Annotated in this window: 194 protein-coding genes, 1 tRNA gene and 1 other RNA gene (1 of these 196 cut by a window edge); 115 read left to right on the top strand and 81 right to left on the bottom strand. The window is 48.2% G+C overall.

What is annotated here, in order from left to right; genetic code table 11:
* Positions 1–41: 41 nt before the first annotated feature.
* A complete protein-coding gene (locus GK108_RS14875) occupies positions 42–749 on the bottom strand; it encodes a hypothetical protein (protein WP_163949657.1) in 708 nt (235 codons plus the stop codon).
* A 254-nt stretch (positions 750–1,003) separates the two neighbouring features.
* Between GK108_RS14875 and GK108_RS14870 the strand changes: the two genes are divergently transcribed.
* The 3 genes from GK108_RS14870 (at position 1,004) to GK108_RS14860 (ending at position 3,655) form a co-directional block, all read left to right on the top strand.
* The gene (locus tag GK108_RS14870; RefSeq protein WP_012925587.1) at positions 1,004–1,300 is read left to right on the top strand and encodes a co-chaperone GroES; all 297 of its coding nucleotides are present in this window, start codon (positions 1,004–1,006) and stop codon (positions 1,298–1,300) included.
* A 118-nt stretch (positions 1,301–1,418) separates the two neighbouring features.
* Complete coding sequence (groL, locus tag GK108_RS14865) at positions 1,419–3,059, top strand: chaperonin GroEL (RefSeq protein WP_163949656.1); 1,641 nt, start codon at positions 1,419–1,421, stop codon at positions 3,057–3,059.
* An 86-nt stretch (positions 3,060–3,145) separates the two neighbouring features.
* Complete coding sequence (locus tag GK108_RS14860) at positions 3,146–3,655, top strand: GNAT family N-acetyltransferase (RefSeq protein WP_163949653.1); 510 nt, start codon at positions 3,146–3,148, stop codon at positions 3,653–3,655.
* A gap of 240 nt (positions 3,656–3,895) precedes the next feature.
* Here GK108_RS14860 and GK108_RS14855 read toward each other — a convergent pair whose 3' ends face one another.
* Positions 3,896–4,555 carry an ABC transporter ATP-binding protein gene (locus tag GK108_RS14855; RefSeq protein ID WP_163949651.1) on the bottom strand — a complete coding sequence of 220 codons (660 nt, stop codon included), beginning with the start codon at positions 4,553–4,555 and terminating at the stop codon, positions 3,896–3,898.
* 177 nt (positions 4,556–4,732) lie between these two features.
* On the opposite strand from GK108_RS14855, the gene sucC reads away from it, so the two are divergent.
* Positions 4,733–5,950 (top strand): ADP-forming succinate--CoA ligase subunit beta, encoded by a 1,218-nt coding sequence (gene sucC / locus GK108_RS14850; RefSeq protein ID WP_163949649.1) that lies wholly within the window; start codon positions 4,733–4,735, stop codon positions 5,948–5,950.
* A gap of 58 nt (positions 5,951–6,008) precedes the next feature.
* Here the strand turns inward: sucC and GK108_RS14845 are convergent, their stop codons facing one another.
* Positions 6,009–6,827, bottom strand: coding sequence for a M48 family metallopeptidase (locus GK108_RS14845; RefSeq protein ID WP_163949646.1), 819 nt, complete (start codon positions 6,825–6,827; stop codon positions 6,009–6,011).
* 201 nt (positions 6,828–7,028) lie between these two features.
* Here GK108_RS14845 and GK108_RS14840 point away from each other — a divergent pair, with 201 nt between their 5' ends.
* The 8 genes from GK108_RS14840 to GK108_RS14805 all read left to right on the top strand — a co-directional run bounded on the left by GK108_RS14840 (position 7,029) and on the right by GK108_RS14805 (position 13,930).
* The gene (locus tag GK108_RS14840; protein WP_163949643.1) at positions 7,029–7,640 is read left to right on the top strand and encodes a fumarylacetoacetate hydrolase family protein; all 612 of its coding nucleotides are present in this window, start codon (positions 7,029–7,031) and stop codon (positions 7,638–7,640) included.
* A 220-nt stretch (positions 7,641–7,860) separates the two neighbouring features.
* Positions 7,861–9,777: a M23 family metallopeptidase gene (locus tag GK108_RS14835; RefSeq protein ID WP_163949718.1), complete on the top strand. Its 1,917-nt coding sequence runs from the start codon at positions 7,861–7,863 to the stop codon at positions 9,775–9,777.
* Positions 9,778–9,822: 45 nt separating this feature from the next.
* Complete coding sequence (bcp, locus tag GK108_RS14830) at positions 9,823–10,272, top strand: thioredoxin-dependent thiol peroxidase (RefSeq protein ID WP_163949640.1); 450 nt, start codon at positions 9,823–9,825, stop codon at positions 10,270–10,272.
* A 76-nt stretch (positions 10,273–10,348) separates the two neighbouring features.
* Positions 10,349–11,206, top strand: coding sequence for a transketolase (locus GK108_RS14825; RefSeq protein ID WP_163949636.1), 858 nt, complete (start codon positions 10,349–10,351; stop codon positions 11,204–11,206).
* A 107-nt stretch (positions 11,207–11,313) separates the two neighbouring features.
* The gene (locus GK108_RS14820; RefSeq protein ID WP_163949634.1) at positions 11,314–12,270 is read left to right on the top strand and encodes a transketolase family protein; all 957 of its coding nucleotides are present in this window, start codon (positions 11,314–11,316) and stop codon (positions 12,268–12,270) included.
* A gap of 92 nt (positions 12,271–12,362) precedes the next feature.
* Positions 12,363–12,935: an RNA polymerase sigma factor gene (locus tag GK108_RS14815; protein ID WP_163949630.1), complete on the top strand. Its 573-nt coding sequence runs from the start codon at positions 12,363–12,365 to the stop codon at positions 12,933–12,935.
* A 78-nt stretch (positions 12,936–13,013) separates the two neighbouring features.
* A complete protein-coding gene (locus GK108_RS14810) occupies positions 13,014–13,469 on the top strand; it encodes a hypothetical protein (RefSeq protein ID WP_317166530.1) in 456 nt (151 codons plus the stop codon).
* A gap of 8 nt (positions 13,470–13,477) precedes the next feature.
* A complete protein-coding gene (locus GK108_RS14805; protein ID WP_163949625.1) occupies positions 13,478–13,930 on the top strand; it encodes a hypothetical protein in 453 nt (150 codons plus the stop codon).
* Between the two features lie 119 nt (positions 13,931–14,049).
* Here GK108_RS14805 and GK108_RS14800 read toward each other — a convergent pair whose 3' ends face one another.
* From GK108_RS14800 to trpF, 3 genes are all read right to left on the bottom strand, one after another.
* Complete coding sequence (locus tag GK108_RS14800) at positions 14,050–15,084, bottom strand: LiaI-LiaF-like domain-containing protein (protein WP_163949622.1); 1,035 nt, start codon at positions 15,082–15,084, stop codon at positions 14,050–14,052.
* A 101-nt stretch (positions 15,085–15,185) separates the two neighbouring features.
* Positions 15,186–15,659, bottom strand: a complete 474-nt coding sequence (locus GK108_RS14795) for a PspC domain-containing protein (protein WP_163949619.1) — start codon at positions 15,657–15,659, stop codon at positions 15,186–15,188.
* A 232-nt stretch (positions 15,660–15,891) separates the two neighbouring features.
* Positions 15,892–16,512 carry a phosphoribosylanthranilate isomerase gene (gene trpF / locus GK108_RS14790; RefSeq protein ID WP_163949616.1) on the bottom strand — a complete coding sequence of 207 codons (621 nt, stop codon included), beginning with the start codon at positions 16,510–16,512 and terminating at the stop codon, positions 15,892–15,894.
* 954 nt (positions 16,513–17,466) lie between these two features.
* Here trpF and GK108_RS14785 point away from each other — a divergent pair.
* The 13 genes from GK108_RS14785 to GK108_RS14725 all read left to right on the top strand — a co-directional run bounded on the left by GK108_RS14785 (position 17,467) and on the right by GK108_RS14725 (position 30,693).
* On the top strand, positions 17,467–18,204 hold the full coding sequence (locus GK108_RS14785; protein WP_163949613.1) for a LytR/AlgR family response regulator transcription factor: 738 nt from the start codon (positions 17,467–17,469) through the stop codon (positions 18,202–18,204).
* Between the two features lie 212 nt (positions 18,205–18,416).
* Positions 18,417–18,617 (top strand): hypothetical protein, encoded by a 201-nt coding sequence (locus GK108_RS14780; protein WP_212592806.1) that lies wholly within the window; start codon positions 18,417–18,419, stop codon positions 18,615–18,617.
* Positions 18,618–18,697: 80 nt separating this feature from the next.
* On the top strand, positions 18,698–19,237 hold the full coding sequence (locus GK108_RS14775) for a nuclear transport factor 2 family protein (RefSeq protein WP_246224905.1): 540 nt from the start codon (positions 18,698–18,700) through the stop codon (positions 19,235–19,237).
* 60 nt (positions 19,238–19,297) lie between these two features.
* Positions 19,298–20,356: a proline iminopeptidase-family hydrolase gene (locus GK108_RS14770; protein WP_163949610.1), complete on the top strand. Its 1,059-nt coding sequence runs from the start codon at positions 19,298–19,300 to the stop codon at positions 20,354–20,356.
* A gap of 28 nt (positions 20,357–20,384) precedes the next feature.
* Complete coding sequence (locus GK108_RS14765; protein WP_163949607.1) at positions 20,385–20,888, top strand: RidA family protein; 504 nt, start codon at positions 20,385–20,387, stop codon at positions 20,886–20,888.
* Between the two features lie 108 nt (positions 20,889–20,996).
* Positions 20,997–22,241 carry a DUF1624 domain-containing protein gene (locus GK108_RS14760; protein WP_163949604.1) on the top strand — a complete coding sequence of 415 codons (1,245 nt, stop codon included), beginning with the start codon at positions 20,997–20,999 and terminating at the stop codon, positions 22,239–22,241.
* 153 nt (positions 22,242–22,394) lie between these two features.
* Entirely contained in the window at positions 22,395–22,799 is a 405-nt protein-coding gene (locus GK108_RS14755; RefSeq protein ID WP_163949600.1) for a hypothetical protein, read from the top strand.
* Positions 22,800–22,823: 24 nt separating this feature from the next.
* Positions 22,824–23,336, top strand: a complete 513-nt coding sequence (locus GK108_RS14750; protein ID WP_163949597.1) for a YybH family protein — start codon at positions 22,824–22,826, stop codon at positions 23,334–23,336.
* Between the two features lie 31 nt (positions 23,337–23,367).
* Positions 23,368–23,958 carry a YybH family protein gene (locus tag GK108_RS31480; protein ID WP_163949594.1) on the top strand — a complete coding sequence of 197 codons (591 nt, stop codon included), beginning with the start codon at positions 23,368–23,370 and terminating at the stop codon, positions 23,956–23,958.
* A 149-nt stretch (positions 23,959–24,107) separates the two neighbouring features.
* The gene (locus GK108_RS14740) at positions 24,108–27,296 is read left to right on the top strand and encodes a histidine kinase dimerization/phosphoacceptor domain -containing protein (RefSeq protein WP_394366279.1); all 3,189 of its coding nucleotides are present in this window, start codon (positions 24,108–24,110) and stop codon (positions 27,294–27,296) included.
* A gap of 446 nt (positions 27,297–27,742) precedes the next feature.
* The gene (locus GK108_RS14735) at positions 27,743–28,771 is read left to right on the top strand and encodes a sensor histidine kinase (RefSeq protein ID WP_163949588.1); all 1,029 of its coding nucleotides are present in this window, start codon (positions 27,743–27,745) and stop codon (positions 28,769–28,771) included.
* On the top strand, positions 28,771–29,565 hold the full coding sequence (locus GK108_RS14730) for a LytR/AlgR family response regulator transcription factor (RefSeq protein WP_246224904.1): 795 nt from the start codon (positions 28,771–28,773) through the stop codon (positions 29,563–29,565). The genes GK108_RS14735 and GK108_RS14730 overlap by 1 nt, the downstream gene beginning before the upstream one ends.
* A gap of 6 nt (positions 29,566–29,571) precedes the next feature.
* On the top strand, positions 29,572–30,693 hold the full coding sequence (locus GK108_RS14725; RefSeq protein ID WP_163949585.1) for a DUF3089 domain-containing protein: 1,122 nt from the start codon (positions 29,572–29,574) through the stop codon (positions 30,691–30,693).
* Positions 30,694–30,724: 31 nt separating this feature from the next.
* Here the strand turns inward: GK108_RS14725 and GK108_RS14720 are convergent, their stop codons facing one another.
* Positions 30,725–31,345 carry a hypothetical protein gene (locus GK108_RS14720; RefSeq protein WP_163949582.1) on the bottom strand — a complete coding sequence of 207 codons (621 nt, stop codon included), beginning with the start codon at positions 31,343–31,345 and terminating at the stop codon, positions 30,725–30,727.
* An 898-nt stretch (positions 31,346–32,243) separates the two neighbouring features.
* Between GK108_RS14720 and GK108_RS14715 the strand changes: the two genes are divergently transcribed.
* Together GK108_RS14715 and GK108_RS14710 are read left to right on the top strand one after the other, a co-directional pair.
* Positions 32,244–32,474, top strand: a complete 231-nt coding sequence (locus GK108_RS14715; protein ID WP_163949577.1) for a hypothetical protein — start codon at positions 32,244–32,246, stop codon at positions 32,472–32,474.
* Between the two features lie 112 nt (positions 32,475–32,586).
* Positions 32,587–32,967 (top strand): hypothetical protein, encoded by a 381-nt coding sequence (locus GK108_RS14710; RefSeq protein WP_163949573.1) that lies wholly within the window; start codon positions 32,587–32,589, stop codon positions 32,965–32,967.
* Between the two features lie 72 nt (positions 32,968–33,039).
* Here GK108_RS14710 and GK108_RS14705 read toward each other — a convergent pair whose 3' ends face one another.
* Positions 33,040–33,426, bottom strand: coding sequence for a winged helix-turn-helix transcriptional regulator (locus GK108_RS14705; RefSeq protein WP_163949570.1), 387 nt, complete (start codon positions 33,424–33,426; stop codon positions 33,040–33,042).
* A 79-nt stretch (positions 33,427–33,505) separates the two neighbouring features.
* On the opposite strand from GK108_RS14705, the gene GK108_RS14700 reads away from it, so the two are divergent.
* Both GK108_RS14700 and GK108_RS14695 read left to right on the top strand, forming a co-directional pair.
* Positions 33,506–34,252 carry an SDR family oxidoreductase gene (locus GK108_RS14700; RefSeq protein ID WP_163949565.1) on the top strand — a complete coding sequence of 249 codons (747 nt, stop codon included), beginning with the start codon at positions 33,506–33,508 and terminating at the stop codon, positions 34,250–34,252.
* Positions 34,253–34,417: 165 nt separating this feature from the next.
* Positions 34,418–34,909 (top strand): hypothetical protein, encoded by a 492-nt coding sequence (locus GK108_RS14695; protein WP_163949562.1) that lies wholly within the window; start codon positions 34,418–34,420, stop codon positions 34,907–34,909.
* Between the two features lie 28 nt (positions 34,910–34,937).
* Here GK108_RS14695 and GK108_RS14690 read toward each other — a convergent pair whose 3' ends face one another.
* A complete protein-coding gene (locus GK108_RS14690; protein ID WP_163949559.1) occupies positions 34,938–35,414 on the bottom strand; it encodes a response regulator in 477 nt (158 codons plus the stop codon).
* 27 nt (positions 35,415–35,441) lie between these two features.
* Entirely contained in the window at positions 35,442–35,873 is a 432-nt protein-coding gene (locus tag GK108_RS14685) for a response regulator (protein ID WP_163949555.1), read from the bottom strand.
* 452 nt (positions 35,874–36,325) lie between these two features.
* On the opposite strand from GK108_RS14685, the gene GK108_RS14680 reads away from it, so the two are divergent.
* Positions 36,326–37,144 carry a response regulator transcription factor gene (locus GK108_RS14680; RefSeq protein WP_163949552.1) on the top strand — a complete coding sequence of 273 codons (819 nt, stop codon included), beginning with the start codon at positions 36,326–36,328 and terminating at the stop codon, positions 37,142–37,144.
* A 14-nt stretch (positions 37,145–37,158) separates the two neighbouring features.
* On the opposite strand, the gene GK108_RS14675 is transcribed toward GK108_RS14680, so the two are convergent.
* From GK108_RS14675 to GK108_RS14665, 3 genes are all read right to left on the bottom strand, one after another.
* Positions 37,159–37,641 carry a response regulator gene (locus tag GK108_RS14675; protein WP_163949549.1) on the bottom strand — a complete coding sequence of 161 codons (483 nt, stop codon included), beginning with the start codon at positions 37,639–37,641 and terminating at the stop codon, positions 37,159–37,161.
* Between the two features lie 211 nt (positions 37,642–37,852).
* Positions 37,853–38,302, bottom strand: coding sequence for a response regulator (locus tag GK108_RS14670; RefSeq protein WP_163949544.1), 450 nt, complete (start codon positions 38,300–38,302; stop codon positions 37,853–37,855).
* A gap of 113 nt (positions 38,303–38,415) precedes the next feature.
* On the bottom strand, positions 38,416–42,906 hold the full coding sequence (locus tag GK108_RS14665; RefSeq protein WP_163949541.1) for a CheR family methyltransferase: 4,491 nt from the start codon (positions 42,904–42,906) through the stop codon (positions 38,416–38,418).
* Between the two features lie 109 nt (positions 42,907–43,015).
* Here GK108_RS14665 and GK108_RS14660 point away from each other — a divergent pair, with 109 nt between their 5' ends.
* Both GK108_RS14660 and GK108_RS14655 read left to right on the top strand, forming a co-directional pair.
* Complete coding sequence (locus GK108_RS14660) at positions 43,016–44,065, top strand: chemotaxis protein CheB (RefSeq protein WP_163949538.1); 1,050 nt, start codon at positions 43,016–43,018, stop codon at positions 44,063–44,065.
* Positions 44,066–44,410: 345 nt separating this feature from the next.
* The gene (locus GK108_RS14655) at positions 44,411–45,034 is read left to right on the top strand and encodes a hypothetical protein (protein WP_163949534.1); all 624 of its coding nucleotides are present in this window, start codon (positions 44,411–44,413) and stop codon (positions 45,032–45,034) included.
* A gap of 3 nt (positions 45,035–45,037) precedes the next feature.
* On the opposite strand, the gene GK108_RS14650 is transcribed toward GK108_RS14655, so the two are convergent.
* Positions 45,038–46,552: a GH3 family domain-containing protein gene (locus GK108_RS14650; protein WP_163949531.1), complete on the bottom strand. Its 1,515-nt coding sequence runs from the start codon at positions 46,550–46,552 to the stop codon at positions 45,038–45,040.
* Positions 46,553–47,116: 564 nt separating this feature from the next.
* On the opposite strand from GK108_RS14650, the gene GK108_RS14645 reads away from it, so the two are divergent.
* The 3 genes from GK108_RS14645 (at position 47,117) to GK108_RS14635 (ending at position 50,394) form a co-directional block, all read left to right on the top strand.
* Entirely contained in the window at positions 47,117–47,995 is an 879-nt protein-coding gene (locus GK108_RS14645; RefSeq protein ID WP_163949529.1) for an SDR family oxidoreductase, read from the top strand.
* Positions 47,996–48,140: 145 nt separating this feature from the next.
* Positions 48,141–49,298: a zinc-dependent alcohol dehydrogenase gene (locus GK108_RS14640; RefSeq protein ID WP_163949528.1), complete on the top strand. Its 1,158-nt coding sequence runs from the start codon at positions 48,141–48,143 to the stop codon at positions 49,296–49,298.
* 49 nt (positions 49,299–49,347) lie between these two features.
* The gene (locus tag GK108_RS14635) at positions 49,348–50,394 is read left to right on the top strand and encodes an SDR family NAD(P)-dependent oxidoreductase (protein WP_163949525.1); all 1,047 of its coding nucleotides are present in this window, start codon (positions 49,348–49,350) and stop codon (positions 50,392–50,394) included.
* 4 nt (positions 50,395–50,398) lie between these two features.
* Here GK108_RS14635 and GK108_RS31165 read toward each other — a convergent pair whose 3' ends face one another.
* Together GK108_RS31165 and GK108_RS14625 are read right to left on the bottom strand one after the other, a co-directional pair.
* Complete coding sequence (locus GK108_RS31165) at positions 50,399–50,758, bottom strand: hypothetical protein (protein ID WP_212592801.1); 360 nt, start codon at positions 50,756–50,758, stop codon at positions 50,399–50,401.
* 170 nt (positions 50,759–50,928) lie between these two features.
* A complete protein-coding gene (locus tag GK108_RS14625; protein ID WP_163949521.1) occupies positions 50,929–51,378 on the bottom strand; it encodes a hypothetical protein in 450 nt (149 codons plus the stop codon).
* Between the two features lie 372 nt (positions 51,379–51,750).
* Here GK108_RS14625 and GK108_RS14620 point away from each other — a divergent pair, with 372 nt between their 5' ends.
* On the top strand, positions 51,751–53,013 hold the full coding sequence (locus GK108_RS14620) for an MFS transporter (protein ID WP_163949519.1): 1,263 nt from the start codon (positions 51,751–51,753) through the stop codon (positions 53,011–53,013).
* A gap of 105 nt (positions 53,014–53,118) precedes the next feature.
* Positions 53,119–54,120 carry a hypothetical protein gene (locus tag GK108_RS14615; RefSeq protein WP_163949514.1) on the top strand — a complete coding sequence of 334 codons (1,002 nt, stop codon included), beginning with the start codon at positions 53,119–53,121 and terminating at the stop codon, positions 54,118–54,120.
* A gap of 81 nt (positions 54,121–54,201) precedes the next feature.
* Here the strand turns inward: GK108_RS14615 and GK108_RS14610 are convergent, their stop codons facing one another.
* Positions 54,202–56,127, bottom strand: coding sequence for a glycoside hydrolase family 97 protein (locus GK108_RS14610; RefSeq protein ID WP_163949511.1), 1,926 nt, complete (start codon positions 56,125–56,127; stop codon positions 54,202–54,204).
* A 685-nt stretch (positions 56,128–56,812) separates the two neighbouring features.
* Between GK108_RS14610 and GK108_RS14605 the strand changes: the two genes are divergently transcribed.
* Complete coding sequence (locus GK108_RS14605; protein WP_163949509.1) at positions 56,813–57,448, top strand: dioxygenase family protein; 636 nt, start codon at positions 56,813–56,815, stop codon at positions 57,446–57,448.
* 75 nt (positions 57,449–57,523) lie between these two features.
* On the opposite strand, the gene GK108_RS14600 is transcribed toward GK108_RS14605, so the two are convergent.
* The 6 genes from GK108_RS14600 to GK108_RS14575 all read right to left on the bottom strand — a co-directional run bounded on the left by GK108_RS14600 (position 57,524) and on the right by GK108_RS14575 (position 65,211).
* Complete coding sequence (locus tag GK108_RS14600) at positions 57,524–58,042, bottom strand: DUF4199 domain-containing protein (protein WP_212592800.1); 519 nt, start codon at positions 58,040–58,042, stop codon at positions 57,524–57,526.
* 48 nt (positions 58,043–58,090) lie between these two features.
* A complete protein-coding gene (locus tag GK108_RS14595; protein ID WP_163949506.1) occupies positions 58,091–58,729 on the bottom strand; it encodes an ankyrin repeat domain-containing protein in 639 nt (212 codons plus the stop codon).
* A 63-nt stretch (positions 58,730–58,792) separates the two neighbouring features.
* On the bottom strand, positions 58,793–59,341 hold the full coding sequence (locus GK108_RS14590) for a DUF6624 domain-containing protein (RefSeq protein WP_163949501.1): 549 nt from the start codon (positions 59,339–59,341) through the stop codon (positions 58,793–58,795).
* A gap of 228 nt (positions 59,342–59,569) precedes the next feature.
* Positions 59,570–62,209, bottom strand: a complete 2,640-nt coding sequence (locus tag GK108_RS14585) for an ABC transporter permease (protein WP_246224902.1) — start codon at positions 62,207–62,209, stop codon at positions 59,570–59,572.
* Positions 62,210–62,230: 21 nt separating this feature from the next.
* Positions 62,231–64,876, bottom strand: coding sequence for an ABC transporter permease (locus GK108_RS14580; RefSeq protein ID WP_163949499.1), 2,646 nt, complete (start codon positions 64,874–64,876; stop codon positions 62,231–62,233).
* Positions 64,873–65,211, bottom strand: coding sequence for a PadR family transcriptional regulator (locus tag GK108_RS14575; RefSeq protein ID WP_163949496.1), 339 nt, complete (start codon positions 65,209–65,211; stop codon positions 64,873–64,875). Before GK108_RS14575 ends, GK108_RS14580 begins: the two co-directional genes overlap by 4 nt.
* 393 nt (positions 65,212–65,604) lie before the next feature.
* Between GK108_RS14575 and GK108_RS14570 the strand changes: the two genes are divergently transcribed.
* Together GK108_RS14570 and GK108_RS14565 are read left to right on the top strand one after the other, a co-directional pair.
* The gene (locus GK108_RS14570; RefSeq protein WP_163949493.1) at positions 65,605–65,838 is read left to right on the top strand and encodes a hypothetical protein; all 234 of its coding nucleotides are present in this window, start codon (positions 65,605–65,607) and stop codon (positions 65,836–65,838) included.
* Positions 65,828–66,157 carry a type II toxin-antitoxin system RelE/ParE family toxin gene (locus GK108_RS14565; RefSeq protein ID WP_163949490.1) on the top strand — a complete coding sequence of 110 codons (330 nt, stop codon included), beginning with the start codon at positions 65,828–65,830 and terminating at the stop codon, positions 66,155–66,157. The genes GK108_RS14570 and GK108_RS14565 overlap by 11 nt, the downstream gene beginning before the upstream one ends.
* A 139-nt stretch (positions 66,158–66,296) precedes the next feature.
* Here GK108_RS14565 and xerD read toward each other — a convergent pair whose 3' ends face one another.
* Positions 66,297–67,208, bottom strand: a complete 912-nt coding sequence (xerD, locus tag GK108_RS14560; RefSeq protein ID WP_163949488.1) for a site-specific tyrosine recombinase XerD — start codon at positions 67,206–67,208, stop codon at positions 66,297–66,299.
* Between the two features lie 74 nt (positions 67,209–67,282).
* On the opposite strand from xerD, the gene aroQ reads away from it, so the two are divergent.
* The 10 genes from aroQ to GK108_RS14510 all read left to right on the top strand — a co-directional run bounded on the left by aroQ (position 67,283) and on the right by GK108_RS14510 (position 74,769).
* Entirely contained in the window at positions 67,283–67,705 is a 423-nt protein-coding gene (gene aroQ / locus GK108_RS14555) for a type II 3-dehydroquinate dehydratase (RefSeq protein WP_163949485.1), read from the top strand.
* 83 nt (positions 67,706–67,788) lie between these two features.
* Positions 67,789–68,820 (top strand): aminotransferase class V-fold PLP-dependent enzyme, encoded by a 1,032-nt coding sequence (locus GK108_RS14550; RefSeq protein ID WP_163949482.1) that lies wholly within the window; start codon positions 67,789–67,791, stop codon positions 68,818–68,820.
* Between the two features lie 23 nt (positions 68,821–68,843).
* Positions 68,844–69,422, top strand: a complete 579-nt coding sequence (locus GK108_RS14545; RefSeq protein ID WP_163949478.1) for a MarC family protein — start codon at positions 68,844–68,846, stop codon at positions 69,420–69,422.
* 116 nt (positions 69,423–69,538) lie between these two features.
* Positions 69,539–70,435 carry a class A beta-lactamase, subclass A2 gene (gene bla / locus GK108_RS14540; RefSeq protein WP_163949475.1) on the top strand — a complete coding sequence of 299 codons (897 nt, stop codon included), beginning with the start codon at positions 69,539–69,541 and terminating at the stop codon, positions 70,433–70,435.
* A gap of 62 nt (positions 70,436–70,497) precedes the next feature.
* Positions 70,498–70,965, top strand: a complete 468-nt coding sequence (locus tag GK108_RS14535) for a pyrophosphohydrolase domain-containing protein (protein WP_163949473.1) — start codon at positions 70,498–70,500, stop codon at positions 70,963–70,965.
* A gap of 104 nt (positions 70,966–71,069) precedes the next feature.
* Positions 71,070–72,068 (top strand): nicotinate-nucleotide--dimethylbenzimidazole phosphoribosyltransferase, encoded by a 999-nt coding sequence (cobT, locus tag GK108_RS14530; RefSeq protein WP_163949470.1) that lies wholly within the window; start codon positions 71,070–71,072, stop codon positions 72,066–72,068.
* Between the two features lie 116 nt (positions 72,069–72,184).
* Complete coding sequence (locus GK108_RS14525) at positions 72,185–72,967, top strand: adenosylcobinamide-GDP ribazoletransferase (protein ID WP_262887420.1); 783 nt, start codon at positions 72,185–72,187, stop codon at positions 72,965–72,967.
* A 147-nt stretch (positions 72,968–73,114) separates the two neighbouring features.
* Complete coding sequence (locus GK108_RS14520; RefSeq protein WP_163949465.1) at positions 73,115–73,756, top strand: histidine phosphatase family protein; 642 nt, start codon at positions 73,115–73,117, stop codon at positions 73,754–73,756.
* Positions 73,757–73,809: 53 nt separating this feature from the next.
* Positions 73,810–74,364 carry a GNAT family N-acetyltransferase gene (locus GK108_RS14515; RefSeq protein WP_163949462.1) on the top strand — a complete coding sequence of 185 codons (555 nt, stop codon included), beginning with the start codon at positions 73,810–73,812 and terminating at the stop codon, positions 74,362–74,364.
* Between the two features lie 42 nt (positions 74,365–74,406).
* Positions 74,407–74,769 (top strand): DUF1304 domain-containing protein, encoded by a 363-nt coding sequence (locus GK108_RS14510; RefSeq protein WP_163949459.1) that lies wholly within the window; start codon positions 74,407–74,409, stop codon positions 74,767–74,769.
* 14 nt (positions 74,770–74,783) lie between these two features.
* Here the strand turns inward: GK108_RS14510 and solA are convergent, their stop codons facing one another.
* The 3 genes from solA to GK108_RS14495 form a co-directional block, all read right to left on the bottom strand.
* Entirely contained in the window at positions 74,784–75,944 is a 1,161-nt protein-coding gene (solA, locus tag GK108_RS14505; protein ID WP_163949456.1) for an N-methyl-L-tryptophan oxidase, read from the bottom strand.
* 11 nt (positions 75,945–75,955) lie between these two features.
* Positions 75,956–78,589, bottom strand: coding sequence for an MGH1-like glycoside hydrolase domain-containing protein (locus tag GK108_RS14500; RefSeq protein WP_163949454.1), 2,634 nt, complete (start codon positions 78,587–78,589; stop codon positions 75,956–75,958).
* Between the two features lie 118 nt (positions 78,590–78,707).
* Positions 78,708–79,517, bottom strand: a complete 810-nt coding sequence (locus GK108_RS14495; protein ID WP_163949451.1) for a glucose 1-dehydrogenase — start codon at positions 79,515–79,517, stop codon at positions 78,708–78,710.
* A 138-nt stretch (positions 79,518–79,655) separates the two neighbouring features.
* Between GK108_RS14495 and GK108_RS14490 the strand changes: the two genes are divergently transcribed.
* Positions 79,656–80,663: a bestrophin family protein gene (locus GK108_RS14490; RefSeq protein WP_163949449.1), complete on the top strand. Its 1,008-nt coding sequence runs from the start codon at positions 79,656–79,658 to the stop codon at positions 80,661–80,663.
* A gap of 513 nt (positions 80,664–81,176) precedes the next feature.
* Positions 81,177–81,782, top strand: a complete 606-nt coding sequence (locus GK108_RS14485) for a flagellar hook assembly protein FlgD (RefSeq protein WP_163949447.1) — start codon at positions 81,177–81,179, stop codon at positions 81,780–81,782.
* Positions 81,783–81,892: 110 nt separating this feature from the next.
* On the opposite strand, the gene uvsE is transcribed toward GK108_RS14485, so the two are convergent.
* Positions 81,893–82,801 carry a UV DNA damage repair endonuclease UvsE gene (gene uvsE / locus GK108_RS14480; protein WP_163949445.1) on the bottom strand — a complete coding sequence of 303 codons (909 nt, stop codon included), beginning with the start codon at positions 82,799–82,801 and terminating at the stop codon, positions 81,893–81,895.
* A 125-nt stretch (positions 82,802–82,926) separates the two neighbouring features.
* On the opposite strand from uvsE, the gene GK108_RS14475 reads away from it, so the two are divergent.
* Positions 82,927–83,829, top strand: a complete 903-nt coding sequence (locus GK108_RS14475) for a hypothetical protein (RefSeq protein ID WP_163949443.1) — start codon at positions 82,927–82,929, stop codon at positions 83,827–83,829.
* The gene (locus GK108_RS14470; RefSeq protein ID WP_163949441.1) at positions 83,810–84,217 is read left to right on the top strand and encodes a hypothetical protein; all 408 of its coding nucleotides are present in this window, start codon (positions 83,810–83,812) and stop codon (positions 84,215–84,217) included. Before GK108_RS14475 ends, GK108_RS14470 begins: the two co-directional genes overlap by 20 nt.
* A gap of 85 nt (positions 84,218–84,302) precedes the next feature.
* On the opposite strand, the gene GK108_RS14465 is transcribed toward GK108_RS14470, so the two are convergent.
* Positions 84,303–84,734 (bottom strand): FKBP-type peptidyl-prolyl cis-trans isomerase, encoded by a 432-nt coding sequence (locus tag GK108_RS14465; RefSeq protein ID WP_163949439.1) that lies wholly within the window; start codon positions 84,732–84,734, stop codon positions 84,303–84,305.
* Positions 84,735–84,883: 149 nt separating this feature from the next.
* On the opposite strand from GK108_RS14465, the gene GK108_RS14460 reads away from it, so the two are divergent.
* Positions 84,884–87,109, top strand: a complete 2,226-nt coding sequence (locus tag GK108_RS14460; protein WP_163949437.1) for a PQQ-dependent sugar dehydrogenase — start codon at positions 84,884–84,886, stop codon at positions 87,107–87,109.
* Here the strand turns inward: GK108_RS14460 and GK108_RS14455 are convergent.
* Complete coding sequence (locus GK108_RS14455; protein ID WP_163949434.1) at positions 87,106–87,732, bottom strand: thioredoxin family protein; 627 nt, start codon at positions 87,730–87,732, stop codon at positions 87,106–87,108. The genes GK108_RS14460 and GK108_RS14455 overlap by 4 nt on opposite strands.
* Positions 87,733–87,898: 166 nt before the next feature.
* On the opposite strand from GK108_RS14455, the gene GK108_RS14450 reads away from it, so the two are divergent.
* On the top strand, positions 87,899–88,282 hold the full coding sequence (locus GK108_RS14450) for a PadR family transcriptional regulator (protein WP_163949431.1): 384 nt from the start codon (positions 87,899–87,901) through the stop codon (positions 88,280–88,282).
* Positions 88,283–88,325: 43 nt separating this feature from the next.
* Positions 88,326–88,871 carry a hypothetical protein gene (locus GK108_RS14445; protein WP_163949428.1) on the top strand — a complete coding sequence of 182 codons (546 nt, stop codon included), beginning with the start codon at positions 88,326–88,328 and terminating at the stop codon, positions 88,869–88,871.
* 116 nt (positions 88,872–88,987) lie between these two features.
* Here the strand turns inward: GK108_RS14445 and proS are convergent, their stop codons facing one another.
* Positions 88,988–90,460 carry a proline--tRNA ligase gene (proS, locus tag GK108_RS14440; RefSeq protein WP_163949425.1) on the bottom strand — a complete coding sequence of 491 codons (1,473 nt, stop codon included), beginning with the start codon at positions 90,458–90,460 and terminating at the stop codon, positions 88,988–88,990.
* Between the two features lie 295 nt (positions 90,461–90,755).
* On the opposite strand from proS, the gene GK108_RS14435 reads away from it, so the two are divergent.
* Both GK108_RS14435 and GK108_RS14430 read left to right on the top strand, forming a co-directional pair.
* A complete protein-coding gene (locus GK108_RS14435; protein ID WP_163949421.1) occupies positions 90,756–92,030 on the top strand; it encodes a pilus assembly protein in 1,275 nt (424 codons plus the stop codon).
* Positions 92,031–92,201: 171 nt separating this feature from the next.
* Positions 92,202–93,776, top strand: coding sequence for a porin family protein (locus tag GK108_RS14430; RefSeq protein WP_163949418.1), 1,575 nt, complete (start codon positions 92,202–92,204; stop codon positions 93,774–93,776).
* A gap of 228 nt (positions 93,777–94,004) precedes the next feature.
* Here the strand turns inward: GK108_RS14430 and GK108_RS14425 are convergent, their stop codons facing one another.
* The 3 genes from GK108_RS14425 to GK108_RS14415 form a co-directional block, all read right to left on the bottom strand.
* Positions 94,005–94,511: a shikimate kinase gene (locus tag GK108_RS14425; protein ID WP_163949415.1), complete on the bottom strand. Its 507-nt coding sequence runs from the start codon at positions 94,509–94,511 to the stop codon at positions 94,005–94,007.
* Between the two features lie 106 nt (positions 94,512–94,617).
* On the bottom strand, positions 94,618–95,760 hold the full coding sequence (locus GK108_RS14420; protein WP_246224900.1) for a BT_3928 family protein: 1,143 nt from the start codon (positions 95,758–95,760) through the stop codon (positions 94,618–94,620).
* Positions 95,761–95,811: 51 nt separating this feature from the next.
* The gene (locus GK108_RS14415) at positions 95,812–96,351 is read right to left on the bottom strand and encodes a DUF1599 domain-containing protein (protein ID WP_163949412.1); all 540 of its coding nucleotides are present in this window, start codon (positions 96,349–96,351) and stop codon (positions 95,812–95,814) included.
* A gap of 83 nt (positions 96,352–96,434) precedes the next feature.
* Between GK108_RS14415 and folP the strand changes: the two genes are divergently transcribed.
* The 7 genes from folP to GK108_RS14385 all read left to right on the top strand — a co-directional run bounded on the left by folP (position 96,435) and on the right by GK108_RS14385 (position 107,274).
* Positions 96,435–97,277 (top strand): dihydropteroate synthase, encoded by an 843-nt coding sequence (gene folP, locus GK108_RS14410; protein WP_163949407.1) that lies wholly within the window; start codon positions 96,435–96,437, stop codon positions 97,275–97,277.
* Positions 97,278–97,355: 78 nt separating this feature from the next.
* Positions 97,356–97,428, top strand: a tRNA-Lys gene (locus GK108_RS14405).
* A gap of 716 nt (positions 97,429–98,144) precedes the next feature.
* Positions 98,145–100,007, top strand: coding sequence for a carbamoyltransferase family protein (locus tag GK108_RS14400; protein WP_163949404.1), 1,863 nt, complete (start codon positions 98,145–98,147; stop codon positions 100,005–100,007).
* 104 nt (positions 100,008–100,111) lie between these two features.
* The gene (locus GK108_RS31085; protein WP_170305398.1) at positions 100,112–100,261 is read left to right on the top strand and encodes a DUF5989 family protein; all 150 of its coding nucleotides are present in this window, start codon (positions 100,112–100,114) and stop codon (positions 100,259–100,261) included.
* 62 nt (positions 100,262–100,323) lie between these two features.
* Entirely contained in the window at positions 100,324–100,704 is a 381-nt protein-coding gene (locus GK108_RS14395) for an SxtJ family membrane protein (protein ID WP_163949401.1), read from the top strand.
* A gap of 453 nt (positions 100,705–101,157) precedes the next feature.
* Positions 101,158–105,771 carry a glutamate synthase large subunit gene (gene gltB, locus GK108_RS14390; RefSeq protein WP_163949397.1) on the top strand — a complete coding sequence of 1,538 codons (4,614 nt, stop codon included), beginning with the start codon at positions 101,158–101,160 and terminating at the stop codon, positions 105,769–105,771.
* A 12-nt stretch (positions 105,772–105,783) separates the two neighbouring features.
* A complete protein-coding gene (locus tag GK108_RS14385) occupies positions 105,784–107,274 on the top strand; it encodes a glutamate synthase subunit beta (protein ID WP_163949394.1) in 1,491 nt (496 codons plus the stop codon).
* A 77-nt stretch (positions 107,275–107,351) separates the two neighbouring features.
* Here GK108_RS14385 and GK108_RS14380 read toward each other — a convergent pair whose 3' ends face one another.
* The 3 genes from GK108_RS14380 to GK108_RS14370 all read right to left on the bottom strand — a co-directional run bounded on the left by GK108_RS14380 (position 107,352) and on the right by GK108_RS14370 (position 109,556).
* Positions 107,352–107,795: a RidA family protein gene (locus GK108_RS14380; RefSeq protein ID WP_212592799.1), complete on the bottom strand. Its 444-nt coding sequence runs from the start codon at positions 107,793–107,795 to the stop codon at positions 107,352–107,354.
* Between the two features lie 16 nt (positions 107,796–107,811).
* Complete coding sequence (locus GK108_RS14375) at positions 107,812–108,522, bottom strand: DUF2461 domain-containing protein (RefSeq protein WP_163949392.1); 711 nt, start codon at positions 108,520–108,522, stop codon at positions 107,812–107,814.
* Positions 108,523–108,626: 104 nt separating this feature from the next.
* A complete protein-coding gene (locus GK108_RS14370; protein ID WP_246224899.1) occupies positions 108,627–109,556 on the bottom strand; it encodes an AraC family transcriptional regulator in 930 nt (309 codons plus the stop codon).
* Between the two features lie 114 nt (positions 109,557–109,670).
* Here GK108_RS14370 and GK108_RS14365 point away from each other — a divergent pair, with 114 nt between their 5' ends.
* From GK108_RS14365 to GK108_RS14355, 3 genes are all read left to right on the top strand, one after another.
* Complete coding sequence (locus tag GK108_RS14365) at positions 109,671–111,194, top strand: aldehyde dehydrogenase family protein (protein WP_163949389.1); 1,524 nt, start codon at positions 109,671–109,673, stop codon at positions 111,192–111,194.
* 127 nt (positions 111,195–111,321) lie between these two features.
* On the top strand, positions 111,322–111,702 hold the full coding sequence (locus tag GK108_RS14360; protein ID WP_163949386.1) for a DUF779 domain-containing protein: 381 nt from the start codon (positions 111,322–111,324) through the stop codon (positions 111,700–111,702).
* Between the two features lie 117 nt (positions 111,703–111,819).
* Positions 111,820–112,254 carry a DoxX family protein gene (locus GK108_RS14355; RefSeq protein ID WP_163949383.1) on the top strand — a complete coding sequence of 145 codons (435 nt, stop codon included), beginning with the start codon at positions 111,820–111,822 and terminating at the stop codon, positions 112,252–112,254.
* A 290-nt stretch (positions 112,255–112,544) separates the two neighbouring features.
* Here GK108_RS14355 and GK108_RS14350 read toward each other — a convergent pair whose 3' ends face one another.
* Entirely contained in the window at positions 112,545–113,582 is a 1,038-nt protein-coding gene (locus GK108_RS14350; protein ID WP_163949380.1) for a spore photoproduct lyase family protein, read from the bottom strand.
* 133 nt (positions 113,583–113,715) lie between these two features.
* The gene (locus tag GK108_RS14345) at positions 113,716–115,053 is read right to left on the bottom strand and encodes a hypothetical protein (protein WP_163949376.1); all 1,338 of its coding nucleotides are present in this window, start codon (positions 115,051–115,053) and stop codon (positions 113,716–113,718) included.
* Between the two features lie 198 nt (positions 115,054–115,251).
* Here GK108_RS14345 and GK108_RS14340 point away from each other — a divergent pair, with 198 nt between their 5' ends.
* Together GK108_RS14340 and GK108_RS14335 are read left to right on the top strand one after the other, a co-directional pair.
* Positions 115,252–116,352 (top strand): hypothetical protein, encoded by a 1,101-nt coding sequence (locus GK108_RS14340; protein WP_163949373.1) that lies wholly within the window; start codon positions 115,252–115,254, stop codon positions 116,350–116,352.
* A 134-nt stretch (positions 116,353–116,486) separates the two neighbouring features.
* Positions 116,487–116,921 carry a DUF4345 domain-containing protein gene (locus GK108_RS14335; protein ID WP_163949370.1) on the top strand — a complete coding sequence of 145 codons (435 nt, stop codon included), beginning with the start codon at positions 116,487–116,489 and terminating at the stop codon, positions 116,919–116,921.
* Between the two features lie 120 nt (positions 116,922–117,041).
* Here GK108_RS14335 and GK108_RS14330 read toward each other — a convergent pair whose 3' ends face one another.
* The 4 genes from GK108_RS14330 to GK108_RS14315 all read right to left on the bottom strand — a co-directional run bounded on the left by GK108_RS14330 (position 117,042) and on the right by GK108_RS14315 (position 124,918).
* A complete protein-coding gene (locus GK108_RS14330) occupies positions 117,042–118,667 on the bottom strand; it encodes a T9SS type A sorting domain-containing protein (RefSeq protein WP_163949367.1) in 1,626 nt (541 codons plus the stop codon).
* 327 nt (positions 118,668–118,994) lie between these two features.
* Positions 118,995–122,231, bottom strand: coding sequence for an efflux RND transporter permease subunit (locus GK108_RS14325; protein WP_163949364.1), 3,237 nt, complete (start codon positions 122,229–122,231; stop codon positions 118,995–118,997).
* Between the two features lie 86 nt (positions 122,232–122,317).
* A complete protein-coding gene (locus GK108_RS14320) occupies positions 122,318–123,475 on the bottom strand; it encodes an efflux RND transporter periplasmic adaptor subunit (RefSeq protein ID WP_163949691.1) in 1,158 nt (385 codons plus the stop codon).
* A gap of 105 nt (positions 123,476–123,580) precedes the next feature.
* Positions 123,581–124,918: a TolC family protein gene (locus GK108_RS14315; protein ID WP_163949360.1), complete on the bottom strand. Its 1,338-nt coding sequence runs from the start codon at positions 124,916–124,918 to the stop codon at positions 123,581–123,583.
* A gap of 198 nt (positions 124,919–125,116) precedes the next feature.
* Between GK108_RS14315 and GK108_RS14310 the strand changes: the two genes are divergently transcribed.
* On the top strand, positions 125,117–126,814 hold the full coding sequence (locus GK108_RS14310; protein WP_163949356.1) for a glutamine--tRNA ligase/YqeY domain fusion protein: 1,698 nt from the start codon (positions 125,117–125,119) through the stop codon (positions 126,812–126,814).
* Between the two features lie 81 nt (positions 126,815–126,895).
* On the opposite strand, the gene GK108_RS14305 is transcribed toward GK108_RS14310, so the two are convergent.
* Both GK108_RS14305 and map read right to left on the bottom strand, forming a co-directional pair.
* The gene (locus GK108_RS14305) at positions 126,896–127,348 is read right to left on the bottom strand and encodes a response regulator (protein WP_163949352.1); all 453 of its coding nucleotides are present in this window, start codon (positions 127,346–127,348) and stop codon (positions 126,896–126,898) included.
* Between the two features lie 195 nt (positions 127,349–127,543).
* Positions 127,544–128,305 (bottom strand): type I methionyl aminopeptidase, encoded by a 762-nt coding sequence (map, locus tag GK108_RS14300; RefSeq protein WP_163949348.1) that lies wholly within the window; start codon positions 128,303–128,305, stop codon positions 127,544–127,546.
* Between the two features lie 218 nt (positions 128,306–128,523).
* On the opposite strand from map, the gene GK108_RS14295 reads away from it, so the two are divergent.
* Together GK108_RS14295 and GK108_RS14290 are read left to right on the top strand one after the other, a co-directional pair.
* Complete coding sequence (locus tag GK108_RS14295) at positions 128,524–129,045, top strand: hypothetical protein (protein WP_163949344.1); 522 nt, start codon at positions 128,524–128,526, stop codon at positions 129,043–129,045.
* A gap of 73 nt (positions 129,046–129,118) precedes the next feature.
* On the top strand, positions 129,119–130,069 hold the full coding sequence (locus GK108_RS14290) for an L-threonylcarbamoyladenylate synthase (protein WP_163949341.1): 951 nt from the start codon (positions 129,119–129,121) through the stop codon (positions 130,067–130,069).
* On the opposite strand, the gene GK108_RS14285 is transcribed toward GK108_RS14290, so the two are convergent.
* Positions 130,070–130,987: a 1-aminocyclopropane-1-carboxylate deaminase/D-cysteine desulfhydrase gene (locus GK108_RS14285; RefSeq protein ID WP_163949338.1), complete on the bottom strand. Its 918-nt coding sequence runs from the start codon at positions 130,985–130,987 to the stop codon at positions 130,070–130,072.
* Between the two features lie 74 nt (positions 130,988–131,061).
* Here GK108_RS14285 and GK108_RS14280 point away from each other — a divergent pair, with 74 nt between their 5' ends.
* The 4 genes from GK108_RS14280 (at position 131,062) to GK108_RS14265 (ending at position 135,444) form a co-directional block, all read left to right on the top strand.
* Entirely contained in the window at positions 131,062–132,099 is a 1,038-nt protein-coding gene (locus tag GK108_RS14280; RefSeq protein ID WP_163949335.1) for an RluA family pseudouridine synthase, read from the top strand.
* A gap of 69 nt (positions 132,100–132,168) precedes the next feature.
* On the top strand, positions 132,169–132,624 hold the full coding sequence (locus GK108_RS14275) for a GNAT family N-acetyltransferase (protein ID WP_163949331.1): 456 nt from the start codon (positions 132,169–132,171) through the stop codon (positions 132,622–132,624).
* Between the two features lie 132 nt (positions 132,625–132,756).
* Positions 132,757–134,982: a transglycosylase domain-containing protein gene (locus GK108_RS14270; RefSeq protein WP_163949327.1), complete on the top strand. Its 2,226-nt coding sequence runs from the start codon at positions 132,757–132,759 to the stop codon at positions 134,980–134,982.
* A gap of 90 nt (positions 134,983–135,072) precedes the next feature.
* Positions 135,073–135,444, top strand: coding sequence for a hypothetical protein (locus GK108_RS14265; protein ID WP_163949324.1), 372 nt, complete (start codon positions 135,073–135,075; stop codon positions 135,442–135,444).
* Positions 135,445–135,560: 116 nt separating this feature from the next.
* Here GK108_RS14265 and trmD read toward each other — a convergent pair whose 3' ends face one another.
* The 6 genes from trmD to GK108_RS14235 all read right to left on the bottom strand — a co-directional run bounded on the left by trmD (position 135,561) and on the right by GK108_RS14235 (position 143,250).
* On the bottom strand, positions 135,561–136,238 hold the full coding sequence (gene trmD, locus GK108_RS14260) for a tRNA (guanosine(37)-N1)-methyltransferase TrmD (RefSeq protein ID WP_163949321.1): 678 nt from the start codon (positions 136,236–136,238) through the stop codon (positions 135,561–135,563).
* On the bottom strand, positions 136,228–136,815 hold the full coding sequence (gene rimM / locus GK108_RS14255; protein ID WP_163949317.1) for a ribosome maturation factor RimM: 588 nt from the start codon (positions 136,813–136,815) through the stop codon (positions 136,228–136,230). The genes trmD and rimM overlap by 11 nt, the downstream gene beginning before the upstream one ends.
* Positions 136,816–136,969: 154 nt before the next feature.
* Entirely contained in the window at positions 136,970–137,518 is a 549-nt protein-coding gene (locus GK108_RS14250; RefSeq protein ID WP_163949314.1) for a 30S ribosomal protein S16, read from the bottom strand.
* Positions 137,519–137,731: 213 nt separating this feature from the next.
* Positions 137,732–138,241: RNase P RNA component class A (rnpB, locus tag GK108_RS14245), an RNA gene on the bottom strand.
* Between the two features lie 144 nt (positions 138,242–138,385).
* Complete coding sequence (locus GK108_RS14240; RefSeq protein ID WP_163949311.1) at positions 138,386–140,032, bottom strand: RagB/SusD family nutrient uptake outer membrane protein; 1,647 nt, start codon at positions 140,030–140,032, stop codon at positions 138,386–138,388.
* 26 nt (positions 140,033–140,058) lie between these two features.
* Positions 140,059–143,250, bottom strand: coding sequence for a SusC/RagA family TonB-linked outer membrane protein (locus tag GK108_RS14235; RefSeq protein ID WP_163949308.1), 3,192 nt, complete (start codon positions 143,248–143,250; stop codon positions 140,059–140,061).
* 739 nt (positions 143,251–143,989) lie between these two features.
* Between GK108_RS14235 and GK108_RS14230 the strand changes: the two genes are divergently transcribed.
* A complete protein-coding gene (locus GK108_RS14230; protein ID WP_317166527.1) occupies positions 143,990–145,468 on the top strand; it encodes an MFS transporter in 1,479 nt (492 codons plus the stop codon).
* Positions 145,469–145,661: 193 nt separating this feature from the next.
* Here the strand turns inward: GK108_RS14230 and GK108_RS14225 are convergent, their stop codons facing one another.
* Positions 145,662–146,072: a Dabb family protein gene (locus GK108_RS14225; RefSeq protein WP_163949301.1), complete on the bottom strand. Its 411-nt coding sequence runs from the start codon at positions 146,070–146,072 to the stop codon at positions 145,662–145,664.
* 277 nt (positions 146,073–146,349) lie between these two features.
* Between GK108_RS14225 and bla (GK108_RS14220) the strand changes: the two genes are divergently transcribed.
* The 3 genes from bla (GK108_RS14220) to GK108_RS14210 all read left to right on the top strand — a co-directional run bounded on the left by bla (GK108_RS14220) (position 146,350) and on the right by GK108_RS14210 (position 150,571).
* The gene (gene bla, locus GK108_RS14220) at positions 146,350–147,393 is read left to right on the top strand and encodes a class A beta-lactamase (protein ID WP_163949297.1); all 1,044 of its coding nucleotides are present in this window, start codon (positions 146,350–146,352) and stop codon (positions 147,391–147,393) included.
* A gap of 225 nt (positions 147,394–147,618) precedes the next feature.
* Positions 147,619–149,139: a right-handed parallel beta-helix repeat-containing protein gene (locus GK108_RS14215; protein ID WP_163949294.1), complete on the top strand. Its 1,521-nt coding sequence runs from the start codon at positions 147,619–147,621 to the stop codon at positions 149,137–149,139.
* A 103-nt stretch (positions 149,140–149,242) separates the two neighbouring features.
* Positions 149,243–150,571, top strand: a complete 1,329-nt coding sequence (locus GK108_RS14210; RefSeq protein ID WP_163949290.1) for a sensor histidine kinase — start codon at positions 149,243–149,245, stop codon at positions 150,569–150,571.
* 14 nt (positions 150,572–150,585) lie between these two features.
* Here GK108_RS14210 and GK108_RS14205 read toward each other — a convergent pair whose 3' ends face one another.
* Entirely contained in the window at positions 150,586–151,521 is a 936-nt protein-coding gene (locus tag GK108_RS14205; protein WP_163949287.1) for an NADP-dependent oxidoreductase, read from the bottom strand.
* A 287-nt stretch (positions 151,522–151,808) separates the two neighbouring features.
* On the opposite strand from GK108_RS14205, the gene GK108_RS14200 reads away from it, so the two are divergent.
* The gene (locus GK108_RS14200; RefSeq protein ID WP_163949284.1) at positions 151,809–152,513 is read left to right on the top strand and encodes a DUF2490 domain-containing protein; all 705 of its coding nucleotides are present in this window, start codon (positions 151,809–151,811) and stop codon (positions 152,511–152,513) included.
* A gap of 29 nt (positions 152,514–152,542) precedes the next feature.
* Here the strand turns inward: GK108_RS14200 and GK108_RS14195 are convergent, their stop codons facing one another.
* Positions 152,543–155,164: an MGH1-like glycoside hydrolase domain-containing protein gene (locus tag GK108_RS14195; RefSeq protein ID WP_163949280.1), complete on the bottom strand. Its 2,622-nt coding sequence runs from the start codon at positions 155,162–155,164 to the stop codon at positions 152,543–152,545.
* A 233-nt stretch (positions 155,165–155,397) separates the two neighbouring features.
* Here GK108_RS14195 and GK108_RS14190 point away from each other — a divergent pair, with 233 nt between their 5' ends.
* The 4 genes from GK108_RS14190 (at position 155,398) to GK108_RS14175 (ending at position 159,279) form a co-directional block, all read left to right on the top strand.
* A complete protein-coding gene (locus GK108_RS14190) occupies positions 155,398–156,777 on the top strand; it encodes a Gfo/Idh/MocA family protein (protein WP_163949278.1) in 1,380 nt (459 codons plus the stop codon).
* Positions 156,778–156,917: 140 nt separating this feature from the next.
* Positions 156,918–157,658: a molybdate ABC transporter substrate-binding protein gene (modA, locus tag GK108_RS14185; protein WP_163949275.1), complete on the top strand. Its 741-nt coding sequence runs from the start codon at positions 156,918–156,920 to the stop codon at positions 157,656–157,658.
* Positions 157,659–157,783: 125 nt separating this feature from the next.
* On the top strand, positions 157,784–158,449 hold the full coding sequence (gene modB / locus GK108_RS14180; RefSeq protein ID WP_163949271.1) for a molybdate ABC transporter permease subunit: 666 nt from the start codon (positions 157,784–157,786) through the stop codon (positions 158,447–158,449).
* On the top strand, positions 158,446–159,279 hold the full coding sequence (locus GK108_RS14175) for an ATP-binding cassette domain-containing protein (protein WP_163949266.1): 834 nt from the start codon (positions 158,446–158,448) through the stop codon (positions 159,277–159,279). Before modB ends, GK108_RS14175 begins: the two co-directional genes overlap by 4 nt.
* Positions 159,280–159,347: 68 nt before the next feature.
* On the opposite strand, the gene GK108_RS14170 is transcribed toward GK108_RS14175, so the two are convergent.
* The 4 genes from GK108_RS14170 to GK108_RS14155 form a co-directional block, all read right to left on the bottom strand.
* Positions 159,348–160,415, bottom strand: coding sequence for a M23 family metallopeptidase (locus GK108_RS14170; RefSeq protein WP_163949263.1), 1,068 nt, complete (start codon positions 160,413–160,415; stop codon positions 159,348–159,350).
* Between the two features lie 111 nt (positions 160,416–160,526).
* Positions 160,527–161,483 carry a thioredoxin-disulfide reductase gene (trxB, locus tag GK108_RS14165; RefSeq protein ID WP_163949260.1) on the bottom strand — a complete coding sequence of 319 codons (957 nt, stop codon included), beginning with the start codon at positions 161,481–161,483 and terminating at the stop codon, positions 160,527–160,529.
* A gap of 182 nt (positions 161,484–161,665) precedes the next feature.
* Positions 161,666–163,651 carry an OmpA family protein gene (locus GK108_RS14160; protein ID WP_163949257.1) on the bottom strand — a complete coding sequence of 662 codons (1,986 nt, stop codon included), beginning with the start codon at positions 163,649–163,651 and terminating at the stop codon, positions 161,666–161,668.
* Positions 163,606–164,256 carry a 7-carboxy-7-deazaguanine synthase QueE gene (locus tag GK108_RS14155; protein WP_394366278.1) on the bottom strand — a complete coding sequence of 217 codons (651 nt, stop codon included), beginning with the start codon at positions 164,254–164,256 and terminating at the stop codon, positions 163,606–163,608. Before GK108_RS14155 ends, GK108_RS14160 begins: the two co-directional genes overlap by 46 nt.
* Positions 164,257–164,330: 74 nt before the next feature.
* On the opposite strand from GK108_RS14155, the gene GK108_RS14150 reads away from it, so the two are divergent.
* From GK108_RS14150 to GK108_RS14135, 4 genes are all read left to right on the top strand, one after another.
* Positions 164,331–165,242, top strand: coding sequence for a LytR/AlgR family response regulator transcription factor (locus tag GK108_RS14150; protein WP_163949254.1), 912 nt, complete (start codon positions 164,331–164,333; stop codon positions 165,240–165,242).
* Positions 165,243–165,414: 172 nt separating this feature from the next.
* On the top strand, positions 165,415–166,710 hold the full coding sequence (locus tag GK108_RS14145; RefSeq protein WP_163949251.1) for a TraB/GumN family protein: 1,296 nt from the start codon (positions 165,415–165,417) through the stop codon (positions 166,708–166,710).
* 140 nt (positions 166,711–166,850) lie between these two features.
* Positions 166,851–167,948, top strand: a complete 1,098-nt coding sequence (locus tag GK108_RS14140; RefSeq protein ID WP_163949248.1) for an L-dopachrome tautomerase-related protein — start codon at positions 166,851–166,853, stop codon at positions 167,946–167,948.
* Between the two features lie 84 nt (positions 167,949–168,032).
* Positions 168,033–169,922, top strand: a complete 1,890-nt coding sequence (locus tag GK108_RS14135; RefSeq protein WP_163949245.1) for a heparinase II/III domain-containing protein — start codon at positions 168,033–168,035, stop codon at positions 169,920–169,922.
* An 87-nt stretch (positions 169,923–170,009) separates the two neighbouring features.
* Here GK108_RS14135 and GK108_RS14130 read toward each other — a convergent pair whose 3' ends face one another.
* Entirely contained in the window at positions 170,010–172,856 is a 2,847-nt protein-coding gene (locus tag GK108_RS14130) for a glycoside hydrolase family 9 protein (RefSeq protein ID WP_246224911.1), read from the bottom strand.
* 439 nt (positions 172,857–173,295) lie between these two features.
* Between GK108_RS14130 and GK108_RS14125 the strand changes: the two genes are divergently transcribed.
* Both GK108_RS14125 and GK108_RS14120 read left to right on the top strand, forming a co-directional pair.
* Positions 173,296–174,192 (top strand): helix-turn-helix domain-containing protein, encoded by an 897-nt coding sequence (locus GK108_RS14125; RefSeq protein ID WP_163949239.1) that lies wholly within the window; start codon positions 173,296–173,298, stop codon positions 174,190–174,192.
* Positions 174,193–174,273: 81 nt separating this feature from the next.
* Positions 174,274–175,176, top strand: a complete 903-nt coding sequence (locus tag GK108_RS14120; protein ID WP_163949236.1) for an oxidoreductase — start codon at positions 174,274–174,276, stop codon at positions 175,174–175,176.
* Positions 175,177–175,262: 86 nt separating this feature from the next.
* On the opposite strand, the gene GK108_RS14115 is transcribed toward GK108_RS14120, so the two are convergent.
* From GK108_RS14115 to GK108_RS14100, 4 genes are read right to left on the bottom strand one after another with little or no spacing between them, the layout of a single operon-like run.
* On the bottom strand, positions 175,263–175,691 hold the full coding sequence (locus tag GK108_RS14115; RefSeq protein ID WP_163949233.1) for a hypothetical protein: 429 nt from the start codon (positions 175,689–175,691) through the stop codon (positions 175,263–175,265).
* 14 nt (positions 175,692–175,705) lie between these two features.
* Positions 175,706–176,086: a nuclear transport factor 2 family protein gene (locus tag GK108_RS14110; protein WP_163949230.1), complete on the bottom strand. Its 381-nt coding sequence runs from the start codon at positions 176,084–176,086 to the stop codon at positions 175,706–175,708.
* Between the two features lie 18 nt (positions 176,087–176,104).
* Complete coding sequence (locus GK108_RS14105; protein ID WP_163949226.1) at positions 176,105–176,686, bottom strand: DUF1572 family protein; 582 nt, start codon at positions 176,684–176,686, stop codon at positions 176,105–176,107.
* Positions 176,687–176,742: 56 nt separating this feature from the next.
* Positions 176,743–177,942, bottom strand: a complete 1,200-nt coding sequence (locus tag GK108_RS14100) for an aminotransferase class V-fold PLP-dependent enzyme (protein ID WP_163949223.1) — start codon at positions 177,940–177,942, stop codon at positions 176,743–176,745.
* Positions 177,943–178,140: 198 nt separating this feature from the next.
* On the opposite strand from GK108_RS14100, the gene GK108_RS14095 reads away from it, so the two are divergent.
* Positions 178,141–179,580 (top strand): aminotransferase-like domain-containing protein, encoded by a 1,440-nt coding sequence (locus GK108_RS14095; RefSeq protein ID WP_163949220.1) that lies wholly within the window; start codon positions 178,141–178,143, stop codon positions 179,578–179,580.
* Entirely contained in the window at positions 179,577–181,478 is a 1,902-nt protein-coding gene (locus GK108_RS14090; RefSeq protein WP_163949217.1) for a CocE/NonD family hydrolase, read from the top strand. Before GK108_RS14095 ends, GK108_RS14090 begins: the two co-directional genes overlap by 4 nt.
* A 639-nt stretch (positions 181,479–182,117) precedes the next feature.
* Here the strand turns inward: GK108_RS14090 and GK108_RS14085 are convergent.
* Positions 182,118–183,560, bottom strand: a complete 1,443-nt coding sequence (locus GK108_RS14085) for a family 43 glycosylhydrolase (RefSeq protein ID WP_163949213.1) — start codon at positions 183,558–183,560, stop codon at positions 182,118–182,120.
* A gap of 39 nt (positions 183,561–183,599) precedes the next feature.
* Positions 183,600–184,352: an acetylxylan esterase gene (locus GK108_RS14080; protein ID WP_163949209.1), complete on the bottom strand. Its 753-nt coding sequence runs from the start codon at positions 184,350–184,352 to the stop codon at positions 183,600–183,602.
* 326 nt (positions 184,353–184,678) lie between these two features.
* On the opposite strand from GK108_RS14080, the gene GK108_RS14075 reads away from it, so the two are divergent.
* Both GK108_RS14075 and GK108_RS14070 read left to right on the top strand, forming a co-directional pair.
* Positions 184,679–185,722, top strand: a complete 1,044-nt coding sequence (locus GK108_RS14075; RefSeq protein ID WP_163949206.1) for an NAD(P)-dependent alcohol dehydrogenase — start codon at positions 184,679–184,681, stop codon at positions 185,720–185,722.
* Between the two features lie 9 nt (positions 185,723–185,731).
* Entirely contained in the window at positions 185,732–186,661 is a 930-nt protein-coding gene (locus GK108_RS14070) for a helix-turn-helix domain-containing protein (protein ID WP_163949203.1), read from the top strand.
* Between the two features lie 61 nt (positions 186,662–186,722).
* Here the strand turns inward: GK108_RS14070 and GK108_RS14065 are convergent, their stop codons facing one another.
* The 4 genes from GK108_RS14065 to GK108_RS14050 all read right to left on the bottom strand — a co-directional run bounded on the left by GK108_RS14065 (position 186,723) and on the right by GK108_RS14050 (position 190,982).
* Positions 186,723–187,919 carry an FAD-dependent oxidoreductase gene (locus GK108_RS14065; RefSeq protein ID WP_163949200.1) on the bottom strand — a complete coding sequence of 399 codons (1,197 nt, stop codon included), beginning with the start codon at positions 187,917–187,919 and terminating at the stop codon, positions 186,723–186,725.
* A 32-nt stretch (positions 187,920–187,951) separates the two neighbouring features.
* Positions 187,952–188,707: a helix-turn-helix domain-containing protein gene (locus GK108_RS14060; protein ID WP_163949197.1), complete on the bottom strand. Its 756-nt coding sequence runs from the start codon at positions 188,705–188,707 to the stop codon at positions 187,952–187,954.
* 160 nt (positions 188,708–188,867) lie between these two features.
* Positions 188,868–190,139 (bottom strand): glycosyltransferase family 4 protein, encoded by a 1,272-nt coding sequence (locus GK108_RS14055; protein WP_246224898.1) that lies wholly within the window; start codon positions 190,137–190,139, stop codon positions 188,868–188,870.
* 15 nt (positions 190,140–190,154) lie between these two features.
* A complete protein-coding gene (locus tag GK108_RS14050) occupies positions 190,155–190,982 on the bottom strand; it encodes a DUF5672 family protein (protein ID WP_163949194.1) in 828 nt (275 codons plus the stop codon).
* A gap of 194 nt (positions 190,983–191,176) precedes the next feature.
* Between GK108_RS14050 and GK108_RS14045 the strand changes: the two genes are divergently transcribed.
* A complete protein-coding gene (locus GK108_RS14045) occupies positions 191,177–192,037 on the top strand; it encodes an AraC family transcriptional regulator (RefSeq protein WP_163949189.1) in 861 nt (286 codons plus the stop codon).
* A gap of 65 nt (positions 192,038–192,102) precedes the next feature.
* Complete coding sequence (locus tag GK108_RS14040; protein ID WP_163949186.1) at positions 192,103–193,092, top strand: aldo/keto reductase; 990 nt, start codon at positions 192,103–192,105, stop codon at positions 193,090–193,092.
* Between the two features lie 185 nt (positions 193,093–193,277).
* Here GK108_RS14040 and GK108_RS14035 read toward each other — a convergent pair whose 3' ends face one another.
* On the bottom strand, positions 193,278–194,138 hold the full coding sequence (locus GK108_RS14035) for an SDR family NAD(P)-dependent oxidoreductase (RefSeq protein ID WP_163949183.1): 861 nt from the start codon (positions 194,136–194,138) through the stop codon (positions 193,278–193,280).
* A gap of 70 nt (positions 194,139–194,208) precedes the next feature.
* Between GK108_RS14035 and GK108_RS14030 the strand changes: the two genes are divergently transcribed.
* The 4 genes from GK108_RS14030 to GK108_RS14015 all read left to right on the top strand — a co-directional run bounded on the left by GK108_RS14030 (position 194,209) and on the right by GK108_RS14015 (position 198,442).
* Entirely contained in the window at positions 194,209–194,547 is a 339-nt protein-coding gene (locus GK108_RS14030) for a winged helix-turn-helix transcriptional regulator (protein WP_163949180.1), read from the top strand.
* Positions 194,548–194,643: 96 nt separating this feature from the next.
* On the top strand, positions 194,644–195,531 hold the full coding sequence (locus GK108_RS14025) for a cation diffusion facilitator family transporter (protein WP_163949177.1): 888 nt from the start codon (positions 194,644–194,646) through the stop codon (positions 195,529–195,531).
* A 148-nt stretch (positions 195,532–195,679) separates the two neighbouring features.
* On the top strand, positions 195,680–197,791 hold the full coding sequence (locus GK108_RS14020) for a TonB-dependent receptor (protein WP_163949173.1): 2,112 nt from the start codon (positions 195,680–195,682) through the stop codon (positions 197,789–197,791).
* Positions 197,792–197,875: 84 nt separating this feature from the next.
* The gene (locus GK108_RS14015) at positions 197,876–198,442 is read left to right on the top strand and encodes an antibiotic biosynthesis monooxygenase (RefSeq protein WP_163949170.1); all 567 of its coding nucleotides are present in this window, start codon (positions 197,876–197,878) and stop codon (positions 198,440–198,442) included.
* 48 nt (positions 198,443–198,490) lie between these two features.
* Here the strand turns inward: GK108_RS14015 and GK108_RS14010 are convergent, their stop codons facing one another.
* From GK108_RS14010 to GK108_RS13975, 8 genes are read right to left on the bottom strand one after another with little or no spacing between them, the layout of a single operon-like run.
* Entirely contained in the window at positions 198,491–199,084 is a 594-nt protein-coding gene (locus GK108_RS14010) for a 4'-phosphopantetheinyl transferase superfamily protein (RefSeq protein WP_163949167.1), read from the bottom strand.
* Positions 199,081–199,338, bottom strand: coding sequence for an acyl carrier protein (locus GK108_RS14005; RefSeq protein ID WP_163949163.1), 258 nt, complete (start codon positions 199,336–199,338; stop codon positions 199,081–199,083). Before GK108_RS14005 ends, GK108_RS14010 begins: the two co-directional genes overlap by 4 nt.
* Positions 199,325–200,617, bottom strand: a complete 1,293-nt coding sequence (locus GK108_RS14000; protein ID WP_163949160.1) for a beta-ketoacyl-[acyl-carrier-protein] synthase family protein — start codon at positions 200,615–200,617, stop codon at positions 199,325–199,327. The genes GK108_RS14005 and GK108_RS14000 overlap by 14 nt, the downstream gene beginning before the upstream one ends.
* Positions 200,610–201,056 carry a 3-hydroxyacyl-ACP dehydratase FabZ family protein gene (locus GK108_RS13995; RefSeq protein ID WP_317166526.1) on the bottom strand — a complete coding sequence of 149 codons (447 nt, stop codon included), beginning with the start codon at positions 201,054–201,056 and terminating at the stop codon, positions 200,610–200,612. Before GK108_RS13995 ends, GK108_RS14000 begins: the two co-directional genes overlap by 8 nt.
* 16 nt (positions 201,057–201,072) lie before the next feature.
* Positions 201,073–201,870, bottom strand: coding sequence for an SDR family oxidoreductase (locus tag GK108_RS13990; RefSeq protein WP_163949153.1), 798 nt, complete (start codon positions 201,868–201,870; stop codon positions 201,073–201,075).
* The gene (locus tag GK108_RS13985) at positions 201,864–202,916 is read right to left on the bottom strand and encodes a type III polyketide synthase (protein WP_163949150.1); all 1,053 of its coding nucleotides are present in this window, start codon (positions 202,914–202,916) and stop codon (positions 201,864–201,866) included. Before GK108_RS13985 ends, GK108_RS13990 begins: the two co-directional genes overlap by 7 nt.
* Positions 202,907–203,626 (bottom strand): methyltransferase domain-containing protein, encoded by a 720-nt coding sequence (locus GK108_RS13980; protein ID WP_163949147.1) that lies wholly within the window; start codon positions 203,624–203,626, stop codon positions 202,907–202,909. Before GK108_RS13980 ends, GK108_RS13985 begins: the two co-directional genes overlap by 10 nt.
* An 18-nt stretch (positions 203,627–203,644) precedes the next feature.
* Complete coding sequence (locus tag GK108_RS13975; protein WP_246224897.1) at positions 203,645–204,859, bottom strand: NAD(P)/FAD-dependent oxidoreductase; 1,215 nt, start codon at positions 204,857–204,859, stop codon at positions 203,645–203,647.
* A 191-nt stretch (positions 204,860–205,050) separates the two neighbouring features.
* On the opposite strand from GK108_RS13975, the gene GK108_RS13970 reads away from it, so the two are divergent.
* Together GK108_RS13970 and GK108_RS13965 are read left to right on the top strand one after the other, a co-directional pair.
* Positions 205,051–205,308, top strand: coding sequence for a BPTI/Kunitz domain-containing protein (locus GK108_RS13970; protein ID WP_163949144.1), 258 nt, complete (start codon positions 205,051–205,053; stop codon positions 205,306–205,308).
* 276 nt (positions 205,309–205,584) lie between these two features.
* Positions 205,585–210,192: a glycoside hydrolase family 9 protein gene (locus GK108_RS13965; RefSeq protein WP_163949141.1), complete on the top strand. Its 4,608-nt coding sequence runs from the start codon at positions 205,585–205,587 to the stop codon at positions 210,190–210,192.
* Positions 210,193–210,361: 169 nt separating this feature from the next.
* Here the strand turns inward: GK108_RS13965 and GK108_RS13960 are convergent, their stop codons facing one another.
* On the bottom strand, positions 210,362–210,559 hold the full coding sequence (locus GK108_RS13960; RefSeq protein WP_163949139.1) for a hypothetical protein: 198 nt from the start codon (positions 210,557–210,559) through the stop codon (positions 210,362–210,364).
* 550 nt (positions 210,560–211,109) lie between these two features.
* Between GK108_RS13960 and GK108_RS13955 the strand changes: the two genes are divergently transcribed.
* The 9 genes from GK108_RS13955 (at position 211,110) to GK108_RS13915 (ending at position 227,210) form a co-directional block, all read left to right on the top strand.
* Positions 211,110–211,811, top strand: coding sequence for an RNA polymerase sigma-70 factor (locus GK108_RS13955; protein WP_163949137.1), 702 nt, complete (start codon positions 211,110–211,112; stop codon positions 211,809–211,811).
* A 75-nt stretch (positions 211,812–211,886) separates the two neighbouring features.
* A complete protein-coding gene (locus GK108_RS13950; RefSeq protein ID WP_163949135.1) occupies positions 211,887–212,900 on the top strand; it encodes a FecR family protein in 1,014 nt (337 codons plus the stop codon).
* A 25-nt stretch (positions 212,901–212,925) separates the two neighbouring features.
* A complete protein-coding gene (locus GK108_RS13945) occupies positions 212,926–216,405 on the top strand; it encodes a SusC/RagA family TonB-linked outer membrane protein (RefSeq protein ID WP_163949133.1) in 3,480 nt (1,159 codons plus the stop codon).
* A 29-nt stretch (positions 216,406–216,434) separates the two neighbouring features.
* Positions 216,435–217,877 carry a RagB/SusD family nutrient uptake outer membrane protein gene (locus GK108_RS13940; protein WP_163949130.1) on the top strand — a complete coding sequence of 481 codons (1,443 nt, stop codon included), beginning with the start codon at positions 216,435–216,437 and terminating at the stop codon, positions 217,875–217,877.
* Positions 217,878–218,005: 128 nt separating this feature from the next.
* Positions 218,006–220,309, top strand: a complete 2,304-nt coding sequence (locus GK108_RS13935; RefSeq protein WP_163949128.1) for a GH92 family glycosyl hydrolase — start codon at positions 218,006–218,008, stop codon at positions 220,307–220,309.
* Between the two features lie 46 nt (positions 220,310–220,355).
* Positions 220,356–222,653 (top strand): GH92 family glycosyl hydrolase, encoded by a 2,298-nt coding sequence (locus GK108_RS13930; RefSeq protein WP_163949126.1) that lies wholly within the window; start codon positions 220,356–220,358, stop codon positions 222,651–222,653.
* A gap of 80 nt (positions 222,654–222,733) precedes the next feature.
* Positions 222,734–224,503 (top strand): L-lactate permease, encoded by a 1,770-nt coding sequence (locus GK108_RS13925; protein WP_163949124.1) that lies wholly within the window; start codon positions 222,734–222,736, stop codon positions 224,501–224,503.
* 57 nt (positions 224,504–224,560) lie between these two features.
* The gene (locus tag GK108_RS13920) at positions 224,561–226,177 is read left to right on the top strand and encodes a hypothetical protein (RefSeq protein WP_163949122.1); all 1,617 of its coding nucleotides are present in this window, start codon (positions 224,561–224,563) and stop codon (positions 226,175–226,177) included.
* A 145-nt stretch (positions 226,178–226,322) separates the two neighbouring features.
* Positions 226,323–227,210, top strand: coding sequence for an NAD(P)-dependent oxidoreductase (locus GK108_RS13915; RefSeq protein ID WP_163949120.1), 888 nt, complete (start codon positions 226,323–226,325; stop codon positions 227,208–227,210).
* 63 nt (positions 227,211–227,273) lie between these two features.
* On the opposite strand, the gene GK108_RS13910 is transcribed toward GK108_RS13915, so the two are convergent.
* A complete protein-coding gene (locus tag GK108_RS13910; protein ID WP_163949118.1) occupies positions 227,274–230,219 on the bottom strand; it encodes a hypothetical protein in 2,946 nt (981 codons plus the stop codon).
* A gap of 413 nt (positions 230,220–230,632) precedes the next feature.
* On the opposite strand from GK108_RS13910, the gene GK108_RS13905 reads away from it, so the two are divergent.
* Positions 230,633–230,686, top strand: the 5' portion of a protein-coding gene (locus GK108_RS13905; protein WP_163949116.1) for a hypothetical protein. 330 nt of this gene lie beyond the right edge of the window; the window shows 54 of its 384 coding nt (coding positions 1–54); its start codon is at positions 230,633–230,635; its stop codon lies off the right edge, out of view.

The following is a 230,686-nucleotide window of genomic DNA, read 5'->3' as shown; positions in this document are numbered from 1 at the left end:
AAAGGCTTCGATTGAATCGAAGCCTTTTTTATTACATTCATTTACGCAACGGCCTGTGCCAGAAGCTGCCGGGCAATAGGCAGTAGCGTTTCCTGAACAGGATAAGACCGATCACTCTCCAGCATATACGTAGCAGGATTAGGAAGGTGTCGATGGCGACGTATCAGATCTAACTTAACATTCTCAAATGTATGGGCCAGAGATTTTCGAAAGGCCTCCACAAAATGCAGTCGAATCATCCGACCACCAGGCTCCTGCTCAGAATAAAGTGTCAATTGAAATGAATAAACATGGGTTTCTGCCTTATTAGGCGTGTAAATCAACAAATACCCCTCTTCTGGACGTAGTGGCAACAAACCTATGGGTACCAAAGTCAGCGAGCTAGCGATATCAGCCCATCGCTGCTGACCTTCTGTCAGCATAGAATGGAATCGGGGTAAGGCAAACGTCATGATCGCATCCAGCTCGGCCATATACTCATCATCCATTACCTCAGATTTGTACTCGATCCGGGGAGGAGGCCCGACAACTCGCTGCGCGCGTTTGGGAAACGCAGCATTTAACGTACCTTTGCCCCTCGAAAAGCGAACACCTGTCTCGTAATGTCCCCGTAAATCGGGCAGATCGGGATAAAGTTTGTTTTCAGTGAAGTTCTGCCGAACGGTTTGTAAATATGCCATCAAGACATATTTCTGATACTCGGCGTCAATCCAATTTTGCGTAAACCAGTCAGACTGTAATTTTTTCATAGACTCACTAACGCACTTTAATCAACATATTGGTAGCTCAAAATAGCGAACCAGCTAGAAAAAACCAAATTCTGTTTGCTTAAAGTACGATCTGTTAGAATGAAAATTAGTTAAAACTGAAAATGGCATACTGTCAGAGTAAAACCTGAAAATTTGGCAGTTAAAAGGGATTGGCATAAAAATTGGCCGTCGCACAACGACGTGTAATTAAATGGATTGCACAAACAGTTAAAAACCTTAATCAACTCATTATCATGGTAGCAGAAACGGAAAGCGTTAAAGTGAACGTGAAACCGCTGGCGGACCGGGTGCTTGTAGAAGCAGCCCCGGCTGAAGAAAAAACCTCGTTCGGAATTATCATTCCTGATACGGCAAAGGAAAAGCCTCAGCGTGGCACGGTCGTAGCCGTTGGTGCAGGCAAGAAAGATGAACCACTTACGGTTCAGGTGGGCGATACGGTGTTGTACGGTAAATATGCTGGTACAGAAATCACCGTTGATGGCAAAGAGTACCTCATCATGCGTGAATCCGACATTTTCGCAATCCTTTAATTGTTTAGTTTTCAGTTAATGAGTCACCGTTTTCAGCTAAATAGCCGAGAACAAAAGAGCAACTCGTTACGGAACTGGAAACAGAAAACTGCAAACTTTTTCAAACTACAAAAAAGTAATGGCTAAGAAAATTTTCTTCGATACTGAAGCTCGCGAACGTATTAAGAAGGGTGTTGACACCCTGGCAGATGCGGTAAAAGTTACCCTCGGACCAAAAGGCCGGAACGTAATTCTGGATAAAAAATTCGGTTCACCTGCCATCACGAAAGACGGTGTAACGGTAGCTAAAGAAATTGAACTGAAGGATGCCATGGAAAACATGGGTGCTCAGTTAGTAAAAGAAGTAGCGTCTAAAACGGCTGATTCGGCTGGTGACGGTACCACCACAGCAACGGTTCTGGCACAGGCAATCTACTCGATTGGTGCTAAGAACGTAGCAGCTGGCGCTAACCCAATGGATTTGAAGCGCGGTATTGATAAAGCCGTTGTTGCCGTTACGGCTAATTTGGCTCAGCAAGCTCAGACAGTTGGCGACGATTTCGATAAAATTGCGCAGGTAGCTACTATTTCTGCTAACCACGACGACGAAATCGGCACCATGATTGCCGAAGCGATGAAGAAAGTGGGTAAAGAGGGTGTTATTACGGTTGAAGAAGCTCGTGGTACTGAAACGGAAGTTAAAACCGTTGAAGGTATGCAGTTCGACCGTGGTTACCTGTCTCCATATTTCGTGACGAACACCGAGAAAATGGAAGTTGAACTGGATCGTCCGTTCATCCTGATCTCTGAGAAGAAAGTGTCGTCGATGAAAGAACTACTTCCAGTACTGGAGCAAGTAGCTCAAACTGGCCGTCCTTTGCTGATCATCGCTGAAGATGTTGATGGCGAAGCATTGGCTACGTTGGTAGTTAACAAAATCCGTGGTGCTCTGAAAGTAGCTGCTGTTAAAGCTCCAGGCTTTGGCGATCGTCGGAAAGCTATGCTGGAAGATATCGCTATCCTGACTGGCGGTCAGGTTATCAGCGAAGAACGTGGCTTCAAACTTGAAAATGCAACGATCGATTATTTAGGTCAAGCAGAAAAAATCCTGATCGACAAAGACAACACGACTGTTGTGAATGGCGTTGGTCAGAAAGAAGATATTCAGGGCCGCGTTAACCAGATTAAAGCACAAATCGAAAACACTACGTCTGATTACGATCGTGAGAAGCTACAAGAGCGTCTGGCGAAACTGTCAGGTGGTGTCGCTATTCTCTACATCGGTGCTGCTACTGAAGTAGAAATGAAAGAAAAGAAAGACCGCGTTGACGATGCGCTGCACGCAACTCGCGCTGCCGTTGAAGAAGGTATCGTAACCGGTGGTGGTATTGCCCTGATTCGTGCCATTTCAGCTCTCGATGGCGTACAAGGTGCCAACGAAGATGAGAAAACTGGCGTTAACATCATCCGTGTTGCTCTGGAATCTCCTCTACGTACTATTGTTGCTAACGCAGGTGGCGAAGGTTCAGTTGTTGTAAACAAAGTGAAAGACGGCGATGGCGGTTTTGGCTACAACGCTAAAAACGATACGTACGAAGATCTGTTTGCCGCTGGTATCATCGATCCTAAGAAAGTAACTCGCCTTGCTCTGGAAAACGCAGCCTCTATTGCAGGTCTGCTGTTGACCACCGAGTGTGTTATTGCCGACGAGCCAGAAGAAGCTCCTGCTGGTGGTGGCGCTCCTGGTATGCATGGTGGCGGCATGGGCGGCATGATGTAATCTGCCAAGTCCGGAATACAAGAAAAAGCCCCTCAACAAGTTGTTGAGGGGCTTTTTCTTGTATTTTCGCCAATTACCACTTTCCTATGCTAACCTTACAACCTCTCACTCCTGCCGATTTAGGTTTTGTTACCCAAGCAGAGCAACACTCCGAAAACCGACGCTTTGTTGGGCAGTGGACAACCGATCAATACCTCAATGCGTTAGAAGACCCCAACTACCAATGTTTCCTGCTAGTAGCCGATGGCCAACCGGTAGGCCATTGTATTTTAGCCGACTTACAAAGCCCGGATGACTCCGTGCTGCTGAAGCGTATACTTGTGTATGATAAAGGTCTTGGCTACGGCCGTTTGGCACTCGACAATATTTTAGTATATGCTTTTGGCGTTATTAAAGCCAATCGAGTATGGCTTGACGTTCGATCGTTCAATGATCGAGCGGAAAAACTGTATCAATCAATTGGATTTCGCTACGAAGGAACCCTAAAAAAAGCGTCTAAAGTAGATGACGCCTATGTTGATCTCAATCTGTACGCCATACTCCGGGAAGAATTCCACAAGAAGCTTAACGAAATGGAGACGCATGAACGTATATAAAACGAAAAAGCCAAGCGAGACTCTCTCTTGGCTTTCTGATTTACTCAACGTTATGAAAAACTTTTCTTTTCGACACAATTATAAAACAAAAATAAAGAATAATCATTCTTTATCGTAAAATAATTTTCCAAATCTCGACTAAATAACTAAAAGTCAACCAATTACAACAAATCAAGATACTATAATTTAAGTACATTTACTTAAACTAAACCCTCAATAGCAGACAAGATAGGGCTAAAACTAGTTAAACAATAACCCATCACGAATTGTAACCGTACGGTCAGCTAAAGCAGCCAATGTTTCGTTATGAGTTACAATAATGAACGTCTGCCCTAACTCATCGCGAAGTTGAAAGAAAAGCTGGTGTAGTTCTTCCGCATTGTGGGAATCCAGATTTCCACTGGGTTCATCGGCAAACACAATAGCAGGCTTATTAATTAGCGCTCTTGCCACCGCAGTACGTTGCTGCTCTCCTCCCGACATTTGAGAAGGTAAATGATCTAAACGATTTTGAAGCCCTAATGTCTTTAATAACGATTCGGCCCGCTCACGCACAGCCTTTTCGTCTTTACCAGAAATAAAGCCGGGTAAACAAACATTCTCCAGGGCCGTAAACTCAGGTAAAAGGTTATTAAATTGAAATACAAACCCGATCCGTTCATTCCTAAATTGAGCAAGCTGACGATCGTTTAAAGAGAAAACGTTTTGTCCGTCAATACGTAGTTCGCCAGAATCAGGTCGGTCGAGCGTACCCAGGATTTGTAATAAAGTTGTTTTACCGGCACCCGAAGCCCCCACGATAGAAACAATCTCTCCCGGCTCGATCGTTAAGTTGATTCCTTTAAGAACGGGTAAATTACCGTAGTTCCGGCGTATATCAGTTGTTTGAAGAAGCGACACGTATATTTAGTTTTCAGTTTATAGATTTCAGTTTACAGCTTACTATTCCAACTAGCTCCACCACGCAAATTTCACAGATTGCCGCACGGAAAACGGTAAACTATAGACTGTAAACTCTTTTTATTGCTAACTTGCCGCACAAAAATACGATTTCCAATTCTCCTTGTTGCAGTTGCCATGAATATACACGAGTATCAGGGTAAAGAAATTCTGAAAAAGTACGGTGTCCGGATTCAAGAGGGCATCGTGGCCGAATCACCCGAGAAAGCTGTTGAAGCCGCCAAACAAATTATGGCGCAGTCCGGCTCAAAATTCGTCGTCGTAAAATCGCAGATTCATGCTGGTGGACGCGGTAAAGGTAAAGTTGTCGGTAGTGAGCAACGGGGTGTGGCGTTGGCTAAGTCGGTTGACGATGTGCGCGACATTGCTAAAAACCTGATTGGCAATGTTCTTGTAACCCACCAAACAGGACCTGAAGGCAAAAAAGTCAACAAAGTACTGGTTGCTCAGGATGTTTTTTACCCAGGTGCTACCGAGCCAAAAGAGATGTATTTAAGCATTCTGCTTGACCGCACGAAAGCTTGTAACGTCATTATGGCCAGCACCGAAGGCGGTATGGATATTGAAGAAGTAGCCGAAAAAACCCCTGAAAAGATCGTCAAAGAATGGATTGATCCATCGGTTGGTTTACAACCTTTCCAGGCTCGCAAAATTGCATTCGGTTTAGGACTGGAAGGCGAAGCGTTCAAAGAAATGGTAAAGTTCGTGACTTCGCTGTACAAAGCCTATGTAGACACCGATGCGTCGATGTTTGAAATCAACCCGGTTCTGAAAACATCCGACAACAAAATTCTTGCTGTTGATGCCAAAGTGAACCTCGATGATAATGCACTTTACCGTCATCCTGATCTGGCTAATCTTCGTGACATCACCGAAGAAGATCCTCTTGAGGTCGAAGCGAGCGCAAATGACTTAAACTACGTTAAACTGGACGGCAATGTTGGCTGTATGGTAAACGGAGCAGGTCTGGCCATGGCAACCATGGATATCATTAAGCTATCGGGTGGTGAGCCTGCCAACTTCCTCGACGTAGGTGGTGGTGCTAATGCGAAAACGGTAGAAGCTGGCTTCCGTATTATCCTGAAAGATCCAAACGTTAAAGCCATCCTGATCAACATCTTTGGTGGTATTGTACGCTGCGACCGTGTTGCTACGGGTGTTGTTGAAGCTTACAAAGCCATTGGCGATATCAATGTACCCATCATCGTTCGTCTGCAAGGCACGAATGCAGAAGAAGGCGCTCGCATTATCGATGAATCGGGCCTGAAAGTTCAATCAGCTGTTTTATTAAAAGAAGCAGCCGAAAAAGTACGTCAGGTAGTTGAAGCTCTTTAAGAAGTAGATTTCTAAACAGAAAAGCCGGAGTCAAGCTCCGGCTTTTCTGTTTAGAAGATTATCGTTTATAATACTTCATTGCTTCTGGCATTAACGCCTGCAAATCCCGAATCCGACGCTCATCCGACGGATGTGTCGATAAAAATTCAGGTGGTTTTTGGCCGCTGCCAGCCTTAGCCATACGACCCCAGAACGTAACAGCTTCCTGCGGATTGTAACCAGCCAAAGCCATAAATATGACTCCCAAGTGGTCAGCTTCAGACTCCTGTTTTCGGCTATGTGGCAAGGCGCGGCCTACCTGATAGCCTATTGGTAGAGCAGCTCCGACCGCCTGCAACAGAATTGAATTAACCTGGTTGTTGGCTCCACGCGCAGCTAAACCTGTTGCAATCTGCCCACCCTGAATCAACCCATTCGCTAATAATCCTTCGCTCATACGTTCATTACCGTGCTCAGCAATAGCATGCGAAATTTCATGGCCCATAACGGCAGCCGCGCCCGCTTCATTTTGTGTGTAAGGCAAAATACCGGTATAAAAAGCGACTTTACCACCGGGCATACACCAGGCGTTAACCTGCGGACTTTGAATCAGGTTAAACTCCCACTGGAAACCCTCAAGCCGATTGCCCAGATTATTGGCATTCAGGTACTGCTCCATAGCCTGACGTAGTCGATTCCCAACGCGACGGATCATTTCGGCATCGTTTGTCCCCCGAACAACCGTACTGGTATCTAAAACGCCCTTATAATTCGTGAAACTAAGTGGCAACAACTGGTCATTAGGCACCAGCTTTAGCTGATTTCTCCCAGTAATAGGTACTTTTTGGCAACCAATAGCAAAGCCAACAAACAGCATCGCAATAAGTGCATTTTTCATTATTAAATAGGTTTATGTCTGACAGAATGGTTCTGACGTAATATGACCCGCAAAGTACCGGATTTGTTCAAATTTTTCCAGCATATTGCGGTCTACCTGTCATTACTCCTTAGATTTGTGGTATTCTAAATAGTTTAGTGTACGGCAAGTTTAGCTTACAACTATTTATCTAATCTATTGAGGCTTTAACCTCACCTACCTATGAAAATTATCGCCGTTGGCCGCAATTACGCCGAACATATCAAGGAGCTGAACAACGAACAACCTGAAGATCCTGTCATTTTTTTGAAACCGGAAACGGCCATCCCACTCAAAAACGAACCGTTTTTCTACCCAAGCTTTTCAACTGATGTTCATTATGAGGTTGAAATACTGGTTAAAATCAATCGTGTAGGAAAAAATATTGATGAGAAATTCGCGCATAAATACTACGACGAAATTGGCATCGGTATCGACTTTACCGCTCGTGATCTTCAGAGTAAATTAAAGGCGAAAGGGCTTCCCTGGGAACTAGCGAAGGGGTTTAATGGCTCTGCCCCTCTTTCCAATTTCGTTCCTAAAACAGATTATCCGGATTTACAGAATCTCAATTTTCGATTAGATCTTAACGGAGAAACGCGGCAGTTAGGCAATACCAGCCTTATGTTATTTAAGATTGACTACCTCATTTCATTCGTTTCGCGTTACTTTCTGCTGCAACAAGGCGATGTAATTTTCACCGGAACCCCTAAAGGCGTTGGCCCCGTGAAAATTGGCGATCAGTTAACGGCTTATATTGAGGATAAACCTATGTTAACCGTTGACGTTAAATAAATGGTATTACTGAGCTGCTCATATTTTATAAGCACAATTTGGGCGGCAGGCTTCGACTTTTCTTTTGAAACAACTCATAAAGTATAGTTTTCTGGCAGCGCTAATAAGTTCAGGGCCGACATTCGGTCAACCTAACGCTGATTCCTCCAAAAAGCCAGATGAACCAACTGTTCCAGTAACCCGCCACGATGCCCCTGCAGTAGCACCAGCGGGTTATTTTATGTTCCCAATTATGCCTGGATCGGCCAACTCACTGTCCGGAGGATTGGGGGATTTAAGAGCGAACCACTTTCATGCAGGGCTGGATATACGTACTGGCGGACGGGAAGGCCTGGATGTACATGCAGCGGCTGATGGTTACATCTCACGGATTGCGGTCTTCACCGGCGGCTATGGTAACGTAGTGTTCATTAAACACCCCAATGGTCTGACAACCGTATATGGCCACCTCCGTAATTTAAACGATACGTTAGGTACCTATTTACGTTCACAGCAATACGCAAAGAAAACCTTCGAGATTGACCTTCGTCCGGCACCGGGTCGATTCCCGGTGAAACAAGGTGATGTGATTGCTGCTTCTGGCAACACCGGAGGTTCTGGAGGCCCCCATCTTCACTTTGAGGTTCGTGACGCCAAAGACAATCTGATCAATCCATTACTATACGGCTTCTCTGAGCTTCAGGACGATATTCCTCCGTATTTCGAACGGGTAGCCCTAAAGACCATGACGGCTACGTCACGTATTAATGGCGAATACCAACGTATCAGTTACGTTCCCGTTCGTCGGGCCGATGGGTCTTACGTAATCACACAGCCTATCACAGCTTCCGGCCTGATCGGCCTGGAAATACTGGGGTACGACAAAGCCAATGGCTCCCCTTATCGAAATGGTATTAACTGCCTTGAAATCCGACTCGATGGCCGGGAAGTATTTGCCTATAACATGAACAGTTTTCCGAATGAGCAGACTCGGTTTATGAACATTCACGAAAACTATGAAGTAGAGCAAATCAGTGGACAGCGTTATCATCGTGGCTACATCGCCGATGGTAATATCATGAACTTGTATAAACTGCAGAGTAACGCTGCCTATCGGGGTAGGCTCCCTCTCCTGGACGGCCAGCCCCACGAAGTTACGTTAACACTATACGACGCTTTTGACCATGCGGCTCATCTGACCTTTACCATCTTACCAGAGCCACCTCCCCCATCCGCTAATAGGTCCGATTCGTTAGCCATTCAGCCGTCGCCCAATACGAGTCCGTCGTTTATTGGCGAGCCGTCTGCAACAATAACTACCGATGAAAACGTACTGAAGCTGGCGGTAAAAAATATCTCAACCGACGAGCCACTGGTAGCTAAATTACACGTAGGGCACTCTATTGTGGAGCAACCCGTCAGCTACATGCGTAACAACCAAGCGGTTTATCTTATAGATTTGCGTCAGCATCTACCCGATTCCGTGCAGTTCGGTAAAGGTGTCGTTCGCACGTATTTTAAAAAGCGAATTATACCTGGCCGAAGCGAAGTTATTGTTGATGGTAATGCACGACTTAACTTTGGTCAGAAAACGCTATTTGATACGTTGTATCTGGCTATGCGAACACTTCCGGGCGGTGGACTGGAGATAAACCAGTCTACAATCCCAATCAACGAGCCATTAACCGTTCAGTACGTACCCAACTACCCCATTGCTATCGATACGATGCGCACCAAAGCGTATTGGACCAATGGTAATCACAAAAGTTTTCTGGGTGGCACGTGGACGAAAGGTAAAATCGAATTTAAAACCCGCAATCTGGGTCGTTTCCAATTAATGACAGATGCCAATCCTCCAACAGTGGCCATTCAATCGGCAACGCCTAAAGGCATAACGGCAAAAATCAGAGACGATCTATCAGGCATTGCTGAGTTTAGAGCTTTAGTGGATGGCGAATGGGTGTTGATGCAATATGATTACAAACGTGCCTTGCTTTGGTCGGATAAACTCGACCCGGAGCAATTGTTTGAGGATGGAGCGGAAGTAATTGTTCAGGTGAAAGACCGATCTGGAAATATAGGCTCAGACAGCACAACTATTCAGGTTCCACGCCCAGTGCGGCATAAAGCAGTGCCTAAGCGCAAAAAAAGAAGGTAATTAGCCTGTATTGTTTATCTTTTGACCGATAAAATCAAATTCATAATGAGCTTACGTATTGGCGATCAAGCCCCAGATTTTACCAGTACAGATCAAGATGGCCAGCCAATTAGCCTCGCTGATTTTCGAGGCAAGAAAGTTGTCCTGTATTTTTATCCCAAGGACGACACGCCCGGCTGTACGGCGCAGGCCTGTAGCCTTCGCGACAACTACACCGCGCTGAAAGCTGCCGGTTATGAAGTACTTGGTGTAAGTGTCGACGATGCTAAATCTCACAAAAAATTTGCCGGTAAATACGACCTGCCGTTTACCTTAGTAGCCGACCCTGATCAGCAGATTGTGACATCGTATGGCGTTTGGCAGGAGAAATCTATGTATGGCCGTACATTTATGGGTACGGTTCGTACTACGTTTATTATTGACGAAAATGGTATTATTACCGAAATAATCAATAAAGTGGACACCAAGAACCACGCAAACCAAATTTTAAACTAATCTACGTGCGGGCGCCCACGTCCGCCTTTCCCTATACGTATCAGATGCGGCCGTGGGCGTCCGCACCATTAACTACATGGAACTCGAACAACTCGAACACACCGCCACCGCCGTTCGGCGCGACATCGTTCGCATGGTAGCAGCTGTTAACTCTGGGCACCCAGGAGGCTCCCTTGGCTGCACAGACTTTCTGGTCGCCCTTTATTTTGATGTCATGAATCTTAAAAGAGATGCTGATGGCAAGGTAATTTTCGATATGAATGGTCGCGATGAAGATATTTTCTTCCTGTCGAATGGGCATATTTCCCCCGTATTTTATTCAGTTCTAGCACGGGCTGGCTATTTCCCGCTCAGTGAGTTATCTACGTTCCGGAAGCTGGATAGCCGTTTACAGGGTCACCCAACCACCGCCGAGCATCTTCCTGGCGTTCGTATTGCATCGGGTTCGTTAGGCCAGGGACTTTCTGTTGCGTCTGGAGCCGCCTATGCCAAAAAACTTAATGGCGACAAAAGTCATGTCTTCGTTCTGATGGGCGACGGCGAACAGCAGGAAGGTCAGATCTGGGAAGCTGCCCAGTTTGCTCCCAACAAAAAATTGGGCAACCTGACTGCCGTTATCGATTACAACTACGCCCAAATCGATGGTTCGACACGTAACGTGAACGATAACCGCGACCTGGGTGCTAAATACCGGGCTTTCGGCTGGCACGTTGACGAAATGAAGGGCAACGACATGGCCGACGTAGTGAAAACGCTCAAAAAATCGCAGGAAGACCCCGACGTACCGACTTTGATTCTGATGCACACCGAGATGGGCTACGGAGTCGACTATATGATGGGCAGCCACAAATGGCATGGTATTGCGCCGAATGCCGAACAGTTGGAACAAGCCCTCAACCAGCTTCCTTTAACAGTAGGCTATTCAGATTATTAATTTATTGTAGAGACGTAATACAATACAGTATATCTCATTAGGCCATTTAACTACCCTGTGCTTCGTCTTTTTTTCTGGATGAGGCACATTGAACAGAACCTTAGAAAATGAAAAAATACGAGTATACCGAAAAGAAAGACACTCGCTCGGGCTTCGGTGCGGGCATTGCCGAGCTGGGCAAAACCAATCCAAATGTTGTTGCACTCACCGCCGATTTAGCTGGTTCTTTAAAGCTTGAAGCGTTCATCAAAGAAAATCCTGAGCGGTTTGTTCAGTGTGGTATTGCTGAAGCAAATATGATCGGCGTATCGGCAGGACTGACCATCGGCGGTTATATTCCGTTTGCCACTACGTTCGCTAACTTCGCTACGGGTCGTGTTTACGACCAGATTCGTCAATCGGTAGCCTATTCAAACAAAAACGTTAAAATCTGCGCGTCACACGCCGGTGTTACGTTAGGCGAAGACGGTGCTACGCACCAGATTCTGGAAGATCTGGGCATGATGAAAATGCTGCCGAACATGACGGTTATTAATCCCTGCGATTATAACCAGACCAAAGCCGCTACGTTAGCTATTGCCGAACACGAAGGACCAGTCTATCTACGGTTTGGCCGTCCGGTGATTCCTGTTTTTACGCCTGCCGACCAGAAATTTGAAATTGGTAAAGCGTGGACTGTTAATGAGGGTTCGGATGTATCTATTTTCTGTACCGGCCATCTGGTTTGGGAATCCATCAAAGCAGGCGAAATACTCGCTGCCGAAGGAATTGAAGCCGACATTATCAACATTCACACCATTAAACCGTTAGATGAAGAAGCTATTCTGGCATCGGTAAAGAAAACGGGTTGTGCTGTTTCGGCCGAAGAGCATATGCTTAATGGTGGCCTCGGCGATAGCGTAGCCCAGGTATTGGCCCGCAATTACCCGGCTCCAATTGAATATGTCGGCGTACACGATACGTTCGGAGAAAGTGGAACGCCTGATCAACTCATGCAGAAATATGGTCTTACTGCTGACAAGATCGTTGAGCAGGTGAAGAAAGTAATAGCAAGAAAAAATTAGTTTTCAGTGTTCAGCTTTCGGTTTTCAGTGCGCGAAGCGATTTTGCATCAGCCACTGAAAACTGAAAACTGAAAACTGAAAACTGGACTAAAATGACTGACGCAGAACTCCTCGCTAAATATCGCGATCCGTCGAGCCGGAACTATGCCTTTAATCTGCTGGTACGACAGTATCAGCAGAAAATTTATTGGCATATCCGAAAGATGGTTATTGACCACGACGATGCCGATGATTTGGTACAGGAAACATTTATTAAAGTCTGGAATAGCCTGGAACAGTTTCGAGGTGATAGTCAGTTATACACCTGGATATACCGTATTGCTACCAACGAATGCCTGAACTTCCTGAACAAAAAGCGTCGACGTTTTTTCCTGCCAATAGGCGATGTAGAAGGCGAGTTGATGGAAAAGTTGGAGAGCAACTCGGATTTTGTCACGTCGGGCAATAGCCCCAGCGGAGAAGACGTCCAGTTGAAGTTACAGAAAGCCCTTCTGAAGCTGCCAGATAAGCAACGTCTGGTTTTCAATATGAAGTATTTTGACGATATGAAATACGAAGACATTGCCGAGGTAACCGGTACGTCGGTTGGGGCTTTAAAAGCCTCTTACCACTTAGCGGTTAAAAAAATTGAAGATTATCTACATAATTCTGATACATCAGATTAAACCTCAGCGTATGTGTCTTGTCAAATCTCATATACAGAACGAATTGTGTAACTTGTACACAGAACGACAATGGACGAAATGAACAATTTTAGGCTTGACGAACTTCCCCCCGAACATCCGCTCAGGCAACAACCGTTCAGGGCACCCGATGGCTACTTCGATCAGTTGCCGTCGCGGGTACAAGCTCGCGTCACACGCAAGCCCAAACCAGCATTTAGTATCAGTTGGTCATGGCAGCGAACAGCCACTTCACTGGTAGGCGCCAGCCTGATTGCTGTAATGATCTGGAAAACAATACCACAACGACAGGAGTCTTTAGGAAATGAGGCTTTAGCGGGTGTGACTGACGACGTAATTGCAGCTTATCTGGACGATCAGGGTGTTGACCCCTACGAGCTTGTAGACAGTCAGCAAATCCACTCGTCAATGGGTAGTGATACAACGGCCATTCAGTACTTAAATGTAAAACCTGCCGAGATCCAACGACTCATTGACGAACAAAACGTAGCAGAAAGCCTAGGCATCGACTCCTGATTTATAGAATGGTAAATTTTACGGTGATGAGACACGCATGGATTGGTTGGCTAATAGCTTTAGTGATGACAACACACATCGCTCAGGCTCAAAACGACCTTAATGGACGCCAGAAAATTGAAGCAGCCAAAATTGGCATGATTACGAATCGGTTGAACCTGACTACAGATCAGGCTCCGCAATTCTGGGCAGTTTATAACGAATATAATGCTAAGAAGCAGGAGCTTAATCGTAGAATTCGGCAACTGAGCAATGAGCCCGGACGTACGAATTTGAATGAAAATCAACTGGTGAATGGCCTACGCGAGATCAATGCGACAAAACAGAAGCTCGCTGATCTTGATGAGGAATACATGAGTCGATTCCTAAAAGTTATATCGCCCGCTCAACTCACTGAGTTGTATAAAACGGAACAAACATTCAATCGAATGCTAATCAATCGATTGAATAACCAAAACTAAACCGGGATTATTGGGATTTAACTGACCGACGTTGATTTTGTGGGTGATTAAAGCGCTTCTTTGAAACCAAAATCAACGTCGGTCAGTCAAATCCCGCCGGGCCGCCGGAGCGGTTCTGGCTAATAGCGAATTACTTTAAAGCTAGAGATCCCTCCGTCGAAACGAATAGTCATTTTCTTGGTAGCCGCCGAATAACCAGGACTTTCGAACTCGCCACCACCAACATCGGTAAACTCTTCCAGCCGTTCAACGTTAAGAGCCCCATCCTTTATGACCCGGCAGCCCACCTCTTTGGGAACCCGCACTGTAATCGAAGCAGCACCAACATCAAGCTTGATCTCCGACTGATCGGCTTTTGCGCCCAGCTTAAGATCAAGGTCAGCAGCTCCAGCGGCCAGTTTCAGCTTTTTTACGGTATAAGCGCTTAAGTCCAGATCACCCTGCCCGGCCCCTAGTGCAATATCCATTGTCCAGACAGGTTTGTTGTTCAGGTGAACATCCACACGATTCTCAAAATTGCCATCCTTCAGATCGAAGTTATGATTTTCGTCTTTAGGCTTCAACTCAATGGTAGGCGTGTTTGTGGCCTCATCCCGCTCCACCGTCATTGAATACGATCCTATATTCTGCCTGGTGTCAGCTTTGATCAATTCAGATGTTGGATCGCTGATAATAAAACGACCTGCCCCACCAGCCAGCTTAAAAACGGCTTCCCGTGTATCGGCATTCATCGACTCCGTAAATGTATCAGTCTGGATTTTGCTTTCTCTTCGCCCATTCCGTTCGGACCGATAATCATCTTCATTACTATCCTCATCGTCGTTGTCATCATCCCGCTCATTATCGTTATCAGGCTCATCGTCATCATCGTTGTTATTCCAGCTCCAATGACTTCGGTCGCGATCGCGATTATGAGAGAAAAATCCAAAAAGAGTGGTTGGTATCGCCACCGCAAGCATCACTGTCGTTACGAATGCGGCTGGATTACCACGTCGCTCAAGAATAATATTAACGCCTGCTAGAATAAGCAACACTGGCCATAAATTTACGAGCGAATGCCAATCGGCATCCAGCCAACCAGCCCGACGAGCCAGAAAAAGGACGCCAAACGTTAGCAGAAAAATACCCCAGAATAATCCATTTCTTCGTTGCATAACTGAGAAAGTATTAATGTATGGTTATAGAAAGAGGTATGGTTCATTCACATGACTGAGAATTACTTCATACCTCCTTTTACCTATATCATACCCGTTTACTATAAAGGGTTGTTGGGATTATTGGTGTTATTGTTGTTAGGGTCGTATGGGGTTCTGATACGATCTCTGAAAATCAACCACAGACCGATTGCGATCAGAATAAATGGCCATAAATCGCCAAAATCGATGTTGAAGTAGCGGTCCAGCAAAAACAGGACGCCAAGCAAAATCAAAACGGCCCCGCCTACTACACTACGGTCGGGAGATGCGGGTTGGTTGGGGTTATACGGATTCATGGAGAAAATAGGATTTGCATAAACAGTTACCTGATTGACAGAAGCCCCTTGAGGCTGCTTCGGCATCACGATCCACAAGATAATGTAAATCAGTAAGGCAGGAAAGCCCGGTAGCGGAATACCAATCAGAAAAATTAAACGTATCAACGTACGGTTCAATCCAAAATAACGGGCCAGTCCGGCCGCGACGCCACCGACCATAGCTTCGTCGGAAATGCGTTCTAATCGATTGTTCATGGCTTTTTGTTGTCTAAAACCGATGTAAACCTACGAACGCTAACGGATGTGTGGAAGCATATTTGGAGGAATGGATGCGCAGTTGGATAGAAGTATGTTTTCAATGATAGTAGGTAATACATAGTAGCAGGCAGTGAGTAGTAAATACTTGCTTCGCCAGTAGCCAACTGCGCTGTATAGAATTATACGGAAACCACTATCCTCTGAAAATACCTCCTGTAAGGCCAGACGCTTACTCTTCTTCTATGGCTTCGAGAATATCCATCAGTTCACCGAACTCTTTATTTCCTGGCCGTTCTTCATCTCCGCCACTGAGAGCAATACCCCGAACGGGCAACTCAGCCAGGAGATCATGGACATTATCCGCTGAAATGCCCGTACCAAGTAGAACAGCATTCCGACTGGCAATCCGAATTAATAACGTTTTTAGGTCAGCATCAAGATGTACCGAACCAGTACTTTCAAAAAGGACGTAATCAGCCGTGACAGGACCGGCACTAAATAAGGTGTCGAGCTGGTTGAACGTAACGAGCGATAGGTTAATCCGCAAAATAAGCGGCTTATCGAACGAACTTAGATAAGGCAGTAGAGCCGACTCATCAATCTGAAGCACATCCGGCTGATATACGTCCAGCAATTGCTCGATAACTTCTGGGTCAATGGAGGTAGTTTCGCCGACAATCTGTACACCCGCTACCCACGACTTTATTTCTTCAAACTTTTTCGGCTCCACATAGTCTGTAGACTCGGCGTCCATCGAAAAGCCGAGCATATCTACACCCATACCGGCGCAATACCGGGCATCACTAAGATTCGTAACGTTGGAGATTTTAACAAGTGTTGTGAGAGCCATACTATAGTTAATTACGAACCGCGAAGTTAAGGGAGCATCCGACGAAGAGCAAGGACTATGTCTTACACTCCCCCACAAACTCTCGGTCAGCTACCACTACCAACAGGCCGACGCGCGCTTTACCTAACAAGGCTAAAGCCTGCTCCAGAAGGTTGGTCCGGTCACTGCCCCAGGAGTCCACTGCGGTTGTTGAGCAGCGTCCAGAACGGGGGCACAGTCACGTCGCGGCAACGGGCAGTGAGCATCAGGATATTGATCTCACACTGCCCAAACGTCCATTCGGTACGATCCAGACACAGGGTGCTCCGACCGCGCGGGATAAAGAGCGCCATCAACAAGGCAATACACTCATAGTCAAAGGGTAACTTGGTTAAACCATCGCTCATTAGCTTGGGCCGAGCATTATTGATTAAAGTGTTTGGCGATCTGGGGTAGCTGCACGTTTTTAGCCTGAATCAGGCCAGTAATCATCCCTACAAAGCAGCGTTGGCAGTTTGGATAGTTGGCTAATGGTACTTGCTGAAAAAGGGGTAACTTTCCCTTAATCTTCAGCTTTATTGAAAAGCTGTTTTTGGTTGGCTTAGACACCCCAAAAATCAGCTTCTCTTTGTTTCAAATGCACTCCACCATAAATCTTCTGTCTATAATCAGACTTGTCGCAACGGGATAAATACTGCAAATCAGCCATTTGCAAAGCCTCACTGCCTTTATATTTGGCCTTATCTTCAGTAATGGCTACTAATTGGCCTGAGAACAGCTATTTACAACTGTCTAATAGCCATAGAACGACTTTGCTTAATTAAGTCATTGGTTTTCATAACTATAAAATTTGAGTTTACTTCGTAGCGGATTTACAGTCTTGATTACACAGTCAGCGCTACCCGGGATATGCGGTACCGGGTTTAACCTTCGGGACGCGCGGAATGATTACCTGACGAATGATCAACAAATAGAATGGACACCCCGTTGAAGTTGCTCGTCGTGGAGGACGACATGATCATTGCTGCTACCATCGCCCTGCTACTCACTAAACTTGGCTATGAGGTGAGCGGGATTGTGCCGAGGGGCGAAGAAGCCATTCAACATGCTGAAACCAACCGACCTGACCTGATTCTGCTCGATATCAGTCTCAAAGGCGCACTCGACGGTATCGACACAGCCCACGCTATCCATCAGCAGTGGAACATCCCGATTATTTACGTCACGGCCAATACCGACGAAGCTACCTTTAACCGGGCAAAAAAAACGCGTCCCTACGCTTTCATCTCCAAGCCGATCCGGGCAATTGAATTACAACGAGCTATCGAACTGGCCATCAGCCGCCTGGCCGACGAGCCGCCCACCTCTGCCAACCCTGCACCCGACGCGCCCTTTGTGCTCAGTGACCGGATTTTTGTGCGGCACCGCGAAAAGATCGTCAAGATTTTCATCGCCGATATTCTCTTCGTGGAAGCCGACCGCAACTATTGCCACCTGTACACGGCCGACAAAGAATACCTGCTAACAACGACCCTGAAGGCGATGGAAGACAAACTCCCAGTGGCCTATTTTGTGCGGGTACACCGCTCCTATCTGGCCAATCTGACGCAGGTCGATGAGGTGGGCGAAGGGCATATCGGTGTCAAGGGTAAAACGATTCCTCTAAGCCACAACCTGCGAGAGGCTCTGCTGAAACGAATCCAGACTATTTGAGGCTCAAGATCAGCCGCTTGGCAAATCGAAACCATTTTCATTCTCTTCTTCGGTAAGTAATTCCCGACCTTCGGACAGTAAAAGGATACGCTCGTCCGGACGAACTTGGTTGAGCAATATGCTGGCGATAGTTTAGATCCGTTATCAGCCGAATCGTTTGTCAGGATGATAGGGCCGCTCCGTTTCAGACCACACCTAAACTAGGCTTAACCATGCCGTTTCCGTTTGTCACTATTCGTTCACCAGCGATTTTTAACTTCCTGTGGCTCATGCCGGACATGACGCTCATGCTGAAGGGCAAAGCCCCAATAAACGCTGCCCGAAACGTGTATAGCTATGCGTTGGCGTCTCAGGAGCTGGGCATGCAGTTTCAACCCGCCCACGTGCCGCTCAACGAGTGGGCCGACGCTTGATCCTGCTCCAGGCTTCTATCGTTCGCCAAAACTCGTTTTTTTAGTCAACCCAAATCCCCAAAACCAATCAAACTAAATCAATGAGAATCAATCAGATACCACTGATGCTGGTCGTTGTTATGGCCTTGTTTCTATTTGCCGCCAGTTGCAATACACCCGCCAAAGAAACGGCTACCCAAACGGCCAATGCGTCGGTCCAGGCATCTCAACCAGTCCAGGTAGATGAAAAGGAAATTGACACCCTCACGAAAGAATTTTTTAAAAACGTTGAGAAACTGGATATCGAAACGTGCATGTCGTTCTTCGAGGATTCACCGGAATTTTTGTCAATTAATCCAGATGGCACCGTTGGTGACTACGGCTCACTTAAAAAACTGAATGCGGATGGATTCAGCCAGATGGCTTCGTTCAAACTTACGCCCAAAAAGGAAGCCATCCGGATACTATCCGACTCACAGGTCCTCTACGCTTTCAACCACAGTCAGGACGCTACGCTCAAAAACGGCCAGAAATTACACTACGAAAACGTGTCTGGAACAATGCTCTTCACCAAAATCAATGGCGCGTGGAAAGCGACGTTTTACCAGGAGTCGGCATCGGCACCGGTAGCCGTTGAGTAGCAAAGACTGAGCGCATATACAACCTGTATCCTCGCAGCCTTTTTTCTATTCAATAGACCCATGAAGATCAACCAATTTCTACCTTCGCTGTTAACGACCACTTTTGCTGTTTTGCTCATTGGCATGAGCGTTGTAGGCTGTGACCCAAAGCCAAATGCCGACAAGGCTAATGCACTCCAAACCTACTTTGCCCCCGCCGATACGGGTATTCAAACCGGGGGCGTGAAAATAATCCCGATCAAGACTCCGAAGGGCACATTTAACGTGTGGACGAAGCGGATTGGTAACAACCCAACGGTCAAGGTTTTAATTCTGCACGGCGGTCCCGGTGCTGGTCATGAGGCCTACGAGGTGTTCGAGAGTTTTCTGCCTAAAGAAGGCATCGAGTTCATTTATTATGACCAACTCGGCGCGGGTAACAGCGACCGACCAACCGACAAGAGCTTGTGGATACTGCCCCGTTTTGTCGACGAACTGGAACAGGTTCGGGTCGCTTTAGGGCTAAATAAGGACAATTTCTACCTCTACGGCCACTCGTGGGGGGGCATTCTGGGCATAGAGTACGTCCTCAAATACGGGCAAAACGTCAAGGGCTTACTTATCTCAAACATGATGAGCAGTGCGCCCGCCTACAGCCGCTATGCCAACGAGGTACTGGCCAAACAAATGGCCCCGAACGTGCTGGCGGAGATCAAAGCACTCGAAGCTAAAGGCGACTTTGCCAACCCGCACTATATGGAACTGTTACTGCCCAATTATTACGAAAAACACATTTGCCGTATACCAGTTTCGCAATGGCCCGAACCGCTGAACCGGGGGTTTGCCAAAATCAATCAGGAGCAGTACGTGACCATGCAGGGGCCAAGCGAATTTGGCATGGCGGGTAATGCCAATCTGAAAAACTGGGATCGTAGCAAAGACCTGCCCAAAATCACTATACCGACATTGGTTATCGGAGCTACCTACGACACGATGGATCCCAAACACATGGAGTGGATGGCCGGGCAAGTGAAAAACGGCACGTTTCTAGTATGCCCCAACGGTAGCCATTTCGCCATGTATGACGATCAGCAAACGTATTTCACCGGGTTGATATCCTTTCTGAAGAAAGGGAATTGATCGCTTCACACTAACCAACCAAATCCCAATGAAGACCAACCAATTCACCCTGATGCTGGCCGCTTTTGCCGTCCTGCTCCTGTTTGCTATCGGCTGCAATACCGCTCCCCAAAAAGCAGATGAGAAACCAGCGGCTCAATCCGATGCACCGGAGTACTTTATGTTACGGCCCGAACTCGAAAAAGCGTATGGCTATTCCCATGCCGTCCGGATTGGCAATGAACTGAAAATATCGGGTGCGGTCAGTATGGACGAGAAAGGAAACCTGACGGCGAAAGGTGATCTGGGACAACAAATGAAAAATTGCTACGCCGATCTGGACAAAATTCCGAAGCACTATGGCTACACCTGGGACGACGTTGTGGTAGAGAATATTCTGACCACAAACATGCCCGAATTTGTGAACCAGTCGGCTTACCGAAATACGATCTACAAAAAGCAGTTTCCGACCGGGTCGTGGTTTGGTGTAAAGGAATTAGCCTTGCCCGGTCAGTTGATTGAGATTGAGTTAGAAGCCTATAAAGTGCGCTAATTCAGTTAAGCGAATTCGATGATGAACCTCGTCATTTTTACAGATTCCTGCCTGGGGATAGCCCAAACCTCCCATGACACATAGACGAGTTTTAGCCGCTATACTACAATGACCTTCCCACTCCCCTATACATCGGCAACCGCAGGCTCTCTGAATCCTGCGCCTTCATTAATCAAAAGCCGCGTTGACTCCATCGACGTACTGCGGGGCCTGATTATGGTCACTATGGCGCTGGACCATACACGCGATTTCTTTCACGCCCAGGCCAATATCGACGACCCGCTCAATCTCGATACCACCACGCCGGTCCTGTACGCCACTCGCTGGATTACCCATTTCTGCGCTCCTACGTTTGCCCTGCTATCCGGTACATCCATCTACCTGCAGGGTTTACGAAAATCACGCAGCGAGTTGAGTGTGTTCCTGCTGAAACGGGGTCTGTGGCTCATTGTAGCCGAGGTACTCCTGATTGCGCCGGTGGATACGTTTACCCTGTTTAATCCCATCACGCTGGTCGTTTTCTGGTCGCTGGGCATCAGCATGGTGTTCATGGCCGCGCTGACGTGGCTACCGTTCCGAGCCATACTAGGCATTGGGTTAGCGATCGTTTTAGGCCATAATCTGCTGGATGCGGTGGAACAGGCCCCGGGACTTACGTCGGGTTTTTGGTGGGCGTTGTTTCACGGTGGCAGTCACCGTGTGTTTGACTACGCGCCTGGTCGGGCCATTGTGGTACTGTACCCATTTCTTCCCTGGCTGGGGCTAATGATGCTGGGTTACTGCCTGGGCCGTTTGTTTGAGCCAGCGGTTTCGGCCAGGAAGCGTCAACAGTGGCTATTTTATCTCGGTGCCGGAGCCATTGGGTTATTTGTGGGGTTGCGTTTGCTGAATGCATACGGCGACCCCTTCCCCTGGAGCGTCCAGAAAGACGGCCTCACAACGTTGTTCTCGTTCATGAAGGTGCATAAATACCCGCCATCGCTGCTGTACATGTGCATTACGGTAGGGCCGGGACTGCTGGGACTGGCGTTACTGGAGAATGTACACAACCGCGTTACGGGCGTGCTGCGTACCTACGGACGAACGGCTTTTTTTTATTACACGCTCCATTTTTTTGTGCTGCATACCCTGCGCATGATTGTCTTTTTTGCCGCTGGCCACACCATGACGGAGGCCGATAAAGCGCTACAAACCATACCGATGCGGTTTGTGCTACCCGGCCATGGAGGCTACAACCTTGGGGTGGTTTACCTCATCTGGATAGCCGTTGTCGCGTCGTTGTATCCCCTGTGTCGCTGGTATGATGCCTACAAGACAACGCACAAAGAGCAGTGGTGGCTGAGCTATCTGTGATCAACCAATCCGGGCATCACATCATACAGGAACGTTGGCCCCGGTGGCCAACGAAGACACCAAACCCGCCCGAGGCTCAGAATCAGCCTCTAATCCCAGCTTATACTGCTGGAGAATCGATCTTAAAAACAATCAATCAAATCAATCAAATTCATGAAGCAACTCCTGATTTCCCTATCTGCTCTTTGGCTACTGGTTAGCCTCAGCATGTCGACCTCTGCACAGGCTCAGCAAACGTCAACGACTCAACTCAAAAGTATACACCTGTTCGATATGCCAGCCGGTGTAACGGAAGCCCAACTGTCGGCAATGATCGGCGAGTTGAATACAATCATTAAACGGTTAGGCTACAGCAACGCCGGATACACACTCTACAAAGTAGCCGGAGAAGGAACCGACACATACCGCTACTACTTCGAGGGCAATTGGCCTAATACCGAAGCGTACAAGAAAATCCACGACGATAAATCGTTTCAGGAAGCAGATAAAAAATTGGGTACGGTGTACGAGAAAATAAAAGCCGTTGAACTCTACCGTCGCTTAGTGAAAGTGAAATAAAACGTCTAATCCATCACAAAACCAATGAAAACAAATCCATTTACCCTGATCCTGGCCGTTTTGGCTATTACGTCTGTCTGCATTACGGGTTGCAACGCCCCCGCCCAAAAAGCAGAAGCGACCACTGAGCAGGTAGCTGATAAACCCGATATGGCTACCATCAAAACGGAAATACAAGCCATCGAAACCGAATGGGCCAGCGCCACAACAGCTAAGGACATCGATAAAGTGATGGCACTCTACGCAGACGATGCCATAGAAATGAATGACGACGTACCTATGCTTGTTGGCAAAGCCGCCATCCGACAGGCTATGCTCAAAAGCTGGGAAGCTCGCAAGGCCGGGACTACGGTTTCCTACGAGACGATGGACGTGTACGGTGATAGCAACCTGGTGACCGAAGTTGGGAAGATAACGAATAAAGACAAAGCTGGCAACGTAGTGAATACCGGCAAATACATGGGCATTTTTGAAAAACGCGACGGAAAATTTATCTGCATCCGCGATATTAACAACGAGGATCAGAAAGACAAGTGAGCCTGGGGTTTTAAAGGGATCGGGTAGCCCGGTGAATGATCCGATACCGATCGGATATACGATCGATGTCTGGCCTATTACGCTGAATGAGCCCAAAAACGGTCGCTGGTTTCCCAATCCGTTTAAACTTACGTTAATCATGACGCTCAAATTCTCCATACGTATCCTGGCCGTTTTTACGGCTCTTCTCCTGTTTGCCGCTGGTTGTCATTCACCGGCACCGTCAACGCCCGCTACGGCTGAAGAACTGTCCCAAATGAACCGGGACTTTGCCGCTGCGATCAACGCCAAAGATGTCGTGGCTGCTGCGAACTGCTATGCGGATGAGGCTACGTTGTATCCGCCCAATGAGCCTGCCGTTACAGGTCGGCAGGCCATTCTCAACTACTGGAAGGGTGCTATTGACGCGGGGGCCACCCATGTATCCGTCAAAACGATTGCTACGGGTAGTGAAGGGAACCTGGGGTGGGAAACGGGTCAGTTCCAGATGGACGTAAAAACGCCCGATGGAAAAATCGTGGTCGATAAGGGCCGGTACACCGAGTTGCTCAAACGCAATACAGACGGGAAATGGGTCTCCATCATGGGCATGTGGAATGCCGATGCACCACCCGTCCCTTGACAGATCGCTTTCACTGGCTCGGAAAACCTATTTTCGTATCTTGTGAGTTACAGCATTCCGGTTGTCCCAAGATGGGTAAATACGTTGTTTTTAGGTGGCTCCTCCTGTTAGTGTGCCTGTCCGCGCCAGACGGGCAAGCACAGTCCACGGTGCTTTACTTCGACGAACCTCCCAAAGAAACGCTTGGCCGCAACCGAAATCAACTAACCATCAATCGATTCTTTACCGACCGCGACGATTTTCTCTGGTTCGTCAGTGGTAGTGGTCTGAACAGGTACGACGGCCATGAAATCGTAACGGTGCGCTCTGATCCGGCAGATTTGAACTCCCTCTCCTCGGCGCGTGTGGCGGATATGATTCAGGATGAGCGAGGCACCTTCTGGATAACCACCCGCGACGGGGGCCTTAATGCCTACAATCAGCGAACCGGCAACGTGGCCCATTTTAGACACCTGCCCACCAACAAAACCAGTTTATCGTCGGATAAGCTTCGGTTTCTTCAACGCGATGAATCCGGTTATCTCTGGATCGGCAGCGATTATGGCATGAATCGATTCGACCCTAAAACGGGCCGTACTGTCCGTTTTTTGCCCAAACCAGGCGAGTCAGGGCAATTGCAGGGCAACCCGCTGTCGCCGATTCTGATTGAATCGGCGGGCCAATCCAGGCTGGGCAATATTTACGTTTGCACAACGGCCGGGTTTGAGCAGTTTGACCGGACCCGTAACCGTTGGCGGTGCTTTCCGACGGTAAATAAATCAGGGGTACCCATCATCAACACTACAGATGGTCTCAATACGATTAACGGCCTCTGCAAAGATCGTCGCGGCCTGATCTGGATGGGCATTTCGGGCCAAACCGGGCTGCGGATTTTTAACCCTGAAACAGAGGAAATCAATTGGTTCGACAGGCGAACAGCCGATGGCAAACCAATTCCGTTTCCAAACGTGATTCTGGAAGATCGGGCGGGGCGGCTCTGGCTTTGCTGCGATAACGACATCTTTCGTATTTCAGCCGACCGGACCGTCGTGGAGCAATGCACAGCCGTAGCCATCAGCAATGGCGAACAGCTCAAGGAATTTGTAACGCTGTATGAAGATCGACAGGGGTTAATCTGGCTGGAGCGGGCGAGCGACAAAAATCCGCTTTTTTTCGACCCCCGACAGGAACGCCACCCCAACATTCCACTGCCAAAATTTACTAACACCGCCAGTGCAGGTACGGCACGGCCTGGATTGGCACGGCCCGTGGCGGAATTCCTCATGCCCGACCCGGAAGGCTTCCTCTGGATCAGTACCGATTTGGGCCTGATTCGTTATAATCCGGGCCACGCCAGGCCGTCCCGGAATGAAATGAAAACTGTACTGAAACAGCCCTTCACCTATTTCACCAGCCCGCTGCCAGGTGTGGCCGGAAACAGTTACGATCCATATCTGCTGGTTGGTGCGGAAGCTGGCGTGTTCGTTTACAACAAAAAGACGGATCGTCTCACACCCGTCCGTTTAGATAAGGCCGGGCGTAATACGATCCCGAATGCCATCGCTTCAGCCCTTGACAAGGATGGTGACCTCTGGATTTCAACCTGGGGAAAAGGACTTTTCCGAATTCCAAGGGGCTGTCTATCGGTTGAGACGGGGCTGGTGAGTACCTATGAACAGTGGAAAAACGATCCCAACAATGCCAACAGTTTACTCTCAAACACACTTCAGAAAATTGCGGTTGATGCCCGGAACACCGTGTGGGTCTGCGGAGCGGCTCACGGCCTTAGTCGGGTAAACAAACGAACGCGGCAAGTACAGCGGTTTGTGCTCCGACAAGGCGCCCCCTACGGACTGGCCAGCAACTACACCTATGCGCCCCTGATTGATAAGCAGGGCGATGTGTGGGTAACGAGCGGGTATGCAGCTCCCTTACAGAAGTTGTCGGTCAAAACGGGGCGATTCAAAAAATATGATCTCACCAACGGGTTTACGGATGATTATTTTGCCCACGCTACCCTCGACAAAACCGGCAAAATATGGTTCAACCAGCATCAGGTGGTATCCTGTCTCGACCCCCTAACGGAGCGTGTAACCACGTTTCCGCAGTTTGTCGGCAACTCCGTGTACTCTACGCCCATTACAACACTGGCGACTACCGGCGAGATTTATTTCGGTTGCCAGAACAACTTACGGCGGTTTGGGCCAACCGATACCATCCATACTATTCCGAAAGCCTCATCACCGTTGCGGTTGGTGGGCGTTTCCTGCTTCGACATCGACGGAACGCAAACTATGCGGCCCCTGCCCCCGGATCGCTGGCGAACCAATGAGTTGGGCTTGTCGCACCGAGAAAACACACTGGAACTAAAATTTGCGCTGCTGGATTACCGCAACACCAGCAGTCGTGCCTATGCCTATTCCCTGACTGGGCCGAATGACAAGCCACAATGGATAAGTATTGGGCCCAAAAACACCGTTAATTTTGCCCAGATGAAGCCGGGAACGTACCTGTTCCACCTGAAAGCCCGTAACAGCGACGGAATCTGGACAACTCTGGTGCCCCTCCGTATCAGCATAAGCCCACCCTGGTGGCAAAGTCTTTGGGCCTATGCAGCTTATGCGCTGCTGCTGCTACTCGGCTTTTGGTACTTATTGACGATCCGTCTGCGTGAACAAGCCCGTGAACTGGCCCTTCAGGAAGCCCTAGTCATTAAACAACAGCGCGACGAGATTGCGCAGAAAAACGCTCAGAACGAACTGCTGCTGAAAGAGATTCACCACCGGGTCAAGAATAATCTGTCCGTGGTATCGGGGCTGCTCGCCTTGCAGTCGGCTAAAGTTACTGACCCCAACGTACAGGAAGCGATACAGGCCAGTCAAAACCGGGTGCAGAGTATGGGCATCATTCACCAGAAACTGTACCAGGGTAAGCAGTTAGGGGCTATCGAAATGCGAGACTATTTTAATAATCTGGCTGAAAGCATTCTCGATTCGTTCGATGCGGCCGGGCGTATCACCATCGATTGTCCAATGCCCGAGCTAGAACTGGATATTGACACGGCGGTTTCGATAGGATTATTAACGAATGAGTTAATCACTAACTCGCTTAAATATGCATTTGTAGGTACGGACAACGGCACCATCCGCATCAGCCTGACGCGGATGGGCGACGATTCGTTGCTGCTACAAGTGGCCGACAACGGGATTGGCAAGCCGCCCGTGGAAGCCCTCAACGAAACGGGCTTCGGCACCCAGTTAGTGGAGCTGCTTACACGCCAACTTGAAGGCACGCTCACCTACGAAAACCAGAATGGGACGTTGGTCAAACTCCGCTTCAACCGGCCAGTTATTACCTAAGTTTAGACAAAATCAGAACCCTGTATTTGGTCGTTTGCTTATCTGGCAACCAATTTCCGGCTTTCGGTAGGAGTCGTTTTCGTTATGTAACGAACCTGTTGATTACCGTTTTGCTTCCTCCTTTTGGCCATTCTCGACCACTAAAAGGGGTATTTAATTCGTCAAATCAGGCATATAATTTACTCATTGTGAATAAAATTATAGTATTAGCAGAAGCTATAAAATCGTTCAAGAAATCCTCCGATTATTTGTTCGTGGATCTCTTAGATTGAACCATTCATCCAGCCAAATTCCATAGGAAAATTAAGTGCCGGAAATTTTCCCTGTTTGTTATGCGCCAGGTTTTACCCATCGATTCACATGCTCAAATGTCAGGCTAACGTCCGAATTTTCCGGCCTGATGCTTTTTTTACCCTGGAACGATCTTCCCCTATGTAACTTGGGCTATGAACATTCGTTTTTCGTGGCGCCAAATTGCGGGCATTGCCTCATTGATCGTATCGGTTTTAGTGAATTTGCCGTTGCTGCGGTTAACGTATCAATCACGCTGGATTGCGGTACCGGGTATGCCCGATGCCAGCCTGTCGCTAAGTCGGATGGTTTTTCACGTTGCTTTTACATTCTGTGTTATCGAACTCAATCGGCACGTTCTTACAACAAAGCAATACCGGCCACGGTTGAGCCTTTTCGGCTGGTATGCGCTTAACTTTTTAGCCTTCCTTATTCTTACGGCGGCTTTTATAGGGCTTATCCTTCTCGTATATCCCGACCGCCCTATTCTGGTTATCATTACCACTTACTTTCGAACCTTCTTTGTCTGGGTAACTGCCCTTCTGATTGCTAATTTCCTGACCGTATTGCAGCAAAACCGGACAATTCAGGCCGAAAATGAGCTATTAAAGCAACAGAGCTTACAGGCCCAAATTGATACGTTACGTGCTCAGTTGAACCCTCATTTTCTCTTCAATTCGTTGAATGCGCTCAGTTCACTAATTCGGGAAGGTGGTCCCAGAAGCCAGGAATATCTGGCTAAACTGTCGCAGGTACTACGTTACTCGTTACAGGTACAGCAACAATCACTCGTGTCTTTTTCGGAAGAAATAGAATTCACCTCAGCCTATTCGTTTTTATTGATGATCCGCTTTGGCACCAACCTCCGCATTGAGAATCAACTGCCTGCGCAGGCTCCCTGGCAAATTCCGCCGATGTCGCTGCAGTTATTGATCGAAAACGCCGTCAAACACAATATTGTCTCTTCCAGCCGGCCGTTAACCATCTATCTACTAACCGATACAGCCAACGAACATATTATTGTCCGAAATGTATATCAACCCAAGGCAGAATCGGCCGACGGTATGGGTAGCGGACTGGCCAATCTGGACAGTCGATTTCGATTACTAGCTGGCCAATCAATTCAACTTGTCCGTTCTGAGACAGATTTTAGCGTTCATTTACCAATTATCCCACTAAGCTGATGCGTGTTCTACTTATTGAAGACGAAGTTACGGCAGCTAACCACGTAGCCGCTTTACTTCAGGAAATTGAACCATCGTTAACGATTCTGGACGTAATCGACAGCGTAGAAGACGGCCAGGCTAAATGGCCACAGCTACCCACGCCCGATCTGATTTTTTCGGACATTCAGCTTGCCGATGGCTTGTCTTTCTCGCTACTGGAAAGCGTTTCAGTTCCCTGCCCAATCGTCTTTACAACCGCTTACGACGAATACGCCATTCGCGCATTTAAGCTCAACAGTATCGACTACCTGCTGAAACCTATCGATCGGGCGTCTCTCGAACGTAGTTTGCACAAATATCGCTCGCTGGCTCGCCCAGCCACGGACGATCTGATCCGTCAGATGCAATCGTTACTGAATGGTCGTGCTTTTTTAAAACAGTCCTACCGAACCAGTTTTCTGATTCAGTTTCGCGATCGACTACTGCCGCTTAAAGTTGACGATGTAGCCTATTTCTCCATTGAAGGGGGCGTTGTTTCTGCTACGTTATTCGATCGGACAAGTGACCGACGTAGCACGGGTCTGCCTATCAGCTATCCCATCGACTTAAAACTGGAAGACCTGGACAATCAACTTGACCCGCACCAGTTCTTTCGGGCCAACCGGCAGTTCATTGTGGCCCGTAACAGCATACTGGAGGCCGAACTTTATTTCAACGGTCGATTACAATTAAAAATACAACCAACTGCAAATCAACCTATTCTAATCAGCAAAGATCGGGTCTCGTTGTTTAAAAGGTGGATGGAGGAATAAATACCTATGAAAAAATATAGCATCTGCGTCTTAATCGCCTGTCTGTTTATCAGCCCTTCTTTTGGACAGCAACGACGTTTGGTCCAGCAAATGCTGGAACGCAACCTCGATAAGAATGCGGCTTCTACTACTGGCCCATCACCAGACTATAACGATCTTTATTTTTGGGCGGCACATCCTCACAAACATGATCCTGCCGACAGCATCCCTGCGTTTATCAACAAGGAACAGCGCGACAGCCTGGCCGATGTTTTCTTTATTCATCCCACTACGTTCGGAACGGGTATTCATTCGGAAGCCGACGTAACAGAACCGGACGAGCGCCGAAAAAACCTGCTGAGCGATCTAAAAAACACAGCCTGGAATGCCGACCTGAGCGACACGACCCTTATTCGGCTAACGGACCGTCGACCGATTCTGTATCAGGCTTCGGTTTTTAATGGTAGTTGCCGGGTTTTTGCCCCCCGATATCGGCAGGCCAGTTTAAAGGCATTTCTGGTTCGCCAGTCTACCCATGCTCAGGCCGCTTTCGATCTAGCTTATGGTGATGTAAAAAAAGCATTCCAGCATTATCTGGATCACGAAAACCACGGCCGGCCCTTTATCATCGCTTCGCATAGTCAGGGTAGTTTGCACGCTATACGATTATTGCAGGAACTCGTCGATGGTAAACCGTTGCAAAAACAGCTGGTTTGCGCTTACGTAGTCGGCTATCAGATCGAGAAAAATAGCTTTCGAACGATTCCGCTGGGAAACACGCCTATTGCCACTCACTGCATTATCGGCTGGAGAACCTATCAGAAGAATGAACTACCCCGTGATATTGAAAACGAACACGGTAATTCGCTCTGTGTAAATCCGTTAACCTGGACACCGTCGTCGGAGCCAGCTCCCAGCCGTTTACATACAGGCGCCTTGAAAGGCTTTAACGAGCTGATTCTTCATTCCCTGAGCGCTCAGGTAGAACCTCAGTCGGCCATTCTATGGGTTAGTTTTCCAAATGCTGCTGAGGACCTTCCCAAAAAGCTAAAAAACCTGCATGTGCTGGATTATAACCTGTTCTGGATGAATATACGGGATAATGTCAGACAAAGAATCCAGGCGTTCAATGACGCAGCCAGCCGTTGACGAGTGGCTTTGACTACCTAGCGTTCATACTTTATTTCAAGAGTACATCTTTGATTTTAATACGGAATCGGCCATCGGTGAAGCGGACCATTTCTGGCATGCCATTCTTACTCCGGTTATAAACCGTCAAATCCTCATTAAGTGTAAGCACGAAGCGGCCAGTTATTATACCAGTCGCTTCATCAATTTTCGATACTCTGACCCAACTCGGCTTCACGCCTTTGTCGATATAGCGTTTCACTAATCCGCCGGAATTACCTACGTACGAAAGGTTCGTTTGCTGGTTTTGTATCATGCTACGTTTAGCTAGCCTGGTAAGGCTAGTACGGCCTTTTTTCAATGGAATAGTATAAATCATCAAGATCTGGGTTCGGGTGCATTCTCCATCAAGGCAGCCCGTTTCTGTATTGGGGTTTGGCCCAACGCCCATACCGGGATAATCAATATCCGTATAGACCAGCAAATTCAACTGACGGACATCCTGGAGCTGTTGTGAAGGTTCCTTGATACGTAATAGTTCGCCTGTACCGTACCAGGTGGAATCGTTGAGTCTACCCGTCACATTGAATGGACCATTGTGAGAGCCCATTGGCTGTCTGGCGCATCCGGCACCGACCAGAAGGAGGAAAGCGCAATAGCGTAGTGTGTTCATCGTGCCTTTGACGTAAGAAGCAAGAATATACCGTCAACTACTTATATAGTTGCAATTTTAGCCTACCTATACACGTATTAACAATTTGCTTACTAATCTTCTGAGCACATTCGCTCCCAACATGATCACAAGAAAAAAAATGTATTTTCCTGCTATCTACTTCAGCATCTGAGCGATTTCAGAATCGGCAATTAGCCAGACGTTTTGTATTTTGGGTCATAAAATATAGTGTTTTTACAAATTGCCAGTTTAGCAGGTGATTGGGAATGATTTGACCATCTCAATCGTTAATTTAAAACTTATGCAGCAGCGACTTACATTAATCTAGGGCCATGTTCGCTATTCATTTTGGGCACTAAACCATACTCTACGTGTATTATCTACCATGCATCGATTAAATCAGCACCAGTTACTACGTTATAAAAAACGATTAGAAGCAGATAACAAAGCGTATGGGCGTATCCTGCAAACGTACCATAGATCTCAAGAGGCTACAGTTTCAGCAACCGTTGCTGCGCTCAATCAGCAATCAGACCGGTATTTTAAACGGATACTTCTTCGGCAAGTAGCCCGAGTTTGTGAGTATGAAACGGTTGTTAAACGGTTGGAGGAACTTAAATAATCCGTTTGACTTGATCCACATCCATTGGCTTAAGGGCATATCCACCTATACATACCTTACCAATTAGCGGAAGCACTGGTAATTTATTTTCACCCCATTCCTGGGCTCACTACGTCATTGGGCGGTTTTACCCGCTAATCTTTCTCATTCACTGCTGTTTTCGGGCATTCGCCTGGGAGACGTAGTAGTTTTGACTCGTCCAGTTCAGACACGGGCTCATCCCAATCCGTAACTGGCACACTACGTCTTATTTCGTCCATTTTAACAGCAAATCCTATGAAAGTAGCAAAGCTACTGGCCAGTTGTTTTCTGGCTGTATGTTTCATTGGCAGCGTTGCCGTACAGGCGCAACCTGGTGTACTAGTTGTTCGTCGGCCAGTACGAGTTATTGTGCCACCCCGGCCCGTTGTCATCGCGCGCCCGGCGCTGGTACCTGCACCAGTTGTAGTCGTTCCAGCTACTCGGATAGCAGTGGTAACCCGCCCCCGACGAGTAATCGTCTACTAGTTTTTTCTGAAGGCGTTACGTCTATAATCTCCCCTACGAAGACAATACGTCGTCTAAACTGGCATTCACTTTAGTACTGTTCTATGTAAACAAGTAAACCAAAAAATCCATCATGACACTAAAATTCGTAAAACATGCATTCTCGGTTGCTATGATCCTCGTTTCTCTTACGTCAGTTGCTCAGCAGCGACAAATCGGAACACCCGAAGAACGGGCCAGTCGCCAAACGGCACGAATGAAAGAAACACTTCAATTATCTCCTGATCAGGAGTCTTCCGTTGCCGCTATTAATTTAAACTATGCGAAACAAGCGCAATCGCTGCTCGAAGCGGGTGGACGCAATCTGAAAACGGCTCGGGAAGCCAGGTCGATGATGAAACGTAAAGACGATGAACTGGAAAAAGTCCTGAGCAAAGACCAGTTTAAGCAGTATCAGGACATCAAAGAAGAGATGCGCGACGCCATGAAAGAACGTCGTCGGCAACGTCCATAATTACATGTCCAGTGAGGTTTTCAGTACTTGGCGAAAACCTCACTAACGACGAAATAGTCTGCCAATGCATTATTACTGATCTGTGGTGTGTATGATACGCTCCTTATGCTGCTTGCCCCATTTGATCATCTCCAGGATAATATCTCCAAACGATTGGCAGTATTCCGTAGCAGTATATTCGACGGCGACTGGAATAGTCGGAATCACAGTTCTACGGATCAGTTGATTAGCTTCCATATCCTTAAGTTCACGCGATAGCATTCGCGTAGTAATGCCCGGAATACTACGTTCGATATCACGAAATCGTTTGTTCCCATTGCATATTGAATTGATGATCGGCAATCTCCATTTCCCGCCGATCACATAAATCGTATCCTGTAGCGCCTGCACTTCCTGACGCTGATTGCGCGGATTAGAAAGTACCCCCTTGGCCATTTCCTGTCGCTTCTCGTCTTGCATAGTTGGTATACTCTGTTATACTGATTACAAAGGTATACCATTTCAATACTAGGTTTGCAGCGATCAAATCATTTTTCATATGGATACCTTGCAGGGGAAAATAGCTGTGGTCACAGGCGGCAATAGTGGTATTGGCTACGCTACAGCGAAAGAACTAAAAAAACAGGGCGCTACCGTAGTTATAACTGGCAGACGGAAAGAGGCTGTTGACAAAGCTGCTGCCGAGCTTGGCATCATTGGCTTCGTGGCTGACCAAGGCCAAGTTTCGGCTATTCAACAATTGTCAGAAACTGTTAAAAAGCAGTACCGGGCAATCGATATTCTCTTCATCAATGCTGGCATACTAGGCGGGGGAGCCATTGAACAGGCAACAGAAAACGACTTCGACAACGTCATGAATGTCAATTTCAAAGGCGCTTATTTTACACTCAGCAACTTCATCCCACTGTTAAACGACGGTGGCTCAGTCGTGTTTTTGTCGTCAAATACGGCCAGTATGCATGGAGCGAACAGTTCTATCTACTCATCCAGCAAGGCTGCTCTCAACTCAGTAATGAAAATAGCAGCGGTAGAGCTGGCTCCTCGAAAGATACGAGTGAATAGTGTAAGTCCCGGCCCGATTCAAACGGAGATTATGACTAAAGCGGGTTATAGCGCAGACCAGCTTGAGCAATTGAAAGACTGGATGATTAACCGCATTCCACTCCGACAAATGGGCAATGCCGGTGATGTCGCCAAAATGGTGACTTACTTTAGTAGCCCGGTTTCGAGCTTCATCACGGGCGCTGAACTTGTTATGGATGGTGGCATGAGTTTGAAAAGCTAGTCCTGCTCGGTTCATAACAAAACAGGCGTAAACGCACATGCGTTTACGCCTGTTTTGATTTAAGATGTTCGGCTCTGCAAAATTCTACAGCCCATTCACTGGATTCATCGTCAGTAGACAGGGAGCTTTTGATGCTGAGGAAGTTTATAGAGAAACACAACATGTATGCATCTTCTCACTAAAAATAACCGACCCCTCAGCTTATGGGCGACGCTTGCTTTATCAGCAGGTTTATCAGCCTGTACCATGCGCGAAGCACCCGTTGCTCAGACGGGTCGTGTTCCTTCCGATGCGATCGCCGGAACGTATCAGGCCCGACGGTTTACGGAAAATGGTTCATCAACGCCCTATCCCATCAATAGCCAGACGGTAACTATGACCATAAAACGCCTGACTTCCACCAGCATACAGGTTACTATTCAGGCCACCGCTAATGGAAAGTATTCGCCGGGACGCGATCTTTCCTATACAGATGTGAACATAGTGGGCAATACGGGTGGAAGCGAAGTCTCCAGCTATTTTGTTCAGCTAAGCACAACAGCCGATTGTGGTTACAATACGCTTTATATTTATCCCAATCGGACCGTCGATTATAACTTTGTTCCACCGGGCAATGCCCCCTGCTCAGGTGCTCAGATCAGGTTTGAAAAACAATAGGCTGCCCTGGCAGCATCGCTTTACGGGCTTACTCTTCGGTTGGCATTCCGCCGGGTTTATCGAACCAGAGTTTTGGCGTACTCGCCGTCGAAAACCAGTATGTCCGCAAGTATTTTACGTATTCTTTCCAGTCGGTATACGAAAATGGTTTATTCGTAAAGATATTAGCCCCACCCGCATAGGCCTGCCGTACAACATGCTCATCGTGCATAACCGAGAGGATCACTATTGGCAACAGTGTATATTGTTCCTGATTCCGAATCCAGGCAAGTACATCCAATCCTGATTTTTCTGTTTTCAGATCAATATCGAGCAACACTAAACGAGGGGCCCACCCTACTAACTGGTCCAGGTAAATTGTTGCTTCCTCAAAAGTGGTTTTATGAATGAATGTACATTGAGGGAACTCGCTTTTAGTGACCTGATTCAGCATATCGTTAATCTGAGGATCATCATCAACTAAAAGGATGGAAAATTCAGCAGATTCGTTAGAGGCAGCATTCATTATTACAATTCAATCCAGTTTATTACTTTATTTTTCAGGAATACGTACAGTTGGAATACGGGCAAGTGAAAACCAATATAGACGTACCAAATTAGCCAGTTCGAGAAGGCCACGGCTATCAGAAGGCTTGACGACAAACGTATTGGCGCCAAACTTGTATGATCGATTTACATCTTCGTTGTCGCTCGAAGTCGATAACACAATAACAGGAATATGGCGGTACCGTTGAGACGATTTAATGTGGTTCAGGAATTCGAAACCACTCATAACGGGCATATTCAGATCCAGCAAAATCAGATCGGGTAGCGTATCCAGTGATTTGATCTGCTCCAGTGCTTCATTGCCGTCCATAGCAACCTGAAATTGAAAACGTTCACTTTCGGCTTCAAAAGCATTCTTGATCAGGAACTGATCATCGTCATCATCATCGACAATAAGAATCCGGAATAATTTGCTCATGTGGTGTTGAAGACAGAAAGCCCGGAGAATAAATCCGTGCAATTGTCAATCTTCAATGTAAAGTAAAAGATAATATGACGATAATCAATTGTCGATAGTAATTGTTGGGAAAGCCTATTTTGCAGGCCTTCTTCTCCCTAACTGACCGTCACGGGCTCCCCTCTTCTGCTTTCTTCCTGTGTGTAAGCCAGATAGCCAGCATAGGAGCAAAATGGAATAGACTACGAAGAACTTGCCACCGAGCGGGCCATTACCTCACTATTTACATCCCAAATGTTACGTGTATCCCAAGACCAGCTCTTTTTTCAAGCTTTCTAAGAATGGCTGTTGTTATTACTACAGATTGGCACTACGTAGAAAGATTGTTGCCAACAACACCAGGATGATACTTGCTACGTCCAGTAATGGACATGTCTCAAAAGAGAGCAAGGCTATCTACTAATTTTTCTTTTATGAGTGTGATCAAACCGATTCTCCAGCAACCAGATCAAATAGCGTATTTCTCGGGTGCCAATAACTATTGCTGGACCTATTTCCGGGATGGTGGCAAAAAACTACTAGCCAAGCCTATCAGCTATATCGAAGACCAACTGCCCGCCTTTATTCGCGTCCATAAAACGGCTCTTGTTAATCCAAGCTACGTAACAAAACTGTATCAGCCGCCCCGCAAAAAAATGTCAGGAAAAATATACCTGGATAGTGGTGAAGTGCTCCCTGTGAGCCGCCGTCGGTGGGATTACGTAGTAAAGTCGCTGGAGAATTATACCTTATCTACTCAGCATAGTGAAGAATCCAGTGATCTGACGCCCAGTCATCCGAGCAAGACACAGACACTGTCTGTGTATATGCTCACTACGCACGAGGGTAGCTACAAACTGGCCCAGAAAGTTTTTCAGAAGAACTGCCCCGATTATCAGTTTCATACAACGGACCAAAGTGTCTTTCTACCACATATGCTGGAAATGTTGCCGGAAGCAGAGCTTCCGACCCTGCTTTTACTCGATGCCCGAACGGCAACACGGGAACGACTCAGTACGCTTCATCGATTAAAAGCCAGTGATAAACTAAGAAGTATTCCGGTAATCTTATTCGTGTTGCCAACCGATCAGGCAGTTATTGACGGCTACATGCATCAGGCCAACTCGGTTATTTCGGCCGCGCCAGTCCACGGCTTGTCCGACGATCTTCTGCAGCGAATCTGCCTGTTTTGGCTACACATGGTACAGCTACCTACTGCCAAAACTACGGGTCGATTCGCTCCCTTTTACTGATACGACATAATAAACTATACTGAAAACTGAACGGGAGGTAAGGTTACCGTATCCCACCAATAACTACGTAACTGCTTAAAGTAAGCCAGCCAGTCTGAAAAATCCAGAGGCTTCACTAAATACGATGAAACACCTAACTGATAGGCCTCGTTAACATCATCCGGATCTTGCGACGAACTAAACATCACCAGCGGAATCCGATTGCAAACTGGCGACATCTCTTTAATCTCTTTCACCAAGTTCCAGCCTTCTTCTCTAGTTGGCACGTATAAATCCTGCAAAATCAGTTTAGGTAACTCCCACTCCTCAATAGTCCAGCTTTGAAGTAACTCAAGCGCCATTGCCGAGTTACTAGCCCGCACGTACATTAGTTCAGGTAAACTCTGGTTGATAGCATTCCGGATCAACGTCCAATGGTCATCATTATCCTCAATGACAAGTAACTTAGCCCGTTTAAAATTGCCGCGGAGATGTTCGTATTTAGTTAAAGCTGCCATAGTTGATACAAGTATTTCACTAAGTTAGCTATAATCTATAAACTAACTAGTTTAATTTAAAAATACGTACTAAAACATCAGAATTGATCAATAGCTGTTCCGTACGACTCCTTGTTTTACCCTGTTAAGGCTAGCTTTGTTTTGATTCACGAGAGGCTGTTAGGAACCGGGCCTTTTTCCGGTGAGCAATTTCGGCTTGATTAAGCCCGATTCATAAATCAGGTGATGGTGCTTGATTCAACTGAAGCCAGTACTTACAGACCGCTTCCATTGTTTCCAGTAACCGGTTTAGACCTATAGGCTTGATCAGAAAGGAGTTAACACCCGCTATATAGCAGGAATCTCGTTCCTGCTGCGAAGTGGCATTGCTCATCATCACAATCGGAATTTGTTTCCAGACTTTGTGCTGACGTACTTCCAGCAGTGTTTGCAAACCGTTTTGGCCAGGCATGTGCATGTCCAGCAGGATCAAACTAGGGAAGTCATTACCCAAATACTCACCTTGCGTTGTTTGGGATAATACATGCCCTAGCAAATCATCTCCACTTGTAAAAAAGCGAACAGTATACTGAGGCAAAAACCGCATAAATACCTGTTCAACTAAAAATCGGTAATCGTATTCATCATCGACAATATAGACCTGCCCACTACCATTTCTCATACACCCACGTATCAAGTCAATTAAATGAATAACTACATATTGAACTATTAGGTAGACAAATACATCAAAAAAATGCCATATAGTTAGGTATTGTACTCTCAGGGGGCAGTTAGTCAGAAAGAATACCGTTGAGGAAACTTCAGTGAGAACTGAGTTCCTTCGCCAGCGCGGCTGTCGACATATAGCTGGCAATTCAACAACTCACACAATTGACGAACAATTATAAGGCCAATACCTTCCCCCGATTTCAAACGAGTCGACTCAGGTAGTCCGGGGCCGGTGTCTACAACCGTTAGCCACCAATAATCCGCATCGACTTTCCAGTTAATCGTTACACCTCCTGCTTCTGTGTATTTTATGGCATTCAATAACAGATTCTGAGCAATTCGCCGAATTTTTACAGCATCGTTTTCTACAACCAATGTTACATCGCCGTCTACATAAAGCCATAAATTACGTTCATTAGCCAGTGGCCGTACACTCTCGGCTAACTCCCAGAGCAGTTCAGCAACATCAAACGAAGTAATATGTAGTTCTTCCTGCCCCGCTTCTAACCGGGCCATATCCAGCATTTCGGTAAGTAATTGCGTACCCTGCTTTAGATTTCGCTGCAGCACGCCCAGCATCTGCGCCCGCTCATCGTCGGAGTTGGCAAAATCCAGCAACGTAGCCGCTCCCTGAATAATACCAAAATTCCCTCTTAAATCGTGCGACGTTCGACGTAGCAGCTCTCCTCTTTCCCGAAGTTGCTGACGTAGCTGTGCCAATACCTGTAAACTCTCATTTGAGTTTACCAACTCTCCAAGTAGCTGTTCCTGTTGCTGTTCCGCTTTTTTGAGCAGGCTAATATCCTGACCGGTCAAGACAACGCCGTGGTCGTATTTCAGGAGCGTAATGAGCATCCACTGGTCTACTTTGGCATCGTAGCGCTCATCCTGAAACGACTCGCCGGTTTCCAATACCCGCTTAACATTGGAAAATGTATGTTCCTGCCAAAGTTTCTCAGCTAGTTGCGCAATCGATTTCCCTGTTAATTGCTCAATCGTCCGACTCGTTACCGTAGCAAACTCCTGATTACAGACAACTAACCGAAAGTCTATTATCGTCTGATTGGCATCATGAATTGGTTTCAAAAACCCAATAGCGGCCGGCGAACTATTCAATACGGCCTGTAAATTGAGGGCGGTTTCTTCCAGATTCCGTTCAGCCTGCTGCAAGTCAGTAATATCACGGGCAATAGCCAGCACACTTTCAATGGTGTTATCTGGTCCAAACTCAGGTACCATCCGTGAATAAAACTGAGCCCAGCCAGTAGGGGTTGGGAAAGCATTATAGTGTTCCTGCGGCTGGCCAGTATCGAAGGTATATTGAAGTTTCGCCATATAAGGCTCGGCAATGTCGGCTGGCTGACCCATTTCAAGGTTGGTCTTGCCCAACAGATCCGTAAGCGATTGGCCCGTTTTGCCCGTAAAGGCACTATTGGCAAACAACAGTCGTAGCTCTTTATCCCAGCGAGTAATAACATCGGGGGTGTTTTCGACCAGCGTACTTAGCTGCCGGGTTCGCTGAGCTAGATCCTCCGTTCGTTCCCGCACACGCTGATCCAGCTCCTGATTCATTTCGTGTTGCCAGTGTACATCGGCCGATGAGCCAATGTATCCCTGAAACGTACCTTCTGCCGTAAAGGTGGGCTGCGCATTTTCCAGCATCCATCGATACTCCCCATCCCGCCGATGAAGTCTATATTCTATACTAAACGGTTGCCGGTCTTTAACATTCCGGTTGTAGGTAAGCTGATAAACGGGCTGGTCGTCGGGATGAAGGCTTTCAACCCAGCTATGTTCGAGCACATCACCCATACTACGTCCTGTATAGTCAAGCCATACTTTGTTTAGAAAGGTAAATCGGCCGTCAGCATCGGTTACCCAGATCAGCGTAGGGGCATTATCGGCTATCTGACGAAACCAAGCTTCGCGTTCAGCCAGTAGGTGTTGCGCCCGCCGACGTTCAGTAATATCGTCAATCGCCACTAAGATTGAATCCTGTTGCCGAACCACTCGCCGGGCGTTGATCGACAGAATTTTATCGCCTGTTTCTGGCGCAAAATAAGCTAGTTCAAACCCCTGAAACTGGAGGCCCGACATAAGAATATCGGTCAGCATGAGCCTTAGTTCAGGAATATCCCACTGTCGATTTCCCAGTTCGTAAACAAGTCGACGTTCGGTCGCATTTTCGGTAAAATGAAACAGACGATAAAAAGCAGGGTTCGCACTCTTCACCCGCAATTCGGCATCGAGTACCAGTGTAGCCTCGCGAATAGTCCGAAAAATATCTTCCGAAAACTGGTGTGCTTCAGATAGCTGGTCGTTCCGAACCTGAAGCTCCTGGTTAATGGTCAGCAACTCCTCATTCGTTGACTCGATTTCTTCTTTGCTGGTTTCCAGCTCCTCATTAATACTCTGCAGCTCTTCGTTGCTGCTGATAATTTCCTCGTTGGCCGACTGTAGCTCTTCATTACTGGCTTCCTGCTCTTCAATAATCGAACGCATATCTTCGCGCAGATTGGCCAGTACCGTTTCCAGTTCTTTGATCCGTTCATTACGGGCACTGGCCGACTGCGTAGTGGAAGTGACCGGTGGCTCCATTTCTTCAAAAATGATCAGAAACAGACGTTCTTCCGTAGCCGTATCGAGCGGAATGGCTTCAATTGACGCGTAGTGTGTATTTGTTCGTACTTTAAATTCCAGCCCATTTTTCCGTACTGGCTCCCCCGACTTGTGGGCTTTATGAATCGCATTCCGAAGTTCAAACACCAGCATCGGGCGAGCCATTTTGATCAGATTCAGACTCGCTTTGCCCGGAGCAGGCTCAAGAAACAAACCTGTTGATCCCCGAAATTGTAAAATCTCCATATCCTTACTGACCACTACGCTTGCAGGGATATAATGAGTTAGCAGAAGATTATCAACCAGCTTATCCAGGTCAGATACGGAACCAGGTACGGAGTTGTTAGGTGTGCTATTTGCGCCCTTTCCCGTAATTTTGGGAATAACCTGGGGCTTTCCATTAGTGGTATCGCCGTCATGATGGCGGGGCGTCATTGTGAACGTAGCACGACTATCCACGTCGTTTCGGCGAACAAATACCTTGTAGTTTTTCTCCAACTGAGTAAACAGAACGGCCGATGTTCCTACTGTTTCGGATTTACCCAGCACCAGATAGCCAGTAGGGTTCAATGCATAATGGAACGTAACGATCGCTTTCCGCTGAAGAGACGTATCGAGATAGATCAGCAGATTCCGGCAACTGATCAGATCGAGTCGTGAAAAGGGCGGGTCTTTCAGTAGATTATGTGGGGCAAATACACACAGATCCCGCACCGATTTGTTGACTCGGTAATGATCGTCTACTTTGGTAAAAAAACGCTGTAATCGTCCGGGCGATACGTCCCTCACCTCGCCACGCGTATAACTACCCAACCGGGCTTTGGCTACGGCAGATTCGCTCAGGTCGGTAGCAAACAATTGTATCCGTCGATTCAGCGACCGTTCGCCCAGTACTTCCAGCAGCAATATTGCGATGGAATAGGCCTCCTGGCCTGTCGAACAGGCCGGCACCCAGATACGTATTGGCTCACCGGGGGGGTTATCGCGAACCAGTTGCGGGAACAACACCTTCTGGAGATAATCCATCGTTTCGCTGTCCCGAAAAAATGTTGTTACGTTGATCAGCAGATCATCGTATAACAAACTGGCTTCGTCGGGGTGCTGTTGAATATAATCAGCATACGCCCGCAACGAGTCTAATTTATAAAGCAGGGTCCGACGAATAATCCGCCGACGGATGGTTGTTACTTTGTAGTGGCTGAAATCCACACCCGTAGCCCGGCGCAACAGTTGAATAATGCTCCGTAAATCGTCGTTGGAGCCAACAATAGGCTCCTCTTTTAACACTTCCAACCCTTCCGCATCCTGGGATTCAGTCAGCGCCGTTTGCTTAAATAGGTCAATCTGGCTACTCAGGCGCTCCAGTTCCTTGGCAATACCAGCCGGAGACAATACTCGATCCACAACCCCCTCTACTATTGCCGAGCGGGGCATACTCATAAACCGAGCCGAGATATCCTGCGCAAACGTAATGCCTCCGGCTGCTTTAATGGCCCGCAACCCCAACGTTCCATCCGACGCTGTTCCTGATAACACAACAGCGATGGCCCCCTCTTTCTGCTGCTCGGCCAGTGAGAGAAAAAACTGATCAACAGGCATATGAATCGACGAGTGAAAAGCCTGTGTCTTTACGGTCAGTATGCCATTGAAAACCTCCAGATTACGATCTGGCCGAATAACATACAGATGATTCGGTTCTATACGCATCAGGTGCTGTGCCTCCTGTACCGTCATAGGTGTAGCCTGACGTAAACTATCGATCAAAGGTGCTTCCTCCTTGGGATCAAGATGTTGAATATAGATATAGGCCAGTCCTGTTGATGGCGACAGATTTTTTAACAACTCTATTATCGCTTCCTGTCCGCCAGCAGAAGCACCTATGGCAACAATCGGGACTTTGGGTACATATGCAGGAGCGGAGGATCGCTTCTTTGCCATATTTTTCAGGTTCTATACAAACCAAGCGTTAATCTCTTGGTTAAAGTATCTACTAAATATGTTGAGCAATTCTTTACAGAATACGATAAAGGTAAACGTTCACACGAATATGGCAAAGCATGATATTATTGTTATTGGAGCATCGGCAGGGGGCGTATACGCGTTAAAAGACCTGGTAGCAGCTTTGCCTTATGATTTTCAAGCGTCTCTCTTTATCGTTCAGCATGTTTCTCCGCATTCGCCAAGTTATTTACCGGATATTCTGGCTACAGCAGGCCAATTGCCTGCCAGCCATCCCCGCGATGGTGAACTAATTCAGCCAGGGCATATCTACGTGGCTCCACCCGATCATCATCTACTGGTAGAATATGATCAGGTGCTCGTAAAGAAAGGCCCAAAAGAAAATCGCTTTCGTCCTTCAATCGATGCACTCTTCCGTTCGGCTGCCTACAACTATGGCCCTCGGGTTATTGGAATTATACTAACCGGCATGCTCGATGATGGCACATCAGGCATGTGGTCGATAAAACGGCTTGGTGGCACCTGTATCATCCAGCAACCAGAAGAGGCCATGTATTCCAGTATGCCCGATAACGTTTTGAATTACGTAGAGGTAGACTACAATCTATCCATAGGCGAGATGCCTGCTTTACTGATTCGATTGTGTAGCGAGACTGTAACCGACAAACCGAGTCTGCCTAAAGAGGAAGAGAATCGGATGGCAACCGAAATAAACATTGCCGCTCAGGATAACGCTTTCGACATGGGCATTCTGGACATGGGAGACTTTACGCCCTTAACCTGCCCGGAATGTAATGGTGCGTTAATCAGCATTAAAGAAGGTAAACTGATTCGATACCGTTGCCACACGGGTCATGCTTTTACGGCCAGTTCGCTATTGGCCGAAACCACAAAAGTCGTTGAAGACTCGTTCTGGAAAGCCGTCCGTAGTCTCGAAGAAACGGTTATTCTGCTGGAGCATTCGGGCAAGCACTTTGCCGAGGGTGGAAATGAAATCGCTGCAGCTCAGTTTCTTGAAAAAGCCCGGCTTACCCGTGAGCGAGCCAGTCAGACCCGCAACTTTGCCATGCAGCAGGAAAAATACAGCGGAAACTCGGTTCAACAACCCGAGCCCGGCTCACCCCCAAACAGTAACTAGCATAACAACGAAACGTTCAGGCAATTAAGGCCTCCTGCCAGTATTTAGTGAGCTCCTGAAAACTAGCTACCCATTCTGGGCAACTATCAGGTTTTATTAAATAGCTGTCACTTAAACACTTCACTCTTCGTCTAGATGACAAAAAGGTACATCACATAAAAGTTTAATGAACAGCTTCGTTGGCAGATTACCTACCTCGATTTCATTTCGCTCACTACGTTACGATTTAATGCTGATTGCCAGTGTAGAATATACCCCGCCTACCTTCATCTTACCAAACCAAGCCATATTAACCGTGGTTAGTTTAAAGACGGCCAGTTTCATCCACTGGTTCGATAACTACCTATGGCAGCAATCACATCAGATACTAGTTCAGACAACCTGTCTCATTTTCGAACGAACAAAACGATTCCGCCGATTCTGGAGAAGAACGTACTGACAGCTTTGTCGTTTTATCCTGAACTCATCAACGTACCGATCCGATTTGTTTTCAAACAGCGTATCAAATCATCGGTCATGCAGGCTCAGCCGGTGTTTAGTTCACTGTTGGGCAGCCGGGCTAATCGATCTTATCAGATCAATATCAGCTCGGTTTTTACCCTGACGCACTCGCTCACTCCCATCCATCATCTTCCTGACCAGATCATGATTGGCTGGATCGGTCATGAACTGGGTCATATCATGGACTATCAGACCAGAACAAACCTGGGAATGGTAGGCTTTGGTCTCTCTTATATCACCTCCCCTGAGTTCGTAAAAAAAGCTGAACGAATTGCGGACGATTTTGCTGTACGGCACGGCCTTGGTCCCTATCTTGTTGCTACCAAACGATTTATTCTCGATCACGCCGAACTGCCACAGGCTTACAAGGACAAAATTGCCCGGCTATACGTATCCCCGGAAGAAATTGTTGAACAGGTCAAAAAACTGGAAGAACAAACGTCCGGACAACGGTCTTTTCCTGATTGACAACTACTCCTGAACGTAGCGTTGGAAATCGAGGAAGTCGGCTTCTTTCATGACTCGGGGAATTTTAGCCTGTCCGCCCAGTTTTTTATACGTTTCACTCCAACTGTATATTTTCTCAACAGGCACAACCTCCGCTTCCACGCCTTTCAACGAGCGACTACGCGCTACTTTGTAATTTTTATTAGCCTGACATAAAATCTCATCAAGTGATGTTGCCAACTGGCTCTCATCGACGGTTCGATTAGCCCCGATAATCCACTTGTTGATAAACTCACCGTTTTTATGAATGGCCGATACAACATATTCCTTGATTTCCACATCGAAATGTTTTTCCAGCGACTGCATGGCTTCATTCATCTGAAAAACAGACAACTGCTCGCCCACTACGTTCAAAAAGTGCTTGGTCCGACCCGTTATCCTGATCTCACTACGTTGTTTATCAGTGATCATTACCGTATCGCCGATCATATAGCGCCAGGTGCCTGACACCGTCGATATCAGTAATACGTAGTCGACGTTCTCCTCTACATCGGCTAGCGTCAATACCTTTGCCGCGGCTTTAACCTGTCCATTTTCGTCCATATTTTCGGGGGTAAATGGGACGAATTCGAAGAAAATACCATTGTCGACCATTAAGGCCATTGCCGACGTATCGGGGCGCTTTTGCGTAGCCAGGTATCCTTCTGACGTTAAATACGTATCGATATACTGTAAGGGTCTGGCCAGTAGCGTTTCCAGACTTTTTCGGTACGGTTCAAACGCTACGCCCCCTGATGTATAGACTTGTAAATTCGGCCAGATGTCATGAATGGTATCAAGCCGATTGTAGGCAATCACTTCTTTCAGCATTAATTCAATCCAGGACGGAATACCGCTCAAACTCCCAATATCCCATTTGGGCGCTTCCTGAGCAATTCGACGTACTTTCTCGTCCCAGTTCGATAAAGAAGCAATCTCAATGCCCGGCTTGTAAAGCGTTCGAAACCAGGTTGGTAAATTGGCCGCACTGATGCCACTAATTTCCCCCTCCTCATGGTCATCTTTCTCAATAAGGTTCGTGCTGCTGCCCAGCATCATGATCTGCTTATCGAAAAAGTCGGCAGGTAAATCAAAGTTTTTCAGGCTTGTAATCTGCTCAATCCCTGATCGCCGTATGGAATCAAGCATATCGTCGGTAACGGGTATAGATTTGCTGTTGCTGGTCGTGCCACTGCTTAAGGCAAAATAACGCTGCCCGCCCGGCCACGTTACGTTCTGATGGCCATCGAGCAGGTAATGCCACCAGTCGTTGTATAATTTGTCGTAATCATGAACAGGTACCGCTTCCTGAAAAGCGGCCACTACGTTTTCGCTGTTCAGGATCGCCGTAAAATTATAGGCTTTCCCAAAAGCAGTCAGTCGGGCTCTGGTGAGCAGATTTTTCAAAACGGCCTGCTGGGCGTTGACAGGGTCAGGTTCCGACGTAACAAGGCCATAAACGTCGATGGCTTTTTTGATTAATTCTCCAATAACAGACATGTATCGTATTTAATTAGGTTGTGTATATTCGATCCTATTAACCAGACATCAGGCGATATAAGTAATCGTCGACTAACCGGCTAACAGTAGGCTAACAAGCAGAACCAGCCGTGTTTGCTTCATACGTATTCGTTGAGAACGATCTATTAATCCAAACTCCTCCCGCTCGAGTCTGTCGGTCCTATTTTTGGTTTATTGATTATCCGGCCCCCTCTATTATACAGACTCTATACTATTGGCGGCTTATTACCGAACCGGCAGCCAGTCCGTAACCAGCTTAAAGCCAGGCGGATTTTATTTGACTCCTGGTACGCATCGATCAATCGATTTGTCGCTGAGTTAGCCAATTAAACAGACTAACTATCAGTTGCGGACCAGCTTGTTCTCAGACTACCTGAGAGCCGAGTTGGTCTGCCCCAGAATCCGGGCAATTACACGCTAAGCGAAAGTAATACCTACAAAGCCTGGTAATCATTTTATTGACCGTTTCCTTACTATAGGCAAGCGCTGACAAACAACCCCTAAAAGACATAGGTTGACCTGTAAACTCAACGTTCAAACCGTATGCAGACAATTCAGGACCCACGTCAGCAGTATCCATCTCCACCCTATCCTCAACCCGATCAGCCTTACCCAGGCACGGATGAAAATATGGCTCCTACCGCCGATCATGGCGAAAAATCCTATCAGGGAAGCGGTAAACTAGTCGGTCGAAAAGCCTTGATTACCGGAGCAGATAGTGGCATTGGCCGGGCCGTTGCCCTTACGTTTGCCCGTGAAGGAGCCGACGTACTGATTTCCTATCTCAGTGAAGATAAAGACGCGCAGGAAACCGCCCGGCTGGTGGAAGATAGTGGCCAGAAAGCGGTGCTGGTTAAAGGCGATATTCAGGATGAAGCCCATTGCCAGCAATTGGTTCAACGCGCCATCGACGAATTTGGTCAGCTCGATATTCTGGTTAATAATGCGGCCTTTCAGATGAATCATGATTCATTCCTGGACATCACAACCGACGAATTTGATCGGACCTTCCGGACGAATGTCTATTCACTTTTCTTCCTCTGCAAAGCCGCTCTGCCGCTCATGAAAGCCGGTGGTTCAATCATTAACACTACGTCCATTCAGGCTTATCAACCCGAACCAACTTTGTTTGCCTACGCAGCTACGAAGGGCGCTATTGTAAACATGACGAAATCGCTGGCTAAAGAAGCGATGGAATCCGGTATTCGTGTCAACGCCGTAGCCCCTGGTCCGGTATGGACACCACTCATTCCGGCCACAATGCCCGAAGAAAAGGTAAAAAGCTTTGGCGAAGATTCATTACTCGAGCGCGCGGCTCAACCTATTGAGCTAGCACCGATTTACGTTCTATTGGCTTCTCAGGAAGCCAGCTATATTACGGGAATGATCTACGGAGCCACCGGAGGCCGCCCAATCGCTTAGTTTAAAACCTGGATACGTAACGAAAACCAACTGGCAACGCTACGTATAAAAAAACACTAAAAAAGAGAGGCTAGGAATCAATAGTCTCGCTTTTTACTCTTTTCACTTGCCGCATACGTAAACGTTCTAATCGACAATTCTTTTCATGAAAGCAGCCGTCTTCCATAAAATGGGTGATATCCGGTACGAAACGATGGATGATCCTAAACTAGAGCAATCCCGGGATGTGATCCTTCGCATTACGTCGACCGCTATCTGCGGCTCCGACCTGCACATTTATGACGGCTTCTTGCCTCAGCTGCAGAACGAGGTTCTGGGGCATGAATTTATGGGCATTGTTGAGGAAGTAGGATCAGCGGTTATTAACCTCAAAAAGGGCGACCGAGTGGTGGTTCCCTTTACAATTGCCTGTGGCAAATGCTTTTTTTGCCAGCATAATCTGCAGATGCACTGCGAAAACTCGAACGAGAAGGCCTACGGCCCTGACGGCGGCCTTTTATCCGAAAAAGGAGGTGGCTTGTTTGGATACTCCGATCTCTATGGCGGCTACAACGGCGGACAAGCCGAATACGTTCGGGTTCCTTATGCCGATTATGGTTTGCGACACGTACCGGAACAACTCAAGGACGAGCAGGTTCTTTTTCTATCGGATATTTTCCCTACGGGCTGGAGCGCCATTGAATGGGGCGAGTTGAAGGGCGGTGAAACCGTGGCCATTTTCGGATCGGGACCGGTTGGCCTGATGGCTCAGAAGTCGGCCTGGCTTCAGGGAGCCGGTCGGGTTATAGCTATTGATCCGCTGAACTACCGGCTGGAACGAGCCCGGCGCGTCAATAACGTAGAGACATTGAATCCGCACGAAGTAGACGTACTGGAAGCCCTCAGGAGCATGACCGACGGGCGCGGTCCCGACCTGTGCGTCGATGCTGTGGGTATGGAGGCCGAACGCTCTATTCTGGATAAAGCGAAAGCCGTTATCAATCTGGAAAAAGGAACGACCAGTGTGCTGGAACAATGTTTCCGTGCCGTTCGGCGCGGTGGTATTGTTTCGGTGGTGGGTGTTTACGGAACCCCAGCCGACAACTTTCCGCTGGGTCGTATTTTTGACAAAGGCATAACGATACGTACCGGCCAGTCGCAGGTGCACAAGAATATCGATCACCTGATGGATTTAGTAGTTGATGGTAAAGTCGTACTGGACGATATCGTTTCGCACGTATTACCCCTAACCGACATCTCGCGCGCTTACGACATCTTTAAGAAAAAGCAGGACGACTGCACCAAAGTCATCCTCAAACCCTGACGTAGTACAAGCCATCCCAATAAACTATTTTCAGGACATAAACGCAGCTATGGAAACTCAACAGAATGGCAAGACAGCATTAATTACCGGAGCTAGTAGCGGTATTGGTCAGGAATTGACCCGGTTATTTGCCAAAGACGGCTATAAGCTGGTGCTGGTCGGACGTAACGAAGAAGCTTTGCAACAACTAGCCAGCAACTTTACGAACCAATACGGCACCCAAACCATAATCCTGACCAAAGATTTGGCCGACCCCAACGCGCCCCAAGAAATTTATGCTGAAACCCAGGCGCAGGGACTACCAATCGACGTATTAGTTAACGATGCTGGTTTTGGCGAATACGGCCAGTTTGCCACCGAAACCGACCTTCAAAAAGAACTGGCTGTTGTTCAGGTAAACGCCATAGCCCTGATGCACCTGACGAAGCTGTTTTTGAAAGACATGGTCAGTCGGAACGACGGCAAAATTCTCATGCTTGGCTCAGAAGTGTCTGTTATTCCCAACCCACTGATGGCGGTTTATGGGGCCACGAAAGCCTTTATCAAATCGTTCTCGGAAGCGATACGTAACGAACTGAAAGACACAAACGTCACTGTAACGGTTTTGATGCCCAGCGCTACCAACACCAACTTTTTCAAGGTTGCCGGAGCTACTCATACGGTTGCTGCAGATCCGAACACAGCGGCCAGCCCTTCTGATGTTGCCAAGGAAGGCTATATGGCTTTGATGGCAGGCAAAGATCATGTGGTGGCAGGCCTGATAAATAAAGTACGTCTGGCCGTATCGCAGGTTCTTCCCGATCCGGTTCTGGCCGCTAGCGCACGCCGGAATATGACACCTAGAGCGGAAGCCGAACAACAGCAAAAAACGCAGTTAGTCACGCTAGCCGTTGGCGCAGTCGTACTTGGCGGCTTGTGGCTATTACTCCGCAATCGCAACACGTATGATCCAATCAGCCCCTACGATACGATGCGCTATCGGTATAAAGCCGGGAAAGCAAAATACAAGACCCACCAGGCCCTGGAATCAGCTGGCGATTCGGTGAGCAGTGTTTACAAACAGGCGAAATCCGTTGTTGAAGATGCGTTGACGTAGTAATTTATCCAGAATACGAAAAGCCCCGAAAATTTTCGGGGCTTTTCATTATAACGTTCTTCTTCCAGCTTTCTGCCTTTTCGGGCGTACCGGTTACGATTCCTGCCAGTCGGCAGTTCACCGTTTTTTCTAGTGCTGGCGCTAACTGGCCCTCGCTGTATTTCCCTAATCCCACGAGGGCAATGCCTAGTTTTCGGGTGGCTCCGATTGTGGCAGTTGCTGACGAAGCCGACTCAGCAGTCGATTCATTGTTTTTACTGCCACAGCCATACAGTCCGGTAAATGCAGACAAGCCCGGCACAATCAATGCGGTAGTACCTAACTGGTTGATGAAAGCACGACGGGAGACAGACCATTGTTTCATAACGTAGCCAATTCAGATGTAGTAAACGATACGTTTTCTCCATCTTTTTAACAGCTCGTTTTGGCGAATGTTTGGTGAGGTCCGTTCACTCACGGAGATATAAGCCAATGAAACTTCGTACGTAGCGTTTCCTGCGAACTTAACTTACCCAGCTATGTGCATACGTCAAATCAGTTCTGTCGTTTCAGACCATACATATACCGGGTTCCTGGCTGACCGAATTCCAGTAATTTAAGTGTGTCCGAATTGGCAGAAAGCCAGTAATAGAACGACCGGCCAGATTGGTCAGCCGCTTTTTTCTTGAACAGGATAAACGGCCCAACAACGCCCAGCCCTCCCTCACCTGCTACCCACTGAAAATAGGTCATTCCAGCTAACGTCGTGTCATTCTGAAGCGCAGTCGTAACCTGATCGGGTTTCGTAAGGGATATGGTTTGTGGAGTTGATGAACCTGGCAACGGAATCCAGGTATCGGACGTAATTAGTTGTTTGTCGTACAAAATCCAGTTACCTACAAAATTATAGGCATTAGGTACTGGCACGGCTTCAGGCCCTTTTCCGACACAACCGGCTAGCCAGACCGATGCAAAAACGACAATCAGGTAAGTAAGTGGCTTCATAGGTAAAGGAGCTAGTTTATTGGCTGTAAGAGTCTATCCCAAGCGCAAAGGTTGCAAGCCTTATAACTCATATTCCACCATCACAAGGGTTGCAACTGATAGCCCTTACACAACTAGTTTTCCGATCTAGTCATCCACGCCAATTGGTATGCCAACATAAGGCGTAATAGCACGGGTACATCCGGCAACAACTACAGGTATTTTCCTCTACAACTAACGTAGGTAGTTAAAACAATTAAGAGGAGAGTGTTTGCTGAAATTCAGAGAACAATAGGCTATACGGCCTGTCTGGCGGGCCTGGTACGAAATTTACACAACTTGACTGCTGGAATCGCGTCTTCAAATTACTCAACGCCGGTGCCCAATTAAAAGATGGTTAAATTATCGCCAAAACCAACTACCCGACAACCCAGCTCAACCAGCCTACGAGCACTGGACACCGCCAACTTCTTTTTAGCCGATGTTCGGGATGGACTAGGCCCCTATTTGGCTATCTACTTATTAACAACGCTACACTGGCAGGCTCAGGACATTGGCATCGCCATGTCGGTGATGGGTATTGCTACTGTAGTTGCCCAGACACCCGCTGGTGTACTAGTCGATCAAACCCGCCGGAAACGCGTATACTCAATTATAGCCTCCTTGCTTATCGCCATAGCCGCAATCATTACGATTACTGTGCCAACCTATTCGGTCATTATTGGTGGGCAAGTGATTATGGGCGTAGCAGCAGCCTGGTTCGCTCCCGCCATTGCCGCCATCACACTAGGACTGGTTGGGCCACGTGCTCTGGATAAACGTGTTGGACGTAACGAAACCGTCAATCACGCCGGGAACGTATTTTCGGCGCTGCTGGCAGGACTGCTTGGCTACTACGTAAGCACCAAAGGGATTTTCCTATTGTTGGCCGCCATGTCTATTCTGAGCAGTCTGTCGATCTGGCGCATTCAGGAAAAAGATATTGATCATCAACTGGCTCGGGGTTGTCAGGAGGACGACGACCAAGCCAACGATGATAAGCCTTCTGGCTGGCGGGCCGTGCTCGGCAATCGGTCGATTCTCTTTTTTGCCCTGGCCTGCGTACTGTTTCATTTTGCCAATGCGGCCATGCTTCCTCTGCTCGGCCAGCGACTGGCACAGGGAATCAATGCGGGCGCTTCGTCGGCCTATATGTCAGCCTGTATCATCGTGGCGCAACTCGTTATGATTCCCGTTAGTTACCTGACCGGGAAACTGGCTCCTCAGGGACGAAAGCGATTATTACTGATTGCCTTCGCGGTATTACCCATTCGAGGACTGCTCTACACCCTGACCAGCGATCCAATCCTACTCGTTGCCATTCAGCTACTGGACGGCATTGGCGCGGGCATTTTCGGTGTCTTATCAATTCTGATCGTTTCTGATCTGACTCGCGGCTCCGGCTTATTTAACACTACACAGGGAGCCATTGCTACAGCCGTTGGCCTTGGCGCTTCGCTTAGTAATGCGTTTGCCGGAACCTTGCTTCAACATACCAGCTACAATGTCGCTTTTCTAACCCTGGCTGCACTGGCCGTTGTTGCCCTGGGCGTATTATGGTTTTTTGTTCCTGAAACAAATCACCAGGCACGTCAACCGCTCCCCGACCACGCTTGATTTCTCCTACGTAGATCGTCAAAACTATTCTTTGTAAGCATGGCAAAAACGCCAGCTTGAAAAACTTTCACTATTGGCACATCAGTACTTAAGCTAACTAACTCCATGATCAACCACCGCATCTTATCTCCTTCTTATTTCCTTATTAGTTTGCTTGTTGCCACCACGCTTACCAGTTGTTTAACATCCCGACAAACAGCGGCTAACCTGGAAAAAGTGGCTAGCGATAATTGTTCGATTGATTCCAGTGGTACGTCCGGCTACGTGTTTCATCCCACCAACTTACAACCGGGATCACCAGACGATTCACTGCTCAAAAATCGCTACGGTGAGCGCGGCCTTCGGATGGCGCAGGCTGTAGGGCTCACGCCACTACTGATACGGGCAACCCGACTGGAGCAGCAACAGAATCCCGATCAGCCAGCCTCGAATGAGTATCTGACACTACGCCAAAAAATGACCGACCAGCTTCAATTAGCCAATTTCGATATTGCTACGGCCGTTGCGCTGGTCGACTGCGATAGTAAACGCTCAGCACTGACCGCTACGTTACTAACCCGGCAGGAAAACAGTCGCGAAAAACGCATGACTATTAGCGCCATAACAACGGGGGCATTGACCGCACTACTGGTTGGTTATCTGAAACTGGGCGATCATGACGATGCGGGTGAGTGGACCGGTATTGGTGGTGGGTTGGCAGAAGCAAGTTTAGGGATCACATCGTTGCTACAAAAACCACCCAAAGCCAATTATCGTCACGAAAGCAATCCTTTACGGGATATATGGCCCCATTCGGCTACGTCAACCGTTTTTCCTCCGTTAGTCTGGTATTATCTCAATAAACCTAAATCAGCCAATACTCCCTCACTTATTGATGCACTGCATGGCCGCTGGGATATTCTGGTTTCGCTGAATGCCAATGCCAGGCGAATTCAGAAAAGCAAACGACATGAAGTTGATTATTTTGGTGACGGTGACTTCTATACGGCTGAAGATTTAACCGTGCGTTCTACGATGCTGGGTCAACTGGCAACTGAGCTCCAGTTAATGAACAATGACTTGACCATTTTACTCAACGAAATTGTGCGGCCACGTGCAAAGCGATAGCCGGTCGTCTCTACGTTGTATGTTCTAAACCCATTTATGCTGGCTTAGAACATACAACGTAGCTTCATTCACTCACCTATCTTACTCATTAACAAACTGAATAATAAAGCCTCCTTTGGGCGCAAAAGCAGACTGCCAACTCGATGTGACAGGATAGGTTTCCGTTTTAAAGTTCATTAAGGGATCTTCGCCTTCCGTTATAACTCTGAACTTAGAAAAACCCTTGGCATACTTGGCCAGATCGAGCTTAACAGGTACTACCTTATTGGTACCATTGATACCGATTATGTAGGAAAACTTACCCTGCTGACGAGCGAGGATGAGTTGTTCGCCCGGCTGGGCCACAATACTTTCTGTTTTATCCCAGGTGGCAGGCATATCGATCAATAACTGGCGAACCGACACAGGCAGGGAATCAAATGATTCTTTAGAATCAGCAAAATGGATAATGCCCGACGTATAGATCATAGCCGTAGCCAACTCATGAGCAGCAGTATTCAACCGGGGATATTTTCGGATGGTTAGGGCAAATGGTGTATAGTCGGTAGGGCCGGCCACGTTTCGGGTGAAGGGCAATACCGTATTCTGTTCGGCGGCTAAATCAGGATACCTGGATTCATAGAAATAATGCTCCGCCCCCAAAACTGCTTCGGCAGTCATGAAATTTGGCCAGGTTCGATGCCAGCCTCTGGGAACAGTTGTCCCATGCAGATTGACCAGTAAATGTTCGTCAGCAGCATCCTTAAAAAGCGAGTCCAGGCAAGCCATCACCTCCTGACGATCTGAACACCAAAAGTCGATTTTAACCCCTTTGACGCCCATAGCAGCTAGCTCTTTAAATCGCTTTCTTCTTTTTTCGGGATCGAAAAACCTCTCCGAATAGCCCCAAACCATAGGCTTAATCCCCTGAGCAGTCGCTTTTGCAATGATTCCCCCTTCTTTATCGGCTTTCTCCCAGCCAGCATCAAACAGCGTATAGCCGAAACCAAGTGATTGGGCCAGATCGGTAAACTGATTATATCTGTCAGGAGAATGATCCTCGGGATGGGACCACCAGGACCAGGTGGCTTTGCCCGGTTCGATCCAGGACGTATCATCCAGCTTAGCGGCAGGCGCCAAATCCGTAATCAAACTTGACAATAGGATGTCCCCAGCCTGTTCACCAATAATGATCACCCGCCAGGGCATGGTCCAGGGAAGTGTGGAAACGGGATAATGGTTCTCACTCAAAGGCAGGGTGTATTTTTCGTCTTTTTCCGCAAAAGCAATGGTATAAAGTCCACCCCTGGAATCGGGTTTCAAATGACAACCGGGAAACGAACCATCGGTTGCGGATTCGGCCAATAAGACCCAGTTTTTACCCTCATTTACCTGAAATAAAGCTGGCATACACCAACCCACCGACGGATTACGCGGATTACGGATGGAGTCGCCAGGATGTATATTGAGGTAAAAATCTTCGTAGCCCGGCGTAACCTTTCCTGCTTTATTATACGGCTGCAGCCAGCCCCTGGCTTTTTTTTCGATCTGAAAGCCAGTGATCTCGTTGTTGATTTGTCGCTTTTTTATAGCCTGATCCGGAAACCGATAGCGAAACGCTACGCCCTCCTGCCCGGTTACCAAATCGATGATCATCAACGCGCCTGACTTATTTTTGAACGTAATACTTCTGGTTTCAAACGTATGATCAATCGTTTTGACGTTCCCCACCTTTAGCTCGTAGTTCTCCCGTCTTTCGGCAACGGGTGAAACCTTAACGAGCGAGAGCCCAGCCGTAAAATCCTGATCATCACAGGCCAGGCCAAGCGGAGAGTCGGCAATAATGGGTTTATCCCGGCGAGTTATTCGATAGCGCAATTCTCCTTTTTGGGTTAAAGACAACGTAATCTTATTGGCTCCAAGCTTAGAATTTAGGCTCATCGATTGGCTGACGGCTTTAAAGCTGCTGAAAAGCACCATAGCGCCGACTAAAACGGGAAGAGTTTTATACGTATATCTGTTTCTCATACGACCGATTAAGATTCTTGGTGCCAAGGTAGAACGGCCCATGAAAAACACGATTTGCCGTTAACTCTACTTATTCTCATAAGCGATCTCGTAGTTATCACTGGAAATGGCTAGTCCTGATACTGATCCGTAAAGTCCTGCTCATCGATTTCTATTGCTGACTGGCAACCTGGTATTTCGCTCAATAATAAAGACAGCAAGAATGAGTCGAGTCCCCGTTTGCTGTTCTGGCACAGTGGTGTTAACTACGTAGTTGGCTCCATGAAAGCCGTTTAGGCCGCAGCCAAAACTTGATGCCAACTGAGGTGCTTTTGTGGCGATGCTGATCTAGAAAAATTTTGCCTTTGGAAATTCACTACGTTGTAATTATTTCCAGAGGTGTCGAATAACTAAGCTATGTATGAAATTATTCCTGCATCAGCATCTTTCATCAAAAGCTATTACACCTTTGTTTGATACAGAAATATGAGAGGCAAGATTGATCTACTTTTTGCACTTTATTGTATGGTTATGCACTTAGAATGCTCAAATACGCATCAAACATACACTCGACAAAAAAGTTAGAGGAGCGGAAAGAGTCTTTGCTACTCGTCTATTTTTCTGTCGGTGATCTACTATGTTTTGGATTAAAAAGCTTGTTATTCTTTGCTCAGGAATTCCGAAAACGATACAAAACCGATTCACCATGAAAGCCAAACGATTGATACTGCTGGCTGCTACGTTGCTCATAACGGTAACTACCTTCGGCCAAACCAAACTGGTTGGTGGCCCCTGCGAGGGCTGCGAAGCAATTCATGAAAGTCCAGTGCCATTCGACAAGCTGAACGCATTGACAAAACTCCCCGACACTAGGTCGGTTGGACATAAACCTATCGCCATCACTGGAACGGTCTACAAGGCCGATGGCAAAACACCTGCGCCGGGCGTTGTCATCTATATTTACCATACCGATGAAACGGGCCACTACACCGCCAAGGCGGGGGCTAAAGGCTGGGAAAAACGGCATGGTTCGCTACGTGGCTGGGTGCGTACCGATACGAATGGCTTTTATAAATTCGTTACGTTACGTCCCGCACCGTACCCCGGCCATTCCGAACCGGCTCATATCCACGTCACGATAAAAGAACCCGGCTTACCCGAATATTATATCGATGAATACGTATTTGACGATGATCCACTTTTGACCGCAGAAAAGCGAAAAACACTCGACAATCGGGGTGGCAGCGGTATTCTAAAACTCAGCGATGTTGGCAACATCTACAAAGGCGAACGACCTATTTATCTCGGCAAAAACATCCCCAACTACCCAACTAATCGGTAGATTACCCTACGTAGCAAGCGCATCCAATCGCTGTTTAACGTACTGCAGAAACACTATGCCAGTCCTTTAGACAGTCTAGTGAGGGGCGACACGATGGTTAACGCTACGTCCACTTTTGGTCCTAACAAAAAACATAGCAATTGCGGTTGTTAGTATACCCATGATCAGGGCTCCTATCGCGCCCTGGACTGCGTAGTTTTTGTAATTAAAGTTTGCGGCAGCTTCAGCTGTGGTTTTGTAATATCCTAATTCAACGGAACGTTTGATTACATTCGGAAAATAGTCCGGTGTGATTAGATTCGACGTAATCCACTGGGTCAATGGGCTCATTAAGGAAATCAGTACCGATAAAATAATGCCTGAAATCAGCCCTTGTCGGTAAGACATTTGCCCGCCAAAGACGTTCTTCTTTTTATCCTTGAGCGCTAAGACCATCACCCAAATCGCCGGAATGGCAAACAGATTCGTCAGGTATAGGTGATAGTCAATGTATTCTCCGTGAAGTCCGGCCAGTTTTTCCAAAGCCACCCAGAGCAGGCTCATCAACGAAAGCAGGATGGCCCACTTACCTTCAATTGTATATGTCTCGATCATGTCGTTATGCTTTAAAAACCTTGTCTGTCGGCATTTAAGTAAACGGTTTTAGCGTAACAATGCCCGTAGTTCGGTATCGTCCTCATCGAGCAGATCAACAGGCGCTTTGCCTTCTTTATTGGGTGTGCTCTTATCGGCTCCGGCTTCCAGCAACAAGCGTACACATTCGATCTGGTTGTTCCGATTAGGCTGACTGCCGGATGTTAACCCGTGAACGGCCCACAAGAGCGGGGTTCCCTCAAACGTCGTGCATTGCCGGTGGATATCGGCACCGGCTTCAATAAGATGCCTGACAAGTTTGTCCTGTCCCGTCCAGGCGGCCCAATGTAAAGCCGTACCACCGTAACAGCCCGGATGATTGATAGTAGCGCCTTTTTCAATATACAAACTGCCTACCTTTTCGGCCTGTAGACTAGCAGCTGCCACAAGGGGCGTATCCTGCGAGTCGACCAGGCCAAACCCATCGACATTAGCGCCAACGTTTAAAAACAGCTCAGCGATTTCGACGGCCTCATCATCCGTAATTGTTTTGCTGAATACATCGTCACAGATTCGATGAAGCGGGTGCGCTTTGGTTGTGTTATGGTCATCGTAAGGCAGCCCCTCGTTGGCAAGCTCCGGATTTTGGCTGAGCACGTGCCTAATGGATTCCAGGTCGTTGCTGGCAATGTAGGTTCGTAGTGTCATTATTATTTGTTGTTTACTGTTGTTTCTGACGTAGTAGCATGGTTCGTTCAAGGGTACGAACCATCAGATCCAGCCCGCTTTCCGACGCCATTCCTCAGGGCCGGAATCTGGCTGAAGCTCTGCAAGGGTTGGGCTAAATTCAACGATACGTTCCTCAGGTATCGGCGGTAACTGTAGTTCTTCGCGAAGCGTATTGACGGCTTCTTTGTTTTCAACGGGATACATGTGTTGCTCGTCGTAATACTGCGTACCGTACCGCTGTGGACGACCTTCAAAATAACAGATCCGGTCGTAGAGATACGCTACGTTCTGGGGGTTGATATCATCTAATACGTTCTGCATCAAGGCGTAGCAGTGTCTCATAAACGAAGCCTCACCAATGGCGTGCTGCGCAATCAGCCATGCGGCCTGGCTGGCTTCGTTACCGACTTTCGAACGGGTTGGCCAGCCGATCAACGCAATGATGTCGCGCAGACGGGCCGCATTGGTCCGATGAACGGCTTCCATGTCAGGATGGTAACCGTCGAAGAGCGTACCGTCGGCCAGCAAACGATCCCGAACAGCCAGATCGTGGTTTGCCATCTGACTAATTTCCTGCGCCAGCTGCTTCATTTTTCTTTATTTTTTTGCGATGATGATCAATCCGTTGACAGATGAACAGGTTCCTTTGTCCGTACTGCTTTATCGTTCCACGGTTCAATTCTAATACACCCAAAACATAATCTTTTTACGTTGTAGCGATCCACAAAATTTTTTTCTGGAATCATACCTACACAAAACAGCAAAGGGCATAACGTATACGCTACGTTATGCCCTTTGCCGGTACGCTACTCCCAACCACTACTCGCTACGTAACGATTTGACTGGGTTCATCAAAGCCGCTTTGATGCTCTGAAAACTGACCGTCAGCAAGGCGATGCCAATGGCCAGTGAGCCAGCCAGAGCAAATAACCACCAGTCGATCGTAACCTTATAGGCAAATTCATTCAGCCATTGATTCATACACCACCAGGCAATTGGGGAAGCAACCAAAATAGCAATCAAAACCAGTTTCAGAAAATCCTGTGAAAGCAAAGCAACAAGGCTGACGATACTGGCACCCAATATTTTACGCACACCAATTTCCTTCGTGCGCTGCTCAGCTGTGAACGCAGCCAGTCCAAATAATCCCAGGCAGGCTATCAGAATAGCCAACATAGCAAAATAAAAAATAATACGCCCTGCCCGCTGTTCAGCCTTATATTGAGCATCCAGATCCTGATTTACGAACCCATATGAAAATGGCGATACGGGCTCATTTTTCTTGTAGACGGCTGCCAATCTGGAAAGCGTTTGGCCTATAGCGCCAGGCTCTGTTTTGACAAGCAGATTGAAATACGGATTTGATGGCTGATAGCGAAAAATGAACGGCTCAATGGCAACATGAAGTGGTCGAAAATGAAAATCTTTCAACACGCCAATCACCAGCCCATCTTGTCCCCAGTGCTTGATCCGCTTGCCCAGCGCCGTTCTTAGCGTCCAGCCCATGCGTTTAGCGGCTGTTTCGTTAATTAGGTATGCTCCCAACGTACCGGAAGTATCCGACGGGATTTGCGCGGAGAAATTTCGTCCAGCGAGTACCTTCATGCCCACTGTCGACACAAAATCCTGATCGATATTCATATTGGTCATCAGGAATTCGTCTTTCGGGGCCTGCCCCTCCCATTCAACAAACGCGGAATTTGTGATACCCACCAGATTGCTCGTCGTGAGGGACGCCTTTGCCACACCTGGTAGTTGTTCAACCTGCTGTTTGAAGGTCCAGGCCTTCGCCCGCAAATCGCCCTTTAACCGAAGATAGATCAGATGCTCTTTATCGAAGCCCAGTTTAGCCGTCTGTACGAAGCTTAACTGCTTGTAAATAACAACGGTAGCAATACCCATGCTAACCGAAAGAACGAACTGTCCAATAACCAGTATTTGCCGGAAGCTACGTCCTTTCCCCGCATTGACGATACCTTTTAATGCCGTAACGGGACGGAATGACGACAGGATAAACGCGGGATAAAGCCCTGTTAGCAAACTCACTACGCCTGTCATTCCAACCAACAGAATCCAGAATAAACCAAGATGATACGGTAGTTGCAGAACCTTCCCTGAAATATCATTGAAAAGCGGTACTAGAAAGTTGGCTAAAAACACGGCCAATCCAACAGCCAGCCCCGTCGTTAGCAGCGCTTCGCCTAAAAATTGCCCAATTAAATTTAGCTGTTGGGCACCTATTGTTTTGCGCACGCCAACTTCTTTAGCTCGTCCTGAAGCCCTTGCTGTAGCAAGATTAATGAAATTAATGATGGCTATCAGCAAAACGATTAACCCGACCGCAATGAAAATTCGCACGTAAACAATATCACTTCGCTTGCCCCAATCGGTCTCGAACGAAAATTTTGAGTGCAAATAAATAGCCGACAGGGGCTGTAGCATCAATTGCGTTTTATCGCCATTAATATAGCGTTGTAGGCTGTTTCTGATTTTATGAGCAAATGGCTCCAGGCCAGCCGATGTGTTCGTTAATTCAGGCCGTAGCTGGAGGTAGGTATGGTAACTGTTGCTGTTCCATTTCATACTCCACTCGTCGTTTTTTTCGAGCCATTTGAAGGGTAATAACACATCAAACTGAATATGCGAGCGGGATGGTGGATTACGGGCTACCCCGACCAATTTCAGGGTTTGCTGAGTGTTTAGTTGGATGAGTTGTCCTAGTATATGCTTATAAGGCCAGTCTTTACCATAGAACCGCTCCGCCATACCTTCCGAAAAAATCACCTCATCAGGTCCCTGAAATGCAGTCGTTACATCGCCTAAGAGTAGCGGGAAGTCAAACAAGGCAAAAAAAGAGGGATCAACAATCAGCATCTTGTCTGGTTCAATGGCCTGGCGTCCATGCGTCAACAAACCCGACCATCGGCCAATGCGCGTAGTGAGTTCCACTTCAGGAAAATCCTTCTTCAGTGATGCGGCTAATGGCCCTGGCGTGACGGCTACATCATAAATACCATCAGCCTGCTTCTGTTTTTCGACTACCCGATAGATGCGGCTGTAGTTGGGATTGAACCGGTCGTAACTTAATTCATCGAGTATATACAAAGCGATCAGCAGGCAGCAAGCCATACCGATGGCCAACCCACCAATATTCAGCAAACTATATAAACGATGCTTCTGCAACGTTCGATAAGCGATTTTGAGGTAATTGCGTAGCATGGCAGTAGTTAAGTTCGAATAGGGCTTGTGTTCCTGTTCACGTTTTCGCACAAAGGGCGGCAGTACCGACACTACGTTGAGCAGATACCGCAGCGTAGCCTGGGTTTTGCCCGACCGGGCAGACCAGTACGTATAGAGTTCATCCAGATCGCCTTCCACCTCCTCCAACGTATCGTCGGGATGGAGTTTAGTCAGCAGCCAGTGGGCAAAACGTGGAGGTTCGTCGGTGCGGGATTTCATGGGTTGGCGTGGCTTCCTTATCTACTCACTACGTAGCGATCGAACCGGGTTCATCAAGGCGGCTTTGATGCTCTGAAAACTGACCGTCAACAACGTAACGGACAATGCACCTACACTGGCTGCGGCAAAAACACCCCAAGATAGAGTAGTATGGTAGCTGTATTTCTGCAGCCATCGGCCCATAAAATACCAGGCCGTTGGTGCGGCAAACAGACAGGAAATAAGTACAAGTACCACAAAATCCTTGGATAATAGCTGCCAAAGACTGGTTACGCTGGCTCCCAATACTTTCCGAATTCCGATCTCTTTCGTACGCTGTTCGGCTACAAAACTGGCCAACCCAAACAACCCGAGGCACGAGATAAAAATGGCCAGAACCGTAAAAAGTAAGCCGAGTTTACCGATACGTTCTTCGGCAGCAAATTTCGACGCGTATTCCTGATCCGTAAATTTATAGTCGAACGGACTGCCTGGGTTGAATTTGCGGAAAACGGCTTCAATTTTTGGGAGTGACTCACTGGCGCTGCGCACTGGATTGAGCTTTATGTTAATCACATTCGCCCAATCATAATTCAGCATATAAACGGTTTGCAGGACTGGTTCAAAGGGAGACGCCATAAGCATATCCTTAATGATCCCCACTACGCGAAATACTTTGCCGTTCCACCTAATCTGCTTACCTACCGGATCTTTTAGGCCCATATACCGTACCGCTGTTTCATTCAGGACCATGCCCGATGAATCGCTGGTGAATTGGCGGGACAGGTCCCGTCCTTTTACGAACTGCCAACCGACTGTTTTGCCAAAATCATGCGACACCGCTATGGTTCCCAGATTATCCTTGAAGTTCAGATCTTTGCCTTCCCAGTCGAAACCGCTATTCTGCGACTTAAGATCCGTCGCCGGAGCCGACGAGGTCGACATATCGACAATGGCTCCTGTTTCCAACAGCGCGTTACGTAGCGCATTGTAATGCTGACGCAATTCTGGCGTGTTTATCGCAACCGTAATGAGCCCGCTTCGATCATAGCCGACCGGCCGATTTTTAGCATACTCAATTTGCTGAAAAACGATGACTGTACCGATAATGAGCGTAACTGAAACCGTAAATTGTATGACCACCAATACCTGACGCGGAATGGACGTGAACCGACCAACCCGGAATCGTAGCGACGAACCAGTACCTTTTAGGACTTTAATCGGCTGAAACGATGATAAGTAAAGGGCCGGATAACTACCAGCAATCAGTCCGGTCAGCAGACTGAAGACTATAATCAAGAGCCAGAATACAGGACTTGTCCATAAAATACCAATCCGCTTATCCGCTACGTCGTTGAAAAAGGGGAGCGTCAATTGCACGAGTAGTATCGCCAGCACAAAAGCAATCGCAACAACCAGCAGCGATTCGCTGAAAAACTGACTGATCAATTGGCTACGTAGCGATCCAACCGCTTTGCGTATACCCACCTCTTTGGCGCGTTTTTCGGAACGGGCCGTCGATAGGTTCATAAAATTGATACAGGCCAGCAGCAGCACAAACACGCCAATAATTCCGAACAGCCATACGTACTGAATCCGTCCTTCTACATTTCCGGCTTTATCCCACCCTGTGTAAAGGTGCCATTCACGCATGGGTTGCAGGATAACTTTAGGCTTTATGAAGGCTACTTCTGGCGAATGTTTCAGTCGTATGTCTTTAATTTTTTCCGATACGGTCTTAAATGTTGTATTGGGAGCAATCTGGACCAGTACCTGCCAGGAGAAATTACCCCATACTCCGCTGTCCTGAGCCTCTTTTATCCAGGGTTGATCCAACAGATACAACTCCCAGGGAGCAATAAATTTTATATCTCTGAACTCCGTATTGTACGGAAAATCTTCATAAACGCCCGTTACGTTCACATCCAGCTTATTGTCTATTTTCATGCTCTTACCAACCGGGTCAGCGGTGCCAAAAAGAGCGTACGCTACCGATTCTGACAATAAAATCGACGATGGATCTTTTAAGCCTGCTCGTGTACCACTCAGCATTTTCAGCGTGAGCATATCAGGTGCATTAGCACTCAGATAGTTGCCCGATTTACTAAGTTTCTTATCACCGTAAGCCAGAATGTGATCATCAGTCCAGGACGACATAACAACGTGCGAAAAATTATCGCCGTAAACTGTCCGAAGTTCCGGCCCCATTGGCGCTGGGTTATAGCCTCCATGAAACACTTCCCCTTCAAACGTACCGGTTTGCAATACTTTGGCAATTCGGTCATAGTTCTGAAAATACCGGTCAAACGAAAGTTCATCGTATATCCACAAACCTATGAGTATGGCTACAGCCATTCCCACGGCCAGTCCACCGATATTGATGAAGGAATAGCCTTTATGCTTTACCAGCGAGCGATAGGCTATTTTTAGGTAATTGGATAGCATAGCCAAACGGTAGTTTGATGCGTTATGGTATTGTTGTTTATTGGTTTTGCGCCGTAGCACAAAGGGCGGCAGTACCGACACTACGTTGAGCAGATATCGCAGCGTAGCCTGGGTTTTGCCCGACCGGGTAGACCAGTACGTATAGAGTTCATCCAGATCGCCTTCCACCTCCTCCAACGTATCGTCGGGGTGGAGTTTAGTCAGCAGCCAGTGGGCAAAACGTGGTGGTGAGGACTTGTTCATATTCCATTGAGCTGAAGCGTATTGGGCGGTAACAGCTGCCAAAGATCCTGCCGAAGCTGCTGAATTTCCTGCAGAGCCCGACTACCCAGGGCTGTAATCCGGAACAGGCGCTTACGGCGCCCGCCCCGCTCGGCTGTAGCCCCCCCCAACTCCGATCGCACAAACCCTTTTTCTTCCAGCCGAATCAGCGTATTATGTACCGTACCGAATGTAACGATACGTCCTGTATGTTCTTCCAGAGCCTGACTGACCGTAACGCCATATCCTTCTCCATCCAGAATAGCGACCATCAGCAAAACCACTTCTTCAAATTCACCCAAATACGTCCGGCGCATAAGCCAAGGCCATTAGTTTACATTTTATCGTACAAATACATTACCAAATTCCAAAAACCTCATTTAGAGGCTCATGAGCGGCTTTTTACAGTAAAACAACACAATAACAATGTCCGTAAATGGACAGATTTTGTCCGGGGCAGGACAACGTAGCGTCAAAAAATTTTGAAAATTTTCAGCGATTGATAAACAATCGTTCCTAGGTAAAGTTATATATATGTATTCGCTGATAGACGGAGATGCTGTGAAAGGCACCTGCTTTTTTCAAATTAACTGCTCTAATAAGCGAACCAAAAAGCCAGGTGACTTCGCGTCGTCTGGCTTTGTTTTTTACAGTCCCATCCACTTGATATCAAAATCATTTTCGCCTACTTTTGAGAAAAGAGCATTCGTATGAATCTGCAAATTATTCACGATAGTAAAGGGAACCCAACAGGTGTTTTTATTCCGATGCAAGATTGGAAACAGCTCAAGAAGCGTTACGTCGGATTGGCTGAATACGAAGTCGAAGAGCCAACAAAAGAACAACTTATTACTGAATTGAAAGCAGCGATTCAAGAACTGAAAGACGTCGAAAAAGGTCAGAAACAAGCGCGTCCTTTGGCTGATCTGTTAAATGAGCTATAAGATTCTGACACTAACTGTTTTCGACAAACAGTTAAAAAGGTTGGCGAAGAAGTACCCGTCTATCAAAACCGATTTGGCTCAACTGGGCGAAACGTTACTGGAGAACCCAACACTTGGGCAACCATTGGGTGGTAATTTTTATAAAGTTCGGCTTAAGATTACATCGAAACGTACAGGAAAATCAGGCGGAGCTAGAATCATCACCTACGTAAAGATTATCAATGAAACAATTACGCTCTCTTTTATTTATGATAAATCGGAACGTAGTACTATTGCTGATGATGAACTAGATGCGTTACTAGGCCTGCTAGAAGATTAGTCATTGCTAAAAAAGTCCGAGCTAGACAGGGATGCTGTGAAAGGCACCTGCTTTTTTCAAATTAACTGCTCTAGCAAGCGAACCAAAAAGCCAGGTGACTTCGCGTCGTCTGGCTTTGTTTTTATTGCTCCCTGCTAGTTTACGAATACCGCTTTTGGCTTCTGGGGTGAAATTCACGTAGCGTTTGCTGCAGATAGTCGCGGTCGAGATGGGTATATATTTCGGTGGTGGTAATCGATTCGTGACCGAGCATCTGCTGAACCGCCCGCAAATCGGCACCACCTTCAATCAGGTGAGTGGCGAAGGAGTGACGGAACGTATGCGGACTGATATTTTTCCTGATTCCCACCTCATCGGCCAGTTTTTTGATAGTCGTAAACACCGATATTCGGGAGAGCTGCTTACCTCGCAAGTTCAGGAAAATAGTGTCTTCGTCCCCTTTTTGTACGTCGAGTTTTGCCCGAACATGCTCGATGTAGATACGCGTATAATGCATCGCATCCTGCCCTATCGGCACCAACCTCACTTTATCCCCTTTCCCTAATACCCGAACGAAACCAGCATCGAAATAGCAGTTCGTCAGGCGAAGGTTCAGTAGTTCCGAAACGCGTAAACCAGAGCTGTACAGAACTTCGAGCATAGCCCGATCACGAGTACCACCGGGCGTCGATAGGTCGATAGCGGCCAAAATGGCTTCGATTTCCGGAAAACTAAGTGTGTCGGGAAGCTTACGGCCCAGCTTCGGGGCTTCCAGCAGTTGGGTCGGATCGTGCTGAATCAGGTTTTCGAGCAACAGATATTTAAAAAATGATTTCAATCCAGAAAGCATCCGTGCCTGGCTGTGAGCCGACAGCCCCAGCTCGCCTAGATATTTCAGAAAATTCATTAACTGCTTCTCGCCCACCTGCATTGGCGAAAGGGCCGGATCGGTCAGCAAGATATATTCGTATAACTTTTCAGCATCGTGCAGGTAAGCCTCAACCGAGTTTTCCGACAACGACCGTTCGAGTTTGAGGTAGTTCTTAAAGGCGTTTATATAACTTTGCCACATACTGGTAGCCTGGACGGCCACGTCCAGGTAATAAAATGCTGATTTAACCCGGACGTGGCCGTCCAGGCTATACAATGAAACAGATTCTGATCATAAACGGCCCGAACCTCAACCTGTTAGGCAAACGCGAACCAGATATTTACGGCAATCGCTCGTTCGTCGATTATCTCAAAACGCTGGAAGAGCAGTTTCCTGACGTGCAACTTCGCTATTTTCAGTCAAACCACGAAGGCGAGCTGATCGATAAAATTCATGAACTGGGCTTTACAGTCGATGGAATCGTCATCAATGCGGGAGCGTATACCCACACGTCTATTGCCATTGCCGATGCGCTTTCGGCCATAACCGCTCTGACCATCGAGGTCCATATTTCCAACGTTCATGCTCGCGAGTCGTTTCGCCATCACAGCTACCTGTCGGCCAAATGCAAAGGTATTATTGTCGGCCTTGGCCTGAAAGGCTACGAAATGGCAGTACGGTATTTGTTAAGTTTATAATGGCTTATGGTTTGTCGTTCATGGTTTATGTAACAATAAACTATGAACAACAAACCATAAACTCCCTACCAAAGCAAGACGTAATGATCACCTTTTATCCCGGTCCATCGAAAGTATATCCGCAGGTCGCTGATTATGCAGTTGACGCCATCCGCGAGGGTATTGTCAGTCTCAACCACCGTAGCGCTGGTTTCATGGATGTTGTTAAAGAAGCGGTTCAGTTGCTGCACGATAAACTCAGCATTCCGGCAGATTATCATATTGCGTTCGTATCGTCGGCAACGGAATGTTGGGAAATTGTAGCTCAATCACTAACCAGAGCGGCCAGTCTACACCCCTACAGCGGGGCTTTTGGCAAGAAATGGGCCGAATATGCATACCGCATCAAACCGCCGACCGAATTGAATCAGGCCGATGTGCTATGCCTGGTGCAAAACGAAACCTCCAATGGCACGCAGGTGACGATGGAAACAATGGCCCAGTTTCGACGGGAATTTACGAGCATCGACGGCTCTGCACTCATTGCCGTCGATGCGGTTTCGTCTATGGCTGGTATTGCTTTCGACTGGACATTGGCCGACGTCTGGTTTGCTTCTGTACAAAAATGTTTTGGCCTCCCGGCTGGCTTAGCTGTTCTGGTCTACTCGCCGGCAGCCCTGAAACGAGCCCAGGAAATCGGCGAAAATGCCCATTACAATAGCCTCCTGTTTATTCATGAGAACTTTGCCAAGTTCCAGACGCCTTACACACCCAATGGCCTGGGTATTTACCTGCTGATGCGGGTGTTGCAACAAGTACCCCCCATTGCCGAAGTCGACGTAACAACGCGTAACCGGGCGAAGGCATGGTATCAGTTTTTCGAGCAGGATATGGCGGGCTCGCCTTTTCATCTGCTAGTTAATAATACGGCCGAGCGTTCTGATACGGTTATTGCGGTTGAAGGTTCTGAATCGGCAATCAAAGCAGTGAAGGCATCGGCCCAGCAGGCAGGCATCACACTCGGCAATGGGTATGGCGACTGGAAAAACACTACGTTCCGTATTGCGAATTTTCCTGCTATCACCGACGTCGATATTGAAACCTTAAAGCGATTCCTTTTGTCATTCCAGCAATAATCGGTTAAGAATGACAACCTACCATGTTTAATATAAAAGAAATTGCTTCTGTCACGCTCATTCTGTTTTCGGTCATTGACGTGATTGGCTCACTTCCCGTCATTATCGATCTGCGCCAGAAAGTTGGTAAAATAGAATCTGAGCAGGCAACAATTGTATCGGGTGTACTGATGGTTTCCTTTCTGTTTGTAGGCGAACGTATCCTGAAACTGTTTGGCGTCGACGTAGCGTCCTTTGCCGTGGCCGGTGCGCTGATCATATTCCTGATTGGCCTCGAAATGATTCTGGGCCGGACGATTTTCAAACCGGAAGAACACGCATCGGGTGGCGCAACGCATATTGTACCGATTGCTTTCCCCCTCATTGCCGGAGCCGGTACGCTAACTACCATTATTTCGTTACGTGCCGAATACCAGATCGCCAATATTATTGTTGGCATTATTCTCAATCTCTTGCTGATCTATGCGGTTCTGAAATCATCGGGATGGCTCGAAACACGGTTAGGATCAGGTGGTTTGTCGGTACTCCGTAAGATCTTCGGCATCATCCTGCTGGCCATTGCCATCAAGCTGTTCAAAACAAACCTGATCTCTGGACTGTGATTAAACGTAATTAGCCGGACCACTTGCTAAACTGACAGGCCAATCGTTACAGTGTGCCATGATTACGGGCACCCACCTTATCTTTGCAATCAGACGTTTTTCCCTTCCGCTATCTTATGAGACCTGCTTTGTTATTTGTTGCGCTGCTATTTTCCATTTCACCAATTCACGCTCAGGTGAAAGAGCTGCAGACAAAAATTGAGCAAGTCATCAAAAATAAGAAAGCAACGGTGAGCGTAGGGATCTACAACTTTGGTAACCACCAGACACTCCTCATTAATGGCGATAAGCACGTGCCTATGCAGAGTGTATATAAGTTTCACGTTGCCCTGGCTGTGTTGAAAGAAGTCGACAAACGTCGGTTCAAACTCACCCAGAAGATGCACGTAAAGAAAAGCGATTTAACTCCCGGACTGCACAGTCCAATGGGGGAAGACTATCCTAACGGCGAGGTGGACTTACCCTTATCCGATATTATTCGCTACATGGTTGCTGACAGTGATGGCAGCGCCTGCGACTACCTTTTTCGACTGCTTGGCGGACCGAAACAGGTCGAAGCTTTCATTCATCAGCTTGGCATTCGGGATGTATCCATTCGAGATACGGAAGCGATGATGCAGGCCAAAGGGAACTGGAACGTGCAATACACGAACTGGACTACGCAGACAGCGATGCTCAGTTTGATGAAGTTATTTTATCAGCACAAAATCCTCTCTGCCAGCAGCCATAAGTTCCTTTGGAACGTAATGCTGGGCACCACAACGGGACAGGATCGACTCAAGAAACTACTGCCTGCGGGTACGTTAGTTGCCCACAAAACAGGTACGTCGGGCACCAATAAAGATGGATTAATGGGCGCTGTCAACGATGCGGGTTTTATTGCCCTGCCGAATGGCGGGCACATGGCGATTAGTGTGTTCGTGACAAACTCAACCGAACGTATGGCAACGAACGAGAAAATCATTGCCGACATCGCCAAATTGGCTTACGATCACTACGCCAGAGCAAAGTGATTAGAATAGGGGATAAAATCCCACTCAGCGAAATCAATAAATCAACGTAATTATAGTTTAGAATGCACTCTCCAGACTCACTTGCACAGGTTGCTGAATTTCACCGAACGTTTCACGCACCCGTTCTTGATACGCCACAAATACCCTCCGAAGCTCGTTGTAACCTACGGTTGGCCCTGCTAGCCGAAGAACTCGATGAATTCCGCGATGCTATTGCCCAGGGCGATATTGTAGCGGTAGCCGACGCCCTTTGCGATTTGCAGTACGTACTGTCGGGAGCGGTGCTGGAATTTGGCTTAGGTGATACATTCAAAACGCTTTTCGAAGAGGTTCAACGGTCAAATATGAGCAAAGCCTGCCTGACGGTCGACGAAGCGGAAGCAACCGTAGCCCAGTATCAGGCCAAGGGAGTCCCCTGTCACTACGTAGAATCAGATGGTAAGTTCCTGGTTTATCGGGATGCCGATCACAAAACGCTTAAAAGCATCAACTACTCCCCCGCCGATCTGGAGACTATACTCTCAGTTTAATGGTTTACAGTTTATGGTTCATAGTTGGCTGACGCGTCAGCAACTATTCTGCGTCAGCTAACCATAAACTATAAACCATAAACCATCTTTCCCTCTTGTCAACAATGGCCTCATCACTGGAAGAAACGGTTCGACAACGTATTGACTATAAAACTAAACCGATTGGGGCACTGGGCCAATTGGAAGAACTGGCACTCCAGATTGCGTTGATCCAACAGACGGAGACGCCCGTATTGACCAATCCACACATGCTGGTGTTTGCGGGCGATCATGGCCTGGCCTCCGAAGGCGTGAGCGCTTACCCCGCCGACGTTACGTATGGTATGGTCAAAAATTTCATTGCCGGAGGAGCAGCTATTAATGTTTTCTGCAAACAAAACGGCCTGAAGCTGCTGGTTTGCGACGTTGGCGTGAACGGGACTTTTGACGAAAACACGGAGCGTTTTGTCAAGTACAAGATCCGTCCCGGCACCCGAAATATGCACGTTGAACCCGCCATGACACCCGACGAATGTGCAGCGGCCATAGACGCCGGAAAAACCCTGGTGAACGGCATTCAGTATCGGGGCTGTAACGTAGTGGGTTTTGGCGAAATGGGCATTGGCAATACGTCGTCAGCATCGTTACTGATGCATCGATTCACCAACCTTTCTCTTCCTGACTGTGTTGGGCGTGGCACCGGCCTCAATGATGCTGGTTTGCACCGAAAACTTACCATTCTCCAATCGGTTGCGGACCAATATCAGCATCTGACCAACCCCACCGACATCCTGGCGGCAATGGGCGGTCTGGAGATTGCGGCAATGGTGGGCGGCATGTTACAAGCCGCTGAAAACGGTATGGTTATTCTGGTTGACGGCTTCATTGCTACGTCGGCGCTTCTGGTGGCAACTACACTAAATTCGGCAGTCCGTCAGCACTGCATTTTCTGTCATCAGTCAGATGAGGCAGGCCATCGACTCATGCTTGATTTGCTCAACGCTAAACCGTTGCTCAATCTGAATCTTCGGCTGGGCGAAGGCACCGGCTGTGCACTGGCTTATCCCCTCGTGCAGGCTGCGGTCAATATGCTCAATGACATGGCAACTATGGACATTTTATAAAGGTGTTTTCAGTCTATGGTTTATAGTTTATGGTGGCTGACGCGTCAGAAGTATCCTGGGCCAGCCACTATAAACTGAAAACTATAAACTGTAAACCATAAACTAAGAACCTTCCCTTGCGACTCTTCTTTACCGCTCTCATGTTCTATACCCGCCTACCGGTTCCGAAGGGTATTGACCATTCGGCTGATACCTTAAACCGGTCGACCATCTTTTTTCCGCTGATCGGCTGGCTTGTAGGCGGTATTGGCATTGGCGTGTACTGGGTAAGTACGATCCTGTTTCCACCAACCTACCTGCCCATCCTTTTTAGCATGATCGCAACGATCTGGGTAACGGGCGCTTTTCACGAAGATGGCTTTGCCGATGTGTGCGATGGATTTGGCGGGGGCTGGACAAAAGAGAAAATTCTGGCTATCATGAAAGACAGTCGGCTGGGCACCTACGGTTCGGTGGGGCTTGGCTTGCTGCTAGCTGTTAAGTTTTTTGCCCTACAATCCATGTTGACGGTCGAAGCATTCGGGTGGCCAGTTGCCCTGAAATATCTCTCCGCCCATAGCCTGAGCCGGTGGATCGCGGCTACAGTGATCCGGTCTCTGCCCTACGCCCGCGAAGATCTGGACGCCAAGGCAAAGCCCATTGCCCAGGGCCTTACAGCCGGTCAACTAACAATTGCTACGTTATTTGGGTTGGCTCCCTTACTGGCTTTAGTTGTTTACACCACCCTCTGGATTTATCTGCTGTTTCTGATTCCGCTGTTTTTAGTACGCTGGCGATTTATCTGGTTTTTCCGGAAATGGCTGGGTGGCTATACCGGCGACTGTTTGGGCGCTGTACAGCAGGTAACAGAAGTAATCGTGTATCTTTCCTTTGTATCGCTTTTGTGGGTCTCGGTTTGAGATGTATGAGGTAAGCCATATGTTTTATTAATCGATGGTGTTATCCGACACTATCGTGCTATCGCTCAATAAAAACAGACTACTGCGTGTAGGTTTATTGGCAAACTCATTATATGCCATACATCTAACATCATATACCATAAACCAATGGATGTTTATCTGATTCGTCACACGGAAGTGGCGCTAAAAGAACGGGTCGCTTACGGGCAGTCGGATATCGATCTTGCTGATACGTACGAAGAGCAACGAGACCGCCTGATCGCCCATTTACCGGACGATCCGATGGCTATTTTTTCGTCACCGCTACGTCGCTGTCGACAATTAGCGGATGATTTATCGCGCAATTTTTCGCCTGGGAGTCAGATAGAAATTGCTCCGGGTCAAAAAAAGACGGTCGATTCCCATCCACTACCCGTGCAGACCGACGACCGATTGAAAGAATTTTTCTTCGGTGACTGGGAGATGGTCCCCTGGAATGATATCGACCGCGCAACACTCGACTCCTGGATGGGTGACTTTGTGACCATAAGAACCCCAAACGGAGAGAATTTTTTCGATCTATTCGAGCGAGTTCGCGATTTCTGGCAATCATCCATTATGCCACTGGCACAATCGAAGCCAACTCAACCGGTCTTTATTGTCTCGCATGGCGGTGTTATCCGCGCCCTGCTTTGTCTTTTTCTGGATTTGTCGCTACAAAACGCCTACCGCATCAACCTGGATTATGGAGCCGTTACAAAACTGACCGTCAATGGGTCGTTTTATACAGTTCAGTACATAAACCGATGATAATGTTCTGAATTTAGCTAGCTTACGGGTGCAACTACTCCCATTCATTCCCTATGCTGAGCGTACATTTCAACCCTTTTCCAGAGCTGGTTACGGAGCGACTTTGCCTTAGGCAACTACGACGCGACGATGAAAACGATTTCTTCGCGTTGCGGTCTAATCCCGACATCATGCGGTTTATTCCTCGTCCCGTTGCGCAGTCGGTAGCTGATGCTGCTGAACTGATTCAGAATATCAACGATGGAATTCGTCAGAACAACAGTATTACGTGGGCTATCACCCTCAAGCAATCCCCCAAAGTCATTGGAACCATCGGTTACGTCCGAATGGCGAAAGAGCATTATCGGGCTGAAGTTGGCTATCTGTTGAGCCTGGACTATCAGGGTCAGGGCATCATGCAGGAAGCACTTCGGGCGGTGGTTAACTACGGCTTTCAAACGATGAAGCTACACTCCATCGAAGGCATCATCGATCCCGACAATACCGCATCGGCTAACGTGCTAAAGCAGGCAGGATTTGTTCAGGAAGCTCATTTCAAAGAAAATCAATTCTACCACGGTCGGTTTCGTGATAGTGTTTATTATTCGATACTGACGCCTGTTAACTAGAACGATCACTCTTTCTCCCTATCATCTACCAACCTTTTCGCCATGAAACTCATTTCTCAACTCCTGATAAGTCTGGTTGCCATTGAGCACGTGTATATTCTTTGGATGGAGATGTTTGCCTGGACAACCCGAGGCCGAAAAACGTTTAAGTCGCTAGCTCCAGAGCTTTTTGAACCTACTAAAGCGCTGGCTGCCAATCAGGGATTGTATAATGGTTTTTTAGCCGCCGGGCTGATCTGGTCGTTGCTCATCAACGATCCAATTTGGAGCAAGAACGTAGCGTATTTCTTTTTAGGCTGCGTGATTGTTGCCGGAGTATACGGCGCAGCAACGGCCCAACGCTCTATCTTTTTCGTTCAGGCATTACCGGCCATCATAGCCCTGATCTTCACCTTGCTGGCGTAGCCTACCGCGACACACTACGTATTAAAATGGGTCAGGCTGAAAGGCTTTATGTCGAAATCGGTACGTTCCTGGATAGCCAGCTCAGCCAGAATCTGCCCTACCGCAGCCGAGTGTTTAAAGCCATGCCCCGAACAGGCCGATGCGATCAATACGTTCTTATGAGCTGGGTGATAATCGATTAGAAAATCGCCGTTCGGCGTCATTGTGTACATACATACTGCCGATTTAACACATTTAGGTCCAATACCCACAAAGTTGGGCGCTACGCACTGTTCATACATCGAGCGAGTTTCCGCTTCCGAAACGGTACGGTTAATGGACTCGGGAGAGGTTGTTTGCTGGTACGTTTCCATCGCAATTTTGATCCCATCACCAGAATTGCCAATGGCCGGAAACCCATACATATCCCGATCACTCAGAATAAATACAGGAAAACGATCAGGCATAAACAAATGATAATTTTCCTCCACATCAAACCAGTACTGCACTTGCCGGTAGACTTTCAGCAAGTTCCGATAAGGCGTATCGGCCAATGAATCCGTTACCCAAGGGCCTGTAGTTAGAATCAGCTTTTTCGTGGAATACTCACCCACATTCGTATGAACCAGAATGCCATTACTTGTCTCCGTAAACGAGAGCATTCGTTCGTTGCTTCGTACGGTTGCTCCGTTTTGGCTGGCCTGGTTCAATTGGGCGGATATACATCGTTCGGGATTCAGAAAACCGGCGTTAACTTCATAATAACCTATATCATCGTCCTGAAATCGAAACTGCGGAAATTCGTTACAAAGCGTTCGATTATCGAGTAGTCGATGCGCAATAGTGTACTGCTCCGCTGCCAGAATGGTAGTTGACAGAAAACCGGGCTTATTGTGCATCTGCACATCGGAATTTGCCCGACCCACGAACAGACCGCCGTTTTTCGTGATCAGTTGCTGTCCCGTTTGTTCTTCAAGCTCCTGCCATATGGCGTACGAACGTAGCGCCAAGGGGACAAAATAGGAACCCTCCCCGATGGCCTGCCGCGTAATACGTGAATCGCCATGCGTCGAACCCAGGGTGTGGGGTGGATTAAACTGATCCAGTCCCAATACGTTCGGTGTTTGTCGGGAAAGCTGGTAAAGCGTAGCACTGCCCATCGCTCCTAATCCTACTACGATTGCGTCAAAAACCATATCTCGACTCGTTATTTCCAGCTGCCATATTTTCGATCAATCAATTCAGCAACGAGCCCAGTCCAACCGGTCTGATGGCTGGCTCCAACACCACGCCCGTTATCGCCGTCGAAATATTCATAAAACAATACGTAATCCCGAAAATAAGCATCCTGGTATTTAGGATGCTGGCCAAACGTAGCGCGTTTTCCGTTCACATCCAGTGTAAACAGACTGATGAGCCGATTCATTAATTCGCTGGCTACGTCGTTCAGCGTAATCTGCTTTCCTGATCCAATCGGATACTCAACCGTAAAATCGTCGCCGAAGTAATGATAAAATCGCTGAAGTGTTTCAACCATCAGGTAGTTTAACGGCATCCAGACCGGGCCGCGCCAGTTGCTGTTTCCGCCAAACATATCACTATCACTCTCGGCGGGTGTATAAGCCAATCGGAACGTAGTGTGGTCGAGCGTAAACTCATAGGGTTGATCCCGATAAATTTTCGAAACTGCCCGAACGCCGTGCGGGCTCAGAAATTCAGTTTCATCCAGCATCTTGCTCAACAACGATTTCAGGCGGAAACCACGTAGCAGACTCAGCAGTCGTTTTTCACTTTTTCCGGTTTCGGTATACCGCGAAACCTGATTATACAAATCAGGCCGATGGCTTTGAAACCACTTCATTCGATCCAGAAAAGCGGGGTGGGCTTTTAGCAGATCGTCATCCAGAATTTCGACGGCAAACATAGGTATCAGGCCCACCATAGTCCGCACCCGCATTCGCTTGACACTGCCATCCGACATTCGAAGCTGATCGTAGAAGAAGCCATCCTGCTCATCCCAAAGCCCTATGTTCGTTTCGCCAATACTGGTCATTGCTCCGGCGATGTAGAGAAAATGGTCGAAAAACTTCGTTGCCAGTTCGCCATATACGTGGTCGTGCCGAGCCAGCTCCAGCGCGATTCGCATCATGTTCAGAGCATACATGGCCATCCAGCTCGTACCATCGGCCTGCTCCAGATGGCTGCCGTCGGGCAGTATAGCATTGCGATCAAAAACACCGATGTTGTCCAGCCCCAGAAATCCGCCTTCGAAAATATTATTTCCTGTTTCGTCTTTCCGGTTAACCCACCACGTAAAATTCAGCATCAGCTTATGAAAAATGGCGCGCAGGAACGTAATATCTTCTTCGCCGGGCGGTTTACGTTCCAGCTCCATATGGTAAATCCGCCAGGCTGCCCAGGCATGGACGGGCGGATTTACATCGCTAAACGACCACTCATAAGCAGGCAATTGTCCATTAGGATGCATGTACCATTCATTGGTGAGCAACATAAGTTGTTGCTTGGCAAACCCAGGATCAATTACGGCTAACGTAACGCAGTGAAATGCCCAGTCCCAGGCAGCATACCAGGGGTACTCCCATTTGTCTGGCATGGAAATAACACTGGCATTAATTAGCTGCAACCAGGAATGATTTCGTCCTTTCAGTCGCTCAACGGGGGGCGGAGGACTGTTGGGATCACCAGTCAGCCACCGCGCTACGTCGTAGTAGTAATACTGCTTGCTCCAAAGCATTCCGGCAAATGCCTGTCGTTGCACTAATTTCTCGTCGTTCGTTGCCTGGAAAGGCTGAACGTATTCATAAAACTCATCAGCTTCCACTTTACGCTGTGTCAGAATACGCTCAAAATCGTCGAATGAGTTTTGCTGGCCGGATGGTTCCAGCCGAAGCCGGATCGTCGCCGAAGCTCCCGATTGAATAGTCAGCGAATAATGGGCCGACGTTTTTGTGCCTGTCTTTGCTGGATTGACGGTTTCTCGACCATATACTACGTAATCGTGAATACCATCTTTGGGGTAGCGAGCTCCATTATGCGTATTATACAAGCGAACCAGGTTAGATTCGTTGTCGCAGAATAGCCAATCAGGCTGACCGTCGGCATGGAGCACGTAGCGCCCCAGCCCAACTTGTTCGGCCAGCACGGTTCCGTCGGGCTGAAGCGATAGTTGTGGATGAGCGCTCAGCACGCCATCCGAATCATCACCCCAAATCCAGGTATTTCGAAACCAGAGCGTCGGCAATACGTGTAAATCAGCCGCTTCTGGCCCCCGATTGTACACGGTAATACACATCAGAATATCCTGCGGGCCCGCTTTGGCGTACTCGACAAATACATCGAAATACCGATCCTCATCAAAGATACCAGTATCCAGTAACTCAAACTCAGGATCAAGCCTTGTCCGCCGATGATTTTCAGCGACTAGTTCATCATAGGGATAAGCCGACTGAGGATATTTGTAGAGCATCCGCTGATAAGCGTGGGTGGGCGTATTGTCGAGGTAGTAATAAAGCTCCTTTACGTCCTCTCCATGATTACCTTCTTCGTTACTCAGGCCAAAATAACGCTCTTTCAGAATTGGGTCTTTCCCATTCCAGAGTGCCAGCGCCAGACATAGCTGCTGCCGATCATCGCAAAAACCGGCGATCCCTTCTTCCCCCCATCGGAATGTATAGCTGCGCGCCATATCGTGGGTGGTGTAGTTCCAGGCATCCCCATTGGCACTGTAATCTTCTCGCACTGTTCCCCACTGGCGGTCAGACACATAAGGTCCCCATTGCCGCCAGGCAGGATCTTCTAAACGTTGTTGTTCGGTGGTCATAAACTGAGTTTTCAGTTTATAGTTTTTGGTTTATAGTTTATAGTGGTCAGACATGCCGGTTCGCAAAGCGGTCTTGCGTCAGCCATTATAAACTATAAACCAAAAACTATAAACTCCCTTACCCTCCTGACGCAAAACTTTCAAACACCGTCATGCCACCATCGATAAAAATGCTGGCACCCGTGATGTAGTCGGATAGATCGGAGGCTAAAAACACGGCCAGATTACCAATATCGGATGGCTGGCCAATGCGATTATACGGAATTAAGGTCATTAAACTATTCATCGCCTGCGGAGTTTCCCAGGCTGGTTTATTGATGGGGGTCTGGATGGCTCCCGGACAAATACTGTTTACCCGAATTTTGCGGTCGCCGTATTCCTGCGCTAGGGACTGCATCAGCATCTTGACGCCACCTTTCGACGCAGCATAGTTAATATGACCAGCCCAGGGAATCAGCTCGTGTACCGAACTCATACAGATAATTTTGCCAGTAGCCGCTGATACGTCAGGACGAGGCCCTCGCCGTAGAAACTCCCGAATGGCTTCGCGAGCGCACAGAAACTGACCAGTCAGGTTAATGTTGATAACCGTATTCCATTGGTCGAGTGTCATCTCGTCAAACTTGCCGTCCCGCTGCAAACCGGCGTTATTCACCAGAATATCGACCGTTCCGTACTGCTCAATCACATCAGCAAACATCTTGATGACTTCGTCTTCTTTGCTGACATCGCACTGGGCAATTGAACCCGTTCCGCCCGCGTCAGTGATTTCTTTCAGCACCGCTTCTGCCGCCGATTTGCTGGATGGCGATGAATGATTGACAATAACAGAGGCCCCAGCCTCGGCAAGTGATTTAGCAACGCCCGCTCCAATACCGCTACTGGAACCAGTCACAATCGCAATCTGCCCTTTGAGTACATGATCCATGAACATGAAGTTTTTACAGATAACCAGATAAAAAAGTAAGCTTTACAACCAGAACCTGTGTGTAATCATACTTTAAATCGATTCTAGCCCTATTTTAGTGCTTTACATACCTTTCTTCTAACCTCATTCCTCCTGCTCATGTTTACAACCAAACGCGTTCCTTTTCATATTGTATTTCCGTTTACCTGGCGCGCCATCCTCCTATTCCTTTGCTACTCTACACTTATTTGCCTGCTTTACACTGTGTTAGGCTGGACTTTCCTGGCCATTCCCTTTGTTCCTGTAGCGACGATCGGAACCGCCGTGGCGTTCTATGTAGGCTTTAAAAATAATTCTTCGTACGATCGTTTGTGGGAAGCCCGCCGAATCTGGGGCAGCATTACCAATGCGAGCCGCTCCTGGGCCATCATGGTGCTCGATTACGTCAAAAAGACGAATGACCCATTCGTGGACAAAGAGCTTCTGGAGATTCGTAAATCCCTGATTTACCGACACCTGGCTTACATTACGGCTGTTCGTGTTCAATTACGCCAGAAACCAGTATGGGAGCTGCACCGCGACGTAGCGCATGAAGTGATTGAACGTATTGCTGCCTTTAAACAATGTAGCCTGGATAAAGAACTCAGCCGTTTTTTGTCCGACAGCGACATTGAAGAAATCATTAAACATCCTAATCCGGCAACGTATCTGCTTCGTGAACAATCGGCCCAGCTTCGCGAACTACAGGAAGCCGGTCACATTAGCGATTATCACCACGTCGATCTGGAGCGGATGCTGGTCGAGTTTTATAACCAGCAGGGAGCCTGCGAACGTATCAAATCGTTCCCGTTTCCCCGGCAATACGCTTTTTTCAGTTATCTGTTCACGTGGGTATTTATTGCCGTATTGCCCTATGGGCTGCTAACCGAAATGGCTAAAGTAAGCGGTTGGCACATCTGGCTGACTGTTCCCTTCTTTACCGTGATTGCCTGGATTTTCAATACGATGGAAATCGTGGGGGATACCAGCGAAAACCCGTTCGAAAATAGCATCAATGATATTCCGATGACGGCCATATGCCGGAATATCGAAATTGACCTGCGCGATATGCTGGGCGAAACAGAGCTACCGAAACGAGTACAAGCCGTCGAAAATATTTTGATGTAAGTATCCAAGCACAACTAGTTTCGAGTATTCTATACAAGGGCATTTTTTGTCATGCTGACAAAAAATGCCCTAATGTATTTTCAGTGCTCTACTTAATCTTGCCTGATCTCTAAATAAGGTCGGATCGAATGGCTATATAGCCCATTCAGACCGACCTTATTCTATGCGAATGAACGTAGTAATTCGACCTTTGAAGCGAATTTTTTGCCACATTAGTTTTACTGCCTGCAAAGTCCCTAAAGCGTACACATTTTGTAGAATTGTACTTTCCATATGAATTTTTATCGCCTGAGTTTGGATAGTCCTAAATTTTAAAATTATTAGAAAAATACAAATCATACGCAATAAATAGGGACTTATTGTACTTTTCCCATAATCAACCTAATTTACTCAGAATGAATTGTCTTTTTAGACGATTTTTTCATAAATGGCTGTCCGTCAGGCCTTCCCCTATTGCGCTAAATAGGCTTCTCGTTTCACCTTTGTCACGGTAAAACAAAAATTTCAAACCAAATGAAACAGTTCCGTTTATCAATTGCCGTACTACTTTCAGTATGGGGTCTGGCTGGCATGGGAGTTGCCAACGCCGACAATGGTGCAGGAGCCTATGGGGTGAAAATTGAGAAGTCCGAACAAAAGAAAGTACGTTTTCATACAAAAACGGCATCGCCGATTGAAGTGGCAATTATCGACGCCGACGGCAATCTGCTGTATCGTGGATTGATTGCTAAAAACCAGAAGAAAGCAACGTCTTTCAACCTGAACAGTCTGCCCGATGGCCAGTATTTTCTGACGGCAGGTAACAACAGCTGGTGGATGTCGCAGGGCCTGACCATCAAAGGCAATGCACTGAGCGTCGACGAACGTAACATGCAGCAAGTGATGGAGCCAACCGTTGCTGCTTACGACAAGAATAAATTTGAGATCAATCTGCCAGCCTACAACGTAGACGAAGCGAACGTAGCGATCTACGATGCCCAGAATGTACTGGTTCAAACCGATACGTTCAAGGGATCAACCCGGCGTTTCGATCTGACAGCTTTGCCAGACGGTGCCTACACATTCGTGGTTGGTCCATCGCAAAAGCAATTCATGACGAGAATCAATATCAAACACTAACGTAACAACGTAGTGATTACGCGTTAATTAACTCAAGCGATCTGATTTTTCGGACAAGTCGATCGCCCCCAACTCCTCCCCGCCCGCTACGTTTAGTACGTAGCGGGCTTTTATTTTGGCACTACTTCTATGGTTTCTCCCCGCAATCGTAAAATAGACAGTTCTTTCATTTTGGATTCAAACACAATATCCACTTCCCTGCCATACGTATTGACCGCCGAATAGAGCCAATCGGCATGGGCCTCGCGCCTTGCCTTGGGATCTTCGTATTCCTGACGCGAATCCGAGTAGTGAAAAACAGGACGCACATCCCAGGTGTTATAGGCCGTCAGAAAAGCTTCCTCTTCGGTTTGGCTTCCGGGATTTAAGGAGTGATGAAAATAGTCGAAGACAATTGGTGTACCGATCGCTTCATACAGCGACACCAAATCAGTAACCGTATACAGACTTGGCCGGTCGTCATTTTCAACGGTTAGTCGGGCCCTAAGATTCTCGGAGAGAAGTGAAAAATTTTTGGCAAATCGCGCTAACGTTGCCGCTTTGTCTCCGTAAGTGCCACCCGCATGAATGTTAATTTTATTCCAGTGCGATGGCTTCAGGCCCATCAAATCAAATACGTCCGATTGGTATTCCAGATCTTTAATGGTGTTTTCCAGTACCTTCCCCTGGCCCGCCAAATGATTGAACGGCCCCGGATGCATGGTTAGCCGAATGGGTCGTGCGCCAATTTCTTCGAGTGTCTCTCGTATTTCTGCAAAGTCGGGCAACGTAGCAATCCTGTATTCTGAGGCCCAGGGAAACAGATCAGACGAAATTCGGAACAGTTGGAAACCATGTTCAAGGTTCCAGTCTACGATTGTCAATAAGTCCCGAACATTTTTTAGAGCCAGTTCAGAGGCATAAGCTATCCCCTTCTCGGTGAACGTTTTTTTAACCATTCCCCGGTTCGTCGTGATTTTATTGGCCTGCAAACTGAGGTTGATACAAGCATAGCCGATATGTAGCGGTGTCGAATCCATACCGCATCAAACTCAAAATAGGTACTCTTGTTTGCCAGTATCTACCGTTCGTTCAAAAGTCGGCACCAGCGTATAGCGATCGGTTTATAACTGCTTATCTTAACAGCACCACCGACTTTCCTTGTATGAATCGAATTTATCTATACATCGTAGCTTCTCTGGTATGGCTAAGCAGTTGTGTCTCATTAAAAACCGTTAATACGTTCAGTAAATCAACGATTGGTAGTTTAAAACAGCACAAAACACTACCCGTCACGTTTACCGGCATTTATCAGGAAAGGGTTCAGGATGACTCGCTCGCGCTTCACCCGTTCAACCAAATTCCACTCATTGGAATTGATTTTGCGGCACGAATTCGGCACGATTCTTTGCGGGCATACCAACTAGCCGATAGTCTCACGAATGCTGGCAGTTTGTTGCTGATCAATTATTTCCAGGCGCTTGATGCGCTATCTAACACAAGTAGCTCGTTTGTTCCGGTTCGGCTCCAGTCAAAATCGTTTGATAGTTTTCTTCAGGGATCAGCCGTCAAACTAACGACTGCCGAAACTGCGGCTTTCAATCGGGTAGCCAATCTGGTGGGTAGTCTGGCAACAGGAACGTATCGCCGTAAAAAGCTGAAAAACATCCTGGAGCAAAGTCATCAGGATGTCCAACAGATGATTGCGGTACTGGCGTTTGCGTATGAACGACTTGCCGACGTAGTCGATATCAGCCGCGAACAACAATACGGCCATTACAAAAATATACTGATTCAGGATAGATCATTAACCTATAGTCAAAAGCGAGATTTAGCCCGGCAATGGCTCCAGACAGCCAAAACCATTGAGCAACAAAGACTATCTGTTCTGACGCACATAAAAACGCTGAAAACAGTACGTTCTGGTTATGATGAGCTCTATCAGAACCGGACTACATGGAACAGCAAAGCATCATTGGCAGGCATTGGCGCGTATATAAGTACATTAGAACAACTCCGGGGCGACCTGGAGCAACTTACTCCCGTTTATGGAAGACTTCACCCCTGAACAAATCGTCAGTATTGCGAACGGCTACCGGTTGATGGCGCGCGCCCTGAACGAATTTCAGGTTAGTCACTGGTCTGACTTTACCTATGAACAGCAATTGGACCTGAACGCCTACCAGACCAGCTTACTGAATCGGGCTCAGGACCTCCAGACATTAGCCGTCCGACCTGCGTTTGCCAACGTAGCCGACATGGCAACGACCATTCTGCAGGCAACCGACATGGCCAAAGCAGGTTTACAACACATTCAGAACGTAACGGTTGCCATCAACGTAGGCGCCATAACCGTGGCGCTGGCAGCGTACGTGGCCAGAGCCAATCTCCGTGGCATTCAAACGGCGCTACGTGAACTAGGTGAGCTACTGATTCTTGACCAGGAAGATGAGTAGCCCTAAACAGATAATGGTCAATACGTAGTATGCACATGACACACTACGTATTGACCATTGTTAATCTACGGATAGAACCGAACGATTATTTCACCCCAACTAATTCCACTTCAAACACCAGCTCCTGGCCAGCCAGCGGATGGTTGGCATCCAGCGTTACGGTCGCATCGGTCAGATCGCGAACGATAACCGGAATGGGTCGTGGATTACCATCTTCATGCATATTGAGAGTCATTCCTAGTTCGAGCGGAATATCGTCTGGAATTTCAGAACGGTTCAACGTAAATATCATTTCTTCGTTAGCTGGGCCATACGCGTCTTCCACCGGAATATTGATGGTTTTCTTTTCGCCCTGGTTCATACCAGCTACGCCTTCGTCAAAGCCTTTAATAACCTGTCCGCTTCCAACCGTAAACTCCAGAGGAGTACGTCCTACTGACGAATCAAATACGGTTCCGTCGGTCAGCGTACCTGTATAATGTACTTGAACGGTATCGCCGGATTTTGCCTGTGCCATAAAAACACTAATGTTAAGTGAATACTCCCTCAAAAGTACAGAACTATAGTGAAGGGTTCCGTAGTAAGCGTATTTTTTGAAAAGACTTGCTGACATTCACCTTTTTGGATAGGCTCTTATTCATTGCAAATCAAGTCTTCTTATTTGTGATGAACTACAAATACATGTGGTTGTTTATTACCATTTCTACAGTTCTGCATGTTTTAACTGCCCAGGCTCAACTCCCTCGTTCGTTACATCCCAACATTACGGTCGAAAAGTTTATGAATACGCAAGTCCGTGGAGTTAGGCTAGCGTATGACGAAACGACCCAAACCCTGTTTTACAACGCCTATACAGGCGATCTCTTTCGAATAGAGCAGCCAGACAGTGGGCAGCCGTATGATGTTCTTATAGGGTCAGCCATTGATCATGGAATTAATTATATGCAGGGAATGGCATTCGCCAACGGTGTAATGGTATTGGCCGGAAATTTCAAGCAATCAGGTCAACGGGGGTATGGCCTGGTTGTAAAAGGAACTCGCCAACCGAACGGCAGCTGGCACTGGGAAAGGCTCATGCAGACGGAACCTTACCCATCATCAGTAACCCAGTATGATCACGCCTTTAGTGCGGTATGCATAAGCCCCAATAAGGATTCAGTATATATTAGCAGCGGTTCGAGAACAGATCATGGAGAAGTTGAGGATACTGGCGGATTATACCCAAATACGCGCGAGGTTCCATTAACCGCAACGATTTTTAAACTCCCGTTGAATCCTCCGTCAACGATTTATTTACCCAATAATCTGGCCGCTCTTAACCAGTCTGGTTACGTATTTTGCCGGGGTGTACGTAATGAATTTGACCTTGCCCTGGACAGTCAGGGTAGACTATTTGGTGTAGAGAATTCCGGAGATCGCGATGATCCCGAAGAAATGAACTGGCTACGGGCAGGTCATCACTACGGGTTTCCCTGGGAGATGGGCGGTAATCAAACTCCTCAGCAGTTCCCTGGCTACGATCCTAACCAGGACAAATTATTACCGGCGTCTATGCCTGCCGAGCAACGCCAAAAGTTTTATAATGACCCAGCCTTTCCTGCTCGTCCAGCCAATCTCGTGGTAACCCAGCCGATTCGAAATATTGGCCCGGACGCAACTTACCTACGTGATCCAAACTCCGGTCAGGTATTGAAAGCCAATTTACTTACCACCTTCACAGGCCACCGTTCGCCACTAGGATTGGTTTTTGACACCGACAACAGTCTGGCCGATTTTACTGGCGACGCCTTCGTCCTTAGTTACTCGGGAAGTGGCGGTATACGGGGTGGCTATTTGTTTGCCGAAGAATCTGGAGAAGATTTACTGCACATCAAACTTCAGTATGACCCTGCTACTACCAATTACACAGCCCAAACAACCAAAGTTGTCGATGGCTTTATGTCTCCAACCGATGCAGAGCGTATTGGCAATACGTTTTATGTCATTGAAGAAGGCCGTCAGGCTATCTGGAAGCTTACATTCAAACCCCGCCCAACGGTCCTTGCAGACATCAGCTTATCCATGAAATCGTCAGCACTCATCGCTACGATCAATCAGCCGATAACGGTTACGTTAACCGTCAGAAATGATGGTCCAACGGAAGCACAACAAATTCAGGTTGAAAACAGGTTGCCTCAACATATGGCTTATGTTGGTGGAGGTTTAGTCAATAACAACAACGTCCTGACTGGAACCATAGCATCGTTAAACCCTTACCAAGTGATTGATATTGTTTACCAAATCGTTCCCCAACAGTCAGGTACCTTCCAAAATGAGGCCCAGTTGTTGGCTTGTAACACCCCTGATCCCGATTCCCAGCCAGGCAGCGGAACAGCAGATGGGCAAGACGACGCCAGCCGACTAATTTTTCGAACCGGAGATAATGGCTCTGCTTTTTTTGTATCGCCAAATCCGAATCAACAACCTCTCCCACCAGTGGCCTCCAATCAGCCACAACCCGATCCAACAAAAGCAGACTTAAGTCTACAGTTGATAGCGAACAAGCTATCTCTCTCCCTCAATGACATTGTTTCATTTACGATTCTTGTCACTAATTCAGGAGGGCAGGCTGTTTCCTTCGCCACCATTGAGCATATACTACCCACTGGAATGACCTTTGAGTCAGGTATGAACTGGTCGGTCAATGCCCAAGTCTTAACCAGCCAACTTGGAGCTATTTCAGCTGGTGCAAAAGCCTTTACTACGTTCCAGGCGCGAGTTACTGGAAGTGGTCGACTAATCAATCAGGCTCAGATTATCACTGCCAGTCGGGCTGATACTGACTCAACACCAGGCAATGGTTATGATAATGGGGAGGATGATACTGCCCGCCTTGACATAAGAACACGCTAATGGTTCCACTCCTTAATCAATTCCAGCAATTCACGCTGAATCGACTCGGTACGGTCGTTATTGTACCACCGCTGGAGATCTTCGGCTACTTCCGGGAATGGCCGTTTCAGGGCATTCCACTCCCAGAATAGGGTTTGCAGCTCAGCCGGTCGTGGGCCCCATGTACCTAGTTCAACCAGATCAGAGGCCCGCAAACAGATCAGTTTAGGAATCGACTTACCGCCGTTTGTCAGATAACCATTCATGACCTCCGGGTTTTTATCCCGCAGCAGAAAACGGATCGTTATGTTACCAGCTTCTTCGGCAATGTGGTGCATAACGGGAATCGATTGAGCCGCATCACCACACCAGGATTCAGTCAGCACCAGCCATATCCAGGGTTCCGAAAGTTGACTTAGAGCCGTTTTAAGAGCCGGATTAATCGCCGTTAGCTTATCAAGGCGGTTCATGCGGTGCAGATTTAACTTGGCATATCCCAGAATTTCGGGCGTATTGTAGTTAGGCGCTTCTGATGTAGTGCGTGCCTGAGCCAGCAGTTCGTTCGACAACGTAACGTATTGATGGTAGGTTAGCGCCGATTGTATAAGCTCAGGCGTAATAAATGGATTGACTTCACCCGTCATATCTAGATCGTTATTTTATATCTGTCGAACAAGGAGTTTGCCTGGTTTTGTTCAGCTGACTGAAAAAGGTGAATGAGTTTTTTAGAAATTCATCTGCTGCCAGTTGCATATATCGGAATCTTACATATAATTTACAGAAAATTTTACGATACCCAATTTTTGTATCATGGATACGTCGAGCAATGAATTTTTACGAGGGACGTTGAAAACGATCGTTTTAAAACTACTCGCCGAACAACCAGCAACGGGAGAAGCCAAGTCGCGACCAGGGCGAATGTACGGCTATGAGATTACGCAGGCCGTTAAGGAGCGAACCAAAGGCGAAATCACTTTATCGTTCGGGGCTCTGTATCCCGTACTTCATAAGTTAGAGCAGGAAGGACTACTCATAACCGAAACCGAAGAAGTAGACGGACGGCTTCGTAAATACTATTCCCTGACGCCAACGGGCAATAAAGCCGCCGAACAAAAAGTGTCTGATTTCGAACGCTTTATGGAAGCGATGCGTACGCTGTTGCTAACCCCACCCCAGTTAGCAACTGGTCATTAATTTATTCCTAAATCAACTCAACCAACAAAACACAGTCGGAGTTATGGAAAAACTCAGTCCGCAACAAGTAGCGATGTTGCATAAACACCTGATCCATAGTGGCTCAAACGATGCGCTGGTCGACGAACTACTGGATCATCTGGCCTGTGATGTAGAGTATTATATGTGGATTGGCCTGCCTTTCGAATCAGCTATGCAGGCCGTTCTTGACCAGGCCAACGTAACGGCAGTACGTCATCTGCGTGATCATTATCAAACCGAGCTGGCCATGACCGACGATCAGCTTCGGCAGGCTAGTCTGGACGATATTGTGTTCGAATTCAGAAACAAAGCCTACGGGGCCTATGATCTACGGCGTGCTTACCGGATTACGCTACGTAACGCGTTTATTATGGCCCTCAGTTTATGCATGATGCTGATGGCGATGATGGATGGAATTAGCCGGCGGACCTGGTCCTACTTAAGTCCCTGGGGAGCGGTATGGCTCATTGGCTTGTCCGGTCTGACGTATGCAGTTGTTAGCTGGTATTTACACCGCACACAAGAGCAGAAACTGACGATCCGTCAGCCCCTTTCTGATCCTGCCTGACATACGACTACAAACTCTCTGTTGACTTAAAACGTACTGCCGTTACTACTGCTCAGACAATAACAGTAATAACGGCAGTACCATTTTAGGCTAACAGGAGCCCTTGTTAAGAGAGACTAATACGCTCTGGCGAAAACGACCCGGCCTTTCGACGGTTTGCCCGAGTAGATATCTACCCCTTCTTCCGGCTCCTGATCGAACGGAATACACCGGATGGTGGCTTTAGTTGCGTCTTTGATCGCTTCTTCGGTTTCCGCCGTACCATCCCAGTGAGCGAGCAGGAAACCACCTTTTTCAATTTGCTCCTGAAACTCCTCGAACGTATCGACTTTAAAGGTGTTTTCCTGCCGGAATTTGAGCGCTTTATTATAAATCGTTTGCTGAATATCGTCCAGCAGATTCTGGATACGTTCAGTCAGCCCATCGAACGGCACTGTTTCTTTGGTTTTCAGATCGCGCCGGGCAATTTCGACCGTACCATTTTCCAGATCACGAGCACCCATCGCCAGCCGAACAGGAACGCCACGGAGTTCATATTCCGCAAATTTCCAGCCAGGCTTGTTGGCATCCGAATCATCATATTTCACCGAAATACCGGCTTTCCGCAATTCCTGCAGCAACGGTTTCACTTTAGCCGAAATTTGTCCCAGCTGTTCTTCACTCCGATAGATCGGCACAATAACCACCTGGATAGGAGCCAGTTTCGGTGGTAACACCAGACCGTCGTCGTCGGAGTGAGCCATAATCAAAGCACCCATCAAACGAGTAGAAACACCCCAGGATGTTCCCCAAACGTAGTCTAATTGGTTTTGCTTATTCAGGAATTGTACATCGAATGCTTTAGCAAAATTTTGTCCAAGAAAGTGCGACGTACCAGCCTGAAGGGCCTTCCCATCCTGCATCATGGCTTCAATACACAACGTATCGTTAGCGCCGGCAAACCGTTCGCTCGGCGTTTTAGAACCCCGAACGACGGGCACGGCCATCCATTCTTCGGCGAACGTAGCGTATACGTCGAGCATCTGGCGAGTTTCGGCTTCTGCTTCCTCTGCCGTAGCGTGAGCGGTATGCCCTTCCTGCCACAAAAACTCAGCCGTACGCAGGAAAATACGAGTACGCATTTCCCAACGTACTACGTTAGCCCACTGGTTAATCAGCAGCGGCAGATCGCGGTACGACTGAATCCAGTTTTTGTACGTACTCCAGATAACCGTTTCGGAGGTTGGCCGTACAATAAGTTCTTCTTCCAGCTTCGCTTCCGGGTCAACGATTACGCCCGAACCATCCTCGGCATTTTTAAGCCGATAATGGGTAACAACGGCGCATTCTTTGGCAAATCCTTCTACGTGAGAGGCTTCTTTGCTCAGGAACGACTTCGGAATGAATAAGGGGAAATAAGCGTTCGAATGCCCGGTCTCCTTAAACATATCGTCTAGGGCCCGCTGCATTTTTTCCCAGATCGAGAAACCATAAGGCTTGATAACCATACAGCCACGAACCGCTGAATTTTCGGCCAGGTCGGCCTTTTTAATTAACTCATTATACCACTCAGAGTAATTTTCACTACGGGATGGAATTGCTTTTGCCATGATGCTGAAAACAGTCGAAGCAGAGGCCAAACGAAAAGCCTAACAACTGTGTTTTATCGATATACCCGGTTAGGATCAGAAAACGCAGTGGTGCAGGTACGTATATACCCTCAGTCTTCTTTTTCTCTATTTTTTTACGAATGATTTAAACCATTACATTCTAATCAGAATCTAATAATTGAAAAGTTGCAAAGATAGGTTTTTGATTTATTTTTGTAATCAAACGTGTCAAACCTTTGTTATAAGTTTAAATGACACAGAAATGAGGTTTTGCTACATTTAATTCCCTTGCCAAATGAATAAGCAACGCATATACCAATACTTGACGCTAGCCGCGTTGATGGGTTTCTGGAGCTGCTCATCGAGTCAGCAGACAGCCCAAAACGCTGGCGAAGTGGATGATTTGTATGGCAGCTCCGGTAACGCTGTTGTATACGCCAGCAACTCATCAGACGTCGCTTCGGTTGCTCCACAAAATTCGCGGGAGTTACGCCGTCAACAACGGTCGCTACGTAACGCGAACCCTGACTACAATGATGAGCAGCAGGGCTACAGCAGCAACACAGACGAATATTACTCCGAGTTAAGTACTCGTAAACTAAACCGTGGCCTTTCGGATGATCCGGGTTGGGGCGACAGCAATAACAACAGCTACAACGCTGGCTTTGTTAATGGCTACAACGCAGCGTCCACGTCAGCTTATAGCTGGAATCGCTGGGGCTTCAATAACTTCGGGTTTTACAGCGGCCTGGGTTTAGGAATGGGGCTTGGTGGCTTTAACATGGGTTTTGGCCGTCCATTTTATTCTCCATTCTATGGCAGTGCATTTGCCTACAGCCCGTTCAATTCGCCATTCTATGGTGGCTTTAGTCCGTTCTATGATTCGTTCTACAGCCCATACGCGTACAGTGGCTTCTACAATCCGTTCTACTCACCATTCTATGGTGGCTGGGGTGGTGGATATGGTGGCTACTGGGGTTCTCCTGTTTACGTAAACAATGTAGTTGTAACGGGTGCAGACCCCTATCGGGCACGTACGTATAACCGTAGCGCAGGTCGCTCGGCGGGCTCGTACGTTTCTGGCTTCGATAACTCGCCACGGAACTACAATCCAAATGGAGGACGTAGCAGCTATAACTCAGGTTCAGCCAGCGCTTCAGACAGTCGCTATTACTCACGCCCATCCAACGGCAACAGCCGGGGTACGTATTACTACGACAACGGTTCCAGCAATGGCCGGGTAGGTAACAACAGCACAGGTTCTTCGGCAGCGCCTTCGTACAACAGTGGTAACGACTACTACGCTCGTCCACGTTCGAACAGCCGTGGCAGTTACACGGCCCCTTCTTACAGTGGTGGTGGACGTAGCGGCTATCAGCAACAGTCAACACAGAGCTATCAGCAGCCTTCTTACCAGAGCCAGAGCCGGGGTAGTTTCAACAACCAGCCTAGCTTTAGCCAGCCTAGCGCTCCTAGCCGTAGCTTCAGCTCTCCAAGCCCAAGCAGTGGTGGCGGAGGATTCTCCGGTGGTGGTGGACGTACTGGCGGTGGTGGCCGTGGACCACGCTAGTATATATGTGAGGTAAAAAATAAAATCCCGCCGATAAAAGACAATCGGCGGGATTTTTCGTTGTTATACTAGCAAATAACCGCCATTTTTTTAATCCCTTAGATTAAACGTTTTAGGATAGTGACGCTCTAACCACAAACGTGTCATTCGCTGGTTTAATCGCATACGCTTATGAATACAAAGTACCTTTTTTCGGCCCTGCTACTGAGTTGCGCGGGGCTGACGTACGGACAAGGTCCCGCTGCCGACTACGCTGATGACGCTTTCCGATTTTCTGATTTCTCACAAACCGGAACAGCGCGTTTCCGTGGTCTGGGCGGCAATCAGGCAGCGCTGGGTGGTGATGCCAGCAATATTTTCGGTAACCCGGCCGGGCTCGCTTTCTACAATCGATCCGAATTAAGTATCAGCCCTTCGTTTAATCTGGTCAATAACCAAAACTCGTTTTTGGGTGGGCAGACAAGTAGCACAGGCAGCAAATTTAATATAGGGCAGTTGGGGCTGGTGCTAGCCGGAAACTCAAATTCACAACGACGCTGGCGTAGAACGGCTTTCGGTGTTACGTATTCACAATCTGCCAATTTCTACGATTATGTGGATGCCCGCGGAACCAACCGGAATCCAAACTCCTCTCTTGCCCAAACCTATATCAATGAGGCTAATGCGGGCAACTATAGTGAGGCCGAATTAAGTGACGATTATGATCGGGCATCAAACACCGTAAGTTTCAGAGAAGCAGGAGCCTATCGTCTTTTTCTCATTAACCCAACTGACTTAGGTGCTAACGGGTCAGGGCCTCCATACACACGATTTGATGCTACGCTTGCCAAAGATCAACGTGCGACTCTATCACGTTCCGGTACGCATTCGCAGTGGACTATTGCTTATGCTGGCAACTTAGACGACAAATTATACATTGGAGGATCAATTGCACTAACCCGCCTTAAATATGCATCCGAGTTTGTGTTTCTTGAGGCCCCAATCAACGGGCGTTACTACATCGATTATAGCCAGATCAATCGGTTTGACGTAACAGGTAATGGAGTTAATGCAACGTTGGGTATTATTTATAAACTGAACAACGATCTGCAGATCGGAGCTACCGTTGTTAGCCCTACGTTTAGCAGTGCACGGGAGGTTTTTGCACAAACCCTTGTAGTTAACCCAACATCACTGATCAATCTGGGGGGAAACCCAAACCGAGTTGACGTTACGTCTCCGTACGATAACTTTGATTACTCGTTACAGACACCTTTCCGCGCGTCGGGTGGTGCTACGTATTTCCTGGGTAAAGGCAAAATCGGGTTTATCACAGCTACGGCCGAATATGTTGGTTACGGCGGTATGCGGGTACGTACTTCCTACTTCTCGTCGCAGCAGGATAATACCGACTTTAAAACCGACGTACGGGGCATCGTACAATCAACCTATCAGAATGTGGTTAACCTTAGAGCAGGTGCCGAAATTAGGGCGGGTCTGCTACGTTTACGGGCAGGCGTAGGCTATTTGCCAAGTGCTTACAAAGTCGATCTTGATCGGGTTGCCAAAACAGATCGCGACAAACTGCTGCTGTCAGCCGGTTTAGGCGTACGTAACGAACGCTTCTTCGCCGATCTATCGGGGTCTTATTTAACCTATAAGACGGGCTTTACCCCTTATCAGCTTCCTAGTGATATTGACACGCCAACGGTGAACACCAACAATAGAAATACCAACGTAATGCTCTCGTTTGGCGTGTTCTTTTAGAACGAACCCAACATCGAACTTGCTTAAAGTTTTGCTTTGATAAAATTTTTGTCATTCCGACGCAGGAGGAACCTTCGGATCATCCAGTCAAACAACTTTCACCCGAAGGTTCCTCCTATGTCGGAATGATAAAAAAACACTAATCAATACTTGATTTTAGAAAGCTTAAAAGCTTCCCCAACAAAAAAGCTCGATCGTACAGCGATCGAGCTTTTTTGTTGGTGTTATTTACAACAACTCTCCTATTCTTCGTAGTACGTATTCTTCATTTGTTTCACCCGAAATAACAATATGAGCCTGGTTGTAAATCGGTAGTCGATTCATATATCGTTGCTGCAACGTAGCCAACAAATCGGGATCAGTTGGATTGTTGAGAGGCCGGTCTTCGGCTCCATGCGCCAGGATACGTTGAACCAGAATAGCAACCGGTACATCCAGAAATACCGAAATACCCGATGCATTGATGTAACTAATGTTATCGTTAAAGCAAGGCATCCCTCCTCCTGTCGATACAACCGTACTATCACCGGGCCGGATTGTCCGTAAAACCCGTCGTTCTGCCTCGCGGAAGTAATCCTCGCCCGACTGAGCAAAAATCTCTGGAATGCTACGTCCCTCGTCGCGAACAATCAGCTTATCCGTATCGACGTATCGATAATGCAGCGCATCGGCAATTTTTTTGCCTAGCGTACTCTTGCCCGATGAGGGCATTCCTATCAGGAAAATATTTTTCAAGCAAAAGAGAGTATGGTCTATAATTTATGGTTTATGGTTTATAGTAGCTACCCAACGACTCCTTCTCGGTTTTACCTACGATAAACCATAAACCATAAACCACAAACTAGTTAACCAAAGACTTAACCTCCTCAGCATCTGGTGTTGAGTTGTAATGCCACTTACCACGTACTACGCCGTCCTTAAGCAACCAGGTACCTGGATTTGAGCGCATGATGGTTTTTAGTACGGTAGCATCAGCCTTGTAATACGGCACATTATCGAGCTGGAATTCCTTCCGAAACGCCTTAATTTCATCGTCGCTGGTCGACGTCAGAATATAAGGTTTGATGCTCGATCCGTTCAATTGCTCTACCAGTGAGCGAATAGCAGGGAGACTCCCGGCATCAATGTCTTTAATATTCTTTACAATGATGAACAGCTTGTTGCCTTCAAACGTCTGTTGCGTAAAATCGCCTTCATCGTTCCAGACACGATAGTCGGTGATTTTTGGTTTGGCATTTTCGTTCACCAGGAGCATTTCCTTGAACTTATAACTCTGATCGGTAGGGTACTGATCGAATTCCTGAGTTTTGCCCTCCTTCTCCATCACGTATTTGTACCGTAACGGCTCCGACGGCTTCATCTGGGCCGGAATGCTTTTTCCGACCGCGTAAGGCAGCAAATCGAGCGGAGGCAGGAACGAGATGGCGTAGATCCCCAGCCCGAGGGTCAGGATGGTTGTTAACGTAATGACCCAGCCCGTTTTACGAGGCCGAATACGGTTCCGATGGCCAATGATAAATAATATCAATATCATCAGAAATACGTCTTTACCGAATGATGTCCAGGGCTTTAACTTAATGGCATCGCCAAAGCAGCCACAGTCCGTTACGCGGTTGAAATACGCCGAATAAAAGGTCAGGAACGTAAAGAACGTAATGAGAAAGAAAAGAAGCCAGCTCGTCAGTTTCGGCTTATAGGAAACCAGCAATGCTACACCAAGAATAATTTCGGCGGCACAAAACAAGACCGACATCGCCAGCGTAAACGGCACCAGCGCCATGAAGAAGTCGTGCAGAAACGGCACGTCCTGCGCAAACACTTCGAAATACTCTTCGAATTTAATCTGCGTGCCTACAGGGTCGTTAAGCTTTATTAAGCCAGAAAATATAAAAATGACGCCAACCAGAAAGCGAGCTATCTGAGCGGCAATCAGCATAGGTGGTGTACCAGTTTTAACTTTGGGTTGAGCAGCAGTAGGGTTCATACCTTACGGTGAAGTGTTGAGACTATTGAAAGCAACATTGATGCTTTCGTTTCACTTGATTGTTAGTTTTATCAAACAAAAAACGGCGTAGTTGATCATATCCATATAATTGGCGTCAACACCTTCCGATACTAGCGTATTCCCCTGATTATCTTCAATCTGCTTGGTGCGTAAAAGTTTCATCAGGATAATATCCGTCATAGAGCTAACCCGCATATCGCGCCAGGCTTCGCCATAATCGTGGTTTTTGGCAAAAAGCAGATCAATAACCTCGCCAATTTGTTTGTCATATAGCTTCTCTAGTTCGTCCGTAGGAATATCCGTTCGGCTATCATTACGAAGCTCCCGCTGGATCAACGCCATGACGCAGTAGTTGATAATACCAACAAACTCAGGTTCAATCCCTTCGCCAACTTTACTAACGCCGGTTTCCTGTAATGTTCGAATCCGTTGCGCTTTAATAAATATCTGATCTGTAATGCTGGGTAAACGTAAAATTCGCCAGGCCGTACCGTAATCTTGATTTTTTTTCAGGAATAAGTCTTTGCAGCGTTGAATGACCTGCCGATATTCGGTTTCTGTTGTAGACATAGTTTAACGATTGTCGTTTGAAGGCCGACACTACTCGTTCGCATCAAACCGCAAACGTTAAACGACAAACTTCAAAACTTACTGTGTCCAAAAGTACAAAAAAAACACTGAACTGCCGGGGACGGCTCATTCCATTAGAGGCACCTGTTGTTATGGGAATTCTAAACGTTACGCCCGATTCGTTCTTTGCTAATAGCCGAACATCCTCAACGCAAATTGTTGATGTTGCCGGAAAAATGCTGGAAGATGGCGCTACGTTCCTCGATCTTGGCGGCTATTCTACCCGCCCCGGCGCGGCCGATATTAGCCCGTCACAAGAAGTCGACCGAGTTTTACCAGCCATAGACGCCATTCTCGACGCCTTTCCTGATTCGTTGCTATCGGTCGATACGTTCCGGGCCGCTGTAGCCCGACAGGCTGTTGAAGCCGGTGCAGTCATGATTAATGATGTGGCCGGTGGAACATTGGATTCAGCAATGTTCGAAACGGTGGCCTCGTTGGGTGTTCCTTACGTATTAATGCATATGCGGGGCACGCCACAAACGATGCAGACATTAACCTCCTACACCAACCTGGTCACCGATGTTATTGACGAATTAGCCATTCAAGTAAACAAATTGCGCAAACTGGGTCAAAAAGATATTATCATCGACCCCGGATTCGGCTTTGCGAAGACCCCGGAACAAAATTTTTTTCTACTCAATCAACTCGACCAATTTAGTCTTTTCGACGAACCGATTCTGATTGGTCTTTCCCGAAAGAGCACCATTTGGAAAACCTTGACTATCACCGCTGATGAGGCTCTAAACGGAACTACTGTTCTCAACACAATAGCCCTTATGAAAGGGGCCAGAATACTACGTGTTCACGACGTTCGGGAAGCTGTGGAAGCCATAAAACTGACCAGTGAAGTAAAAAAAAATTAGACCATCTCTTGCGTTTATTAAAACGAACTTCTACTTTTGCATTCCCAAACGACAACGACCTGTTTGTAAAAAGGGAATGATTCGGTAGCTCAGCTGGTAGAGCAATACACTTTTAATGTATGGGTCCTGGGTTCGAATCCCAGCCGAATCACAAAAAAACGCTGAAAGCCGCTAGTCAAGCGGCTTTTTTCATTTGTATACATGGTGGCCCTCTCCCATTTATGATCGAAAAAGAGCGTCAAAAATGGTGCTTACTTACATCGCCACTATCAGCCAGATAGATTTTAGGTGGAGTGATTGATTCGTCTGTCCCAGACAGCATCCTGCCGTCGAGGACAAACGAATCAATCACTCCATTTAGGCACTGGACAACACTACAGATAGGCTTGAAACTTACGTATTGTTTCCGACGTAGTAATTTCCAGATTCCGACAAGTAATTACAACTGGTTCTACGTATTCCTTATGAATAGGTAGCCTTACCGTAAATAACGCTTCTCGCATTAGAAATTGTAGCCACCAGAACATCTACAGACATTAATTTTTCGTCGTTCTCTGGCTTGCCATCGCTACATTCTCGTATTCATCCAGAGCAGATGACGCAACTGTTCCTGATAGAACGTATTGACTAACTACCTTCCCGCGGACAAACCAGCTACTAGTCGACAGGAATTGCCCAAATACCAGACATAAAAAAAACTGAGTCTGATTGATTCACAAATCTACACCCTCTCCTATACATGTACAGGTTCGACAGGAGATATACCGCTTACGAATTTTATCCATAATACGTATAGTGTAAACGGTAGATTTTCACACGAAACTTATTTATAGGTATCGTAAACAGCTTCTTTACTTTTAGTACTAAATGAAAATTCTTGGTATTTCAGCTTTCTACCATGATTCAGCTGCTGCGTTAGTCATAGATGGACAAATCGTTGCTGCTGCACAAGAAGAGCGATTCACTCGACGTAAGCACGATCCCAATTTTCCGAGCCAGGCTGTACAGTATTGCCTTCAGTATAATGGTCTCTCGTTGAAGGAAATAGATGCAGTTGTTTTTTACGACAAGCCGCTCCTGAAATTTGAACGATTACTAGAAACGTATTATGCCTTCGCGCCGAAGGGCATCCGATCCTTTATTACAGCTATTCCGGTCTGGATAAAAGAAAAGATGTTTCTGAAAAGGCTCCTTCGTGAAGAACTCGAAAAAATTTACGGAGATGAGGCTAAATCAGTTAAGCTACTATTTCCTGAACACCATCTTTCTCATGCCGCCAGTGCTTTTTACCCATCGCCATTTGAAGAAGCAGCAATTTTAACTGTCGATGGGGTAGGTGAATGGGCAACGGCATCGATCTGTAAAGGATCAGGCAATCAGTTAGCGATACTCAAAGAACTTCGTTTTCCGCATTCGCTCGGTTTGCTCTACTCAGCCTTTACGTATTTTTTAGGCTTCAAAGTTAACTCTGGCGAATATAAACTGATGGGCCTGGCTCCTTACGGCAATCCAGAATCGCCCGATGTTGCCCGTTACGTTGACATCATCAAAAACGAATTGGTTTCTATTAAAGACGATGGCTCTGTATGGCTCAATCAGGAGTATTTCAATTATGCAACGGGGCTTCGCATGGTACACGAAGACAAATGGGCTGCCCTGTTTGGCTTTCCTCAACGCAAACCTGAAGACGAACTCCAGGAGCATCACTGCAATCTGGGCTTAGCCATTCAACGCGTTACCGAGGATATTGTGATAAAAATGGCGCAGGAAGCCAGACGGCTTAGCGGTGCTAAACAGTTGTGTCTGGCTGGCGGTGTGGCGCTCAATTGCGTTGCCAACGGCAAACTACAGGAAGCAGGCATTTTTGATGACATTTTCATTCAGCCTGCAGCTGGCGACGCTGGTGGAGCATTGGGAGCCGCTTTAGCTGCCTATTATATTTATTACAATAAGGACCGAAAGCTGAGCGGGCGACAGGACGAAATGACTGGCTCTTATCTGGGTCCCGACTTTTCGGATCAGGACGTAGAGCAGGTAGCGCGTCGATATAAAGGTACGTATACCCGCTTTCAGGATAACGCCGAACTATGCACCGAAACCGCAAGACTCCTGGCCGAAGGGAACGTAGTGGGCTGGGTTCAGGGACGCATGGAATTTGGGCCTCGTGCCTTAGGAGGACGTAGCATTCTGGGAGACCCCCGAAATGCAGAAATGCAGAAAAAGCTTAACCTAAAAATTAAATACAGAGAGTCTTTCCGGCCTTTTGCCCCCTCTGTACTAGCCGAAGATTGCGACCAGTATTTTAACTATAAAGGCATTTCACCCTATATGCTGCTGGTACACCCTGTAGCCACCAGCCGCCAAAAGGAGCTACCAGCTCACTATCACCAGCTTCCATTACGCGATAAGTTATATTACCTTCGTTCAGACCTGCCCTCAATCACTCACATCGATTTTTCTGCCCGAATTCAAACGGTTCACCACGAAACGAATCCTAGGTATTATGAACTGATTCAGGCCTTCAAAAAACAGACAGGTTATGGTGTAATCGTGAATACAAGCTTCAATGTTCGGGGAGAGCCTATCGTTTGCACGCCCGAAGATGCCTACCGCTGCTTTATGCGGACAGAAATGGATTATCTCGTTGTTGGGAACTATTTATTTGCGAAAACAGACCAACCCGACTGGCAGGAAAAAGACAACTGGAAAGAAGAGTTCGTGCTCGATTAAAATTTGTCAAATGAATGAGTGGGCTTATTTTGATTTAACAAGAATATAATTATTTTTATTTTATTTTTAAATTAACAACTACGCTGTAAACCTTTACTCAAACTATGGACTTCGTTAGAGACATGTTCCTCTTCATGAAGGAACGCCAAAAATGGTGGCTGGCACCAATGATTGTTGTATTACTACTAGTAGGAATCATTCTTGTTGTTGGTGGCGGATCGGCCATTGCCCCGTTTATCTACACACTCTTCTGATTTTTTGTTATACCGGTTTGGGCAACTTTGGTCAAACCGGTATGCTTTTCTCCCATAAAACTATGCATAAGCGCGTTTCAGAACTTGATATGTACAAGGCAAATTTGGCCATATCAACGGGGTTCCTTGCTCTCTACTTCCTATTTGGACGCCACGAGTGGCTGCTTTACGTAGCACTGGGAGTTGGTGCTCTGACCCTACTGCTGCCAGCACTAGCTCGTTGGGTTAGCTTCGGGTGGTTCAAATTAGCCGAAGGGTTGGGTTATATTAATTCCCGGATACTGCTGTCTCTTATCTTTTTTGCTTTTTTATTTCCTATAGCGCTGCTTTATCGGTTATCGAACCGCAATCCATTGGCGCTACGTCATGGTCGTCGGGCTACTTCATTATTCACGGAACGTAACCATACGTACTCAGCAAAAGACCTGGATAATATCTGGTAGTTAATCAGCTGATCGAATTGTACGAATGAGGACAGCAGTCATAGTGGCCGCTGTCCTCATTTTATATAGCCTATTTGAGCTATATACTACTATAATCTGACGCCGATATAAGCGTCATTACGCTTCACTCTTTCAACAAATAGTACGTAGTTTACAGCTTTATATACCTGGATATTATATAATCATGTTCACTTTTCAAGAAGAACTATAATCAATTTCATAATCACTACCATTTACTATTAAATTCTACTAAAACCGGTTTTTACCAAATTTTTTTAGTAGTATATTGCGTGACTTTGTCGCAAACGCCCGTCACTCTGGCTGTCAACTTCTATATAAATTACCAGCCAGAAGGTTCTTAAATTTAGAATTTCCCAATAAAAGCTGCTGTTTTTTATTATTCTGATAATCAGAAGTAAACAAACGGCGGCATAACCCAACGCTGTTACGACCATGTCTGATCAGGTTGACCAACTCGCGGAATGTCAGGAACAACCCTGGCAAACTCCATCTAATCAGGGACTTTATCGTTCCGAATTTGAACACGACAACTGCGGCATCGGATTTGTGGCCCATATTAAAGGCCGGAAATCCCACCAGATTGTATCAGATGCCCTACAGATGCTTCGACGGATGGAACACCGTGGAGCCGTAGGAGCTGAAGCCAATTCAGGTGATGGCGCAGGTCTTTTAATCCAGATTCCTCACGAATTCTTTCTGGACGAAACTCGTAAACTTGGTGTTCACCTCCCTCCTGCCCAGGAATATGGCGTAGGCATGGTGTACTTTCCCAAGGATGTGTGGCTCCGGGAAGAATGCAGGGCAATCCTGAACCGCAACATGAAAAAGTTGGGGCTGGAACTGCTTTGCTATCGTGTCGTTCCTGTTAATAACAGCGACTTAGGTACTGGTTCGCGTTCGGCTGAACCACAAATGGAGCAGGTGTTTATCAAACGCCCGTCAGACATCACCAACGCGGAAGATTTTGAACGTAAACTCTACATTCTTCGTAACTACAGCACACGTATCATTAACGAAACGGTAGCCGGTGTTGATCACTTCTACTTTTCGTCATTGTCCTGCCGTACCATTACGTATAAGGGTCAACTTACAACGCTCCAGCTGGAACCTTATTTCCCTGACTTACAACAGGAAGAGGTGGTATCGGCATTAGGCGTCGTTCACTCCCGATTCTCAACCAATACGTTCCCATCCTGGAAATTAGCCCAGCCCTTCCGCTACATCGCCCATAATGGAGAGATCAACACGGTTCGGGGTAACGTAAACTGGATGAAAGCCGCTGAAGGTCTGCTCGAATCATCGAAGTTTACGAAGGATGAGATGGACATGCTGCTGCCAATCTGCGATCCTAAACAGTCAGACTCGGCCAACCTCGACAATGCCATCGAACTGCTGGTGATGAGTGGTCGTTCCTTACCGCACGTCATGATGATGCTCGTTCCGGAAGCCTGGGATGGCAACGAACACATGGACCCGGTTCGGAAAGCGTTCTACGAATTCCACGCTGCCCTGATTGAACCCTGGGATGGCCCAGCTTCGATTTCGTTCACAGATGGCCGTATTGTTGGCGCTACGCTCGACCGCAACGGTCTGCGTCCTTCCCGTTTCTGGGTAACCAACGACGATATTGTGATCATGGCCTCCGAAGTTGGCGTACTCGATATTGATCCGGCGAAAGTTGTGTCAAAAGGCCGCCTGCAACCTGGCAAAATGTTCCTGGTTGATATGGAACAGGGACGTATCGTTGCCGACGAAGAAATCAAGGCCGTAATCTCAACTCGCAAGCCGTATCAGGAATGGCTCGATGCCAATAAGATCCGGATTTCGGACTTAGAAGCACCCGTTCGGGCTTATTCCAAATACGATCCCGCGAAACTGTTACGTATGCAACAGGCTTTCGGCTTTACGTCCGAAGATTTGCGTATGATTTTGGGGCCGATGGTCGAAACCGGCAAAGAAGCGCTCGGCTCAATGGGTATCGACATTCCGCTCGCTATTCTTTCGGAGCAAAGCCAGCATCTGAGCCACTATTTCAAGCAGCTGTTCGCGCAGGTAACCAATCCTCCTATCGATTCCATTCGGGAGCGTTCGATTATGTCGCTGATTTCGTTTGTTGGTGCTACGTATAACCTGCTGAGCGAATCACCCGAACATTGTCGTCAGGTGGAGCTGGAACAACCCGTTCTGACCACGCAGGAATTTGATAAGCTGCGTTTTATCGATAAGCCAAAATTCCAGGCTAAAACGATCAACTGTCTGTTTACCGCCGACGGCGAAGGCAAATCGCTCGAACGCGCGCTGGACCGGATTTGTCGCTACGCTGAAGATGCGATTCAGGATGGTTATTCCATTTTGGTACTCTCCGATCGTGCCATTGATTCAAGCCACGCACCAATCCCTTCGCTCCTGTCAACGTCGGCCATTCACCATTACCTGATCCGTCAGGGTCTGCGTGGTAAAGTGGGCATTGTTGTCGAAGCGGGCGACGTATGGGAAACGCACCATGTTGCTACGTTGATTGGCTACGGCGCTTCGGGCGTAAACCCATACATGGCGTTTGAGACCATCGCCAGCATGAAAGAAAAAGGGTTGTTGCAGGTTGATTACGATCTGGATAAACTCTATAAAAATTACATCAAAGCTGTCAATGGCGAATTGTTGAAGATATTCTCGAAAATGGGAATTTCGACCCTGCAATCGTACCAGGGCGCGATGATCTTTGAATGTCTTGGCTTAAATCAGGACGTAGTACGCAACTATTTCACCGGTACGGTTTCTCGTATTGGCGGTATGGGACTGAATGAGATTGCGCGCGAAATATTGGTTCGCCACGCTATCGCCTTCCCGAAAGCGACGCCATCAGCCCCTCGTCTGGAAGTTGGCGGTATCTATCAATGGAAACAGCGGGGTGAAAAACATATTTTCAACCCCGACACCATCCATTTGCTGCAACAGTCAACCCAACGGAACGACTATCAGCTCTTTAAGAAATACTCGAAACTGATCAACGATCAGAGTCAGAAAGCGATTACGTTACGTGGTTTGCTCGAGTTCAAAAAAGGTAACTCTATTCCTTTAGACGAAGTTGAGCCTATTGAAAGCATTTTCAAACGGTTTGCAACCGGCGCTATGTCGTTTGGTTCAATTTCGTGGGAAGCACACACTACGTTAGCCATCGCCATGAACCGTATTGGCGGCAAGAGCAACTCGGGCGAAGGTGGGGAAGATGAACTGCGTTTTAAACCGCTCGAGAACGGCGACAGCATGAACTCAGCGATTAAGCAGGTAGCCTCGGGTCGTTTCGGCGTAACGAGCCATTATCTGACCAACGCACAGGAATTACAGATTAAAATGGCGCAGGGTGCCAAGCCTGGTGAAGGCGGTCAGCTACCCGGTCATAAGGTGGACGATTGGATTGGGCGTACCCGCCACTCCACGCCGGGTGTCGGTCTGATTTCTCCCCCTCCTCACCACGATATTTATTCGATTGAGGACTTGGCTCAGCTGATTTCTGACCTCAAAAACGCAAACCGTGCTGCTCGTATTAGTGTGAAGCTGGTTTCTGAAGCAGGCGTTGGTACTATTGCCGCCGGGGTTGCCAAAGCACACGCTGACCATATCCTGGTTTCTGGACACGACGGTGGTACTGGAGCTTCTCCCCTGTCGTCTATCCGTCACGCTGGTCTTCCTTGGGAGCTTGGACTCGCCGAAGCGCATCAAACGCTGGTCATGAACAAGCTTCGTGGTCGGGTTACGGTTCAGACCGATGGACAGATGCGTACTGGTCGTGACCTTGCTATTGCCGCCCTGCTGGGTGCCGAAGAGTTCGGTGTAGCCACGGCAGCACTGGTAGCTACGGGCTGTATCATGATGCGGAAATGCCATCTAAACACTTGCCCAGTGGGTGTGGCTACGCAAAACAAAGAACTGCGTGCCCTGTTCACCGGTAAGCCAGAACACGTTGTGAACATGTTCACCTTCCTGGCGATGGAACTCCGCGAAATCATGGCCGAATTAGGCTTCCGGACGGTCAACGAAATGGTTGGTCAGTCGCAGATGCTGGAGTTGCGTAAGAATCTGCCACACTGGAAGTTTAAAAATCTGAATTTTGATTCCCTGCTTTACAAGGCCCCAACCAACCTGGAAGTGGCTCTTTATAAGCAGGAAGAACAAAATCACCATCTGGACGACGTACTGGATCGGAAACTGATTGAACTAGCCAAACCAGCTCTGGAGTCTGGCGAGTCTGTTTACGGCGAATATACCGTTCAAAACATCGATCGTAGTATCGGCACGATGCTATCGAACGAGATCTCGAAAGTATATGGCGGCCCTGGTCTGCCAGAAAGCACGATCCATATCAAACTACGCGGCACAGCCGGTCAGAGCTTCGGTGCATTCAGCACAAGCGGTATCAAACTGGAACTCGAAGGCGATGCCAATGACTACTTCGGGAAAGGTCTTTGCGGAGCTCAGCTGATCGTTTATCCAGACCGTACTGCTCAGTTCAAGCCTGAAGAAAATAGTGTAGTCGGTAACGTATCATTCTATGGTGCTACGTCGGGCGAGGCCTTTATTCGGGGTATGGCTGGCGAACGGTTCTGTGTTCGAAACTCAGGAGCCAAAGTAGTCGTAGAAGGTATTGGTGATCATGGTCTCGAATACATGACCGGTGGTTTAGCCATCATTCTCGGCAAAACCGGCAAAAACTTTGCCGCCGGTATGTCGGGGGGCGTTGCGTATGTTTACGATCAGGATGGTACGTTCGCATCAAAGGTCAATCCAGAAATGGTTAATCTGGAAACGCTGACCGACGAAGACCAGAGCCTGATTCGGGAGTACGTTGATAAGCACTTCCAGTATACGACCAGTAATGTGGCCCTGGCTCTGATCCAGAACTGGGATGAGCAAATTGGCCACTTTGTGAAAGTGATGCCCGGCGATTTCCGTGCTGCTCTCGCCGGTCGTGGTATCTCACTGGCCGACCAGATTCGGGACAAGAATGTTGTGTATCAAGATATTGTGGTAGACGTAACGCAGGGCTAACTGCGAAGTACTATGGGAAAACCTACCGGATTTTTAGAATTCACGCGCGAACTGCCTAAAAAGCGCGACCCGCAACAGCGGATTCACGATTACAAAGAAATCGAAATGCCGTTCTCGGAGCAGGACTCTCAACGGCAGGCTTCGCGGTGTATGGACTGCGGAACTCCATTTTGTCATAGTGGCTGCCCGCTCGGAAACATCATTCCTGAGTTTAACGACGCCGTTTATGAGCAAAACTGGGCGTATGCCTACGAGATTCTTAGCTCGACCAATAACTTTCCCGAGTTTACGGGTCGTATTTGCCCTGCTCCCTGTGAAGCATCCTGTGTGTTAGGCATCAATAAACCACCGGTTGCTATCGAGTTTATCGAAAAATCGATCATTGAGGCTGCTTATGAGCGTGGATACGTAACGCCTAAGCCTCCCAAAGTTCGTACGGGCAAACAGGTTGCTGTTGTAGGCTCTGGCCCTGCGGGTCTGGCTGCTGCGGCTCAACTGAATAAAGCGGGTCACACCGTTACCGTTTTTGAACGGGCCGACCAGATTGGCGGGCTGTTACGATATGGTATTCCAGATTTCAAACTGGAGAAATGGACGATCGACCGTCGGCTGGCTGTCATGGAAGCCGAAGGTATTACGTTCAGAACAGGCGTGAACGTCGGGGTTGATATTAAAGCGGACGATCTGATGTACCAGTTTGATCTGGTTATGCTAACCGGCGGTTCAACCGTTCCGCGCGACCTGCCGATTCCTGGTCGTGACTTAAAAGGTATTTATCCAGCAATGGAATTCCTGAGCCAGCAGAACAAACGTAACGCCGGTCTTCCGGTAAAGGTCGATCATCAGGGTGTTACGTATGGTGATGGTGAAATCTGGGCTACGGATAAAAATGTGATTGTTATTGGTGGTGGCGATACCGGCTCTGACTGCGTTGGTACGTCGAACCGACACAATGCAGCCAGCGTAACGCAGATCGAATTAATGCCTATGCCGCCAGCAGAACGAGCCTCAAGTACCCCCTGGCCAAACTGGCCAATGATGCTGCGGACGAGTACTTCACACGAAGAAGGCTGCGAACGCTATTGGTCAATCAATACGAAAGCCTTTATTGGTGATGACAATGGTAATCTGAAGGCACTACGTCTTGTTGATCTTGAATGGAAGAACGAAAACGGTCGTATGCAGATGGTGGAGGTTCCTAATTCAGAACGTGATCTCCCCTGCGAATTAGCTTTGCTGGCAGCTGGATTCCTTCACCCGCAACACAATGGCCTGCTGGACGATCTTGGTGTCGAATATGATGAACGCGGCAACGTAAAAGCCACGAATTATCAAACTACTTCGAACCCGAAAGTTTTCGCAGCAGGCGATATGCGTCGTGGACAGTCGCTGGTTGTCTGGGCCATCTCGGAAGGCCGCGAAGCAGCCCGCGCGGCCGATGCTTATCTGATGGGTGAAAGCCAATTGGAGGGCAAAACCGTTTCGATGCTGGCAGAAGTATAATTTCTGTCAACCATACAGTAAAAAGCCCGTTAGCAGGACGCTGACGGGCTTTTTACTGTAATGACGTTTTTGGCTTACTACTTTTCTGCAATAACCTCAATTTCGACCAGTATATCGTCGGTGGCAATTTTCGGGATACTCTTCATTTCAGCAATTCCAGGTATTTGAGTTAGATAGGTAGCACTCACCGCATTAACCTGATTTGCCAGCGCAGAATTTACCTGAGTGGTCACGCCTTTGATATGATACGTTACCTGCTTCACGTTTCTGAGCGTTAACCCAACACTACCAAGCGCCGTTTTCAGATTTTCGAAAACCTGCTGCGTCTGCGCTGCCAGGTCGCCAGCCCCAACCAAATCGCCATTCAAATTGTATGGACGCTGATTGCTCACATAGACCTGCCGACCCGATACCCCCGTTTCTACTTTATAGAGATAACCAGAGGGCGGCTTTTCGGTTGATTGAGCCTGAGCAAACGAAGCTATCAGCCCGCCAAGCAAACACAATAAAAAACGTTTCATAGCTAGTATAGTTGGTTTAAAGCGTAACAGGCTCTTCTTTTTCATCGAAGAATAGATAATTCAATAGGTCGCAGTATGGTTTAATGATCCGGCAACCTCGTACAACCTCGTCCGCAAAGCTTGGCTTGAGTACCTCTTTATCGGTGAACCGGTGAACAAAAAAGAGTTCTTTACGACGTAGCAAATCAATTTCCGGATGGTCGGCAGCATAGCCCTTCGGCATTACTTTCAGCGTTTCGCCGTGGATCTCGGGAAAAAAGGCTTTGAACTCGTCGGCTTCAATAATTCCCTTCAACTCGTCGACGTTGTAATCTACCTCCTGCCTGAATTTAGCCAGGTTAGCCGGTGTAGGCTGCCACATACCGGCTCCTAAAAACGACTGTCCACCGGGTTGAATTTGAACGTAATAATCGATACGTCCCGAATGACGACCTCCTGGCCCAATCGCAAATGCCAGATGCGACTTGTAGGGCGCTTTGTCCTTTGAAAAGCGAATGTCGCGGTTGATCCGAAAAATACAATCTTTAACGGCCGTATTGGCCAGGGGCTCAAACTGACTTAGACTGGTCAGCACTCGTTCAACAACGCTAATCAGCTCTCCCTTGGCGTCATCGTACCGGCTTCTATTTGCATGAAACCACTCGCGGTTATTATTCTCAATCAGGTCGCGCAGAAAATCAAATGTATGCGCTGTAAATACACCTTTGTTAGCTGGTTTTGTTGCCATATCTAACCAAAGATAACGATTTTCCGCCGATGAGTTTACCGCTCTGGATTAATTCTACCATAAGCACCCAGGATGCGGTCATCAGCTGCTTCAGTACGTTCAGTTTACCCCAAAAGCTGACGCTTAAACTGACGAGGACTAATCTGTTCCAGAGCCCTGAATGCATTGCTAAAATGCGTTACACTGTTGAAACCCGACTCGTAGCACGCATCCGTAACGCTCTTGGTTGGATTACTTAGTATGGCCTTCGCCCGACGGATGCGCTCACTGAGAATAAACTGAGCGGGCGACATTCCAAGCTCGCTTTTAAACAACCGAAAAAAATGAGACTTCGACAGGCAGGCTTTGTCAGACAGCTCTTCGACCGATAAAGCATGCGTCAGATTCTCCCGGATATAGGTTACTACGTACGCCAGGCGATTTGTATTTATATGCTGGCTTGTTTCCGTTAGAAGTTTGGTGCTGACCTGCGTCTGCGATAACCGTACAATCAACTCCCGTAACGTATTCTTGATAAAAAACGGCTTGAATGGATTATTCTCCCGAAATAAGTGCATGAGCTTGTCAATCAGCCAGCTTATTTCGGCGTTGTTTTTAAGCAGATAGTTTTCCGTATCCAGCTGCCATTGATCCGCCCTTTCAACACGAGGAACCTGCTCATTTAGCTCAGCCACGGTTTGCCGAATAAAATCGTCAGATATCGTTAGCGCCAGACAACGCGTTGGCTCTTGTGTGGTGGCATCTGGAAAATCGATCTGCATTAATCGATCGGAAGGTAGCAAAAGCGACTCGCCCGGCTGATAGTCAAATGGGTCTATCTGGTTCAGATGCATCACCTTGCGGCCGCTTAGCATACTAGTCATAACGGGTGCATTAAACCGTAATTCAATTAGACTGGCTTGCTGAAACGTCTCGTATAAATGTAATTCAGCGGCATCATGACTCAGCGTCAGTTTGTTCTCCACTAACGTATCAAGACGATTTCCCCATGCACTAATTGCTTCACAATTCATCGCATTTTGCTCTGCTTTCATATCACTAAGATGAGACGATTTTGCAACTATTTGAGATTATAACGTAAAAACTCTTGTACAATTAGGGCAAAATTTGTAAAAAATCCTATCAACTCATATAAACCTGATTAACCGATGCAAACTGCAGAAGCCCCCAGCAAGATTTTGCCCCGCCCCATATTCAAGACGCAATATGAGAACTACATTGGCGGCAAATGGGTTGCGCCAGTTGACGGTGAGTATTTTGCAAACCACTCTCCCGTCGACGATAGTCTGATTGCTAAAGTACCTCGTTCTAAGGCAGCTGATATTGACTTAGCCCTCGATGCGGCCCATAAAGCCTTCCCGGCCTGGGCAAATACGTCGGCCACGGAACGTAGCAATATACTACTGAAAATTGCCGAGGTTATTGAACAAAATCTGGAGTTTTTGGCCAGGGTTGAAACAGTTGAGAATGGGAAAGCGGTCCGAGAAACGCTGGCCGCCGACCTACCGCTTGTGGTGGATCACTTCCGTTACTTTGCGGGCGTGATACGTGCCGAAGAAGGTAGCCTGGCCGAACTGGATAAAGACACGGTGTCACTCATCGTGAAAGAGCCAATCGGGGTTGTCGGGCAGATTATTCCGTGGAATTTTCCTTTGCTGATGGCCACCTGGAAACTGGCACCTGCCCTGGCCGCTGGCTGTTGTGTGGTGATGAAGCCTGCCGAGCAAACCCCCACCTCGATTCTGGTGATGATGGAGTTATTGGAAGGAATCATTCCGCCGGGCGTAGTCAATATTGTGAATGGTTTTGGGCCTGAAGCGGGTAAACCGCTGGCGCAGTCGAAACGCGTTGCAAAAGTAGCTTTCACGGGTGAAACAACAACGGGCCGTCTGATTATGCAATATGCCTCTGAAAACCTGATTCCGGTCACGATGGAGCTGGGCGGCAAATCGCCAAACATCTTTATGGAATCGATTGCCGATGCCGACGATGAATTCTTCGACAAATGTGTTGAAGGAGCCGTCATGTTTGCGCTGAATCAGGGTGAGATCTGTACTTGTCCTTCTCGCTTGCTGATCCACGAAAAAGCCTATGATCGGTTCATTGAACGCGTTGTTGAACGGACCAAGGCCATCAAGGTCGGTCATCCGCTCGACCCCGAAACGATGATGGGAGCGCAGGCCAGCAACGACCAGTTCGAGAAAATTCTGTCCTATATCGACATTGGTAAAAAAGAAGGTGCCGAGGTGCTGACTGGTGGTGGAGCCGCTACTTTAAACAGCGGCCTTGAAAATGGGTATTACATTCAGCCAACTATCTTCAAGGGCAATAACAAAATGCGCATATTCCAGGAAGAAATCTTTGGACCTGTCGTTTCGGTTGCTACGTTCAAAGACGCCAAAGAAGCTGTCGAACTCGCCAACGATACGTTGTACGGGCTGGGAGCTGGCTTCTGGACGCGCGACGCCCATGAGCTGTATCAGATTCCCCGTCAGATTCAGGCCGGACGCGTTTGGGTAAACTGCTATCATAATTACCCTGCACACGCCCCATTTGGCGGCTATAAAAAATCAGGATTTGGCCGGGAAAACCATCACATGATGCTTAACCACTACCGGCAAACTAAAAATATCCTGATTTCATACAGCAAAAATAAACTCGGATTCTTTTAGGTCGTTGGTCATTCTGTAATGACCCAACAAGCTCATTGAATCTTATCAGACAACGCTAAAGAGGAACGCGAAGAGTGAATGGGTTCTAAAAAGATCCGTTTACTCTTTCGCTTATCTACCAAATTCTATGAATCGTATTGATTTAACGCCAGCAGCTGCAGAAGTCATAGATAAACTGAGAGCGCAGCATGGTCCATTAATGTTTCACCAGAGTGGAGGATGCTGCGATGGTTCCTCACCCATGTGCTATGCTGTTGGCGATTTTATCGTTGGCTCTTCGGATGTGTGGTTAGGTCAGATTTACGGCTGCGACTTCTGGATGTCGGGCGATCAGTTTGAATACTGGCGGCACACGCACCTAACTATCGACGTAACGCCCGGCCGTGGAGCCAGCTTTTCGCTTGAGATTCCGTTAGGCGTTCGATTCCTTATCCGGTCCAGGCTCTACGAACCCGACGAAGCGGAGCGTTTAACACCCGTCCATATTGGTCCTTTTGAAGCAGTATAAGTGTAAAAACGGTTTCCTACCAAGGCTTCCCCTCCAAAATAAACCTCTGACTATCAGCTTGATTATCACAGATCATCTTTGTACATTCGGTAGATTTTCACTAAACCGCTTACAGTTATGAATCTGTTACATCGCATCGAGCATTGGGGCGATACACATCACCCCGCCTGGACCGACGCCCTTCGGATTATGCTGGGCATTATTCTGTTTCTGAAAGGAATCAGTTTTATCAGTGACACTACGTATCTGACCCAGTTGGTCGGTGGTCTGCGCTTCGATTTATGGTCAGTGATGATTGTTCATTACGTGGCTTTCGCACATTTGATGGGCGGTATACTGATCGCTATGGGGTGCATGACCCGGCTGATGATCATACTTCAGCTACCGATTCTGGTTGGGGCTGTCTTTTTCGTTAACATTCGTCAGGGCTTTTCGCCACTCAACTCAGAACTCTGGCTATCGCTGGTCGTTCTGTCTTTGATGCTCCTGTTTCTCGTACTCGGCTCCGGACGTTTTTCCATGGACGAGTATATGAAACAAAATGCCCATTGATGTCTGAACCGGGATTTGAACAAGATTGAAAGGATTAACAGGCTTTTGTTCTTCGCTAAATTGGCGACTAATTATGGAGCCTGTTTAAACTTTCTGTAATGAGTATGGATCGGCGTCTTTTTGTCATTCCGACCGGTCCGCCGGTGCGGCAGGAGGAACCTTCGGGATATCCAGTAAAATAACTTGCACCCGAAGGTTCCTCCTGCCGCACCGGCGGACCGGTCGGAATGACAAAAATAAAAGTTTAAACAGCGTCCTGTTAATCGTTTCAATCTTGTTGAAATCCCGGTTCAGAAAATATACCGAATCTCACACCAAGGAATCTCTTCCTCAACCAGCTTTCTGAAAATAGCGATCATTTTGCTTTTCAATTGGTGATCGTATCGAATGTTCCAGCCGCCGTATTGGCTTACTTTACTCTCCTGAATTTCCGGTACCCACAATAGCTCTTCGGCTTTCGGATTAATAGCCAGATTCGCCTGATGCTGCCACTGGTTGTGCGTCAGGAAAATAACTTCGGCTTTTAGCTGCTCTCTCACTTCAGGCCGTAAGGCACTATCGAGCTGACGGAATAACTCGCGGTAATCGCTACGCCATTCTTTTCCACCGTAGACAATAACAGGCGAAAAATTGACGTGAACTTCATAGCCTGCATCGTAGAAATCGTTGATAGCCGCAATACGTTTTTCAATGCTATCGGTCCGTACATCCACGAGTTTGCTCACCTGAGCTGGCATCAGGCTAAACCGGATTCTTATTTTCCGTTCAGGGTCAAAATCAAGCATTGCCTGATTGACAAATTTCGTTGCAAACGTAGCTTTAGCCCGAGGATGGGCTTTGTAGAACTCAAAGACCTGACGAACGCCATCCGACAAGCTATAATCAATGGAAATATCGGAATTACAACCTATATCGTACGTGTAGAAAGCAGGGTCGGTCTGATTAGCGGTTTTCGGCCACGGCTGATCCATTACGTGTCTGTCGACAGTGGTCATAATCTCGTCGACATTGGTAAATAACGTAATGGGATTGACTTTTTTGTGCCGGTCAACGTAGCAGTAAGCGCATCCGCCAAAGCATCCGTTGGCCAGGCTTGGCGCAATGAAATCCGAGCTTCGTCCGCTCCATTTGATTTCCTGCGACTTCAATTTACCCAATACCAGCACATCCGACTTCGTCTTAAAATGACTAAGTCCCAACTCTGGCAAACGATTATGCTGCTTAATCTCAAGCGTCTCTGCATCAGGGAATTTAGCAATAACTTCACTCCCCTTCTCATTCAGTGAATCGGCCGTATAAAGGATGATACTTGGATTAAAATCGGGCATAAACTATACGTTGAGTTGATACATAAAGAACATTTTACCAAGTGCTAAAGTTCTCCAAAATCGCCACACAACCATCTGTATACCAACCTATTAAGGCTGCAAAAAAAAATAAAGCCCGGTGTATAACTACTTTTCAGTCATTGCCCAGTCCTTTCGTGGTTGTTAACGTAAGACTATCAAAACTGTCTTCAAAGGCAACCGTTCCATCGGCTCGGGAGAATCGGACAAAGTCAATCGATCCCGTTCCTTCAAAATCATAACTGATGCCAACAACATCTTTAGCTTCGGTGGGAATGATAGCCTCATAAGCCTGCTGTCCATTGACAAACACCTGCACTTGTTTATTCCGGACGTAGCAACGCACATCCACCCATTCCGACAAATCAGCGCCAAATCCCGACAAATTGGTATGTCGTGCATCCGCCGAATGTCCGGCCAAATAAATGTCTAAACCGCCAACGCAACCTTTGGCCGACAACGGAATATGGAAATATTCATTTTTACACAGAATGGTAATACCTACATGCTGGCAAATCGAAGACCCTTGCTTAAAATTGCTCTTCAGCCGGGTTTCTAACGTAAAGTTATCATTAGGGAGTCGCTCAAAATCCCGAACGTACCGAAATCGGGTAGTGGGCGGTTTAGGTTGCATCAAAATATGCTGCCGCTGAATTTCCTCAACAGTAACCCCCAATACACCATTTCGAATCGATTCTTTCGCAGCAAAATAAACAGGCACCGGCTCCTGCATCACGGCTACGTGCCAGCCTGCTGACGGTATCAGCAGGTTATGCTCTTGTACAAGTTGATCGCCCACTACCAGCTTCGCCCGAAAATAGCCCGGATGGTAATAGATTGATGTATGCTCATGCCCATTCTTCGGTACAAGCTGACGGCGCGACGGATCCCACGACTGCTGAATAAACACAGAGTCAGTTGGTGAGGCCATAGCATCATAATGAAACACGACAGAATTAGGTATTCCTGTTGTTACAGGCTGGCAACTAAACGTAAAATCTTCAGGAGACAATGGCTTGTGATGCTCATAACTCAGCAAGAAAACCAGCAAAACCATTAATCCAGACAAAATACTAAATCCTACCAGCCAGCGTCTTGCCACTGGTTGCTTTGCAGAACGACCTTTAGTCAGATCAACGAGTAGCTTTTCGGCCTGGTCACTAGAACCGGCCATAACCGGCGCTGCCGATTTAAACTGCTGCCAGTTTTCGTAACCGATAAATTGCACTAATGCCGTCAACGTAGTGGCGGTTGGAACCGACTCGTATTTTACCCGTCCCCACACCCGTTTAAGCGTCGTTATGCTTAAAGACACGCCCGTTTTTGCGGCAATGAGTTCGCTAAGATGCTCAAAGTCCTGCGTTACCCATTCTTCACTACGTCCCCGGCCCAGCTTTTCTTCGATTAACCGACGACACCGGGCTAGTGTCTGATCTTCTTCGTGCGTAACCATCTGCGCTCTCAATCAATACATTAAGTCTCTGCACAAACTTGAACATAAGTTGAACAGACTTGAATTTCGTTCCTGCCCACTACTTGTCAGCTTTGCTCCGCCTATTCTATAAAATGTAGACAAGCAATCTATGAAAATTTGGCAACACGGTGGTAGCTACCCACAATTTACTCACTAAACCAATCACCAGCTCAAACGATGAAATCGATTTTATTTGCCTTTAGTCTTTTGACGGCTAACATCGCTTTTGCCCAGACATCAGCTCCGTTCGACAACGATCATTGGGTTATTTCCGGCAAGATGGAGAAAGAAACGTATCTGGGCAACGATTGTATTCGTCTTTCTGAAGCATCGATTTACCTGAAAGACGCTACGTTCCTGAACGGAATTATCGAGTTTGACATGACACTCCCGAAAAACCGCTGCTTTCCCGGAATCGGTTTCAGGCTGCAGGACAAGGAAAATTTCGAAGAAGTGTATTTACGGCCGCACCAGTTAGGTAATCCAGACGCCATCCAGTATACGCCCGTCTTCAATGGTCAGGCCGCCTGGCAACTCTACTATGGCGATGGCTATTCGACAGCCATTACGTATCCCCTCAATGAGTGGGTTCACATAAAACTAATCATAAAGGACACACAGGGCGAAGTATATGTCGGCAACACCGATAAACCGTCTCTCGTCATTCACCACCTGAAGCGTGAACCCAAACCAGGCCAGATCAGCCTGGAGAACAACTATCCAGCCCTCACTCGCTTTGCGAATTTTCGGTATACAAAAACCAATGAGCCTGCTTTACAGGGACCGTTTAAGGCAGACGTAGCGCCAAAGCCGGGGACTATTCTGCATTGGCAAATCTCAAATCCATTCGACCAAAAACAGCTCGAGAATAGTTTTTCCATCCCAAAGGAGCTGAATAGTCAATTAATCTGGAAAACGCTCCCTGCTGAAAATACGGGTATTGTCAACGTATCTCAGATCACCAGGATAGGCAACGGCAGTAATACCGTTTTTGCGAAAATAACGATTACCTCCGACAGAGACCAGATAAAGAAGTTTCAGTTTGGGTTTAGCGATGCCGTAAAACTCTATCTGAACAATCGCTTGCTTTACGGTGGCCAGGATGTATTTCTGTCGCGCGATTATCGATTTCTGGGAACCACTGGCTATTTCGACGAGGTCTATCTCAATCTCAAAAAGGGGAAAAACGAGCTATGGCTAGCTATTTCCGAAGATTTTGGCGGCTGGGGCTTACAGGGAATGATTCCCGATCAGACCGGTCTGACAATAAAACCCTGATACTACGTAGTAACTGACTATAAGCCTCTACTTAGTAAGTTATCTATATACGCCAAACGTGAAAGAATCTTGGTGAACACCAAGATTCTTTCACGTTTAAGCCTGCAATTTTGCCCTGTCAATTCACAAATACTATGAAAAATCAATCAATTGTAAAACGTATTGCACAGGGATTTATCCTCTTATCGGCTGTCGCCCTTTTATCGGTTAGTCTGATGGCCTTTTCTGACCCACAGTCGGTGATGGACCTGGTCCATGTCCAGCTAAACAATACCGACGCGTTCAGCTCTATCCGGGGAGTATATGGCGGTGTTGGCTTAACGCTGTTTATTAGTTTGGTTTACCTGATGATCAACGATGTTTCCAAGGGCCTGTCCTTCCTGACATTACTCTGGGGATTTTATGCGTTATCGCGGGCAATCACCATTGTCAAGGAAGGCCCACTTGGCGATTTTGGCAATAAGTGGCTAGTCACGGAATCATTCCTGTTTTTCGTTGCAGTAACGTTACGTTTGCTTACTCAAAAAGCAGTATCAGCACCTATTCAAACGGAATTTAACCCGGTCTAATCGGCGCATCCTCAGTCAAAAAAACAGGCCGAAAGAGCGCTTCTCTTTCGGCCTGAATTACGTTAACGTAAGTTCGGGATTAACCTTGAACCGGTTTGACGTACACGTATCGCGATCGACTCAATATTTTACAAAGCTTTGCCGAAGTATCTCCCCTTCCTTTGTTTTCACCTCAATGATATAGTTACCAACAGGCAGATTACCAGCACTTATTGATTTTGCATTCATCGTTTGATGGACTAATTGGCCTCCATTCAAGCTATAAATCCTTACTTCGTCGGGCGTTTGTTTCGAGGTGAGTTGCAGTTTTAATTCATCGATAACAGGATTCGGATATACCATTAAGCCATTGCTTACTTCAATATTCCGGCGAACAGCAATAATACTGGAATAGGTAAACGTACCGTCTGTATCAACTTGCTTTAGCCGATAATAGGTTAACTCGTTTTGCGGCTGCGCATCAACAAACTCATACACCTGAGCCATGGTGGTAGTCCCTTTTCCAGCCACTCGTCCAACGGTCTCTAAGGCTCTGGCATCTGAACCAGACTGAATCTCAAAATGATCGTTGTTTTGTTCCTGGTACGTTAGCCAGGTAAGCTGATTTCCTTTACCTGCCACCCACTGTCCCCTAAACTGAGCCAACCGAACTGGCATAGGCGAATTATCGCAGCGGCTTTTCGTATAATTTGCATCATTACTGGCTGCATTGGTGGCGAATGTAGTGAACGCTCGGGTAAGTTCACTGGCGCCGATAATAGCAGAACCAGTCACAAGCGTACCCGTAGCGCTTCCAGCGGAACAGTTGCCCGTATAATCCCATAACGATTGCGAAGTAGCACCCCCAGCCGTGTTTGGCGCCGTGCCAATATAGCGAGTAACAAACGCATTTTCATTCGTATAATTACCCCCATTCGTGCTCAGGTTGTGCTGTAAGTTAACGGTTGCCGAGGCTGAAGCATTGCTGGCATAGATATTCCAGGTACGATCGATGCCCTCGCTGGGACTCTGCTCGTTGGAAGCTGAAGTAGCATAATCATTTACGTTAACAAAAAAATCGCTGGTTGCAGCACTGGCATTAATACTGGCCGGTGTATAGTCGCCCTCAGCGCGGCCCACCGGAAAGATGAAAGTTTGCAGGCTTTCTTTCCCTACATGCCCGGTTCCATTAGTTACGAAGAAACGGCTTGCAGTGTAATTACTAGTTAAAGCATCATTGTCAAAACGAACATCATAGTTATTCAGAATGACATCGTTATTGTCAACTGGAGTGGAAACGCCAAATATATTTAGAGAGGTAGTACCAAAATCGAGCCCTTTTCCCAGATAAAGTGTAGCCTGTCCATTTGTAGGCGTTGCTCCTTTTGTCAGATCGGCAAGCACTAAGTTATTGGGATTCTCATTGCGAATGAGAACGTCTACTTTCGCCCCATTTCCATCAATATATGTTGGACGTGCCGGACAGCCATCTGACGCCCCCGACTGCCTTCTCGACGCTATATGAAATACACCACTCCCATCAATAATAGCAGAGGGGTCAATAAAGACCGTATCGACAAAGGCCGTATAGTTGCCATCAATAGTCAGATGCGCACCCGGCCCAACAGAGAATGAAGATGCGATTACAGCAACTATACCACCAGAAGGAATGGTAACAGGGCCGCCAGTTATAGAGACCGATGTTGGAGGACATTGCCCATAGGAACGTGAACCAACGAGCGTATACAATGCGAAAAGGAGCATCATCAAACACCGAGTAAAAGTTTTAGTCATGTTTATACCTGCAAATGATTAATAGACTTAGACACTAATTTTAGGCAAATATATTTTTTTAAACTGACTTATTTGTTAGTACTCCAATCATTCTTTTCTTCGAATTTGGGGGCAATGTCAAGCCCAGAATTATTGCATTATTCCGTTGTGGTGACGTTGCGTCTACTTACTCGAAAAGTAGTATCAGTATCTATCTGGACGGAATTTAACCCCGTCTGATCGGCGCTGCCTTAGTCAAAAAAAACAGGCCGAAAGAGAGCTTCTCATTCGGCCTGTTTTATACGTTACGAATCAATTCGCTTACACATCATGCCGCTTGCCACCATGCCCATTACCGTTGGAGGGAACAGGCTGTACGGCAGGGTTACCATCTGTATGATCTTCCTTTTTCTCAGCGTTTTTTTTCAGTTCCTCTAGCCCCTTCTTGCCGTAAGCCAGTCGCGTAATACCAACGTAGAGAACCGGTACCACAAAAATTGCCAGTGACGTAGCAGCCAACATCCCGCCGAGCACCGTCCGGCCGATTGTTGCCCGCGCAACTCCACCCGCACCGCTGGCAAGTGCCAAGGGGAATACACCCAGAATGAATGCCAGCGAGGTCATCAGAATAGGACGTAGCCGGAGACGAACCGCTTCGAGTGTCGATTCCAAAAGATCTTCGCCCTTATCAACGCGCTCTTTGGCAAATTCTACGATCAGAATGGCATTCTTGGCCGCCAGACCAATCAGCGTAATCAGACCAATCTGGGCGTACACGTTATTGGTAAGGTACGGGAATAGAACCAACGCCAGAATAGCGCCAAATGCCCCGATCGGTACGGATAATAACACCGAAAAAGGTACTGACCAGCTTTCATACAAAGCCGCCAGGAATAAGAATACGAACCCGACCGACAGCATGAAAATATAAACCGAGCTATTACCCGCATTGATTTCCTCTCGGCTTAGTCCGCCAAAATCATAGGCATAACCCGCTGGCAGTACTTTTGCCGATACTTCGCGCAGCGCATCGTTCACCTGGCTGCTACTATATCCTTCTTTGGCCGTTCCATTCAACTCAACCGAACGGAACAGGTTGAAGTGCGAAATCAGCGGTGCATTTTCAATAACTGATGTTTTAATGACGGCACTTATCGGCACAAGCTGTTGATTCTGATTCCGAACGTAGTACTGGCCTAAGCGCGATACATCATCGCGATACATGGTATCGGCCTGTGCTACCACCCGGAACTTACGCCCGTAAATAATGAAATCGTTGACGTACTGGCTTCCCAGAAACGTCTGCATCGTACGGTATACGTTGCTGACCGAAATACCCAGCTTCTTACATTTATCGCGATCAACATCAACCCGATAGGCTGGCGTTTTAGCGGTAAAGTACGTAAACGCACGACCTACCTCGGGACGCTTATTCAGTTCAGTCAGGAAGTTCTGCACTACGTTGTCAAACGCCCGTACATCGTCGTTACTTTCCCGCTGCTGAATCTCGAATGTAAAACCTGACGATTGTCCTAATCCCGGAATAGCGGGTGGTTGCAACACCTGCGGGCGGGCATCGTTCAGTCCAGCCAGCGCTTTTTGCAGTTTGACAACCAGCGAGTCGGCCTGCATATTTCGCTCCTTCCGTTCCTCCCAGGGTTTTAGCTTCATAAACACCGTACCGCTATTCGATTTCGAAGCGAACGTAACGGCATTTAAACCGCCCAGAGCCGCAAAATGGTCTACGTACGGTTGCTCCTTGAGAATGTTCATGATTTTATTCAGCACCTCAAGACTCCGGGTTGTGGAAGCCGCTTCTGGAATTTCGTACGTAACAATCAGTCGCCCTTCATCTTCCGTCGGAATAAAGCCGGTTGGTTTCGCGCGGAACATAAGCCCCGTTCCAACGTATAAAACCGCCAGCGCTACCAGTACGAGGGGAGTCGCTTTAATAAGCCGATGAACACTATTCGAGTACGAGTTCGTTACCCGATCAAACCACTGGTTGAATTTGTAGAAAAACTTGTTTAACCCTGTCGCCTTCTCATCGATATGCATCGGACGTAGCAGAAGCGTACACAGAGCTGGTGTCAGCGATAAGGCTACGAAGGCCGAAATCAGTACGGAAACGGCAATGGTAATGGCAAACTGCTGATAGAGTCGGCCAACAATACCTGGAATAAAGCCTACCGGCACGAACACAGCCGCCAGAATCAAGGCAATGGCAATAACCGGTGCCGAAATCTCCCGCATGGCTTCCCTGGTAGCTTCTTTGGGCGACATTCCTTTGTCGATATTCACCTGTACGGCCTCAACCACCACAATCGCGTCATCGACCACAATACCAATGGCCAAAACGAACGCAAACAGTGTCAGTGTATTAATCGTAAACCCGAGCGGAATGAACAGTGCAAACGTACCCACAATCGACACCGGAATCGCCAGCAACGTAATGAGGGTTGCCCGCCAGCTTTGCAGGAATAGGAATACGACCAGAATTACCAGTACCAGCGCTTCGAGCAGCGTTTCTACCACCTCAGAAATCGATACCTGAATAACGGATACGGATTCGAATGGCACTACGTATTCAACATCTTTTGGAAAGGTCTTTTTCAGATTATCCATAGCCGCATAAACGCCCTCGGCCGTTTCGAGTGCATTGCTGCCCGGCAACTGATAAACCAGCAGATAAGAGGCCCGTCGCCCATCGACAAACGAGTTACTGGCATAGGAAAACTTCCCGAGCTGAACGCGTGCTACGTCTTTAAGATAAACCAGCGATCCGCGCGCCGGGTCGCTACGAACAATAATATTATTGAACTCAGATTCTTTACTGAGTCGGCTATTGGTAAAAACCGTGTACTCGAAAGCCTGCGAACCGGGCTGTGGCGGTGCTCCCACCGACCCTCCGGCCACCTGAAGGTTTTGCTCCTGTAGAGCCGCCACCACTTCGTCGGCAGTTAAGCCCAGTTGGGCCAGCCGGTCAGGTTTGAGCCAGATACGCATACTGAAGTCATCGGCCCGGCTAAAAATATCCCCTACGCCCGGAACACGTAATAACGCATCGCGAATGTAAATGTTGGTGTAGTTGTCCAGGAATGACACATTATGCGTTCCCTTAGGCGAATACATCGCCACGAGCATAAACAGCGACGGGTTCCGTTTCCGAACAACAACCCCGAGCCGTGTCACTTCTTCCGGCAATTGAGGCTGAGCGATACCAACGCGGTTCTGCACATCGAGAGCGGCAATATTAACGTCGGTGCCCACTTTGAACGTAACGTTCATCGTCATGCGGCCGTCGTTGGTGGCATTGGTCTGTACATAGTCCATGCCCGGCGTACCGTTCACCTGTGTTTCAATGGGAGTGGCCACCGTCTGCTCAACGGTCTGCGCATCAGCCCCCGTGTACGTGCCTGTTACCTGAACAACCGGGGGAGTAATATCAGGATATTGGCTGACGGGCAAACTAAATAAGGCAAGTACCCCGATGGCTACAATTACGATAGACGTAACAATAGCCGTTACTGGCCGATTGATAAATGTTTCTGCGAACATAACGTAACGAGAGAAAGAGCGTGTGCGGACTGGAGTGATGATTTATCTCAGGAAATCCCCTGTCCCCCCGGTCCGCCTTCACTCATTTATTTTGCATTCTGTCTGTTGGTCGAATCGGATTTGCCACCACCTTCACCGGGCGATGTCACGTTCAGCTTAGCCCCTTCACGCACTTTCTGCGTTCCTTCGGTTACGATCGTTTCGCCTTCGTTCAGGCCACTTTTAACCACTACTTTATCGTTGATACGTGGTCCCAGTACGACTTTTTTCTGCGTGGCTTTGCTACTGTCGCCAACTGCCCATACGAAATATTCGCTCATTTGCTCCGTTACGGCCTGGTAAGGAATCAGGATCTGAGGTTGTCCGGTCGTGTTCTTCACCCGAACATTAGCCGCCAAACCCGCTTTCAGTTGTTTCTTTGGATTCGGGAAAGCAATCCGGATACGTAGCGTTCCCGTTTGCGGATCAACAGCCCGGTCAACAATACGTACCGCACCAGGATAGGGATATTTACTGCCATCGGGCAGCATCAGAATAAACGTAGAATCGCGGGTGACTGATTTGTTATTCTGCAACGCTAAAAACCGCGCAATCTGCGACTCATCAACCTGAATATCGGCCGAAATCGGATCGTCGGACGAAATGGTGTTCATCGGTACAGAGCCAGGAGCTACAGCGGCTCCTAACCGTACCTGTGATATACCGATTGTTCCATCGAGTGGCGCATAAATCGTGGTATATTTTAGATTGGTGGCCACTTGCTGAATACTCGCCTGCGCGGCTTCTACCTGCATTTTGGCGGCCTCTAACGTAGCGTTTGCATTGTCGACCAGTTGCTTGGCCACAGCATCCTGCTGAGCCAGGGTATTGTAGCGGTCAGCATCTTTCTGGGCCCGGTTCAGATTAGCTTTCTGCACATTCAGATTAGCCACCGCCTGATCGTAGCCCGCCCGGTACTGCTGCGGATCAATCGTATACAATTTCTGTCCTTTCCGGACCTGCTGACCATCCTGAAAAAATATACCCGTAATATTTCCAGCCACCTGGGGCTGAATTTCAACCTGCAGCAAGGCTGTTACGGTTGCCGGAAACTCGTCGTAATACGTAGCGCTTCCTTTACTTACCTGCACGGTCGATACAGCCGTTGGTGGTGGTGGTGCCTGCTGCTGCGCATTCTTATCTCCACCACAGGAAGCCAGAAAAGCACTTCCGGCCAATAAAAACAGAAGAGGTGAAAAATTCATCGGATTAGCTACCTGAACCTTATTTCGAAAAATCTCCATTAGAGATGTAGCGTTTATTTGTAGTAGTGTTCGTGTTTATAAAAAGCGACGGGTTACCCCATCGTGTTAGAGCTGGATGGCACCCAATGCCTGCTGCACGTCGAGCTTACTAATCAGAACCTGATATAAGGCATTAAATACATTCAGACGGGCCGTTCGCAGGTCGGCTTCGGCTACGGTTACGTCCAGATAAGTTTTAATACCGGATCGGTACTGCAGGTTGATTACTCTATAGACCTCTTCGGCCAGCTGCTGGTTTTCGCGCAGGGCCAGATAGTTCGCCAGATTGCCCTTATAGGTTGCCAACGCCCGCGCATACTCCGCATCAACGGCACTGGTCAGGGCGGCCAAATCCCAGTCGAGACGCTGTACCTGCAATTCCGAAATCTTTAATTGCTGAATGCGCCTGCCCCCCTGGAAAATGGGTAAGGCAACCGCCAAACCAATCAGCGAGTTAGGAAATGTCTGCGAATAAAGTTGAGGAAACGAGTTGTTCTGGTATAACAGGTTATAGTTACCAAAGGCAGATACGGATGGCAGATAAGCCCAGCGATTATAGCGAACGTTTGCGTTCAGCAACCGACCCTGCGTTTGCAAGAGTTTATATTCGATTCGGTTTTGTGGATTCACCAGCTGTAACGTATCGACGACCACTTCGTTAGCCAGTTGTAACGTATCATACGTAACCGTAAGCTGAGCGTTGGGCGGATACCCCATCAACTGTTTCAGCGTCTGATACTTAGACCCAACCAAATCCCGGTACTGTTTTCGCTGCGCCATTGAATTGTTGAGCGCGATTCGGGCTCGTTGCGGGTCTGTTTTATCAACAATACCGCCCTGATACTGATTGGTGGCATCCTGTAAACTACGTTGCAGACGGGTAATGTCTTCGGTCAGAATATCGACCTGGCGTTGCGTCAGAATCAGGTCATAAAAAGCCTTACTGACATTGACCACTACGTTAATTTTGTTGTTGACGGTAGTTTGTGCCGCCTGTAGCCGGTAGGCATCAGCGGTCTGACTAGCCAGTAACAAATCCCGGTTAAATACGCTTTGATTCAGCGAAAACGAAACCGTCGATGTGTTTTTAGCACCCAGGGCCGTAGGAATCCGTTCTCCACTGGCATTCGGAATTAACGTAACGGGCAATTTCAAAAAGTGCTGGAGATTGTAGCCAGCGGCAATTTGCGGATACCAGGCAGCGAGTGAGCTCTGAACCGTTCGCTCAGCTATCTCCTGATCAATAACAGACTGACGAACAACAGGTTGATGAGTTAATGCGTATTGAATACAATCGGGCAAATACGCTTGTTTAGCTAGTGAATCGGTGGTCTTTTGCGCGAGAACCCCCGTCGACAGAAAAGCACTAACTAGTACCAGTAGAACAATAAAACTTGTTTTCATAACCTCGTGTGAAGGGCAACACGGCTATTTCTGTTAAATAAATAGTCAACGCCGTGTACTATCTACAACTCGTTCGGCGTATTATTTCGTTCGTTTATGGATAAAAATATAGGTCTGCTTTATCGCTTAAATGAACTATGGTTTGCCAAACCCAGTCAATCCCTGTAATTTCGGGACCTTATCAGTACAATACCTGTCATGACGGAAGCACCGAAAGATTCTTCGGAAAAGAGTCTGAATTTTATTGAACAGTTTGTAGAGGAAGATATAGCATCCGGCAAAAACGGGGGCCGTGTTCATACACGCTTTCCGCCCGAGCCCAATGGCTATCTGCATATAGGTCACGCCAAATCGATCTGTCTGAACTTTGGGCTGGCCGATAAATACGGCGGGCAGACCAACCTGCGCTTTGACGATACTAACCCAGTTACCGAAGACACAGAATACGTTGATTCGATCAAAAACGACGTACGCTGGCTAGGTTTTGAGTGGGAAAACGAATTCTACGCGTCGGATTATTTCGACCAGCTGTATGAATTTGCCGAAACACTCATCAAAAAAGGGCTGGCTTATGTCGACGATTCGACGGCGGAAGAAATAGCCGCCCAAAAAGGTACGCCTACGGAGCCGGGTCGTATGAGCCAATATCGGGACCGGGGTGTTGATGAAAACCTCGATCTGTTCCGGCGGATGAAAGCAGGCGATTATCCCGACGGTGCCAAAGTACTGCGCGCTAAGGTCGATATGGCCTCGCCAAACATGCAGCTCCGCGACCCGATCATTTATCGGATCAAGCATGCCCACCACCACCGCACGGGCGATACGTGGTGTATCTATCCGATGTATGATTTCGCGCACGGTCAATCCGATGCCATTGAGCACATCACCCACTCGCTCTGTACGCTGGAATTTGAAGTACACCGCCCTCTTTATGAGTGGTTTATCAACAGACTAGAGTTATTCCCCTCTCGCCAGATTGAGTTTGCCCGACTAAATCTGACCTATACGGTCATGAGTAAACGGAAACTGAAACAACTGGTTGAAGAAGGACACGTTAATGGATGGGACGACCCCCGAATGCCAACAATTGCGGGTATCCGTCGACGCGGCTACACCCCGGCCAGTATTCGGGAGTTTGCCGACCGTATTGGTATTGCCAAACGGGATAACCTGATCGACGTAGGCTTGCTGGAATTTTGTATTCGCGAGGAGTTGAACAAATCAACGCATCGCGTTATGGCCGTTCTCGACGAAAAACCGCTGAAACTCGTTATCACCAACTACGAAGTTGGTCGGGAAGAGATTATGCGTATCGAAAACAACCCGGAAGATCCAACCGCCGGAGAACGGGACGTACCATTTAGCCGTGAAGTCTACATCGAGCGGGACGATTTCATGGAAAACCCACCCAAGAAATTCTTCCGGCTGTTCCCAGGTGGTATGGTTCGTTTGAAGGGCGCTTACATCGTTAAATGTGATGAGGTAGTGAAAGACAACGCCGGTGAAATTATCGAACTACGTTGTTCTTACATTCCGGAAAGCCGTAGTGGTTCTGATACGTCGGGTATCAACGTAAAAGGCACAATTCACTGGGTTTCAGTACCTCATGCCGTAGAAGCAGAAGTTCGGCTATACGACCGACTATTTTCGGTAGAGAATCCAGCTGCCGATGAACGAAATTTTCAGGAATTGATAAATCCTAACTCGCTGGACGTAGTACGGGCCTTTGTTGAACCAGCCCTGGTTGAAGCAGCTCGTTCGGGGTCAATACGGAACTTCCAGTTCATGCGAAAAGGCTATTTTATTCTGGATTCTGACTCAACAGCTGAGCGGCCTGTTTTCAACCGAACCGTTACGTTGAAAGATAGCTGGGCCAAAGAAGCCAAAAAAGGATAAGCCTGATTCAAAATGCCACAAAAAATGCCCTGGAGTTTCCAGGGCATTTTTTGTTATGAGAACGATCTGTCAGAAAATCGTTTACGCCATTTTATCCGATACTTTTTCAAACCAGGTTTGGGGTAACTTAACCGTTTCAAACCAATAAAAGCGGAGCATTGTCAAAAACGACCGCCAATCATTCAGCGTGAAAGGTTTATTGACAAAAGAGGAAGCACCTGAGTCGTAGGCTACTTTAATATCTTTCTTTGAATTGCTGGCCGACAACACCACAACAGGTACCAATTTACCAAGTGGATGCTCCCGCATCAGATTTAAAAAATCCAGTCCACTTTTGTAACCAGCCAGATTAATATCAAGAAGCGCTAATTTGGGGCCAAATCCTTCAACATTATACAGATAGATAACCGCTTCTTCAAATGTTGTTATAGGAATAAAATTGGCTTCGGGAAAATGGGTCTTTGCGACTCTCTGAATAAGATCTACGATAGCTATGTCATCCTCAACTAATAGGATTGTAAACTTAGCGGGCATACTATTAAGCTGAGGGGTTGGGACGTTTTTGTTTCTACTTAATATAGACAAATATACAATAAATAACTAACCATTTTAAGTATCACCTATGTTTTACCTTTGCTAGGAATACGACAACAACAACAGCCATCTAGTAATCAATAGCTTATTAGTAAAAATTTTTATTAATTTAGGCTAATAATATAATCTGATCAGCTAATCCCATATCTCATTGGCAGCAGTCAGAATAATCGGTTTCCCGTCCGTTACAACAATGGTGTGTTCATGTTGAACAGCCACTCCCTCTTTCGCTATTAACGTCCAGCCATCTCCTTTTTCGTGAGCATAATTAGCTTTCGTCGAAATAAACGTTTCAATGGCTACTACCGAATTCTTTTTGAATCGGGTCGTGTTGGTCCGGTCATAATAGCACAGAATCTCATGGGGGGCTTCGTGTAAACTTCTTCCAATGCCATGTCCGGCTAAGTTTCGGATAACTTTATAGCCTGATCGCTTCGCTTCCAATTCGATAAAGCGACCAATATCAGCCAGTTTTACTCCTCCTTTTATCCGGCTAATCGCCTTGGCTAAAATCTGCTTCGACGCTTCAACCAAAGCCGTATGCTGATGAATATCGTTACCTAAAACGAACGAGCCCCCGTTATCCGACCAATAGCCATCTAATTCGGCGGATACATCAATATTGACCAAATCGCCTTTTTTAAGAATCGTTTTGCCAGAAGGGATGCCGTGACAAACCTCGTTGTTGACGCTTATGCAGGTCCAGCCCGGAAATCCGTAGGTGAGCTTAGGGGCCGACCGAGCGCCCCATTGTTCAAGAATTTGGCCACCATAAAGATCTAACTCCAGGGTAGACATTCCCGGCCTGGCATGCGCTCTCATCAACTTTAACGTAGTAGCAACCGCTGCGCTGGCTTTCTGCATACCAAGCAATTCTTCATTCGACGATAATGACATAACAATTGATTTGACCAGTCCGAATTCGTACTACGTATCGCCTTGGTCTATGATTTGGCCTTATAGCTATACGTAACAGCGTGCTATTGGGTTCATGAATGAACAAATAGTCATTAAAAATAGCCCGTACGCGGACAAACGTACTGACTGAGCCAATGTTCATCAACGAAAATCGCTATTTGTATCGCTGACAAACCAATAAATGCGACATTTGCAGCATGAAGACCGGATTTTTAGTACTGATAGCAGCCTGTTTACTGACCGCTTGTGGCAGCAGCGATAATTCCAGCACGACCCAATCGACCACCGACTCATCGACGACGGCAGTACCCAAACCCAGAAATTGCAAGACGATCCTGGAAGCCGATAAGCTGGGCAAAACCAATGACTATCAGGAATCAGCCAAAGCCATCAACGTAGCCATTACCCTTGAGCAGGATTCTTCAGCTACCGAAACCGCTAACGGCTGCTATTTCAATAACACGGTAACGATACTGGCTACCAAAAAGTCAGGAAGCCGGGTGTTCAAACGAACGCTCCTTAAAGACGATTTACTCTACTTCACCAAAAGCGATGAACTCATCGAACAGTCATTGTTAAAAAATACGACTTATAAACCAACCTTTAACGGGCAGAAGTACATTACGATAACCATGCAGCTCATTGACCCTGTCAGCCAGAAAACAGCTGATTATCTGGTTTATATGAATTACTTTGGTGAGATTGTGAAAGTTAGATAAGCAGCCTGGTCACCAATACCTGCATCAAAAATCAGCCGTACGAAAAAGCAAACCACTTCGTACCTTTGTAGCCATGACGCAGATTGGCACGGATGTTCGTGTAGCAGCCGATTTTTTACGGGCAGGTAACGTGGTTGGCATACCAACCGAAACAGTATATGGGCTAGCCGGGAACGCACTAAACCCCGATGCAGCCCTAACCATTTTTCGGGTTAAAAATCGCCCGGCATTCGATCCGCTTATCGTTCACACCGATTCACTTAAAAAAGTAGAACAGTACGTTTCCGCCATTCCCGAACCGGCTCGATTGCTGGCAGAAACGTTCTGGCCCGGCCCCTTAACGCTCTTACTACCCAAACACGATCAGATTCCTGACCTTGTTACGTCGGGTTTACCAACCGTAGCGGTCCGGATTCCGAATCATCCGCTAACGCTGAAACTGCTACGTTCCCTTGATTTTCCGCTGGCGGCCCCCAGCGCAAACCCCTTCGGTTATATCAGCCCAACAACGGCGCAGCACGTAGTAGATCAACTAGGCGATCAGGTTCCGTATATACTGGATGGCGGTCCCGCCAGCGTCGGTCTCGAATCAACCATTATAGGCTTTGACAACGGCAAGGCAACCGTTTTTCGGCTGGGCGGTATGGCCATCGAGCAGATCGAAGCGGTTATTGGAGCAGTCAGTGTTCGCACGCACTCCACGTCGAACCCCAATGCCCCCGGCATGCTTAGCAGTCACTACGCCCCCCGAAAACCGCTTGTTCTTCTGCAACCGGGCGAAAGTCCGCAGCCGGGCGAGCGCGCTGGCGCCCTGGTGTTTAGAGAATTATTCGGCGGCATCCGCGACGAGTATCAGCGTACGCTCTCCCCCACCGGTGACCTGAATGAAGCGGCTAAAAACCTGTTTGCTCATCTCCGTACGCTGGACTCACTACCAATCGATATCATCTATGCCGAACCACTGCCCAACGAAGGGCTAGGTTGGGCCATGAATGATCGACTACGTAGAGCGGCTGTTCGCTAGTCATAGCGGAACATCCAACGCTGGGCTTCGGCCCTGTAAACCGCCCGTATGCAGAGCTACAACGGTTGAGCCCGACGGGAAATAGCCGCTACGTGCCAGATCGTAGATACCAAATAGCAGTTTACCGGTATAGACCTGTTCGATCAACACGCCTGTTTTTTGCTCAAAAGCTTGTATGAAACGAATAAGCTCAGGCGTTGTTCTGGCGTATCCGCCAAAGGAATAGCCGGTTTCCAGTCGATATGGTTTCCCAAAGACCTGTATTGGCAAATCAAATTCCGGCGCCTTCAGCGATAAAAAACCGAATACGGTCGTTTCGGGTGATGCCGTCTGCACCAGACCGGCCATTGTACCGCCCGTCCCGACGGCACAACAAACAAAATCCGGCGCTACGTCCAGTTGCTCGATAAGTTCAGGCATAATCTCCGAGGTACCCCGAATGGCCAGGTCATTGGTTCCCCCTTCGGGCACTACGTAGCAGGCACCAAACTGCTCCCGGAGTTCGCCTAAAAAATCGGAATCATCTTTACGCTTATAATCCTGCCGACTGACAAAATGGAGAATCATACCACACGACTCACAGAATGCTAACGTAGCGTTTCGTGGTATTTTAGCCAGCTCCTCTCCGCGCACTACGCCAATTGTTGTAAAGCCAAAGACTTTCCCGGCCGCAGCCGTAGCATATAAATGATTGGAATAAGCCCCGCCAAACGTTAGTAACGTATCAGTCTTTTCCCGACGCGCTTCGAGCAGGTTGTGTTTCAGTTTACGCCATTTATTACCCGAAACCAGCGGATGCAGGAGATCGTCACGTTTGAGGTACAAACGAATATCAACAGGCTCAGGAAAGGGGTCTGTCAACAACTGAACGGGTGAATTACCGGCCAAAACCGACAGTTGCCGGGCAAGTTCGTCCATTATCTGTATTTTTGTCGTTTAATGCCGGGCGACTAACGCGTTTGATCGCTCAGCGAAGCTGCAAATCTGAGAAAATGGTATCGGAAACGGAAGACGAACTATCGGAAGATGACGAATTATACGAGCATCATCGAATAGTAGTCGATAAAGGTCAGAGTTTACTACGTATCGATCGATTCCTGATGGATCGATTGCAAAATGCTACGCGGACGAAAATTCAGGCGGCTATCGACGTAGAATCGGTACGGGTTAATGGAAACCCCACCAAGGCAAGCTATAAAATAAAACCGTCAGATATTATCACGGTTTCATTGCCGCACCCGCCCCGCGATACCGACATTAAGCCAGAAAATATTCCGCTCACGATTGTTTTTGAAGACGATGAACTGCTGGTACTGAACAAACCGGCTGGTATGGTTGTCCATCCAGCCCACGGCAACTGGGACGGAACGCTGGTGAATGCACTGGTTTACCATTTTCAAAACCTGCCAACGTCCCGCAATGGTGCTATTCGGCCCGGTCTGGTACACCGGATCGATAAGGATACGTCGGGGTTGATGGTGATCGCCAAAACGGAATATGCGATGACTCATCTGGCCCGGCAGTTTTTTGAGCATACCATCGAACGAACCTATAACGCACTCGTATGGGGGATACCCGATCCGGCCAACGGAACCATTACGGGCTATATTGGACGTAGTGTCAAAGACCGGAAAGTGCAGGTTATTTACGACGACGAAGCCAAGGGGAAATGGGCCGTTACGCACTACAAAACCCTGGAAACACTACGGTACGTATCGCTCATTCAATGTAATCTGGAAACCGGCCGAACTCATCAGATTCGGGCACATATGAAACACATTGGTCATCCGCTATTTAATGATGCCATGTATGGTGGCGATCGTATACTGCGTGGCACTCCGGTCGGTACGTATAAAACCTTCGTCGAAAACGCCTTTAAGCTCATCCCCCGTCAGGCTCTCCACGCCAAGTCGCTGGGTTTTACACATCCCCGCACTGGGGAGTGGCTTCAGTTCGATTCGTCACTCCCCGACGATCTTCAGGCCGCTTTAGAAAAATGGCAAAAGAAAATGATCAATGATGACCAGTGAACGGTTAATTTTACTGATTGTAGCCAACCTAACAACCACACACCTTATTGTCTATAAACTGATTTTTACATGATTTCCATCCGTCCCGGCACCCGCGAAGACATTCCACAGGCGTTTGCTTTAGTAACTGAACTTGCCGTTTATGAACTAGCCGCCGACCAGGTAACCAACACAGCCGAGCAAATGGCCGATGACGGCTTCGGCCCCAATCCACTTTTTGGCATGCTGGTTGCCGAAGACTCTGAATCACAGAAAATTGTGGGCCTGGCGCTCTATTATTTCCGTTATTCGACCTGGAAAGGCAAACGGCTCTACCTGGAAGATATTATCGTAACAGAAGATTTTCGCGGTTACGGAATTGGTAAGCTTCTGCTGGATGCGACCATCGAAATGGCCCACGAAACCCATTGTACGGGTATGATGTGGCAGGTATTAGACTGGAACAAACCAGCTATTGGTTTCTACCAGCAATTTGGTACTCGCTTCGATGATGGCTGGACCAATTGCCACCTCGATTTTAAATAATCAGTAGATTTTAGGGAAAGTGTCGATGGCCTTTCCCTAAAATCTATCAGTTCCTTTCTCGCTACTACGTTCTTGCTGGCCTTACTCCTCGCTGAAAACCGTATCTTTGTGGTTCGAGAATAGTAACGCAGCATGACGTATAGTCAACGTAAAGCCCTCCGAATTGCCGGTTGGGTATGTCTAAGTATCTTTTTACTAGGTTTAGTAGGCGTTGGTATTGCCTACTCCAAACGCGAAAGTTTGTTACAGACAGCTCTGGATCGGGCCGTTCGAAAAGCCAAACGCGATTACAATCTGAACGTCCGGATCGGATCGGCCAGGTTTACCGGCTTAAGCTCGGTGGCCTTTACCGATATTTCGGTTGTTCCTGAAAAACGCGATAGCCTTGCCCGCATCCAGCGCGTAGAAGTGGCTGTTCGCTTCTGGCCACTACTGGCTGGTAAAGTGGGGCTGTCTGGCATGACGCTCGAAAATGGCCTCATCCAGGTTATCAAACGCGACTCGCTGTCTAATATCGATTTCCTGCTACGTCGGAATCGCGACTCTACGCAAACCGCCAGTAACGATAAATCCCGACAGACCGACCTCTCCAATGTAGCCGAAAATCTGATCGACAATATTCTGTCTAAAATTCCCGACGATCTGAATATCAGCAATCTTCAGTTTCGCGGACAGTACAAAAAAGACACGATCAGCTTATTGACCCAAACCGCTACCATCCGCGACGAAGCGGTTACGTCGACCATAAAGCTCAACGGCAATCAGGCTACCTGGCACGTAACGGGAACCGCCGACCCCGCCGATCGGGAATATGATCTGGCGTTGTATGCCGAAGGGAAACCGCTGGAGTTACCGCTCATTCAGAAGCATTTTAATTTGATGCTCCAGGCCGATACTCTTCGGGCTCAGCTCCGCGATGTAGATCGGGCCGGAGACGAATTCAGAATGGAAGGCGCCGGTTCAGTACAGAATTTACGGATCAACCATCCAGCCGTTGCCCGTACTGACGTGCTGGTTCCCCAGGCATCAATCGAGGCCAAGCTGTTTGTGGGCGAGAACTACGTTGGGGTCGATAGTTCGTCCGTGTTACGTCTGGGTGAAGTCAGTGCTCGCCCGTTCGTTAAGTACACGCTGAAGCCGACTAAAATTTACGAGGTTCAGTTACACACTGACCCGCTGAACGCGCAGGCAATCTTCAATTCCTTTCCGCAGGGATTATTTGAATCGCTGGAAGATATGGAGGTGACGGGTAAGCTCAAGTACGATATGGCGTTCCATCTGGATACCTCGCTGCCCGATTCCGTAAAGTTTGATTCAGGTCTTACCGCCGACGGTTTCCGCATCTTAAAAATGGGTGCTACGGATTTTGGCGAGATTAACCGATCTTTCGTCTATACGCCTTACGAAAAAGATAAACCCGTTCGGGATATTATTGTCGGGCCAGAGAATCCAGACTATACGCCACTCCAGCAAATTTCGCCGGATCTACGTAACGCTCTGCTCACGTCCGAAGATTATAATTTCTTCACCCACAAAGGCTTCAACGAAAAAGCATTCCGGGTATCGATTGCGACCAACTTCAAGGAAAAGTCGTTCAAGCGTGGTGCCAGTACGATTTCGATGCAGTTGGTGAAGAACGTCTTTTTGAACCGGAACAAAACCTTATCCCGGAAGATTGAGGAAATACTGATTGTCTGGCTGATCGAGAATGAGCATATTGTTCCCAAGGAACGTATGTATGAGGTTTACCTGAATATCATTGAATGGGGCCGGAATATTTACGGAATCGGTGAAGCCGCCCGGTACTATTTCGCCAAAAGACCTTCTGATTTAAATTTGGGCGAAAGTATCTTCCTGGCTTTCGTAGTCCCGCGCCCCAAACGAGCACTGGACTGGTTCCTGCCAGATGGTACACTTCAGGCACGTAACGTTCGGGGCTACTTCCGGCTGATTGGTAAAATCATGGCTCGCCGAGGATTGACGGCCCCTGATTCAGGCGCTTATGGTTTTTATGACGTTCGTTTACGGGAAGGACTTCGTCGTCAGATTGCTCCGGTCGATTCGCTTTATCCGAGCGATAGTCTCATGATGGAACCTATTGACGTTGATGGTGATAATGATGAAGGGAACGGCATTGGCAACTTCTTCCGTCGGTTATTCCGGGGTAACAAAAGTGACCGGGATACTAAAAACGACGAGCAGCCGGTTATTCAGCCAACCCCCAATGATCAATTCTCAGGCGAAACCGCGCCCGGCGATACGGTTAAGACCCGAAAACAGCTACGTCAGGAACGGCGGGAACGCAAGCGACGGGAAAAAGAAGAAAAACGACTCCAGGAATCTGGACTCAATCAATAGGACACAAGTTAGCCGGATGATACGTCGTTATTGACACGATTTGCCAGCTCCAAAACGCCTGTTGGCTTTAACTACGAAATTGATTAACCAATGAAAGCGCTCATACGACTTATTGTAGTTGTGGTGATTCTGGGAGGTGCTGCCCTGTATTTCTATACGCAGTACAATCATTCTTCCTTTACCCCACAAACCGTTGATCTGGCCGTCGACTGTTCAGATATGGATAATATTTTAGTAACGTCTACGGTTAATGTTTCAGTCCAGAATTTATCCACTCGCTCCCACAACGACATTTCAGTCAAAATCAGGGCATATGATGAATCAGGAAAGCTGCTAAAAGAAAAGTTCACTACGTTTTCCCGGACGTTACCAGCCAAGGGCTTTTTTGACAAACCCGTTACGTTACCTGCAGAAACCAAACGATGCGACTGTAAAATTGTCAGCTCACATCCCGTCAATTAGTAAAAAGGCCCAATCAAAACGATTGGGCCTTTTACATGACTACTAGAGTAACTCGTTACGCTCGCCAACTTCTCGGCCGGTTTGCCCGGCTTTTTGAAATCCCTTGACGCTTCTAATCACTCTTCCAACAAATCGGGTCGGCGCGTCCGCGTACGGGTCAATGCCTGCTCATACCGCCATTCATCGATCTTGGCTTCGTGACCCGATAGTAATATATCCGGAACCCGTAAGCCCTCAAACTCGGCCGGGCGAGTGTAAACGGGTGGAGCCAGCAAGTTATCCTGAAACGAATCGGTCAGTGCCGACGTCTCATCATTCAACACACCGGGCAACAGTCGTATGATGGCATCGGACAGTACGCAGGCTGCCAATTCTCCACCACTCAATACGTAGTCGCCAATGCTGATTTCTTTGGTAATGAATAATTCACGAACGCGCTCGTCGACCCCTTTGTAATGCCCACAAAGGATAATCAGATTCTGACGTAACGACAGGGAGTTGGTTGTTTTCTGATTCAGCCGCTCTCCATCGGGCGTCATGTAGATGATTTCGTCGTAGGTACGTTCTGCCTGCAACGCCCGGATGCAGGTTGCAATCGGCTGAATCTGCATAACCATACCCGCACCTCCCCCAAACGGATAATCATCGACACGGCGGTGTTTATCAGCGGTATAATCGCGCAGATCATGAACAACTACGTCAACATAGCCTCCCTGCTGCGCCCGCTGCAAAATCGAATGAGCGAAAAAGCTTTCCAACAGTTTTGGCAAACACGTAATAATATCAATCCTCATCGGTATCGAGTTCATCGCCCTCCCCTTCTGGCTGGTCCTTGCTATTCTCTTCCATATAAATAGCGAGTAGGCCGTCGGGTAGCACTACGTTGAGTTTTTTGGTAGCCCGATCAACCGTCCGAACGATATCGCTATTGATCGGAATAAGCACCTCTTTACCCTCGTAATCCATCGCAATCAGATCCTGTGCATTCATGGCGTATACGCCACGCACGGTCCCCAACTCGCCTTCGCTGGCGTCAACGACCTGGTAACCTACTATTTCATGAAAGTAGAACCGAGTTTCGTCGGTAATCGGTTCGAGTTCGTCAAGCGGTAAAAAAGCACCACAGTTTATGAGCCGTTCGGCCTGCTCAATGGTATCTACATCTTCGAAGGCAACAATGGCCCGACTCCCTTTTACTATGGCAATCGACTCAATAAAATAAGGAACTAACTCCCCCTTCACCTCAAGCAATACCGATTCCAGATCGGCATATTCGTCGGGGTTATCGACATCTAAAAAAAGGACCAGTTCACCACTTACGCCGTGCGTCTTGGTAATATGGCCTACCTGATAACAATCGTCTTTAGTCATATAGAACGCGGCTATGAAACCATCTTGTTAGTATAAAAGTACGACATCGGATCGGAACCTCGATTTAGGTCGACTTATTCATAAAAAGAGCCTGTCCATCAATGAACAGGCTCTTTATTAACAACTTTCCCGAATTAACGGTGCGTTTGAAAAACTATTCTGCAGCCGGAGTTTCTTCGGTAGCTTCAGCGGCTGGCGCTTCTTCGGCCGGAGCTTCAGCAGCAACCTCAGCTTCAGGCTCTTCTACTTTGTTTTTCTTAGCGATTGCTTCTGCACGAGCATCGTTCACTTTCTTCTCAGCTTCTAAACGAGCGGCACGAGCCTGCTCTTTAGTTTGAGTTTTAGTGTCAGCAGCACCTGCTTTGCGATTCTCTTTATCTTCTTTCCAGGCGGTGAATTTTTCATCAGCCTGTTCCTGCGTGATAGCGCCTTTGTTAACGCCAACCTGCAGGTGTTTGCGGTACATGATGCCTTCGTGCGACAATACCGAACGAGCGGTATCGGTCGGTTGAGCACCTACCATTAACCAATGTACAGCGCGCTCCGACTTCAATACAACCGTCGAAGGATCTGTGTTTGGGTTATACGAACCGATTTTCTCGATGAAACGACCATCACGAGGAGAAGTTGATTCAGCGACGACGATGTCGTATATCGCCATTCTTTTGCGTCCACGACGCGATAAACGAATTTTAACAGCCATTTGTGCTTGTTGGTTTTGATTGGGGACGCATCCCCTGCATAAAACGTGGCCGCAAAAGTACAAAAATAAACCTACAACACAATGCGTTACAGAAAACTTTCACATCAGTATCAGGATTATTTGTTTTCCATCGTACGTCGTCTCAAAAGCAAAAAATCGTGCTCGCCTGTTCTTTCCTGAGCGGATGACATACGAGCACGATACGTAAAACCTGTCCAATACGAGTCTATAAGCCGGGTTCTGTCCTGCCAACCGACAAAAATTGCCGGTCAGCATGGCTTATCATTTATCTAGGATGGTCGTCACCAACCACCTCCTTCGACCTACCCGCGTCGGCATTTGGATGGCTCCAAAACGGGGACGAGCAGCCCCACATCCGACGCTTATTTGGTCTTTCAGCCTCTAAGGGTTACCGTGCCCCACTGGTCACCCACTGGGCGGTGGGCTCTTACCCCACCGGTTCGCCCTTACCAGAACTTAATGAGTGAATGAGTGACTGATAGAATGAGTGAATAGCTGGCCCAAAACAGGTTTACCGGACGGTATTCACTCATTCTATCAGTCACTCATTCGCCATTAAAAAATCTGGCGGTATATTTTCTGTTGCCCTGGCTGTCGAACGACCGTCGCCAGTCGTCCGCCTTCCCGTTAGGAAGTAGAGTGCTCTGTGCTGCCCGGACTTTCCTCATCTGATTGCTCAGCCGCGATAAGCCAACCCGCACTGTTCAGGAAGTACAAAGGTACGAAAGGCACTTCCGTTCTCAAACTGCATCCAGGAATCTAAACGCTACGTCGAATAAAAAATGCCCAGCCTACAACAGGCCGGGCATTTTTGTCATCTCAGATACAATCCGTTAACGATCTGATTTATTTTGGATTTTTGATTGGAGCGCTACCGCTGGCAGGTGGGTTATACGCGATTTCGTTGTCGGGTACATCCCAATAATCCAGATAACCATACGTAATGGTTGCTTTCGTGCTCACTACGCCAGTGCGGCTCAGTGCCACTGCATTGGTACGGCCCGTTTCCAGTAAGCCCCAGCGACGAGCATCGTAGAACGACAGCGCGCGGAACAATAAACCAATCCGGCGCTCACGACGAAGTTCTTCTTTAGCCGCATCCAGCGTCAGTCCAGTACCAGCAACCGCTGCTAAACCAGCGCCCTGTGCTTTACGAACTTCATCAATCAACGCCAGGCCGTCTTCAATTTTGCCCGTGTAGATCAACGCTTCTGCTTTCATTAATTGGTTTTCTTCATATGAACTGGCCAGATACAACTCGTAACCACCTGCGTTTAAGTTCGAATACGTAATAACAGAAGCGCTTCCTTCCGAACCAGACGCACCACGGTTAACCAGGTTCCAACGCGTGAAGAATGAGTTACCACGAGAGGTTTCGCCGATATAAGCCGAGGGACGTGACTGAAAGTTATTTTTAAACCGCAGATCATCCGGTTTGAAATCCTGAATCAAGCGCTCTGTAATCTTGTACGTATTGTTAGCCCCCGTAGTTTTTCCAGAAACAGTACCTGTTGTCGGTGACAGGAAATCGCCGGTTGCGTTCGAACGCCCTGTAAACACCAGGTCAGCCGCCTGAATACCACTGTTGGTCAATGTCAGGATTTCGGCCCACTGAGCAGCAGTCATGGATGCAACACGCGTATTAACCAGAATATTCCGGGCTTTCATCGTATTGATGTTACGTATCCACATCGCTGGGCTCAGAACCCCACCTTTGCCTACGCGGTTGAAGCTTGGAATCAGCCCCTGCATGGTTGCGGTATAATCAGCGGTTGCAGTCAATGTGTTCAGGATAGTTATAGCCTGATCAAAGTTCTTACTCGCTTCGGCAATGATGGCTTCTTTCGTTACGTAGTTACCATTGGTACCATTCAGCATCTCGCCATTGGCTTTGTCGTTGATGATACCAGCGTAATACATCGAGCCAATCCGAGAGTAGGCATAGCCTTTCCACCAGTAAGCCCAGGCTTTCAGCACAGCTTTTTTCGTATCGGCCTCCCCCGTGAACGTAACACCATCAATGTTAGCCAGCAGTGTGTTGGCCGCATTGTTCATGTTGTACATGTAGGCCCACTCATAGTAGGTCGAGTTCTGATAGCCCGTCGAGTTGACGTTCGCCGTGATTCGGATAAAATCAATCTGCTTGCTTGGCGAGTTGGGGTTGGTCAGGATCGAGCCATCGTCCAGTTTAATCTGATCCGGACAGCCGATCTGATTAATGAAGACGTTCGCAATATCGGTTCCGATTACGTCGCCCATCAGTTCGTGATTCCCAATAGCGCCCGACCAGAAATAACCAGGCACGCCATCGTAATATTTAACGTCGCGGAAACCCGTAATATAGAACCCTTCCCCAAAGGATACCAAACCAGACTCCGTTTTCAGCGCCGGAGAAGACGGCTGATTGGGGTTTTCTACCTGTAGTTGTTCTTTACAAGAGGCCATTAAGCCGGAGAAAGCCAGCGTTAAGGCATATATCTTAAACTTATTCATACGATCAATTTTTTACGATGGTGCTCTTAGAAACCAATGTTCAAGGTAGCCTGATACGATCTGAAGTTTGGCATCGTGCTGTGATCCGTTCCTCTGTCCCAGGCAGAGTTCGACGTACCCGAGCTAATTTCTGGATCGAAACCAGTGTATTTGGTCAGGGTCCAAAGGTTGCGGCCAGCCAGTACTAACTGAAGTTTTTTGGTGGCTGGAATCTTGAACAGCTTCGCAAAATCAAGGCCGACCTGAATATTTCTCAGACGCAGGAATGAAGCATCTTCGTAGAAATAATCTTTCGTACCGTTTGCCGTGCGCTGTGCGTATACCCCCCGATAGAAAGCCGTCCAGGCGCCCGTCTGACCATCAATCGTGAATGGGTTCGCATAATCGCTGTGGATACCATCCCGATACATCCATTCTTTCGTTTGGTTGTAGAGGTGGTTACCAGCAACCCAATCAAACTGGAAGCCAAAGGTCAGGAAGTTTTTGTACGAAAAGTCATTGATGAACGACATGTTGAATTTCGGGTTTGGATCACCGAAACTGTATTTATCGGCCGTGAAATAAGGCTGTTTCGTCGCTTTGTTCACCACAAATCCGTTGCTGGCCACCGTATATTGCTCCTGCTCAGCTTGTGGGATAAAGTAGTTACCATTAGGATCGCGGGCATCAACGCTGCTGATCGACTTAAATCCGTATAGCTGACCTATTTTCTCTCCCGCTTTCAGTACGTAGTTGGTGCTACCAGCATTTGAGGTCACAATGACGGGTGCTCCCCCACGGATCGAAATAATTTTCGAGCTTTGCTTACCAAAGTTGACCGTTGTGTTCCATTTCAGATCCGAACCATTATAAACCGTAGAGTTTAACGAGAGCTGAATACCGTTCGAGCCCAACGTGAAGGCATTATCGATCAAGGTACCCAAGCCAATCGATGGCGCTACGTCTACCGAATAGATAGCGTCTTTGGTTTTACGGTCCCAGTACGTAGCCGCAATGGCAATACCGTTCAGCCAACTCGACCCTTTGAACAGGCTGAATACCATGTCGGTACCTACTTCGATCTCTTCCGATACTTCTACGCCCAGAGCCGGATTACTTTGTCCGTTTGCGTAATAGAAGGCCGTATTGGCGCCGAGTGTCGTTGGGGTAATTGTTACGTAGCGGTCAAATGGTTTTGGCTGGATACCTGCCTGTCCATAAGCAGCCCGTAGTTTTAATTCGGGCAGGAAGCCATTGACGGAGCTATTTTGCCAGAATGGCAAGGCCGACAGACGAACGAACGCATCGCCACGAGGGAACGTAAACGGTTTCGATCCCTGACCGAAAGCCGATGAGTAATCGCTCCGGAAACCGCCCGACAAGCCAGCAAAATCACCAATTTCAAATCGCTGGTTAACCAGATAGCCATACGTAATGAAAGGCTCCTGATAATCGCGATAGATACGCCACGACGTCGTGTTGGCCGCATTATAAGGTGCATAAGCCGCAGGCAATCCGAGCGCTACACTGGTGTACTCTTTCAGGTTGCTGTTCCGATAGTCGAACAGAGCCTGTGTCACCGATTTAATGGGCAGTTTCGACGCAAAATCTTCTTTAAAGTCTAATACCAACGTAGCGGTGGCCAGGAAGTTCTGGAACATTTTGCTGTTCACATACTTGGTCAGATCGCCCGTGTTGTTGGTGTTGTAGTTAGACAGGTAGCTTGCCGTTCCCTGCGTTAACCAGTACTTAATGTTCGCATTGTTCGACTGGTTCATGTACTCCAGATCGCGGTTCTGCGTCTGATAGTTCAGGCCATATTTTGCGTCCAGCTCAACAAATTTCGGGAATTTGTAATTCAGGTTGAAGTTCTGGATAATGTCGACTTTGTTGTCGTTGTTGCGGCTATATGCCTGACGAAACGATGGGTTCGAGGCATTGATACCGATCGTCTGGTTCATGTTCAGCGGAATAGAACCGTCGGCTGTAGTCAACGAAAAATCGGCCAGCGGATAAGCATTCAGCATGTTATACATGATGGTCCGATCAACTGACTTCAGCGTATTTTTTGTATAAGCCAGCTGCGTAATCGAACGTAGCGTCAGGCCACGAGCCAGCTGCGTACCAATGTTGCCAGTTAGGTTGCTACGGTCAAAATAGCCGTTGTTGATGATGTTGCTTTCCTGATGGCTGTTCGAAACCGACAGACTAAAATCTGACTTCTGGCTTCCACCCGAAATAGCGATACTGTTATTAATGGTGTTGGCAGGCTTGAAGAAATACGCGAAATGATCATGGTATTGCAGGTTCGCGTCGTAAGGCTTGCTGTTCGTAGCCGTTGGATCAATGGAGTTATATTGTACGTTCTCCGTGTAAATGCCATTGGTCGCATCAAATGTGATTGGCTTACCCGATGCACCGATGATGTTGTTACTCGCATCGGTAGCAAACGCATGGAACTTGGCTTTGCTAACTCCACCCACGTTCAGGTATGTATTCTGAGCGATGCTGGACGAAATATCGATATTCAACTGACCATTCTTTCCTTTTTTGGTAAACAGTTGAATAACACCATTAGCACCCTGAGCACCGTAGATCGTAGCCGCAGCAGCCCCCTGAACGACCTCAACACGCTCAATGGAGTTCAAATCAATGGTTTGCAAACTGGTCGATCCCATCTGGATACCATCGATCAGAATCATCGGCGACGTTCCCCGGTTGATCGTGTTAATACCACGTAGCAGAATGTTTACGTCAGCACCCGGCGTACCGCTCCGGCTGGTAATCTGCGCCCCCGGAATTTTTCCGATCAGGGCCTGATCAATCGAAGCCGAAGGAGCCTGTGGCAGATCTTTAGCCGAAACCGATTCTACCGAAATAGCCAGTTTGCGTTTGTCGGTAGCTACGCCAGTTCCTGTTACAACAATCTCTGACAGTTGCTTGGTATCGCTGGCCAAACTTACGTTTACTACCGAGTTAGCCCCGATCTCAACTTCCTTCGTTGCCATACCAATGAAAGAGAAGACCAATGCCCCTTTGGCTGGCACAGACAGCGAATAACTCCCACCACCATCTGTCACGGAACCAGTTGTAGTTCCTTTTACAACAACGGATACGCCAGGAAGCGGGCTACCATCTTCAGCAGAAGTTACCTTTCCCGTAATCGTTCGACCCTGCGCTAGTGCGAAAACACAGGTTGAGCACACCAACAGGAGGCTCAATAGTAAATTTCTCCTCATAAACAGTTCAGAGCAGTTAGGTTAGAATACTTATAAATCACTGCCTGCAAAAATAGATGTCGAAACTTACAATGCAAGGGTAATTATAAAAAAAATTATACATACCCACGAAAAATAAGACCCAAAGCACTATAAAATATAATAACGATTTTAACAATAAATGCTATATATATTAATAATTCTATCAATTAATACAGAATTTTATACTTAAATAATGAAATAAATAAAGTATCCATTATTAGTTTTAATATTTATTTAATCCTATCCCTTATCAGGAAAAATACAAATCATCAAACAACAACAATTACAAAAAACCAATATAGTAATTAAGTATAAATACTTAACAAGACATTAAATATCATTGAAAAGCAAAGAATAAATGGAATTATACCAAGATTACAATTTTATAAATCACTAAATCCATCTGAAACGATATAGCAAAAGGCAAGTACAATACAGAACCAAATTATATTAGGCATAATAGCTATAATCACAAATGAGTAATTTTTAAGGAGACGAAAACGTAGATTGATTGTATAATTGAGTTACGAATAGTACCATATATGAAAAATGCAGCTAGCCATATGCGGTTAGAAAGCATGGAACATTCAGCTAAATTGTTTCTTTAACCCTCAAGTAGTAGTCTGACAGAGCAGCAACAATGGCGTGAGAAGCTATCAAATCGCCAAACAACCCGCTAGTTCATTACGTTAGGAGAAAATAATAAGCAACGATTTCTGTGACATCGTCTATCAATACCACTGAATCATCACCAAAAAAATGGATTATCCTCGGGACAGTCATGTTCGGGACATTCATGTCTACGCTCGACAGCAGTATCGTTAACATTGCGTTGCCAACCATTCGCCGGGATCTTGGCACCGGCGATAGCGTAGAATGGGTGGTTCTCTGCTACTTGCTCACTACAACCAGTACGTTGCTTATCATGGGTAAACTTTCCGACTGGACGGGGCGTCGACAACTTTATATTACTGGTTTTAGCGTATTTGTAGTCGGCTCTTTTCTTTGCGGCCTGGCCTGGAATCTGTGGTCGCTGGTTGCTTTCCGTATTGTTCAGGGTTTGGGTGCTTCTATGATTTATGCCATCGGTCCAGCCATTATCAGTGATTCATTTTCGCCCAAAGAGCGCGGACAGGCGCTGGGCCTAATGGGCTCAATCGTAGCGGCAGGTTCCAGCGCAGGCCCCGTTATTGGTGGTTTACTCCTGAGCAAATTTGGCTGGTCGAGTATCTTTTTTGTTAATGTTCCTATTGGCCTGATCGCCATTTGGCGAGCCTGGACAGTTTTACCCGAAAGTCCGAAAGTTACCGGCCAGCGTTTCGATTTAGTCGGTGCCGGGCTGTTCCTCCTGGGCGTTACAACTTTGTTGACCGGGCTTGATTTTGGTTCCGAACCCAGTTATGGCTGGGATAACGTAACAGTTATTACGTTGCTGTCTGTTGGGGGCATTCTCCTGCTTTGCTTTCTGGGTTGGGAAAAGCGCGTTACGGAACCCATGCTACGTCTTAGCCTATTCAGCATTCGACCCTTTACGTCAGCTATTCTGGCGGCTTTCTGTGGCTTTGTTGCTTCCGGTGCTAACTTGTTCGTCATTCCTTTTTTTCTGCAACAGTTACTTGGGTTAAACCCAGCTCGGGCCGGGCTGATTCTTCTGGCCGGGCCACTGACACTGAGCATTGTGGCGCCACTTGGCGGCTATTTATCCGGCAAAATAAATGTACGGTGGCTATCCAGTGCAGGTCTGCTGATTACGAGCTGTGGCTATTTCGCTTTCTCTTTTCTGGATACCAGCTGGACCTGGCAGGATGTCATCTGGCGCAGCTCACTCGTTAGTCTGGGGTTTGGCCTATTTCAGTCTCCCAATAGCAGCAGTGCCCTCAATGCGGCACCGCTCTCCCAGCGCGGCATCGCCAGCAGTATGATTGCTTTTATGCGAAACCTGGGCTTTGTGGTCGGTATTGCGTTGGCAGCCGCCGTTTGGTATAGTCTTCGCAATCGGTTTGCGGTAGGGAATCAACTAAATCCGGAATCAACAGCCGCGCAGTTGTATGGTATGCACTATGTCTATCTGACGATGACCGGCTTAGTGCTAACTGGGGCCATTATCTCATTAACGCGCGGCAATAATCCCACGGCGGCCTCACCAAACTACGTAGCAGGAACCGCCCCTAATGCAACAACACATACCATGAATTAGCTAGACAGCGTGATAAAGATGTCGTAGACAGCAGGATGCTGTCTGAGTTTCCAGACTACCTTGTTAGTTGCTGTCGCAACTCAGACAGCAGGATGCTGTCTACGACATCTTTATCCCACAAAACAATAAGGAGAATAACCTCCGGCTATTCTCCTTATTACGTCGTACTTATATGGTTCAGTAAACCTATTATCTAGCGCTTAGGGCCGACCGAATCGTAGATCGTTACTTTTTCCCAAAGGTGTGCGTAGTTATTCCGAAAATCATCGTGAATCGGATGTTTCTGATAGCTTTCTTCATCAGCCGGGCTATCGAAGAAACAAAGCCATGAATAGGCATACTTCCGGTCAATGACCTCACGGTTTGTGGCCGCTGGCGTTCCGATATGGACCATTTTAATGGTTGGGCACTTTGCCAGCTTGTTCAGTCCTTCCAGCAATTTAGCCTTATCGGTCTGACTCTCTGGATTCTTCAGATAAAACAGTACGTGATGAACAAACAATTCTTTGGGGGCCATTTCGGCCGTAGCCATTCCAGGAATCGTAACGCCTAAACCGGCGGCAACACTACTTTTAACAAATGATCTGCGCGATTGCTCATTCATGGTTGGTTCGGTTGGAGTTCAAAGCAGACAAATTCTGCTTGTAGCCACAAAAATGACTAATAGTTCGTCCTCGTGCAACTCTGCCATTTTATAAGTCCATCACCGATTTCGTTACGTTGCCAACCAAAAAAGCCCAACCAGATCCGACATTACGTTCCTGTTATCCCGTTGCTAGAATTTTTCGACGCAAAGATTGAATGAATCACAGAAAGCAATCGATACGTAGCGCGGATGTTTATTTTTACAACGTACACATCCCTACTTTTCTTCATCCAATATGAGCTGTAAAAAACTACTCCCTCTTTTAGCCTTTTTCTGTATACAATTCGCCTTCGCTCAGAAAGCCAAAACCGCCAAACAATCGACTCCCGAGTCACAAACAGCCATTCCGGCCCGTCTGGAGCGTGAATTACTACGTCTGTCCGACATTTCCGGTGGCAAAGTGGGCATCTGCGCGGTTCATATCGAAAGCGGCAAGACCATCCTTCAAAACAGCAAAGACCGTTATCCAATGGCCAGTTCCTACAAAGTAGCCATTGCCACTCAGCTGCTTAGCCGTGTCGACAGTGGGGCCATTTCGCTCGATCAGCTAATTACTATTGAAAAAAATGATTTACATCCCGGTAGCGGTATGATCTCCGGGCGGTTTAACTGGCCGAATTCAACCGCTGCTCCGGCGGCACTGTCGGTCAGGAGCTTACTGGAATTGATGCTGCTCATCAGCGACAATAGTGCCACTGACATTTGTTTGCGCCTGGCAGGTGGCTCTGCGGCTGTCAATGCCTGTATGAACCGGCTGGGCATCGAGGGGCTTCAGGTTGACCGACCAACCGCCTGGCTCATTGCCGATTGTGTTGGCATTCCGATGGATATCAACCAGGCCTGGTCGCAGGTTCGCTACGATTCGCTGGCTAAATTCGCTACGTCGGCAACCCGACAAGCCAGTTATCTAGCCTTCGAAAACGATCCCCGCGATACGTCTACGCCCGAAGCGATGACACTCCTGCTGACCAAACTCTACACAAAGCCAGTCCTGAAACCCGATACGCAAACACTCCTGCTCGATATTATGCGTCGCTGCGAAACGGGTCTAGCTCGCTTAAAAGGTGCTTTACCGCCCGACACCGAAGTCCTGCACAAAACCGGAACCCTTGGCCTCACCGCCAGCGATGTAGGCATCATTACGTTGCCCGACAATGCCGGACACGTTGCCATTTCGGTATTCGTCAAATCCTCCAAAAAAGACGGAAACTCCCGCGAACGAGCCATTGCCGAAGTAACCCGCACTATTTACGACTATTTCCTGCTTTCCTCGCTGTAGATACCAGACAGGACGTAGCACGTATTGACTCATTGCCCAAAAGCCGCCAATTTCGCGGCTTTTTTTATTGGTTTTACCGGTATTGACCACTCATTCAATAGAAGCCAGCCTACAGCCATTTCAACCTCAAGTTTTTACAGTTCGTCCTATTCGTTGTTTCCGCCCGGAAGGCAGCCCAATACTTTTGATCTGCTTAAACAACAACTACTGCGGACGCAGCCTTTTATGCAACAATACATTTCTCAAAACCTTTTCCTCTATACGACCAGACTACCATCGATTACTGCCAGACGTTTCGTTCTGTTTATCCTGGGTGGCTTGTTCCTGTTAACCGGCTGCAAAAAAGAGAATGATGTTCCCCCAGCGGGCTCCGTAACGGCCAACGCGGGTCCAGATCAGCCCGTCCAGGTTGGCCAGACCGTTACGCTCGATGGGTCGGCGTCGAAAGACAGCGATGGCAAACCATTGTCTTACCAGTGGACCCTGCTCCGTAAGCCCGCCAAAAGTACCGCAACCTTAACAGATGCCACCTCGTTTAAACCATCGTTCAAGCCAGACGAAGTTGGTGAGTATGAACTGGAACTGGCCGTGACGAGCACAAATGGCAAAAGCAGCGACAAGGTCCTTGTCACCGCTTCGGTGGCTGAACCGCTGGCCATTACAGCCAACATTACCGTTAAAACGACCCTTGTCGACCGCGTGCTTAACCCAGATCTGCCCGATTATATCGTAACCAAAAGCATCGACGTATCGCACGAGCTAACGATCAATCCGGGCGTTGTCATCGCTTTTGAACGCGACGTTCGGTTGACTATAAACGACGGCGGAGGTCTGCTCATCGCCAAAGGCACCGCCGACAACCGGATCAAGTTTGTGGGCGTTCAGAAAACCAAAGGATTTTGGGCGGGCATAGCCTTCCATTCGGGCAGCAACGCGAACACACTGGAATACGTCGATGTCATGCACGCCGGAAGCAGAACCATCTTTTCCACCACCAAAGCCGCTCTGTATATGGCGGGCGGAAGCAAAGCACAAATTGGCCTGAAGAACTGTCAGTTTTCGCAAAATGATGGCTATGGCGTTTATGTCTACGATGGCGCTATCCTCCGCGAATTTGCTCAGAACGCATTCACAAACAATTCAGAGGCCGGTATCTTATTGAATGCCGAAAATGCCACCCGGCTGGATGCGGCCTCGACGTTCACCGGTGGCAATGGACGTAACGTAGTGGATGTTTATCAATCCGCCATCAAAGGCAACGGCGAAATCGTCTGGGCTGGTTTTACGGATAAAACACCCTATCGGATCAGTGGCGATTTTGCCGTAAACGCTGGCTGGAAGCTAAACCCCGGCGTTACGCTAGAAATGAATCGCGATGCTGTTATTCGTATCAATACGGATGGCTACTTATCGGCTAAAGGGACAGCTACCCAAAAAATTACGCTGACCGGTGCCGACCGAACCGCTGGTTACTGGCGCGGGCTGATCTGCTATTCGACCGATTCGAAGAATGTCCTGGAAAACGTAGACGTTAGTAACGGAGGTAGCAACACCATCGTGTCGGGCAAGAAAGCCAACATTGCTATCTATGGCAATAAAGCGGCTGTGTCCATTAAGAATGGTAAGATCAGCGGCAGCGGTGGCTACGGTGTTTTCGTCTCCTTCGGCGCTTCAGCCAACGCCGATCTCACCACCGCCAATACATTCGAGAGTAACGCCCAGACCAACGTGTTCATTGAAAAATAAGTAGCCACGTAGCGTTATTGACAATGCCCCTGGTAACGTATCGTTCGCCGGGGGCTTTGTCGCGTTCTGGTTTATAGTCTACTATCCTAGCCACTTACGCCTTATGACCTTTCAGATTTGGGGAGCTGTTTTTACCGGAATGGTTCTGTCGATCATGCTACTGAACGTAGTACAATGGACTTCCTATCGGGATCGGATCTATGGGTTGTATACGCTCTATATGTTGGCCTGGCTCTTTTACTTTGGCTTACGCGTTTATGAATTCCGGGACTGGTTTTCGACCGAAACCAACTATTTTGTTCGGGCTGTTGCCCCGATGGGTGCGTACTACGTGTATTTTGATTTTGCCGACGCCATTCTGGATCTACGTCGACAACGAGCTCGTTTCTACCAGCATTTGCAGTACGTTAAAATCGGCATTATTGCCTATGTGGCCGGACAATTGATTCTTTGCTACCAGCTATTCGGCTGGAATCAGTCAGTTTACGAAAGCACGTTCATCTCTATGCGACTGGCTATGGCGGTGCTTGGCGTATATGGTATTTATCAGATGCTGACGCTGAGAACCTCCGTAGCCCGCATTTATGCGCTGGGAACCGGATTTCTGCTCGTTGGTGGTTTAACATCCATGTTCCTGTCGCTTTCTTCGCCCAGCGAAGACTGGTCGGGGCCGTTCTGGAACGTATCGATCACCTATATGCAGCTTGGTATTGCCGCCGAACTGGTTTGTTTTACGCTGGCCCTAAGTTACCGCCAGCGACAGGTAGCCGTACGTAGCGCCGTTATGGAGCAGGAATTAACCAACGAACGCCAGAAGCATCATCGAGACCAGCTGGAAGCCGAACTCGCCTTTCAGCGTCTTGAAAAAGAACGTAACGAAATTCAGATACGGGCTTTGCAGGCGCAGGTCAACCCGCATTTCCTGTTCAACAGTTTGAACTCGCTGAGTGCCCTGATTGAAGACGACGCCCAGCGAGCCAGCCTTTTTCTGGACGAGTTAAGCTCGGTTTACCGGTATTTACTACGTGCCAACGATCAGACGTTGATATCGTTAAAAGCGGAACTGGCATTCATTCACTCTTACTGCCATCTGCTAAAAACCCGGCATGGCGACTCGTTACGTATACAATGTGCAGTAGAGCCATCCCTGCTGAACCGGCAACTTCCTCCGCTCACACTTCAGTTGCTGGTCGAAAATGCGGTTAAACACAATAGTATCCTTCCCGACAAACCCCTGACAATCGCTATCATTTCCAGTCCCTGCGATCACCTTCAGGTACGTAATACCATCCAGCGAAAAACGGTTCGGGTGGCTTCCAATGGGGTTGGTCTGTCCAATATCTGGTCGAAATATAAGATTCTTAATCAACCCTTACCGACCATCCATGAAGTAGAGGACGAGTTTGTGGTGACGCTTCCACTCATCAATTGACAGCTACTATTGCCTTACAGCAGAACCGCTATTTTACCCTGCGTTTTTCCCGTTTCAATCTGTCGATGCGCATTCTGTATGTCGTCGAAAGCAAACGTCTGTGATACGTACGATTTGATGGTTCCGTTCGCCAGATGATCGGCGAGTTTTTTCATATCGTCGCCGTTCGATTGTACTCGGATCGGATAGCCAATCATTCCTTTTGCCTGGGCTTTCTCTTTTACGGCTTCGTTTTTCCCCGACGGAATACTGATGATGGTAGCGCCTTTTTTCATCACCTCCAGCGATCGATCGATCGTCTCGTCGCCAAGGGTATCCAGTACAAAATCAATAGCCTGAGTGGCTTGGTTAAGTTCCTGAGCTTTATAGTCGATATGTTCATCAGCGCCCAGCGACAGCACCAAATCTTTATTGCCTGCTGATGACGTACCGATAACGTAAGCGCCCAGTTGTTTGGCAATCTGCACGGCAAAATGCCCTACACCGCCCGCGGCTGCATGAATCAGTACACGCTGTCCGGGCTGGATGTTTGCGTGCGAAACCAGGGCCTGCCAGGCAGTCAGTGCCGCCAGACTGGCCCCTGCCGCTTCAGCATGCGTTACGCTGGCTGGCTTTAGAGCCAGATGGCTGGCCGGTGCTGCTACGTATTCGGCATAGGCCCGACCAATGCCCGGAAAGTTAACCATACCAAACACCTCATCACCAACCGCAAACAAAGGCGATTTCGACTCAGCAACAACGCCCGATACATCCCATCCCAAAATCATTGGGCGCTCATTTTCGAAAAGTGCGGACACCCCTTTGCCGGAACGCGTTTTTACATCTACCGGATTAATGCTAATCGCTTTTACCTGAACCAGTACCTCATTATCGGCCACAACCGGCTTTGCTACGTCATCAGTGACTAGGTTTTCTACTCCCCCAAAATCGGTTAAAACAACAGCTTTCATACTATCTTTATCAGTTTATTAGCACAAAACTATACCAGTTTATCGATTACATACCGGTATATTATTTCTCTTTTTCAGTACTTCTTCACGTTCGTTGGGGCAACACGTATGTAAACTTATTCTCCACAGAGACACAGCGTAAAGCATTAGTGGACTGATACGTTGGTAATCCATATACTCAGTGCTCCGTCAATCAAATGCTTCGTGATTGAGGAACCAGCGTTTCTCTTACGCCTGAACAATCCACTGATTTCTGGAGATATACCCTATACGCTCTTTCGATTTTCATGGGCTTCACTCAACGTACGACTCTCTTTCTGGTTTTGTTATGGTGTCCGCATTGGATTCTGGCCCAACCGCCCGAAACAAAAGGCTGGTTTTTCCTGTCCCATACCCAAACGATTACTAAAAAAGTAGCGATTCTGTTCGATGCGCAAGTCCGATCTGCTGACCAGCTCCGGTATGTCAATACGTTGCTGCTACGTTCTGGAGTAGCGTATAACCTGAACAAAAAGCATTCAGTTGCGCTGGGTTACGCCTATAAAAGCGATTGGGAACGCCAGGAAGATGGTGTCGATCGTCAGATTGAAAACAGAATCTATGAACAGTATCTGTTTGAGTCGACGATAGGCAAATCAGAAGTTACAGCTCGCTTTCGTTTCGAACAACGGTTTATTAAAGAAGACGTTCATTATCTGTTCTCAGAACGAGCCCGCGCCTTTCTGGCTTTACAAATTCCCGTTATTGCTAACAACGACTTTAGCAAGGGAATGTACGTAAACCTCCAGAATGAATTGTTTGCGAACGTACATAACAAACAAAACGTCAACGGTGATTTTTTCGATCAGAATCGATTGCTCACGTCCGTCGGCTACCGATGGAATAAAAAGATTGATACCGAAATCGGGTATATGATCTGGCAACAGAAAGAATGGGAAGGCGATATGTCTTCCCATGTTTTTCAGGTTATGATTACCACCAATTTAGATTAATCAACGGAGTGCATTCATCCGATTGGCGATTACAGAACGGTTAGCATGGCCGACCAACCGGTCTGATGACTGGCTCCCAGCCCACGAGACGTATCGCCGTCGAAATGTTCGAAGAATAAGATGAGGTCTTTGAAATAGGGATCTTTGCTGTATTGAGCGTCATTTCCATAGCAAGGTCGTTTTCCCTGATCGTCCGCCCGGATGATACTCCACATACGCTGCGTCAGAAATTCGGCTGCCTGACTCAAATTGCCCCAGTTACCACTTCCTGTAGGCAATTCGACACTGATCTGATCGCCATAGTATTTCCCGAATTCCTCAAGCGCTTTAACCAGCAGGTAGTTCATGGGCATCCAGACCGGTCCCCGCCAATTTGAATTCCCTCCGTACATGCCGGAATCAGATTCGCCCGGTACGTAATGAATTTCGTAGCGTTCTCCCGCTATCTTCTGTTCATACGGTTGCTTATACGCTTTCGAGAGCGACCGTATGCCACCGGGGCCCAATAATTCAGCCTCATTAAACAAATAACTGGACAGACGTTCCAGCTGATCGCAGGAAAGCAGTGAAAAAAGCATACAATCCTGCTCGGGATCTTCTTCTACTACCAGATAGCAGGATTTTTCGACCTTCTGCTCGTCAATATAGCCCCGAACTCGTCCGTAAAAAGCCGGGAAGGCCTTAGCCTGCTCCAGCGACATGGTCATCACACAGAACAAATTCGACAAGCCCACCATCGAGCGTAACGCCAGCGGAATAGACTCACCCGAGGGTAAATGCAGCACATCGTATGAGAAACCATTGTTGCTTTCATCGTCCGTAATCCACAGGAGTGCAATATCCTGCAAGGCTTTGGCAATCTGGACGTAACGGTCGAAATAGTAAATACTGATGGGCTCATACGTCTCGGGATCGCTTTTGGCTAGCTCAAGCGTAATACGCATCATATAAACCGTGTAGGTTGCCATCCAGGCGGTAGCATCGGCCTGATCTAACTTCCCATCGGATGGGATTCCCTCGCTACGATCAAAAAGGCTTACGTTATCCAGGCCTAAAAAGCCACCTTGAAAAAGATTACTGACCTTTCCACCCGCTCGTGTTGACCACCATTCGTAATTGGCACGCAACCGGTCAAACATAATCGCTAAAAACCCTGTATCCCGAACACCAGTGTCCAGTCGCTCCTGCTCAAAAAATAACCAGGCAAACCCTCCTCGGATGGGTGGATTGTTAGCCGAAAAATCCCATTCATACGACGGGAGTTGTCCACTGGTACCCTGGTAGTTCGGATCGGCCAGCAGATAGAGTTGTTCTTTGGCAAAACGCAGATCGACCGGGGCCAGTGCCGTAGCATGAAAGGCTAAATCCCAGGCCGCAAACCAGGGGTATTCCCATTTGTCGGGCATCAGCAGAATATGCTCCGCATTGACGTGCTGCCAGTCTGAGTTCCGGCTGTGCCATCGTTCGGGTGGCGGCATCGGCTGACCCGGATCGCCCTTCAACCACCTGGCAACGGCATAATTATAGTATTGTTTCGACCAGAGCAGACCCGCCCATGCCTGTCGCTTGATCTGAGCATCATCTGGTGAAAGTCCAGTGGTCAAATCGGCGTAGAAATCATCCGACTCCTGCTGACGACTGGCAAACAACTGATTGAATGACTCACCCAACGGCGAATCGATCTCCTGCTGATGCAAACGTAACCGTATCTCGACAGATTCTCCGGCCCCAACTGCTACGTTGTATACAGCGGCACATTTTGATCCATCTGGCTGCTGATTAAATGGAGCGTACTGCCTGGACGTAACGGCGTCATGGAAGGCATCCTTCACAAACGGACTGGTATTCTCCTTTCCCAGTACCCGCTGCTGGTTAGTCTCATTTTCGGTCATGAGCACCTGTTCGGGTGTCTGAAAACTCAGCACATACGCTCCCAATCGCTCGTGCATTGCCCGAACCTGACAAACCCCGTCAGAACTGGCTTCCATCCGTTCAATTCGGGGCCGCTCTTTTTCGAGCCCGAATGACCAGCGATTCCGAAACCAGAGCGTAGGCAAAATAGATAAAGGAGCAGCTTTCTCAGACCGATTATGAATGGTAATCTTAATAGCCAGATCGTTGGTATCGGCTTTGGCATACTCAATAAAAACGTCGAAATACTGGTTATCGTCGAACAAACCCGTATCTAACAGCTCATACTCCCGTTCTGTTAATGAGCGCCGAGCGTTTTCTGTCCGTAATTTCTCATAAGGAAAAGCGGCCTGCGGATATTTATACAACATCCGCATATAACTGTGAGTCGGGGTGTTATCGAGATAGTAGTATAACTCTTTGACATCTTCCCCGTGATTACCCTCCCCATTCGATAAACCAAACAGCCTCTCTTTCAAATAGGGGTCTTTGCCGTTCCAGAGGGCCAGAGCAAAACAGAGCGTTTGTGTATTGTCGGAAATACCGCCGATGCCGTCTTCACCCCATCGATACGTTCTGGATCGAGCCATATCGTGTGGCAGATACGCCCAGGCCGTACCATCAGCGCTGTAATCCTCCCGGACAGTGCCCCATTGCCGGTCACTCACATAAGGCCCCCACTGATACCAGTTTGCTTCTTTGTTCCATTCCTGATCGAGTCGTTGCTGTTCCTGTTGCATAGAGGTCAAGACAAACCGTTCAACCGGAAAGTTTTGACATAGATGTATATACACGAAAATTAACTGTAATTCTAGTTTGTGACCCACATAGAGACGGTAAGCTATAGCCCGTTACGTGGGGAAGTTGGCAACAGGCTGACCATTTTATAAGATCATTCCTAGAGGTGGAAACATTGGCCATAAGCAGGTTGTAGTCATTAGATTAATTGACTCCTTATTTTTTGCTCAACGACATGACGAACGAAAACGAACCCTATAGCGCTTCAACTCCCCTGTTGAGCCGAAAAGGTTTTTTACAGGTAGCGACCATGGGAATGGCCAGTGGGCTGGTAGTTTCCTGCCAGTCGAACGGCCAGGCACCCTCGTATCCGGTGCCTACCCGTAGTAACTATAAAGCCCCAACCGGCCAGCAAGTGCCTACTTCTCCCCCCTATTCTCCTCCGGCCATAGTGCCCGATGCCGCCGACAAACCGATTGAACTCGAAGCCTGGAAATCCGACGCCGATCGGGCATCGGGACCCGTACCAACTCCCCTGCCACGCGATCAGCGAATTGGATACGCTATCGTTGGACTGGGTCATCTGGCTCTGGAAGAAGTGTTGCCAGCCTTTGGAGCCTGTAAAAAATCGAAACCCGTTGCGCTGGTGAGTGGCAATCCCGAAAAATTGCAGAAAGTAGCCAGCCAGTACGGTATCAAACCCGACAGTTGTTATAGCTACGAACAGTACGACAAGCTCAAAGACAACCCGGACGTGCAGGTCATCTACATCATTTTACCGAACTCCATGCACGCGGAATACACCATACGCGGAGCCCAGGCCGGGAAACATATACTGTGCGAGAAACCAATGGCCAACTCCTCGGCCGAATGTCAGGCCATGATTGATGCGTGCAAAAAAGCCAATCGTAAGTTAATGGTTGCTTATCGCATTCACTACGAGCCTTACAATCGGTACGTTCGCGAGCAAATCCGGAAAAACGAATATGGTAAAACTAAGTTTGTGGATGCCTATAACTGTCAGTCGTCGGCTAATCCAAAACACTGGCGGCATATTAAGGCGCTGGCGGGCGGTGGTGCCCTTCCAGATATCGGTCTATACTGTTTGAACACGACCCGATTCATTCTCGGTGAAGAACCTATCGAAGTTATGGGTTACGCCTATAGCGACCCGAATAATCCTCTGTTCAAGGAAGTGGAGGAGGTGTGTTCCTGGCAGATGAAGTTTCCCAGCGGCATCATTGCCAATTGTGCCACTCATTACAACGTTCATGACTCTCGTCAGTACCGGATCATGACCGAACGCGGCTGGTATGAGCTGGCCAATGCCTACGCCTACTCAGGACAAAAATTGACTACATCAAGGGCCGACGGTCAGATCGTACGGCAGGAAAACGTGAGTATTACGCCTAAGAATCAGTTCGCAACGGAAATGGATTATTTCTCGGAATGTATCCTGGACGAAAAAGCTCCCTACTCTACAGGCGAAGAGGGTCTTCAGGATCAACGAATTATGGAAGCCATTTACCAGTCGGCCCGCGAAGGACGCCCCGTTAAACTACCTCGTATTGATAAGCAGGATACTTTTCGAGGTCCGGAACCTATGCTCCAGTAAATGCACCTGTCTTCTTCCGGACGTTGGTGTACGGAAGAAGACAGGATTCTATTCCAGAGATCCATGTACAAACCGCTAATAATCCCATATATGCCGTTATATTTGCTCAACCACAACGTTTCGGTTGATTATATTTCTCGATGAAGAAACTATTTCTGTTCCTTTTACTCTGGCCGTTTTACCTATTACAAGCGCAGCCGTTACGTATTGCGGTGGCAGCTAACGCGCAGTTTGTTATGGAAAAACTACGGACAGAATTTCAAAAAAAGGCCGGGATCCCTGTAGAGTCCATTGTCAGCTCATCCGGAAAACTCACCACCCAAATTCAGCAGGGAGCCCCTTTCGATGTTTTCTTATCTGCCGATATGTCATATCCGGAAACGCTTTATAAAGAGGGCTTGACGCAATCGGCACCAGCCATTTACGCTTACGGTACGTTAGTCCTCTGGACAACCGGGAAATGGCCGCTAGCCAATGACCTCAAGGTATTACAAAATCCGGCTGTCCGGCACATTGCCATCGCCAATCCAACCAAAGCACCGTATGGAGAGGCTGCAGAAAGCGTATTAAAAAAGGCGAATATGCTGGAAGCCATACGTAGCAAAATCGTCTATGGAGAAAGTATTTCGCAGGTCAATCAGTATATCCTCTCCGGTTCTGCCGAAATGGGCTTCACGGCTAAATCGGTCGTATTGGATTCAACACTTAACAATCGTGGGCATTGGATCGAGCTTCCCAACCGAAGTTACTCTCCCATTGCTCAGGGAGTTGTTGTGCTAAAACGAACCACCCAGAGCAAAGCGGCTCAGCAATTTGTACAATTTTTGCGCAGCTCAACAGCCCGGCGCATTTTGCAGAAATACGGTTATCGATTACCATAATCTAGTTTATAGTTTTTAGTAGTCTGGCATTAGGGTGCGCGAAGCGCTCCTGCCTCATCCACCGCTCGGGCAGGCCTGCGAAAACTATAAACTGAAAACCATAAACTATAAACCCTACACTCCTTATGCCCATCGATTGGGGACCGATCTGGCTTACATTACGTCTGGCGGGTATCACTACGTTTATTTTATTGTTTATTGGCGTACCACTGGCCAGTTGGCTGGCACTTAGCCGGTTTCGGCTCAAACCATTGATTGAAACATTCATTAGTCTACCGCTGGTTCTTCCTCCGTCGGTGGTTGGCTTTTATCTATTGCTTGCCTTTAGCCCCACTAGCTGGCTGGGAGGCTGGCTACTAGACACCTTCAACGTGCAGTTGGTATTTTCCTTTGTTGGCCTGGTCGTAGCGTCGTTGCTCTATAGCCTGCCATTTATGGTTCATCCCATACAGGCGGGACTGGAGAATCTGCCATCCTCATGGCGGGAGGCTGCTTATACCCTCGGCCAATCGCCGATCAGAACGTTATGGTACGTCCTGCTTCCTAATTGCAAACCGGCCCTGTTGACTGGTATTGTTTTATCATTCGCACACACCATCGGTGAGTTTGGTCTGGTTCTTATGATCGGGGGAAACCTGCCGGGGCAAACCCGGGTGGCGTCCATTGCCATTTATGACGAAGTCGAACTCCTTAATTTTGATACGGCCCACACTTATGCCGTTCTTCTGCTGGGTATCTCCTTTCTAATTTTACTGCTGGTGTACGGCATTAATAAACGGGTAACGATATGATTCAGCTCGATATCAGCCTACCGCGTTTATTTGCTGAAGGCCTATCTGACCTTCATATTCAGGCAGACCTCGAATCAGGAAGCTTTACGGCACTAATCGGACCATCCGGCTCCGGGAAAACCACCTTACTTCGTTTACTGGCTGGACTAGAAAAACCAAAGCAGGGCAAAATGGTAGTCAATGGCGAGGTTTGGCTCGACACCGACAAACGAATTAATTTATCTCCACAGGAGCGATCGATTGGCTACGTATTTCAGGATGCCGCTCTCTTTCCTAACCTGACTGTTCGGAGAAATATCCAGTTTGCCGCTTCCCGCGAAAACGCTACGCTGGTTGATCAGCTAATTGCAGAAACTGGATTAGAACCCTTTATCAATCAAAAACCCGTCGCCCTGTCTGGCGGCCAGCGGCAGCGGGTAGCCCTGGCTCGCGCGCTGGTCCGACGGCCAACGATGTTGTTGCTCGATGAGCCATTTGCTGCACTGGATTCCGAAGCCAGTCATCAACTTCGGCAACTGCTGCTAAAACTGCATCAGGATTGGGGAACAACGACGCTACTCGTTAGTCATTACGATACAGACGTAGCGGTATTAGCAGACAGGGTTATTCGTTTGTCGCAGGGTCGCGTGCAGAGCGATCAGACAAAAGCACAAGCCAGGATTAAAGCGATTTCGCCATCGGAACCGATTCGCCAGATTTACTTTGACGAGGCCGAACAGGAATGGGTTATTCAAACGGATACGTCCTTACTACGTTCCAGAAATCCAACCTGGAGCGAACTACGTATCAATGATTACATTCAGGTTTCTCCTCTTTTTAGACAGGATTAACAAGATTGACAGGATTATTCGTCTTCTCTGTTCATCCTGTCAATCTTGTTAATCCTGTCTAAAAAAACTTAGTTTACTCGTAGTTTCTGTCCAGGGCGAATACGAGAGCGTGACGAAAGGTGGTTTTTGCGTGTCAGTGCTGATACGGTCATACCGTAACGACTAGCAATCGAACTCAGTGTTTCGCCCGACCGAACGCGGTGTAAGACAGTTCGTTTCAGCCGGGGCCTTGAACTACCTTCCGACGAAGAACGACCACCCCGCAGATAATCCCAAACAGCACTCGTCAGCAGGAAGTGGTCGGAATTAATGGTATTTTCAGGAAACGAATAAATGGTAAGAGGGGTAAATGGATTTCCTTCATAACGGGTTTCGAAATGCAGGTGTGGGCCAGAACTACGTCCTGTGCTACCGCCCAGTCCAAGCTGATCACCCGCTTTAACCAGTTGACCATTCTCGACAGTTTGTTTGGACATGTGCCCATACAGCGTTTCCAGACCGTTGTAATGACGTACCAGTACAAAACGACCGTACCCGCCACCATTCCAGCCTACTACGCGCACAATGCCGTCAAAAGCGGAATAGACGGGGTCCCCGGTTTCCAGATCGAGGTCAGCTCCCGTATGCCAGCGCCCCCAGCGAAATCCAAAATTAGATGTCAGCTTTCCTTCGTTAAGCGGGGCCGACCAATAACGGTTTGCTGGTGGATCGTAAAGCTTGATATCAATGGCTTCATTAAATTCCAGTGGATTGATGTTATAGGGATCAATCGTTCGGGAATCCCATATAGCGTAATAATCGGCTACTTTAACCCACTCTTCACCAACCAGAACGGAATCAATGATTTCGACAACACTAGGTTCGCCCTGATCGATGGTGCTAGTATCTTCACTAGCCACCTTGTTAAGTTCTTTTTTAGGTTCAAACTGGTTATTAAAACGCAGTTGGGTAGTTTCCTGATCGAATGGGTCGTCCGCTTTTTGAGGCTGTTCAACGACGGGAGCATTCGGGGTATATTGGTTTTTGGGCGTAATCTTGAGGTTTTTCTTAAATCGACCCCGTTCCTGAGCCTGTGCTGCTACGGTCAAACACAGGCAACTGATGGCCAGGAGCCATCGAACAGCCTTTTTTCTCATCAGCAAGTAAGGATGGGTTTTTGGTTTATCGTTTATGGTTTATAGTGGGCTGACGCAAGACCGCTTCGCGCACTATAAACCATAAACGATAAACCAAAAACTAATAAGTTGTTAATGAACTAGTTGTTGTTCCTGCATTTCAACGGTAACCAGATAACGTTCAGCGTCAAGAGCCGCCATACAGCCAGTACCAGCTGCGGTTATGGCCTGACGATAGATGTTATCCTGGGCATCTCCACAGGCAAAGACACCGGGAATATTGGTTCTGGTACTACCCTTTTCGGTAAGAATGTATCCACTCTCATCCATATCGAGGTAATCCTTAAAAATGTCAGTGTTTGGTTTGTGACCAATAGCTACAAAGAAGCCGGTCACATCTAAAACGCGTTCTTCGCCCGTTACGGTATTTTTTACCAGAAGGCCCGACACTTCTTCATCGCCGAGTACTTCCTGGGTTTCAGTATTGTATAGTATTTCGATATTCGGTGCGCTTTTCACCCGTTGTTGCATCACTTTTGACGCCCGCATCTCATCGCGACGAACGAGCATATACACTTTACGGCACAGATTAGCCAGGTAACTGGCTTCCTCTGCGGCAGTATCTCCAGCGCCAACAATAGCAACATCCTGCCCACGGAAGAAAAATCCGTCACAAACGGCACAGGCCGAAACGCCACGGCCATTCAGTCGCATTTCAGAGGGCAAACCCAGCCATTTTGCCGAAGCACCCGTCGAAATAATCACCGAGTCGGCCGTGATTTCATGTTTATCGTCAACAATAGCCCGGTGAGGATGCGACGAAAAATCGACACGAGTCACCATACCGTAACGAATATCAGTACCGAACCGACGAGCCTGATTTTCCAAATCCTGCATCATGATCGGCCCCTGCACACCTGCTGGATAACCGGGGAAATTTTCTACATCATTGGTGATGGTTAACTGACCACCAGGCTGAGGACCCTGATAAAGTACAGGATTCATATTAGCCCGTGATGCGTATATAGCTGCTGTATATCCGGCAGGACCGGAGCCTATGATCAGGCACTTAACGTGTTCGGAAGTCATGTGATTGCACTAAGTTGTCGTCTTATTAACAAAATACCGTTCCCTAATAAAGGAAGGCATTCAGACAACATATACAAAATTGAAAAAAATCCCGCAGGAAAGCAAAGTTGCGGGACGATGGATGGCGGACGCTTCATGTACTATACAATACGTCCTACTCTGTACACCATATATCCAATTTGCTATAATATTTTCCACTCGATTCGGCGGTTTAAACGTCGGTTCTCATCGCTTGTATTGGGGACGACGGGTTTGGTTTTCCCATAACCTACGGCCCGAATTCGGTCGGCCTCAATACCTGCCTGCGTCAGGTAGCTGACAACCGCCTGGGCTCGTTTTTGCGAAAGCGTCAGATTGGCCGCTGCGTCGCCTTTATCATCGGTATGGCCTGAAATTTCAATTTTTACCGCTGGACTCGCCTTCATGAACGCGGCCAGCCGATCAAGTTCAGTACGCGACTTATCGGCCAGATCATACCGCCCGGATTCAAAGAATAAATTATTCAGCGTTTCTCGGGCTGTTTCTCCTGCTATGGCTGGCTCAAGCGGCACACTCAGCGACATTCCTTCGCCCTTCGTTCGTTGTGTAAAATCAAACGACAGACTTTTGAAGAGATAGCCGGGAACGCTTACGTACAGCGCATATTCGCCACCACTGGGTAACACGGCTGTGTATTGCCCGGTTTCGGTGTCGGCCTGCACGCGCGAAACGACCTGATTCGACTTAAGATCAACCAACTCGACGGTAGCCGCCAGTGGTTTCTTCGTTTTGGCATCGGCCACAATTCCTTTCAGGTAGCTAACCGGCTTGACCCGCTCCCGCAATGATTCTGGCAGGTCGAAGGTATACAGCCTCGACTTCTGCGAGACACCGTCTTTCTGCTCTTCAAATGAATAATAAGCCCGCTTGCCATTAGCCGCTACAAACAAGGAAGCCTGATCTTCGGACGTATTGATCGGATAACCGAGATTAGTGGGGTTTGACCAGCCCGTACCAGAGCTATCCGAAACGAACAAATCGTATCCACCTAAGCCAACATGGCCTTCCGACGCAAAAAACAAGCTTTGTCCGTTTGCATGAATGAATGGCGAGGCTTCATTAAAAGCGGTGTTGATGGGTTCTCCAATATTGACAGGCTCCCGCCAGTTGCCTTCCGAATCCAGATCACTACGCCATATATCGCGTCGGCCTTTGCCTCCTGGGCGATCCGAAACAAAATATAACTTTCGCCCATCGGCCGATAAGGACGGCTGCGATTCGTAATAGCGGGTATTTACGTTCGGTCCCAGATTTTCGGGTGCCGACCAGTCAGTACCAGTCTTGCGGCTTATATACAGGTCACAACTGCCAAATCCTTTGCGTCCCTGACAGGCCGTAAAAACAAGCATTCGTCCGTCGGCAGAGAGGCTGGCGGTTCCTTCATTATCGGGGGTGTTGATACTGGAAGCCAGTGATACGGGCGGAGACCAGGTTTCCCCATTGAAGGTAGAGGTCATCAAATCTTCATCGCCTTCGGGCTTAAGTGCTGTAAAAACAAGTGTTTGCTCATCCGCCGTCAGAACCGGGAAATACTGCGAAGGAGTCGTTTGTAGCACCGATGACACTGGCTTCGGATCAACCGACTGCGGGTGTTGGACCGCTTCCTGCGCAAATCGGACCGATTGGAGCTGACGTTCAATTCGTTTCGCCTGCACCGACCCCGTGGGAAACATCGACTGAAACTTTTCCAGATACGGCAGAGCCTCCGCGTAGCGTCCCAGCCTGAGCAACGTAGCACTCAACGACTGATAGGCAGCCCCCGACGCCGGACTGTCGGGTTGTAGACGTACTGCATTTCGGTAGGCCGAAATGGCGGGCTCAAATTGACGGGTAAACTCATACAGCTGGCCGAGTTTCAGGTAAGCATCCATGAAGTTTGGATCCTGCTTGATCGCCTGCTCCATAAAGGGAATAGCCTCGCTGGCTTTCCGCTCGCCAAACAATTTAATCGACTGATTATATAACTCCCGCGCTTTGTTGCTTTGTGCATACGAATTGACGCACAGCGTAAACATCAGGAAAACCAGGGCGAGTAGAAATCGATGGCTAACGCTACGTCCCAGGCCCCAACTCTCAGGCCACGCTACGGAATATCCATGTACTTGTGTGTCTGCAACGAGATTTGCCATTGCGGGTGATTTTTAACGTAATCAACGATGCGAGGCAGCATTTCATTGGATTTACTCCACTCTGTTTGCAAAAAGAGTTTACAGTCGGGTCGCAGATGTGGCACGAAAGACTCCGCAAACGCAAAATCGGACTGATTATAAATGATGACTTTCAGCTCATTAGCCATCTCAAAAATAGCGGGATTGGGCTTTTTAAATTTCTTGGGCGAAAAACAAATCCAGTCCCACGAACCCGTTACGTGCTGGCATACGCCCGACGTTTCGATATTCGTTTTAAAACCAGCATCCTGCAACGTCGCTGTCAACGTAGTAAGATCGTGCATCAGAGGTTCACCACCCGTAATAACCGCCATCCGGCCAGGAAATTGCAGTGCTCCTTCTACGATCGTATCAATCGTCAGCTTTGGGTGCGCATCGGCATCCCACGATTCCTTTACGTCGCACCAGTGGCAACCAACATCGCAGCCACCCAGGCGAATGAAATAGGCGGCCCGACCAGTATGCGCCCCTTCGCCCTGAAGCGTATAAAAGGCTTCCATAACGGGTAAAGCTGTCGGACTGGTTTCCAATGAGGTTATATTCTGTTGTTTATGTTCTACTAGCATACCGCAAAGATACGTACTTAGCGATCAGACCGTACAATTTTTGAAACCGTGGTGGTCTTGTTATTTTTGTTGTTATGCTCCAACCGTTACGTTCCTTTCTGAACCGACCTATTGCCGAAGAATTTAGTTTCAGCAACCACTTCAGGCAAAGTTTACAGGCCGGTTTGTATGTTTTTGTCTTTGTAACACTACTCAATGGCGGCTTTGGCCAACTGCCTATGGTGGGAGCAATGACATTTCTGTCTATGGGCGTAGTAGTCACCGTATTGATCGCCAATGTCTTTATACCCAGACTATTGCCTAGTATTTACGATGAAGATCGCTGGACGGTTGGTCGTCATATTCTTCATGTTCTCTGGGTCCTTTTTTTGATTAGTTGTAGCAACGAGCTTATTCTGAAACTGCTTAACCTGAAAGGCCCTACGTTCGGGGATATGTATCTGTACGTTACGCTCATTGGCTTTTTCCCGATTATGCTTGGTGTTTTCCTGACCGAGCAGCGTCGGCTGAAACGGAACCTCGCCCACGCCCAGGCGTTGAACACTATTGTCAGCCACCGATCTGAGCCGTCTACCAAAACCTTGTATCAATCGGTCGATCCAACGCCGGAACGTTTAACCCAGCCATCCCCGATTCTGTTCATAGCTGAAAACGGCAAAGACCGTTTAAGTCTACAGCCCGATCAGTTGATCTACGTCGAATCCGTCGGAAACTACGTCGATATTCACTGGCGAAATGCCGATCAACTTCAGAAAACGGTGCTACGTAGTACGTTAAAAGAAATCGCCGATTCACTGTCCCACCATCCACAATTTTTCCGATGCCATCGGGCTTTTCTGGTGAATCTGCAGGCCATCAGTCAGACCGAAGGGAATGCCCGTGGCTATCAGCTGACGCTTACCGGCGTTACGTCTAAAATTCCCGTTTCCCGCAGCTACCTGGAAACGTTCGATGAACGACTGGAAAAAGTGGCCCAGCCAGTATAAAACCACCTCAACACCATTTAAACCGGCTTCCCATTCATCCCAAGTCATCCCTCACAGCCCCAAAAAGGCCTATTTATCCCAGCGCTGAGCAGTACATCCCAGCGCTTTGCATGCTCCATAAAAGCGCCCCAGTTTTGTGTCATTCAGCCAATTCACAAAACCAGTTCAGGTCATGCAATTCTTCCAGTTATCACTACGCAGTCGGGTTTCTTTTTACGTTCTTTCTCTGATCGTTTTATCAGCCTTATCAGGCTGGGCTCAATCTGATAGCATCAGCTACAGAGAGGTTCCTAAAGAAGAAATTCTCGCGGGAAGCGCCGATAATTTTAAGCTGTTTGACGAATCGTTTTACCAAAATCAGCTCTTCCTGTTGGGCGAATCTCACGGGGTTCAAAAACCGCAGGAAGTCGATTTCGAGTTACTGAAACACCTGAACCAAAAAGCTGGGGTTCGGTACTACATCGCCGAAGTTGATGCCACCAAAGCGTATTACATGAACCAGTATCTGAAAACCAGCGATGACGCTACGTTACGTAAGGTATTTCGAAGCTGGGTTGAAAATAAAGCGCAGTGGGCCAATAACGATTTTTTCAGAAAGATTCAGCGAATTCGGGCGTTAAATCAAACTTTACCGGCCAACCGTCAGATTCAGTTTGTAGGTATCGACCGCATCCACGACAACAAACTGGTAGCCGAGCATCTAACGCAGCTCATTCAGGGCAAAAAATTGCCTAAAGCCAGTCAGCCGCTCGCCGATTCGCTGATGCAGAGACTAGGCCGACCAATGGCCGATAGTCTTGTAACCGAGCCTGCGCTGGCCTGGCTGGCCGATTGGGAAGTGAATCGAGCCACGTATCAGAAAGTCTTTGGCCAGGATGCCAAAACACTTCACCATCTGCTAACCAACATCGGCTATCTGAAAACAATCAAAAGTCGGGAGAAAACGATCTTCACCAATTTTAAAACCATTCTTCCAGACCTGAACAACGAAAAGCTATACGGATTCTGGGGCTATTTCCACGTCTTACAGAATCCGCCCCTTCAGAGCGCCAAACCATTTGCCTGTCTGGTCAAAGAATCTGATTTATACCTGCATGACAAGGTCGTGTCCATCACCTTCTCCTATCTGGATTCCTATTCGATGGTTCCCACGGCTTATCTGCCCCCGTTCTGGCAGGATAAAGGCAAAACCTACACCCGGCTGGACAAATTCAATCAGGACAGTGAACTGATGCATACCGAAGGGATCGACGCTATGCGGGCGGCTACCCGCCCCAATTCTCTTACGCTGTTTGCGCTTGACCGGCCCGGTTCTTTCGCCCGTAAGACACCGATACGTATCAAATACGCGCCTTACATGCCTAAAACCCAACAAATGCAGTTTGATCCGGCTCACCCAACTACCGACTACTTTCAATACGTCATTCTGGTTCGTAATTCCGACATGACGGAGCCAATGGAACCCTAACGTTTTACCCATTTCGAAGAAACCATACGCCCGTTCAGTCGTTACATGTATTGATTCGCTTGTAGCCGATGCGGCAGGATGCTGTCGGCTACAAGCGAATCAGTCAGTTACACGATAACATTGTGTCAGTATATAGTCGTATGAAACGTTTCTTTATCCTGTTCCCGGCACTCCTGCTAAGCCTTATGGTCAGTGCTCAATCACCGAAGTCGGCCCCGGAGCAGTCGCCAGTCGTAGAAACTGTCGCCGATTTTGGTAAACATCAACCTATTGGGCTGGGTGTATCGAAGGAGAATCGCGTTTTCGTTACGTTCCCTAAAAATCCGGAGCATTACGACTACGGTCTGGCGGAAATTGTGAACGGCCAGCGACGGCCCTACCCGAACGCGGAATGGAACCAATGGGATTCTCTGAACCCACAGAACCGGTTTGTTAATGTACAGGCGTTGTTTGTCGATCAGACCAATACACTCTGGGTACTCGATCCGGCCAATCCATCTGGCATGCCCGCCTTCCCGACGGGCATCAAGCTCCTGAAAATAAATCTGGCCACCAATAGGGTTGACCGCATTTACCGGTTCGACGATCTCCCCCGCGATCGAACGGCCCTGAACGATGTACAGGTCGATCCAACCCGGCAGATCGCCTATCTGTCCGATCCGAAACGGGCTGCCATTATCGTGCTGGATTTAAAAACCGGCAAAAGCCGGGCTGTGCTCGAAGGAGATAAATCGACCAAAGCAGATCCTACTTTTGTTCTTACGATCGACGGCAAAGAAGTTCGCGACACGAAAGGTGTTCCCTTTAGCAGCAACGTCAACGGCGTTGCGCTCACCACCGATTTCAGGTACTTTTACTTCCGTCCGATTACGCAGACAAAGCTTTTCCGAATCGAAACAAAGTATTTGCTCAATCCATCGTTGTCGACCGAACAAGTTTCCTCACACGTCGAAACAGTGGCCGAAACGGGCGTATCCCACGGAATGATTGCCGATAAAAAAGGGGATATATACCTGACCGATTCGCCAAATAAAGCGATCCGATACGTCACCCCCAGCGGTAAACTCGAAACACTCGTGCGCGACAATCGATTCCTATGGCCCGACAGTTTCGGCATCGGCACCGATGGCTATCTTTATCTGACAGCGGCTCAAATTCAGCGGACCAAACGATACAATGACGGCGACGACAAGGTTGAATACCCCTTTCGCTTATACCGCATGAAACTCGCCAAATAACCTTCGTCAGATAGAATTATGAGTAAAGAGCTGAATCGGCATGCTTATTCAGGCGATTAAGTAGTCTTTCTCTCCCTTCTGCTCATGGTTCCATTAGTCCGTCTTTCCATTTGCCTGGCTTTTCTATTTACGGTTACTACATCTTCCCTACTTGCTCAGGTCGACCACCTGGCTTCGGCGGCCAAACTTCCCGATCACCCTCGGCTGTTGTTGCTAAAGGGCGAAGAAACAACCATTAAACGTACCGTCAGCAACGACAAAACCTGGGACAAACTGAATCAGGGTATTCTGGGAGAATGCGACGCACTGCTGGCTAAACCATCCCTTGAGCGTATTCAGGTTGGCCGACGCCTGCTCGCAACATCCCGCGAAGCGCTACGTCGTGTATTTTTTCTGTCGTATGGCTGGCGTACAACGCGTCAGGATAAGTACCGGCAACGCGCCGAACAGGAACTACTGGCTATTTCGGCGTTCAGCGACTGGAATCCAAGCCATTTTCTGGACGTAGCGGAAATGACCATGGCCGTAGCAATCGGGTACGACTGGCTCTACAACGATTTATCGGCTCAATCCCGTAGTACCATCAAAGAGGCTATTCTGAAAAAAGGGTTGGAGCCGTCGTTAGACACAAAATATAATAACTGGCTGCGGATCACCAACAACTGGAATCAGGTTTGCAATGCTGGCATGACCTATGGCGCTATGGCGATCTACGAAGATCAGCCGGAACTCGCTAAACAAATCATCAACCGCGCTATCGATACCATTGTCCTACCCATGACCGAATACAATCCAAACGGGGCTTACCCGGAAGGGTATGGCTACTGGGGCTACGGCACAAGCTTTAATGTCATGTTTTTAAGCGCCGTTGAAAAGGCCTTCAAAACCGATTTTGGCTTATCGTCGAAGCCGGGTTTTATGCAAACCGCCGATTTCATGGAAAACATGACCGGTCCATCCGGCAATGCCTTTAACTTCTCTGATTCGGGACTAAGTGGTGATCTGCAACCTGCTATGTTCTGGTTTGCTCAGAAACGGAAAGACCCGTCGCTATTATGGGTAGAACGGAGTCGGTTAATGACTGAGGGAGCGAGACGACACATCAGAAATCGGCTTCTGCCCGCTACGCTTCTCTGGAGCAATGGCGTTGGTATTTCATCCATCAAAGCACCCAAAGCAACCATGTGGGTCGGTATGGGAAAGACGCCGGTAGCCCTTATGCGTACCTCCTGGTCAGACTCCAGCGCCATCTATGTAGCCATGAAAGGCGGAACAGCATCCACCAGCCACGCGCATATGGACATCGGTTCGTTTGTGATGGAAGCCGACGGTGTCCGCTGGGGAATGGATTTCGGGATGCAGGACTACGAATCACTGGAATCGAAAAAAGTAGATCTCTGGAACGGTAAACAGGGCTCTCAAAGATGGCAGGTATTTCGGTACAACAATTTCGTTCACAACACGCTGACCATTAACGATCAGTTACAGCGCGTGGAAGGCAAAGCGTCTATTACCAGCTCGTCGACCAATCCTTCGTTTATGAACGCAACAACCGATCTGATCGAGGTCTATAAAGGATCGCTTGCCAAAGCGAATCGCGGCATTGCTATTGTCGATAAGGCTTACGTAGTGGTTCGGGATGAGCTGGAAACACCTCCCAACGAAACGACGGTCCGCTGGACGCTGCTCACTCCTGCCGATGTCAAAATCATTGGCGACAACAAAATTCAGCTGACTAAAGATGGGAAGAGCTTACTGCTTCAGGTTCAGGAGCCCGCCAACGTAACGCTGAAAACCTGGTCGACTGAGCCGACCCACGATTACGACGCCCCCAATCCGGGCACCACGCTGACGGGATTCGAGGTAAAGCTGCCGGCCAACACCAAAACGGCGCTCACCGTACTGCTCATTCCGGAAAAGTCAGCCACGAAGGCCATCCCGAAAATCGAACCATTGCAAAACTGGCCGAAATAAAGTAGCCCGGCCAGGCTAGCGTTCTAGCGTCCACGTCTGGGTGTAAAAACTAATGTCTTTACCCAGACGTAGACGTCCAGGCTACAGCTACAACCCTAGCTGTACTTTTCCTGTACTCACATACGAAATAGTCCCCCGTAACGTAACGCTCCTGGCCTGCACGGTTCCAGCCACAGACACTACGTTACCCGATTGAATAATTACGTTATCCGTCAGAGTAGGCACACGCCCACAGGCCCACGTCAGCGGATCGGTCCAATTGCCCGACTTCACGCTGGTAACGACATCCGTGTAACACATCGATTGGGCCAGCAAGCGCAGATACGCAGCCTGCGAATAAATGGCAGGTTCATTCAACTGCCAGGAGTTTTCTGGATACGATGTATTCCAGGCTTTGTAGGATTTCTGTACGGGCTGGTTCTGCGGGGGCGAAATTACGGGACCCGTATAGGCAGGATCAGGTATGTACGTTGGGTTAGCTCCGCCCATCAGAAAAGCAGGCGGAGGATTGACATCAAAAACAGTACCATCCCCAAACCAGCTGTGATACATGGTCGGCACCGAAAACTCACCTCCAAAGCGAGTCATATTGGTAAGATAACAATAGGCTGTAGGATTAACGCCGTGGAGGTAATGAACAAACCCCATGCCTGCATCCTGATAGTTAGTCTTGTTTGCGTTGTCCAGGTTGTAGTTATTCATAACAAAGAACATAGTTCCCTGATGGGCTTTGGTCTCGTTACTGCCCCAGGTGTAGTTCCGATCGTCCAGAAAAGCCCGATAGGCGTCTGTTTTATTCAGATAGGCGGGCAGGTTTTCGGCATTGTTTGTTTTAAGGCTATTCGAATACGTAGTCAGGATGGCGTTTTTCACACTGGCGGTTGCCCCCGACGACCGGGCGTAGTAAAGCAGAGCGTCCTGATAGGTCGATTCAAACGGATAAGCATAGCTCCACTGCATCAGGTGAATCTGGGTGTAGTTTGCGTCAAAAAAGGTTCGATACGTAGCATTTCCCGTCAGTACGTAGAGGAAGGCCGCAGCCGCTACTCGTCGCGCCAGCCGACCGTGGGCATCGATCGTGGCATCGACACTCTGAAAACCCGTATTTGAAAACACTACGTTCGGATTGGCATTCGCCCAGTTGAACGCATTGATTGCAGCCATCTGCAACGTATCAGTATATCGTTGATAAGCCGGATTGCTTAGCTTCTTAAACTGAATCGCAGCCAGGGCGAACACGGCGGCTCCGGTCGATGTAGCATCGGTGCTGGCCGCGCCGTACCGACGAGGGTGCGCATCGGCACTCGGCGGAGACGTAGCACTGAAATCCGTTACCGACACCTTGTGTAACAGTGAGCCATTCGGCTGCTGCATACGTAGCAGCCAGTCCAGCTCCCATTTTGCCTCGTCGAGCAGATCAGGAACTCCATTCCCAGATTCGGGAATGGAAAAATCGTCAGTCCACACGGCAGGATTATCCTCATAGGCCAGCATCATATCCACCAGCGGGCCATACGTAAACGGTACGTATTTGTTGTAATCGCCCGCATCGAACCAGCCTCCCCGCAAATTTTTAGACGTCGATGCGTTGGTATTCGTAACTAACCGACAATCAGTATCCTGCTGCGGACCCAGAAAAGCCGCTCCATCGGTCCAGGGACTTCCGGCATAAGGCGTCTGTTTGGCAAATCCGCTACGTTGATAAAAAAACACACGGGCTGTTTGCTTTACTACGTTTTTGTAGACGTCATTTCCGATCTCGAACGTATACGACCGTTTGTTTCGCAGCGAATCGTAGACGTAGTAACTCCCCGCCGTTTGAAGCTGCGAAAAATCGAACCACCATACTTTGTCGCCCGATTGCGCATGCGTAGCGCCACCGTTCCAGGCGGTCGGCGACCCACGTAACACGACCGCATTATTACCCGATTTACGAATCTGGTAGTAGGTGGATGGCGTGAATGTTTCTGACGAATTATAGCCCGTTTGCGGACTACTGATCACCGCTATTTTTTTCGCCAGCGGCAAATACCCGAACTGATCGATTTTCAGATGGTTATCGACTTCGGGAAACGTAGTAAGCTGATACGTTTTGACAAAATTCCAGATCGTTTGCGGCACGTTAAACAGCGTACTCCATCCATGCGACGCATCCTTCGTCATCATCATCACAATCTTTTTGTTCGAGCCACAAAATGTCAGCGAATCCACATTCGGATTGACAGCTGCCGTCGAATAGGTACTTCCATTACCGCAATTCAGATACGCATAATTGGATAATGGCCACACAAAGGCGGGCGTTTTGGGATAGGGCACAATCGGACTCTGAACAGTCGGATCGCCTTTGCTATGGATATGAAGCATAGGAACCGGCTTGTAATTGGCAGCATTGAAATAGCCATTCAGAAAGCTATTGTTCCCCCACAAATTGGCGGCAACCGGCGCAAAAGCGGCTATTTTATTGGGCAGAGCCATACTCAAAAAATAACACATAAATCCCCCGCCCGAATGCCCAGTTACGTATACCCGATTACGATTGATACGATAGTTTTGAAATAAATAATCGATCAGATCCGATGTAAACAGTATGTCGTCAGGCGCGTTGGGGTCGGCCGGATTAGGCCCATTGGTATCACCAGCAGAACCAAATCCCGGTTTGTTATCAGCGTATTTATTGAACTGAATACCACCCCCAACGGTAACGGCGTCGGGATAGACCACTATAAACTGTTGAGCGTCTGCCATTGCGTCGAAACCAGCATACGACTGAAAGCTAGCCCCACTACCGCCATCACCATGATAGGCAATGAGCACGGGAAGGTTGTCTTTTGGCTGATTTGTTGGCAGATGAAATCGAAACGTTCGCGTTCTTCCTCCTGATTGTAGATTGCCGGACCCATTTACCGCTGTTTGGGCACAAACAAGCGGGCACATTAGCAACCAAAACCAACCTATAACAACCCCGTCTTTTACAGATATCATACCAGAAATACATTTCCCGAAAAATAGCGCTGAAAAATAAGGGATATGGTAACAATTGAGCTGCCGGACATTTCCAGGCGTATTGGGTAGATCTGCCAGCGTAAACGGCTGTTGATAGGCCTAAAGCAGATTAACTTCTTAAAGACTAATTCGCCCCCAGTTCATAGAGACTATCATTTACTGGTTGGAGGGCCGGCATCTGGCCTATCGCCCATAGTAGAACCGTCCATACTGATCGTGCATTCTTTTCAGGCTATGGGTCGTGAACGTTTGAGCTAAGACTACATTCACCAAAACTTGTTTTTTGTATGTTTGACCCTGAAAAGCCATGATCCTTTCCAGCACATACAGAGGCTTTGCCTCGTTGCTTGTAGACAATTAAATCGTTTCTATGCCTGACTTCACAACAATCGACAGCTTCTACGAACGTATCCAGCAACCCCTCCAACTACTACTTGGCGAAGCAGGGCACTTTAATATGTTCCGAATTGAAGACGTATTGTCACCCGATCATAAGCAGGCCAATTACAGTCGACGTAATTTTTTCAAAATCAGCCTGATCACGGGTAAGAATCGCATTTTCTACGCCGATAAAACCTTTGATATTCAAGGCACTAGTCTGGTGTTCACCAATCCAATGATGCCGTATTTGTGGGAGCGAGTAACAGAAGAACAGACAGGCTATATATGCATTTTTACCGAAGCGTTTCTGAGCCAGATGGGGGATATAAAAGCTTTTCCCGTGTTTCAGCATACTGAATTGGGTGTGCTGATGCTATCAGAAACCGATGCCCTATTCTTTCGACAACTATTCTTGCGAATGGAGGAAGAACTGGCTGGCTCTTATAGTTACAAATACGATCTGATACGAAATCTGCTGATGGAGGTCATTCACGGGGCCCAGAAGCGGCACCCTACCGAAGCCTCAGCAACAACCCAATCCAATGCGAACGAACGTATTACAGCCATTTTCTTGGAATTACTGGAACGACAGTTCCCAATCGACCTTTCTAACCAGGTTATTCAGATCAGTACGCCATCGGGCTTTGCACAACAATTGAACATTCATGTTAATCATCTCAACAAAGCTTTGAAAGAACAAACGGGCCAGACAACCATCCAGCATATTAACGAACGAATCTTGCAGGAAGCTAAAATTTTGCTCAAAACCACCGACTGGACCATCAACGAAATTGCCTGGAGTCTGGCTTTTCAGGAGCCAAATCACTTTTCTGCCTTTTTTAAGAAACGGACAGGCATTACCCCAAAAGCATTCAGGGTCGATTGATTTTTATAGTTTTCCGTTTCGTTTTTATACCTCTTCTCCGCGCCTATACCCCGAACTTTGTGTCCATAAAACCAGACAAGTATGTGGACAACAAATGATATGCCTGCTCAGACGGGCAAAACGATCATCGTAACGGGCGGCAACACGGGCATTGGCTATGAAACCGCCCTGGCTCTATACAAAGCCGGAGCAACCGTAATTCTTGCGTGCCGCGATCAGGAAAAAGCGGACAAAGCCGCCGAAGCCATCCGGCAACAAGCCGGATCAGGAACTATTGAAACCGCCATACTGGATCTGGCCAGTCTGACATCTGTCAAAAATATGGCCGACCAATTCAGTCGAACGCATAACCGCCTGGACGTACTGATCAATAATGCCGGGGTAATGTATTGCCCCGAATTGAAAACAGAAGAAGGTTTTGAGTTACAATTTGGCATAAACTTTATCGGTCATTTCGCCTTGACAGGCTATCTGTATCCCCTACTCAAAGCAACTCCTGGTTCTCGTGTTGTTACGGTCAGCAGCATGGCGTATCTGCGGGGGCAGATCGATTTCAATAATCTGCATTCCGAACAATCGTACGATACGTATCGAGAATACAGCCAGAGCAAGCTGGCCAATATTCTACTGACACTTGAGTTAGACCGACGGATCAGGCAGGTGGGCGACGCTGTGCTATCGGTTGCCGTCCAGCCTGGTGCCAACAGCACGGACTTATCCAGACATATGAATCAGGCCGAGTACGATGCCGCCGTTCAGCGCATTGGTGACTTAATGGAACCCTGGCAAGGAGCCTTGCCAAGCCTGTATGCAGCCACGATGCCCGATGTACAAGGCGCTGATTTCTACAGCCCGGACCAGGACGGGGGTTATCGCGGTTACCCCGTCAAGTTCGACTATGCTGATAATGCGCTGGATGAAACCACCGCCACTCGCCTATGGCAACTGGCGGAAGAAGCGACCGGTATTCGTTTTCCGGCTTAGGACGATCGGTCTCCTTTCTACGAACATGAGTCATCTGAATTTTAGGGACCTCTAGTGAGAACGTAACGGAAACAATCAGTCATTCTTTAGTTGATGTCAGCTATATAATAATTTTCTTTAGGGATTTTATTCCCATTTAATCCATTCAGCATAGCTAGTTGACCAATATGAGTGGCGATATCCAGAATCGGACCTTGTAACAATCGTTTACAAACGTCATCCGCAATCGGTACGGTTTTTACTATTTCTCGTAGCTCCTGTAGTCCCTCAACCAAGCGGTTATACTCACTGTCAAAACTCAGTATTTCAGGTGGCGGACAATTAAAATGACCTTCCTGAATCATCGTCATCGTTTTGATTACCAAATCATACATGTGATTGAGTATCTCCGTTGGGCTTCGGGTATGACTGCTAATTTTATAATTCCCAAAGCTTTCAGAACAACCTGAGATCGCTACAGTAAAGCGGTAGGCTAATGCGCCGATGGCATGAGCCAGTAGGTCACTATCGCTCATAAAAGGAGATTACATTAATTGTTTTCAGGAGAAGTTTTATCGATCGCGTAGTGGCAAAATACCTTTTCGGCCTTACCAAGCTCATTCAAGTGAAACACTTCACTGGCCAGTCGGCCGTTCACTGAAGTATAGTAAATAACCAGCGTATTAATCCCCACAAAAACGTTATGCAGGGTAAAATGCAGGTCAGGGTAAGTACGCAGCCCCACCCCAAAATAGCGTTCCAGGTCACGTTTACTGGTAATACAACCTGATTCATTGAACTTCAGTAGCAGAACAAAGGGAGAATAAAACTCCAGTTCATCAGCATAATGTTCCAGAATGGCAGTCAGGTTGTGTGCATTAAACGCACTGATCCATTCATCAGCAAATTGACGGGCTTCCTCTTGGGTCATGATGGTTCCTGGTTTTATTCAATCGTCTAAAGCGGGCTCATCCGGTTTTAGAAATTCATCCGTAAAATGTTGCTTGCGTTTTGGCTTCGCGAATTTGTCGGCGTTATAGTGAATGGATTTACCTCTGGGAATAGAGAGCGAAACCCAATCGTCAGCCAGCATTTTCCCAATAAAAACCAGTGGCCCAATATGATACGGATAATGGGCTAACTGCCGGTTAATGGCTTCCTGAACCGTATGCCCCTGATGTCGAATATAGATTAGTTTAGTTAAGTCATCTTCTTGTAATGATTTAAGCGTTTTTAAAAGAACGTGCCAGCCTTCTTGCCATTTCTGAAGTACTTCATCTCTGGACTGAAGGTCATTGACGAACTCGCCATCCCGATCGCGCCATTTTTTTTCGCCATCGGTTGCTAGAAAATCCGTCCATCGACTCAACATATTCCCCCAAAGGTGCTTCACCAGCGTAGCAATGCTGTTGCTTTCCGCATTATACTGCCAGAAAAAGGCCTCGTCGGGTAGTTGAGCCAAGGTTTTTTCACCTAATAGCTTATAATACTCAAACTGACTGATTACACTTTTTAAATAATCATTCTGCATAAGCTCGATTGGTTTATGGCTAAAGGCAGCCGATATTTTACGAAATAGAGTCGAGGTTATCCTAAAGCCTGCGCAAGTATATCTACTACGGCATCTATTTCGTCCATCGTATTGAAATAGTGCGGTGACAACCGGATCAACCAATCTACGCCCTTCCGCTGGAAGTCGATCAGGGCGGAAGCCGAATACTGGGTCGTAAAGAACACTCGTTCACGCCTGAGCGTAGCTTCCAGCGTTGGGAGCGATTGGCGGATGGTGTGAAAGGTCAGAATATTACCTTGCTGGGAACCCCAGTCCAGCAACGTCAGGCCGTCGAGTTGTTGCAGACCCGTTCGCAGCTGGTGCATCAGGTTTTGGTTCTGTTGGGAAATTGCGTCAATTCCGACCTGGTTGGCGTAGTGAACGGCTTCGGCTAATCCCACTGTGAGCAACGAAATCTCCTGTGGTTCAAATCGGCGGGCACTTGTCTGCAAGGTATAGGTCTCCGGACTTGTCCAGGTAGCGGCCCGTCGGTCAATGAATAAGGGGGAGAGTCCGGCCTCCAGTACCCGATCCGATACGTAAAGAAATCCCGTATTTCGTGGGCCGCGCAGAAACTTTCGTCCCGTTGCGACCAGAAAGTCGGCTTGAATGCGGTTAACGTCGAGCGTTAGTTGTCCCACAGACTGAGCCGCATCGAGCAGATACCAGACGCCATATTCATGGCAGAGTTTCCCCACTTCTTCAGCAGGCAAAACCAGGCCGGAGTTGGTCGGCATATGAGTAATAGCGACCAGCACAGGTCGATATGTCCGGATTAGTTCGTCTAAATGAGTCAGATCAAGATCACCGTTTGGCAAATCGTTGACCCGTAACAGCCGAATCCCGAATCGCAGCTGCATCGATAGAAAGGCCAACTGGTTGGAGACGTAATCATTGTTGGTGGTCAGAATCGTATCACCGGCTCGAAATGGAATAGCCGACAGGGCCTGAATCATAGCATCAGTAGCACTGTAGGCATAAGCAATATTGCCCGGCTTTGTATTCAGTAGTCGAGCCGTTTCCTCGTAAAGCTTGGCGATCTGTGCCTGTTGCATCCGTTCGACTTCGTACCCGCCTAATTGGGTTTCTAACTGGAGATAATCCTGCATTGCCTGAACGACAGGCTGCGGCATTAACGAAGCTCCGGCACTATTCATAAACAGGCTGTCCTGGCAGCCCGGTGTATCCGCCCGCAGTTGAGTGATATTGAGATGGGAAGTTGTCTGAGATTGCATGAGGCAAAACAACGGAACTTACCTGTATGGAAACAGATACACTTTTGTGATTCCGCACCCATACAGTTCACTGCGTCGGGTCTTGACGATTACCGTTAAACTGTATGACAGATTTTGAAAAAATCTGTATGGCAATACGTACAGATGCGTCTGCTACTTTTGCTCCAAAGAACAGAATTTCGTTACTCCTTAAGGTCCATGAGTCTGAGTATTCCCAAGTATCAGCAGATCGCTCGTCAGCTTGGCGATAAGTTGCGGATGGGTATGCTAACTGGGGGCGACAAACTGCCCTCCGTTCGCATGCTTAGCCAGGAACTCGGCGTCAGCATCAGTACGGTGCAACAGGCTTACTATTGTCTGGAAGCCGATGGCTTAGTAGAAGCCAGGCCTCAATCGGGCTACTACGCCCGAACGCTCGTCGAACGGATGGGTGATGTTCCGCGCCGGTCGGCTCCCCAGGCCATGGCCCACCAAACTCCGCTTTCCGATCATGAATCGATAGTCGACAGGATCATGCACCAGCAACGGGAGCCGGGCTGGCTTCCGTTTTCATTGAGTATGCCAGCGCCCTCGCTGTTGCCTGTCGATAAGTTAACGAAGGCCATCCAGCAGGCCCAGCGCGAACTCCCGAACGGCGGCATTGAGTACGAACGGATGGCAGGGAATGCGGCACTACGTCGGCAAATTGCCCGGTACGCCTTATTCTGGGGAGGTCAGCTCACCGACGAACAGATTATCACCACCGAAGGCTGTACAGCGGCACTGGTCCTGTGCCTAAAGACTATTACGCAGCCGGGCGATACGGTGGCGGTAGAAAGTCCCATTTATTTTGGGATTCTTCAAACGATCCTCTCCCTGGGGCTGAAGGTGCTCGAATTGCCAACCGATCCTCGAACGGGCGTTGATCTGGATGTGCTGGAAGGGTATTTACAACAGGGGCAGCTACAGGCCTGTTTGCTGGTGCCAAACTTTAGCAATCCACTCGGCTGTTGCATGCCAAATACTCACAAACAACGGCTAGTGCAGTTGATCGAGACGTACCAGATTCCGCTCATCGAAGATGACCTCTACGGTGATCTGCATTTTGCCCCTGATCGTCCACTGCCCTGCAAGGCTTTCGATCGGCAAGGCTGGGTCTTGTGGTGTGGGTCTGTGAGCAAAACCCTGGCTCCTGGCTACCGGGTAGGTTGGGTAGCTCCGGGGCGCTACTACAATCAATTACTTCAGGTCAAGCGGTATCAGGCGGGTTTCTCGCCGGGTATTACCCAGCAGGCGGTAGCTACCTTTCTGGCCAATGATCGGTATGAGTTACATCTGCGCCGACTCCGGCAGCGATTGAAAAGCAACTGCCAACGCTACCAGCAGACCATTCGAGCCCATTTTCCCAGTGGTACACGCATCAGCGAGCCACAGGGTGGCTTTACGTTATGGGTTGAAGTCGATCCCAGGGTGAATACGCTGGAACTGGTTAATCAGCTGGCGCCCTACAAGATTAGTATTATGCCGGGCAGTTTGTTTAGCCTTCAACCGCAGTATACCAACTGTATGCGACTCAGTTACGGCCTGCCTTTTGACGAACGTATTGCTCAGGGATTAAAAACTATTGGACTACTTATTCATCAGCAACTGACGGTATGAGCGACCTATTCTGGCGGACAATTCTGTCTACCGTATTAAACCTCTTGATGGCGGTATACCTACAGGCATCTGGCCAAGCGGCTGACTCGGTGCGGGCACATTATCAGAAGATAGAGTACCGAATACCGATGCGCGATGGGATTATGCTTTACACAGCCGTGTATGTTCCCCGGAATGCCTCATCGACCAACACGTATCCGATCCTGATGCAACGCACCTGCTTCGGCTCGACACCCTATGGCGCCGACCAGTATAAAGTCGCTCTGGGCCCGTCGCCCACGCTACAGGCGGATGGGTATATCTTTGTGTACCAGGATGTGCGGGGGCGCTGGGCCTCCGAGGGACGCTGGACTAATATGACTCCCATTGTCAGTGATGGTCAGGAATCACCCACGTCTACACGTATTGATGAAAGTACCGATACGTATGACACGATCGACTGGCTACTTCATCATGTACGTTACCACAATGGCCGGGTGGGATTGTGGGGTATGAGCTATGCGGGGTTTTATGCCATAGCCGGTTCGATCAATGCCCATCCAGCGTTAAAGGCCTCCTCGCCCCAGGCACCTATTGCGGACTTCTTCCGGGAAGATATTCACCATAATGGCGCCTTCACGCAGGTCACCTTGCTAGCCTATCCGCTGTTCGGCGACAGGCCATCATGTCCTACTACAAAGCCCTGGTTTCTGAAAAACTGGATTGATACCGGGAAAGAGACTGAATATTCATGGCATGTAAAGCTGGGGCCTCTGGTCAACGCACAGCCCTACCTGGCGAAGAACCTATTCTGGCAGCAAACAGTGGAACACCCCAATTACGATACCTTCTGGCAGGCGCGTAATATCCTCCCCCATCTGCGGACTATTCGGCCGGCGGTGCTGGTTGTTGGAGGCTGGTTCGATGCCGAGAATCTGTACGGCCCACTGAGTATCTACAAGACTCTTGCCCAACGTAGCCCGTCAGCACGCCCGATGTTAGTGATGGGACCGTTTGGCCATCGGGGCTGGTCGGAAGAAACCGGGCACACCCTACACAATGATCTGTATTTCGGTGACAGCCTGGCAACGTACTATCAGCGCAATCTCGAGGCTCCTTTCTTCCACCATTACCTGAAAGGCACTGGCGACGATAAAACAGGGTTACCTGCCGTTACGTTATTTGATACGGGTCAGAAAACCTGGCGAACGTTTTCGGAATGGCCCACGACCAATAGCCGCCGATTCCGTTGGTATTTGAGCCCCAACGGTCAGCTCAGTACACAGGAAAGCAATCCGACAGGTTTCCGGGACTATATCAGCGATCCTGCTCATCCGGTCCCCTACTGCGAAGCAACCCTGACGGCTGAGCCTGATTTCAGTGCGTTGGCCAGCTACATGTCGGCCGATCAGCGGTTTGCCAGTAATCGGCCTGACGTACTTACCTTTCAAACAGACGTATTAACTGATAACCTCACGGTGGGCGGAGAAATTACTGTTCGACTGGCGGTCAGCACCACAGGCACGGATGCGGATTGGGTCGTTAAGCTCATCGATGTGTATCCCTCCGACGAACCGAATCATCCCTACCAGGCAAACCCCAACACGCAATTAGCTAATTATCAGCAGATGGTTCGCTCGGAAGTAATGCGTGGACGGTTTCGTAACTCTTTTGAGCAACCGGAGTCTTTTACTCCGAATCAGGTAACGAACGTAGCGTTCCAGCTCCAGGATGTGCTGCATACGTTTAAAAAAGGGCATCGGATGATGATTCAGGTGCAAAGCAGTTGGTTTCCGTTGATCGACCGCAACCCACAGACATTCCTGAAAAATAGCTATAAGGCACGCGCTAGCGATTTCAAATCTGCCCGACATCGGGTTTATGGTAGCTCAGTCCTTGAAGTAAACACGGTACCCTGACTAGTTTCTTCTAAGGTTCTGTAATTCCGGCATTACCAAACGCTAGCCATGATAAAAAAGAACATCCCCGTATATAGCAAAGCTACCCCTTTTCAAACAGAAGGATATACAGATCAGTCGTTTTGCTCCGTACCTGGCTGTTCACACGAACTAACATCTTGCGCATTAGCACGACTTTTGTCACTTAAGTCTGTTTTTAGAAGGTAGCGAAACCTAGGCCTAGACATGGTTCGGGCTTTATCGATCCAATTATTCATCACGATAAGCCGGCTTAGTGATGCCGAGAAAAACAGAAACGTATCGCTCCATACTCAAGAATTTCCAGCAGCTTATTGAGGGTAATTACAATACGTTGCGGCTGCCGAAGGAGTAGATTAGGCCCAATAAGCTAATTAGGCTCAGCTATGGGAGAGCCTAATTAGCCATTTTTAAAATAGGGGTAGGTTAATGCAGCTCATCTCAGCATCGGCTTGATGGTATGTGACGGATTGAATGGGTCAGTCATTAAACGCTATTATCTACTAATAGTCTCAAAGTACGCTCGCTACAATCGTTACCAACTAATCAGTTACAAACAGAAGAATGCCGAGGGTAACAGAATAGCCAATGCTCACAGCATCAACGGTGTAAAGAATATGCTCAGGGAACCCTAAAATTCCACTTAGAATTGTCGCTGTTAAAATCAAATTCGGCCAATGTCGGTGTGCTATCCCCGGAAGATACCAGTGCTAACTTCTTTCCTGAATTCGGTACCACCTTAGGCATGATTCGATACGTACCATCCGTCAATTGATCGATGCGCCATAACTGCTCGGGTGTACCGGTAAATGCCGGTACGGTAATTACTTCCGCATCAGCAGTTGCCGCTAAGGCCCGATCGGTTCCGGCCAGTACAATTTTATAATAGGGACCACCTAAATAGCCGGTCGTATCGGGGGCATCGGTAATCGTCCATTTTTGATGGGGACGAGACATATAATCGCCTATTCGCAAACCAATAGTACCCGTTGGCCAGTTTTTTATGACATCAGCTAACTGCTGAGCTGCGACCGGCTTTATTGGGTCGTTGTTAGGTTGACCAAAACCCCGTGGTCCAACGGCCATTCGTGTAAAATCAACGGCCAATTCCAGTCCATATCCTCTTCGTACCGATTCAATTTCATACGTACCTTCTTTAAACGTTTCTCCGGCAACAGGCCAGCCATCTTTCCAAACCACCGGAAGGATACCTAATACGCTACGCCCCCCCTGCGCTAAATCCGCTTCATAATGGATAGACATTTTTTCAACACCTTTCTCCAGAACGATATGCCCGAAATGTCCAGGGCCTATTAATTCTCCTCGAGTAGCAACTACCATTTTGCCTCCCCCTTCCAACATACTTCTTCCCACATTATCGAGGTAAGGACCGGTTATTTTTTTGGATCGTCCCACCACCACATTATAAGTAGAGTTGGCACCATCGCAACAACTGCCGTGCGTGGCCAGCAGGTAGTACCAACCGTCGCGATAGACCAACGTACTGGCTTCGCACACAATAGCCACATCTACGGGTTTATTGCCTGCCTTGAGGCCACCGGTTTTGGGATCTAATTCAATCAGGCGAGTGAAGCCAAAATAGGTGCCGTAGGTTAGCCAAAGGCGTCCGGTAGTCGGATCGAGCATTACACCGGGATCAATGGCATCATTCTCTTCATAGCCATCCGACGTAGCGACTACTACTGGTTCAGAGTACTTGAAATCTGGAGATTTGGGGTCCAATGTTTTGTTCCACATGGTGAGAATTGCTCCTTTGTGGTTGGGCGAGCCACCAGTGGCTCCGTATATGACCAGATAACGATCCCCAATTTTAATAACATCAGGAGCCGCTCCACCACCTGGCCTCACTCCGCCCCCATACCATGTCCATCCATCATCGGAAATTAATCCGCCCCCCCCTGTACCAAAAGTATAGTACTTGCCGTCGCATTCCGCCACGGTCGAGGGATCATGAATAAACGGCCTTCCGACCTGAGCTAGTAGAGTTTGACTGATTAATAAGGCGAATAGAATTATCAGGCAGGATACGTTCATTCGTTTCATGTACTACGTTGTTTTTTAGCGTAAATAGACTGCGATCTATTATTCGTAACTAAGACTGATATTTTTAATAGGCACCCCTTTTTCATCCAAAAAACGAACGCAGAAGTTAGCCATACCCGGTCCGTTTATTACGGCCCCGCGAATGATGTTCTTGCCTTTTTTAAGCCTTAAACGGGTAGAGGTAACATTATCGGCAATCATATCTCTGTCGCCGGAAAGCATCATTGCTTCCTGCCCATTCAACCACCACATGCTGCCGGAATTACACCCGGCAGCCATCCTGACATCGTTGATTTCTTCGGGGCAATCGATGACCGTAACAAGCCAGACAAGTATTCCGTATTTTGGTTTGTTAATGGCGTAGGTAAAGTGGTATAAATTAAAATTGAACGTCTTACTGTCCAGGGCGTACCACTTCAGTTCCTGATTGCCCACGTTTACGGTTGAGCCATTACGGGGAACGACGGTGTAATCGCTGGAAAAGTTATCGGCTGAAAACGTTGTTTTGAGGTAGTTGTCAGTGAAAATGTTATTTCTGGCTATATCTTTCTTTACAGGTTCCAGCACGAGCCAACGCTGAATAAATCCATTGGCGTCTGGTGCTTTTTTTGTGGTAGAGCCCGTCGTGAAGTGTTTAGATAAGGTATGGGTCGTATCGCCTTTAAGAGGTATAGGAGGGAGAGGCAGTCTTTGGCCCGGCCCCTGAGCAAAAGCGGTTAGGGCACCTAGTTGTAATCCGGATAAAACGATAAACGATATAAACAGCAATACGTAGTTGAATTTTCTATTCATAGCCTGTTCCTTTGGTAACGAATACAGTTTCTAGCTAAAGCACAGTTTACGAAAACCTACTAAACGAAGCCCTGATTTTCACGTTTGGAGGTCCTTTGATGCAGGACCAATTTGTTCTGGTAATTAGGAACAAGACGAAGGCGGAAAACTTCCATCGGCAGCCATTGCTCATGAGCTTCTGACGATATCCACCTTCCGGGAAGTACCATCTTTGATTTTCATATAAATTGCTTTGACTTTGCTATAAAGTAGCTGACCCGTATCGTCCAATTTTGCCATGTGGATAGTACGTAGTGTCCGCATGAACTTCATTTCTGAACAAACCTATGATTGCTGTAAAAGGATACGCTGCTCAAACGAAAGACACAGATTTGGCTCCCTGGAATTTTGAACGCCGGGAAGTTGGCCCACACGATGTTCAATTTGCGATCGACTTCTGCGGTGTTTGTCATTCAGACCTTCACCAGATCAAGGACGAGTGGGGTGGCGGCATATTCCCGATGGTTCCGGGCCACGAAATTGTTGGACGTGTGACAGCCGTTGGTAGCCACGTAACAAAATTTAAGGTCGGCGATCTGGCCGGTACTGGCTGTCTGGTTGATTCCTGCCGGGTGTGCGACAACTGTCAGCATGGTCTGGAGCAATATTGCACCAACGGCCACTCGCAAACGTATAATGGACTGGAACAGGATAAAAAAACACCAACCTATGGTGGCTATTCCGACTCGATTGTGGTTCACGAAGATTTCGTGCTCAATATTCCCGAAAAACTGGATCTGGCCGCTACCGCACCATTGTTGTGTGCGGGTATCACAACCTACTCCCCACTACGTCACTGGAACGTGGGTAAAGGCCATAAACTGGCCGTTTTGGGCTTGGGTGGTCTGGGCCACATGGGCGTCAAATTTGGCGTAGCGTTCGGCGCTGAAGTAACGGTGCTGAGCACGTCGCCTAAAAAAGAAGAAGATGCTAAAAAGCTTGACGCTCACAAGTTTGTGGTAACCAGCGACCCCGAACAGCTGGCTTCTGTAAACGGTTATTTTGACTTCATTCTGGATACTGTATCAGCGGAGCACGACTACAATCAGTACCTTCATCTGCTCAAAACCGATGGTGTACATATCTGCGTAGGCGCACCACCAACGCCATCGTCGATTGTCGCGTTTAGTCTGATTCCAGGTCGTAAAAGTCTGGCTGGTTCCATGATTGGCGGCTTGCCCGAAACGCAGGAAATGCTGGATTTCTGCGCGGAACACAACATCGTATCGGATATTGAACTGATTGACATGAAAGACATACAAACTGCTTTCGACCGGATGCTGAAAGGCGACGTGCGGTATCGGTTTGTGATCGACATGGCTACGTTATAACCTAAATGTATGGTTGACTCAACGGCAGACAGCAAACGAATTACCCTCCTGGAAGATCTTCCCGACGTAACGCCGGTTGAACGGCATTACTTCGAGAACTGGAACATTCGGGTAGCCGAGGATAGTCTTTGTAGCAATTACCTGTCGCCCAATCGGCGGGATTTTTACAAGGTCATGTTCGTGACCGGCGGCTCTGGTGTGTTCAGTCTGGGGATGCATAGCTATTACGTCGATGAATCGTGTATCGTGTTCATGCATCCCAACGAGATTATTTCCTGGCGGAATCTATCGGATGGCTGGACGAAACATTATTGTCTGTTTAAGAAACGCTACGTTGATCAGCATCCGATGCTGAAATCAGTGATGGATAAATATCGACTTTTTTCTGATCCACACCGGAGCGTTATTCGCCTGCAATCGGCCGCAGCAACTACAGTAAATAACCTCTTTCACCAGCTGCAGAAAGAATCAACGACGGGTGGCAACCTGGCCGAAGACAGCATGCAGGCTTACCTGCAACTGATTATGATTGAAAGTATGAAAGAAGCCAATTTCCCTGAACCAGCCACGGTATCGGACGATTATCGGCATGTTCACGACTTCTTTCATCTGCTCGAAAACGAGACAGCCACTATTAATTACGACAAACCGTTGCGGATACGTACTGCCAAAGAATTTGCGGACTTATTGCAATTACACCCCAATCATCTGAACGCATTACTAAAGAAGCATACGGGCCAGAATATCAGTACGCACATTAAAAGCCGTCTACTGGACGAAAGCAAGGCCCTGTTGCTCCAGACCGACTGGACCTTACAGGATATTGGCTACTGCATTGGCTTTGCTGACCAGCCCAATTTTAGTCAGTTCTTCAAGAAAAATATCGGGATAACGCCCAACGAATTCCGGCGGACCTACGCTAACGGAGGAATGGCGTAGTTTCTCAATGCTACAATCATGAGGTCGTTGATTGATCAGATAATGACCTCATGATTTGGTATTAACGGATCTCACTCCTGCGCATGTCGGAGTCGGCATCGTCCATGTCACGAAACATTCCCACCAGATAATTCAGGCCGTTTGGTGCATGGAGGGCTTCGGTCTGTTGCAGAGTCAGCTCGGTGGTTGCGGAAGCACGTAGTAACATTTGCTTTTCATATTGGGCAATGGCTTGACGAACATCAGAAAATGCGGGATTTGTTAGGTTCTCATACAGTTCCAGTGCATCCTGCATGGCCATATTGACACCCTCACCGGCATAGGGCGGCATCCGATGGGCCGCATCGCCAATCATTGTCAGGTTTGGTAGCGTTTCCCAATGCTGGTCCAACGGAAAATGATACATGGGTCGCGGTATCAGATAACTATCGTCGGAGGTAAACAACTCATCCCAGATCGATGCCCAATCGTTGAATCGCTCTTTAAACCAGTTGAACACCTCTTGCCGATTGGTAAAATCGATACCCGACTCACGTACCCAGTTTTCCGACTCGTTCGTTCCGGTGTAAAAAGACAGCGACCCATCCCCTTTGGCACTAAGAATGATACTTTTCTCGCTTCCCAAAGCGAATACTTTTCCACCCTGCAGAAGCGTGTTCAATACCGGCGCGTTTTGGCTCGCCTGATAGATGTTTCCCTCGACAATGGTGATGCCCGAATAGATCGGTTGAATAGAAGTCAGATAAGACCTGATTTTAGAATTCGCTCCGTCGGCGGCAATCACGATATCGGCATAAGCCACCTCTCCATTTGTGAAGTGGAGTTCCCAGCCGTCGGCCAACGGTTTCATCTCCGTAAACTGCGAATCCCAAACGATAGAACCCGGCAGCAGGGAGTTGATCAGCAAATCGCGTAGCGGTCCACGATCAATTTCAGGCCGGAACGTATCATTACCGAAGTCAGACAATTCTTTTTGCTCATGGTCGTCATAGACTACTGCCCCAGTGGAGTCAGCAATACGCATTTTGTCGGCCCCCGGTCGATAGCTGGCTTTAAACGCATCCATCAAACCGGCCATTTCTAAGGCTCGTAGTCCAGAGTCATGGTGTAAATCGAGCGTAGCGCCCTGCTGACGACCATATTGGTCTTTGTCACGCTCATATACAGTTACGGTAATATCTTTCTGTTGAAGGAGTCGGGCAAGTGTAAGTCCGCCAGGGCCACCGCCCACAATTGCAATGGTTTTATCGTACATCATCGTGTTGTTACTGCTTTAGGTTGAGCACAAAACTAGTCTGACGATAAGGCGGAAAATTGTATAAATCGGCCGTTTTTGTTCCGAAAGAGTTCTTTGGGAATAGTACCGGCATACTTTCTAATCTCTTTGATGAAATGTGCCTGATCGGCAAAAGCCTGTTCAGGAAACAACTTTCCTTCTTTTATCTGCGTAAACGTGGCTCTGAATCGCAGCACCCGACAATACGTCTTCAGCGATACGCCATACTGCTGATTGAAATATCGATTAATTTGCCGGCTACTCCAATACACGTTCTCAGCGAGTTCATTCACCGGCATGCTTCCCTGAGTTTCATAAATCAGGTTGAATAGTTTCCGCTTCCGATCATCAACCTGCTCCTCCAGATTCTCCTGAATACGGCTAGATGCCTTTTTCACAAAAAGTTCAAAATCAGCCAGGTCACTGCCCGAGAATCCCCAGAAGTCAGTCGGCAACGTTTGGACCGTATCGACCAGAGCGGCTACCGGATGACGAAGGATATACTCTATCGCCAACGGCTTGAAACTTATGGCAACCATACGGGTCCGGGGAGCCATCCTAGCCGGTGTGGGTACGGTTCCAAGTCCCATCAACAGCACATGAAACGGTTCTGACTGCGCTTGAGCCAGCACCAGATCAATACGTCCATCGGGCAACACAACAACATCTCTGGCTTGATCCGTCTGCGTTTCCAGCATCCAGAAACAATCTACAAAATCAACTAAAGAATGGTCAGGCTGAATTTGCCTATATACGAGGTCGCTATTCATCTGGCAGGGGTTATCCTTCTTTCAACAAACCGTCAACCTGGCCTTATGTTCCCAATTTCCAACAATTAATACATCCAGGTAACCGACACCACTATACGTTAGCGTATTTACAACACAGAACTATTACGTATCAGCCTACCAATCTCATAACTATCCCAACTCAGTTACTCCTAATCTGTCTGTATAAGGCTATGTGATCGTCAATAAATTTCTCCCAGGAAAACAAGGATGCTCTTTCCACGGATTGCCGGGCCAACGTATTACGTAAGGTTTCGGAATTCGCTACGTTGATAATGGCTGAGCTTAACGCATCCGCATCGACTGGCGATACACTGATGGCAGCGTCGTCTACGACTTCTTTTATCGATGGAATGTCTGACACAATAACCGGAATTCCGCATTGCATGGCTTCCAAAGGAGGCAGCCCAAAACCTTCATACAACGATGGATAAATAAAACCCATTGCTCCAGAGTATAATGGAGCCAGTTCATGATCAGGAACATAGCCGGTGACAACAATACGTTCCTGCATCGCTTTATTCTTCGCCAGTTCAGCAATAATCGTATCGAACTTCCAGCCCTTTACCCCTACCAAAACCAATTTAATATCAGCAGCAATGGCTTTACTTTCAGCCGCATTCACAAAACAGCGAATCAGATGGTCCAGGTTTTTGCGCGGCTCAAACGTAGCCAGACTGAGAAAATAAGGCGACTCTCCGATCCGATACTGTTCGCGAATCTGGCGTAACCGCTCCGCATCGGCTACGGGATAAAAGACGTCCGGCGAAGCAGCTAAATGAATGGGGGTAACTCGATTTGGGTCGATTCCTGAATACGAACACAGGTCTTGTTTGGTGGCCTCCGACACCGTTATTACGTGTGTATCTGGAGTTAATTTCTCCAGCATCATTCTAACCGAGCTTTCACCCTCCGGGAACCACTCGGGGTGAAAAATAGGAATCAGGTCATAAACTGTCTGGACAGTATGGATCGTTTTAGTCCTGGCAATTTCGTCGGGAATGGCATAGAATGGAGAATGATAAATGCTGCCCGATAGCCATTGGCGGGTATTAAAATATGCCTTTTCGCGATGGAGTATTCGTTTGGTTCTGTAAAAACCTTCCCGAATCAATTTCGAGGGCAAGCTCTGAATCGGAAAAGGCCGTAACAGCTCATTTTCAAGGAGAGCCGGGCCTTTTTCAATACGTCGATTCAGGAAAATGGCTTCCTTTTTCCCAAACTGATGATACGCATACCGCATCGATTCCGGCAGATGGCTCGATGCAGCCAGGCGTAACGAAACCTCCTGGGCCTGCCATAACCCCATCAATAACTGCTCCGCTACCCGGCTAACTCCTGTTCTGGACTTTTGGTAATACAAACCCATGCCTAACATATTGATGTCAAGGATGGTACGTATAGGGGTCATCATGTTTACAGTGAAAAGTTATATCTGGTAACCATAGTCCGAAAAAACAGAACGCCAGTAGTCTGTTCCGTGAATATCCCAGGCATGGCAGCCAAACGGCAGTTGTCCCTGGTTGTAGTGCTCAATGGCCCACTGCGGAAAAAACTCAATGGAAAAATGTAGCGCTTTTGTGTAGTGGGGAATGCGTAAGTGCGGCCAGAAACGATTAACCTCAACACTCCAGAACATATCCTCGTTGTACTGATACAGCGAATTCGCGGTATACTCAGCCACTTTTGTCTTAAATCGTTTCAGGCAGGCAAGCATCGCAGAAACCCGTCGGAGCGATAAGCCACCGTTCCCAACAACATTCAGGGAAATAATCTCGCGGGGCGTTAAACCGTCGGCTTTTTTTAAATGCAGCCACGTAGCAATACGTTGTCGTACCGTAAAGTTGAGTTCATCCACCCATCCCGTAAAATCACGGTCACGTAATATCGGAGCTCCTACGTAATCATAGGGTTGTTGACACCAATAGGCCAGCTCATCTGTAAAGACAAAGGCGTCTAACTGATAAATCAAGATAAACTCCCGATCCGTAAAGGCTTCATAAAAGCGCTCCGACAGCATTAACTTGTTATACGCCTGAATGTCTGTAAAAAAAGAATCGTCAAACGTACGAAGCTCAAACTCCTTCCCGAACTCCCGATAGGCCGATACATCGAGTGACTGAGGAGCTACCAACACAATAGGATAATGGCCCAATACGCGAAGACACTGACGTAGCGAAATACGCTCATACTCCGTCAACGCTGACTTATAAACAGGAATGACTACGTTTACGGATGGGATAGCCGGTTGTTTCATTGTTCACAGGTACGCACCAGTGCATACCCTGGAAAATTGACTAGGTTCAGTATAAGGTTGAGAGTCCCTCACCGGAAAACCACCTGGTCAATGAGGGTAAAAAACGCGGCTACAATTTACAGAGATCCCTTCTGCTGACAGATTAAGATTCGATTAATACTTACATACCCGTAAGCCAAACGGCCCGTTATCGCATGCAAACAGAAGAATCATTTCTTCATCGATATTCTCAAAACCACAAGTTGCCAATCTATCTGGTCTCGCCCGGTTTTGGACATCTGTCTTCTGATGTAGTGCATCGGTACGATCTTACGCATCGTAAGACGCACTACTTTCTCATCTTTATGCGGAATGGCATCACTCACCACGGCGTCGACCTTCAGCAATTTGCGGTAAAAGACAATGAACTGCTGTTCATTCTTCCCCATCAGATTCATCAGCTTCCAGCCACCAAACAAGGCACTACGTATTTCAAGCTTGGCTTTGACGATCAGTGTCTTTCCCGCTTACCTCGACAGTATCCGTTTCTGATCAATCCGTTCAACAACCAGAAAATTACGTTCAGCCCGTCGGCCGCAACCCGACTAACCGCTATTTTCAAGAATCTGACTGATTTGTTAGGCAATCCAGCCACCGATCCAGAATTACTACTCGCGCATCTGAACAGCCTTCTAACCGAGATTAACGTAGCGTATTTTACTACAGACAAAAACCCCGCCGACGATCGGCTTTCCAAATACATTACCTTCAAAAATCTGGTAGAAAATACCCTGACTGACCATACGACAATCAACGACATCGCCGAAAAACTCGCGCTGAATACCAATAGTTTGTACAGCCTTGTTAAACACTATTCCGGGCTTTCGCCTAAAGAATACATCACGAATAGACTCATTCTGGAGGCCAAACGGCGACTTTGTTATTCAGAAAGTTCATCGATCAAAGAGCTGGCCTACGATCTCGGCTTCAATGATCCCGATTATTTCTCCCGACTGTTCAGGAAAGTAACCGGCACCACCATCGCTACGTTTGTTCAGGATTTGTCCGGGAACTAATGCGTTTTGTCCGGGTCCTTTGCTGAGCAACGCCTGACCTTTGTTCCGTACCAAAAACACGAATCATGAACAGAACATTGGGAACAAATGGCCCGGCGGTCTCGGCAGTAGGATTAGGCTGCATGGGTATGTCGGGGGCTTATGGTCAATCGGACGAGAACGAATCGATTGCCACCATCGAACGGGCGCTCGAACTAGGACATAATTTTCTGGATACCGCCGACTATTACCTGCTCGGCCATAACGAAGAACTGATTTCAAGAGCAATAGCGGGTAAACGAGATAAAGCGTTTCTTTCCGTAAAAACGGGTCAGCTGGTAGCACCGGGGCCGGGGGGCGCTATGGGACCGGGGCCATCGTGCGGACATCCCAACTTCCTGAAAAATGCCATCTTTTACAGTCTTCGTCGCCTGAAGACCGACTATATCGATCTGTACACGCCCGCCCGCGTCGACCCTACGATCCCTATTGAGGAAACAATTGGAGCACTGTTCGACCTGGTTCAACAGGGACTAATCCGTTACGTTGGTCTGTCAGAAGCGTCAGCCGAGTCGATTCGTAAAGCAGCCGCAACGCACCCGATTACGGCTTTGCAAATAGAATACTCGCTCTGGAGCCGCGACATAGAAATAGACATACTCCCAACGCTACGGGAGCTGGGTATTGGACTCGTAGCCTACGCTCCTTTAAGTCGGGGATTTTTGAGCGGTGCTATTAAATCGCCCGACGATCTTAAAGACAGCCGCCTTCATATGCCACGTTATCAGGGAGAGAATTTCCAGAAGAATCTCGAACTAGTCGAAAAAATAAAGGTATTAGCTGCCGAGAAAGGGTGTACACCTTCTCAACTGGCTATTGCCTGGGTTCTCGCCCAGGGCGACGATATCATTACGATTCCCGGCACAAAACGTATTACGTATCTGGAGGAAAATTTTGGGTCTGAAAACGTGACCCTCACCTGTGAAGACCTTCAGGCTATTGACGCCATCATGCCCGCCGGAATTGTTTCGGGAACCCGCTACCCCGAACGGTTCATGACGGCGCTAAACCGATAAACAACGCTTCTTACTGCATGGCTCCCCGTTGTGTTAAGAAGCGTTGTTTATGAAACTCAACCTCTTATCCCCCTAAATCCCCAAAGGGGACTTTGTCAAGCAGAGCAAAGTCCCCTTTGGGGATTTAGGGGTAGTCATCGACAACGTTATGGCGTACAATAAAAAGCTTAAACACCTGACAGGAATCAGGCTACCAGCGATTTTGTGAGCTGATCGCAATAATCCCAGATCAGCTGTTCACGCTCTTCCGTATAATACGTAGTGGTTACGTTGGCCGGCTTACGATCGACAAAATACAGTCCGCTTTTACCATTCACAGCATCCGACGACGCCAGATAAATAAGTGTGTCGGCACCTTGTTCCGCCGTACGAAAAAACGGACGGGCCAGTTTTGCCATGACCTTCAGAACACTCCCCAGATTGCTTTCAACGCCAAAATTCGTCGCTACGGCTCCCGGATGCACAGCATTGACCGTCAGGTTATCAATCCCCTGTCGTTTTAGCTGCTTACTTAACTGCTGCGTCAGCCAGATCAGGAAGAGTTTGGCATTACCATACGCCCGTAGTGGATCGTAGCCACGCTCCAGTTGTAAGTCTGAAAAGTCGGGTTTGGCGTTCAGTTTGTGCGAATTAGACGATACGTTTATTATTCGACCATCGGGGCTATTTTTCAGTAAATCCAGCAATAGCCCGGTCAACAGGAAAGGGGCCATTACGTTCACGGCCATCGTTTTTTCGATTCCCTCAGTCGTGGTTTCGCGTTCTTTACTCATCAGCCCACCTGCGTTATTTACCAACACATCCAATCGACCGTAGCGTTGGTGGTATTCGCCGGCCAGCTTACGCACCTGCTCCATCAGAAACAGATCGGCCACCAGATAGTCGACCGCTGTGTTTCCCGAGATCGTTTTAATTTCTTCACAAACCTGACTTGTTTTCTGATCATTCCGGCCGTGAATAACGACCGTAAATCCTTGTCTGGCGAGCTCTATGGCAACCCCCTTACCGATACCGCTGGTTGCTCCTGTTATCAATGCCCTTTTCATCGCTGTTTTTTCTCAAAAGTATGCCGACATTGATATACTTTTGATGCCAGTAACCTAAAGAATACCAGATATGCACGTTGACGATTTACCCATTGAGCAGAAAATAAAATACGTCCAGGATACCCTGTTTGTCATCAGCGGCAAATGGAAACTCCCTATTCTGATTGCCATTAGTCAGGGCTCAAACCGCTTTCGGGATATTCAGCGGCAAGTGCTTCCAATTACGACCCGAGTGCTGACTAAAGAACTGAGGGACCTGGAACAAAATAAACTAGTGATACGTACCGTCTATGATACGTCTCCGGTTTTGGTAACGTACGACGTATCAGCGTACTGCAAAAGTCTGAAACCGCTGGTGGACGAAATGATTTTGTGGGGCAAAAATCACCGCAAAAAATTGATTGAGTGATGCGGCTAACTAAATCTTTCTTTGCGAAATTTCAACCTTTCTGAGTCAGCTGTTAGTTTATCTACCAAAAACCTGAATTCGTCAAAAACAAACGTAATGAATTCGCCAACCATAGAACCACATAAAGCCAAACGGGGAGAACAAACAACGTTAATAGGCATTTTTGTCAATGTTGCACTAGTATTGGTAAAAGGCATTGCCGGATGGCTTGGCAATTCATACGCCCTCATTGCGGATGCGATGGAATCGGCGACCGATATCGTTACGTCTTTTTTTGTGTGGCTTGGCCTTCGAACAGCATCCAAGGCTCCTGATGAAGACCATCCGTACGGGCATGGAAAAGCAGAACCATTGGCGGCCATTGTGGTTGCGCTGGCACTCGTAGGCGCAGCTATCCTGATTGCGGTTCAGAGTATTCAGAACATACGCGTTCCTCATGAAGTACCTGCTCCGTTTACGCTGGCCGTGCTGGCGGGTGTTGTGGTTGTGAAAGAGGTTTTGTTCCGACGAATAGCCAAGGTAGGCGATGAGGTTGACAGTAGTGCCGTAAAAGCCGACGCCTGGCACCACCGCAGCGACGCCATTACGTCCTTGACCGCCTTTGCAGGAATCAGCATTGCGCTGATTGGCGGGCCTGGCTACGAAAGTGCCGACGACTGGGCCGCTTTGCTGGCTTCCGGGGTGATTGTCTACAATGCCTACCACATCTTTCGTCCATCGTTTGGCGAAATCATGGATGAAACGCCCGCTGGCGACTGGGAAGCCGAATTAAAGTCGATCGCCATGACCGTTCCGCAGGTTATGGATATTGAAAAATTCAGGGTTCGCAAAACCGGGTTCGAGTATTTTATCGATCTGCACGTCATCGTTCCGGGTGATCTGACTGTCAGTCAGGGACATGCCATTGCCCACGCCGTAAAGAATGCGATCCTGGAAGCCAAACCGGCGGTCTATGATGTGCTGGTACATATCGAACCCGCCTGATCGTTTCGCAGATTCTCGTGTAAATCAAGGTCTATTGCGTGATAAACTGTGAATTTCATACAGTAAACGACCCATAGATTTCAGACATTTGCAAATCGAATACGACCCAGGCAATCTGTCTATGTTGCCTTCCCTTTTACTCAGCTATATGGTAAACCATTACATTACGTCTGCCCTTACGGTCTGTTTACTAGCCCCAACCCTGCTGTTTGCTCAGACACCGGCCGCTTCCGCTCTTGACGATACGCTCCAGCTCAATGAAGTAGTGGTTCGAGGTTACGCCACCAATCGCCGTTTGCTGGAAACGCCAGCGTCGATTGGCTTACTAACCCGTCGTGATTTAAATCAGCGCTTTGGTACGCCAACGCTCGTACCGGCCATGAATACACTACCCGGCGTACGGGCCGACGAACGCTCGCCGGGTAGCTATCGGCTGGCTATTCGCGGCAGTGCGATCCGGTCTCCGTTTGGGGTACGTAACGTGAAAACGTACTGGAATGAGCTACCCCTCACCGATGCAGGGGGTAATACGCCCCTCAATGCACTGGATATTCGGGCCCTGGGACGTATTGAAGTTATCAAAGGGCCTTCGGGTAGTTTATATGGAGCCGGAACGGGTGGAACCATATTGTTTAGTGGATTAGGAGTTCCCGCCGGTAAAACGAACGTAGAGGTTTCAGCGCTGGGCGGCAGTTACGGTTTATATGGCAACGGAATTGCGGTACAAACCGGCAAAAACAATTCGGCCATTGCACTCAACTATAATCACGTACAGGCCGATGGCTACCGCGACAACAGCGCGATGGTTCGCGATAATCTGAGTCTGACAGGCTCGTTTACAGTCAGCCCGAAACGGACGATTTCTGTACTTGGCCTATACTCCGATCTGCACTATCGAACACCCGGCGGACTAACCGAAGCACAATATAGAGCCAATCCAAGGGCATCGCGCCCGGCAACGGCCACCCTGCCAAGTAGTGCAGCCCAACAGGCGGGCATTTATCAGAAAGTGGGCTACCTGGGTCTGTCTCACGAATACAAATGGAATGACCGGATTCAGAACACGACCGTTCTGTATACCTCCACGACGGATTTTGCCAACCCATTCATTACGAACTACGAGAAACGTACCGACCAGGGTATCGGCGGCCGCACCGTCACCCAGATACGGCTACCGAATGGGCCACTGCCTACTACGTTCACCGTTGGCGCTGAACTTCTGCGGAATTTTACGGTAGTACGCAACTTTGGCAACCGTGGCGGTGTGGCCGATACTATTCAGACGGACGAAGAGTTAACCGCCCGGCAGACAACTATTTTTGCCCAGGCTGAAGTAGAACTCCCCGCCCGATTCCGGTTAACGGCCGGTTTAAGTCAGAACGATGTTCAGTATGATTTTGTCCGGTTCCCCGTTCGGTCGGCAGGTGCATTACCAGCCGTTACGTTGCCCCGGAACTTCTCGCCGGTATGGCTCCCCCGAGTGGCTTTGCTACGTACCTTCGGTCCTAACCTGGCTGCATTTGCCAGCATCAGCACCGGCTACTCGGCTCCATCGTCGCAGGAGGTTCGGCCCTCGGCAGGTGGTTTCAATACCAGCCTGAATCCAGAGCGTGGCACCAATTACGAAGCTGGTCTGCGTGGTTCGATAGGTCGACTTCGTTTCGACGTAGCAGCCTACCAGTTTTATCTGCGACAAACCATTGTCAGACGCTCAGACGCGGCCGGTGCCGAATACTTTGTCAATGGAGGACGTACTGACCAGCGCGGTCTGGAAGCGCAGTTGTCGTACGACATTGTGTCGACAGCTACCAATACAGAAAACCCCGCCTTGTTCTCCCTGCTACGGGTGTGGCACAGTATGTCGCTTATCAATTATCGTTTTCGGGACTATCAGCAGGGAACAACTGATTTGTCGGACAATCGCGTACCGGGAGTTGCTCCCACGACACTCGTAACGGGTCTGGATGCTGAAACCAGAGTGGGTTTATACGCTCACGTTACGTTCCAGTTCCTGAACGAATTTCCGCTAACAGACGCCAATACGGTTATGTCTGACCCGACCCGATTAGTACAGGCTACGCTGGGCTACCGGCACGCGTTAGGCCAGCACTGGCTGGTGGACATTTACGCTAGTGGCGACAATCTACTCGATCAGACGTACTCACTGGGCTATGATATCAATGCTGTTGGCAATCGGTTCTACAATGCCGCACCAGCCCGAAATGGCATTGCGGGCGTTCGACTTAGCGTAAAGTGGTAACTGGTTTCTAGTACATTTGACTTTTGACAAACTTTTGAACTTTGTCAAAAGTGATAACATATCGTTTCGTTACGCCCTCCTGCCATGCCAACCAACATTCCTATTGAAGTCGACAGCGCCGTTACAACGATTATCGTTCAGCGGCCTCACAGTCAGCAAGTTCAGGCCTACGAAAAATGGCTTCGGGAAATGGTGCCCCTGGCTCAAACGGCACCTGGACATCGGGGGGTCAATGTGATTAAACCACATGGGGCAAACAACGACTATACGATCGTGCTCCATTTTGATTCAGAAACGAATCTACGCGATTGGCTGGAGTCCGACACCCGTAGACGAATGGTTGACAAAGTACGCCCTCTGCTCAATGAAGACGAACAAATAGATATAAAAACTGGGCTTGAATTCTGGTTCACGCCCAAACAAACTACGAAAGTAGCTCCCCCTTACAAGCAATTTTTGGTAACGCTGTCAGCAATTTACCCCCTGTCGATGCTTGTAGCCTGGCTCCTTTCGCCCCTGGTTGCTACGTTCCCTTTTTTATCGATCCCATTTGTCAGAGCCTTTCTAACCAGTGTGATCATTGTTGGCATGATGACCTATGTGATCATGCCGCGCTACGTCCGACTGGTAGCAAAATGGCTCTACCGCTAAGCTGGCGTTCTTACAGGCAAATGATCGGGCGTTATTGTCATCCATCTACTACCAGCTGACCGGCATGGCAAAAGCGCCGTAATGACCGTGATGACTCAGGCTGATGGGAATACATTGTCCATCCCCAAGACTTATCGACGGCACACCGATATCGTTTTTACGGATAACTATATCACTAACAGGGGTTACTATTTTACAGGACAGAAACTGCTTCAGCACCTGACGAATACCTTCATGCTGGTGCTGATAGTCAACGTCATCGAACGTAACGATCTGATGCACAAATGGCGTTTTCTTTGGCGTAGCCAGTGCTACGCTTGCTACGTAGTGTGGGGTAATGACTGTTGTTACGGTATACTCCTGCTGATAGAAAACGCTTCCTGCCAGCGTGTGCTGATCCAACTCTGTTACGTAGCAGACCAGTTTCTGAGGAGCAAAAAACGGGCGACCTGTCCGGCGAACGATTAGCTTGTAGGCGCTTTCCTTCATACTCCAAAGCGTCCAGACCATTAATCCAGGATCGGTTGACGACTGGATAAGCCGCTGCTCATCAGCCGTAAACAACTTGCCGAGAAAACCGCTACGTTGCCAGTTACTCTCTACACGGGCGCGCTCCAGATCAACAATATCGTTGCCGATCATTTTTCGGCTAGTTTTTGTCGAATGATATCGATAGCCGCGCCAACGGTCAGCATACGCTCCATCGATTCGTTATCAATTTCGATGTCGTATTTCTCTTCCACATCGAGCGCTACGTCGACCAGGTTGGCAGAGTTAACTTTCAGATCCTTGATAAAACTAGTTTGTTCGGTTAGTTGCGCAAAGGCTTCTTCATCCTGAACATAGGGTTTGACGATGGTTTTAAGGGCAGTAATTAATTCATCATTCGTTTGCATGAGCAGTCTGGATCTGATAGTTCGTTAAGATAACGCAGGCGTTCACATCGCCAAAGCCAAAATTGGCCTTGGCTACTACGTTAACTGGTTTTTGAATACACTGTTGCGGAATTCGGGAAGGATCAATCAGGTCCGTGATAGCCGGATGCAGGTCTTCACAATTCATAGATGGATAAATAAAGCCCTCATGAAGTTCCAGCACAGCCGCTACGCATTCGATGCTTCCGGCCGCACTCAGACAATGCCCCACCATCGATTTCAACGAATTGATATACGGAAACTCCGAGCCACTACGTCCGAGGGCGTTAACCCATCCTCTAACTTCATCCGGGTCTTTCAGGGTGGCGGTCAGATGACCATCGATCAGATCAATATCGTCGGGTTGAATGCCCGCCTGCTCAACAGCTTTCTGAATGCATCGCTGGACGGCAGCTGCGTTCGGGGCTGTCATGGACCCGCCCCCGCGTTGACCACCCGAATTAACATGACCTCCCCGCACTTCCGCGTAAATCGTGGCGTTACGTTCCAGGGCACTTTCCAGCGATTCGAGCACCAAGGCTCCAGCGCCACTGCCCGGCACGAAGCCGCTGGCTGACGCACTCAGTGGCCGAGAAGCCCGATCCGGCGACTGGTTGTATTGATAGGGTAACACCCGCATGGCATCGAATCCACCCCAGAGATAAGGCCCGTGATCATTACAGCTTCCTGCCAGCATGCGTGTTGCCGAGCCGAAGGCGATCCGTTCGTAGGCCATCAGCAACGCTTCCGTACCCGTTGAGCAGGCCGACGAATTAGCGGTCAGCTGATTACCGCATCCGATCATGCCACCCAGGTAGGCACTGACACCACTGACCATAGTCTGCACCACGGCGGTACTGCCTAATCGCCGAACCTGCCCCTGATCGATTTTATAAACCGATTCTCTGATTTTTTCAATGCCCAGCAGCCCTGTTCCAAACACGATACCGCTTTCCCAGTCCGGTTCATCGGTGGCTACGGGCAGACCGGCGTGCCGCCAGGCTTCCATCCCCGCCATAACGCCGTAAATAACCCCACTACTATTGAGCTGTTGAAGCTGTAGGTCTGTGAAATACTGCTTCTTATCCGTTTCTGTAATGGGAGGAATACCACCAATCTGACACGAAAATTTCAGGTCGGCCAGCTCCTGATGGAACGTAATACCACTACGTCCCTGTTGGATAGCTTCCCGAAAAGCCGGAAGCCCTACGGCGTTGGGCGCTACAACGCCAAGACCTGTAATGACGACTCGATTACGCATCTGATTTCACGTTCATCATGCCAGCAATACTACCTCGGCAAACCAGTTCTTCCCGGCTGTTTCTCATCTCCACATTACATTTTAGCTTTTGAAACCGATAGTATTCTTTTACAGAACGTACCGTCACCGTTTCGCCGGGGAACACGGGTTGGTAGAAATCAATCTGTGTCGACGTCATAGCAATTTTCAGATCATTTATCGACGAGTCGGATAGCAGAAAAATCCCCAGGCAGACCACGCCAATCTGGGCCATCACCTCGGTCAGGATGACGCCCGGCGTTACGGGATTGCCAACAAAATGCCCTTCATAAAAAAACGAATCTGCGGCAAACGTATAACGCCCCTCTACCCCATTTTCTGTGACGCTGACTAACGTATCGACAAACAGGAAAGGTTTACGATAAGGCAGTTTTTGAAGGATATGGTCGCAGGTTTGCACGTTGGTATCTACACGTTTATTGAAGATGCTCTCCCCCATTTACAGGAATAACTGCGCCATTGATCCAGGCAGCTTCGTCTTTACAAAGCAGATAAACCGCATTTGCTACGTCTTCCGGGGTTGTTAAACGAGCCAATGGATTACGTTGCTGACTATACGCCAGCAGTTGGTCGGCCCCCGGAATCATCCGCATCGAAGCCGTTTCCGTAACACCGGCCATAATGCAGTTGCTACGTATGCCAAACGGAGCAAACTCCAGGGCGATCTGGCGGGAAATAGCTTCCAGAGCCGCTTTGGCAGCAGAAACGGCGGCATAGCTTTTCCAGGCTTTCCGGCTCCCTTCGCTGGTGAAGCTAATGATGCGGGCATCATCGGCAAATAAACTGGCCGCCAGCACCTCCTTTGCCCAATCATACAAACTGATCGCCATTGCATCGATGGTTAGTTGAAAATCGTCGTGTTTCAGATCGGTCTGTTCGTTCGTGCCCATTAGTTTCAGATTGCCTTTGGCAATACTGTGAACCAGCACTCTGACCCGCCCGGACGGCTTTATACTTTCGGTTAGCTCGCCGATGACCTGCCGACGTCTATCGGCATGGGTGGCATCGACATTGTATTGTTTCAGTTCGATACCGCTTTGCTGAATTTGCTCAAAGGCGCGCGCTACGTCGGGCATATCGGCTTTACGGGTTCGGTGTACGATACATAGATTCATGCCGTGTTTAGCCAGTTTTCGGGCAGTCGCTAGTCCTAATCCCTGACTACCGCCGAGAATAATAGCCCAATACTGAGTGTCTCGAAATTCGTTTACCACTTTAATAAAACCCGTTGCGCTGTAAAACCAGGACCAAAACTGAGCATGAGACCATACGTATCTTTTTCGGGTTGTCGGTCCATAAACCGCTCCAGTACGTACAATACCGTAGCACTCGACATGTTTCCGTATTGACGTAGCACCTCTTTGGTATCGTCGATGGTCTTGCCCAGCTTCCCGAAAAGCTCCTGAACGACCTCCACAATTTTTCGGCCGCCCGGATGAAAAATCAGGTGCGATATATCGTTGATAGCCAGTTGATTTTTTTCCAGAAACGGATGCACAATGGCCGGAAAATGAGCCGCTATGGTTTCGGCCACTTCCTTGTCCAGCACCATCTGCAAGCCACTGTTTGTCAGCCCAAAACCCATCATATGGATGGCATCGTAGAAATGATACATTTCTTCGGCCAGCACTTCGGGGCCCTGGTCGGCTTCGTTGGAGGATAGCAGCACACAGGCCGCTCCGTCGCCAAAAATGGCCGCACTCACTACGTTAGCCATCGAATAGTCATCGAGCTGAAACGTAGCCGTGGGCGATTCAACTGCCAATACGGCCGCCCGTTTTCCGGGATTGGCTTTCAGGAAGTTTTTGGCATAAATGATGCCCGATACACCTGCCACGCAGCCCATCTCCGTCACCGGCAACCGGACAATGTCCTGCTTCATCTGCATGCTATTGATGAGATACGCATCCAGCGATGGAATCATGATTCCGGTGCAACTGACCGTAATCAGATAATCCAGATCAGTAGCCTGCCAGCCGGTTTTTTTCAGCGCATTTGCCAGGGCGGCTTCGCCCAGTTTGATCGACTCCCGCGCATAGATCGCGTTCTTTTCTTCGAACGACGTCTGGGTAAACACTTCGGCGGGCGTCATCATCGAATATCGCTTATCGACAGCCGCATTCTCAAAAATCTTGCGCACTTTCCGACGAAAGCGATCATCCTGACCAGCCAGCCAGGTATCCAGAAACAGTAGAATGTCTTTTGTCTCGCGCCAGTGATCAGGTAAGGCTTTGGCAACTCCTGCAATTTTTACACACATAGGTTCCGGATAATCCATTGATAACGAAAAGCCCAACGCCAGTTTATCTGGTACGATGTTAACTGGAGCTGTCGGGAAAAGGTCTCTAAATCCTGTTTTTTAAATCCCCGAAGAATAGAAATCAGCCCATCCTCTCTGGAGAGTTTATTCAATCGAAAAACAAAGCAAACGAGCTGAAAAAGCCGGTAGGCCAATGCGCTGCGGTGCAGATCATTAATCACGACTCCCCGCTTTGCCTGCTGAGACAACAACCGCATCAGTACCAGAATCTGCTCATCTGTGAAGTGATGAAGTGTTAAGGTACATAACGCAATATCGTACTCCAGACGGGCAAAATCATGATCAAATACGTTCATCACGGCATACGTAACAGTTGGATAGGCAGCCGACAGCGTTCGGGCATGATTGATGGTATACTCATTGGCATCGATCCCCAAAACAGTAATTGGTATGCCTCGCTCCCGCCCAAAATTGACCACAGCCCGGCACATATCGCCATTGCCACATCCAATATCGACAATAGACATCGGTTGTTGGGTTGTTCTGTTGCCCAGCAGCGTTTTCATTCCGTCCAGGGTTACCTGATTGCCCCCCAACCATTGATTGATAGCCGCAATTTTGTCCAGTGCATCACGCAGTTCGTCGCCCTCCAGCGAAAAATCATCCAAAAATTCTTCCTGCGACGTTCGCTGCTTTGTATTCACTGTCATTGATGATTCGTTAGGGTATTAGTTACTCAAAATAGCGTCGTTCAAGGGTTTGTCCATAGGTCTGCCGTGTGTTCTCCTGATAATTAGTGGCAAAGCGGCTGGCATTCGCTGCAAACTGCCCATCAACGCCGACGACAACGTAGCGTTCTGAAGCAGGGACTGGATAATCCGTCCAGTAGTCAACCTTGTTTTGAACGCATTGTTCCATGATGTTAGATAACGATGCTCCAGATCCGCCCGACTGGTAATGCTTTTCCGAAAAAACTGGACGATCAACTCAGAAACGATCCTGGCACTATGAATGGCCATTGCCATGCCATTACCACACAGTGGATGAATAACGCCTGCCGTGTCGCCACACATCAGCACGTGCTTTTCCACCGGTTCTTTTCGGGCAAACGAAATCTGACTTATGGTCAGCGGTTTCTCGAACAATGGCACTGCCGTTGCGAAAAACTCATTCAGGAAAGGATTTTGGCTCAATACCTGTTGCTGAAAAGCCATCACGTTTTTATGTTTTTTGAAACTGTTATAGCTTACCAGATAACAGGCATTCACGACGTTGTTTTCGACCTGGCTCAAGCCACAATAACCTCCTTCGAAATGATGCAGCGACACCAGATCGTCGGGGAAGCTGGCCCGATAATGCGCCTTGACACCCATCCAGGGTGAGTTTTCCTCGATAAAGCGTCGACCTAGTTGCTTATCCAGTCCAGACCGTTTTCCATAAGCACCAATCACGATTTTTGATGTATACGTATTTCCGGTCAACGTGGTTGCGTCGAAGGAATCGTTTTTGAACTGAACATCGATTACCTGATCCTGCACAATCAGAACACCATCGGCAAGGGCTTTTCGGTACAGAATCGCATCAAAGACGTATCGACTTATGCCAAATCCACCCAACGGCAATCGACTTTCTATCGTTTTTCCCGCAACGGTACTGAACAAAAAACGCTCAATGCGCGACGGCGCTACGTCATCAAAAACGATACCGAGTTGTTCGAGGTAGGGAAGCACTTCGTTGGATACGTATTCTCCGCAGACTTTATGCTGCGGGTACGGATGCTTTTCGATCAGGGTAACTCGCAAACCATGCTGAGCCAGATGAATGCCTGCCGTTAAGCCAGCCAGGCCGCCACCAATGATCAATATATCCGCATCAGACGTCATGGGTGGGTGATTAAGAGAGGAGAGTTCACTGGCTATATAAACCCGCCGGTAACGTAACATGTTTTCGCCTGGTTATGGGATTTCGTAACACTGGCAGCTTAGGTATGACAATTATCAGATTTCCCTCCCACTTTTCCAACGGTTTGTCTTACTACGTAGTCTTGGTATTACGTATGGATGCGTTTGTCCCAGACAGCAAGATGCAGTCTGCGACAAACGCTCAGTTTCCTTACAGATTAACGATAAGCATCATGCACAACCTATCCATTCGTCACTTTCCGTTCAGTTTATTAACCCTGGCGCTATTGGTCATAGGCTGTAAAAAGGATTGTGCATCGTCGGAACGCTGTCAACTAAAGCCAGACGCAGGACCCTGCTACGCTGCTTTCACCAAATACTATTACGACCAGACCGAGAAACGCTGCAAACAATTTACGTATGGCGGTTGTGGTGGTACTGTTCCTTTCGACACCATGGAGCAATGCAAGGAATGCGAATGCCGTAATTAACTCCTTTCCATCCGATTTCCTCCCGGTTATTCGAGTGCCAATCGGCTACTGATAACACTAGGCTATCCCCATAAATTATCCCTCTCCCAGCGCTCCTTTTCGCTCTAAACAAAGCTTAGTCGTCGGTTTAAGCAACTCAGTCATCGTTTCCGACAATTCGCGCGGAGAGTTCCTGCACCACTACTAACGGCCCGGTATGTTTACCCGCGCTTTTAGGCCCTAAAAAGCACTTTTTATAATCATAAAAGAACCGCCCAGGGCGCGGGAGTTAACTTAATGAAACAGTTTTGTTTATGGACTCTGGTCTGGTTACTAACCATGTACCACGGTCTGGCGGCCCCACCCGGCACCACCGATTTTATCCGAATCGATCAGTTTGGGTATCTCCAGAACGCCCGAAAAGTGGCGGTCATTGTCAATCCACAAGTGGGCTCCAATGCGGGGCAGCCCTTTCATGCCAGTACAGGCACCAATCAGTACCAGGTTCGTCGATGGTCCGACGATGGTGTGGTATTTAGCGGAACCATTCAGGCCTGGAACAATGGCGCCACGCAGGCATCCTCGGGCGACAAGGGATGGTGGTTCGATTTTTCGACGGTCAATACGCCGGGTTCGTATTACATTTTCGACGTTGGCAATAACGTGGGTTCGTACCGTTTCGACGTTGGCGACAATGTGTACAGCGACGTATTGAAGGCGGCCATGCGCGTGTATTTCTACCAACGGATCAACTTCAGCAAACAGCCGCCTTACACCGATTCGAAATGGGCCGACACTGCCATGATGGAAGGCCCGCTTCAGGATCGACAGGCTACCAGCCGTGATGCGAAAGGTGATACCAGAACGGCTAAAGATCTGCACGGTGGCTGGATGGACGCTGGCGACATGAACAAGTACGTAACCTTTGCGGAGGAACCCGTAGCGTTGCTGCTGGAAGCGTATCGCCTGAATCCATCCGTATTCGGGGATAACTTCAACATTCCTGAATCGGGAAATGGCATTCCTGACGTTCTGGACGAGGTCAAATGGGAACTTGACTTTATGCGTCGCATGCAGGATGCAACGGGAACCGGTGGGTTGTTCCTGAAGGTGGGGTTCGATACGTATGAAGGAGAGGTATCTCCGCCCAGTGCCGACAAACGCCCCCGCTACTATTTGCCCGAGTGTACCTCCTCGACCTTGGCCGGGGCTGCTATGTTTGCGGTTGGCGGAGCAGTGTATCGCACCATTCCGGCTATGAGCGCCTACGCCCAGGATCTGATTACACGTGCCGAGCAAGCCTTTAACCGAGGAAAGCAAACGACAAACGGATTCACTACGTTCCAGACCGATTGTGACGACGGCCATATTAAATCCGGCGATGCGGATAAGTCGGCAACCGTTCAGCGTCAATCAGCAGTCGTCGCGGCTATTTATCTGTTTGAAGCGACCGGGAAGGCTGAATACAAAACGTTTGTCGATACGTATTTCTCGCAGATTCAGCCGGTTCAGAATGAATGGTGGGGTCCTTACACAATGCACGTCCATACGGCACTGTTACGGTACGCAGCCCATCCAGATGCTACGCCCGCTACTGCAGCGCGAATACGCAGTGTAAAAAGTGTTCAGAATGACGTCTTGTCGATTAAAGATTATACGGCCAATAAGGATTTATATCGGGCCTATATGGCAGACGAGCAGTATCACTGGGGCAGTAATCAGGTTCGTGGCAACGCGGGTGTCGCCAACCTCGACTTCGTAAATTTCGCCATCAATCCGTCGAATAAGGCCCTGTATCGGGAAGTGGCGGGCGAATACCTGCACTGGTTTCATGGCGTGAACGCCCAGGGAAAAGTCATGCTCTCGAACATGTATCCCTACGGTGCCGAGAATTCGCAGAACGAGATTTATCACACCTGGTTCGCCCACGGTACCGACTGGGATAACGCCCAGACGTCGCCCAAAGGTCCAGCACCCGGCTATTTAACCGGCGGCCCCAACAGCATGGATCAGTATACCGGCACAGAAGGCTATATCCGGAACGAACCGCTACAGAAACGGTATAAAGACTGGAATACGGGCTGGCCGCAGGACTCCTGGATTTTTACGGAGGTCGCTATTTACAACCAGGCTCCTTATATCAGTCTGCTTAGCCGGTTGATGGTTCCGACCACCGATCCAACCGATACCGAACCGCCAACCACACCCACCAATCTGGTTGCCTCGGAGCTTTCGCCCTATTCGGTGAAGCTCACCTGGAACGGATCGACGGATAACCGGGGCACGCCAACTTATGAAGTCTATCAGGATGGGGTTCGAATTGCCGAAACGCCAGAAACATCGTTTAACGTAACGACACTGTCGCCCAGTAACAGCTACGTGTTTACGGTAAAAGCAATTGATTTCTCGGCCAATCGCTCCAATCCAAGCAATGCCGTAACGGTCAGCACACCCGCACCCAGTGCCAACGATTACATTATTTACGGTGATGCACTCAAAAATACCGTTGTTGAATGGTCGTGGGGCAGTGGCAATGATCTGGCGAACACCAACCCGGTGAAAATCGGCCAGCGTTCGCTGAAAGTAAACGTAACGGCAAAGTTCGGGGCATTAAGCCTGCGTAATAGCGAGATTCTGAAAACAGCCAATTATCCTGGTGGTGTACAGTTCTGGTTCTACGGTACCGATAAAACGGTACGTATATTCATGAGCGAAATCGATACCGGCGAAACAACGGATTCGTATCGAATCAATGCCGAACCAAACACCTGGACACTCGTTCGGATTCCGTGGAGCTTCTGGGGTAATCCATCCCAGATTCAGCGGATTTCGTTTGCCGATGGCGCCGGAGAAACACATAGTTTTGTCCTCGACGACATTCGGCTAATTGCGGGTGATACGGCGCCCGATACGCAGGCGCCCAGCATTCCAGCCAACCTATCGGCCACGAACGTAACGACAACAAGTCTGCGTCTGAACTGGTTAGCCTCAACCGACAACGTGGGCGTAACGGCGTACGAAGTCTATCAGGGTACGACACTCCTGAACGATAAGGTTACATCGACCAGCTTCGACGTAACAGGACTAACCTGTAACACGACCTATCGATTTACCGTTCGGGCGAAAGACGCAGCCGGAAACGTATCAGCCAGCAGTAACGAACTGACTGTACGAACGGGAGCCTGTACCACAACCGATACCCAGGCGCCCAGCCAGCCTACGAATCTCGTGGCCAGCAACGTAACGGGTAATAGCTTCACACTAAGCTGGTCGGCGGCCACAGACAATGTTGGCGTAGTGGGCTATGAGGTATACCAAAACGGGGTGGTCATCAATAACGTAACAACTACCACCCTGAACGTTAGCAACCTTGCTTGTGGAACCGCTTATGTATATACCGTACTAGCTAAAGATGCCGCCGGTAATAAGTCGACACAAAGCGCATCGCTGACCGTAACGACGACCAATTGCCCGCCCTCCAGTGGCAACGATGCTATCTACGACGAAGCCCTGAATCCGGAGTGGAAAGAATGGTCGTGGTCGGTTGATCGAAACTATGCGAACAGCAATCCGGTCAAAGTAGGTCAAAACTCGCTGGCCGTGACGTATACCGACGGCTGGGGTGGCTGGTCGATTATTCGGAATACACCTTTTACGCCCAGTCCGCAGACCACGCTACGTTTCTGGATTTATGCGACCACCAACAAAACCATCGGTGTCTATACCAACACCGACAATGAAAGTGGTCAAAGTGCGGTATCTACGTTCCAGCCAACACCCAACGTCTGGCAGGAAGTTGTTATTACGATGGCACAGTTAGGCAATCCGGCCCGTATTAAACGACTAACCGTTCAAAATCAGGCATCGGGGAGTACGTTGATTTATCTGGACAATATCCGGCTCGAACAATCCTTCAGCCTGACAGCCAGCAACGTAACGGCTACAGGTTTACGTCTGACCTGGAGCGCTCCCAGCAGTAACAGCAACGTAGCGGCTTACGACGTTTACCGGAACGGAACGCTGTTGACCAGTACTGTTGGTGTGACCACTGTCGACGTAGCAGGGCTAACGTGTGGTACGGCATATACGTTTACGGTACGGGCTAAAGACGTAATGGGCAATGCGGTTGATCAGAGTGTTCCCCTGAGCGTTACGACCGTTGCCTGTCCGTCAAACACAGCGGGTGAGGCCATTTACGATGAAGCGCCGAACGCCGAATGGAAAGAGTGGTCGTGGGGCATTAACCGCAACTATACGAACACAAATCCAGTCAAAGTAGGGCAATACGCGTTGTCGGTTGCCTACAATGGCGGTTGGGGTGGCTGGTCAATTATTCGTAACTCGGCTCTGGTTCCCACGGCTCAAACCACCATTCGATTCTGGATTTATGCGACCACCAACAAAACGATTGGCTTGTATACCAATGCCGAAAACGAAAGTGGTCAAAGTGCCGTGTTCACGTTCCAGCCAACGCCCAACGTGTGGCAGGAAATCACGGTTACCATGCCACAGTTAGGCAATCCAGCCCGTATCAAACGCCTGACTATTCAGTCACAAGCCGGTGGCGACAATCTGATTTACCTGGATAACATCCGAACCGAAACGCCCGTAGCCGCCCGACTGGCGGCCACGCGTGAAGAGTATGGAACGGAAAGCAGCATCATGATCAGCCCAAACCCAACGGGTGGGCCTATACGCATTCAGATCCAGACCAATGAAGCCCAGGCTGGTACGCTAACCGTTCTGAGTCAAACCGGCGTATCGGTGTATGATCAGCCCGTACAGGTACAGGAAGGCCTGAATGAATTCACGCCCAACCTTAGCCACCTTCCTGCGGGAACGTATCTGGTGCGGTGGCAAACCGCAACCAGGCGATTGGTAGGCAGGCTGATCCTGTCGAATTAATCAATAAAAGTGATCGACTATAGTTGTCACAACCCTGGCTGCTAGTCGGGCAACGACCGGCTGCGGATTGATCAGATCGTCCGCAGTCGGTCAATCCGAATCAGATACAGTACAGTACCTTTTCGATTGAGGCAAACTAGATGACCTATTGCTTCTACAGGCAACAATCTCAGGCACATATCCGAACCCGCGACAAGCGAATGTCGGATCGATTAAACTCGCGCTGCATTTCAGCAAATACAAAATCAATAGCCTCGTCGGGATCGCGGGCAACTATGGAAAGGTCTTTGTCCAGTGTAAGACTTTTTTTCGTTTCATCCAATACGTCAAACATAACGCGGATTAGTTTTCGTTGATTGGCAGCCATACCTAATGCGTATTACTTGGTTAGTAGATGTTGTAAAAATCTATTCAGAAAATTATTGGGCAACCTGAGTTTAGCCAGCAACTAGTTTCGTCACATAGCGCAGGCCCATGTCAATCCCCTTCGTCAACTGACAGCGTAATACAAAGGTAACAGCAATAGACAATACTTGTATTATATTATAATCAATATATATTATAAAAAATTTATAATCACCTGACAATCAACTAAATTATCAATAGTTAGTATCTTAATCAAATTGCTTCGACTGAGGCCTATCTTACAATTGACATTGGATGTACTCAACGAATCGGTCGTTAAACCAGTAGAGTATTCCTTCATAAGCCTTGCTACATCTGCCACATTGCAGTTCGCTAATTCAGACGTACAGCCAGCTATTGACTTAGAGTCAACAGCCAAAATTCAATTTTTTGAAAAAATAATGAAATAAGACTAAGTGTTTTTGGTGCTCACATCGTCTTGGTTAAAAGGCTTTCATAGACAACGTACGACTCAGCCGCCCTAAAAAATTTACTCTAAGAGGAAACCAAAAATGAATCAATCGTTTCATTTACCAGTAGAGCTGGGACACGTCTTACCCCTAAGGCAACGATCGGAAACGAGGCCGTTGTACGTAGTGGATATGGAAGAGCCGAACCAACCCTCTTCCGATAAGGCCGGTTGGGATACCGAACTCTTTCTCAAAAAAGCGTTTCAGGACGATATCGATCATGGTATCAGTTTATTATTCCGACACTATTACGCTCTTTTATGCAGCCACGCCGTTCGGTTCGTGTCTTCCAAAGCAATTGCGGAGGATATCGTGTCAGATATTTTCTATGAATTCCAGGCAGAATCGCGCTATTTAACCATCACAACCTCCTACAGAGCCTATTTATTCACAGCCGTTCGAAACAGAGCTTTCGACTATGTTCGGGCCGAAATGCGACGCAACACATCGCTGGATAGTGCCGAATTGATGCCTGCCCACAACACACAGTCTCCCGATTCCATTACGCAGTACGAAGAGTTGTATCACGATGTGGAAAATGCCATCAATGATATGCCATTGAAGCGTCGTCAGATTTACGTCATGCACCGCTTCGAAGGAAAAAAGTACAAAGAAATTGCGGATGAACTGAACCTATCTTTACGTACGGTTGAATCCCATCTTTTTCAGGCCATACGTCAGATTCGGAATACGCTGAAAGACAAATGGCTATTAATCATCTTCTTAATGGGCCTGATGCGGTAGAAAATCTATTTTTCCCGCGACTTGACTACGTATTTTTTATCTCGAAATCGTCATGATACTGCTAACATATTGTCGATGAAAACTCAGGTATCAAAAGAATCACTTCTCACTTATTTTTCTGGTCGGGCAACTGCTCTGCAGAAGCAGGCCATTGATGAGTGGGCTAACGATGAGGCTAACCGTGAGCTGTTTTTTATGCATCTGGCCGCCTGGGAAAGTCAAAATCCACAATTTATTGCCGACGATCAAAAAGCCCTGAACCGGCATCGGCAACGTATTCTTGACAACGCCGTCAATGAACCAGCCGCCCCCATACACACAACCGAGGAACTAGTCGTACACCGAACGTATACGTACTGGCCGCACTGGGTGGCAGCCGCTTCTATCGGCGTTATTATTACGCTGGGTGCTTTATTCTTTAAAGACAACCTGCTGTTCAAAACCTATACCACCGGATACGGAAAAACAAGCTCGATTACCTTATCGGATGGAAGCCAGATTACGCTCAATGCAAACTCCACGCTACGTGTACCCCGGTTTGGCTTCGGCCAAAAAACACGAAAAGTGGTTCTGACTGGCGAAGCTGATTTTGCCATTAAGCATCTGCCAGACCATCAGCACTTTGTTGTCCAGACCGACAAAAACTTTGAGGTTGTGGTGTTAGGCACTGAGTTTATGGTCAACACGCGCGAAAAGAGCAAAAAGGTGGTGCTCAACAAAGGTAAGGTTCAACTGCTTTATCAGGAAGGTAAAACAAGCAGGCAGTTGACCATGAAACCGGGTAATCTGGTAACGTTCGACCCCAAAGGGCGGGTGAGTTTAAAACAAACCAGCGCCCCCCAGAACTTTACGTCCTGGAAAGAGCATCGGTTTGTGTTTGATGGCACAACGCTGGAAGAAATTGGTAATCTGCTCGAAGAAAACTACGGTGTAAAGCTCCAGATTGCCGACAAGACCCTAGCAACCTGGACCATATCGGGCGCTTTCAGGGCCTACAGTGCTGACGAGCTTATCGAAACGTTAGCAGCAACTTCATCGAATTTAACCTACTCGCAGCAGGGCGACACCATTGTCATAGCCCAAAAATAACAACACCTAGATACCCTTAACTACCATGAAAAAACTATTACGATTACTGCTCCTCACCGGGGCGGTCCTGGGAGGAGTACGCCCTGGCTTTTCGCAGGTGCTGGCCAGAGCAGAGCAGGCCCAACCGAAAGAATCGGCCAATCGAGCGGCTGCACAAAAGCTAAAAGACGTACTGAAGAAGTTACAGGATCATTACGCCATCGACATTCTCTTTTTCGACCGGAACGTAGAAGGGCTGGTGGTAGCGCCTAATGTTGTCAATTTAAGTGCGAATATTGAGCAAAACCTTTCCGCTGTCTTAAAACCACTGGGCTTGCGGTACAAGAAAGTAAAGAACGGCGGCTACGTAGTAATTGCCAGAGAGCCGCTCGATAAAGCTGAATCGACCATCAATCAACGGCTGATCATTACGCCAGGCCCACTGGACAGACTTCAGAGTGAAGCCGACTCCAGAGACATGGGGTTACCGACCCGGCTCGCAATGGACGAAAAAAACGTTGACATTCTTGTTCAGGGCACCGTAACGGATGAGAAGGGGGAAACGCTTCCGGGGGTCAGTATCATTGTGAAAGGCACGCAGCGAGGAGCCACTACCGATGCTGAGGGTAACTACAAACTCGACGTACCGAACGCTACGTCGGTCTTGATTTTCAGTTACGTAGGCTATCTGTCGCAGGAGGTCAGTGTCGGTAATCTCACCACCGTGAACGTTACGTTAAAAGCCGATGATAAAACCCTCGACGAAATTGTGGTGGTTGGTTATGGAACCGTCAAGAAAAAAGACCTGACTGGCTCGGTAGGCGTCGTTAGTGCCAAAGAAGTAAAGGATCTGGGCGTGACCCGGATCGAACAGGGATTGGCGGGTCGGGTGGCCGGTGTGCAGGTAAAAGCGGTGTCGGGCGAGCCAGGCGCGGCTCCGCAAATCCGAATACGGGGCATCGGCAGTATTTCGGCGGGTGCTGGTCCGCTCTACGTAGTAGACGGGTTTCCTACGGATAATATTCAGACACTGAACCCCAACGACATTGAAACACTGGACATTCTCAAAGATGCATCGGCAACAGCCATCTATGGCTCACGGGGTTCCAACGGCGTTGTAATCATTACGACCAAACGAGGTAAGGCCGGTAAAGCAACCATCTCGCTCGATACGTACTACGGCTGGCAGAGCGTATCTAAACTGCCCATCATGAAAAACTCGCTGCAACAGGCTCAGTTTTTTTACGATGGCATGCGCAATAAGAATCTGGACGCCGGACGTGACGTATCTGGCCCGCCCACTTCCTGGGCCACTCCCGTTCCGGCCATTATCATGGATGTGCTGGAAGGCCGAAATACCACCGACGAAAACTCCCTAAACAAAGTTTTGGTTACGGCTCCTCAACGTCAGATTCAGCTATCGGCATCGGGCGGCTCCGAAAACATTCGGTATGCGGTAAGCGGTGAGTATTTTAATCAGGATGGCATCATCATAAACAGTGGCTTTAAGCGGTATTCACTACGTACCAACATCGATGCGCAACTCTCGAAACGACTGGCGCTTAAGGTCAACATTAACCCTGCGTATACAGAACAGCGTTCACTACCGTCAACGGGTGTCAGTGGCGGCACCGCCAGCACACTCGGCATTGTAGCGTCTACCCTGCAAATCCATAATTTCCGGCCATTACTGAATCCCGATGGCAGTTATTTCAATTACGCTGGCCTGGCCGATATGGCCGATATTTACAACCCCCTTGCCGTAGCCCAGGAAACAATTACATCACAAAAAAATCTGCGTTTACTGGGAAACCTGAACGTTGAGTACCAACTCATTAACGACTTAAAATTTAACGTCTTGTTTGGTGGTAGTCTGCTAACCAACAAGGGAATGTATTTCAGACCTCAGCGGCCTTATTTCGCCAATGAACTCCCAACCGGAACAGACAATGCGGGCCTGATTACGAACTGGCTCACGGAATATACGCTGAACTACACGAAGAATATCAGCAAGCACTCCATTGCGGCTTTAGCTGGTTTTACGGCCCAAAAAGAACGGGGAGAAATCAGTACGATGTCGAGCAACAAGTTTCCAAACAATTTAGTCCCTACTCTGAGTGCGGTTGGCGGATTGATCACGAACGGTACGGCCAACATCTACGAATGGTCGCTGATCTCTTACCTGGCGCGGGTTAACTATAACTACAACAGCAAATACTACGTAACGACGTCGATACGTACCGACGGTTCGTCTCGGTTTGGTACGCAGAACAAATACGGCGTATTTCCATCGGTAGCCCTGGCTTACCGTATCTCCGATGAGAGTTTTCTGAAAAATATTCGGGATATCAGCGAGCTGAAACTACGGGCCAGCTATGGCGTAACGGGTAATAATAATATTGGTAACTATGACCAGTACGCTACGATCAATTACGAGAACTATGCATTAGGTGGCGGTGTGTCGACGGCCATTGCTCCCGGTCGGATTGCGAACCCAAACCTAACCTGGGAAACCCAAACATCGCTAAACTTTGGCGTAGACGCCAGCTTTTTCAATAACCGTATCAATGCCTCGATCGATCACTTTACCTCGCGTAACACCAACCTGTTACTGAATGTAAATATCCCTAACAATACAGGCTTCAGCACTGCCTTGCAGAACATCGGCGAAGTTCGGAATACGGGTTGGGAATTCGTTCTGAACACCGTAAACATCGACCGTAAAATCAAGTGGTCAACCGATTTTAACGTCTCTACGTACCGCAATAAGGTTACGAAGCTGGGACCTCAGGGCGACCCTATCTACGCGGGCAATAACGTAACGATGATTGGGCAACCCATTGGCATGTTTTTCGGATGGATAGTAGATGGTGTTTTCAAAAATCAGGCCGAGCTGGACAAAGGACCAATTTATAACCCAACCGGCAGCGACCGTTCGCATGTGGGCGATATCCGATTCGTTGATATCAACGGCGACGGCGTGATTACCAATGCCGACAAAACAATCATGGGGTCTCCTTACCCGGACTTTTTCTACGGCATGACCAACCGCGTATCGTACAAAAACCTGAGCTTAAGTGTAAGTCTGCAGGGGTCGCAGGGCAATCAGATCTACAATACATCGCGCGGAGGGGGCAATAGCGGACGGGCCCGCGTTCGGGGTTATGCGTTTAGCAATAACTACTGGAAATCGGAACAAGACCCCGGCGACGGCAAAACACCCCGCCCCAACGATACGCCAACGGGTGGCGTCCGGCTGCCGAGTCAGCTGTTTCTGGATACCGGTACGTACCTGCGCGTAAACAACATTACCCTGGCGTATGCGTTCCCATCAGCCCTCGTTCAAAAACTCAAGCTCGGTTCGCTCCGTGTGTATGTCAACTCGAACAATCCGTTCATTTTCACGAAAAACACAACCTTTAATCCAGATGTCAGCACGACCGAAAACCCGCTCACTCCTGGTGTGGAAGCCAACGATTACCCACTTCCCAAAAGTCTGCTCATTGGCCTGAATGTTGGATTTTAATAGATGGATGCCTAAAAAACTTGAAGAAAATGAAAAAGATAGTTTGCCTAGCAGCTATGGCTACCGGACTAACCCTGGCCTCCTGTCAGAAAAGTTTCATTGAACTAAATCCCATATCGACGGTCAGTGTCGATGCTATTTATAAAACCGATAAAGATTTTCAGGATGCGGTGGTTGGCATTTATAGCTCACTGCGGAATCAGTATCAGGATTTCTGGATTTTTGGCGATCTCCGTTCCGACGGCTCCTGGCACGCACTAGGAAACGACGCTTTCCTGATTTCGGTCGACAAATTCAATATGAATAGCGACGCCAACCTGATGATATCGACCTGGCGGAATTATTACAGTGCGATCAATCGAGCCAATCTGGTCCTCTCTAAACTGGAATCGGCCGATCCGGCCGTGGTGACGAATCGGGACCGGCATATTGGTGAAGCTAAGTTTCTTCGTGCTTTTGCCTACTTCGATTTAGTCCGAATTTTTGGAGACGTACCGTTGAATACTGCGCCAACGTCTATTGAAGCTGGCTATACGAAAGTGCGCGAAAAAGCCGACAAGATTTACGAAGAGGTTATCATCAAAGACTTGATGGATGCCGAAGCCAAATTACCGGCCAAATATACCGGCGTCGACGTAGGCCGGGCCACCAAAGGAGCAGCCAAGGCAATCCTGGGCCGCGTGTATATGACCCGTAAGGATTTCGTAAAGGCCGAAGCTAAGCTACAGGAAGTCACTACGTCAGGCTATTCACTGCTCGCCAATTACAACGATTTATTCGACTATTCGAAAGACGAACACCATAGCGAATACATTTTTGATATTGAATACCAGGATGGCAACCTGGGCGCCGGCAGCGGCTTTTCAAACAAATTCCTGCCCAAGTCGGCCAACTCAGCCGCCGAAACCTTTTATGGCATTAAAGGCGGAGCCGGAGAGCAAAACACACCTACACTTGCTCTGTTCGATTCATTTGACCCGAAAGATCCACGTAGAGACGTAACCGTTGCTAAGGGTTACACCGACAACAATGGCGCTTTTCAGGGCTTTTTGCAGATCGCTACGTTCACCAAAAAGTATCTGGCCCCCACCAACTCCCTGAACGATAGCAAGGTAAACTGGAAAGTGATCCGCTACGCCGACGTGCTACTGATGTATGCCGAAGCCCTGAACGAAAACGGCAAAACGGACATAGCACTAACCTACCTGAACCAGGTCCGCACCCGCGCCAAAATGCCTGCCTATACCACGATGACGAAAGACGAGCTACGTACCAATATTTACAAAGAACGCATCTACGAATTGTCGATGGAAGGCGTACGCTGGTTCGATCTGGCCAGAACCAATCGGTTAGAAAGCGTGATGGGTCCATTAGGATTGAAGCCATTTAACGCTCTCTTCCCAATCCCGCTGGTAGAAATTCAGATCATCAACAACCCATCCATCCTCCCTCAGAATCCAGGTTATAGTTGATTAAAGACGTTTTTCAGGTTGTGTTGTACGCCCTTGAACGTAGTAAAAACAGAGGACCTCTACCGTATAGCACAACCTGAAAACTATAGACTTTTTTCAACCAACCTTACCTTTTCTGCTCCTGCATTATGAAGCTCACTATTCGTCCAGTTTTTGCCCTCACGTTTTTTTTGCTGATTAACCGACTGCCGGCAAGCTTTGGGCAAAAAAAGAATCCCCCTGAAAAAACGCACTCCGGCTTGCATTATATCGACCCAACGATTGGGAACGTAGCACCGCTGCTGAATACAAACCGCCCCGTAGTGCATCTGCCCAATCAGATGGTGCGTGTTTATCCGAAACGGCAGGATCATCTGGATATGCAGATCACTGACTTCCCGATGCTCTCGCAAAATATCATTACACCACAGATGATTTTTTCGATAAAGCCGTATTCGGGCGCGCTGGCCGATACGGGCTGGTATCGCCGGCTCACGTATGACCACGATTTCGAAACAATTCACCCCTGGTACTATTCGGTACGTCTAACCGACGACAACATCCTGACCGAGTTTACGCCGGGTGCCAAAACCGGCATCTATCGGTTTACCTTTCCGGCTGGCGTTCAAAAACATCTGCTGCTCGCCCACTATTACGCCAATGGCAAATACGATTTCCAGAATGGAAACGCCATTACCGGAACCGAGTTTGTCAACGACGCCAATCACGAGCAAAAAGGCGTAGCGTACCTGTACGGGGTGTTTACCGGCAAGCCACAAACCGGCAAGAAAGAAGGCGAAAAAGACTGGGGACGATATACGGTTATCGGAACGCAGGAAAAGCACAAAAAGGTAGCGGGCGAGCGAGCGTATGCCAGTTACGGAGCAAGCGATTCGCCGGTGGTTGAGTTTCGCTACGGAGTCTCCTTCATCAGCATTGATCAGGCCCGTAAAAATCTGGAAGCCGAACTCAATGGGGTCAGCTTCGACCAGCTCAAAGACAAAGCTCAGGCCGCCTGGGCTAAAACCATCGGTCAGATTACGGTGGAGGGAGGCACCGAAGCCCAGAAACGGAGTTTTTACACCTCCCTCTATCGGTGCTACGCCCGCATGTTCGACATGACCGAAGGCGGCAAGTATTTCAGCGGCTACGATAAAAAGGTTCATGACGATTCGCGACCTTACTACAACGATGATTACACCTGGGGCAATTACCTGGCTCTGCATCCGCTACGTAGCATTCTTGATCCCAAGCGGGAAGCCGACATGCTTCAGTCCTACGTCCGGATGTACAAGGAGAGCGGCTGGATGCCTGAATACCCAAAACCATATGGCGACCGGCCGGGTATGTTCGGTTTTAAATCGTCAGTGATGTTTCTGGATGCTTACCGGAAAGGCATCCGGGATTTCGATGTCAAGACCGCCTTTGAGGGCATGCTCAAGAATGCCGAAAAAGCAACCATGCTGCCACACCGTAACGGCCCTAAAGGAGCACTTGAAGATTTTTACTACAAAAACGGCTATTATCCCGCCCTGCATCCTGGCGAAGCCGAAACGGATTCGGTAGCCTCCATCCGACGAGGGCAGAAGCGTTCGGCCGTAGCTGTTACGTTGGGAAACAGTTATGATAGCTGGGCTCTCAGTGAACTTGCCAGCGAGTTGGGCAATCAGGAGGTTCATAAACGCTTTGCACCCTATGCCCAAAGCTATAAAAATCTCTGGCACGCAGAAACTGGTTTTTTCCTGCCTAAAGATGCCAAAGGCAATTGGATTCTGATCGACCCCAAATTCGATGGTGGCCACGCGGGCAACGATTATTACAATGAAAATAACGGCTGGAATTATCTCTGGAATGTTCAGCAGGACATTAAAGGCCTATCTGACCTCATGGGCGGACCCGACAACATGGAGCAAAACCTGGATCAGCTCTTTCGGGAAACAGCGGGAAGACCCAAATACGTGTTCTGGGAGAAGTTTCCGGATCAGACGGCCTTGATCGGTCAGTTCTCGATGGGCAACCAGGTAACGTTCTTTGTTCCCTACCTGTTCAACTACACCAACTCCCCCTGGAAGACGCAGAAATACACCCGACTCCTGCTCGATACCTGGTTTCAGGATAATATCTTCGGGGTGCCCGGCGATGAAGATGGCGGGTCGATGTCGGCGTTTGTGGTTTTTACAGCGATGGGATTTTACCCCACCACGCCCGGTATTCCCCGTTACTCGATCACCAGTCCACTCTTCAACAAGGTTAGCATCAATCTTCCCAATGGCAAAACCTTCACATTAGTCGCTCGCAATTCGTCGAAGCTCAACAAATACATCCAGTCGGCCACGCTCAATGGCAAGCCCCTTACTTCCCTCTCCTTTTCGCACGATGAGCTAATGAACGGTGGTACGTTGGTGCTCGACATGGGCGACAAAACTGATAAAAAATGGGATATAACCTACTAGACATGGATGGTCGTAACTGGCCATTACCCCTAAACCGAATAGCCTGATGCGCCCTAATCAACTTATTAAAACGGTTCTTGCTTCTGCCTTCTTTGCGACTTCGCTCTGCTCAGCCAGCTGGGGGCAAACCAGGAAAGCCACGACCTCTTCGCTTCAGTACATTGACCCGACGATTGGGAACGTAGCACCGCTGCTGAATACGAATCGACCCATCGCTCATCTGCCCAACCAGATGGTTCGGATGTTTCCCAGGCGGCAGGACCATCTGGATATGCAGATCACCGACTTCCCCATGCTGGCTCAGAATATCATTACACCACAGATGATTTTTTCGATAAAGCCCGCCAAAGGAAACCTGGCCGACACCGCCTGGTTTAGCCGGTTAACCTACGATCATGATCTGGAAGTAACGCGCCCCTGGTATTACTCAGTACATCTAACGGATAGTAACATCCTGACCGAGTTTACACCGGGCGCCAAAACCGGCATCTACCGGTTCACCTTCCCGGCTGGTGTTCAAAAACATCTGCTGCTCGCCCACTATTACGCCAATGGCAAATATGATTTCCAGAATGGAAACATTATCACCGGAACCGAGTTTGTTAACGACGCGATCCATGACCAGAAAGGCGTAGCGTACCTGTACGGGGTGTTTACCGGCAAGCCACAAACCGGCAAGAAAGAAGGCGAAAAAGACTGGGGACGATATACGGTCAGCTCCATTCCCGACAAGCCAAAGAAAATGCCGGGCGAGCGAGCGTATGCCAGTTACGGAGCAGGCGATTCGCCGGTGGTTGAGTTTCGCTACGGAGTCTCCTTCATCAGCATTGATCAGGCCCGTAAAAATCTGGAAGCCGAACTCAATGGGGTCAGCTTCGACCAGCTCAAAGACAAAGCTCAGGCCGCCTGGGCTAAAACCATCGGTCAGATTACGGTGGAGGGAGGCACCGAAGCCCAGAAACGGAGTTTTTACACCTCCCTCTATCGGTGCTACGTCCGAATGACCGACATGACCGAAGGCGGTAAGTATTTTAGCGGCTCAGACAAGCAAACCCATACAGACGCAAGACCGTATTACACGGACGATTATACCTGGGGCAATTACCTGGCTCTGCATCCGCTACGTAGCATTCTCGATCCCAAGCGGGAAGCCGACATGCTTCAGTCCTACGTCCGGATGTACAAAGAAAGCGGCTGGATGCCCGAATATCCCAGACCATTCGGTGATCGGCCCGGCATGTTTGGCTTCAAGTCGTCGGTGATGTTTCTGGATGCCTACCGGAAAGGCATCCGGGATTTCGATGTCAAGATCGCCTTTGAGGGCATGCTCAAGAATGCCGAAAAAGCAACCATGCTGCCCTTCCGAAATGGGCCTAAAGGAGATCTGGAAGAGTTTTATTACAAAAACGGCTACTATCCCGCCCTGCATCCCGGCGAGAAAGAAACCGATGCATTTGCCTCCCAAAAACCGGGGCAGAAGCGTTCGGCCGTAGCCATTACGTTAGGCGACGGTTACGATAGCTGGGCCCTCAGCGAACTAGCGAACGAGTTGGGAAATCAGGAGGTGCGGGCTACGTATGCGCCGAGAGCTCAGAATTATAAAAACCTCTGGAGCACTAAACATAACCTGTTCATGCCCAAAGATGCCAAAGGCAACTGGATTGAAATCGATCCCAAGTTCGATGGTGGCCACAACGGATTCGACTATTACAATGAAAATAACGGCTGGAGTTATATGTGGAATGCTCAACAGGATATAAAAGGGCTACGCGAACTGATGGGTGGAATCGACAACATGGAGCAAAACCTGGATCAGCTCTTTCGGGAAAGCATGGAGAAAAGCAAGCCTGTTTTCTGGGAAACCTGGCCCAATCAGACCAGCATGATCGGTCAGTTCTCGATGGGCAATCAGGTGACGTTTTTTATTCCCTACCTCTTCAACTACACCAACTCTTCCTGGAAAACGCAGAAATATACCCGGCTCATTCTCGACACCTGGTTTCAGGATACCATTTTCGGCGTACCAGGCGATGAAGATGGCGGGTCGATGTCGGCGTTTGTGGTTTTTTCGGCAATGGGATTTTACCCCACCACGCCCGGTATTCCCCGTTACTCGATCACCAGTCCACTCTTTACAAAAGTTAGCCTTGCTCTACCAAACGGAAAGACATTTACCGTTTCGGCACCCAAATCCTCAAGAACAAATAAATATATTCAGTCGGCCACACTCAATGGCAAGCCGCTTACCTCCCTCTCCTTTTCACACGATGAACTGATGAAGGGTGGTACGTTAGTGCTCGACATGGGTGAAAAAACTGACAAAAAATGGGAGCCACAACAATAAGGCTTCATTTGACACCCACTAACGTATAACCAACTACGTTAGGAACTATTCGTTTGTGTACATACTAATCCATGACTCCTATGAAATGGACACAGGTTATCGATCCATTTAACAATATCACCCTATCGGTTCTGGTTGCCGCCATCCCGATCCTGTTTATTTTCTGGGCGCTGATTATCAGAAAAATGAAAGGATATCAGGCCAGCTTAATTGCTACGGTCATTGCCAGTATCATTGCTATTCTGGTGTATGGCATGCCGGTTAAGCTCGCCATTCTCTCTATTGGGCACGGTGCCTTATACGGTTTGTTTCCTATTTGCTGGCTAGTGGTCATGGCCGTGTTTCTGTTTAATCTCACCGTTAAAAGCGGCCAGTTTGAGATCATCAAACACTTTATGGCCTCCATTACGTCGGACCGGCGGTTACAGGCGCTACTCATTGCATTCTCGTTTGGGTCGTTCCTGGAAGGAACAGCCGGTTTTGGGGCACCGGTTGCCATTACGGCGGCTATGCTGGTTGGACTGGGCTTCAACCCACTCTATGCGTCCGGTATTTGTCTGATTGCCAACACCGCGCCGGTTGCTTTTGGCTCAATTGGCATTCCCATAACCGTAGCGTCACAGGTATCGGGCATCCCCGAATTGCCAATCTCCCAAATGGTCGGGCGCGGGTTGCCGTTATTATCGCTGGTGCTTCCTTTCTATCTGGTATCGATTATTGCCGGATTCAATAAAGCCAGAGAAATTCTGCCGGCTGTTCTGGTGTCGGGCGCTTCCTTTGCCTTTTTTCAGTGGTTCTCGTCAAACTACCTGGGCCCTTCCCTTCCCGACGTCATAGCCGGGCTGGGGTCAATCATTTGCCTGATGATTCTTCTCCGTTTCTGGAAACCGAAAACAGTCTGGCGTTTTTCGAATGAACCCGCTCCTACGCTCAACACAGACATCCACTATACGAACGGGCAAATTCTACGAGCCTGGTCGCCATTTATTGTTCTAACGATTATGGTCATTGCCTGGGGAATGCAACCGATCAAAGATGTTCTGAATTCGTTGGGAATGACTCAATTCGAAGTACCTGGCCTTCATAATGCAATTCAGGGAGCCGACGGCACCTTACTCGCTAAAGTATTCAAGGTTAATTATTTATCCGCAGCGGGAACCGCTATTCTGATTGCGGGGCTCGTATCGATTCCTCTGATCGGCCTGACGTATCGACAGGGGTTAACCGTGTTTGGTGCTACGTTACACCAACTCCGATTTCCCATTCTGACCATAGCCGCCGTTCTGGGCTTTGCTTACATTGTCAATGACTCCGGCATTACGTTAACGCTGGCAAAAGTTTTGGCTAATACCGGCGTTTTATTCCCATTCTTCGCCCCTGTACTAGGCTGGCTTGGCGTGTTTATTACGGGTTCCGATACGTCGGCCAATGCGTTGTTCAGTAAACTTCAGTTTGCTACGGCCCAATCCATTGGGGTAGACCCGGTCGTTACGGTAGCCTCCAACGTAACCGGTGGTGTTGTTGGCAAAATGATTTCCCCACAGTCGATTGCCGTGGCCGCTGCCGCCGGCGATCTGATAGGCAAAGAGTCTGACCTGTTTCGCTTTACGGTAAAGCATAGCTTTATCATGCTGGTAATCATTTGCTTTATTACGCTGGGACAGGCCTACACATTTAAATGGATGATCCCCACCTATGAGATGCTGAGCAGCAGCAGTACTGCAACTTCGCCCGACGCATCACGTGGCTTTAGTTACTTATTCGGTTTAGCCATTATCCTGATCGGTTTAACCGCCACGGTACGGATCATGACCAAAACAAAAAAGCAAACGCCCACTCTGGTTGATTAACCCCTCCCTTGTTCTCCTAAACCCGAACCTCCAATCGGTTTACCTTAATCTATTGCTATGAAACGGCTTACTCTGACGAAAGAATGGTTGCTGGCCTGCCTGGCCTGTTTACCCATTGCCACCCTCACGGGTCAGTCCATAAAACGGTCGAATATACCAGCACCTGCTTTTGAGGTTACTGGCAGCATTTATCCGTGGGACGTTCACGACGAAGGTATTGATCTGCTGCTGGACAATATGACCAGTATTGCCGGGGTCAATTCGGTTTATCTGATTGCAGTGATGCACCAGGAGCATCGCCCGTTCAACAATGATAATCTACCCGGTACGTTTACCTTCATTCATAATCCAGCCCGGTCGTTCTGGGACGCTGAAGATTCCAGGGCTTATTTTAAACCTCAACTGGATCTGTATGGGAAGATCAAACCCCTGATGTCCAGCCAGGACTGGCTAACCAACACGGACTGGCTAAAGCTTGTGCTCGATAAAGCGCATGCACGCGGCCTTCGGGCTGGTGTTGAAGTGTCTCACACGTACATTCCTGTCGAAGTTCTAAACGCGCATCCAGAGTGTAAACAGCGGGATATTAACAACCAATCGGTCGATCGTCCCTGCACGAATCACCCCGATGTACGGGAGTATCTGGTTACGCTGTATGGCGACCTAGCCAAGAATTACGATGTCGATTATATCCAGACCTGCATGCTGCTGTTTAGTCGCTCCGACGAGCCGACCAAAGGGGGTTCGTGCTTTTGTGACGCCTGCAAACATAAGGCTAAATCGATGGGTTTCGACCTGGAAGCCGCCATGCCCATTCTGAAAGACAATCCGCACGCAGAACCTCAGCTCACCAACTGGCGTAACTTCCGAAAATCATGCACCACCGACATTTATAAGGCGGTAACCGATCGAATTCATCAGGAGAATCCGAGGATTGATTTTCGGCTGAACGACCTCAATGACCGGACTTCCGGGTTAACACTCGAAGACTTAAAGAACAACATTAACTCGGTCCACCTCTCTACCCACACCGAGCAAAATGGCTATCAGAAGACAGACCGTAAATCCAGGATACTGACAACGAAATATTTCATGGGAAACGACATTCCCATCATTCCGGGCGTTCCGACACGGCTGCTGACAACACCTGAGATTATCAAATCGAGCATAAAAATTTCGGTCGATAATGGAGCCAAAGGCATCGGTATCAAGCATTATGATGGATCGACGTATTCAAACCTCCGGGCTGTTCGGAATGGATTGAGTGAAGCAGGAGTCAGTGGGTTTTCGCCGGTGCTAGGAATGGAAGTAGAAAATATGGATCTCTCCGGCTTTAGCGCTGATAAGTTTCTGATTGAACCTTGTGTCCAGACTACCGGTACTGGTACGGCCAGCTCTACCTTCGGCAATGCGACTGGATTGTATAACGCTATTGTGTCCTACGCCGATCAAAAAGGAGGTCAGGGTACGCTGACCTTATACGTAGCAGGCAAGCCAAAAGCCTCCTGGAAATTAACCGAAGACGTAGACTGCTGGCGCCGAAAAACGATTCCCAATCTTAAAATCAACAAAGGCGATGAAATTAAACTGGTTGGTGTAGCCAACGGAAGTGAAACCGTCCGGGTAGACTTCATTGAGTTTATTCCCCAAACTATTACCGCAAAAGCCCGCTAATGTCCGGCGGTATGCGAACCACCAAAAACGTGTCCATTTTTTGCAAGTACATCATAGGTTAGAGTCAAAAAGCATAGTATGTTTTTTACTATGCTTTTTTTATCATGCCCGATGCTACGTCCACCTTTTCTACTTTCTAATCTGTATGAACAAATCAATTATTGGTTTCATTGGCACAGGGCTGATGGGAAACCCTATGGCTAACCATCTGCTCAATGCCGGATACGCGGTTAATGTCTACAATCGTACCAAATGCAAAGCAGAATCACTGGTCGAAAAAGGAGCCATCTGGTTCGACACGCCAGCGGCACTGGCTGCGCAGTCGGACGTGGTTATCACCATGATCGGCTTTCCCAAAGATGTGGAGGAATGCTACTTTGGCACCGATGGCGTGTTTCAGGGTATTAGAACCGGCGCGATTGCCATCGACATGACAACCACTAAACCCAGTCTGGCCATTCGATTGTCGCAGCATGCCAGCACCATCGGAGTCGATTTTATCGATGCGCCGGTGTCGGGTGGCGAGGTAGGGGCTATCAATGGCACCCTATCGATCATGATTGGTGGCGACAAAACCGTGGTTGATCGGGTTATGCCGATTTTTGAAGCCTTCGGCAAAAACAGGGTGTATCAGGGCGCAGCAGGAGCCGGTCAGCACACCAAACTTTGCAATCAAATTACGATTGCTGGTACACTCATAGGCGTATGCGAAGGACTGCTGTATGGGCGCAAAGCTGGTCTTGATTTAACCACCATGCTGCAGTCCATCACCAAAGGGGCTGCTGGCTGCTGGAGCCTGGACGTACTGGCCCCGAAAATCGTAAAGGGTGATTTTTCTCCGGGTTTCACCGTCGATAATTTCGTCAAGGACCTGGGCATTGCGCTGGAAGAAGCCGAAGCGATGCGTTTATCCTTACCAGGATTAGCCTTGGTGAAACAACTGTATTTGTCGGTACAGGCGTCGGGCAACGGGTCATCCGGCAATCAGGCCCTCTATCTGGCTCTGGAAAAACTGGCAAATCTGGATCAATAAGAAGTGTAACACTCTGTCTGCTACGTTATTTCCTAATCAGATAACGTAGCAGACAACGGATGGCTAAAATCCTATATCGATCACCAAGGGCTGAATCAGTGTTTCTCCCGTCGTTACGTTGTAGATCGCCCGGAAACCAGCTTCAAATGGCGTTCGCAAACGGAGCGCATTAAAGACAAAGGAAACATCTAAACCGGCCGTCTGATAGGTATGGTTCTGCATGTCGTAGCCGCGAAGACGACCGAACGAATCGCGCACCTCCACCTGGCTTTGCCCCCGAGTAGCATCAAAAAATACCCCCGCTTTAATACGTTGCAGATACAATAGACGCCCTAAGGACCAGTGCGTATCAGCCAACGGGAGCCGGTATTCGGCACTACCAGCCGCAATCTTGTCGTCACTGACATAGCCCTGACCACGCGGATAGAACACCAGCGCACTAAATCGGTAGTTGCCCTGTGCCTGTTGCTGATACCCCCCCCGCAGACGGATCGAATGATGTTTCCCCAGCCCAGGAAAAAACAGATTTGCCTGAACGCCCCACTGATCCCCCGTCAAACGCCCGCCAAACGGTGTGGTTCGCCAATTGGCAGAAAGGGTTTGCCCCCAGCGTGGCGCTACGTCCCGTTTACTCTGCCGTAATAACCGTGAGTAGCTGAAGCCATAGTTTATAGCGCTGAGCGAACCCGCCCCGCCAACTTCCGTCACGTAGCGAAACGGCAGATCATAGCCTGTTACCTGTATGTAGTTGTAGTAAGCCGACAGATTTATGGCCTGGCTATACTTCGAATTGGTCAACTGCAAGGGTAGGCGAAATCCGGCAGTGAGCTGATTATACTGCCATTGATCAGACCGCAGACTATCGGCAGGAGCCACCCGATCGATATACATGGATGTATTTCGATTGCCACGCTGAAAACTTACGTCAATAATTGGATATAGTCCCTGATAGCTCAGATTAGCGAAAAAGCTACCCACCCGCTCTGCCTGATTGTAGGTGTATCCTACCCCAATCTGCGTCGTGCCCAATAAATCCTGAGAGCTTAATCCGACTGATAGCGCCTGCCCCGTACTACTTAGCGTTGGTCCCCAGTTATAGATATTGATCGCATGGGCTAATCGTCGGAACCGACTGGGTTTGTAGGGACTTGTTTCGGGCAGCGAATCAGCTAAAATCTGCCGCCCCTGAGCTGCGCCGGGCTCCAGTCGGGGTAAGTTCCCAAAATAACGTACCGTCTGCGCCAGATCTGCTTCGCCGGGTGTTTTTGACACCGGTTTCCAGTCTGATGGATTGAGCGGCATATCGGCAATTCGGGTGCCCGACGCCGAAAAATCGTCGAAGGCCAGCCGTTTACCCGACGGCGACACCGTAGCATGATAAGCCGCCAAAGGTCGCGAAGTCACCTGAAACACCGCTTTTGTGTTGACGTTAACGGCATAGATATTATCAATCCCCGACCGGGGCGAATTGTAGAATACGTAATCGCCCCACGGTTGCGGATTACTCAGGTTATCGTTAGCACGTGGCAAAAGATCCGACGGACTACCGGTTTCGGAATTAATCAACTGAATGGTTTTCTTCCCGTCTTTCAGGGCTACGACAACAATGGTCTGGTTATCGGCCAGCCAGCGCGGATGCAGATAAAAGTCGTTGTCGGTGTTCGGAAGCGTTTTAAGGATCGTTCCTTTTTTTGCATCAAGGATACGTAACTGCGTTTTATAGTTTTCCGTGTTTTCAACGACAATCAGTTTGGCATTATCGGGCGACAGCGCCACGGCCGTATAGCGGGCGCGGTGAGTGAGCCGGGTCAGCTGGCCCGTTTTCAGATCGAGCAGTCGCAGGTTTGAATAAACGCGCTGCCCCCAACGCGGATCATAGCCAAATTCTACCCAACACGCCTTGTCAGCCGTGGCCGATAGCATACTGGGATCATTCGGAAAACCCTGCACAAAAAAAGTTTTCTCTTCCCTGTGTTTGCTTAGAATAACCAGCCGTGGCGTATCGCCCAAACCCGCTTTTACGCACAGCACAGTTGAATCAGTCAGAAATTGAGGATGCTGGTAATTGGTGAAGACGACGCGCTTAGCCGGTGTTTTTTCGGGTGTAATCGAATAGAACGTAGCGGGCGTAATCACTAGTTTTTCCTGCTGTTTCTGCCAGGTTTCGGTCAAATCGTCCATCGTCTTTCGATACAGCTCTTCGGTTCGTAGCCCCGTTTCGTTTTTGATACTTGCCGAAAACGCAAACGGCCACGGAAACCGCCGGTAATTCCGGTTCAGCACCCGACTCCAGATATCGGGATTGTAGGTACGTTTCAGATACGTTGTCAGAAAGTAGCCCAGAACGTAATGATTGGGCACGTTGTCGCGGTACGATCCACAAACAGCCTTCGAATAGTCGAAGGGCTGACCAGCCAGCAAGTTAGCCCGCATTCCCAAATCAAAATTCGGAATTCGGCCCCGTCCACTCGTGCTAAACAGCGTTTCTGTGCTCACTGCATCGCCTTCTGCAAACCAGTCGGGCACAGTCAACAGCGGAAAATACAGACCCGTATTACCAAATAGTGTATAAAAAAAACGGCCGTAGCCCTGCAAGGCTTTATCGTACTGTACTACGTGTCGGTATTCATGAACCGCCAGTAAATCGAGCCAGTTGAACGTACCCAGCAGGCCAGGGTCTTGCGGAGGAACGGCAAAAAACTCCGAACGGCGCGGAAACAACGTAACAAAGCCATTACTATTGGTGGTCTGATTTTGCAGAATGAGCGAAATCCGGCGCGGTTTTTTCTGGAGCGAAGCACTAACCGACTGGCTCAGGCTTTCGAGTCGCTGGGCCGTTCGTTGCGCTGTGGAATCGAGTCCAGCGGGATAGAGTACCCGAAAATGCGGAGTATTCAGGCTGTACCAATGTAGGTTGGCGGGGTTTTGGTCGAGAACGGGTAGCGATTGGCTCGTGGCTGTAAGCGTCGAAAACAGCAAAAGGGCGGCCGAAATAGATCGTTGTAACATACTGTATCAATGATACACAGATTTCCCGAAAAAGCGGGCGTCTTTCCTGCGCAAAAGAGCGGTTCGCACGTAGGCAGATTCGAGGAGATCAGCTGAGATTCTCCCTAAAAGTTTCATGGGGAGGGTGAATATGGTTTGTTTTTATGGAATTTACCACCCCCAACCCCCTCCTGAAACAGGAGGGGGCTAAAAAACTCTGGAGTCTGAAGCCACTCCTGTTTAAAGCAATCCTGACTTACAGCCAGCAAGATCCATTAAGCACTACGTACCATTGCAACTCCAGGAGCCGTTCAGCGAACACCTCACAATCCACTGTTTACAAATCAGTTACCATCTATAGACCACACCATTGGCCGACAATCTTTTAGCCAAACTGGGCATGTATGCTTATTTGCCCCTATCTTTGCGTTGTCATGAGAAATGCGCTCATTTATTTTCTTCTCTTCGCGACGCTGTTACCAACAGTG

Source organism: Spirosoma terrae (genome assembly GCF_010435915.1).
Taxonomy (GTDB): Bacteria; Bacteroidota; Bacteroidia; order Cytophagales; family Spirosomataceae; genus Spirosoma; species Spirosoma terrae.
The sequence above is the reverse complement of the archived record's forward strand: the minus strand, read 5'-3'. Positions and strand labels throughout refer to the sequence as shown.

Excerpts from the sequence above, each read along its gene's own strand:
- GK108_RS14420 (WP_246224900.1), bottom strand. The coding sequence starts at position 95,760 with ATGAACCCTACTGCTGCTCAACCCAAAGTTAAAACTGGTACACCACCT.
- GK108_RS14615 (WP_163949514.1), top strand. The coding sequence starts at position 53,119 with ATGATCAACCACCGCATCTTATCTCCTTCTTATTTCCTTATTAGTTTG.
- groL (WP_163949656.1), top strand. The coding sequence starts at position 1,419 with ATGGCTAAGAAAATTTTCTTCGATACTGAAGCTCGCGAACGTATTAAG.
- GK108_RS14205 (WP_163949287.1), bottom strand. The coding sequence starts at position 151,521 with ATGAAAGCTGTTGTTTTAACCGATTTTGGGGGAGTAGAAAACCTAGTC.
- GK108_RS14340 (WP_163949373.1), top strand. The coding sequence starts at position 115,252 with ATGAAATCGATTTTATTTGCCTTTAGTCTTTTGACGGCTAACATCGCT.
- cobT (WP_163949470.1), top strand. The coding sequence starts at position 71,070 with ATGGCCTCATCACTGGAAGAAACGGTTCGACAACGTATTGACTATAAA.
- GK108_RS14365 (WP_163949389.1), top strand. The coding sequence starts at position 109,671 with ATGCAAACTGCAGAAGCCCCCAGCAAGATTTTGCCCCGCCCCATATTC.
- trxB (WP_163949260.1), bottom strand. The coding sequence starts at position 161,483 with ATGACTTCCGAACACGTTAAGTGCCTGATCATAGGCTCCGGTCCTGCC.
- GK108_RS14310 (WP_163949356.1), top strand. The coding sequence starts at position 125,117 with ATGACGGAAGCACCGAAAGATTCTTCGGAAAAGAGTCTGAATTTTATT.
- GK108_RS14320 (WP_163949691.1), bottom strand. The coding sequence starts at position 123,475 with ATGAATTTTTCACCTCTTCTGTTTTTATTGGCCGGAAGTGCTTTTCTG.
- GK108_RS14335 (WP_163949370.1), top strand. The coding sequence starts at position 116,487 with ATGAAAAATCAATCAATTGTAAAACGTATTGCACAGGGATTTATCCTC.
- GK108_RS14465 (WP_163949439.1), bottom strand. The coding sequence starts at position 84,734 with ATGGCACAGGCAAAATCCGGCGATACCGTTCAAGTACATTATACAGGT.
- GK108_RS14215 (WP_163949294.1), top strand. The coding sequence starts at position 147,619 with ATGCAACAATACATTTCTCAAAACCTTTTCCTCTATACGACCAGACTA.
- GK108_RS14045 (WP_163949189.1), top strand. The coding sequence starts at position 191,177 with ATGCAAACAGAAGAATCATTTCTTCATCGATATTCTCAAAACCACAAG.
- GK108_RS14490 (WP_163949449.1), top strand. The coding sequence starts at position 79,656 with ATGTTTACAACCAAACGCGTTCCTTTTCATATTGTATTTCCGTTTACC.
- GK108_RS14835 (WP_163949718.1), top strand. The coding sequence starts at position 7,861 with ATGTTCCCAATTATGCCTGGATCGGCCAACTCACTGTCCGGAGGATTG.
- GK108_RS14115 (WP_163949233.1), bottom strand. The coding sequence starts at position 175,691 with ATGAGCGATAGTGACCTACTGGCTCATGCCATCGGCGCATTAGCCTAC.
- GK108_RS14170 (WP_163949263.1), bottom strand. The coding sequence starts at position 160,415 with ATGAGAAAAAAGGCTGTTCGATGGCTCCTGGCCATCAGTTGCCTGTGT.
- bcp (WP_163949640.1), top strand. The coding sequence starts at position 9,823 with ATGAGCTTACGTATTGGCGATCAAGCCCCAGATTTTACCAGTACAGAT.
- modB (WP_163949271.1), top strand. The coding sequence starts at position 157,784 with ATGCCCATCGATTGGGGACCGATCTGGCTTACATTACGTCTGGCGGGT.
- GK108_RS14430 (WP_163949418.1), top strand. The coding sequence starts at position 92,202 with ATGAATACAAAGTACCTTTTTTCGGCCCTGCTACTGAGTTGCGCGGGG.
- GK108_RS14100 (WP_163949223.1), bottom strand. The coding sequence starts at position 177,942 with ATGCAATCTCAGACAACTTCCCATCTCAATATCACTCAACTGCGGGCG.
- GK108_RS14370 (WP_246224899.1), bottom strand. The coding sequence starts at position 109,556 with ATGAAAGCAGAGCAAAATGCGATGAATTGTGAAGCAATTAGTGCATGG.
- trpF (WP_163949616.1), bottom strand. The coding sequence starts at position 16,512 with ATGGCTCTCACAACACTTGTTAAAATCTCCAACGTTACGAATCTTAGT.
- GK108_RS14350 (WP_163949380.1), bottom strand. The coding sequence starts at position 113,582 with ATGCCCGATTTTAATCCAAGTATCATCCTTTATACGGCCGATTCACTG.
- GK108_RS14025 (WP_163949177.1), top strand. The coding sequence starts at position 194,644 with ATGAATTCGCCAACCATAGAACCACATAAAGCCAAACGGGGAGAACAA.
- GK108_RS14240 (WP_163949311.1), bottom strand. The coding sequence starts at position 140,032 with ATGAATAAGTTTAAGATATATGCCTTAACGCTGGCTTTCTCCGGCTTA.
- GK108_RS14460 (WP_163949437.1), top strand. The coding sequence starts at position 84,884 with ATGAACTACAAATACATGTGGTTGTTTATTACCATTTCTACAGTTCTG.
- GK108_RS14150 (WP_163949254.1), top strand. The coding sequence starts at position 164,331 with ATGCTCCAACCGTTACGTTCCTTTCTGAACCGACCTATTGCCGAAGAA.
- trmD (WP_163949321.1), bottom strand. The coding sequence starts at position 136,238 with ATGAGGATTGATATTATTACGTGTTTGCCAAAACTGTTGGAAAGCTTT.
- GK108_RS14535 (WP_163949473.1), top strand. The coding sequence starts at position 70,498 with ATGCACTCTCCAGACTCACTTGCACAGGTTGCTGAATTTCACCGAACG.
- GK108_RS14750 (WP_163949597.1), top strand. The coding sequence starts at position 22,824 with ATGAAAACAAATCCATTTACCCTGATCCTGGCCGTTTTGGCTATTACG.
- GK108_RS13985 (WP_163949150.1), bottom strand. The coding sequence starts at position 202,916 with ATGTGTGTAAAAATTGCAGGAGTTGCCAAAGCCTTACCTGATCACTGG.
- GK108_RS13915 (WP_163949120.1), top strand. The coding sequence starts at position 226,323 with ATGAACAAATCAATTATTGGTTTCATTGGCACAGGGCTGATGGGAAAC.
- GK108_RS14875 (WP_163949657.1), bottom strand. The coding sequence starts at position 749 with ATGAAAAAATTACAGTCTGACTGGTTTACGCAAAATTGGATTGACGCC.
- GK108_RS14040 (WP_163949186.1), top strand. The coding sequence starts at position 192,103 with ATGAACAGAACATTGGGAACAAATGGCCCGGCGGTCTCGGCAGTAGGA.
- GK108_RS14620 (WP_163949519.1), top strand. The coding sequence starts at position 51,751 with ATGGTTAAATTATCGCCAAAACCAACTACCCGACAACCCAGCTCAACC.
- GK108_RS14400 (WP_163949404.1), top strand. The coding sequence starts at position 98,145 with ATGAAAATTCTTGGTATTTCAGCTTTCTACCATGATTCAGCTGCTGCG.
- GK108_RS14730 (WP_246224904.1), top strand. The coding sequence starts at position 28,771 with ATGCGTGTTCTACTTATTGAAGACGAAGTTACGGCAGCTAACCACGTA.
- GK108_RS31085 (WP_170305398.1), top strand. The coding sequence starts at position 100,112 with ATGGACTTCGTTAGAGACATGTTCCTCTTCATGAAGGAACGCCAAAAA.
- GK108_RS14475 (WP_163949443.1), top strand. The coding sequence starts at position 82,927 with ATGAATCGAATTTATCTATACATCGTAGCTTCTCTGGTATGGCTAAGC.
- GK108_RS14495 (WP_163949451.1), bottom strand. The coding sequence starts at position 79,517 with ATGGATCATGTACTCAAAGGGCAGATTGCGATTGTGACTGGTTCCAGT.
- GK108_RS14125 (WP_163949239.1), top strand. The coding sequence starts at position 173,296 with ATGCCTGACTTCACAACAATCGACAGCTTCTACGAACGTATCCAGCAA.
- GK108_RS14315 (WP_163949360.1), bottom strand. The coding sequence starts at position 124,918 with ATGAAAACAAGTTTTATTGTTCTACTGGTACTAGTTAGTGCTTTTCTG.
- GK108_RS14135 (WP_163949245.1), top strand. The coding sequence starts at position 168,033 with ATGGTTCCATTAGTCCGTCTTTCCATTTGCCTGGCTTTTCTATTTACG.
- GK108_RS14510 (WP_163949459.1), top strand. The coding sequence starts at position 74,407 with ATGAAACTCATTTCTCAACTCCTGATAAGTCTGGTTGCCATTGAGCAC.
- GK108_RS14575 (WP_163949496.1), bottom strand. The coding sequence starts at position 65,211 with ATGCGCCGGACGTATTTGGGTGAATTTGAAGAAGTGGTTTTGCTGATG.
- GK108_RS14070 (WP_163949203.1), top strand. The coding sequence starts at position 185,732 with ATGGTTGACTCAACGGCAGACAGCAAACGAATTACCCTCCTGGAAGAT.
- GK108_RS14250 (WP_163949314.1), bottom strand. The coding sequence starts at position 137,518 with ATGGCTGTTAAAATTCGTTTATCGCGTCGTGGACGCAAAAGAATGGCG.
- GK108_RS13910 (WP_163949118.1), bottom strand. The coding sequence starts at position 230,219 with ATGTTACAACGATCTATTTCGGCCGCCCTTTTGCTGTTTTCGACGCTT.
- GK108_RS14265 (WP_163949324.1), top strand. The coding sequence starts at position 135,073 with ATGAAAGCGCTCATACGACTTATTGTAGTTGTGGTGATTCTGGGAGGT.
- GK108_RS14020 (WP_163949173.1), top strand. The coding sequence starts at position 195,680 with ATGGTAAACCATTACATTACGTCTGCCCTTACGGTCTGTTTACTAGCC.
- GK108_RS14455 (WP_163949434.1), bottom strand. The coding sequence starts at position 87,732 with ATGACGGGTGAAGTCAATCCATTTATTACGCCTGAGCTTATACAATCG.
- GK108_RS14485 (WP_163949447.1), top strand. The coding sequence starts at position 81,177 with ATGAAACAGTTCCGTTTATCAATTGCCGTACTACTTTCAGTATGGGGT.
- GK108_RS14650 (WP_163949531.1), bottom strand. The coding sequence starts at position 46,552 with ATGTCTGTTATTGGAGAATTAATCAAAAAAGCCATCGACGTTTATGGC.
- GK108_RS13980 (WP_163949147.1), bottom strand. The coding sequence starts at position 203,626 with ATGACAGTGAATACAAAGCAGCGAACGTCGCAGGAAGAATTTTTGGAT.
- GK108_RS14655 (WP_163949534.1), top strand. The coding sequence starts at position 44,411 with ATGGCAGCAATCACATCAGATACTAGTTCAGACAACCTGTCTCATTTT.
- GK108_RS14120 (WP_163949236.1), top strand. The coding sequence starts at position 174,274 with ATGTGGACAACAAATGATATGCCTGCTCAGACGGGCAAAACGATCATC.
- GK108_RS14395 (WP_163949401.1), top strand. The coding sequence starts at position 100,324 with ATGCATAAGCGCGTTTCAGAACTTGATATGTACAAGGCAAATTTGGCC.
- GK108_RS31165 (WP_212592801.1), bottom strand. The coding sequence starts at position 50,758 with ATGAAACAATGGTCTGTCTCCCGTCGTGCTTTCATCAACCAGTTAGGT.
- GK108_RS14720 (WP_163949582.1), bottom strand. The coding sequence starts at position 31,345 with ATGAACACACTACGCTATTGCGCTTTCCTCCTTCTGGTCGGTGCCGGA.
- GK108_RS14450 (WP_163949431.1), top strand. The coding sequence starts at position 87,899 with ATGGATACGTCGAGCAATGAATTTTTACGAGGGACGTTGAAAACGATC.
- GK108_RS14005 (WP_163949163.1), bottom strand. The coding sequence starts at position 199,338 with ATGCAAACGAATGATGAATTAATTACTGCCCTTAAAACCATCGTCAAA.
- GK108_RS14105 (WP_163949226.1), bottom strand. The coding sequence starts at position 176,686 with ATGCAGAATGATTATTTAAAAAGTGTAATCAGTCAGTTTGAGTATTAT.
- GK108_RS14820 (WP_163949634.1), top strand. The coding sequence starts at position 11,314 with ATGAAAAAATACGAGTATACCGAAAAGAAAGACACTCGCTCGGGCTTC.
- GK108_RS14660 (WP_163949538.1), top strand. The coding sequence starts at position 43,016 with ATGGCAAAGCATGATATTATTGTTATTGGAGCATCGGCAGGGGGCGTA.
- bla (WP_163949297.1), top strand. The coding sequence starts at position 146,350 with ATGAGCTGTAAAAAACTACTCCCTCTTTTAGCCTTTTTCTGTATACAA.
- GK108_RS14670 (WP_163949544.1), bottom strand. The coding sequence starts at position 38,302 with ATGAGAAATGGTAGTGGGCAGGTCTATATTGTCGATGATGAATACGAT.
- xerD (WP_163949488.1), bottom strand. The coding sequence starts at position 67,208 with ATGTGGCAAAGTTATATAAACGCCTTTAAGAACTACCTCAAACTCGAA.
- GK108_RS14690 (WP_163949559.1), bottom strand. The coding sequence starts at position 35,414 with ATGAATGCTGCCTCTAACGAATCTGCTGAATTTTCCATCCTTTTAGTT.
- GK108_RS14090 (WP_163949217.1), top strand. The coding sequence starts at position 179,577 with ATGAGCGACCTATTCTGGCGGACAATTCTGTCTACCGTATTAAACCTC.
- GK108_RS14845 (WP_163949646.1), bottom strand. The coding sequence starts at position 6,827 with ATGAAAAATGCACTTATTGCGATGCTGTTTGTTGGCTTTGCTATTGGT.
- GK108_RS14280 (WP_163949335.1), top strand. The coding sequence starts at position 131,062 with ATGGTATCGGAAACGGAAGACGAACTATCGGAAGATGACGAATTATAC.
- GK108_RS14550 (WP_163949482.1), top strand. The coding sequence starts at position 67,789 with ATGATCACCTTTTATCCCGGTCCATCGAAAGTATATCCGCAGGTCGCT.
- map (WP_163949348.1), bottom strand. The coding sequence starts at position 128,305 with ATGTCATTATCGTCGAATGAAGAATTGCTTGGTATGCAGAAAGCCAGC.
- GK108_RS14770 (WP_163949610.1), top strand. The coding sequence starts at position 19,298 with ATGAAGATCAACCAATTTCTACCTTCGCTGTTAACGACCACTTTTGCT.
- GK108_RS14275 (WP_163949331.1), top strand. The coding sequence starts at position 132,169 with ATGATTTCCATCCGTCCCGGCACCCGCGAAGACATTCCACAGGCGTTT.
- GK108_RS14645 (WP_163949529.1), top strand. The coding sequence starts at position 47,117 with ATGCAGACAATTCAGGACCCACGTCAGCAGTATCCATCTCCACCCTAT.
- GK108_RS14725 (WP_163949585.1), top strand. The coding sequence starts at position 29,572 with ATGAAAAAATATAGCATCTGCGTCTTAATCGCCTGTCTGTTTATCAGC.
- GK108_RS14860 (WP_163949653.1), top strand. The coding sequence starts at position 3,146 with ATGCTAACCTTACAACCTCTCACTCCTGCCGATTTAGGTTTTGTTACC.
- GK108_RS14775 (WP_246224905.1), top strand. The coding sequence starts at position 18,698 with ATGAGAATCAATCAGATACCACTGATGCTGGTCGTTGTTATGGCCTTG.
- GK108_RS14685 (WP_163949555.1), bottom strand. The coding sequence starts at position 35,873 with ATGAGCAAATTATTCCGGATTCTTATTGTCGATGATGATGACGATGAT.
- GK108_RS13955 (WP_163949137.1), top strand. The coding sequence starts at position 211,110 with ATGAATCAATCGTTTCATTTACCAGTAGAGCTGGGACACGTCTTACCC.
- GK108_RS14000 (WP_163949160.1), bottom strand. The coding sequence starts at position 200,617 with ATGCGTAATCGAGTCGTCATTACAGGTCTTGGCGTTGTAGCGCCCAAC.
- GK108_RS14515 (WP_163949462.1), top strand. The coding sequence starts at position 73,810 with ATGCTGAGCGTACATTTCAACCCTTTTCCAGAGCTGGTTACGGAGCGA.
- GK108_RS14085 (WP_163949213.1), bottom strand. The coding sequence starts at position 183,560 with ATGAAACGAATGAACGTATCCTGCCTGATAATTCTATTCGCCTTATTA.
- GK108_RS14295 (WP_163949344.1), top strand. The coding sequence starts at position 128,524 with ATGAAGACCGGATTTTTAGTACTGATAGCAGCCTGTTTACTGACCGCT.
- GK108_RS14345 (WP_163949376.1), bottom strand. The coding sequence starts at position 115,053 with ATGGTTACGCACGAAGAAGATCAGACACTAGCCCGGTGTCGTCGGTTA.
- GK108_RS14595 (WP_163949506.1), bottom strand. The coding sequence starts at position 58,729 with ATGACACTACGAACCTACATTGCCAGCAACGACCTGGAATCCATTAGG.
- GK108_RS14445 (WP_163949428.1), top strand. The coding sequence starts at position 88,326 with ATGGAAAAACTCAGTCCGCAACAAGTAGCGATGTTGCATAAACACCTG.
- GK108_RS14605 (WP_163949509.1), top strand. The coding sequence starts at position 56,813 with ATGAAAGCCAAACGATTGATACTGCTGGCTGCTACGTTGCTCATAACG.
- GK108_RS14665 (WP_163949541.1), bottom strand. The coding sequence starts at position 42,906 with ATGGCAAAGAAGCGATCCTCCGCTCCTGCATATGTACCCAAAGTCCCG.
- GK108_RS13960 (WP_163949139.1), bottom strand. The coding sequence starts at position 210,559 with ATGGCTGCCAATCAACGAAAACTAATCCGCGTTATGTTTGACGTATTG.
- GK108_RS14635 (WP_163949525.1), top strand. The coding sequence starts at position 49,348 with ATGGAAACTCAACAGAATGGCAAGACAGCATTAATTACCGGAGCTAGT.
- GK108_RS14675 (WP_163949549.1), bottom strand. The coding sequence starts at position 37,641 with ATGGCAGCTTTAACTAAATACGAACATCTCCGCGGCAATTTTAAACGG.
- GK108_RS14545 (WP_163949478.1), top strand. The coding sequence starts at position 68,844 with ATGTTTAATATAAAAGAAATTGCTTCTGTCACGCTCATTCTGTTTTCG.
- GK108_RS14840 (WP_163949643.1), top strand. The coding sequence starts at position 7,029 with ATGAAAATTATCGCCGTTGGCCGCAATTACGCCGAACATATCAAGGAG.
- GK108_RS14710 (WP_163949573.1), top strand. The coding sequence starts at position 32,587 with ATGACACTAAAATTCGTAAAACATGCATTCTCGGTTGCTATGATCCTC.
- GK108_RS14815 (WP_163949630.1), top strand. The coding sequence starts at position 12,363 with ATGACTGACGCAGAACTCCTCGCTAAATATCGCGATCCGTCGAGCCGG.
- GK108_RS14705 (WP_163949570.1), bottom strand. The coding sequence starts at position 33,426 with ATGCAAGACGAGAAGCGACAGGAAATGGCCAAGGGGGTACTTTCTAAT.
- GK108_RS14800 (WP_163949622.1), bottom strand. The coding sequence starts at position 15,084 with ATGCAACGAAGAAATGGATTATTCTGGGGTATTTTTCTGCTAACGTTT.
- GK108_RS14190 (WP_163949278.1), top strand. The coding sequence starts at position 155,398 with ATGACGAACGAAAACGAACCCTATAGCGCTTCAACTCCCCTGTTGAGC.
- GK108_RS14160 (WP_163949257.1), bottom strand. The coding sequence starts at position 163,651 with ATGGCAAATCTCGTTGCAGACACACAAGTACATGGATATTCCGTAGCG.
- GK108_RS14360 (WP_163949386.1), top strand. The coding sequence starts at position 111,322 with ATGAATCGTATTGATTTAACGCCAGCAGCTGCAGAAGTCATAGATAAA.
- GK108_RS14375 (WP_163949392.1), bottom strand. The coding sequence starts at position 108,522 with ATGGCAACAAAACCAGCTAACAAAGGTGTATTTACAGCGCATACATTT.
- GK108_RS14580 (WP_163949499.1), bottom strand. The coding sequence starts at position 64,876 with ATGAACAAGTCCTCACCACCACGTTTTGCCCACTGGCTGCTGACTAAA.
- GK108_RS14470 (WP_163949441.1), top strand. The coding sequence starts at position 83,810 with ATGGAAGACTTCACCCCTGAACAAATCGTCAGTATTGCGAACGGCTAC.
- GK108_RS14565 (WP_163949490.1), top strand. The coding sequence starts at position 65,828 with ATGAGCTATAAGATTCTGACACTAACTGTTTTCGACAAACAGTTAAAA.
- GK108_RS14225 (WP_163949301.1), bottom strand. The coding sequence starts at position 146,072 with ATGAATGAGCAATCGCGCAGATCATTTGTTAAAAGTAGTGTTGCCGCC.
- GK108_RS14500 (WP_163949454.1), bottom strand. The coding sequence starts at position 78,589 with ATGACCACCGAACAACAACGTTTAGAAGATCCTGCCTGGCGGCAATGG.
- GK108_RS14640 (WP_163949528.1), top strand. The coding sequence starts at position 48,141 with ATGAAAGCAGCCGTCTTCCATAAAATGGGTGATATCCGGTACGAAACG.
- sucC (WP_163949649.1), top strand. The coding sequence starts at position 4,733 with ATGAATATACACGAGTATCAGGGTAAAGAAATTCTGAAAAAGTACGGT.
- GK108_RS14590 (WP_163949501.1), bottom strand. The coding sequence starts at position 59,341 with ATGAAGCAGCTGGCGCAGGAAATTAGTCAGATGGCAAACCACGATCTG.
- GK108_RS14175 (WP_163949266.1), top strand. The coding sequence starts at position 158,446 with ATGATTCAGCTCGATATCAGCCTACCGCGTTTATTTGCTGAAGGCCTA.
- GK108_RS14235 (WP_163949308.1), bottom strand. The coding sequence starts at position 143,250 with ATGAGGAGAAATTTACTATTGAGCCTCCTGTTGGTGTGCTCAACCTGT.
- GK108_RS13930 (WP_163949126.1), top strand. The coding sequence starts at position 220,356 with ATGCGCCCTAATCAACTTATTAAAACGGTTCTTGCTTCTGCCTTCTTT.
- GK108_RS14715 (WP_163949577.1), top strand. The coding sequence starts at position 32,244 with ATGAAAGTAGCAAAGCTACTGGCCAGTTGTTTTCTGGCTGTATGTTTC.
- GK108_RS14200 (WP_163949284.1), top strand. The coding sequence starts at position 151,809 with ATGGGCTTCACTCAACGTACGACTCTCTTTCTGGTTTTGTTATGGTGT.
- GK108_RS14110 (WP_163949230.1), bottom strand. The coding sequence starts at position 176,086 with ATGACCCAAGAGGAAGCCCGTCAATTTGCTGATGAATGGATCAGTGCG.
- GK108_RS14290 (WP_163949341.1), top strand. The coding sequence starts at position 129,119 with ATGACGCAGATTGGCACGGATGTTCGTGTAGCAGCCGATTTTTTACGG.
- GK108_RS14585 (WP_246224902.1), bottom strand. The coding sequence starts at position 62,209 with ATGAAATCCCGCACCGACGAACCTCCACGTTTTGCCCACTGGCTGCTG.
- uvsE (WP_163949445.1), bottom strand. The coding sequence starts at position 82,801 with ATGGATTCGACACCGCTACATATCGGCTATGCTTGTATCAACCTCAGT.
- GK108_RS13965 (WP_163949141.1), top strand. The coding sequence starts at position 205,585 with ATGAAACAGTTTTGTTTATGGACTCTGGTCTGGTTACTAACCATGTAC.
- GK108_RS14760 (WP_163949604.1), top strand. The coding sequence starts at position 20,997 with ATGACCTTCCCACTCCCCTATACATCGGCAACCGCAGGCTCTCTGAAT.
- GK108_RS14785 (WP_163949613.1), top strand. The coding sequence starts at position 17,467 with ATGGACACCCCGTTGAAGTTGCTCGTCGTGGAGGACGACATGATCATT.
- bla (WP_163949475.1), top strand. The coding sequence starts at position 69,539 with ATGAGACCTGCTTTGTTATTTGTTGCGCTGCTATTTTCCATTTCACCA.
- GK108_RS13925 (WP_163949124.1), top strand. The coding sequence starts at position 222,734 with ATGAAATGGACACAGGTTATCGATCCATTTAACAATATCACCCTATCG.
- GK108_RS14285 (WP_163949338.1), bottom strand. The coding sequence starts at position 130,987 with ATGGACGAACTTGCCCGGCAACTGTCGGTTTTGGCCGGTAATTCACCC.
- GK108_RS14415 (WP_163949412.1), bottom strand. The coding sequence starts at position 96,351 with ATGTCTACAACAGAAACCGAATATCGGCAGGTCATTCAACGCTGCAAA.
- GK108_RS14700 (WP_163949565.1), top strand. The coding sequence starts at position 33,506 with ATGGATACCTTGCAGGGGAAAATAGCTGTGGTCACAGGCGGCAATAGT.
- GK108_RS14015 (WP_163949170.1), top strand. The coding sequence starts at position 197,876 with ATGCCAACCAACATTCCTATTGAAGTCGACAGCGCCGTTACAACGATT.
- GK108_RS14080 (WP_163949209.1), bottom strand. The coding sequence starts at position 184,352 with ATGAATAGAAAATTCAACTACGTATTGCTGTTTATATCGTTTATCGTT.
- GK108_RS14735 (WP_163949588.1), top strand. The coding sequence starts at position 27,743 with ATGAACATTCGTTTTTCGTGGCGCCAAATTGCGGGCATTGCCTCATTG.
- GK108_RS14570 (WP_163949493.1), top strand. The coding sequence starts at position 65,605 with ATGAATCTGCAAATTATTCACGATAGTAAAGGGAACCCAACAGGTGTT.
- GK108_RS14380 (WP_212592799.1), bottom strand. The coding sequence starts at position 107,795 with ATGAAACGTTTTTTATTGTGTTTGCTTGGCGGGCTGATAGCTTCGTTT.
- GK108_RS14210 (WP_163949290.1), top strand. The coding sequence starts at position 149,243 with ATGACCTTTCAGATTTGGGGAGCTGTTTTTACCGGAATGGTTCTGTCG.
- GK108_RS13945 (WP_163949133.1), top strand. The coding sequence starts at position 212,926 with ATGAAAAAACTATTACGATTACTGCTCCTCACCGGGGCGGTCCTGGGA.
- GK108_RS14355 (WP_163949383.1), top strand. The coding sequence starts at position 111,820 with ATGAATCTGTTACATCGCATCGAGCATTGGGGCGATACACATCACCCC.
- GK108_RS14385 (WP_163949394.1), top strand. The coding sequence starts at position 105,784 with ATGGGAAAACCTACCGGATTTTTAGAATTCACGCGCGAACTGCCTAAA.
- GK108_RS14325 (WP_163949364.1), bottom strand. The coding sequence starts at position 122,231 with ATGTTCGCAGAAACATTTATCAATCGGCCAGTAACGGCTATTGTTACG.
- GK108_RS14780 (WP_212592806.1), top strand. The coding sequence starts at position 18,417 with ATGCCGTTTCCGTTTGTCACTATTCGTTCACCAGCGATTTTTAACTTC.
- GK108_RS13950 (WP_163949135.1), top strand. The coding sequence starts at position 211,887 with ATGAAAACTCAGGTATCAAAAGAATCACTTCTCACTTATTTTTCTGGT.
- GK108_RS14435 (WP_163949421.1), top strand. The coding sequence starts at position 90,756 with ATGAATAAGCAACGCATATACCAATACTTGACGCTAGCCGCGTTGATG.
- GK108_RS13970 (WP_163949144.1), top strand. The coding sequence starts at position 205,051 with ATGCACAACCTATCCATTCGTCACTTTCCGTTCAGTTTATTAACCCTG.
- aroQ (WP_163949485.1), top strand. The coding sequence starts at position 67,283 with ATGAAACAGATTCTGATCATAAACGGCCCGAACCTCAACCTGTTAGGC.
- GK108_RS14600 (WP_212592800.1), bottom strand. The coding sequence starts at position 58,042 with ATGATCGAGACATATACAATTGAAGGTAAGTGGGCCATCCTGCTTTCG.
- GK108_RS14010 (WP_163949167.1), bottom strand. The coding sequence starts at position 199,084 with ATGATCGGCAACGATATTGTTGATCTGGAGCGCGCCCGTGTAGAGAGT.
- GK108_RS13920 (WP_163949122.1), top strand. The coding sequence starts at position 224,561 with ATGAAACGGCTTACTCTGACGAAAGAATGGTTGCTGGCCTGCCTGGCC.
- GK108_RS14330 (WP_163949367.1), bottom strand. The coding sequence starts at position 118,667 with ATGATGCTCCTTTTCGCATTGTATACGCTCGTTGGTTCACGTTCCTAT.
- GK108_RS14065 (WP_163949200.1), bottom strand. The coding sequence starts at position 187,919 with ATGATGTACGATAAAACCATTGCAATTGTGGGCGGTGGCCCTGGCGGA.
- GK108_RS14270 (WP_163949327.1), top strand. The coding sequence starts at position 132,757 with ATGACGTATAGTCAACGTAAAGCCCTCCGAATTGCCGGTTGGGTATGT.
- gltB (WP_163949397.1), top strand. The coding sequence starts at position 101,158 with ATGTCTGATCAGGTTGACCAACTCGCGGAATGTCAGGAACAACCCTGG.
- GK108_RS14130 (WP_246224911.1), bottom strand. The coding sequence starts at position 172,856 with ATGTGCCCGCTTGTTTGTGCCCAAACAGCGGTAAATGGGTCCGGCAAT.
- GK108_RS14795 (WP_163949619.1), bottom strand. The coding sequence starts at position 15,659 with ATGAACAATCGATTAGAACGCATTTCCGACGAAGCTATGGTCGGTGGC.
- GK108_RS13935 (WP_163949128.1), top strand. The coding sequence starts at position 218,006 with ATGAAGCTCACTATTCGTCCAGTTTTTGCCCTCACGTTTTTTTTGCTG.
- GK108_RS14050 (WP_163949194.1), bottom strand. The coding sequence starts at position 190,982 with ATGAAACAACCGGCTATCCCATCCGTAAACGTAGTCATTCCTGTTTAT.
- GK108_RS14140 (WP_163949248.1), top strand. The coding sequence starts at position 166,851 with ATGAAACGTTTCTTTATCCTGTTCCCGGCACTCCTGCTAAGCCTTATG.
- GK108_RS14155 (WP_394366278.1), bottom strand. The coding sequence starts at position 164,256 with ATGCTAGTAGAACATAAACAACAGAATATAACCTCATTGGAAACCAGT.
- GK108_RS14680 (WP_163949552.1), top strand. The coding sequence starts at position 36,326 with ATGAGTGTGATCAAACCGATTCTCCAGCAACCAGATCAAATAGCGTAT.
- solA (WP_163949456.1), bottom strand. The coding sequence starts at position 75,944 with ATGGTTTTTGACGCAATCGTAGTAGGATTAGGAGCGATGGGCAGTGCT.
- GK108_RS14095 (WP_163949220.1), top strand. The coding sequence starts at position 178,141 with ATGAGTCTGAGTATTCCCAAGTATCAGCAGATCGCTCGTCAGCTTGGC.
- GK108_RS14195 (WP_163949280.1), bottom strand. The coding sequence starts at position 155,164 with ATGCAACAGGAACAGCAACGACTCGATCAGGAATGGAACAAAGAAGCA.
- GK108_RS14805 (WP_163949625.1), top strand. The coding sequence starts at position 13,478 with ATGGTAAATTTTACGGTGATGAGACACGCATGGATTGGTTGGCTAATA.
- GK108_RS14055 (WP_246224898.1), bottom strand. The coding sequence starts at position 190,139 with ATGATGACCCCTATACGTACCATCCTTGACATCAATATGTTAGGCATG.
- GK108_RS14825 (WP_163949636.1), top strand. The coding sequence starts at position 10,349 with ATGGAACTCGAACAACTCGAACACACCGCCACCGCCGTTCGGCGCGAC.
- GK108_RS13940 (WP_163949130.1), top strand. The coding sequence starts at position 216,435 with ATGAAAAAGATAGTTTGCCTAGCAGCTATGGCTACCGGACTAACCCTG.
- GK108_RS14075 (WP_163949206.1), top strand. The coding sequence starts at position 184,679 with ATGATTGCTGTAAAAGGATACGCTGCTCAAACGAAAGACACAGATTTG.
- GK108_RS14030 (WP_163949180.1), top strand. The coding sequence starts at position 194,209 with ATGCACGTTGACGATTTACCCATTGAGCAGAAAATAAAATACGTCCAG.
- proS (WP_163949425.1), bottom strand. The coding sequence starts at position 90,460 with ATGGCAAAAGCAATTCCATCCCGTAGTGAAAATTACTCTGAGTGGTAT.
- GK108_RS14695 (WP_163949562.1), top strand. The coding sequence starts at position 34,418 with ATGCATCTTCTCACTAAAAATAACCGACCCCTCAGCTTATGGGCGACG.
- GK108_RS14520 (WP_163949465.1), top strand. The coding sequence starts at position 73,115 with ATGGATGTTTATCTGATTCGTCACACGGAAGTGGCGCTAAAAGAACGG.
- GK108_RS14625 (WP_163949521.1), bottom strand. The coding sequence starts at position 51,378 with ATGAAGCCACTTACTTACCTGATTGTCGTTTTTGCATCGGTCTGGCTA.
- GK108_RS14755 (WP_163949600.1), top strand. The coding sequence starts at position 22,395 with ATGAAGCAACTCCTGATTTCCCTATCTGCTCTTTGGCTACTGGTTAGC.
- GK108_RS14035 (WP_163949183.1), bottom strand. The coding sequence starts at position 194,138 with ATGAAAAGGGCATTGATAACAGGAGCAACCAGCGGTATCGGTAAGGGG.
- GK108_RS14145 (WP_163949251.1), top strand. The coding sequence starts at position 165,415 with ATGCAATTCTTCCAGTTATCACTACGCAGTCGGGTTTCTTTTTACGTT.
- GK108_RS14060 (WP_163949197.1), bottom strand. The coding sequence starts at position 188,707 with ATGAATAGCGACCTCGTATATAGGCAAATTCAGCCTGACCATTCTTTA.
- rimM (WP_163949317.1), bottom strand. The coding sequence starts at position 136,815 with ATGACTAAAGACGATTGTTATCAGGTAGGCCATATTACCAAGACGCAC.
- GK108_RS14610 (WP_163949511.1), bottom strand. The coding sequence starts at position 56,127 with ATGAGAAACAGATATACGTATAAAACTCTTCCCGTTTTAGTCGGCGCT.
- GK108_RS14870 (WP_012925587.1), top strand. The coding sequence starts at position 1,004 with ATGGTAGCAGAAACGGAAAGCGTTAAAGTGAACGTGAAACCGCTGGCG.
- GK108_RS14305 (WP_163949352.1), bottom strand. The coding sequence starts at position 127,348 with ATGCCCGCTAAGTTTACAATCCTATTAGTTGAGGATGACATAGCTATC.
- modA (WP_163949275.1), top strand. The coding sequence starts at position 156,918 with ATGAAGAAACTATTTCTGTTCCTTTTACTCTGGCCGTTTTACCTATTA.
- GK108_RS14765 (WP_163949607.1), top strand. The coding sequence starts at position 20,385 with ATGAAGACCAACCAATTCACCCTGATGCTGGCCGCTTTTGCCGTCCTG.
- GK108_RS13975 (WP_246224897.1), bottom strand. The coding sequence starts at position 204,859 with ATGTTACGTTACCGGCGGGTTTATATAGCCAGTGAACTCTCCTCTCTT.
- GK108_RS14810 (WP_317166530.1), top strand. The coding sequence starts at position 13,014 with ATGAACAATTTTAGGCTTGACGAACTTCCCCCCGAACATCCGCTCAGG.